197 protein-coding genes, 2 tRNA genes and 1 pseudogene (2 of these 200 running past the window's edge) are annotated in these 230,686 nt (G+C 50.9%); 116 read left to right on the top strand and 84 right to left on the bottom strand.

What is annotated here, in order from left to right; genetic code table 11:
- The 5 genes from IE117_RS13080 to IE117_RS13060 all read left to right on the top strand — a co-directional run.
- Positions 1-75, top strand: partial view of a M28 family metallopeptidase gene (locus IE117_RS13080; protein WP_189564888.1) — the end only. It extends 1,584 nt beyond the left edge of the window; only the last 75 of its 1,659 coding nucleotides appear in the window; the start codon falls outside the window, past its left edge; its stop codon occupies positions 73-75.
- A 107-nt stretch (positions 76-182) separates the two neighbouring features.
- Positions 183-1,253, top strand: a complete 1,071-nt coding sequence (locus tag IE117_RS13075) for a hypothetical protein (RefSeq protein WP_189564887.1) — start codon at positions 183-185, stop codon at positions 1,251-1,253.
- Between the two features lie 61 nt (positions 1,254-1,314).
- Complete coding sequence (locus IE117_RS13070) at positions 1,315-1,680, top strand: hypothetical protein (RefSeq protein WP_189564886.1); 366 nt, start codon at positions 1,315-1,317, stop codon at positions 1,678-1,680.
- Between the two features lie 271 nt (positions 1,681-1,951).
- Positions 1,952-2,245: a hypothetical protein gene (locus tag IE117_RS13065; protein WP_189564885.1), complete on the top strand. Its 294-nt coding sequence runs from the start codon at positions 1,952-1,954 to the stop codon at positions 2,243-2,245.
- Between the two features lie 289 nt (positions 2,246-2,534).
- A complete protein-coding gene (locus IE117_RS13060) occupies positions 2,535-3,479 on the top strand; it encodes a DUF808 domain-containing protein (protein WP_189564884.1) in 945 nt (314 codons plus the stop codon).
- Between the two features lie 60 nt (positions 3,480-3,539).
- On the opposite strand, the gene IE117_RS13055 is transcribed toward IE117_RS13060, so the two are convergent.
- Positions 3,540-4,586, bottom strand: coding sequence for a ferredoxin--NADP reductase (locus IE117_RS13055; protein WP_189564883.1), 1,047 nt, complete (start codon positions 4,584-4,586; stop codon positions 3,540-3,542).
- A 102-nt stretch (positions 4,587-4,688) separates the two neighbouring features.
- Between IE117_RS13055 and IE117_RS13050 the strand changes: the two genes are divergently transcribed.
- The 5 genes from IE117_RS13050 to IE117_RS13030 all read left to right on the top strand — a co-directional run bounded on the left by IE117_RS13050 (position 4,689) and on the right by IE117_RS13030 (position 12,562).
- Positions 4,689-5,309, top strand: coding sequence for an RNA polymerase sigma-70 factor (locus IE117_RS13050; protein WP_189564882.1), 621 nt, complete (start codon positions 4,689-4,691; stop codon positions 5,307-5,309).
- 100 nt (positions 5,310-5,409) lie between these two features.
- Positions 5,410-6,426, top strand: coding sequence for a FecR family protein (locus tag IE117_RS13045; protein WP_189564881.1), 1,017 nt, complete (start codon positions 5,410-5,412; stop codon positions 6,424-6,426).
- A gap of 242 nt (positions 6,427-6,668) precedes the next feature.
- Positions 6,669-10,016 carry a TonB-dependent receptor gene (locus tag IE117_RS13040; RefSeq protein WP_189564880.1) on the top strand — a complete coding sequence of 1,116 codons (3,348 nt, stop codon included), beginning with the start codon at positions 6,669-6,671 and terminating at the stop codon, positions 10,014-10,016.
- A 32-nt stretch (positions 10,017-10,048) separates the two neighbouring features.
- Positions 10,049-11,572 (top strand): RagB/SusD family nutrient uptake outer membrane protein, encoded by a 1,524-nt coding sequence (locus IE117_RS13035; protein ID WP_189564879.1) that lies wholly within the window; start codon positions 10,049-10,051, stop codon positions 11,570-11,572.
- A gap of 36 nt (positions 11,573-11,608) precedes the next feature.
- Positions 11,609-12,562, top strand: coding sequence for a sugar phosphate isomerase/epimerase family protein (locus IE117_RS13030; protein ID WP_189564878.1), 954 nt, complete (start codon positions 11,609-11,611; stop codon positions 12,560-12,562).
- A 43-nt stretch (positions 12,563-12,605) separates the two neighbouring features.
- On the opposite strand, the gene IE117_RS13025 is transcribed toward IE117_RS13030, so the two are convergent.
- On the bottom strand, positions 12,606-14,255 hold the full coding sequence (locus IE117_RS13025; RefSeq protein ID WP_189564877.1) for a glucoamylase family protein: 1,650 nt from the start codon (positions 14,253-14,255) through the stop codon (positions 12,606-12,608).
- Positions 14,256-14,349: 94 nt separating this feature from the next.
- On the opposite strand from IE117_RS13025, the gene IE117_RS13020 reads away from it, so the two are divergent.
- The 8 genes from IE117_RS13020 to IE117_RS12985 all read left to right on the top strand — a co-directional run bounded on the left by IE117_RS13020 (position 14,350) and on the right by IE117_RS12985 (position 18,895).
- On the top strand, positions 14,350-14,724 hold the full coding sequence (locus tag IE117_RS13020) for a Crp/Fnr family transcriptional regulator (protein WP_189564876.1): 375 nt from the start codon (positions 14,350-14,352) through the stop codon (positions 14,722-14,724).
- 436 nt (positions 14,725-15,160) lie between these two features.
- On the top strand, positions 15,161-16,174 hold the full coding sequence (locus IE117_RS13015; RefSeq protein ID WP_189564875.1) for a hypothetical protein: 1,014 nt from the start codon (positions 15,161-15,163) through the stop codon (positions 16,172-16,174).
- A gap of 23 nt (positions 16,175-16,197) precedes the next feature.
- On the top strand, positions 16,198-16,854 hold the full coding sequence (locus tag IE117_RS13010; RefSeq protein ID WP_189564874.1) for a hypothetical protein: 657 nt from the start codon (positions 16,198-16,200) through the stop codon (positions 16,852-16,854).
- On the top strand, positions 16,851-17,666 hold the full coding sequence (locus IE117_RS13005) for a hypothetical protein (protein ID WP_189564872.1): 816 nt from the start codon (positions 16,851-16,853) through the stop codon (positions 17,664-17,666). The genes IE117_RS13010 and IE117_RS13005 overlap by 4 nt, the downstream gene beginning before the upstream one ends.
- A gap of 98 nt (positions 17,667-17,764) precedes the next feature.
- Complete coding sequence (locus tag IE117_RS13000; protein ID WP_189564871.1) at positions 17,765-18,091, top strand: hypothetical protein; 327 nt, start codon at positions 17,765-17,767, stop codon at positions 18,089-18,091.
- On the top strand, positions 18,058-18,294 hold the full coding sequence (locus IE117_RS12995; protein WP_189564870.1) for a hypothetical protein: 237 nt from the start codon (positions 18,058-18,060) through the stop codon (positions 18,292-18,294). The genes IE117_RS13000 and IE117_RS12995 overlap by 34 nt, the downstream gene beginning before the upstream one ends.
- 3 nt (positions 18,295-18,297) lie before the next feature.
- Entirely contained in the window at positions 18,298-18,702 is a 405-nt protein-coding gene (locus tag IE117_RS12990; RefSeq protein WP_189564869.1) for a glycoside hydrolase family 20 protein, read from the top strand.
- Between the two features lie 25 nt (positions 18,703-18,727).
- A complete protein-coding gene (locus IE117_RS12985; protein ID WP_189564868.1) occupies positions 18,728-18,895 on the top strand; it encodes a hypothetical protein in 168 nt (55 codons plus the stop codon).
- A gap of 17 nt (positions 18,896-18,912) precedes the next feature.
- On the opposite strand, the gene IE117_RS12980 is transcribed toward IE117_RS12985, so the two are convergent.
- The 3 genes from IE117_RS12980 to IE117_RS12970 all read right to left on the bottom strand — a co-directional run bounded on the left by IE117_RS12980 (position 18,913) and on the right by IE117_RS12970 (position 21,630).
- Positions 18,913-19,569, bottom strand: coding sequence for a DUF433 domain-containing protein (locus IE117_RS12980; RefSeq protein ID WP_189564867.1), 657 nt, complete (start codon positions 19,567-19,569; stop codon positions 18,913-18,915).
- 132 nt (positions 19,570-19,701) lie between these two features.
- Positions 19,702-21,276: a helicase HerA-like domain-containing protein gene (locus tag IE117_RS12975; RefSeq protein ID WP_229580830.1), complete on the bottom strand. Its 1,575-nt coding sequence runs from the start codon at positions 21,274-21,276 to the stop codon at positions 19,702-19,704.
- 90 nt (positions 21,277-21,366) lie between these two features.
- Positions 21,367-21,630 carry a hypothetical protein gene (locus IE117_RS12970; protein ID WP_189564866.1) on the bottom strand — a complete coding sequence of 88 codons (264 nt, stop codon included), beginning with the start codon at positions 21,628-21,630 and terminating at the stop codon, positions 21,367-21,369.
- Positions 21,631-21,841: 211 nt separating this feature from the next.
- On the opposite strand from IE117_RS12970, the gene IE117_RS12965 reads away from it, so the two are divergent.
- A complete protein-coding gene (locus tag IE117_RS12965; protein WP_189564865.1) occupies positions 21,842-23,434 on the top strand; it encodes an arylsulfatase in 1,593 nt (530 codons plus the stop codon).
- A 79-nt stretch (positions 23,435-23,513) separates the two neighbouring features.
- On the opposite strand, the gene IE117_RS12960 is transcribed toward IE117_RS12965, so the two are convergent.
- The 5 genes from IE117_RS12960 to IE117_RS12940 form a co-directional block, all read right to left on the bottom strand.
- Positions 23,514-24,320, bottom strand: a complete 807-nt coding sequence (locus IE117_RS12960; protein ID WP_189564863.1) for a YoaK family protein — start codon at positions 24,318-24,320, stop codon at positions 23,514-23,516.
- Positions 24,321-24,323: 3 nt separating this feature from the next.
- Positions 24,324-24,812 (bottom strand): hypothetical protein, encoded by a 489-nt coding sequence (locus IE117_RS12955; protein ID WP_189564862.1) that lies wholly within the window; start codon positions 24,810-24,812, stop codon positions 24,324-24,326.
- Positions 24,805-25,293, bottom strand: a complete 489-nt coding sequence (locus tag IE117_RS12950) for a putative universal stress family protein (protein ID WP_189564860.1) — start codon at positions 25,291-25,293, stop codon at positions 24,805-24,807. The genes IE117_RS12955 and IE117_RS12950 overlap by 8 nt, the downstream gene beginning before the upstream one ends.
- Positions 25,294-25,441: 148 nt before the next feature.
- On the bottom strand, positions 25,442-26,806 hold the full coding sequence (locus IE117_RS12945; protein WP_189564858.1) for a sensor histidine kinase: 1,365 nt from the start codon (positions 26,804-26,806) through the stop codon (positions 25,442-25,444).
- Between the two features lie 3 nt (positions 26,807-26,809).
- Complete coding sequence (locus IE117_RS12940; protein ID WP_189564856.1) at positions 26,810-27,562, bottom strand: response regulator transcription factor; 753 nt, start codon at positions 27,560-27,562, stop codon at positions 26,810-26,812.
- A gap of 130 nt (positions 27,563-27,692) precedes the next feature.
- On the opposite strand from IE117_RS12940, the gene IE117_RS12935 reads away from it, so the two are divergent.
- From IE117_RS12935 to IE117_RS12890, 10 genes are all read left to right on the top strand, one after another.
- Entirely contained in the window at positions 27,693-28,202 is a 510-nt protein-coding gene (locus tag IE117_RS12935; protein ID WP_189564854.1) for a GNAT family N-acetyltransferase, read from the top strand.
- A 53-nt stretch (positions 28,203-28,255) separates the two neighbouring features.
- Positions 28,256-29,095 carry an MBL fold metallo-hydrolase gene (locus tag IE117_RS12930; RefSeq protein WP_189564852.1) on the top strand — a complete coding sequence of 280 codons (840 nt, stop codon included), beginning with the start codon at positions 28,256-28,258 and terminating at the stop codon, positions 29,093-29,095.
- Positions 29,096-29,228: 133 nt separating this feature from the next.
- Positions 29,229-30,926 (top strand): AMP-binding protein, encoded by a 1,698-nt coding sequence (locus IE117_RS12925; RefSeq protein WP_189564850.1) that lies wholly within the window; start codon positions 29,229-29,231, stop codon positions 30,924-30,926.
- Between the two features lie 111 nt (positions 30,927-31,037).
- Positions 31,038-31,766 carry an alpha/beta fold hydrolase gene (locus IE117_RS12920; protein ID WP_229580828.1) on the top strand — a complete coding sequence of 243 codons (729 nt, stop codon included), beginning with the start codon at positions 31,038-31,040 and terminating at the stop codon, positions 31,764-31,766.
- 74 nt (positions 31,767-31,840) lie between these two features.
- Positions 31,841-33,040, top strand: a complete 1,200-nt coding sequence (locus tag IE117_RS12915) for an alpha/beta hydrolase family protein (RefSeq protein ID WP_189564846.1) — start codon at positions 31,841-31,843, stop codon at positions 33,038-33,040.
- A gap of 129 nt (positions 33,041-33,169) precedes the next feature.
- Entirely contained in the window at positions 33,170-34,123 is a 954-nt protein-coding gene (locus IE117_RS12910; protein ID WP_189564844.1) for a mechanosensitive ion channel family protein, read from the top strand.
- Between the two features lie 138 nt (positions 34,124-34,261).
- A complete protein-coding gene (gene cysM / locus IE117_RS12905; RefSeq protein WP_189564842.1) occupies positions 34,262-35,134 on the top strand; it encodes a cysteine synthase CysM in 873 nt (290 codons plus the stop codon).
- Between the two features lie 76 nt (positions 35,135-35,210).
- The gene (zwf, locus tag IE117_RS12900; protein WP_189564840.1) at positions 35,211-36,719 is read left to right on the top strand and encodes a glucose-6-phosphate dehydrogenase; all 1,509 of its coding nucleotides are present in this window, start codon (positions 35,211-35,213) and stop codon (positions 36,717-36,719) included.
- A 29-nt stretch (positions 36,720-36,748) separates the two neighbouring features.
- Positions 36,749-37,198, top strand: a complete 450-nt coding sequence (locus IE117_RS12895) for a DUF4440 domain-containing protein (protein WP_189564838.1) — start codon at positions 36,749-36,751, stop codon at positions 37,196-37,198.
- A gap of 138 nt (positions 37,199-37,336) precedes the next feature.
- Positions 37,337-39,190, top strand: a complete 1,854-nt coding sequence (locus IE117_RS12890; RefSeq protein WP_189564837.1) for a M61 family metallopeptidase — start codon at positions 37,337-37,339, stop codon at positions 39,188-39,190.
- A gap of 64 nt (positions 39,191-39,254) precedes the next feature.
- On the opposite strand, the gene IE117_RS12885 is transcribed toward IE117_RS12890, so the two are convergent.
- Positions 39,255-41,714, bottom strand: coding sequence for an alpha/beta hydrolase-fold protein (locus IE117_RS12885; RefSeq protein WP_189564835.1), 2,460 nt, complete (start codon positions 41,712-41,714; stop codon positions 39,255-39,257).
- A 177-nt stretch (positions 41,715-41,891) separates the two neighbouring features.
- Positions 41,892-43,166 (bottom strand): acetyl-CoA hydrolase/transferase family protein, encoded by a 1,275-nt coding sequence (locus IE117_RS12880; protein ID WP_189564833.1) that lies wholly within the window; start codon positions 43,164-43,166, stop codon positions 41,892-41,894.
- A gap of 151 nt (positions 43,167-43,317) precedes the next feature.
- On the opposite strand from IE117_RS12880, the gene IE117_RS12875 reads away from it, so the two are divergent.
- Complete coding sequence (locus IE117_RS12875) at positions 43,318-44,655, top strand: BNR repeat-containing protein (protein ID WP_189564831.1); 1,338 nt, start codon at positions 43,318-43,320, stop codon at positions 44,653-44,655.
- 8 nt (positions 44,656-44,663) lie between these two features.
- Here the strand turns inward: IE117_RS12875 and IE117_RS12870 are convergent, their stop codons facing one another.
- Both IE117_RS12870 and IE117_RS12865 read right to left on the bottom strand, forming a co-directional pair.
- Positions 44,664-45,095: an EamA family transporter gene (locus IE117_RS12870; RefSeq protein WP_189564829.1), complete on the bottom strand. Its 432-nt coding sequence runs from the start codon at positions 45,093-45,095 to the stop codon at positions 44,664-44,666.
- Positions 45,096-45,236: 141 nt separating this feature from the next.
- Complete coding sequence (locus tag IE117_RS12865) at positions 45,237-46,316, bottom strand: hypothetical protein (protein WP_189564828.1); 1,080 nt, start codon at positions 46,314-46,316, stop codon at positions 45,237-45,239.
- A gap of 181 nt (positions 46,317-46,497) precedes the next feature.
- On the opposite strand from IE117_RS12865, the gene IE117_RS12860 reads away from it, so the two are divergent.
- Positions 46,498-47,082, top strand: a complete 585-nt coding sequence (locus IE117_RS12860; RefSeq protein WP_189564826.1) for a hypothetical protein — start codon at positions 46,498-46,500, stop codon at positions 47,080-47,082.
- A 21-nt stretch (positions 47,083-47,103) separates the two neighbouring features.
- Positions 47,104-47,619, top strand: coding sequence for a PRC-barrel domain-containing protein (locus IE117_RS12855; protein ID WP_189564824.1), 516 nt, complete (start codon positions 47,104-47,106; stop codon positions 47,617-47,619).
- Positions 47,620-47,735: 116 nt separating this feature from the next.
- Here the strand turns inward: IE117_RS12855 and IE117_RS12850 are convergent, their stop codons facing one another.
- Positions 47,736-49,685: a c-type cytochrome gene (locus tag IE117_RS12850; protein ID WP_189564822.1), complete on the bottom strand. Its 1,950-nt coding sequence runs from the start codon at positions 49,683-49,685 to the stop codon at positions 47,736-47,738.
- Positions 49,686-49,777: 92 nt separating this feature from the next.
- Positions 49,778-51,637, bottom strand: a complete 1,860-nt coding sequence (locus tag IE117_RS12845) for a 3-keto-alpha-glucoside-1,2-lyase-like domain-containing protein (RefSeq protein ID WP_229580826.1) — start codon at positions 51,635-51,637, stop codon at positions 49,778-49,780.
- A 145-nt stretch (positions 51,638-51,782) separates the two neighbouring features.
- Here IE117_RS12845 and IE117_RS12840 point away from each other — a divergent pair, with 145 nt between their 5' ends.
- From IE117_RS12840 to IE117_RS12830, 3 genes are all read left to right on the top strand, one after another.
- A complete protein-coding gene (locus tag IE117_RS12840; RefSeq protein WP_189564820.1) occupies positions 51,783-52,541 on the top strand; it encodes a 3-keto-disaccharide hydrolase in 759 nt (252 codons plus the stop codon).
- Between the two features lie 241 nt (positions 52,542-52,782).
- A complete protein-coding gene (locus IE117_RS12835) occupies positions 52,783-53,385 on the top strand; it encodes a hypothetical protein (protein WP_189564819.1) in 603 nt (200 codons plus the stop codon).
- Positions 53,386-53,505: 120 nt separating this feature from the next.
- The gene (locus IE117_RS12830; RefSeq protein ID WP_189564817.1) at positions 53,506-54,753 is read left to right on the top strand and encodes an MFS transporter; all 1,248 of its coding nucleotides are present in this window, start codon (positions 53,506-53,508) and stop codon (positions 54,751-54,753) included.
- 43 nt (positions 54,754-54,796) lie between these two features.
- On the opposite strand, the gene IE117_RS12825 is transcribed toward IE117_RS12830, so the two are convergent.
- Positions 54,797-55,519 (bottom strand): alpha/beta hydrolase, encoded by a 723-nt coding sequence (locus IE117_RS12825; protein ID WP_229580824.1) that lies wholly within the window; start codon positions 55,517-55,519, stop codon positions 54,797-54,799.
- Positions 55,520-55,750: 231 nt separating this feature from the next.
- Between IE117_RS12825 and IE117_RS12820 the strand changes: the two genes are divergently transcribed.
- Positions 55,751-57,457 carry an amino acid permease gene (locus IE117_RS12820; protein WP_189564815.1) on the top strand — a complete coding sequence of 569 codons (1,707 nt, stop codon included), beginning with the start codon at positions 55,751-55,753 and terminating at the stop codon, positions 57,455-57,457.
- A 63-nt stretch (positions 57,458-57,520) separates the two neighbouring features.
- Here the strand turns inward: IE117_RS12820 and IE117_RS12815 are convergent, their stop codons facing one another.
- The 4 genes from IE117_RS12815 to IE117_RS12800 all read right to left on the bottom strand — a co-directional run bounded on the left by IE117_RS12815 (position 57,521) and on the right by IE117_RS12800 (position 61,366).
- Complete coding sequence (locus tag IE117_RS12815; protein WP_189564814.1) at positions 57,521-57,964, bottom strand: hypothetical protein; 444 nt, start codon at positions 57,962-57,964, stop codon at positions 57,521-57,523.
- A 13-nt stretch (positions 57,965-57,977) separates the two neighbouring features.
- Positions 57,978-58,421, bottom strand: a complete 444-nt coding sequence (locus IE117_RS12810; RefSeq protein WP_189564812.1) for a hypothetical protein — start codon at positions 58,419-58,421, stop codon at positions 57,978-57,980.
- A gap of 120 nt (positions 58,422-58,541) precedes the next feature.
- Positions 58,542-59,876, bottom strand: a complete 1,335-nt coding sequence (locus tag IE117_RS12805) for a sensor histidine kinase (RefSeq protein WP_189564811.1) — start codon at positions 59,874-59,876, stop codon at positions 58,542-58,544.
- A gap of 143 nt (positions 59,877-60,019) precedes the next feature.
- A complete protein-coding gene (locus tag IE117_RS12800) occupies positions 60,020-61,366 on the bottom strand; it encodes a sigma-54-dependent transcriptional regulator (protein ID WP_189564809.1) in 1,347 nt (448 codons plus the stop codon).
- 449 nt (positions 61,367-61,815) lie between these two features.
- Between IE117_RS12800 and IE117_RS12795 the strand changes: the two genes are divergently transcribed.
- Complete coding sequence (locus tag IE117_RS12795; protein ID WP_189565369.1) at positions 61,816-63,063, top strand: efflux RND transporter periplasmic adaptor subunit; 1,248 nt, start codon at positions 61,816-61,818, stop codon at positions 63,061-63,063.
- Positions 63,064-63,181: 118 nt separating this feature from the next.
- Here the strand turns inward: IE117_RS12795 and IE117_RS12790 are convergent, their stop codons facing one another.
- Positions 63,182-63,541: a four helix bundle protein gene (locus tag IE117_RS12790; protein WP_189564808.1), complete on the bottom strand. Its 360-nt coding sequence runs from the start codon at positions 63,539-63,541 to the stop codon at positions 63,182-63,184.
- 124 nt (positions 63,542-63,665) lie between these two features.
- On the opposite strand from IE117_RS12790, the gene IE117_RS12785 reads away from it, so the two are divergent.
- The 7 genes and pseudogenes from IE117_RS12785 to IE117_RS12760 all read left to right on the top strand — a co-directional run bounded on the left by IE117_RS12785 (position 63,666) and on the right by IE117_RS12760 (position 72,066).
- Positions 63,666-64,343 (top strand): ABC transporter ATP-binding protein, encoded by a 678-nt coding sequence (locus tag IE117_RS12785; RefSeq protein ID WP_189564807.1) that lies wholly within the window; start codon positions 63,666-63,668, stop codon positions 64,341-64,343.
- Between the two features lie 273 nt (positions 64,344-64,616).
- A pseudogene (locus tag IE117_RS26560) lies at positions 64,617-64,851 on the top strand (hypothetical protein); the annotation flags it as partial.
- Between the two features lie 116 nt (positions 64,852-64,967).
- On the top strand, positions 64,968-66,182 hold the full coding sequence (mraY, locus tag IE117_RS12780) for a phospho-N-acetylmuramoyl-pentapeptide-transferase (protein WP_189564805.1): 1,215 nt from the start codon (positions 64,968-64,970) through the stop codon (positions 66,180-66,182).
- Between the two features lie 148 nt (positions 66,183-66,330).
- Complete coding sequence (gene egtB, locus IE117_RS12775; protein WP_189564803.1) at positions 66,331-67,530, top strand: ergothioneine biosynthesis protein EgtB; 1,200 nt, start codon at positions 66,331-66,333, stop codon at positions 67,528-67,530.
- Positions 67,531-67,631: 101 nt separating this feature from the next.
- Positions 67,632-68,603 (top strand): L-histidine N(alpha)-methyltransferase, encoded by a 972-nt coding sequence (egtD, locus tag IE117_RS12770; protein ID WP_189564801.1) that lies wholly within the window; start codon positions 67,632-67,634, stop codon positions 68,601-68,603.
- Between the two features lie 51 nt (positions 68,604-68,654).
- Positions 68,655-71,402: a PQQ-dependent sugar dehydrogenase gene (locus IE117_RS12765; protein WP_229580822.1), complete on the top strand. Its 2,748-nt coding sequence runs from the start codon at positions 68,655-68,657 to the stop codon at positions 71,400-71,402.
- Between the two features lie 40 nt (positions 71,403-71,442).
- Positions 71,443-72,066 carry a hypothetical protein gene (locus tag IE117_RS12760; RefSeq protein WP_189564798.1) on the top strand — a complete coding sequence of 208 codons (624 nt, stop codon included), beginning with the start codon at positions 71,443-71,445 and terminating at the stop codon, positions 72,064-72,066.
- A 220-nt stretch (positions 72,067-72,286) separates the two neighbouring features.
- On the opposite strand, the gene IE117_RS12755 is transcribed toward IE117_RS12760, so the two are convergent.
- A complete protein-coding gene (locus tag IE117_RS12755) occupies positions 72,287-73,192 on the bottom strand; it encodes a helix-turn-helix domain-containing protein (protein WP_229580820.1) in 906 nt (301 codons plus the stop codon).
- A gap of 23 nt (positions 73,193-73,215) precedes the next feature.
- The gene (locus IE117_RS12750; RefSeq protein WP_189564797.1) at positions 73,216-74,115 is read right to left on the bottom strand and encodes an NmrA family NAD(P)-binding protein; all 900 of its coding nucleotides are present in this window, start codon (positions 74,113-74,115) and stop codon (positions 73,216-73,218) included.
- 601 nt (positions 74,116-74,716) lie between these two features.
- Between IE117_RS12750 and IE117_RS12745 the strand changes: the two genes are divergently transcribed.
- From IE117_RS12745 to IE117_RS12720, 6 genes are all read left to right on the top strand, one after another.
- Positions 74,717-77,155, top strand: a complete 2,439-nt coding sequence (locus IE117_RS12745) for a multicopper oxidase domain-containing protein (RefSeq protein ID WP_189564796.1) — start codon at positions 74,717-74,719, stop codon at positions 77,153-77,155.
- A gap of 195 nt (positions 77,156-77,350) precedes the next feature.
- The gene (locus tag IE117_RS12740) at positions 77,351-78,355 is read left to right on the top strand and encodes a glycosyltransferase family 2 protein (protein ID WP_189564795.1); all 1,005 of its coding nucleotides are present in this window, start codon (positions 77,351-77,353) and stop codon (positions 78,353-78,355) included.
- Positions 78,352-79,470, top strand: coding sequence for a glycosyltransferase (locus IE117_RS12735; protein ID WP_189564793.1), 1,119 nt, complete (start codon positions 78,352-78,354; stop codon positions 79,468-79,470). Before IE117_RS12740 ends, IE117_RS12735 begins: the two co-directional genes overlap by 4 nt.
- 163 nt (positions 79,471-79,633) lie before the next feature.
- Complete coding sequence (locus tag IE117_RS12730; RefSeq protein WP_189564792.1) at positions 79,634-82,522, top strand: putative Ig domain-containing protein; 2,889 nt, start codon at positions 79,634-79,636, stop codon at positions 82,520-82,522.
- Positions 82,523-82,676: 154 nt separating this feature from the next.
- Complete coding sequence (locus tag IE117_RS12725) at positions 82,677-84,488, top strand: acyl-CoA dehydrogenase FadE (RefSeq protein ID WP_189564791.1); 1,812 nt, start codon at positions 82,677-82,679, stop codon at positions 84,486-84,488.
- Between the two features lie 205 nt (positions 84,489-84,693).
- A complete protein-coding gene (locus tag IE117_RS12720) occupies positions 84,694-85,716 on the top strand; it encodes a cobalamin-independent methionine synthase II family protein (RefSeq protein ID WP_189564790.1) in 1,023 nt (340 codons plus the stop codon).
- A gap of 20 nt (positions 85,717-85,736) precedes the next feature.
- Here IE117_RS12720 and IE117_RS12715 read toward each other — a convergent pair whose 3' ends face one another.
- The 3 genes from IE117_RS12715 to IE117_RS12705 form a co-directional block, all read right to left on the bottom strand.
- Positions 85,737-86,405 (bottom strand): DUF3431 domain-containing protein, encoded by a 669-nt coding sequence (locus IE117_RS12715; RefSeq protein WP_189564789.1) that lies wholly within the window; start codon positions 86,403-86,405, stop codon positions 85,737-85,739.
- Positions 86,406-86,408: 3 nt separating this feature from the next.
- Entirely contained in the window at positions 86,409-87,266 is an 858-nt protein-coding gene (locus tag IE117_RS12710) for a prephenate dehydrogenase (RefSeq protein WP_189564788.1), read from the bottom strand.
- 82 nt (positions 87,267-87,348) lie between these two features.
- Positions 87,349-88,530 (bottom strand): pyridoxal phosphate-dependent aminotransferase, encoded by a 1,182-nt coding sequence (locus IE117_RS12705; RefSeq protein ID WP_189564787.1) that lies wholly within the window; start codon positions 88,528-88,530, stop codon positions 87,349-87,351.
- 321 nt (positions 88,531-88,851) lie between these two features.
- Between IE117_RS12705 and IE117_RS12700 the strand changes: the two genes are divergently transcribed.
- From IE117_RS12700 to IE117_RS12680, 5 genes are all read left to right on the top strand, one after another.
- Positions 88,852-89,430 carry a DUF4136 domain-containing protein gene (locus IE117_RS12700; protein ID WP_189564785.1) on the top strand — a complete coding sequence of 193 codons (579 nt, stop codon included), beginning with the start codon at positions 88,852-88,854 and terminating at the stop codon, positions 89,428-89,430.
- A 178-nt stretch (positions 89,431-89,608) separates the two neighbouring features.
- On the top strand, positions 89,609-91,984 hold the full coding sequence (locus IE117_RS12695; protein WP_189564783.1) for an ABC transporter permease: 2,376 nt from the start codon (positions 89,609-89,611) through the stop codon (positions 91,982-91,984).
- Between the two features lie 24 nt (positions 91,985-92,008).
- On the top strand, positions 92,009-94,384 hold the full coding sequence (locus tag IE117_RS12690) for an ABC transporter permease (protein ID WP_189564781.1): 2,376 nt from the start codon (positions 92,009-92,011) through the stop codon (positions 94,382-94,384).
- Positions 94,385-94,456: 72 nt separating this feature from the next.
- Positions 94,457-96,184 carry a hypothetical protein gene (locus tag IE117_RS12685; protein WP_189564780.1) on the top strand — a complete coding sequence of 576 codons (1,728 nt, stop codon included), beginning with the start codon at positions 94,457-94,459 and terminating at the stop codon, positions 96,182-96,184.
- A 309-nt stretch (positions 96,185-96,493) separates the two neighbouring features.
- A complete protein-coding gene (locus IE117_RS12680) occupies positions 96,494-98,971 on the top strand; it encodes a DUF5916 domain-containing protein (protein ID WP_189564778.1) in 2,478 nt (825 codons plus the stop codon).
- Between the two features lie 275 nt (positions 98,972-99,246).
- On the opposite strand, the gene IE117_RS12675 is transcribed toward IE117_RS12680, so the two are convergent.
- The 4 genes from IE117_RS12675 to IE117_RS12660 form a co-directional block, all read right to left on the bottom strand.
- Positions 99,247-100,620: an NHL repeat-containing protein gene (locus IE117_RS12675; protein WP_189564777.1), complete on the bottom strand. Its 1,374-nt coding sequence runs from the start codon at positions 100,618-100,620 to the stop codon at positions 99,247-99,249.
- Positions 100,621-100,706: 86 nt separating this feature from the next.
- A complete protein-coding gene (locus IE117_RS12670) occupies positions 100,707-101,876 on the bottom strand; it encodes an acyltransferase family protein (protein WP_189564776.1) in 1,170 nt (389 codons plus the stop codon).
- Positions 101,839-103,245 carry a RagB/SusD family nutrient uptake outer membrane protein gene (locus IE117_RS12665; protein ID WP_189564775.1) on the bottom strand — a complete coding sequence of 469 codons (1,407 nt, stop codon included), beginning with the start codon at positions 103,243-103,245 and terminating at the stop codon, positions 101,839-101,841. Before IE117_RS12665 ends, IE117_RS12670 begins: the two co-directional genes overlap by 38 nt.
- 118 nt (positions 103,246-103,363) lie before the next feature.
- On the bottom strand, positions 103,364-106,627 hold the full coding sequence (locus tag IE117_RS12660) for a SusC/RagA family TonB-linked outer membrane protein (RefSeq protein ID WP_189564773.1): 3,264 nt from the start codon (positions 106,625-106,627) through the stop codon (positions 103,364-103,366).
- A gap of 339 nt (positions 106,628-106,966) precedes the next feature.
- On the opposite strand from IE117_RS12660, the gene IE117_RS12655 reads away from it, so the two are divergent.
- From IE117_RS12655 to IE117_RS12615, 9 genes are all read left to right on the top strand, one after another.
- Entirely contained in the window at positions 106,967-108,343 is a 1,377-nt protein-coding gene (locus tag IE117_RS12655; RefSeq protein ID WP_189564771.1) for a Na(+)-translocating NADH-quinone reductase subunit A, read from the top strand.
- Between the two features lie 130 nt (positions 108,344-108,473).
- Positions 108,474-109,631 carry an NADH:ubiquinone reductase (Na(+)-transporting) subunit B gene (locus IE117_RS12650; RefSeq protein ID WP_189564770.1) on the top strand — a complete coding sequence of 386 codons (1,158 nt, stop codon included), beginning with the start codon at positions 108,474-108,476 and terminating at the stop codon, positions 109,629-109,631.
- Positions 109,624-110,349, top strand: coding sequence for an NADH:ubiquinone reductase (Na(+)-transporting) subunit C (gene nqrC, locus IE117_RS12645; protein ID WP_189564768.1), 726 nt, complete (start codon positions 109,624-109,626; stop codon positions 110,347-110,349). The genes IE117_RS12650 and nqrC overlap by 8 nt, the downstream gene beginning before the upstream one ends.
- A 90-nt stretch (positions 110,350-110,439) precedes the next feature.
- Entirely contained in the window at positions 110,440-111,123 is a 684-nt protein-coding gene (locus tag IE117_RS12640; protein WP_189564767.1) for an NADH:ubiquinone reductase (Na(+)-transporting) subunit D, read from the top strand.
- Positions 111,124-111,314: 191 nt separating this feature from the next.
- Positions 111,315-111,929, top strand: a complete 615-nt coding sequence (gene nqrE / locus IE117_RS12635; protein WP_189564766.1) for an NADH:ubiquinone reductase (Na(+)-transporting) subunit E — start codon at positions 111,315-111,317, stop codon at positions 111,927-111,929.
- Between the two features lie 88 nt (positions 111,930-112,017).
- Entirely contained in the window at positions 112,018-113,322 is a 1,305-nt protein-coding gene (gene nqrF, locus IE117_RS12630) for an NADH:ubiquinone reductase (Na(+)-transporting) subunit F (RefSeq protein WP_189564765.1), read from the top strand.
- On the top strand, positions 113,319-114,314 hold the full coding sequence (locus tag IE117_RS12625; protein WP_189564764.1) for an FAD:protein FMN transferase: 996 nt from the start codon (positions 113,319-113,321) through the stop codon (positions 114,312-114,314). Before nqrF ends, IE117_RS12625 begins: the two co-directional genes overlap by 4 nt.
- Positions 114,315-114,437: 123 nt before the next feature.
- The gene (locus IE117_RS12620) at positions 114,438-114,794 is read left to right on the top strand and encodes a bleomycin resistance protein (protein ID WP_189564763.1); all 357 of its coding nucleotides are present in this window, start codon (positions 114,438-114,440) and stop codon (positions 114,792-114,794) included.
- A gap of 626 nt (positions 114,795-115,420) precedes the next feature.
- On the top strand, positions 115,421-115,984 hold the full coding sequence (locus tag IE117_RS12615; RefSeq protein ID WP_189564762.1) for an autotransporter outer membrane beta-barrel domain-containing protein: 564 nt from the start codon (positions 115,421-115,423) through the stop codon (positions 115,982-115,984).
- Positions 115,985-116,091: 107 nt separating this feature from the next.
- Here IE117_RS12615 and IE117_RS12610 read toward each other — a convergent pair whose 3' ends face one another.
- The 4 genes from IE117_RS12610 to rsmH form a co-directional block, all read right to left on the bottom strand.
- A complete protein-coding gene (locus IE117_RS12610; RefSeq protein ID WP_189564761.1) occupies positions 116,092-117,567 on the bottom strand; it encodes a UDP-N-acetylmuramoyl-L-alanyl-D-glutamate--2,6-diaminopimelate ligase in 1,476 nt (491 codons plus the stop codon).
- 118 nt (positions 117,568-117,685) lie between these two features.
- A complete protein-coding gene (locus IE117_RS12605) occupies positions 117,686-119,887 on the bottom strand; it encodes a PASTA domain-containing penicillin-binding protein (RefSeq protein WP_189564760.1) in 2,202 nt (733 codons plus the stop codon).
- A 65-nt stretch (positions 119,888-119,952) separates the two neighbouring features.
- The gene (locus tag IE117_RS12600) at positions 119,953-120,354 is read right to left on the bottom strand and encodes an FtsL-like putative cell division protein (protein WP_229580817.1); all 402 of its coding nucleotides are present in this window, start codon (positions 120,352-120,354) and stop codon (positions 119,953-119,955) included.
- Positions 120,355-120,418: 64 nt separating this feature from the next.
- Positions 120,419-121,357, bottom strand: coding sequence for a 16S rRNA (cytosine(1402)-N(4))-methyltransferase RsmH (gene rsmH / locus IE117_RS12595; RefSeq protein WP_229580815.1), 939 nt, complete (start codon positions 121,355-121,357; stop codon positions 120,419-120,421).
- A 141-nt stretch (positions 121,358-121,498) separates the two neighbouring features.
- On the opposite strand from rsmH, the gene IE117_RS12590 reads away from it, so the two are divergent.
- The 4 genes from IE117_RS12590 to recG all read left to right on the top strand — a co-directional run bounded on the left by IE117_RS12590 (position 121,499) and on the right by recG (position 128,477).
- Positions 121,499-122,752 (top strand): peroxiredoxin family protein, encoded by a 1,254-nt coding sequence (locus IE117_RS12590; protein ID WP_229580813.1) that lies wholly within the window; start codon positions 121,499-121,501, stop codon positions 122,750-122,752.
- Complete coding sequence (locus IE117_RS12585; RefSeq protein ID WP_189564758.1) at positions 122,749-123,987, top strand: MFS transporter; 1,239 nt, start codon at positions 122,749-122,751, stop codon at positions 123,985-123,987. The genes IE117_RS12590 and IE117_RS12585 overlap by 4 nt, the downstream gene beginning before the upstream one ends.
- Before the next feature lie 131 nt (positions 123,988-124,118).
- The gene (locus tag IE117_RS12580; RefSeq protein WP_189564757.1) at positions 124,119-126,323 is read left to right on the top strand and encodes a SulP family inorganic anion transporter; all 2,205 of its coding nucleotides are present in this window, start codon (positions 124,119-124,121) and stop codon (positions 126,321-126,323) included.
- 51 nt (positions 126,324-126,374) lie between these two features.
- Positions 126,375-128,477 (top strand): ATP-dependent DNA helicase RecG, encoded by a 2,103-nt coding sequence (gene recG / locus IE117_RS12575; protein WP_189564756.1) that lies wholly within the window; start codon positions 126,375-126,377, stop codon positions 128,475-128,477.
- A 114-nt stretch (positions 128,478-128,591) separates the two neighbouring features.
- Here recG and IE117_RS12570 read toward each other — a convergent pair whose 3' ends face one another.
- The 6 genes from IE117_RS12570 to IE117_RS12545 all read right to left on the bottom strand — a co-directional run bounded on the left by IE117_RS12570 (position 128,592) and on the right by IE117_RS12545 (position 133,713).
- Complete coding sequence (locus IE117_RS12570; protein WP_189564754.1) at positions 128,592-129,935, bottom strand: FGGY-family carbohydrate kinase; 1,344 nt, start codon at positions 129,933-129,935, stop codon at positions 128,592-128,594.
- A 134-nt stretch (positions 129,936-130,069) separates the two neighbouring features.
- Complete coding sequence (locus IE117_RS12565) at positions 130,070-130,774, bottom strand: GDSL-type esterase/lipase family protein (protein WP_189564753.1); 705 nt, start codon at positions 130,772-130,774, stop codon at positions 130,070-130,072.
- 71 nt (positions 130,775-130,845) lie between these two features.
- Entirely contained in the window at positions 130,846-131,802 is a 957-nt protein-coding gene (metF, locus tag IE117_RS12560; RefSeq protein ID WP_189564752.1) for a methylenetetrahydrofolate reductase [NAD(P)H], read from the bottom strand.
- Between the two features lie 231 nt (positions 131,803-132,033).
- Positions 132,034-132,600, bottom strand: coding sequence for a lipocalin family protein (locus tag IE117_RS12555; RefSeq protein WP_189564751.1), 567 nt, complete (start codon positions 132,598-132,600; stop codon positions 132,034-132,036).
- Positions 132,601-132,610: 10 nt separating this feature from the next.
- On the bottom strand, positions 132,611-132,886 hold the full coding sequence (locus tag IE117_RS12550) for a hypothetical protein (protein ID WP_189564750.1): 276 nt from the start codon (positions 132,884-132,886) through the stop codon (positions 132,611-132,613).
- A gap of 371 nt (positions 132,887-133,257) precedes the next feature.
- The gene (locus tag IE117_RS12545; RefSeq protein ID WP_229580810.1) at positions 133,258-133,713 is read right to left on the bottom strand and encodes a GNAT family N-acetyltransferase; all 456 of its coding nucleotides are present in this window, start codon (positions 133,711-133,713) and stop codon (positions 133,258-133,260) included.
- 179 nt (positions 133,714-133,892) lie between these two features.
- Here IE117_RS12545 and IE117_RS12540 point away from each other — a divergent pair, with 179 nt between their 5' ends.
- Positions 133,893-134,606: a YebC/PmpR family DNA-binding transcriptional regulator gene (locus IE117_RS12540; RefSeq protein ID WP_189564748.1), complete on the top strand. Its 714-nt coding sequence runs from the start codon at positions 133,893-133,895 to the stop codon at positions 134,604-134,606.
- A 33-nt stretch (positions 134,607-134,639) separates the two neighbouring features.
- On the opposite strand, the gene IE117_RS12535 is transcribed toward IE117_RS12540, so the two are convergent.
- The 3 genes from IE117_RS12535 to IE117_RS12525 all read right to left on the bottom strand — a co-directional run bounded on the left by IE117_RS12535 (position 134,640) and on the right by IE117_RS12525 (position 135,902).
- Complete coding sequence (locus IE117_RS12535) at positions 134,640-135,146, bottom strand: hypothetical protein (RefSeq protein WP_189564747.1); 507 nt, start codon at positions 135,144-135,146, stop codon at positions 134,640-134,642.
- A gap of 203 nt (positions 135,147-135,349) precedes the next feature.
- Positions 135,350-135,733 (bottom strand): hypothetical protein, encoded by a 384-nt coding sequence (locus IE117_RS12530; protein ID WP_189564746.1) that lies wholly within the window; start codon positions 135,731-135,733, stop codon positions 135,350-135,352.
- A 1-nt stretch (position 135,734) separates the two neighbouring features.
- Positions 135,735-135,902 (bottom strand): hypothetical protein, encoded by a 168-nt coding sequence (locus IE117_RS12525; RefSeq protein ID WP_189564745.1) that lies wholly within the window; start codon positions 135,900-135,902, stop codon positions 135,735-135,737.
- Positions 135,903-136,079: 177 nt separating this feature from the next.
- Between IE117_RS12525 and IE117_RS12520 the strand changes: the two genes are divergently transcribed.
- The 4 genes from IE117_RS12520 (at position 136,080) to IE117_RS12505 (ending at position 141,517) form a co-directional block, all read left to right on the top strand.
- On the top strand, positions 136,080-137,039 hold the full coding sequence (locus IE117_RS12520; RefSeq protein WP_189564744.1) for an SMP-30/gluconolactonase/LRE family protein: 960 nt from the start codon (positions 136,080-136,082) through the stop codon (positions 137,037-137,039).
- 173 nt (positions 137,040-137,212) lie between these two features.
- Entirely contained in the window at positions 137,213-139,150 is a 1,938-nt protein-coding gene (gene mrdA, locus IE117_RS12515; RefSeq protein WP_189564743.1) for a penicillin-binding protein 2, read from the top strand.
- A gap of 52 nt (positions 139,151-139,202) precedes the next feature.
- Complete coding sequence (gene rodA / locus IE117_RS12510) at positions 139,203-140,492, top strand: rod shape-determining protein RodA (protein ID WP_229580799.1); 1,290 nt, start codon at positions 139,203-139,205, stop codon at positions 140,490-140,492.
- 2 nt (positions 140,493-140,494) lie between these two features.
- Entirely contained in the window at positions 140,495-141,517 is a 1,023-nt protein-coding gene (locus IE117_RS12505; RefSeq protein ID WP_189564742.1) for a hypothetical protein, read from the top strand.
- Positions 141,518-141,611: 94 nt separating this feature from the next.
- On the opposite strand, the gene IE117_RS12500 is transcribed toward IE117_RS12505, so the two are convergent.
- From IE117_RS12500 to IE117_RS12465, 8 genes are all read right to left on the bottom strand, one after another.
- Positions 141,612-141,995: a DUF423 domain-containing protein gene (locus IE117_RS12500; RefSeq protein ID WP_189564741.1), complete on the bottom strand. Its 384-nt coding sequence runs from the start codon at positions 141,993-141,995 to the stop codon at positions 141,612-141,614.
- Between the two features lie 125 nt (positions 141,996-142,120).
- Entirely contained in the window at positions 142,121-143,017 is an 897-nt protein-coding gene (locus IE117_RS12495; RefSeq protein WP_189564740.1) for a sugar phosphate isomerase/epimerase family protein, read from the bottom strand.
- Between the two features lie 36 nt (positions 143,018-143,053).
- Positions 143,054-143,404, bottom strand: a complete 351-nt coding sequence (locus IE117_RS12490) for a hypothetical protein (protein WP_189564739.1) — start codon at positions 143,402-143,404, stop codon at positions 143,054-143,056.
- A gap of 10 nt (positions 143,405-143,414) precedes the next feature.
- The gene (locus tag IE117_RS12485) at positions 143,415-143,678 is read right to left on the bottom strand and encodes a hypothetical protein (RefSeq protein WP_189564738.1); all 264 of its coding nucleotides are present in this window, start codon (positions 143,676-143,678) and stop codon (positions 143,415-143,417) included.
- A 121-nt stretch (positions 143,679-143,799) separates the two neighbouring features.
- Positions 143,800-144,195 (bottom strand): hypothetical protein, encoded by a 396-nt coding sequence (locus IE117_RS12480; RefSeq protein WP_189564737.1) that lies wholly within the window; start codon positions 144,193-144,195, stop codon positions 143,800-143,802.
- A gap of 228 nt (positions 144,196-144,423) precedes the next feature.
- Positions 144,424-144,858 carry a hypothetical protein gene (locus tag IE117_RS12475; RefSeq protein WP_189564736.1) on the bottom strand — a complete coding sequence of 145 codons (435 nt, stop codon included), beginning with the start codon at positions 144,856-144,858 and terminating at the stop codon, positions 144,424-144,426.
- A 124-nt stretch (positions 144,859-144,982) separates the two neighbouring features.
- Positions 144,983-145,411, bottom strand: a complete 429-nt coding sequence (locus IE117_RS12470; protein ID WP_189564735.1) for a MaoC family dehydratase — start codon at positions 145,409-145,411, stop codon at positions 144,983-144,985.
- A gap of 13 nt (positions 145,412-145,424) precedes the next feature.
- A complete protein-coding gene (locus IE117_RS12465) occupies positions 145,425-146,876 on the bottom strand; it encodes a peptide MFS transporter (protein ID WP_189564734.1) in 1,452 nt (483 codons plus the stop codon).
- Positions 146,877-146,989: 113 nt separating this feature from the next.
- Between IE117_RS12465 and IE117_RS12460 the strand changes: the two genes are divergently transcribed.
- Together IE117_RS12460 and IE117_RS12455 are read left to right on the top strand one after the other, a co-directional pair.
- A complete protein-coding gene (locus IE117_RS12460) occupies positions 146,990-147,676 on the top strand; it encodes a peptidoglycan DD-metalloendopeptidase family protein (RefSeq protein ID WP_189564733.1) in 687 nt (228 codons plus the stop codon).
- Positions 147,677-147,811: 135 nt separating this feature from the next.
- Positions 147,812-149,059, top strand: a complete 1,248-nt coding sequence (locus IE117_RS12455; RefSeq protein WP_189564732.1) for a carboxypeptidase-like regulatory domain-containing protein — start codon at positions 147,812-147,814, stop codon at positions 149,057-149,059.
- A 108-nt stretch (positions 149,060-149,167) separates the two neighbouring features.
- On the opposite strand, the gene IE117_RS12450 is transcribed toward IE117_RS12455, so the two are convergent.
- Both IE117_RS12450 and IE117_RS12445 read right to left on the bottom strand, forming a co-directional pair.
- On the bottom strand, positions 149,168-149,851 hold the full coding sequence (locus IE117_RS12450; protein WP_189564731.1) for a response regulator transcription factor: 684 nt from the start codon (positions 149,849-149,851) through the stop codon (positions 149,168-149,170).
- Between the two features lie 82 nt (positions 149,852-149,933).
- Positions 149,934-151,787, bottom strand: coding sequence for a sensor histidine kinase (locus IE117_RS12445; RefSeq protein ID WP_189564730.1), 1,854 nt, complete (start codon positions 151,785-151,787; stop codon positions 149,934-149,936).
- 234 nt (positions 151,788-152,021) lie between these two features.
- On the opposite strand from IE117_RS12445, the gene IE117_RS12440 reads away from it, so the two are divergent.
- The 15 genes from IE117_RS12440 to IE117_RS12370 all read left to right on the top strand — a co-directional run bounded on the left by IE117_RS12440 (position 152,022) and on the right by IE117_RS12370 (position 168,881).
- The gene (locus IE117_RS12440) at positions 152,022-152,864 is read left to right on the top strand and encodes a T9SS type A sorting domain-containing protein (protein ID WP_189564729.1); all 843 of its coding nucleotides are present in this window, start codon (positions 152,022-152,024) and stop codon (positions 152,862-152,864) included.
- Between the two features lie 160 nt (positions 152,865-153,024).
- Positions 153,025-153,609 carry an adenylate kinase gene (locus tag IE117_RS12435; RefSeq protein WP_189564728.1) on the top strand — a complete coding sequence of 195 codons (585 nt, stop codon included), beginning with the start codon at positions 153,025-153,027 and terminating at the stop codon, positions 153,607-153,609.
- A 102-nt stretch (positions 153,610-153,711) separates the two neighbouring features.
- Positions 153,712-154,725 (top strand): GTPase ObgE, encoded by a 1,014-nt coding sequence (obgE, locus tag IE117_RS12430; protein WP_189564727.1) that lies wholly within the window; start codon positions 153,712-153,714, stop codon positions 154,723-154,725.
- An 80-nt stretch (positions 154,726-154,805) separates the two neighbouring features.
- Positions 154,806-157,970 carry a T9SS type A sorting domain-containing protein gene (locus IE117_RS12425; RefSeq protein WP_189564726.1) on the top strand — a complete coding sequence of 1,055 codons (3,165 nt, stop codon included), beginning with the start codon at positions 154,806-154,808 and terminating at the stop codon, positions 157,968-157,970.
- 140 nt (positions 157,971-158,110) lie between these two features.
- Entirely contained in the window at positions 158,111-160,213 is a 2,103-nt protein-coding gene (locus IE117_RS12420; RefSeq protein ID WP_189564725.1) for a T9SS type A sorting domain-containing protein, read from the top strand.
- A gap of 187 nt (positions 160,214-160,400) precedes the next feature.
- A complete protein-coding gene (locus tag IE117_RS12415; protein ID WP_189564724.1) occupies positions 160,401-160,775 on the top strand; it encodes an NADH-quinone oxidoreductase subunit A in 375 nt (124 codons plus the stop codon).
- Positions 160,776-160,877: 102 nt separating this feature from the next.
- The gene (locus IE117_RS12410; RefSeq protein WP_189564723.1) at positions 160,878-161,420 is read left to right on the top strand and encodes an NADH-quinone oxidoreductase subunit B; all 543 of its coding nucleotides are present in this window, start codon (positions 160,878-160,880) and stop codon (positions 161,418-161,420) included.
- A gap of 6 nt (positions 161,421-161,426) precedes the next feature.
- Positions 161,427-161,927 carry an NADH-quinone oxidoreductase subunit C gene (locus IE117_RS12405; protein ID WP_189564722.1) on the top strand — a complete coding sequence of 167 codons (501 nt, stop codon included), beginning with the start codon at positions 161,427-161,429 and terminating at the stop codon, positions 161,925-161,927.
- A gap of 85 nt (positions 161,928-162,012) precedes the next feature.
- The gene (gene nuoD / locus IE117_RS12400) at positions 162,013-163,245 is read left to right on the top strand and encodes an NADH dehydrogenase (quinone) subunit D (RefSeq protein WP_189564721.1); all 1,233 of its coding nucleotides are present in this window, start codon (positions 162,013-162,015) and stop codon (positions 163,243-163,245) included.
- A 70-nt stretch (positions 163,246-163,315) separates the two neighbouring features.
- Positions 163,316-163,813, top strand: a complete 498-nt coding sequence (nuoE, locus tag IE117_RS12395; protein ID WP_262893103.1) for an NADH-quinone oxidoreductase subunit NuoE — start codon at positions 163,316-163,318, stop codon at positions 163,811-163,813.
- 9 nt (positions 163,814-163,822) lie between these two features.
- A complete protein-coding gene (gene nuoF / locus IE117_RS12390; protein WP_189564720.1) occupies positions 163,823-165,163 on the top strand; it encodes an NADH-quinone oxidoreductase subunit NuoF in 1,341 nt (446 codons plus the stop codon).
- Between the two features lie 92 nt (positions 165,164-165,255).
- The gene (locus IE117_RS12385) at positions 165,256-166,374 is read left to right on the top strand and encodes an NADH-quinone oxidoreductase subunit G (protein WP_189564719.1); all 1,119 of its coding nucleotides are present in this window, start codon (positions 165,256-165,258) and stop codon (positions 166,372-166,374) included.
- Between the two features lie 106 nt (positions 166,375-166,480).
- Entirely contained in the window at positions 166,481-167,560 is a 1,080-nt protein-coding gene (gene nuoH, locus IE117_RS12380) for an NADH-quinone oxidoreductase subunit NuoH (protein ID WP_189564718.1), read from the top strand.
- Positions 167,561-167,677: 117 nt separating this feature from the next.
- Complete coding sequence (locus tag IE117_RS12375) at positions 167,678-168,271, top strand: NuoI/complex I 23 kDa subunit family protein (protein ID WP_189564717.1); 594 nt, start codon at positions 167,678-167,680, stop codon at positions 168,269-168,271.
- Between the two features lie 151 nt (positions 168,272-168,422).
- Positions 168,423-168,881 (top strand): NADH-quinone oxidoreductase subunit J family protein, encoded by a 459-nt coding sequence (locus tag IE117_RS12370; protein ID WP_189565362.1) that lies wholly within the window; start codon positions 168,423-168,425, stop codon positions 168,879-168,881.
- Positions 168,882-169,130: 249 nt separating this feature from the next.
- Here IE117_RS12370 and IE117_RS12365 read toward each other — a convergent pair whose 3' ends face one another.
- The 3 genes from IE117_RS12365 to IE117_RS12355 all read right to left on the bottom strand — a co-directional run bounded on the left by IE117_RS12365 (position 169,131) and on the right by IE117_RS12355 (position 172,373).
- Positions 169,131-170,447 carry a sulfatase family protein gene (locus IE117_RS12365; RefSeq protein ID WP_189564716.1) on the bottom strand — a complete coding sequence of 439 codons (1,317 nt, stop codon included), beginning with the start codon at positions 170,445-170,447 and terminating at the stop codon, positions 169,131-169,133.
- Positions 170,448-170,505: 58 nt separating this feature from the next.
- Positions 170,506-171,312, bottom strand: coding sequence for a cyclase family protein (locus IE117_RS12360; protein WP_189564715.1), 807 nt, complete (start codon positions 171,310-171,312; stop codon positions 170,506-170,508).
- Between the two features lie 305 nt (positions 171,313-171,617).
- Entirely contained in the window at positions 171,618-172,373 is a 756-nt protein-coding gene (locus IE117_RS12355) for an SDR family NAD(P)-dependent oxidoreductase (RefSeq protein ID WP_189564714.1), read from the bottom strand.
- A 484-nt stretch (positions 172,374-172,857) separates the two neighbouring features.
- On the opposite strand from IE117_RS12355, the gene IE117_RS12350 reads away from it, so the two are divergent.
- Positions 172,858-174,006, top strand: coding sequence for a sensor histidine kinase (locus tag IE117_RS12350; protein WP_189564713.1), 1,149 nt, complete (start codon positions 172,858-172,860; stop codon positions 174,004-174,006).
- 52 nt (positions 174,007-174,058) lie between these two features.
- Here IE117_RS12350 and IE117_RS12345 read toward each other — a convergent pair whose 3' ends face one another.
- The 7 genes from IE117_RS12345 to IE117_RS12315 form a co-directional block, all read right to left on the bottom strand.
- Entirely contained in the window at positions 174,059-175,225 is a 1,167-nt protein-coding gene (locus IE117_RS12345; protein WP_189564712.1) for an MFS transporter, read from the bottom strand.
- A gap of 180 nt (positions 175,226-175,405) precedes the next feature.
- On the bottom strand, positions 175,406-176,269 hold the full coding sequence (locus IE117_RS12340) for a GNAT family N-acetyltransferase (protein WP_189564711.1): 864 nt from the start codon (positions 176,267-176,269) through the stop codon (positions 175,406-175,408).
- Between the two features lie 186 nt (positions 176,270-176,455).
- Entirely contained in the window at positions 176,456-176,869 is a 414-nt protein-coding gene (locus IE117_RS12335; RefSeq protein WP_189564710.1) for a putative toxin-antitoxin system toxin component, PIN family, read from the bottom strand.
- Positions 176,850-177,074, bottom strand: a complete 225-nt coding sequence (locus IE117_RS12330; RefSeq protein WP_189564709.1) for a hypothetical protein — start codon at positions 177,072-177,074, stop codon at positions 176,850-176,852. Before IE117_RS12330 ends, IE117_RS12335 begins: the two co-directional genes overlap by 20 nt.
- A 163-nt stretch (positions 177,075-177,237) precedes the next feature.
- Entirely contained in the window at positions 177,238-178,032 is a 795-nt protein-coding gene (locus IE117_RS12325; RefSeq protein WP_189564708.1) for an SDR family NAD(P)-dependent oxidoreductase, read from the bottom strand.
- Positions 178,033-178,173: 141 nt separating this feature from the next.
- Positions 178,174-178,911, bottom strand: coding sequence for a 3-keto-disaccharide hydrolase (locus IE117_RS12320; RefSeq protein ID WP_189564707.1), 738 nt, complete (start codon positions 178,909-178,911; stop codon positions 178,174-178,176).
- 164 nt (positions 178,912-179,075) lie between these two features.
- Positions 179,076-179,852 carry a LuxR C-terminal-related transcriptional regulator gene (locus tag IE117_RS12315; RefSeq protein WP_229580794.1) on the bottom strand — a complete coding sequence of 259 codons (777 nt, stop codon included), beginning with the start codon at positions 179,850-179,852 and terminating at the stop codon, positions 179,076-179,078.
- Between the two features lie 84 nt (positions 179,853-179,936).
- Here IE117_RS12315 and IE117_RS12310 point away from each other — a divergent pair, with 84 nt between their 5' ends.
- Positions 179,937-182,276: a TonB-dependent receptor gene (locus tag IE117_RS12310; protein WP_189564706.1), complete on the top strand. Its 2,340-nt coding sequence runs from the start codon at positions 179,937-179,939 to the stop codon at positions 182,274-182,276.
- A gap of 24 nt (positions 182,277-182,300) precedes the next feature.
- Here IE117_RS12310 and IE117_RS12305 read toward each other — a convergent pair whose 3' ends face one another.
- From IE117_RS12305 to uvrB, 6 genes are all read right to left on the bottom strand, one after another.
- The gene (locus IE117_RS12305) at positions 182,301-182,699 is read right to left on the bottom strand and encodes a barstar family protein (protein ID WP_189564705.1); all 399 of its coding nucleotides are present in this window, start codon (positions 182,697-182,699) and stop codon (positions 182,301-182,303) included.
- Positions 182,700-183,138: 439 nt separating this feature from the next.
- Complete coding sequence (locus IE117_RS12300; RefSeq protein ID WP_229580792.1) at positions 183,139-183,390, bottom strand: HepT-like ribonuclease domain-containing protein; 252 nt, start codon at positions 183,388-183,390, stop codon at positions 183,139-183,141.
- Positions 183,391-183,412: 22 nt separating this feature from the next.
- A complete protein-coding gene (locus IE117_RS12295; protein WP_189564704.1) occupies positions 183,413-183,697 on the bottom strand; it encodes a nucleotidyltransferase family protein in 285 nt (94 codons plus the stop codon).
- A 130-nt stretch (positions 183,698-183,827) separates the two neighbouring features.
- A complete protein-coding gene (locus IE117_RS12290; RefSeq protein WP_189564703.1) occupies positions 183,828-184,436 on the bottom strand; it encodes a hypothetical protein in 609 nt (202 codons plus the stop codon).
- Positions 184,437-184,764: 328 nt separating this feature from the next.
- On the bottom strand, positions 184,765-185,325 hold the full coding sequence (locus tag IE117_RS12285) for a hypothetical protein (RefSeq protein WP_189564702.1): 561 nt from the start codon (positions 185,323-185,325) through the stop codon (positions 184,765-184,767).
- A gap of 222 nt (positions 185,326-185,547) precedes the next feature.
- A complete protein-coding gene (gene uvrB, locus IE117_RS12280) occupies positions 185,548-187,575 on the bottom strand; it encodes an excinuclease ABC subunit UvrB (protein ID WP_189564701.1) in 2,028 nt (675 codons plus the stop codon).
- Positions 187,576-187,690: 115 nt separating this feature from the next.
- Here uvrB and IE117_RS12275 point away from each other — a divergent pair, with 115 nt between their 5' ends.
- Genes IE117_RS12275 through IE117_RS12260 form a run of 4 tightly spaced genes read left to right on the top strand, consistent with a single transcriptional unit; the run spans position 187,691 to position 189,555 of the window.
- Positions 187,691-187,912: a hypothetical protein gene (locus tag IE117_RS12275; protein ID WP_189564700.1), complete on the top strand. Its 222-nt coding sequence runs from the start codon at positions 187,691-187,693 to the stop codon at positions 187,910-187,912.
- Entirely contained in the window at positions 187,902-188,240 is a 339-nt protein-coding gene (locus IE117_RS12270) for a type II toxin-antitoxin system RelE/ParE family toxin (protein WP_189564699.1), read from the top strand. Before IE117_RS12275 ends, IE117_RS12270 begins: the two co-directional genes overlap by 11 nt.
- A gap of 50 nt (positions 188,241-188,290) precedes the next feature.
- Positions 188,291-189,160: an alpha/beta hydrolase gene (locus IE117_RS12265; RefSeq protein ID WP_229580790.1), complete on the top strand. Its 870-nt coding sequence runs from the start codon at positions 188,291-188,293 to the stop codon at positions 189,158-189,160.
- Complete coding sequence (locus IE117_RS12260) at positions 189,157-189,555, top strand: gamma-glutamylcyclotransferase family protein (RefSeq protein ID WP_189564698.1); 399 nt, start codon at positions 189,157-189,159, stop codon at positions 189,553-189,555. The genes IE117_RS12265 and IE117_RS12260 overlap by 4 nt, the downstream gene beginning before the upstream one ends.
- Here the strand turns inward: IE117_RS12260 and IE117_RS12255 are convergent.
- From IE117_RS12255 to IE117_RS12230, 6 genes are all read right to left on the bottom strand, one after another.
- Positions 189,549-190,925, bottom strand: coding sequence for a hypothetical protein (locus IE117_RS12255; RefSeq protein ID WP_189564697.1), 1,377 nt, complete (start codon positions 190,923-190,925; stop codon positions 189,549-189,551). The genes IE117_RS12260 and IE117_RS12255 overlap by 7 nt on opposite strands.
- A gap of 42 nt (positions 190,926-190,967) precedes the next feature.
- Positions 190,968-192,293, bottom strand: a complete 1,326-nt coding sequence (locus tag IE117_RS12250) for a hypothetical protein (protein ID WP_229580788.1) — start codon at positions 192,291-192,293, stop codon at positions 190,968-190,970.
- A gap of 113 nt (positions 192,294-192,406) precedes the next feature.
- Positions 192,407-193,078 (bottom strand): hypothetical protein, encoded by a 672-nt coding sequence (locus IE117_RS12245; protein ID WP_189564696.1) that lies wholly within the window; start codon positions 193,076-193,078, stop codon positions 192,407-192,409.
- Between the two features lie 59 nt (positions 193,079-193,137).
- Positions 193,138-194,427 carry an adenylosuccinate synthase gene (locus IE117_RS12240; protein ID WP_189564695.1) on the bottom strand — a complete coding sequence of 430 codons (1,290 nt, stop codon included), beginning with the start codon at positions 194,425-194,427 and terminating at the stop codon, positions 193,138-193,140.
- Between the two features lie 160 nt (positions 194,428-194,587).
- Positions 194,588-195,094: a Fur family transcriptional regulator gene (locus IE117_RS12235; protein WP_189564694.1), complete on the bottom strand. Its 507-nt coding sequence runs from the start codon at positions 195,092-195,094 to the stop codon at positions 194,588-194,590.
- Between the two features lie 49 nt (positions 195,095-195,143).
- Positions 195,144-197,414 (bottom strand): RelA/SpoT family protein, encoded by a 2,271-nt coding sequence (locus IE117_RS12230; RefSeq protein WP_189564693.1) that lies wholly within the window; start codon positions 197,412-197,414, stop codon positions 195,144-195,146.
- A 268-nt stretch (positions 197,415-197,682) separates the two neighbouring features.
- Between IE117_RS12230 and IE117_RS12225 the strand changes: the two genes are divergently transcribed.
- The 3 genes from IE117_RS12225 (at position 197,683) to IE117_RS12215 (ending at position 202,846) form a co-directional block, all read left to right on the top strand.
- Positions 197,683-197,764 (top strand) — tRNA-Leu (locus tag IE117_RS12225).
- A 129-nt stretch (positions 197,765-197,893) separates the two neighbouring features.
- Positions 197,894-199,267 carry a trigger factor gene (tig, locus tag IE117_RS12220; protein ID WP_189564692.1) on the top strand — a complete coding sequence of 458 codons (1,374 nt, stop codon included), beginning with the start codon at positions 197,894-197,896 and terminating at the stop codon, positions 199,265-199,267.
- A gap of 336 nt (positions 199,268-199,603) precedes the next feature.
- Positions 199,604-202,846: a TonB-dependent receptor gene (locus IE117_RS12215; protein ID WP_229580786.1), complete on the top strand. Its 3,243-nt coding sequence runs from the start codon at positions 199,604-199,606 to the stop codon at positions 202,844-202,846.
- A gap of 99 nt (positions 202,847-202,945) precedes the next feature.
- On the opposite strand, the gene IE117_RS12210 is transcribed toward IE117_RS12215, so the two are convergent.
- Positions 202,946-203,872 (bottom strand): patatin-like phospholipase family protein, encoded by a 927-nt coding sequence (locus tag IE117_RS12210; RefSeq protein ID WP_189564691.1) that lies wholly within the window; start codon positions 203,870-203,872, stop codon positions 202,946-202,948.
- A 290-nt stretch (positions 203,873-204,162) separates the two neighbouring features.
- On the opposite strand from IE117_RS12210, the gene IE117_RS12205 reads away from it, so the two are divergent.
- The gene (locus IE117_RS12205) at positions 204,163-205,137 is read left to right on the top strand and encodes a polyprenyl synthetase family protein (protein WP_189564690.1); all 975 of its coding nucleotides are present in this window, start codon (positions 204,163-204,165) and stop codon (positions 205,135-205,137) included.
- 38 nt (positions 205,138-205,175) lie between these two features.
- Here IE117_RS12205 and IE117_RS12200 read toward each other — a convergent pair whose 3' ends face one another.
- Positions 205,176-207,392 (bottom strand): FG-GAP-like repeat-containing protein, encoded by a 2,217-nt coding sequence (locus tag IE117_RS12200; RefSeq protein ID WP_189564689.1) that lies wholly within the window; start codon positions 207,390-207,392, stop codon positions 205,176-205,178.
- A 142-nt stretch (positions 207,393-207,534) separates the two neighbouring features.
- Between IE117_RS12200 and IE117_RS12195 the strand changes: the two genes are divergently transcribed.
- The 9 genes from IE117_RS12195 (at position 207,535) to IE117_RS12155 (ending at position 216,777) form a co-directional block, all read left to right on the top strand.
- On the top strand, positions 207,535-208,839 hold the full coding sequence (locus tag IE117_RS12195; protein ID WP_189564688.1) for a UDP-N-acetylmuramoyl-tripeptide--D-alanyl-D-alanine ligase: 1,305 nt from the start codon (positions 207,535-207,537) through the stop codon (positions 208,837-208,839).
- Between the two features lie 84 nt (positions 208,840-208,923).
- Complete coding sequence (locus tag IE117_RS12190; RefSeq protein ID WP_189564687.1) at positions 208,924-209,901, top strand: glycosyltransferase family 2 protein; 978 nt, start codon at positions 208,924-208,926, stop codon at positions 209,899-209,901.
- A gap of 54 nt (positions 209,902-209,955) precedes the next feature.
- Positions 209,956-210,699, top strand: coding sequence for a DUF5672 family protein (locus tag IE117_RS12185; RefSeq protein ID WP_189564686.1), 744 nt, complete (start codon positions 209,956-209,958; stop codon positions 210,697-210,699).
- A 104-nt stretch (positions 210,700-210,803) separates the two neighbouring features.
- Positions 210,804-212,027, top strand: coding sequence for an OmpA family protein (locus tag IE117_RS12180; RefSeq protein ID WP_189564685.1), 1,224 nt, complete (start codon positions 210,804-210,806; stop codon positions 212,025-212,027).
- Between the two features lie 70 nt (positions 212,028-212,097).
- A complete protein-coding gene (locus tag IE117_RS12175; protein ID WP_189564684.1) occupies positions 212,098-213,471 on the top strand; it encodes a cystathionine beta-synthase in 1,374 nt (457 codons plus the stop codon).
- Positions 213,472-213,562: 91 nt separating this feature from the next.
- Positions 213,563-214,198: a 16S rRNA (guanine(527)-N(7))-methyltransferase RsmG gene (gene rsmG, locus IE117_RS12170; protein WP_229580783.1), complete on the top strand. Its 636-nt coding sequence runs from the start codon at positions 213,563-213,565 to the stop codon at positions 214,196-214,198.
- A 15-nt stretch (positions 214,199-214,213) separates the two neighbouring features.
- Positions 214,214-214,495 (top strand): hypothetical protein, encoded by a 282-nt coding sequence (locus tag IE117_RS12165; RefSeq protein ID WP_189564683.1) that lies wholly within the window; start codon positions 214,214-214,216, stop codon positions 214,493-214,495.
- 126 nt (positions 214,496-214,621) lie between these two features.
- Positions 214,622-214,695 (top strand) — tRNA-Asn (locus IE117_RS12160).
- 279 nt (positions 214,696-214,974) lie between these two features.
- The gene (locus IE117_RS12155) at positions 214,975-216,777 is read left to right on the top strand and encodes an acyl-CoA dehydrogenase (protein ID WP_189564682.1); all 1,803 of its coding nucleotides are present in this window, start codon (positions 214,975-214,977) and stop codon (positions 216,775-216,777) included.
- A 53-nt stretch (positions 216,778-216,830) separates the two neighbouring features.
- Here the strand turns inward: IE117_RS12155 and IE117_RS12150 are convergent, their stop codons facing one another.
- A complete protein-coding gene (locus tag IE117_RS12150; RefSeq protein WP_189564681.1) occupies positions 216,831-218,225 on the bottom strand; it encodes a TIGR00341 family protein in 1,395 nt (464 codons plus the stop codon).
- 102 nt (positions 218,226-218,327) lie between these two features.
- Here IE117_RS12150 and IE117_RS12145 point away from each other — a divergent pair, with 102 nt between their 5' ends.
- Positions 218,328-219,575 carry a cation:proton antiporter gene (locus tag IE117_RS12145; protein WP_189564680.1) on the top strand — a complete coding sequence of 416 codons (1,248 nt, stop codon included), beginning with the start codon at positions 218,328-218,330 and terminating at the stop codon, positions 219,573-219,575.
- A gap of 70 nt (positions 219,576-219,645) precedes the next feature.
- Here the strand turns inward: IE117_RS12145 and IE117_RS12140 are convergent, their stop codons facing one another.
- The gene (locus tag IE117_RS12140; protein WP_189564679.1) at positions 219,646-220,371 is read right to left on the bottom strand and encodes a hypothetical protein; all 726 of its coding nucleotides are present in this window, start codon (positions 220,369-220,371) and stop codon (positions 219,646-219,648) included.
- Between the two features lie 135 nt (positions 220,372-220,506).
- On the opposite strand from IE117_RS12140, the gene IE117_RS12135 reads away from it, so the two are divergent.
- The 5 genes from IE117_RS12135 to IE117_RS12115 all read left to right on the top strand — a co-directional run bounded on the left by IE117_RS12135 (position 220,507) and on the right by IE117_RS12115 (position 225,591).
- Entirely contained in the window at positions 220,507-221,631 is a 1,125-nt protein-coding gene (locus IE117_RS12135; protein ID WP_189564678.1) for a hypothetical protein, read from the top strand.
- A 102-nt stretch (positions 221,632-221,733) separates the two neighbouring features.
- Positions 221,734-222,546 carry a nucleoside triphosphate pyrophosphohydrolase gene (gene mazG, locus IE117_RS12130; RefSeq protein WP_262893102.1) on the top strand — a complete coding sequence of 271 codons (813 nt, stop codon included), beginning with the start codon at positions 221,734-221,736 and terminating at the stop codon, positions 222,544-222,546.
- On the top strand, positions 222,543-223,205 hold the full coding sequence (locus tag IE117_RS12125) for a thiamine diphosphokinase (protein WP_189564677.1): 663 nt from the start codon (positions 222,543-222,545) through the stop codon (positions 223,203-223,205). The genes mazG and IE117_RS12125 overlap by 4 nt, the downstream gene beginning before the upstream one ends.
- Positions 223,193-224,266, top strand: a complete 1,074-nt coding sequence (locus IE117_RS12120) for an acyltransferase family protein (protein WP_189564676.1) — start codon at positions 223,193-223,195, stop codon at positions 224,264-224,266. The genes IE117_RS12125 and IE117_RS12120 overlap by 13 nt, the downstream gene beginning before the upstream one ends.
- A 53-nt stretch (positions 224,267-224,319) precedes the next feature.
- Positions 224,320-225,591 carry an McrC family protein gene (locus IE117_RS12115; protein ID WP_189564675.1) on the top strand — a complete coding sequence of 424 codons (1,272 nt, stop codon included), beginning with the start codon at positions 224,320-224,322 and terminating at the stop codon, positions 225,589-225,591.
- A gap of 19 nt (positions 225,592-225,610) precedes the next feature.
- Here IE117_RS12115 and IE117_RS12110 read toward each other — a convergent pair whose 3' ends face one another.
- Positions 225,611-226,546: a class I SAM-dependent methyltransferase gene (locus IE117_RS12110; RefSeq protein ID WP_189564674.1), complete on the bottom strand. Its 936-nt coding sequence runs from the start codon at positions 226,544-226,546 to the stop codon at positions 225,611-225,613.
- A 163-nt stretch (positions 226,547-226,709) separates the two neighbouring features.
- Between IE117_RS12110 and IE117_RS12105 the strand changes: the two genes are divergently transcribed.
- A complete protein-coding gene (locus tag IE117_RS12105; RefSeq protein ID WP_189564673.1) occupies positions 226,710-227,474 on the top strand; it encodes a glycosyltransferase family 2 protein in 765 nt (254 codons plus the stop codon).
- Between the two features lie 115 nt (positions 227,475-227,589).
- On the opposite strand, the gene IE117_RS12100 is transcribed toward IE117_RS12105, so the two are convergent.
- The 3 genes in view from IE117_RS12100 to IE117_RS12090 are tightly spaced (at most 51 nt apart) and all read right to left on the bottom strand, a layout consistent with a single transcriptional unit that may run on beyond the window.
- On the bottom strand, positions 227,590-228,051 hold the full coding sequence (locus tag IE117_RS12100; RefSeq protein WP_229580781.1) for a hypothetical protein: 462 nt from the start codon (positions 228,049-228,051) through the stop codon (positions 227,590-227,592).
- The gene (locus IE117_RS12095) at positions 228,048-229,211 is read right to left on the bottom strand and encodes a 1-deoxy-D-xylulose-5-phosphate reductoisomerase (protein WP_189564672.1); all 1,164 of its coding nucleotides are present in this window, start codon (positions 229,209-229,211) and stop codon (positions 228,048-228,050) included. The genes IE117_RS12100 and IE117_RS12095 overlap by 4 nt, the downstream gene beginning before the upstream one ends.
- Positions 229,212-229,262: 51 nt before the next feature.
- Positions 229,263-230,686 carry the 3' portion of a GH3 auxin-responsive promoter family protein gene (locus tag IE117_RS12090; RefSeq protein WP_189564671.1) on the bottom strand. The gene runs 79 nt beyond the window's last position, so only the last 1,424 of its 1,503 coding nucleotides appear in the window; its start codon lies off the right edge, out of view — the gene reads right to left on this strand; its stop codon occupies positions 229,263-229,265.

Here is a 230,686-nt window from a genome sequence, read left to right as displayed (position 1 = left end):
CTGGCCTTTGAAGAAAAATGGCCGCAATGGAAAGAAGGGTCGGAGTTTAAGGCAATTCGGGAGGCGCGGGAGTAATAGTAGGCTTCGTATCAACAGTCTTCACAACCAAAAAGATCTGTTTGGGAATAGTTTATGGATTTAGGTAGAGCAACATCCGAAAACAAACAGTCGATTGAAATAGAATGAAGTTTATACCATACATATACGAGCCCGACAAAAGTATAGAAGTTTATAAAAAAACGGAAGTCTTTTTAACTCAAAATACCGAGGCTAAGTCCCGAATTGAAGAACTTGGTTGGATTTATCATACAGTTGGTATGATTGTTCCACAGAGTATGGAAAATATTTGGTCAGGTCATTCTTTTCCATACATAGTTTCTTGGGAAGAGTTGCAAGTTTCATTCACACAAGTTTGTTTCGGTTTATACAAACAAGCATTTGTTTCTTTGCGTAGTGCATTAGAATTAGGAATGTTGTCTGTCTATTTCAATATCAATGATGAAGGGCATAATGTAGTAAAAGATTGGCTTCAATCAAAAAATATCAAAGAAGCAAATACGCCAAGGGCAGAAACCATTTGGAAAGTTTTACTTTTAAATGAAAATATCCGTTTATTTAATGATAAAAATAATTTAAAGAAAACATTTGATACTCTTGGTTATCTACATAACTATGTTCACACAAAAGGGATGAAGCATTCAAACAGAATGGGGTTACTAAAAAACAACAGTCAGACATTTGAAAAAAAACTGTTAATAAAGTGGCTCAAATCTTATTCTGAAATAGTTTCGCTTGTAACTACTTTGCATCTTTTGAAGTACCCGATCTCAGTAATTCGTTTTGATTACAGAGCTAAGTTTGGAATTGACATTCCAAGTTTTGGTGGGTTAGAGGAGCACAACATTGACAAAATTGCAAAAATACTACCCGACAATTATTTGCAAGACATCGAAGAAATCGCGAAGAAAGACCAATTGACACGAGAAACTATTCAAGGAATTTCATCCTTACCTGATTTGACGGAAGAACAAGTTGATGAACAAATAATAAATTTAGATAAAATTTCAATTGAACATGGAGAAGGCTTTGTCCAATGGATAAAAAAACAAAAGCAATTTCTTGAATCAATGGGCCAAACAGAATTTGATGAAAGAACAAGGAATAGAGTGGAAAATTTAAGACAGTGGGCAACAGAAAATAATTTTATGGAATCAAAAGCCAAAAGATTAGGCTGGAACCTTAGTAAGCCTTAAAAGGAAAAAATATTAAGCGAGCAAATAGTAGCACAAAAGTCAATCAAAGTAGTAAAATCATATGGCGAAAACAGCGAAACTACTAGAAGACAGCTTACTTGTAATTTGGAATGACCGAAATGCGGACAATCGTTTGGAAGCTATGCAGAGAATTTATGCGCCGGACATTAACTTTTTTGAGAGTAATGCAGGAGAAGCGATTGTTGGACACCAAGCGATAAACGAACTCATATCAAAGTTGCAGGCTGAATGGCCCATCGAATTTCAGTTTGAATTGAACAAGCCATCGCAGATAAATCATACCACACAAATTGTTTCGTGGAATCTGGGACCAAAAGGGGCGACACCCATTGCGACAGGAATGGACGTTGCCATTACCGAAAATGACTTGATAAAATCGCTATATCTGTTTTTGGACACGAAATAAGCGACAGCGAAGCAATAGCAGTTTTTAACTACCCCATTGGTGTTATGCTCATGCAAGTATAGAGGACACTCGATTCTTCGAACTTGTCGAAAGAATGAAACGAATAAGGGTATTGATACAAACCCAAAATTTCTAACAATGTAAAAAGCACGCCATCCAAAGTACCATGAAAAATAAAAAAGTACGATATCTATTTGAAAAGCGCGCTAATCCTCTCCTTTTATATACGCGTTGGCTGCAAGGCTGCGGTGCGCTAATAAATTAAAACTGTATGTTACAAACATCCTCAGGCTCTTTAAAAAAGCGCACTAGCAAGATTATTTTAATCCTAACTATTGCGGCTGCTATGTTTTGGATTCTTGGCAAATCATTTGATGTTTATCGCTGGCCAATAGTTGGTGCTGTTTTTGAAATTTTGTGGTTGCCATCTCTGATTATATTGTTCATCTTGCCAATTGTTTCATTGGTGTATTGTTTTAAAGAAAAATTCAGCCTTAAATCATTGAACCTATATTCAATGATTATAGCAATAGCTGCATTATTGACAATAATATTCTATATGTAATCAATACTCCTTACTTCGGCGGAGTCCTCGCAGTTGTGCGTATATCTTCCGAAGGGAGACTGCGTACTGAAAATAACCGGCCGCTGGAAGGCCAGCCCCGCACCAGCCGGCCTTATCTAACGGCCAACGTGGTCAAAAGTTAAAGACCAAAGTCTCCTGCTGCTTCCACTTCGTTAATCCTACCCTAGCATTCTTCAATTCAAATAGTGGCGGAGTGAGGCCCTGGCACGGATATTTCGTAACAGGAGGCTGCACAAATTTCTTTCTACTTCAAAACTACCCCCTCTTAATGTCAACCGGACTTCTGGCCCTTTTAGATGATGTTGCAGCACTCGTAAAAGTCAGTGCAGCAAGCCTCGATGATGTTCCAACGCAAGTAGCCAGAACCACAGGTAAGGTTTCCGGCATTGTGATCGATGATGCGGCCGTTACGCCCAAGTACGTGGTAGGCCTCGATCCAAAGCGCGAGCTGTCGATCATTTACCAGATTGCCAAAAAGTCAGTCATCAATAAATTGATTTTTCTCGGGCCCGCAGCGTTGTTGCTCGGGTACTTTGCGCCGGCGGCCATCCCTTACGTACTCATGGTCGGCGGTGCCTATCTGTGCTTTGAGGGCTACGAGAAAGTCCATTCTATATTCAGTAAATCGGCCCACACGACGGACAGTCAGCCCATCGAGAAAATGGAGGTAATCACCCCGGAGGAACTGGAAAAAAAGCGGGTAGGCAGTGCTGTGAGAACCGATTTTATTCTTTCGGCCGAGATTATGGCCATTGCCTACGCCACGGTCGCCGAAAGTTCGTTGGTCAACCAAATCGTGGTGTTGTTCATAGTGGCCATATTTATCACTGTTGCGGTGTATGGCTTCGTGGCGCTGATCGTGAAGGCGGATGACATTGGTCTGCACATGGCTAAGGAGAGCGCCAACCCGACAATTCAGAAGGTTGGGCGTGGCATTGTGAAGTCAATGCCAAAGTTTTTGATCCTATTAGGTTACGTAGGTACAGCGGCTATGCTATGGGTCGGGACCGAAATCATTGCGCACGGAATACCCTTTTTGCATCACCAGTTAGAAGCATTGGATAGTGCCTTAGGTAGAGTACCCGCCGTGGCGTGGCTGGTAAAAGTGCTCATTTTGGCGCTGGGCGGAATACTGCTGGGAGCCGTAATAGCGCAAGTTGTAGCCTTGGGCCAAAAAATAGTCAAGCGCCCGACAGTGAAGGCGGGGCATTAAACCCTGTAAATTATTCCCCAGGAATAGAGCACAACAACCAGCCTCAAAACAGCCCACGGACTACACTACCTCCAAAACTACCCCTTCACTCTCCACATAACCCGTACACGTCAACACCCATCCCTGCGCCAGGTCGCGTTCGGTTAAGACGTCGTTGAGACTCATGCGCACTTCGCCCGTCCGGCAAATCGCTGCACAGGTACCGCAGCGTCCGCCTTTACAACTGTATGGGATGGGGATGCCGTTGTTCAGGGAAGCTTGCAGGATGCTGGTGTAAGCGGGTACTTCCAATTCACGTTCGTCGCCATGGAAGTTTAACCGAATGGTATGCGGCTCCGACTTCTTGGGCGGCTGAGGTACGGTGTCGATCACGAAATTTTCCTTCCGGATCTGTGCGGGCGCCATACCCATAAACAGCAACGTAATCTCAGCGATACGCATGAGTTCAAAGGGTCCGCAGAGAAAAAACCGCGCCCGCCCAGTGGGAAAGTGCAGCCGCTTTCTGACAATGTTTTCCAGTCGGTAGTTGTTGATGCGGCCGCGTCGTCCGGGCCAATCGTCGGTGGGTTGGCTGAGAATATGAATAATTTCCAGGCGCTCCGGATAGCGGGCTTGCCACTCTTCCAGTTGTTCATTGAAAATGATACTCCGCCCGCGGCGGCTGGCGTACAGCAGCGTGACCCGGCAGTCGGACTCGTGCGTCAGGGCGTATTTCATGATCGAAAACAGAGGCGTGATGCCGCTGCCCGCCGCGAGCAGAAAAATATCCCGGGGCTCACCGGCCGAATCGTCAAGCGTGAACCGCCCGGCGGGCGGCAAGGCATGGAGGAGTGTGCCGACCTGCACACGGTCGTGCCAGTAGCGCGACACCTCACCGTTGGCGACGCGCTTGATGGTAATCGCCGGAAGCGCGTCGATACCGGGGGCCGAACTCATGGAGTAAGAGCGGCGGACTTCGTGGTTTTCTATCTTCAGCAGGAAAGTAAGAAATTGGCCGGGCAGGTACTTCAAAGGGTCTCCATCAGTAGGTTCGAGTACGAAAGTACGGGTATCGTGTGTCTCGGAAATAATATTTTTGACGCGCAGGGGCAGCACATTTTCTTGCATAGGTACTATTATTAATGGGCAATTTCATAACTTTAACGAGCCGGTAACCATTCATCTGGCTGACGCCTGTCTGCAGGCCGTTGGGGTAAAAATAGGAATCACTTGCATGTTTTCAGGAGTATTGACGAAGAGGTGAACCAATCTTACAAAAAATATACCGATGACGAACTACTTGGCCTTATGCGTGAGCATGACGACGAAAAGGCTTTTGATGCATTGTACGGCCGTTACGTTCATGAACTGATCCGGACCGCGGTGCGAAAAACCGGGGACAGTGCCGCTGCGCAGGATCTTGTGCAGGAACTGTTTGTCACATTCTGGCTCAACCGTCAAAAGTGCGTAATTCGTAAAACCTTAGCGGCCTACCTCAACGGAATGCTCCGCAATCTGATCATCACCTACTACCACCGCGAGCAGTCGCGGCAACCCGCCGCGCTTGAACACGCCATTCAGCTTTCTGATAACAATACCCGCGAGCAAATCCAGTTCGATACGCTCAACGATTTGTACGAGCAATCGCTACAGAAACTTCCTGAAAAATGCCGGAAGGTTTTCGTTTTGAGCCGTAAGGGATACAGCCAGAAGGAAATTGCCCAATCGCTGACGATTTCTGAAAAAACCGTGGAAGCCCACATCGGAAAAGCACTCCGGGTTCTGCGGGTCGAGATGAAAGACTACATTGTTTTTGCACTAATAACCAGTACTTTACATTCTATCTTCTAATTTTTTTGTAAAAATTCCATTTCAGGGTAAGGGATTTTGCCGCCAATTATAGACAGTACTATATAGGTTGTACTTATTCGGGGGATTATTTAACAAAAGAATGAAGGGAAAATCTTTACCTGCCGATTTACTGAAAAGGTACCTTGCAGATACCTGCACCGAAGCGGAGCGGCGGAAGGTGGATGAATGGTACTTTCATCTCGACCGGGAGCAGGAAGCCGCCCCTCATTTCTTCAATGAGCAGGAGTTGTTGCAACGCATTCGGGCGGACATAGCCCACACGCTGCCGACGCCCGAGGAAGCCCCTGTTGTGCCATTGAAGAGGTGGTGGTATCTGGGCGGGATTGCGGCCAGCCTGCTGCTTTTGTTGGGTGTGGGATACCTGGCTTTTAACCGACAAGCCGCCGACCCCTACACCGCCTCCGTACCCGATACTGCGGACTGGACTGTGCATTCCAACAGCACCAAAAAGATCGAACGCTACAGCTTTCCGGACCAGAGCATTGTCTGGCTGCAGCCGGGAGCGCGGCTTTCTCATCCTGCTGCCTTTATGCAGTCCGATTTCCGGGAAGTGCGCTTCGCGGGAGAAGGCTTTTTCGAGGTAGTTCGCGATACCCTGCATCCCTTCATTATTTACAGCGGCACGCTCAAAACGCAGGTATTGGGCACGAGCTTCAATGTGAAGGCGTACGAAAATGATGCATCCTACCATGTATCAGTACTAACCGGCAGCGTAGCCGTAAGTACCCCGGCTTCTTCTTCCCGAAAGGAAGAGGTACTTGTACTGAAAACCAACGAACAGGCCACCTACCAGAATGCTACCAGAAGCCTGACGCTCGAGCCGATGGTGGCGAAAACGGAAAAGAAACTGCCCTGGCAACCCGCGTCACTGGTATTCAATGACACCCCCTTATCGGAGGCGGTGATCCAACTGCAAAGAGCGTTTCAGATCAAAATAGAGCTGACCAATCAGGCACTCAACACGTGTCGGCTCACGGTGGATTTCAACAAGCAGCGCCTTCCCGAAATTCTTGAAATGATCAACACTCTGCTGGGTAGTACGTATGAGTTGGAAGGCGATACGATCCGTATTTTCGGAGAGGGATGTTCCGACTGACACAAAACCAGGTTCAAGACCGGAGTTGATATGAATAAATAAAGAGAATGCCAGTGCAGAGACCATTGGCAAAAAAAATCGGAGATGCTACCAACATCCCCGATCCGAATGGCTAATTGTCGTTCCCCGGGTCAGTTCGCAGGCCAGCGCAGCCCGGAAAAACTATTTCTAACCCTTAACCAATTCATTCTAAAAGTATGAAGAAACATCTGTATTCCAAACGTGGAGTCTTATTCACAATCATGAGAATTACCTTTTGTCAGCTGTTGTGTATAAGTTTTATGTCGGCCATGGCGTACGCCCATACTGCGCCGGCCCAGGATCTCCTTGACCGGGGGGTCACCCTCAACCTGTCCAAAAGCACGCTGAAGGAGGCCCTCTCCCAGCTTGCGAACACCACGCAGGTCAAATTTGCGTATAGCCGGGATGTCATCCGGCTGTCTCAGCCGGTGGACGTCAGTGCGCGGAAAGAACCGCTGTCTTCGGTGCTTGACAAACTACTCACTCCCCTACACATAGAGTACCGGGTAGTAGATGACCAGATTCTTTTGTCAAAATCAAAAAGGCTGACCCTCAATACGCCCCGTCGCATGACTGTAACTTCCCTTTCGGAACGTGTGCAATCGCTGGAAGTTTCAGTCCGTGGAACCGTTACCGGTGCCGACAACAACGCCCCGCTGCCGGGTGTGAGCGTCGTAGTGAAGGGAACCGGCCAGGGTACTACCACCAATACCTCTGGAGAATTCAACCTGACCGCCCCCGGTCCGGGTTCGGTGCTGGTATTCAGCTTTGTGGGGTATTTGTCCCAGGAAGTTACGGTGGGCAACCGTCAAATCATCGACATCAGTCTGGAAGCGGATGTTAAAGCCCTGAGCGAAGTGGTCGTGGTGGGTTATGGCACCGTCAAGAAAAGCGATATTACGGGTTCCGTTTCTTCGGTAAGTGCGGAAGAAATGACAGCTTATCCGGCCATTGGCGCCGTCCAGGCTTTGCAGGGACGAGCTGCCGGGGTGCAGATTCAGGCCAACAACGGCGAACCCGGCGCTTCATTTAAAGTCAGGATTCGGGGAGGTACTTCCATTAACGCCAGCAGCGACCCCATCTACGTAGTGGATGGCTTTGTGGGCGGTGCCATTCCACCTCCCGAAGACATCGAGTCGCTGGAAGTACTTAAAGATGCTTCGGCAACGGCCATTTACGGATCGCGGGGAGCCAACGGGGTTATTATGATCACTACGAAGCGGGGAAAATCAGGCAAACCGCGGATCGAGCTTAATACATCCATTTCGAGCCAAAACGAAATCAATCGTCTGGATCTGCTGAATCCGACCCAATTTGTCGACTATATTAAGGAAGCACGGCCTACTTACGTGTCGCCGGGGGCCAGCACCGACTGGCAGGATCAGATTTTCAGAACGGGCGGAATTCAAAATCACCAGCTTTCTATTTCGGGGGGAAGCGAAGCCGTCAGCTATTACTTGTCGGGTGCGTTGTACGACCAAAAAGGCGTCATCCTGAATTCAGGCTTCAAGCGGTACTCCATTACCAGCAATGTGGAAGTAAAAGCCAACAGTAAGCTTAAAGTCGGACTTAACCTTTTTGCGCAGCGAAATTCCAAACAACAGGCCTATACCCAGGAAGGCTCCGGAGGTCTTACGCCGGGCGTAGTGGCTTCGGCCTTCAAGTTCGAACCAGACCAGGCGATTCGTGATCCTCAAACGGGGCGTTTCACGGTGTCGCGCGTCAACGACCCCACCGACAACCCCTACGCAGTAGCCACCCAATTGCAAAATGAGTCGGTAAACGACCGAATTCAGGCTAATCTTTTTGCGGAATATGACATCCTGAACAGTCTGAAATTCCGCACTACGCTGGGTGCAACGATCAACAGCGGAAGGTCGGGGTACTTTGCCCCAACTACCCTCAACGTGGGACGCACCGTAGGTGGAGAAGGATCGGTCAGCGGTTCCAAAAACACCCAGCTTCTCAATGAAAACTACCTGACGTATTCGAAGACTTTTGGTAGCATTCATGACTTGTCCGTGGTAGGAGGTTATTCCTACCAAAGTTCGTCGAGCGAGGGCTGGAGCGGAACCGGGCAATCGTTCATTACCGACGCCGTTTCCTATTGGAACCTGGATGGCTCTGCCGTGTGGAAAAGCCCAACTTCGGGCCTGACCGAGTCGGAAATTAAGTCGTTCTATTCCCGGGTGAACTACTCCCTGATGGACCGCTACCTGTTCACCGCCAGCATCCGTCGTGACGGATCATCCAATTTTAGCCGGAACAATAAGTACGCGACCTTTCCTTCGGGAGCGTTTGCCTGGAAAATGTCCAATGAACCGTTCATGCAGAACAGTGCCCTCATCAGCCAGTGGAAGTGGCGGGTCAGCTACGGTCTGACGGGCAACCAGGCCATTGCCCCCTACCAAACCCTGGCGCGGTTCTCCAACGTATTTTCTGTCATCGACGGCGTTCCGGTCAATGCCGTGCGGCCCACGACTGTGGCCAACGACGACCTGACCTGGGAAACTACCGCTCAGCTCGACCTGGGAGCAGACATCAGTCTCTTTAAAAACCGGATTAACCTCGTGCTGGATTACTACCGCATGGTTACCCGCGACCTGCTGTTTAGCGTTCAATTGCCCCAGTATTCCGGCTACGCCACGCAATTGCAGAATATTGGTTCGGTCGAGAATAAGGGTTTTGAATTTACCCTCAACTCCCGAAACCTGGTGGACGATTTGAAATGGAATACGGATGTCAACTTTTCCATGAACCGCAATAAAGTACTGTCGTTGCCCGGAGGAACCGACCTGCAATACAGCGCCTCCCCCGGCCACATGGTAGGACTGGGCAGTACCCACGTTCTGCGCGAGGGCTACCCGGTGGGTAGTTTCTTCGGCTGGACTTACGACGGCGTATATCAGCAAGGGGATAGTTTTCTGCCGGGCGGCGGCTTCGAGACCGCCGCAGGTGGCGAGAAGTACCGGGACATCAATGGTAAGGATGCCCAGGGCAACGTGACCGGCCAGCCCGACGGAAAGCTTGACAGCGACGATCGTTCGATCATTGGCAACCCCAATCCCAAGTTTATTTGGGGGCTCAACAACGAGTTCAACTACAAGGGTTTTGATCTGAACGTCTTTTTCCAGGGTTCGCAGGGCAACGACATTCTGAGTTATTCACTCATGGAGCTCAACCTGCTGTCGGGGATTAACAATGCTACTACGGTGGCTCTGGATCGCTGGACGCCCACCAACACCGATACCGACGTCCCCCGAGCTTTTGCCGGCCGCACCCGCCGGGTATCGACGCGCTGGATTTATGATGGTAGTTATATCCGTCTGAAAAATCTGGCATTGGGCTACAATTTCCCTGTTGCCGTGACCCGAAAGCTGGGAATGACCAAGCTTCGCTTATACGCCAGCGCCCAGAATATCCTGACCTTTACCAAATACGAAGGTTATGATCCCGAAGTTAACTATGCTTCCGAAGGTACCACTGCCAGCAACCGTAACCTGGGCCTTGACTATGGCAGCTATCCCAATGCCAAATCCTACACCGTGGGCTTGAATATTGGTTTTTAATCAAATTGATAAATAGAAAAAGAGCAAATACAATGAAAAAGTACCTTTCAAAATATTTTTTGGCCTCCATACTGGGGGTGCTATTGCTGAGTTGTACGGATTTGGAAGAGAAACCCGTCGGCATTCTGGCCCCGGAGTCTCTGTTTAAAACCCCGACAGATGTGCAGACGGCAATTTTCGGGGCCTATGGCTGGATTGCCTCCGAGCGGCTGTATGGCCGCCAATTCGTTACAGCCATCATGCTGCGCAGCGACATGGTCGATATCGGCGACCGGGGCACCCCTGCCGAACGGCAGCAGGTCAACGACTTCAACATGGACGACAACAATAACATGGTGAATGTATTCTGGCCCTACTGGTATCAGGTAATCAGCGCGGCCAATGCGGCTATTTCGGGGGCGGAGTCTCTGAAATTGGGCGAGAATGAAATCAATCCGCTGATTGCCGAAGCACGTTTTATCCGGGCTTTTGCCTACTACCATTTGGTGCAGGTATTTGGCGACGTTCCTTACATCGATCGCTTCATTACTGATCCCAGTTCGGTGAAGGAGATTTCCAAAACTCCGGCAGCTACTATTTACCAGAACATAATTGCTGATTTCCAGTTTGGCAAACAATGGCTCCCCGACAACCAGCCTAATAGTGTGCGAAGCCGGGCGACCAAAGGTACAGCGGCTTCCTACCTGGCTTCCGTCTACCTGACAATGGCCGATTACCAGAAAGCCTATACCGAAGCCAAGTTCGTGATCGATAATGAGGCAAAGTTTGGTTACGGCCTGGTGGCCGATTTCCAGGATTTATTCCGCGCTCCCGAACCCAACAATTTAAAGGAACATGTTTTCGCCATCGATTTCCTCGGTCAGCAAAATGGCGGCGGCGGGGCTAATGACGACATCATGCCTCCCATGACCGGCGTTCGGGGAGCCGATGCTCCGCGCAGCGGATGGAGTGTGGCGGTACCTTCCATGGCTGTATATAACACCTGGGATTCCCGCGACTACCGCAAACAGGTCAGTTTTACGGATTCAATTTTGATCGGAGGAGTGTTGAAGCCGTATACGGTGTTTGACAATACCAAGCGCCCGCATATCGCCAAATACGCCCGCTACGCCGGCAACTCCAATACGGAAGGTCGTTACTCTGACCACAACTATGCCGCCATGCGCTACGCCGAGGTACTTCTGATTGCGGCCGAGGCCTTGGCCGAAACCAGCGGAGGCCCCAACGCCGAAGCCATCGGTTATGTAAATCAGATCCGCGCCCGCGCCCGGAACCGCGCCGGAAAGCAGACCAACTTTCCTGCGGACGTAGCTACCGGACTAAGTAAGGATGCCTTTATCAACCTGGTACTGGAAGAGAGACGTCTTGAACTGGCATTTGAATACAAGCGCTGGTACGACATTAAGCGCCGCAAACTGGGGGAGCAGGTATTTAAGGGCCCTAATTCCCTGGAACCACACACCAATTTCGACCCAAATCGTGATTATCTTATGCCACTCCCTAGGATAGAACTACAAGTTAATCCTAACTTGGCGCCACAAAACCCCGGTTATTGATATTTAAAAAAATGGCAGCATTAAAAGCCTATTGATATGCAGAATCAGATCACAAGACGCAACTTCATTCAAAAGACAACCTTCGCCGCAGGAACGCTGCCTTTCCTGGCGGCCGGGTTGCCCGCTTTCAGCAGGAATACCGCTGACATGCCCGTTCCTAAAATCCACGTTTTCTCGAAGCACCTGCAATTTCTGGACTACGATAAAATGGCCGAAATGGCCGCCGAGATTGGTTTCGACGGCGTGGACCTGACCGTTCGCCCCGGTGGCCACGTGCTGCCCGAGCGGGTTGAGGAAGACCTGCCAAAGGCCATCGCCGCTCTCAAAAAGCACAAACTACCTCCGCAGCTTTTCTGCACCGCCGTGGAAGGCGTCGGCCCGCTCGACAAGAAGGTACTTGAAACCGCGGCCAAACACGGCTTGAAGTACTACCGCATGAACTGGTATGATTTCGATAAAGAGAAAACGATGCCCGAGTCGCTGGAAATGCACAGCAAACAGATGAAGGCGCTTGGCGATTTGAACAAAAAACTGGGCCTGATTGGCTGCTACCAGAATCACGCCGGGCTGCGGGTAGGCGCCTCGCCCTGGGAGATTTACCAGCTACTCGAAGACACCGATCCCGGCCACATGGGGGCACAGTACGACATTCGTCACGCTACCGTCGAAGGCGGGTTATCGTGGAAAAACAGCCTTCGTCTGTTGGAGCCCCGCATCAAAACCATTGTGTTTAAAGATTTCGCATGGGTTGAAAAGAATGGAAAATGGGAGGCCGGAAACACGCCCCTCGGTGAAGGAATGGTAGATTTCAAGTCGTACATTGGACTGTTAAAAAACTACCAGCTCAACGTTCCCATCTCGCTTCATTACGAATACCCGCTCGGTGGCGCAGAACACGGCGCAACTACCCTTAAAGTTGATCAAAAGGTAGTTTTCGACGCCATGCGCCGTGATTTGACTAGATTAAAAGAAATGTGGAAAGAAGCATAAGTAACTATAAATTACAAGATAAAATCTGTCTTGTAATTTATAGTTACTTAAACCCAAGTTCACGTAAACCACCCTGTACTTCCGGGGCACTCATCAGCAGGTCCCAAACCAACCCGCTCCGGTGATTTTCGATCATGATGATAATCGGCCCCTGATCGATGGCCAGGTAGGAGTTGGCAAACCACGGCTGATCCAGCGAAAAGGCGTCGTGGAAGCCGTATTCCCCCCATAGCTTGTCACCCAGCACGTAGTAAAAAAACTTCATGGCCCACATGGATTCTTCGGGCGTATAGGGCATCGACGACAGGGCAGCGGTGGGCGCGATCACGCCCCGGTCGTTGGTGGGTGAGCTGGCCGTATAGCCACCGGGTATATCGCTGGCGGTCAGTCCCCAGCAACGGTTGCTGTAGCCGTAGTATTTCTTCGGATTCTCCACACAGTAATTGTAATTGATGAGCGCATGGCTCCGGTTTTGGTTAAAATAATCCGCGTAGCCATCCTTCATTTTCCTGGGATCCAAGCCAAGAAACGAATAATGTGACAGGAAGAGCGGTCCACCCAGGTCGGGGCCAAGCGGCAGCGTGATGCCGTAAAACGGCTTGCCATTCCGGAAATTCCCGTTGCGCGTCCATCCCTGGTCGTACACCACTTTGGGAACTGCGTGCGTGGGCGATGCCGCCGCCAATACGTAAGTGATCAGGCTTTCATTCCAACCCGTAATGGGCTGGTTGATCGCCCAGCCCTGGTCGGGACTCCAATGCCAGTAAAGAACATTTTGCTGCCCCTGCCGGAACCAGTCCCATTCCACATCCTGCCAAAGCGCATTGATGTCGTTGCGCAGTGCCGTTTCGGCAGCGTCGGTACGGTTGAAGTACTGTCGCGCCACCAGCAAGCCCTGCATCAGAAAAGACGTTTCGACCAGATCAGCCCCATTGTCCTGGGCGCTGAACGGGACGGTCTCGCCCGTAGCACCGTTGAGCCAGTGCGGAAAGGCACCGTGGTAACGTTTGGCCTTGGTGGTCAGGAAAGAAACGATCTTCTGAGTCCGTTCCAGCCCCTGGTTTCGGCTGATAAAATTGCGGCTCACAGCCACCGGAATCGCCATGATGCCAAAGCCGCTGCCGCCTGTGGTCACCACGTCTCCGGAAGTATTACGCTCCCGTGCCAGGCCGCTTACCGGATGACCGAACTCCCAAAAATACGAGAAAGTTTTCCGCTGCACCAGCGTCAACAGCGAGTCGTCAGAAATGACGGGAAATTTATTGGTCGAGTCCAGGCCCGTTCGTAGTTCTACCGTGATCGGCACCTGAAAGTTGCCTCCAGCCTGTGATTTCAAGTCCGTTGAAAGCTGCAAGGTGTAGAATGTGAGGCCACTCAACGGCGACTCAGGCTGTAAAGTCAGCTCGCGATTTTCATTTTGATAGGTAACTTTATAAGGGACTTCACTACCAGCTGCGCTACGCCATTGCACTCCCGCCGGAACGGATGCGGGATCTACTTTGGCCGGGAAAGCCAGCGTGATAGTTGGACTTGCGCCTAAGTTGTTGTATTTAAATCCGTTGTTAACGCCGTTGACCTTTACGGAGTTTAGGCTAAATACGGCGGGTTTTTCGGGATTGGCATTTTCTTTCTTGCACCCTATCTGTGCAACTACTAGCGCAAAAAAACATACAACATTCAGGCATCTTTTCATATCAATAGTTTGTAGCAATATTTTATTGTAAATGTTCAATAAAAAAAACGTTACTTTCATAAACGAAGCGACATCCACCATTTATGTATTCCCCATGCAAGAACTCGTCCCCACCCTTCTGCACTATGGTTCACTGGAAAAGGCTTGCCAGCAAGCTATCGAAAAAGCCACCACTCCCTTCGAATACCCAACAGGCACCCATCTACTCGCTCCCGGCATGGTGCAGGAGCAAACCTACTTCATCGGCGAGGGTATTGCCATGAGCCACTATCTGACGAAAGGAAAACAGTTCGTCAACTGGTTTGCCGCCGCAGGTGACTTTGCCACCGCCGTAGAAAGCTTCCATTACCAGCGACCTTCCCGCGAATACCTGACGGCCTGCACACCGATAAAGGGTGTATTCATCAAAAGGGGTGATTACGACGATCTGCTCCAAAAGTATCGCTGGCGATCCTTGTCCGTAAGGTGACGCTGCATTACTTACTACACAGCCAACTCCGGCTGCATAACCTCACTATGCTCGATGCCTATGAGCGCTACTGTCTCTTTATGGAAGAACGCCCTGACCTGTTGCGGAATTTAACTGACAAACTCATTGCGGCCTACCTCCACATGGATCCAGCCACTTTATCAAAGACGCGAAAAAAATATCGGGATCAAGGCGGAAAGTAATCAGCTTATTTTTAGACTTTTAAGAAAAAAAGCATTTACACTTCTTGATCCAGGTTAAGTTTGCCTTTGATTTAGGCCAAGAAAGGTATCGGCACTGTTGACTTTTTTTGTCACCAGTACAACCTTTGTAAGCAACAAAGCCACGTAGTTCCCTCGGATTGGCCCCCATCAGGTTCTACGCGGCTTTGGAATGATTCAATCGTTTTTCTCGCAATCAAACCAAGCGCAAAAGTATGAAAAAGATTTTCATCAATTACCTCGCCGCAACCTTCGTGTTGCTCGCCGCTGTTTCCTGCGACCGTCAGTCGCAGGACTTGACTCCTAATTTAGGTCAGGATAACGTTTCCTCAGCCGAGGATTTTCTGCACTTCCGCACCGAAAGCGACTACGACTTCGCGCTGGTAAACCCCAAACTTGCCGTGAAGGCTCCCGCTGGTTTTGTTTCACTAGCTAGCGTCCGCGCTCAGTCCCCCAACGCCAAGACGGACGCCAACGACAAGAATGTGCCCGAAGAACTAACTCGGCTGCTGAACAAAGACGGCGTGATGCAAGTCGGCAACTGGATCATCAAGCTGAACTTCGAGGATAAGTTGGTGCGCGTTGTCGCCAACGATCAGAAGAAGAAGCTCTATACGAAGCTCATCAAGGAGCAGAAGGATAAGGACATTTACGTTTTCTCTTTTGAGGACGAGGTGTTTGCGCTGCTGAACGAGGGGATCACGGAGTCGCCTACGCTGACTATTAGACCAAATGGGAGGTTGAATTTCCTTTGTGGAGGCGGTTTACCCGAAGCGTTGGGTGACCAAATAGGGTATATTCCAAGTAAATGCACTGGCGACTGGGTAATCTTTGGAGAAGCTAATACTGCCATATATGATGTTGGCACGAATTATCAAAAGTATGGCATTCACTTCGTCCTTAAAGCTATTATAAAGGGGACTATTATAACGCACCCAGGTGGTGGATTCAGCAATTGTCTTAAAAGTAACACCTTCCAAGCTGAGATTTACTGGAGATCAAATTGCCAGAATTACGATGAAGGAACTTGGCCTGGTGATCCCAACGCGACTCAGCAGTTCGATCTTCAGTACACAGGTACCACCTGGATCTTTCCAAATTCTCAGATTTTTGGACAGAATTGGACTGTTTACTCACGATCTAGAGGATTGAAGTGTATAAAAACTAAAAACTTCTACTTCCCGTCCAGCCCACAATATTGGATTCCATTTGACGCAGGTCCATGCTAATACTCCGTCAACGTTTCTTTCTAATGCTTGCTGCATCCTTCCTTTCGGCCCAGGAAGGATGCAGCCAATTTATCGACTACGCAGGTTTTTCCGGCGGAGTTGGTTCTTGCATCAACACCCATGACGCCTCGCTGTTAAATCATTACAATCCCCGGCGCATTGGCCCCGAGCTGAATTTTTTTGTGGGTAGGCACCGCAAACGCCTGGGTTGGCAAGCTGGCGTCACCTACCGCGATGTCCGTCATTTCACTTTGGGGAAACTCTACGATCCTGCGAAACCGACCATAGACACCGTCCGGAAATACGATGACACGGGTTTCATCCTCCTGCCCCTTTACCTGACCTACCGCGTTGGCAATCCAAAATGGACGGCGGGGTTGCGGGCGGGGCTGTACGGCGGCTGGAAAATCCACGCTTATAGCGAACTAATTGCACCGTCGGGCGTGAAATACAACACTCCGGTCGATTGGACGCGCTTCCCGACGCCCGACACCTTCGGCGGACAGGGCGGGCTGGAACTCATGTACCGACTGAATCGCAAGGTTTCACTTTACACCGAGGCTCGGCTTATCATAGATGCCTCAGATCTAATTTTCCCCAATTACCATAATTACACCAACACTTACGCCGGTTATCGGGGACGAACGTTCACGGTCGGCCTTACCTATAATTTGTTATGAAAAACACTCATTTTCGTAAGGCGGGATGCCTGATTTTTCTTTTGATTGGCCTGTCAGTCAACGGGTTTGCGCAGCGAGGGAGTTGGACGGTCAAAACGGGGGCGTATTCGAGCCGGCAACGGCAGCAGAACATCCTCACCATTCCGGCGGTGTTGGACAGCACCGACGCACTCATCAAGGACAACTACGCGGGCGGCTACGGCAGAGCGACCCTCAACGTCATGGCTCTGTACGACTTGCTCCTCACTTCCCGCGTCGCCATGCAGGTGGGCGTCGGCTACCGCCAGAAGGGCTTCAAGTCGGAGGCAACCTACCTGCAAGACAAAGGCTACGCAGTACTCTTGCCACCCCGCACGGTGCAGGACAACCTTTTCCATTACGCTTCCTCTGAGTTGTCCTTCCAGTTCCGCACCGCCCCGCGTCGCACGGTGGGCTACTTCCGGCTCGGCCAAAGGTTGGATTATTTAATGGATTTCAAAAGCGCGTTTTGGGGCGACGATTACGGCTACTTCACTCAGTTTGACTATAACGTGTTCAGCAGCATTGGTGTCGAATATGCGCTAGGCAAAAAACTATTCCAAACAACTGCAGGCGAAGGAAGCAGTTCTTCCGTCTTTTCGCGCCCGACGGTATTGTTTATAGAGATAGAAGGGACGCCGCTCCTTTTCAATATTAGCAAAACGCGGTTTCCTACCATTCCCTTAGCTCAACTGGTCGACCAGCAAGGCAAACCTCTTCCCGTACCGATAATGCGTGTAGAGAAAATTGTTCGGAATACAGGTTTTGGCGTGGTGGTTGGATTGCGGTTTTAGTCAGGATAGATCAGCATTCTTGACTTTCATCGACCATTCTCCCTACCTTGGTACGCTCAAAGTGATTCAGCTACTCTCGTAGGTATCCCAATTTTTGTATGAAAAGAACTCTTTTTATAATCCTAGCCTTGGTTTTCCTCAGTTCCAATCTGTTTGCCCAACCCGCCTTTCCCGTCAAGGCTTTTAGCATCTTCGCCCCCACTTCGGCTAATTTGGACGCCTTCATCAGTTTTATTGAAAAAGAACTGGCCCCGAAGGGCATCAATACCCTGGTATTGCAGATCGACCATCATTATATGTACGAGTCTAGGCCCGAGTTGCGGTCGAGTCGCCTCATGGAAAGCCAGAATTGCGATCCAGCCCGCTATCGAAAACGGAAGTCAAAAAACTGGTGGCGGTTTGCCGAAAGCACGGCATCGAGCTGATTCCGCAGGTCAATCTGCTGGGACACCAAAGTGCCGACAGTCACGTAAAGACGCTGCTCGAGGTCTATCCCGAATTTGACGAAACTCCTCATGTGAAAATGCCGGAAAAATACGAATGGCCAAATGCGGACGGACTCTATTGCAAGAGCTACTGCCCCCTGCATCCCGATGTTCACAAGGTGGTGTTCGACATGGTCGATTAAATAGTGGAAGTTTTTGAAGCCAAATCTTTTCATGCCGGGATGGACGAGGTGTTTTACCTGGCCGATGATAAATGTCCCCGCTGTAAGGGCATGGATCCTGCCGTGATTTTTGCCGGGGAGGTAACCAAAATAAGCAATAATTTGGCGGAGAAAGGCGTCCGGTTGTGGATCTGGGGCGATCGGTTGCTTGATGGCAATACCTCCGGCATCGGTATGTGGGAGGCCAGCATGAACAACACCGCCCGCGCCATCGACATGATTCCCAAGTCGGTTGTCATTTTCGATTGGCACTACAAACTACCTCTACCGACGATGCACTATTTCGCCCAAAAAGGATTCGATGTGGTGGCTTGCCCGTGGAATCAGCCCGAGGTGGCCGAAAAGCAAGTGCAGATCATGCACGAATGAATCCCGGCAATACGTAACCCCGGAGATGAAACAGCATTACCTGGGCGTGATGCAAACCGTCTGGTCTTCGATAGACGATTTTTTGCCTGAATACCGAAGTGAGGCATGGAAAACCGCCGAAAAAAGCCAGGTCAGGAGCTTTCACGCGATGGTGAAGGCGATCGACACTATCGAAAAGCAGGACAAAAAATAAGGGGTGAGCCAACTTGCTTAGGCCACTTGCTTCTCGTGAAAAGCGATTGCATCCTCCACCTGCTTAGTCGAGAGCTTGAAGCGTTCGGCTAAGTCGGTAACGGTATTCCCTTGCAAGTACAAGTCGAAAACCGACCGCGAAAGTACCTCAGTATCACCCACCACGGGGCGGCCCGACTGGCGGTTTGGATCAATCTGAATAGCTGACTCACGGCCCTGCGGATAGAGTTTCGTGGCCAGTGAGTCGTCACCAAATTCAATACGTTTGCAGAAGGGTGCAACTACCTGCTGAATTGATAACTGAAGAGTCTGGTCAGCCTTGATGAGTTCACCGACTTCCGCGTGATAAAACACATTCTTGCCGTCGGTCAGGATACTGGCCGTGGCAAAGGGGTACTGCGTGTGCAGCATTCCGGCCAGGATTTCGCGGGCGCTGTTGATGCGCGACGGCCACACACCCTGCGAGCGCAGTTGGTAGAAAGTGTAAAACTCGATCAGCGTGTGAAAGTCGGCGGTCAGACTGACTTCTTCTTCCGGCTGCTCGTCAGCCAAAAGCCCCTTCTTGTACTCTTTCAGCCATTGTCTCACCTGTGTTTCAGGCAAATCCAGAATCGTAGCGATGTCCGCAACAGAGTAAGCGGTGTTTTTCCTTTTGGTGCTTTTGGTGACTTTCACGCGATTATTGTTTCTTGATAGTCAAAGGTAAGGATTACTCAAAAGCAATCCCGCAAAATTATGGCCCTGACGAAATCCAACCGATTTTGAACGCAGGTGGCTGGCCTTTCGGGAAGTTAGTGGCAATACTCGTCAGAATCCAAACAACCCGCCGCTTTTTTTCCGGGATCGTGTACTTACGCTCTTGCCAAACAGCATCCCAAACACTCCCCGGACCAACTCGCGTCCTACCTGCTTGGCCAGCGGTGACGACAGAGCTTCTTCAAACATTCCTTTCTCCTGTCTGGCATTCGCTCTGGGAGCGGCTTTGGCGGCCACTTTTTCGGCTTCGGCTTTCTCTTCGGTCCGAGCTGTTTCTTCCATCCGACGGGTCAGGATTTCGTAAGCACTCTCGGGATCAATAGGGTCCTTGTATTTGCTGTAAAGGTCGGACTTACGAACGTGGGTTTCATAATCCGCCGTAGTAAGCGGCCCCATCACCGACCGGGGTGGCACCAGGTGCGTGGCTGCCACTTCGGTGGGAATGCCCTTTTCATTTAGTACCGTAATGAGTGCCTGCCCGATACCAAGCGTGGTCAGGATTTCGTCTATTTGATAAAAATCAGAACGGGGGTAGGTCTTAACGGTTTGCTTCAGGCCTTCGGCATCCTTGGGCGTAAAGGCCCGAAGTACGTGTTGCACCCGGTTGCCGAGTTGGGAAAGTACGCTGTCGGGTATGTCCTGCGCCATTTGAGTGCAGAAAAAGATACCAACGCCTTTGGAACGAATGAGCCGGATGACTTTCTCGATTTGCTCCATGAATGCCTTGGGAGCGTCCTTAAAAAGCAGGTGCGCTTCATCCAGAAAGAAAACTAGTTTTGGTTTGTCTAGATCCCCCGCCTCGGGCAATGTGGCGTACAATTCGGCCAGCAGACTGAGCATGAAAGTCGAAAACAAGGCAGGCTTGTCCTGCACGTCAGAAACATTCAGCAAACTGATGACGCCCCGCCCGTCTTCTTTGGCAATCAGGTCGTCGATATCGAATGATTTTTCACCAAAAATACTCTCCACCCCCTGCTGCTCGAGAGCCACGATTTTGCGAAGAATCGTTCCGGCGGTAGAGGTAGTGATGCGCCCGTAGTCGGCCTTGATTTCAGCCGCACCTGCGCCTTCCGAGAGATAGGCAAGTACCTTTTTCAAATCATTCAAATCCACCATCGGCAGTTGCTTGTCGTCGGCGTATTTAAACAAAATGGAAAGTACCCCTTCCTGCGTGTCGTTCAGGTCGAGGATTTTAGAGAGAAGTGCCGGACCGAATTCCAGAATAGTCGCCCGCATCTGCGCCCCCAGCTTGCCGCTGAGCGAGTAAAGCTCGATGGGGAAAGATTTGGGCTCAAACGGGATGCCCAGTGCCGCAGCACGTTCTTCCAGCCGGGCGTTGGTAGTACCGGGTTGCGCCAGGCCGGAAAGGTCGCCCTTGATGTCGGACATGAACACCGGCACGCCCGCATCGGACAATTGCTCAGCAAGTACCTGAAGCGTCCGTGTTTTGCCAGAGCCCGTCGCACCGGCAATGAGGCCGTGGCGATTCATCATCCGCAGCGGGATGGCTACACGTGCATCAGTGACGATTTCTCCGTTCAGAATTCCTGACCCCAAATGAATGGAGGGCAAACTGGTGGAGTAGGATTTTTGCATAGCGGCGACGAAATCTTCTTTTTGCGACACGGGAAGGGCAAGTTTGGTGAGAATTTTCCCAAAAATAGAAAAATCGCCGTTAATCCGTTGCGGGTACCTGCGCGATGCATCGCATCCGCACTATCTGGGCCGACGGATGTCGTTCGTATCGCGCCGGGTAGAATCGGGGTACAGATTGCCCTGATTGGCGGGGTAGCCACCCGTCTCATCCTGGTTGCCCTCTCCTACGCCCATTGCGGCGCGGCTTTCATCGGCACCGGTTTTGGTAACGTCGTTCATTTCTGAATTTGGAGTCTTCTTTTGGTCGGCGGTAGAATCGCAGCCTGTAAAAATGGCGGCTTGCACGGAAAGCAGGGCAAGGCCAGCCCAATGTTTGATTTTCATGATCGTTGTGTTTAGCTTTTTGAAAAAAATAGTACCCTCTAAAATTGAATACCACGCCTTATCGGCCGGTCTTTTAATGGATTATGGGGAATCTGTTGCCTTCATTTTGTGGCAAATCTTCCGACTACGCCTTTTGCATACTCTTGCCAGCACACTGAATTCAGTAGAATCACCTTTTGCAGTGGCTTTCTAAAAAAACAATACCCCGTACATGAAAAAACAACTATTGATATTCGTGATGCTGCTGGGCGCTTCTTCGAGCGCCTTCGCCCAGAAACCCTCTGCGGCCCGCCGGGAGGCCGGACCGCCCAATATCGTTCTGATTATGGTAGACGACATGGGATACAGTGACATCGGTTGCTATGGCTCCGAGATAAGTACGCCCAACCTGGACAAGCTTGCCGCCGGTGGGGTAAAATTCACGCAGTTTTACAACGCCGCCCGCTGTTGCCCCAGTCGCGCGTCGCTACTCACGGGTGTTTATCCGCAGCAGGCGGGCATGGGCGGCATGGTCACCACGAAGCCCGACCATAGTGGCGAAACCCCCTACCAGGGTTGGCTGAGCCGCGAGACCGTCACAGTGGCCGAAGTACTGAAGTCGGCCGGCTACCGTACTTACATGTCGGGCAAGTGGCATGTGGGCGAGGAGCGTCCCGATTGGCCACTGCAACGGGGCTTCGACAAGTACTTTGGCCTCATCAGCGGAGCCAACAGCTATTACCGGCTGCTACCGGGCCGTCTGATTCTGGAAGACAATGAACCCTACGAGATTCCGGAAAATTTTTACATGACCGACGCCATATCCGATTATGCCGTGCGCTACATCGACGATGCTACCCGCCCAGACAGCAAAGACCCGTTTTTCATGTATGTGGCCTATACCGCCCCACACTGGCCCATCCATGCGCCCGACGAAGAAATCGCGAAGTACCGGGGCAAGTACCTGAAAGGTTGGGATCAACTACGGAAAGACCGCTACGCGCGGCAGCAGAAAATGGGGCTGCTGCCCAAAAGCGCATTACTTTCTGACCGCGACGACCGAATTCCGGCCTGGGAAGACGCGCCCAACAAAGACGACTGGGACCTGAAAATGGCGGCCTACGCGGGAATGATTACCCGACTGGATGCGGGTGTCGGTCGCATCGTGGAAAAGCTGAAAGCGACCGGACAACTGGACAACACGTTGATTATGTTCTTGTCAGACAACGGTGCTTGTGCCGAAGTGCTGACGGGCCGCGCCAAACGCGACCTCGAGGAAGAAGCTTACAAGCGTTCGCTCGTAACGCCGACGGGCCAGAAATGGTCGTACGACGCCTATGGCATGGAATGGGCCAACCTTGGCAATACGCCTTTCAGGCTTTACAAGCAGTACACCCACGAAGGCGGCATCTCCACGCCTCTGATCGTACATTATCCCAAGTTGGTCAAGAAAGGTTTTCAAACCGACCAGGTAGGGCACATCATGGACCTCATGCCCACCTGCCTGGAAGTGGCCGGAGTCCAGCATCCGGCTACCTTCGACGGGCGGAAAGTCAAGCCGGTAGAGGGCAAAAGCCTGGTACCTATTCTGAAAGACAAAACACGGCAGCCGCACGATTTTATTGCCTGGGAGCATTTTGGCTGTCGTGCGGTACGGCAGGGTGACTGGAAGCTGGTATCGTCAAAAATTGACGATCAATGGGAGCTGTACAACATTGCCAAAGACCGCTCTGAACTAAATGACCTGGCGGCAGCCATGCCCGGAAAAATGAAAGAGATGCTGAACTTGTACGAGGGCTGGGCCAAGAAGGTTGGTGCCAAGTAAAGTACCCTGAACAGTGCCTGGGCAAATGTGGGGTTACCACGCGATTCTGGAATTCGGCCTTTCAACTACCCAGGTACTTTCAGACCAACTCTCCAACGTCCCGTACTGCCAGCTCGTGCTCGGGTGAGGCCAGAGGCTGGGTAGTTTGTTTTAGGGGATTGCGATGGCGCCGGCCAAAAAGCCTCAAGAGCCGTAACTTTGAATAGTCATACAGAATAACGACCACTATCACCAGCGAGACAACATAATACACTTTGAATTCCAGCTGTTTGTAGAGCAGCCCGGCGACAACTCCTCCCGTCAGGTACGATACGGCAATGGCCACCAGAAGTTTGGCTTTTCCTACCAGCACGGCGTTGGTGCGGTATTGTCTCTGCGTGAACATTGAAAAGAGAATTCCCAGATCGGTGGTAAGGCCGGTAAGGTGCGTGGTCTTGACCGAAAAGTTGGAGATACTAGCGGTAAGTCCATTCTGCAGCCCCATAGCAAACAGCATAAACGCCACCAGAATTTCCGTTTCGGTAAGCGTGCCCTGGTACGAGTACTCACCGTATATCCCCACTGTAAGCAGGCAGGCTATTTCCAGCAGCAGAGGCAGCGCGTGCGCAACGTAGGCATTCCTGCGATTAAGGTTGATTATGATAAAATTGGAAATAAAACTGCCAATCAAAAAGAGCAGTATCCAACTCATCACTACTGCCACCTGGTACCACTCACCCTTGGAAATTTCTTCGGCCAGGATGGCGTAATGCCCCGTGACGTTAGAGGCGAAAGCAAAGAAGATGATCAACGTGACGACGTTGACCATTCCTGCAGAAAAAGCGGTGAGCACTCCCAACCGGATATTGTCTTTCAGACTTCGGCTGTTGCTGAATTTCCTAAGCATACATCATCTTATTTTTTTGAACGTAATTTTGGCGATTCCCCGCACTTCGATATCAGTATGGAAGTGAAGTACCATTTCACTTTCCGTAAGTTTAGCAATGGTATAGCTCTCTTCCAGCGCTTGATCGTACTGCATCATCAGTACATGCCCCCGGCCCTTGAGCGACCACCGTACCGCGTTTTTTATGGCAGACCCATCCGAAAGTCGCAACGTCCCGTCCGGCAGGAATTGCCATTTTTCGGCTTTGTGGATAATCAGCCCGCTGGCAATCCTCTGGCGCGCATCATCCTCGATTACCTGACCCGGCAGGGTCTGTCCATTCGAGTGGGCATTTACTTTTTCGTATTGCCAGTCTACCTCTTCCCACCTGCCCAGAATCAGACGGTCAGGGCTGGAAGCATTGGTCATAAGAACCAGGAACAGGCATAGGAATCCTGCCAGAAAGCCTCCATAGGCGAAGCCCGGATGAGTTTTTTTTCGGACTTTAAGCATGGGATATCTGTAAGAAGAGTTCAGCAACCCGGTCTTTTTCGGGCACATTCACATTTGAATCCCATGGAATACTCCTCTTCGGAAGTGCGCATTTCCTGAAATAGGGAAGCGGATCAAAACTGCGCGGATTTTTCAGCTTCATCGAATAGTTTTTAGGAATAAAAACCTCATCAACCTCATTGATTTCCAAAAAACTAGTGAACACACGCTGCCAAAACCCGCTGAATAGCTCAATCCGAAACGAGTTGACCTTGGAGGCATAGGTATTGAGCAGAATCTGGCACGCTTCCTGAAACCGTTCACTCTGAAATGAAGAGAGGTAATTTTCTTTTGAGAAAAAAAGCATCTCCGTTATCGAGTCGGGGGTACCTGCAAAATAGACGAGGACGACGTTGACCTTTTCGCTTTGAAGCTTGATCGCTTCCTTCAATGTGTTGAGAGACTCAATCGTAAAATCAGTCGGAATAAGAATCGTTTTCATAGGTTGCTTTATCAGTTTAAATTTCTTTATGACAAAGCTACCGCCGGTACATTAGAGCCGCCTAAGAGCAGAATTAGAATGTTCTAAGAGCCGTATTAGAATCCGCTAAGAGGAAGATTAGAAACAAATTAGAACAGTGAGAAACCGGCTAATTATTAATGGGAAGCCTTATCTCGACTGTCACGCCTTCGTTGAGTACCGAGGTCACCAGCAGTTCCCCACGGTGCATTTTGACCACGTTTCGGCTCAGGGGCAGGCCGATGCCATAGCCCTCGAAGGCGTTGGTATTACTCGCCCGGAAGTATGGATCGTAGATGTATTTGATTTCAGTATCCGGAATGCCAATCCCCCTGTCTTTCACCACGATAATAATCTGAGATACCGATGCCCCCAGTGACACCTGCACAATGTCGTCGTTTGAATACTTGCACGCGTTCATGATTACGTTGGAAAGCGCCAGGTGAAGCAATTGCTCGTTCCCCAGCATCTGAAGGTTTTCGGGATTCTCCGGTAACAGGCTGTAATCCAGGATAACTTTATTGCCAGGATAAATCTTATCGACCGTTCCCTTCACATCCCAGATCAGTTGATCGATCCTGACTTTGTCAAACTTTACCACCTTACCGTTGTAGCCAGTCTGAGCCAGAAAAAGCAACGCTTTCGTTTTTTTGCTCAACTTCTCGGCAGCATCCAGAATAACTACCATAGCCTCCCTGTATTCCTGGGCGGTGCGTGACTTCGATAGAATTACGTCAGCCTCACCGATAATGGATGTCAGAGGCGTATTGAGTTCGTGTGAAGCATTGCTGACAAAGTTTTTCTGGGATTCAAAGGCTGCTTCCAGACGGTCGAGCATGCCGTTAAATGTGTTGGATAGCGTACTCAGTTCGTCATCGTTGCGGGAGAGGGGCAATCTCATCTGCAGGTTTTCCGAACTGATATCCTCCATTTTGGTAGTGATATCCTGCAACGGTTGGATAAGTTTTTTGGAAAACCAGAACGAGATTATGATCACCAGCACTACCGCAAAAACCAGCAGTGAAACAAGGAGGTTGCGCAAGTAGGCGATATGATGGGTGTAGTAGTAGTTTTCCGCCGACACGATCACGATATAATCCGTGGCGCCGGCCGTGTACCGGATGCCGGAGTAAAAGATGTTTTGCTGCCTGAAAGAAGCCGCCTTTTGCTCCTTAATTTCAATAAGTGCACTGATTGGGATATTCAATCGGATTGCCTCAGCCTGTAGCGAATCCTCCGATGGCACCGGCAGAATATATATTTTTTCCTCGGGCAGGATTTCCAGATACTCTTGTTTCACCTCTTTGATGGCATTCAGATCCTGGCCATTTTCCAGCTGGATTTTTGCGGTCGTAACCGCCCTTATCTCTAGTCTTTTATAAAAATCTTCAAAGGAGTAGTTTGCCGAGGCATAGTAAATAAACCCACTATACAGAACCACGAATAGCAGAGAGATAATGCTGATCAGCAGAATGATTTTGGTCTTTATCTTCATGGATCACATCCCGTTTTCATGATTTTCCTTAAGTACGTATCCCATTCCTATCACCGTATGAATGAGCCGTGATGCCTTCGATTTTTCCAGTTTTTTGCGCAGGTAATTGACATAAACATCCACCACGTTGGTGTTCATGTCAAAGTTGACTCCCCACACTTCATCAAGAATTTCCACCCTCGACAATACCCGCCGGGGGTGGTTCATGAAAAAGTGCAGCAGACGGTACTCAGTCGAGGTCAGGGCAATTTCCTGTCCATCGCGGGCGACTTCTTTGGTGTAGTCGTTCAGGATCAAATCGCCGAACTGTAGATTCTTATCGTGTGGTTGTTCCGACTTTGCCGGGTCCTTCCGACGCAGCAACGCCCTGATGCGGGCCAGCAATTCGATGAACTTAAACGGCTTGGTCAGGTAATCGTCTGCTCCGGTATTGAGGCCCACCACAACATTTTCGGTACTGCCCAAGGCCGACAGCAGCAATATGGGTACTTCGCAGTCATGATTCCGGATCATTTTGCAAAGATCAAGCCCGCCGATGTTGGGCAACATGATATCCATAATGATCAGATTATACGATGCGGTAGTTGACATCTGGAAGCCGGTACTGCCGTCCATTGCCACACTTACCTCAAACCCTTCTTCGCTCAGGCCTTTGTTTATGAAAGAACAGACACGGTCGTCGTCTTCTATGAGCAGTATTTTCTTTTTATGATCTGCTTCTTTATGATGAAGGTCGTACGTATTTTTTTCCAGCATAATTTTGATATGGTTCTGTGTTGCGGTGTATGACAGATAACAGCCTGTACAAAAATACATTTGATTTTTTAAGCGGAGATCAGAGGCCTATCTGTGTTATTTATAATGTTAAACCAAATAATGCCAAAGAATGATTGAAACTCCACGCCTAAAGATATTACCCTGCGACGATACACTGTTTGACGCCATGAAAATGGGCGGGGGCGTACTCTCTCAGGCCATAGGGGCCAACGTACCAAAAAAGTGGTCGCAATACCGCGATACTTTTGCGCCGGCTTATCTGCGGTGGAAAGCCCACCCGCCGTTGCGCGATTGGTGGGTGCACCTGATCGTGTACAGGCCCGATAACATGCTGGTGGGCTCCTGCGGCTATAAAGGCGAACCTGATGCCGAAGGACGCGTAGAGATTGGCTACGAGATTCGGCCCGCTCATCAGAACATGGGTATTGCCACCGAGGCCGCGCAAGGATTGGTGACCCATGCTTTCAGCCACGCTGAAGTAAAAAAAGTCATCGCCCACACCATGCCTGATGAAAACTACTCGACCAGGCTTTTGCAGAAGATCGGCTTCGTCCGCGTGGGCGACTACAATGACCCCGACGATGGGCTGGTCTGGCGTTGGGAGTTAGATAAGTTGTGACCGGGCTGCCCACACGGTGATGAATTAATTTTTTCCACTCGTCATTCCTGACAATGATTCCTGCTTTCCAAAAAGACGACACCCTGCTGGCTGACATCCGCGCCACCTTCGGAGAGCAAAATGGCTTCCGGCTGTGGTGGCTGGGACAGAGTGGTTTTCTGCTTCAGTGGCGGGGCAGGCATTTGCTTTTCGACCCCTACCTCTCCGATTCGCTTACAAAGAAATACGCCGAGACGGATAGGCCGCACGTGCGCATGAGCGAACGGGCCATTGATCCGGGCAGGCTGGATTTTATCGACATTGTCACGAGCAGTCATAACCATACCGACCACCTTGACGGTGATACACTTGGCCCCATGCTAAGTACCAACCCCGGCATCAGGGTGGTGGTGCCCGAAGCCAATCGCACTTTCATTGCCGGGCGACTGGGCTGTGACGTAGATTTCCCTATCGGGATGAACGACACGTTCGTGAAAGACGTCGACGAGTTTCGCTTTTATGGCATTCCGGCGGCGCACAATGAAGTCGAACGCGATGACCTCGGGCAATGCAAGTTCATGGGCTACGTGGTAGAATTCGGCGGCTACCGAATCTATCACAGCGGCGATACGCTCTGGTTCAAGGGACTTGATGAACTACTAATGCCTTTTGCCGTCGATGTGGCTTTGCTCCCAATCAACGGCAATCGCCCCGAACGTCGTGTGGCGGGCAATCTCAGCGCGGAGGAAGCTGCCCAACTCGGCAAAGAAATCGGCGCGGGCTGCGTTATTCCCCATCACTTTCACCTTTTCGAGTTCAACACCGAGGAGCCCGAGCTATTTGAGAAGGAGGCACGCCGGTACGGCACACCATACCGAGTGCTGCGCATTGGGGAAAAGTATTCTTTTTCGTGAGCCGTGGAAAGACAATTATGTATATAAACCCGCCCTGAAACCGTTTTTCTGATAAGGAATGGTATTATCTGAATATTTATTTAAATTGAATGCCAAACCCACTCAATACAATCGTCAACAAATCAACGCCCTTATGCCCACGATAACCGAAGAAACATACCCCTGGCTGCACGCCTATCCCGAAGGTGTTCCTTACGAAATAAACCCGGACGCCTACCCTTCCCTGATCAAGCTGATGGAAGAGGGCTTCAAGAAATACGCCAAACAGCCCGCATTTTCGAACATGAGCAAGGAACTCACGTTTGGCGATGTCGATCGTCTGTCCCGTGAGTTTGCAGCCTATCTACAAAGCATCGGCCTGAAAAAGGGCGACCGGGTGGCTATCCAAATGCCCAACCTCCTGCAATATCCGGTGGCGATGTATGGCATCATCCGGGCCGGGATGGTAGTTGTAAACACGAACCCGCTTTACACGCCACGTGAGATGAAGCACCAGTTTACCGATTCCGGTGCAAAAGCCATTGTGATTTTGGCAAATTTTGCCTCCAATCTTGAAAAAATCATTGCTGAAACGGACATACAACATGTCATCGTTACGCAAATCGGCGACTTGCTGGGCTTTCCCAAAAAGTTGATTGTCAATATGGTGGTGAAGTACGTCAAGAAGATGGTGCCTTCGTACGAGCTGTCCGGGGCGGTAGACTTCAACAAAGCCCTGTCGACCGGGGCTTCGGCTGCTTATAAGGTGCCTGAGGTCAAGAATCAGGATCTGGCATTTATACAGTACACAGGTGGTACTACAGGCGTGTCCAAAGGTGCCATGCTCACTCACCGAAACCTAATCTCCAATGTAGAGGCCAATACGGAATGGCTCAAACCTTTACTGGGCGATTCGGCTAACCAAATCATCGTGGCAGCCCTACCCCTATATCATGTATATGCCCTGACTGTCAATGCCCTGACTGCTCTGAAAAGCGGTGCCATGAACCTGCTCATTACCAACCCGCGCGACATGAACTCCTTTATCGATGATTTGAAAAAATATCAGGTCACGATTTTCACAGGACTAAACACGCTTTACAACGGCTTGCTCAATCATTCCCGCTTCGGCGAAGTGGATTTCAGCAAATTGAGGGTCACTTCTGCCGGTGGCATGGCCTTGCAGAAGGTCGTGGCCGAACGCTGGCACAAGGAAACGGGCTGTCTGCCCGCCGAGGGCTACGGGCTGTCCGAAACCTCTCCCGTTCTGACCTCCAACCCCTTGGTAGGCGAAAATCGTATCGGCACTATCGGAATTCCCTGGCCCAGCACTCAGATCAGGATTATGAATGACAACGGCCAGTGGGCAGGCGACGATGAACCCGGCGAAATCTGTGCCCAGGGACCGCAGGTAATGCCAGGGTATTACAATCGTCCTGAGGAAACTGCGAAAGTCTTTTTTGAGGACGAAAGCGGACGATGGTTCAAGACGGGCGACATCGGTGTGCGCAGTGCCGACGGCTATTTCAAGATCGTGGATCGCAAAAAAGATATGATCCTGGTGTCCGGCTTTAACGTATATCCCAACGAAATAGAGGACGTGGTGGCGCAGTGCCCCGGCGTACTGGAAGTAGCGTGTGTGGGCGAACCCCACGAGCGTTCCGGCGAGTCTGTCAAGATTTATGTTGTTAAAAAAGACCCTGATCTGACCGAAGCTCAGGTACAAGCCTACTGCCGCGAAAACCTGACAGCTTACAAATGCCCCAGGCAAATAGAATTCCGCGATGAACTACCAAAAACCAATGTCGGTAAAATCCTGAGAAGGGCATTGCGGGAAGAAGCAAGCGCATGATCATGGGGTAGTGATCGGGATAAGGCTATGACTGCGTGAGTTTTCTCCTTCAACAGAAAGGGGCGGCTTATGGCTCCTGCCCTGTTATTCTCCACTATAGAACACAAATCCATGAAACGTAAAACCTTAGTTCTTCTTCACGGCCATGGCATGGACGAAGCGCTTTGGGACGAAGTCGTTCCACTGCTCGATGACGACTTTACAGTCGTGCGACCCAACGTATCATTATTGACCGGCTGCCACACGATGGAGGCCTACGCCGACGAGCTGCATCGGCTGCTCACTGCTTCGCAGATCGAAAAATTCACCCTCATCGGACATTCCATGGGTGGGTATATCAGCCTGGCCTTTGCCGAAAAGTACCCTGATATGCTGGAAGGCTTCGGGCTTTTCCATTCGTCGGCCCTGGCGGATGACGACGCCAAGCAACAGCAACGCAGCCAAATGGCCCAACTACTGCGCAGCGAGGGCGCCGACACCTTTATTCGGCGCACCGCTCCAAATCTGTTTGGTGAACGTTACAAGCAGGATCATCCCACCGAGGTTCAGAACTACCTGCAGCGCTACGGCAAATTACCTGCCGAGGCACTGGCCGTGGGAATGGAGGCCATGCGCGACCGTCCCGATCGCACTCACGTACTGGCTGCCCTGCCTTTTCCCATTGTTTTTATCGTTGGCATGGACGACCAGGTTGTTCCCTTCGAGAAAGTGATGGAACAGGCGAGGTTTCCCAAAAAGATATATCCTTTCGTGCTGGCCGATGCCGGACACCTGGGCATGATTGAAAGGCCGGAAGCCTCGGCACGAATTCTTCGCTGGTATGCCGGCCAGGAAGTCTGAACAGAGCCTGGCGCAACGAAAGCGCGGTTTGTTACGTTATCAATTTCGTACACGAACCACTACTTTCAATCCAAATGAAAAAACGTTTTGATTTGCTGCCGTTGCGCCAGGCGTGGGTTTTGCTGGCCTTTGGCTTTCTTTTTCTTTCATCCTGCGACCGTACCGACCCACCCGCCGAGCCGCAAAATCAGTATCTGGTCGGAAGCAGCGTCGGCACAGAACTTTCAAAAGATCAGATCGCCCAGCAACTGGCGGGATTCGGCCCCCTTATTTCCGGCATTCTGAAAAACGGTATCAAAGGCTACCGGATTACCTACAAAACTACAAACACCGACGGCCAGGAAATCACTGCATCCGGGGCTCTAATACTGCCCGTTACTGCCGATGCGGTACCGATGGTCAGCGTGCAGCATGGCACCATCACCAGCGACGACCAGGCCCCGTCCAACTTCAAAGACGGAGCGGACGCTTCGCTCAATTCCCTGTTCAGTTCGCTGGGTTATATTATTTCGGCTCCTGATTATATCGGCTATGGTGCTTCCAAAGATCTGCCTCACCCTTACGAACACCGCGCCAGCCTGGCATCGGCGTCACTGGACATGCTGCGGGCTTCCAAGGAGTTTTTGAAAGGTCAGAATGCGGTGAAATGGAATAACAAGCTTTACATCGCGGGCTATTCGGAGGGCGGCTTTGCCTCCATGTCATTACAGAAGGCGATTGAGGAAGAAGCTTCGTCCGAATTCGACCTGCGGGCGTCGAGCCTGGGAGCCGGTGCTTACGACAAAACGGCTTTTATGAAGTACCTGATCAATACCAAAACCCATGGCATTGCGGGCTACAACCGTTCTTATCTCTGGGTGACACTGACCTACGACCGTCTTTACGGTCTGAACCGTCCTAAGTCAGCCTACTTTAAGGAGCCATACGCGACCCAAATTGACAAAAGCGGCCTTGATGCCAACATCAACGTTTCTTTCAACACCATTTTTACCGATGCTTTCATCAAGGGTGTCAACGACGGCACCGATAAAGGTTTTCTCGACGCTGTGGCCAATAACAATGTGTACGACTGGAAACCCAAAACGCCCACTCAGCTTTATCATGGAGACGCGGACCAACTGGTCTTCTTTTTTAATTCCAAAAACGCCTTCGATGCCATGCGCAAGCGGGGCGCCACCAATGTGGATCTGATTGCCATACCTGGGGGCGACCACGGCTCTTCACTGCAAAGCTACCTCTTCGGAACGCTGTCCTTTTTCACCTCAACGCCTTAATCCGGAATTATTTGCTTATTTTTCACCCTATTTATTCTCCATTACGTGGGAATGAATAGGGTTTGAATTTTTATGTGATGAGTGACCGGATACTGACACATAGCCCACCAACAATCGGCGAATAACTAAATGCTTGGACTACTAATCGCGATACTGCTTCAGGCCAAACCCGGCATTGAACAGGGAGCTGAGAAGCTCAGCCGGGGGTTGCCTCGCGAGATACGACAGTTCTTGGATTTCGAGATATTGAAAATCCAGAGCTACAAAATAACCGTATTCGACGTACTCCTTATCGTCCTCCTTTTAACCGTAGCCCGGCTGCTGATATGGGGTATTTCCAATTTGTTGCGGCGTGGTTTCTTTCGTCGCAAGCAAGTGGATAAGGGACGGCAGGAAGCGGTGATCCAGCTCATCAAGTACTTCATCTACGTCATAGTCATCTACCTTTCCTTGGGAATCGCGGATGTATCCTTGACGCCACTTTTGGCAGGCTCGGCGGCACTTTTGGTGGGTATTGGCCTGGGCTTACAGCAGACGTTCAACGATCTGGTATCGGGCCTGATCCTGCTCTTCGAAGGAAGTATCAACATAGGAGACATTGTAGAGCTAGACAACGGCCTGGTCGGACGTGTAGCGGAGGTGGGCTTACGGACCTCGAAGGTCGAAACCCGCGACGCCATAGGCATCATCGTGCCGAACTCGAAGTTTATCAACAATAATATCATCAACTGGTCTCACAACCGCTCCCTCACGCGCTTCATCATTACGGTGGGTGTAGCTTACCGCAACGACCCCCGGCACGTGGAAGCCGTCCTGCTGGGTACCGTGAAGGAACATTCAGAAATAGCTAAAAATCCAGCCCCTTTGGTCCGAATCAACGACTTTGGCAATTCAGGCGTTATATATCAATTACTGTTCTGGACATACAGCGCGTGGCGCATCGAACAAATCAAGAGTGAGATTCGCTTTGTGATTTTCGAAAAGTTTCGCGAAGAAGGCATCGAAATTCCGTTCAATCAATACGACTTGAATCTAAAGCAGGGTTGGGATGGCTTTGCCGACAGGCTGAAAGGAAAAGAATAGTAAGAAGGGGAGAATGGCTTCCCTGAGAGAAAGCGAAAAGCAACATAGCCGGAACTGCATAATAGAGGGGTACATTAAGAGTCATGCTCCACAAATCAGCAATAAAAAAATCAACGCATCTATCAAATCCACAACGAAATGTCCTCCATCCTCGACCTCGTCGGTAATACGCCGCTCGTTGAACTCAAGCGCATCAATCCAAATCCCAATGTCACACTTTATGGTAAGCTGGAAGGAAACAACCCTGGCAGCAGTGTAAAGGACCGGGCTGCATTCAGCATGATCAAAGGGGCGCTGGACCGGGGAGAAATTAACAAGAACACGCGTCTGATCGAAGCCACAAGCGGCAACACCGGCATTGCACTGGCTATGATTGCCAGCATCTACGGCATCGACATTGAACTGGTGATGCCCGAGAACTCTACCCGCGAACGGATATTGACCATGGAAGCTTTTGGGGCCAAGGTAACCCTCACCGACGGGATCGAAAGTGCCCGCGACTACGCTGATGCCAAGTCGCTGGAGCCGGGCTATTTTATGCTCAATCAGTTTGCCAACCCCGACAACTGGAAGGCGCACTACCGCAGCACGGGCCCGGAAATCTGGAACGATACGCAGCAGCAGGTAACACACTTCGTGTCGTCGATGGGCACTACGGGCACCATTATGGGTACTTCGCGCTACCTTAAAGAGCAGAACCCCGACGTGCAGATTGTGGGCTGCCAGCCGACTGACGGCGCAAGCATTCCCGGCATCCGCAAGTGGCCGCAGGAGTACCTGCCCAAGATATTCGAACCCGGGCGTGTGGATCGTGTGATCGAAATTTCGGTGGAAAATGCTACTGCGATGACGCGCCGCCTGGCGCGGGAAGAAGGTGTATTTGCCGGAATGAGCAGTGGCGGAGCTGCCTGGGCCGCCGTGCAGTTGGCACAGGAGCTGGAATCAGGCACTATCGTGACGATCGTCTGCGACCGGGGCGACCGCTATCTGTCAAGTGATTTATTCGGTTGACAGCCGCTGAGTACACGGCGATTTTTAATTAAAAAAACAGCACTCGGAGTATCCACCCTGTATCTGAAAACTACTTATGTCGAAAAAAATAATTCCCAATCCCACCGTCTTTGTCATTTTTGGCGGCACGGGTGATCTCAATGCTCGCAAAATCACTCCGGCACTTTATAACCTGTACCTGGATGGCTGGCTACCGGATCAGTTTGCCGTGATCGGAACGGGGCGTACTGAGCTGACCGACGAGCAGTTCAGGGGCAACTTACTGGAAGGCGTGAATCGGTTTTCCCGGAAGGGAAAAGCAGATAAAAAAGTTTGGCAGGAGTTTGCGTCGCACATTTTTTATCAGGTTGCCAATGTGAAGGATGCCAAATCGTTCGACAAGTTTGCAGACCGGATCGCTAAACATAAGGAGGACTGGGAGCAGGAACCGTGTGTCGTCCACTACCTGGCGGTGTCGCCCGACTTTTTCCCGGTCATCGCCCAGAATATTGCCAAAAGTAAGCTCACGGACTTCCTGGCTACGACGCGCATCGTGGTCGAGAAGCCTTTCGGACGTGATCTGGATAGCGCGCGGGAGCTGAATGTCTTGCTACAATCCATTTTTGAAGAATCGCAAATCTACCGTATCGATCACTACCTCGGTAAGGAAACAGTCCAGAATATCCTGGCTTTCCGCTTTGCCAATGCCCTTTTTGAACCTACCTGGAACCGCAATTACATCGACAATGTCCAGATTTCGGTATCGGAGCAGCTGGGCATGGAAGGTCGGGGTAGTTACTATGACACTGCGGGCGCCCTGCGCGACATGGTGCAGAATCATCTCTTTCAGCTGCTATGTCTGGTAGCGATGGAGCCGCCCGTATCCTACGAAGCCGACGAGGTGCGCAACCGACGCGTGGACGTAGTGAACGCGCTGCGGAAAATAAGCCCCGAAGAAATAAGCGAGTATGCGGTGCGCGGACAATATGGCACAGGCTGGATTGAAGGCCAAAAAGTAGACAGCTATCGGCACGAAGAAGATGTACCGAAAGAATCGTCCCAAAACACTTACGCTGCTTTGAAGCTATTCGTAGACAACTGGCGTTGGAACGGTGTGCCCTTCTACCTGCGGACAGGCAAGCGAATGAGCGAAAAAAAGTCGGTAATCACCATTCAGTTTAAGCAAGTACCACACCAATCGTTTCCCGCCCAGGCAGCTGCCAACTGGCAACCCAACCGACTGATCATTGAGATACATCCCTGTGTCGGCATCCGTATCGAGTTTCAGGCCAAGCGGCCGGGGCCGGAAATGCTGCTTTCACCGGTTAACATGCATTTCAACTACGACGAATTCGACGAGGCCGATACTCCCGAAGCCTACGAAACCCTACTGCTCGATATCATGGAAGGGGACTCCACGCTCTTTATGCGGGCAGACCAGGTGGAGGCCGCCTGGCGGGCACTTATGCCCATCGTTGATGCCTGGGACAATACGCCGGCAGCCGGTTTTCCCAATTACGAGTCGGGTAGTTGGGGGCCAGCAGAAGCCGATGCACTCATCGCCAAAGATGGCCATAGCTGGGCGTCTGCGCCAATCAAAGGCTAATCCATTGCTCATCCACTGAACCCCATCCCATGAAAATTCTAATCCTCACTTGCCTCATCGCTGGCTTCTCGCTGCCAGATGCCATTGGACAGAGTTCCGGCAAAGGAACGAAGCAGGGCCAGGCCATCCATGAGCTGATAGACGATTACTCCCGGGCCAGAGAGAATCAGGACACTACCCTGCTGAGAAGCATTCTGAGCGCTGATGTGGACCAACTCGTTTCGACCGGTGAATGGCGGGAGGGCATCGAAGGCTCGATGGCAGGAATGGTTCGCAGCACCGGAAGCAATCCCGGCACGCGTACTCTTACCGTTGAGAAATTGCGCTTCATCGGGACAAAAAGTGCCATTGCCGACGCCCGTTACGTTATCCAGAATCCCGATGGTACCAGACGGGAAATGTGGAGCACCTTCGTGGTGGTGAATGCGAAGGGTGGGTGGAAGATTACGGCCATCCGAAACATGCTGCCCGCACGGTAAACGCCTGTGAATATCCATTCATAAATGGATTCTTTATCAACTACCAGAACCCAAACACAATACCTTTCTGTTTACTTTGCGTTTTTAGTTCCGATAGGAGAACTGAAACGCGTATCTAACCAACCCCATTTTTTAATAATGAAGAAAGCGCAGTATTTATTCCTGACACTGCTGGTAGCCAGCTTGACGGGATTTGCCCAAAAAGAATATAATTTCTCCGTTGACCTGACCAAACCCCTGGACGACAAACTGACCGTCGAACTGGAAACGCCATCGGTTCGGGGTAAGTCCATTCTTTATCATCTGCCCAAGATCGTACCGGGTACTTATTCGATAAACAACTACGGTTCTTATGCCACCAACTTCAAGGCTTTCGACAAGAAAGGACGGGAGTTGAAAGTGGAGAAGATCGACAAGAACAGCTGGAAAATTTCAAAGCCCAGGAAACTGTCCCGGCTTTCGTACCAGATCGACGACACCTGGGACACGCCCGAAATTGAGGAGGATGTTTTTGAACCCAGCGGTACCAACATTGATGAAGACAAGGTGTTTGTGCTGAATACCTTCGGTTTGTTCGGATATTTCCAGGGCATGGACCGGCTGCCCTACCGGGTGAACATCACCAAACCCGCTGGTTTTTATGGCTCCACCCCGCTGATCAACCAAAACAAAGGAGGAAATCAGGATTTGTTTGTTACGAAAGACTATCATGAGCTGGCAGACTCCCCCATGATGTACAACCGGCCCGACACCGTTTGGCTGAAAGTGGGGAATGCGGACATTCTGGTGTCGGTGTTTTCACCCAACGACAAGTTTGCTACCAAAGATCTGGCGGCGGATATCAAGCCCACGCTGGAGGCGCAAAAAGACTATATGGGCGGTACGCTGCCGATCGACAAGTATGCTTTCATCATTTACATGTCCGATGACAAAAACCTGACGCGATACGGAGCGCTGGAGCATTCGCAATCTTCCTTCTATTATCTACCCGAGACGTTTTCAGAAGCGCAGTTGTCCAAGTCCATCAAGGATATCGCCGCCCACGAATTTTTTCACATCCTGACCCCCCTGAACATTCACAGCGAAGAGATCGGCGACTTCGACTTCATCGATCCGAAAATGTCGAGGCACCTGTGGCTGTACGAAGGACTGACGGAATACGCCGCCCACCATGCACAGTTGCGGGCCGGTATCATTGACTTGACTACCTACCTGGACAGACAGGCCGACAAGGTGGAGAACTCCCGGACGCGCTACACCGACACACTTTCCTTCACGGCCATGTCGAGCGACGTGCTTGAGAAATATAAGGACGAGTATTCCAATGTGTATGAAAAGGGAGCATTGATCGGGTTAAGTCTGGATTTGAAACTCCGCCAGCTGTCCGGCGGCAAGTACGGCACCCAGGATTTGCTGCGCGACCTGGCCAAGACCTACGGCAAGGACAAGTCATTCAAAGACGAAGAATTGTTTGACAAAATTACCGAGCTGACATTTCCTGAAATGCGTGACTTTTTCCGTCGTTACGTGGAAGGCGGCGAACCGCTTCCGCTGAAAGAACTGTTCTCGGCCATCGGTATAGATTATGACCCAGAAGGCCAGAAAAAGGAAGTGGAGAAGGCTTTTGGTGTGAGCTTTGCCCTGGTGCCCGGCACCCGAAGCATCTTGATCTCCAGCACCGATCAGGCCACTGACCTCGGCCAGCGGCTGGGCGTTGAGCAAATGGACCAAATCGTGCTGCTTAACGATCAGCCTTTCGACGCAGATACCTATTCGACCGTGCTGCAGGACTACGACGAAAACTTCAAGCTTGGAGACGAGGTGTCTTTCACCGTAAAGCGCAAGATGCCGGACAACTCGATCAACGAGGTAAAACTCACCGCCGATTTACGGGAAGCCACGGTTACCTACCCCACCTTCATGCCTAAGGGCGCCCCTACTCCGCAGCAACTGCAGCTTCGGGAAAGCTGGATGGGACGCATGCCGCAGTAGTCATCCCACGGATGTAGTTTACAAAGTACCCTTAGTCTGCAAGCACAGACTAAGGGTACTTTTTTTATTCTGCCACTACCATGCCCGCCTTCTGCAATGACCAGTCATTGCCATAAAATCCGGCCATTTTCACTCCTGACACACCATCCCGCAGCATGTCGTTGGAAAATATCATGAAATCGGGAAAGCCGCTGCCGCCACTGAAATACTGGTTGGCATTGGAGGCACTCAAACCCTTGAGTCCCGTGCCGCTGACCACGGCTATTGACGCCGTCTCGCTATCCTGGCGTGGCCACATAAAATAAGCCGCCAGATCAGTGCCCGTAAAAGTGTTGTTCCCGGCGCTGATTCCACCATTGGTCACTTTGATTGGGCAGCCGGACAGCAGCTCCGGCCAAGCCGAGTTGGTATCGGCGTTTCCATACAGTACTACGCCTTGGTCAGGGTACTTTTTGGGATCAAAGTCAGTGTCTTTGATCAGGTCTATCGCACCATTGCCCCGGTAGTACCACGATTCCGCATCGAACTTTGCCTTATCTGCTGCCCAGGCGCTTTCCTGGGCACTGCCCTGCGTGCCATATACGAATACCATACGGTGATTGAATGGCTCCTTGAAAGTACCGGACCGATGGATGCCCTTTTCGCGGGCATTGGGAGCTGATGATATTTTCCATTGGTCACCTTTCTCTAAAAAGATCGTTTCGTTCTGACTCTTTACCGTGTAAGGGAGTGCGCTGAGGCTGTCCAGATCGATCTGTATTTCTGTCCCCGCTTCAAAGGCCTCCAGATCCAGCGACATCGCAGCGACGTTCTGCGTGGTGCCAGAAACCCGCTTTTTTTCCTTATCCAGGTCCAGCTGAATAGTACTGAATAGCAAAGGTTCCTGCTGCTGGTGGATGGTAGCCCATTTCATGCGGCCGGAAATACCAGGATTGCCGGTGGTGAAGTCCAAGTAGGCCACTGCCGTATCCCGGGCAAGGGTGTGCCAGCTAAAAAAATCAAAGATAGGGGGCCAATCCACACTGATGTCGCCGTACCAGTGGCTGCCGCCGGGATATTCGTAATAGCTAAAATCCGGGTGAAATGTGGCCAACAGGTTTTTCATCTGTCGGGCGTACTCTACAGACACCGTTCGGTCGGCATCGCCGTGGTTGATGTAAACACCCAATGCCTTGTAGTTTTTGGCCAGGGCCAGTACGTTGCTCGGGTTACTGGCCCGCAACAGCATGGCTTCCATTGGCGAGCCTGCGCTGTCCGGAATCATACCGTCATGGGAGCCGTAGGAAGACAAGGTCGGATACCCCGCGCAGGGCGCAATGGCAGCCCAGTTGCCGGGATAGGTTGCCCCCAGAAACCAGGTACCGTGGCCGCCCATCGAGTGCCCGGTCAGGTATATCTTTTCGGGATCGGGCGCAAATGTTTGTTTGGCAATTCCCAGCACTTCGAGCGCGTCCAGGCGGCCCCAGTCTTCCCAGTTGAACCCCCGGGGACGACGATTCGTCGGAGCCACCAGCACGCCCCAGTCTTTGGATTTGTAAGCCCGCGCCTGATTGATGGCAGGTACTTCGGCCCCGTGTACAGAAAAGAAAAGCGCTGGCGCGACGCCGGGCTTGGGGTCAAGCTGAGGAGCCACGGAATAGTACTGCACGCTGCCGTCCATCTCGCTGACGAAAGTGCGGCTGTAATGCTTGCCGGGGGCGATGGTTTCGAGTTCTACCGATTTCGTATCAATCGTCTTTCCGTTTTGGGCCAGTACCAGACTGACCGACTGCTTGCCAATCGTTCCGGCTTTGCTACCATCGATCAAAGCCCCGACCTTCCGCATGCCCAGCGCCGGAATTTCCGGTACTGAAACCGTCATTTTACGTCCAAGTACCTCAGAAGACAAGGTCAGGGCGGATAGCGGCTGGTTGGTGATGTTGGCAACGACTATCCCCACCCAGAGCGAATCATTTTTCAGTCCCGGCACCACATGTGGCATCGTCACATCGGCGGGGTTGAGATATACGTTTTTCGTGGGAAAATCCAGCTTGGCGACAATCCCGCCGTACCTTCCGAAGCGCCCTACGCGAACGTAAAACTCGTTTTTGCCCTTTTTCAGTTCTACAGGAATATCCATCCAGCCGTAACGGTAGATATCGCCGCCGTGGGGCGATCCGTTCACATAGACCATGTCGTTGCCCGTCACATTGAGCAAAGCCGTTTGCTTCTTTTTTGAATTGTAAGTGAAATAGAGGTAGCCATTGGCCAACTCACGGCTTCTGAAACGATGCAGGCTATCGGCCTTGATTGCTTCCCAGGTCACTTTTTCTCCCGAAAGGTTGGAGAGGATGTCATTCTGGCCGGGCGTTGCGAGGGTGCCGTTATTCAAATCGTACGCCAACAGGTCTTTGTAAATCGCCTCGCGCCCGTACTGGTGCAGGCCCCCGGCGGCTAATCCTTCGGAAAAGTAATGCGTATTTTGGGAGAGTGCGGCGGTGAAAGATGAAATAAAAAGTAGTAATCCGAGAGAAAGAAATTTCATAATAATCGGCAGACGTTTTTTTTTGACAGGGAATTCAGAAAGTGGTCTTTGACGAAATATAGGCCGAAAAAAGGGAAGCAGAAAATTGGACCTTTGATATTTTAAACAATTTCTGCCCCCGCTATTGGAGCTGATAGCAATAATCCTTTCTGATTTCTTGCTTGCTCTGGAATGCTCCTACGCCTTGAACCGCTCAAAAGCAGCGCGCTCCAGCGCTTCCTGGTGATCAGGATGCGCAATAGCGATGAGAGCCTGGGCGCTTTGCTTCAGCGTTTTCCCGTAAAGGTTGGCTACGCCGTACTCCGTCACGATGTAGTGAACATGGGCGCGGGTGGTGACTACCCCGGCACCCGGTTTCAAGAGGGGTACGATCTTGGATTCACCGCGCGAAGTCACTGAGGGCAACGCTATGATGGGTTTCCCTCCTTTCGATAAAGATGCCCCCCGCATGAAATCCATTTGTCCGCCTACCCCGGAATACAACCTTGTTCCGATCGAATCGGCACAGACTTGTCCTGTGAGGTCTATCTCGATCGCGCTATTGATGGCCGTCACTTTGGGATTGCTGCGGATTACGGCAGTATCGTTGGTATAAGAAGCTTCCAGCATTGAAAGCAAGGGATTGTCATGCATAAAATCGTAGAGCCGCTGACTACCTACCGCGAAGCTCGACACCAGTTTGCCGCGGTATTTTTTCTTTTCCACGCCCGTGATTACTCCTGATTCGACCAGTTCAATGATGCCGTCGGAGAACATTTCCGTATGCAGTCCCAGGTTCTTGTGGTTGTTGAGATAGCGCAAGGTGGCGTTCGGAATACCGCCGATGCCTACCTGCAATGTGGCCCCGTCCTCCACAAGCCCGGACACGTGACGGCCGATAGCCATCTCCGTTGCCGATGGCTCTGATGGCTCGTGGGTGTAAATGGGCGACTCGTGGTAGCAAAGGGTGGTGAAGCGGCTCACGTGTACCTGACCGTCGCCGTGGGTGCGTGGCATGTGGGGATTGACCAGGGCAATCACCTTGCGGGCGGTATCGACAGCAGCCCTAGCCACGTCCACCGATACGCCCAACGAGCAGAAGCCGTGTGCGTCTGGCGGCGAAACCTGCACAAGGGCCACATCAAGCGGCCAGATATTATTGCGGAACAACAGCGGCGCTTCGCTCAGAAAAATGGGCAGATAACTGGCCCGGCCCGATGCTACGGCCTCCCTCAGATTGGCCCCGATGAACAATGCGTTGGGATGGAAAGATTGTTCGTGACCGGGATCGACCAGGGGCATCGGGCCTTCGAGATGCAAATGGATGGTCTGAACGTTGCGCAACTCATTGGCGCGCTGCGCCAGTGCCTCAAGTAATAAAGTAGGCGTAGCGGCACCAGCGTGGATAAAAACGCGGTCGTTGCTGCGGATTAGCTTTACTGCCTCGGATGCTTCTACGTAAGGATATTTCATAGATAAAGTGAATTTGGATGCAAAATCGTTGCGCGAATTTCTTGCCTGCAAAACAGCGCAATTTCTATCCCAACCTTAATGAGCAAAATCATGTTTCGCAAAAATCATTTTCCAGGCAATTAGATAGGCTCGCCGTTCCTCTTCTTACGGAATGAAAAGAGCCTTTATTCTTCCGATACTACTCCTGTTTTTTGTCCGGTTTGGTTTTTGCCAAAAACGGCCCAATGCCGAAGGTTTTGAAATTATTCCGGTTGCCAAAGTATGGTCGGGCCACTCGGTAGGCTTCGATTTACTGACGACCGATAAGTTTCAGTACGTCGGCTATTACGACGAAGGACAAAATATGGTGATCGCCCAACGCCCGCTTGGCTCCAGACAATGGAAGAAAACCGTACTGCCCACCAAAGTCGGTTGGGATAGCCACAACTATATCGAGATGGCAGTAGACCGCGATGGGTACCTGCATGTGTCGGGAAACATGCACGCGGTGCCGCTGATTTACTTTCGCTCGGAGCAGCCTGAAAACATCGACCAATTTATAAAATTGCCAATGACAGGGAAACGCGAGGAGCGGGTAACCTACCCGATATTCCTCAAAAACAAGTCAGGCGACCTCTATTTTCAGTATCGCGATGGCGGAAGCGGAAACGGCACTACACTTTACAACCGGTACGACCCCGCCAGCAAGACCTGGCAGCCCCTGTTTGATACCCCCTTCTTTGACGGCGAAGAGGAAGCCAGTGCCTATATGAGCCTCCCCACTCTGGGGCCGGATGACTACTTCTACATCGTCTGGATGTGGCGTCAGACTCCCACTGCCAATACCTGTCACAATATCTCGCTTGTCCGTAGTCGCGATCTATTAAGCTGGGAAACCGTCCAGGGCCAACCCATCGAACTACCGATTCAATGGCGCAACAGGAGCCCGATCGTCGTCCCCATCGGCCCATGGAACGGCCTGACCAACATGGCCTATAATGTCGGTTGGGATCAGGATAAAAAACCCTGCATCGTTTATCACCAGTACGACCCGCAGGGCATAAGCCAGATTTTTGTGGCCCGCTGGGAGAAAGATGGTGAGCAGGCAGGCAACTGGCACACGCAGCAGATCAGCCACTGGCCTGATTTCACCTGGGCACTGGATGAGCGGGGTTCGATAAAAAAGTCAATTCATATTTCCAATGCAAAACCAACTGCCGATGGCCGGCTGGCAGTGAGTTACGACCATGAGAAATTTGGAAAAGGTACCTGGCTCCTTAACCACGAAACCTTGCAGACTGAAAAAGAAGTGAAGGAAGACACTCAACCAGTGGGAGCAAGATTACCGCAAATCGTTTTGAACAAAGACATGGAGGCCAGAACCAAGACGGACAACACCGGACAATACATAATGCGCTGGCAAACCCTTCCCGTCAATCAGGATCGTCCACGCCCCGACCCTGTTCCGGCCCCAACCGACCTGGTAATCTATGAGATCGAAAAAAAATAAAAAGTCCTCTACTCGGCCGAAGATTGTGAGAAGCTGATAAGGATCGCACCTCCGATCATCAGCACTATTCCCACCACGACCTGCCAGTTGAGTTTTTCTTTGAGAAAGAAAACAGCGAAACCCACGGCAAATACCAGTGATAGCCTTTCCAGCGAACTCACCAGCGAGGCGTCGCCCATTTTGAGTGCTTTGAAAGAGAGCAAGGATGAAAGCGTGGTGGCAATCCCTGCCCCAATCAGGAAAAACCAGGTGCGCTTATCAATGCTGATCAGGGCTGAACTCTGTTTCTGCCAAAACACGACCGACCAGGAAATCAACAATATAAGTACGGATTGCACGGCGAACGCCAGGGACGAATCCATATCTTTGATGCCCGCTTTAGAAAGTACCACGGCGGCACCGGCGGCCAATGCCGCCAACAGGGCAAAAACGATCCACATAAATTAATAGGTATGAAAATGGACAATGGTAGTTTCAATGTTCTTTGCAACCGAACATTCCTCACCGGAAAAAGTTTTGCCAGGCAGCCGAGAAGTGAAAGAAGCTGCAGCAATTGAAAATCGATATGCGAGAGGATAACCTTAATCTGCCGTCTCCTGCTGATAAGCCTTGATGCCCTTAATCCAATCTCTGAACCACCCCTCTCTGCGCTGCTTTGAGTCGTTAAGGTCTCTTTGAGTGCGTTCTATTTCTTCCCGCACCATCTTCCTGAAACGCTTGAACCTGCGCTCGTTGAACTTTCCGTCGAAACCAAAGAAATTTTCAAATAACCATTTGTTGGTGAATTTCAGGTAGCTGACTTCCTGCTGTATTTCATCAAGCTGTTTTTGCAGAATTCTGGTATATCGTTTGAGCATATCCTCAGCCAAGGTTTTCGCATCCATTTCTTCTTCCTCCAGCAGCTCGATCTGTAATTTCAACAAGGTCAGAAAATCGCTTTCTTCATAAACGCTGGTAATTTGCTGGATGAGTTCCGTTTTCCGGATCCTGGCGGCTTCGTCTGTCTCGCGGTCTGGATGGTACTTTTTCACCAGCCTCAAATAGATTGCCCGAGCGTCCTGTAACATTGCCCGTTGCTGTCTGCTCACTTTTTGCTTCGCAGCTGGATCAAAGTTTTTGAGATCTTCGGCGTCCTTCGCTTCCTGCTTCTCAGCCTGCTTTTTGCGTATTTCTTCGCCGTGTTCATTAAGAAAATTATCCACGCCGACATCCAGCATTTCCTGTACATCGATGTCGATGCCAAACTCATCGCGAAACCGTTGTGCTATTGGAGCAAGTACCTTCGCATCAGATTTTAAAGGCTCGCCCGCGTATTTTTCAAACAGCTCCCCAAGCTCCATATCGCCGAATCCGACGCGATCAAGTACCTCTGCCGCCTGTTCAGTCATGAATTCCTGAAAATATCCGCGCTCGTGTTTCCCGATACCAAACTCATCGGCTAGCTCGTCCAACCGAAACAACCTTTTCCGGATAAGGTGGTCGCGGTCGGTTAACAGTGGCCGTATCTGGCTTTGGATGCGCGGTATTGCCACGCGCAATCCCTCTTCCAAATTTCTCCGACTGGCCTGGATGTCTTCAATTCTTTCAAGAAGTTCTTCGTAGCGCTTCAATAGCCGCGACTTCGTACTGGTTCGTTTCTTAACGACTAAGTCTTTTTGCATCAGGGTGATCAGCCTCCTTGTAAGTTTTTGCAAAAATAGGATTATGACATCGCAAAACCTTCGTAGACAAACACAAGAGCGGAATAAGTGTTCAGCTATGACTTTTTGTCAAATCCTTTGGTACAGTTTTTTACCCCCTGTATATAACCAATTTAAATTTTTCGTATAACTAAATTCGATTATGGCTGAAATAAAAATAGAAAAGAAACCGCCCGTGTGGCCCTGGATACTTTTAGGACTTCTTTTATTGGGATTTCTCGTGTACTGGTTTGCGCTCCGGGATCAGGACACCGACGACAGAATGGGAATGGAAGAGGTGGAGAATACCGAAATGGTCACTACCAATGAAACCGGCCCAGTAGCGGAGTACATTGCGCTTCTGGATAACGATACCGAGCCGATGGGGCTAGATCATGAGTTCACCAACGAAGCTCTAATGAAGCTCACCGCTGCCGCACAGGCTGTTGCCGACCAGTCGGACTATGATATAACGGCCGATTTGGATCAGGTTAGAGAATACGCCAATAAGATAGAGGTCGATCCCTTTGAAACTACCCATGCCAATAGCATTCGCAAGGCATCTGAGATACTGGCCGGTTCGCTCCACAAAATGCAGGAGGCCAAATTTCCCCAGTTGGCTAACGAAGCCCAAAGTGTGGTAAGCGCTGCCGACAAGATCGATCCGGACGTTTTGACCCTCGATCAAAAGCCAGCCGTGAAGGGTTTTTTCAACGAAGCGGCGAGCCTATTGCGAAGAATGAATTGAAAAACTTAAAATCAGATTATTATGAGTGATAAAGAAAAGGATTTGCATTATCTGGACGACATGTCCGACTATAAGGTGGCTGATGGCTACACCGATCCGCGTGGATGGGAAGTAAAAGATACCGATGGACGCATTGTAGGCAAGGTGGATGGAATGCTCGCCAGCAAACGCGCTGAACGGGTAGTTTACATTGATGTTGAAGTGGATGAAAGCATTATTGAAAAAGGCCATGAAAAACTAGGCGACTCCGCCAGTGAGGGGGTGCACGAATTCATTAATGAAGATGGAGACACCCATCTGATCGTTCCGATCGGCATGGTGCAGCTTGACGATGAGAACAAAAGTGTGATGTCCAACCAGATTACCCACGACACTTTTGCCAAAGCCAGCAGGCGCGTGAAAGGTGCTGACTTCGACCGCAATTACGAAGTGGAGTTGTACCGTCTTTACGTCAATGACAACGACGAAGGACTGGCCGTGCCGCTGACCGACGACGATGATTTTTATGACCGCCAGGAGTTCATTTATTCCGCATAGGTGAGTTGGTTTGCGAAGCCAGTTATTTTGGGCTTTGTGATCACGCCGTTCTTATTGCAAAAGAGGGAAACCCGTTACGGGTTTCCCTCTTTTGCGTTGAAAGTACCTCTAAGTGACTACTTGTCCAGCGAATTAATCCAGGCCGCTATTTTTAGTGCCTCGTCCTTTGGCACTTGTGGCATTGCAGCCATTGGTGTGGTATAATCGGGCCAGTTTTCAGGCTTGGGATTATAGATCAGGTCTACGATCTTCTCGTTGGAATATTTCCGTTTGGCAACGTCCTGATAAGCCGGGCCAACTACCCGCTTGTCAGCAGCGTGGCAGGCCAGACAGGTGTTGCGCTGCAAAAGAGGCTTGATCTCTTCGTAAGTAGGTACCGATGCCACCGAAGCCGCAGCCCCAGGTTGATTCTTGCCATCAGGCGATACCAAGTCCATAGTCGACTTCATGTCGGCAGAGGCCTGCTTCTCGCCCGTGCGGGTACCTTTCAGTTCCGACACTTTCATTTTTTCGCCCTCCGGAATATTGTTCAGGGTATAGTAAGCCGACGGATGCACCAGTGAGTAATAGCTGTCGGCGGCACGGATACCGTTGAGATTCAGATGATGCACATAGTAACGACGCAATGGTCCGTCCGCCACAATACGGATGGTCTTGCCATCGTCCGAAACCTTCACGCCCTTGATCGCGACTTTCTCGGTGTTGGTAGGCGGGCTGCCATACACTGCATGGTACTTATAAATAAAGCTGCTGATTTCGTAAGAATTAAGATTCTCGGCCGATGCACGGTCCACAGGCATGGTGAAGTTTATTTCAAACCCATCGGGTTTGGCTTTAACCGAATACATCTCGAAGGGCATCTTGCCGTTCCAGACCAGCCGCTGCAAGCCCTGGTTGGCGTCACCCGCCGAACCCCAGCCCCGGTTGGTCTCACCCACGAACATGGAACCGTCCTTACCGTAGGTCATCCGCAATACACCAGACTGGAAATTGCTCCGAAAGTCGAAAGCCGCCCCCTGATACTCACCGTTCACTTTTTCCAGAAAGACCCGCATGATTTTGCTTTGTCCCTGGTCGCCTACGAAGAGTTGGCCGGCAAACGGCCCGAACTTACCATCGGTGTTATCCTTCACAATTTCCGAAGTAGAGATACCATGGATACCGTAAGGCAGCCACACAGCGGGTAGCTTTACCGATTCAGGAAACTTCTCCTTCAACATATAAAGGAACTTTGGGTCTTTTTCGTCGGCAATATTTTCGGGCTTGATGTAACGACCGTTTTTGTCCTTCACCTGGCGGTTGTCCATGAAGGAGAAAAACTGTTTTTCGGATAATTTAACCGGAGAATTGGGCATACCAGCCCATTTCAACCCGGCGGGATGGCCCATAAAATCACCTTTGTCCACTTTCCAGATTCCGCCCGATCCCATCCAGTCGCCCTGGTTATCGGTATAGAAAAGTTCGCCGTCGATCATACTGATACCAGCCGGGGAACGCACACCGGTGGCGTAAGGCTCGTACTTGCCGTCGGGCGTAATGCGGAAAATCCACCCCCGGCCCGGTACGCGGCTTTCGCCCCGCCACCATTCCTCGTTGCCAAAGGCCACATTCCCGCTCACGAAGAAGCTGCCGTCCGGCGCAATCTTAGGTCCGAATGAATACTCGTGATAGTGTCCCGACACGGGCCAGGAATAAACTGTCTCGTAAATCTCGGCTTTGCCATCTCCGTTTTTGTCGATCAGTTTGGTCAATTCACCACGCTGAGCGCAGTAAAGTGCCCCATCCTTCCAGGCCAAACCCAGAATTTCGTGCAGTCCCGAGGCAAACTTTCGGAAATACGGCTTGTTGCTCGTCGGATTGTCCATGATCAGCACATCACCCCGGCGGGTGGCCATCGCGATAGAGCCATTGGGCAAGGTCGTCAGCCCACCGACTTCCAGTATTAAGCCTTCGGGAATTGGCGGCGTAAGTATTTTGTAATAATCCTCTTCAGTAGGTGTTTCCTGGGCGAGTGCGAAGGTGCAGCTTACCAGGAATAATAGGGTGGTTTTTAAGAATTGTCGCATATGATAATTTGGAATGTCGGAATTAGTGAATATAGGAATATGGAATAGCTGGCGAAAGCAATATTCCCCATTCCAAATTCACTAATTCCAAATTAAAACAAGATGGAATATTTAAGCTCGCCTTTGTCCACCGGAATTACCAGCGATTGGCCGCTGCCCGATTTTTTAATTTCGGGCTGGGCGCTGTTATCGGCGAGTTGGATGTAGTAGCTTTTGTTATCTACGGCGTAAAGGTTATCCGAAACTTTTTCGATGGAATCACCTTCTGCCAGGCGGGCCATCAGGCCGCTAACGGGTTTTCCCAGTTTGATTTCCCGCTCGAATTTTCTGCCGTCGTCGACCACAGCGGTACGGTCAGAAACCGTGGTACCATAGGCTTCGTAGCGGAAAGTCGGCACGTCGTTAGCATCCAGTTCATAGCCTTTTTGCCGGTACTTGCTTTCTGTGGTGTCACTGGGCCAGTTTCCTGTGGTTTTGGCCAGCAGCGGCGCATCGCCCAGCAGAGTCACGCTGCCACGCGGGCGGGAGGAACCGTCGCCACGGTTGTTCCACATTGGTGTAGCGTCCAGGAAGTCACCGCGCCAAACCTGAAACAGAGCACCTTTATCCATATCGTAGGTGTAATGCATTCCCGACGGACTACCGACAGATACGGCATGGACGACCCGTTCCCTTTTGTTCGGCGCTGGGCGGATATCCATAAAACTGCGCAGCACAGTGTTGCTGTTTTCGGCATCTACCAGAATCGGATCGGGTGGGCTGCCACCCAAAGTGGAGCCGAGATTGTGATAGGCCACTTCGCGGAAGCCCGGCCCGGCTACCCAAAGCCCCAACACGGGTTGCAGCCAGCCGTCGCGCTTGTTGACGTAGAGTTCCATTTTGTGGTTACCTGCGCTGAGTTTTGTCGTAGCCGTACGGAATTCATTGGTGTTCTTCCAGGCGTCGCCCAGTACTTCCTTGCCGTCAATTTTGAGTTTACTGTTTCCCGAAGCCTGCAGCCGGAAGGTATAGTCACCGGCAGTGGGAGCATTGTAGGTACCCGTGTAGGTCAGTACATAGTTGTTCTTATTTTTCAAAACATCCCAGGTCAGGGCCTCGGCGTTGCCGGAGCCATCCACTTTCAGGGTGGAGGGGTCGAGATCCTGAGAGTAGTTGCCGTAATAAGTTTTGTACTGCAAATTTGAAAGCGTTCCCGGTTTTTTATCAAAGTTGCTGATCACGATATTCTTGATCGCCAGCGAACCGTGGTCGCCCTGGATACGGAGCGGGCCCATCGGTACGTCCTTACCCAAAGCGCCGCGCGTGGGGCCGCTCACTTCCACATTTTCGTGGATAGTCATCCCGTTCAGCTCTACTTTCAAGAACACGGCGTTTGTGATTTTCTTACCCGATTTGTCGAAACGCGGGGCCTGGTATGAGATGGAGATATGCTGCCAGAGGCCGGGGGCCTTCGACACATTGAGACGGGGCGAATACCCTTCGTAGCCTTTCTGTCCCTCAGGTTGGGCGTCATCCCAGCGGTGATAGATGCCACCATTATCGCTGTAATTCACCGATTTCTTGCCCCAGCTATCGAAAAGCTGGACTTCGTAGTTTCCCTGCAAATAGATGCCCGAATTGGAACCTTTGGCCATCATATAGTCCATCTCGATGTCCAGGTCGCCATGTTCGAACTTGGTGAGTAGTTCGTAATCGGGGCCGTAAGTACCCTGTTTGTGAATACAGGCCAAAACGCCTTTCCCCGGCGTGGTATTCAGCACATTGGGCTGTGTTATATCTACCGAAGCATTACCGACGATGCTCCAGTTGCCCGCCTTATTAGTAAAAGCGGAAAGATCGTTGAGAGGAATGGGTGTCTGGGCCAGTGCCGGTAGCCCGACCATAACCAGCAGACCAAGAGTCAGCCGTTTAAAATGAGTTGCTCTAAAAGTTATCATAAAAGGTTTACGCATAGGTTAATAAATTTTCAGACCCGAAAATTACGATTTATGGACGGGAAAATGACATTTTTGGCGGTTAGAATCACCATTTCAACCGCTTTTCTGCCCATATTATTGTTTTGAACGGGTGTTTCGCCCTTATTTATTAAAAAATTTTATGAAGAACGTATTCTTTTCCATTCTGGCCCTGGTGGCTGCTTTCCCGGCGCAGGCCCAGCTCCAACCCAAGAAGATGACTCCCGAATCCAGCGAGGTCTGGAGTCCGGAACCGCGCCTCGTTACGCCCGGAGCTGCGTCGGCGGCAGTGTCCGGATTTACTCCTCCGTCGGACGCCATCGTGCTGTTCGACGGCCGTAACCTCGATGAATGGGAGTCTGTCCAAGGTGGCGCGGCGGGCTGGAACGTAGCCGACAATGCCATTATCACTGCCCCCGGCAAAGGGGGAATCCAGACGAAGCGCGATTTTGGTGATTTTCAGCTACACATCGAATGGCGCTCGCCCGCCGAGGTAAAGGGCAATAGCCAGGGACGCGGCAACAGCGGAGTATTCATGCAGGGGCTGTACGAGTTGCAGGTACTTGACAGCTACAACAACCGTACTTACTCAAACGGCCAGGCGGGATCAATCTATAAGCAGACCATGCCCCTTGTGAACGCCGCCAAGAAGCCCGGCGAGTGGCAGACTTATGATGTAGCCTATACCGCTCCCCGCTTCAATAAGGACGGCATGATGCTGATTCCGCCCTACATCACAGTCTTTCACAATGGCGTCCTGATCCAGAATCACACGGCCATCCAGGGACATACCGACTACATTGGCCGCCCGACGGTGAAACCCCACGGACGCGGGCCGCTGATGCTACAGGATCACGGCAACACGACGGGCTTCCGAAACGTGTGGATTCGGGAGCTTTGATCAGGTAGTTGGCGGTCGGCTTTCGGCGCTTTTCAGTTTTTCGGGCGACTACTCCCATAACTGGACATAATGATACCATTCGCAACTGCGCACAGAACCATCAGGCGCATATCATGACGCTTTAAAGTACTTCGGCCACAGGCCGAAAGCCGAAAGCCGAAATATCATACAAATGAAGTATTGACTGCGAGTAGCTCAGACCGCACCTTTGCAGATGTTGATTCACCAAACATCTGCCCGCATGAAAAAGCTACTCGCAATTCTTGTCCTTGGTTTCGCTTCTGTTGCTCCCTCGCTTGCCCAAAGCGATAAAACAATCGTTTTTGCTGGTATGGACGCCCTGCGTGGGGTAGGCAAAACTACCTTGGATTTTGGCGCAGGTTTTAACGCCCGTGTTCATTATCCCGTTGCGCCAAACCTGGCACTGACAGCCAAATTTGGAACGGAACTTTATAAAATGTCGGGCTTCAGTTATGGCTTAAATTCTACTGGACTGGCCTACGGCTATAACCCTATTACAGGTTGGGGATTCAACAGGATAGAGCAGCGAGTGGGGATACGGTACTCCGAGACAAGGGGAGTCGTCTTACCGGTGATTGTTGGTGCACGCTATTACCTGCCCGCTGTGCTCAAAGGCTTGCACGCTGATTTGGGTCTGGGCCGAGACTTCGCTGTAACCAAAACAATCCGAGGTACTTTTCGTGTAGAACCAGGCTTTGGTTACACGCTCACTTTGGGCAACGGCCAGTTTATGGATTTTTCGGCAGTGTACGTATCGGGGCTGCAACCCGGAACCAATATTGCAGGCCTGAGCATCGCTTATGGCTTTCCGGTAAAATTTTGAGGAAGTACCTGATTATTGGTGAAAATTTTCGGAAAACTTCGGATCGCGGACTTTAACTTTGCAGGCTGAATACCAAAAGCCTTTTCACTGATTAACAAAGCGGCTCTCCCCGCTGACTCATTGATCCAGCCGCCTCCCAACGATCCCTACGCCGCCTTACGCTATCCGGAATTCCGGTTTTTTATTGCCAACAGTTTCCTGTTTACAGTGGGATTCCTTATGCAGGAAGTTATCGTGGGCTACGAACTCTACAAACTCACCCACGACCCGCTATCGCTGGGACTGATTGGGCTGGCCGAGGTAGTTCCGTTTGTGATGGTGTCGCTTTTCGGCGGTTATGTCGCCGACCGCTTCGACAAGCGTAATGTACTGCGCATTAGCCTGGGTGTCATTATCGTAGCTTCTATCATTCTGTACCTGATTTTTCAGCCCGGCTTTTTCGATCATTATACCTTACAGGGAAGGCTGGCGCTCATTTATTCGGTTTTCTTCCTGATTGGCGCGGCCAAGGGCTTTTACTCGCCGTCCTCCTCTTCGCTGAAACCTTTTCTGGTTCCTCGTGCCATCTATCACAATTCGTCCACATGGAGTAGTTCGTTCTGGCAGGCAGGTTCGGTAGCAGGTCCCGGTATTGCCGGATTCCTTTATGTGCTCATCGGCCTGACCAATACATTATTGGTCGTGATCGGCTGCTTTGTAGTATGTCTGTTTTTGATTTCAATGATCGACAAGAAGCCGGTTCCGGTGGCAACCAATCCCGGCACGATCTGGCAAAATCTGAAAGAGGGATTACGCTTCGTTTTCAAAACGCGCATCGTCCTTTACGCCATTTCGCTCGACTTATTCTCGGTACTTTTCGGCGGGGTCGTGGCCATTCTACCCGTATTTGCCGAAGACATTCTGCACGTTGGTCCGGAAGGGCTGGGCGTTCTGCGGGCAGCCCCGGCGGTGGGAGCTTTGCTCACCATGTTCTTTATGGCCTACTACCCGCCGACGCACACGGCTTGGCGCAACATGCTGATTTCCGTGGCGGGCTTCGGACTATTCACCATTATTTTCGCCCTCTCAGAGTCCTTTGTGATTTCCAGCCTGGCGCTGTTTATGACGGGTGCCTGCGACAGCGTGAGCGTCATCATCAGGCAGACCATCCTGCAAATTTACCCGCCCGACGAGATGCGGGGACGCGTGGCGGCAGTCAACGGGATTTTTGTGAGTTCATCCAATGAGTTGGGGGCCTTCGAGTCAGGCGTGGGGGCCAAGTTGCTGGGAACGGTACCTTCGGTGCTGATTGGTGGCGTGGTCACGATTGGGGTAGTTTCGTGGATTTACGTACGATCGCGGGATTTGTTCGGGGTACGGCTGAGTTAGTTAGCACGAAGTTGCATTGGTGCGTACGTAAGTCATACTTGCCTTATTCGATAAAAGCCAATACGTTTTCCAAGACCAGCGCTTGCTGTTCGTCGCGTGAAATAGTTGCCTTGCTGTCACCCAATTGAAAACCATAATACCCAAACTGCGAGTGGTTGGCTCCTTCAATCGTCACGTATTTTGTAGATGAAGGTAGTTTGGGTTTGTTACGGTTGACTTTTCCCAGATCGGCCACACCATCATTGGCACCCGAAATTTTCAGAATCGGAATTTTTGCCCCTGACAGATCGATGTCTCTGGGATGAGTCGTACCTAACAAGATTAGCTTGTCGATCACGCCCGGATTTTCGTACACAAACTGCGCTGCCATTTTCGCGCCCTGCGAGTGGCCCATCAATATGTACTGTTTGGTGGGATCGTCCAGAATATCCGTTTCCTTAATATCGTTGTACCCTCTCGTGGCAAGCCGAAAAGGCATTTTACAGATAAGTACCCGGCTGCCTTCCTCGGCGATTTTGCGACAAAGTGGCGCGTAAGCGTCCGGGTCTACCAGCGCACCGGGGAAGAAGATCACTATCTTGTCGTAGGGTTTGGTTGGAGCGAAGGCAATCGTCTCATCCATTTGATCTACGCTGATTTCTGCGTTACTCTCGAAAATCTCCTCATCAACTCCTTTTGCACTCATGGACAGGATCATCCATGCCATGAAGCTCAGTCCAGAAACGACCCAGACGGTTCGGAATATTTTCCGTTTTGAGTATTTCATACCAGTAAATTTCGGATTTATGTGAATTTGGCTTTTATCGTAGTCGCATGGTACAGAATAACAGTTGAGATATCAATCCCCCTTGTACCTGCGGCCGAATCCCGGGGTTGTACGGTTGGATTGAGCACTTACTCCCTGGCCACATATCATATGACGACATGACCAACCTGACGAATAATCGCTATTTTAGCCACTTATTTTGTAAATCCAACCTGCCTAACCTCTTTCTGCATGGCTCGAAATTCTTCCCTCTTTCGCAAGAAAACAGTTTCCCAAATCATGGGCGAAGCCCATAAAGCCGATATGGAATCGGGCGGCCTGGTCAAAACCCTCGGCGTCCGTGACCTGGTGTCGCTGGGAATCGCGGCCATCATTGGAGCCGGTATATTCAGTACCATCGGCCTGGCTAGCTTCAACGGTGGCCCGGCGGTATCATTATTATTCGTCTTCACGGCCATCGCCTGCATTTTTACCGCGCTTTCCTACGCACAGTTTGCCAGTACCGTACCCGTGTCGGGAAGTGCTTATACCTACGCCTATGTAGCGTTTGGCGAGTTGTTTGCCTGGATTATCGGCTGGGCGTTGATTCTGGAATACGCCGTTTCCAACATGGTCGTCGCCATTTCCTGGTCGCAGTACTTCGTGAGTATGCTGGAAGGATTCGGGATAAAGTTTCCGGCCTGGCTGTCCACCAATCCGATTACCGCCGCCGAGGCTTTCACCAAATTACAAACCGAGGGCATCGACTCACTTAATATTGCGGAGCAAAATGTAGCACTCGCTTACCAGAATGCCCCAATGATCGGTGATTGGCACATTATCTTCAACCTGCCCGCCGGGATTATCACGCTGCTGGTAACGGCTCTCGTCTATATCGGCATCAAGGAATCGCGCACGGCGAGTAACATCATGGTCGTGCTGAAAGTTGGGGTGGTACTTCTGGTCATTGGGGTAGGTGCATTTTATGTAAAGCCAGTCAACTGGACGCCCTTTGCTCCCAACGGCGTCAAAGGGGTACTTAGCGGCGTAGCGGCGGTTTTCTTCGCCTTTATCGGCTTCGACTCCATCTCGACCACCGCCGAAGAATGTAAAGATCCGCAGCGCGATATGCCCAAGGCGATGATTTATACATTGCTGATATGCACGGTACTTTACGTCCTTATTACGCTGGTACTTACGGGCATGGTCAACTACACCGAACTAAACGTGAACGACCCACTGGCGTTCGTCTTCCAACGCATCGATATGAATTTCATGGCGGGCGTTATTTCGGTGAGTTCAGTAATTGCCATCACGAGTGCACTGCTGGTGTACCAACTCGGCCAACCACGGATCTGGATGACAATGAGCCGCGACGGGCTGCTATGGAAGCGCTTTTCCAAAATTCATCCCAAGTATCACACGCCTTCCTTTGCCACAATCATCACGGGGCTGGTTGTAGGCATTCCGGCGCTATTTTTCGAGATGGATTTCTTCGTGGACCTTACCAGCGTAGGTACTTTCTTCGCCTTTATTCTCGTCTGCGGCGGAGTGCTATACCTCGATTATTCGGGCATTTCCGAGCAGTCCAAATTTCGGGTGCCTTACCTGAACGGGAAATATCTGGTAGGGCTGGGGTTGATCGTAGCCATAGTTTTACTTTTCATTTATGGTCAGGATGTACTCGGAGAGTGGCGAACGGCTTCGATTTCGTACATTTTTGAACACAAAATCCTGACCATTATCTTCTGGATTACCTGGATCGCCCTGTCGGTGATGAGCTACAAATACAATTTCTCAATCCTGCCCGTGATGGGTATCCTAACTAACCTGTACCTGATGACCGAACTAGGCTCGTCCAACTGGTTGATTTTTGTGATCTGGCTGGTCATCGGGCTGGTGATTTATTTTACCTACGGGTATAAGAAAAGCAAGCTGGCGCAAACCGAGGAAGTATAGTTCATGGGGAGGTTCTGAAAAAAGAAAGCCGCAGCGATGCGGCTTTCTTTTTGATTCACGAGCTTACGGATTCTGCTCCACATCAAGTTTGATGTTATAATCCTTTTTCTCCACTGGCTTAGTTGTGTTAGGATAAGGATTCACTTCGGTGAGGATCAGTCGGTACTTTGTGCCATCCAGGCTGATATTGGCCGTGTCGGCTTCCCGGAAGCCTCCTTTCGGATAAAGCGACATACAATCGCCCAGGCACATTTTTACGATTTGTGGTTCGTTAGTCGTCGTCACAGCGCGGGTTTGCAGCGTCACGATGGCCTCCCCCGCCCGGACGCACTGCACGTCTTCGGGACAACGGCTGTCCTCAATGTCAGCAAAAGTCAGGCTGCCGCCCGTGAGGTTGAGTACTTCCTGGTATTTCAGCGTCTTGTCGCTGAGTTTGGCTTCGATGGAGTCGGATTTGCAGGAGAAGAGCGCAAGGGCGGCTCCTAGTAAGATGGTGGCGTATTTCATGGCTAGTTTGAATTTATGGTAATGTTTGTATCATTAGTTTGACCTCATACTTCTCCTTCTGTTTAGCCGCTTCAGATGTAGCCGGGTACGGGTTGACTTCCAATACAGTCATAAGATATGTCGTACCATCCAGAACAACTGATCCGGTTTCTGGAGTTTTTGATCCATTATCCCTTAATTTAAGGCAATCACCTTGGCACAGTCGTAACTGCTTGCCAGGCAAATCACTTTTGGTTGAAGTAAATTTCAAATCTATTTGCACACTTCCTCCTGTGAAGCAGAAGACATTCGCAGGACATCTACTATCTTCTAATCCAATAAAAGTCATTGAATACTTTTCTATGGAGATGCTTTTCTGATACTTCACAGTATAATCGTCTGGTTCCGGCCCTATCTCATCGGATTTACAGGAGACTAGCATTCCGACAGTAATTAACAAGGAAGCGAGGTACTTCATAGCCTTTTACTTTTTTAAGGGTTTAAGAAAAGACCCGATGGGAAGCAAGATGGTTGGAACGCGAGCAAGAAAATTATTTTCAGAATATCTTTACACTATCTCGTCAGGTCTTAAGTTTCCTTATAAAACCAACGAAAAAACCGTTCCTGCGTTCACTTCGGAGTTGACAACCAGTTGGCCATTATGCTGTTGCAGGATTTGGCGAGACAGACTCAACCCTATGCCCGACCCCGTTTTTTTGGTCGTGTAGAAAGGAATAAAAATCTTTTCCAATGCCTCGGGTTCGATGCCGAAGCCGTTGTCGCGGACGTTGATCGTCACCTTTTGGTTATCGGTGGAATAGGCCTGAAGTTCGATGAGCGGGGCGGGTTGCTCGCGGAAGGCTTCGAGGGCGTTTTTGACAAGATTGATAAGTACTTGCTGCAATTGGTCGGCATCCGCCATTACGGTCAGTTGCTCGGGAAGTACTTCCATTTTGGAAAGTACCCCGGCGGCAGTAAGGTCGGCTTGGAGTAGTTGTAGTACATCTTGCAAGAGTTCTTTGACTGAGATCGTCCTCATGTTAGGCTTGGGCAAAGTCGTGAAATCTCGGTAGGCATTGACGAACTTCATCATGCCCTGGCTACGTTTTTCGAGCGTCTGGAGCGCTTCTTTCAAGTCGCCGACGGCTTCTTCGTTTTCTGAATTTTGTTCGATATCCTCGTTGACAATCAATCGCATCGTCCCGACCAGCGAGACAATGGGCGTCATGGAATTCATGATTTCATGGCGAAGTACCCGGGTAAGGTTTTGCCAGGCTTCTACCTCTTTTTGTTGTAGTTCGGTGCCGATGTTTTGTAAAGCTACGATGCGTACCCAGGTACCGCGCATCTGGATGGTAGTTCCCTGCACCGCCAATGGCTGATCCTGCGGCGAAATGTACAACTCGCGTACGCCCGTTTCCAGGTGCGACAGCATTTCAAAAAGGCGCGGGTGCGTTTCCTGCAAATCCGACATTTGCCGCAGTCGATATATATCCAACATTCGCAAAGAGGCATTATTCACCAGATTGACGCCACCAGCCGAGTCGAAAGTGATCAACCCTGTACCAATATGCTGCACAATAGCATTGAGGTACTGTAAGTTAGCCTCCTTCTCGGCTCGCGCTTGGCGGAAAGCCATAAGTACCTCGTTGAACTGCTGATTCAGCTCCTGGAAAGTATCTCCCATGACGTTATCGGCCCGGAACTTGATCGTAAAATCGGAGTACCGTACCGATTCCAGGAAGCGCACAAACTTGCGGTTAAACGAAGTGACGTAGGTATAAAGCCCGTTTCCCAAAAAGAAAACTACGACCAGCATCATCATCACCAGCATCCAGTTAGGCGGCGTCCGGGACACCAGATACCCCAACCCCAGCCCGGCCAGCACCAGCAACAGAACCCGCCAAAGAATACCTATGGAGAAATGTTTCAATTTATTGGTAACGTTTGGTTTTAGGCCAAACGGTTAAGGGTTAAAAGGTTAAAGGAAAGGAGTTTTGTATGCAAAGTCAGTAAGTTTGTATAGCCAGGAGCCGCGCAGGAACGCCGTTTGACCTTTTAACCGTTGGAGCCCGATTAAAGCCCATACTTCTCTAATCGCCTGTATAGGGCCGCCCGGCTCAGGCCCAGCTCGCGGGCGGTGTCGGTAATGTTGCCGTTGAAACGCTTGAGGGCTTTGAGAATCATGGTTTTCTCCATGTCTTCCAGGTCGTAGGCTGTGGCAGAAGCAGCATCCGGGCTGACGTTTTTCAGGAACATGTCGTCGGGTTGCAGAATTTTTTCCTGCGAGAGAATCACGGCCCGCTCGATGGCGTGTTGCAATTCACGGATGTTACCGGGCCAATCGTACAATTGCATTTTTTTAAGGAGCGGCGTACTGATCGACGTGACCGGGCGGTTGTATTTTTTCCTGAATTCTTTCAGGTAGTATTCCGCCAGTGGGGCGATGTCATCGGGGCGTTCGCGGAGGGGCGGCAGTTCAAGTTCGATGGTATTGATGCGGTAAAGTAAGTCCTGCCGGAATTCGTTTTGTGATACCATTTTGTCAATATCGCGGTTCGTCGCGCACAACAATCTGACATCCACGGTTACCGGGCGATTGGAACCCACGCGCGTTACCTGTCGCTCCTGAATCACCGTCAATAGTTTCGACTGCAATGCCAGCGGCAGGTTGCCGATTTCGTCCAGGAAAATGGTGCCGCCCTGTGCTTCTTCAAAGCGTCCGGGACGGTCGTCGCGGGCGTCGGTGAAGGCGCCCTTCACGTGGCCGAACAATTCGCTTTCAAAGAGATTTTCACTCAAAGCCCCCAAATCCACGCAGACAAAAGGCTTTTGGCTGCGTTGCGAGAGGTCGTGGATGTACTTGGCCAGTTGAGTTTTACCCGTACCGTTATCGCCCAAGATCAACACATTGGCATCGGTGGGTGCAACGCGCTCGGCGGTATCAAGTACGTATCGCATCGATTCACTCTGAGCGACCAGGTTGTTTTTGGACGCTTTAGCTGCCACTGTTTCCACCATTTCCCCGTCGGTACTTTTGCCGCTCAGGGCCTTTTTTAGCGTCGCGAGCAACTTGTCATTTTCCCAGGGCTTCAGCACGAAATCGGTGGCACCCGCCTTGATGGCCCGCACCGCCATTTCCACATCCCCGTAGGCCGTGACCATGATGACTGTCATTTTAGGCGAATGGTCCAGGATACGGTCGAGCCACTGAAAGCCTTCGCGTCCACTGCTGACGTCGCGCGTAAAATTCATGTCGAGCAGTATGCAATCATACTCGCCATTGTTAAGTAAAAATGGTATTTTTTCAGGATTCTTCTCAATATCGACTTGTTTGAGATGACGCTTTAACAGCAGTTTGGCGGCACTGAGCACATCTACGTCATCATCGACTATGAGCAATTTGGTTTCGGAGAGTTGCATTTGGATATTGGGTAGCTTGGGTGGTAAGGGTAGAAGCAGCAATGGCACAAAGTACCTTGATTTTTGGAGCCTGTTGTTATCTTCCAGGCTAGCATCTTACAACAAATATGCCGCTAAAAATGGCTCTCGTTAAGGTATTAACAAAGAAAGAGTTAGAAAAACGCGCTTTTGTGCCAACTGTCCGCTGCCGGACAAGGGTGTCCGATAATGAACAGTGAAGAAAGTGGCGAAAACATTGTATTGTCTGAATATCAATAAATTACCCCACTCCCATTCTTCTGGCATAAGGATTGAACATGTATTGGCAAGAGAGTCATCGGAATGACGATCACCATCAACTTTTAACAGCACGGGTTGCCCCGTCCCAAATTTCCACTAAATAAATGGCCACCGATTTAAAACCATCTCCCTTTGGCAAAATGCCCGATACTGCCCTAAGCCAGTCAGGCATGGATAAGGGGAAAAAGAAAAAATTCTGGAATTCAAAACGTATCGGCTACGTAGTGGCGGGCACTCTATTAGTGGCGTTCATCCTATACCAACTGATTTGGGCCGATAAGCGCTCCAAGTTCAACGCTGACAAGGACAAGGTAACCATTTCTACCGTCAGCCAGGGCGAATTTGACGAATTCATCGTGGTGACGGGCGTCGTGCAGCCGCTCAAAACAATCCAGCTTGATGCCATTGTGGGGGGCTACGTAACCCAGAAAATGGTAGAAGGTGGCAATATGGTGAAGGAAGGCGAGGTACTTTTGAGACTCGAAAATCAGAGTCTGAAGCTTAATTTCCTGCAATCGGAAACGGAGGCCAGCCGCCTGGTGAACGACCTGCAAAATACCCGGCAGCGGTTGCGGGTGGAACGGTTTAACCTGCAGAAGGCCCTGAGTGAACTCGATTTCCAGATTGCCCAGGCCAAAGACGCTCACCAGCGAAATGAGCAGCTTTACCGCGACAAGGTAATCCCCGAAGCCGACTACCTCAAAACCAAACGCGACTACGAACGCCTCGTGCAGCAGCGCGACATCGAAATAGAATCACAGAAGTACCAAGAAGAAAACGCCAAGATGCAGATTTCGCAATTGGAAGGTACTTTGGCCAATACCCAGAAAAACGTGGCGCTCTGGCGGCAGACGCTGGACAACCTGGTGGTGAAGGCTCCGGTACGGGGTTTGCTTTCTTCCATGAATGTGGAAGTCGGCTCCAACATCAATCAGGGACAAAACATAGGCCAGATCGACGACCTTGACGGTTTCAAGATGCGCGTGGATGTGGACGAGCACTACATTTCCCGGATTTTTGTAGGACTGGCGGGTAGTATGGACTTCGATGGACAGCCATATGGCCTGGAAATCGTGAAAATTTATCCTGAGGTCCGTAGCGGCCGGTTTGAAGTGGATATGCGTTTTACGAAAGGCGCGCCGGAGCGAATCAAGCGCGGACAGTCGGCCCCCATCCGCCTTCAGCTTGGCCAACCTTCGAAAGCGACGCTGCTTCCAGTCGGCGGCTTTTTCTCCGACACAGGCGGCAACTGGGTATATGTGGTAGAAAAAGAGGGCAACCGCGCCACCAAGCGAAACATCACCCTAGGCCGCAAGAATCCGGAGTTCTACGAAGTACTTGAAGGCCTGCAACCCGGTGAGAAAGTCATCACCAGTTCCTATGAAAACTTCGGGGATAACGAAGTGCTTGAGTTCTAGTTTTTGGGAGAAGAGGAGGAGGGAGAAAAGGAGGAAAGGGCACGGCCATCCTCGTGCGATTCTTTTCCAGAAAAGCCTATCCTATCATGCAACAATTTCTTTATTTTCTCCTTCAAAATTAAAACTTCTCCAACCTCACTTTTATCAAACTATGAATCATGGAAGAAACCAAGCGAGTCTTGTTAAGAAGTTCATCACCCAGTGTTGCATCGATCAATCCGATACCAACAGCGATATGTAGTTGGGTGCGGAGTTCTCCAGCCGAGCCTTTGGCAATTCTCAGAAAGCGTATAAATTCTTTATTTGAATACCGCTCAAATCCCTCAGCAATATTGGATGGAACGGATACGGAACAGCGTTGCATTTGGTCTCTTAACCCGAAATTCTTGCAATCCTCCAGCTCCTTGTATACGCGCATGGCTAGAGATAAACTCTCCTGCCAAACGACTAAGTCTTCAAACTTTTCAATTTTATTCATATAAATAACCGTCGGAGTAAGCGGCACAAAGTATAAAGGAATAAAAGTGGGCGGGCGCGTTCTACCTACTCTCGACAAATTCCTTTCCTCCCTTCATCCTCTTATCCGTTCTCCTTGAAAGATTATGCTTGATATTAAAAACCTTCAGAAAGTATTTTCAACCGAAGAAGTGGAAACAACCGCCCTCAACGGCATTGACCTGGAAATTAAGGATGGCGAGTTTGTTGCCATCATGGGGCCCTCGGGCTGCGGCAAATCCACCTTGCTGAATATCCTGGGTTTGCTCGATAACCCCAGCGAAGGCTCTTACCAATTTTATGAAACCGAAGTGGCGGATATGTCGGAGCGGCAGCGGGCGCAGATCCGTAAGGGTAACATCGGGTTCGTGTTTCAGAGCTTTAACCTGATCGACGAACTCACGGTGTATGAAAATGTGGAACTGCCGCTGCTCTACCTCAACACGCCCGCCGACGAGCGCAAGCAGCGCGTCGAGGCGGCCCTCGAACGCATGAGCATGATGCACCGCCGCAACCACTTCCCGCAACAGCTTTCGGGCGGACAACAGCAACGCACGGCTATCGCCCGCGCCGTGGTAGCCACCCCCAAGATCATCCTGGCGGATGAGCCGACGGGTAACCTCGACTCCAAGAACGGCGAGGAAGTAATGAACCTACTGAAGCAGCTCAATGAGGCCGGCACAACGATCATCATGGTGACCCACTCCCCCTACGACGCTGGATTTGCCCACCGGACGGTGAATCTGTTTGACGGAAAAGTAGTGACCGAGAAGGTGCACATCTAATAGCGATCCGAAATTGGTGGAGTGTGCGAGAGTTTTCACGGTGTAGTTTGAAAGTACCGGGCAAGTTCTGGTGTCCGTAAGCGAACGAACCGATAAGGGGCCGACTGTATGGCTGGGTACTTTCGGGCCTGGCGTAGGAAAAGCCGTGCACTTTGTGGCGTCGATAAGCGGTGCGATCAGCAGACAACAATACGGGAAGGGTGCCACGCCTGCTTCTCTGTTGGCCTTTTTATTGCCTGCCTCAGTCTGTTCGGACCAGCCATCTAGGGGTACCGCATTAAAGAAATCGACGTTCGCAAGGTACTTGATGCGAGCGTCGCCAGCATCGTTACGTTGCTTCCTAAGATTTCTTGAAACTGGTTTTGATTTTTATCGACTGACATTTCCTGAATGAGGAGTCTTCGCCCTTACGAGAGGGCTGGCCGTAGGCACTACGCTATTCCTGATAGCTTTTCAGAGCGTGAAAGCGGCACTGATGAATCCGGTCGAGAGCCTTGGGTCGGAGTAGTCATTGGTTCCTTCGTGTTCCGGTGCACCCAGGGAGATAATTTAGATTGAGCGAGCAGCCAAGTTTCGGGAATTTCCGCTACTTTTAGCCGACGTTCAACGATTCTTTCCCCTTTCATGCTTTACTATTTGTTCGAGTACCTCGACAAACAATTTAACTTTCCCGGTGCGGGCGTTTTCCAGTACCTTTCCTTTCGGGCCCTGAGCTGCACTATTTTATCGCTGATAATCGGGGCAGTTTACGGCAAAAAAATCATCAATTTCCTGCGCTACAAGCAAGTTGGCGAAAGCATCCGCGATCTGGGGTTGGAGGGACAAATGGAAAAAAAAGGGACACCAACGATGGGCGGCTTCATTATCCTGGCATCGCTGCTTATCCCGGTACTTCTCTTTGCCAATCTGACCAACGTTTACATTGTCCTGCTTATCATCACGGCTGTCTGGACGGGTCTGATCGGCTTTATCGACGACTACATTAAGAAATTCAGGAATAATAAAGAGGGCCTGGCGGGGCGTTTTAAAATCATCGGGCAAGTGGGCTTGGGTATCATCGTGGGCCTGACCCTTTCCTTCAATCAACACGTCAAGATCAGGATTTACGACCAGCCGTTGTTGAGCTCCACCCTGGGCGAGGTACAGCGCTACCGCGACATCGTCAATCCGATGATAACCAACGTGCCGTTCCTGAAAAACAATGAATTCGATTACAGCTCTCTACTGTTTGGCTGGTTGCCCGACGAATACACCTGGATCATCTATACGATTGTGGCCATTTTCATCATCACGGCCGTCTCCAATGGGGCCAACATTACCGACGGCATCGACGGTCTGGCCGCTGGCACCTCGGGGATTATCGTCCTCACGCTGGGGGTGCTGGCCTACCTGTCGGGTAACGTTAAATTCGCCCAGTATCTCAACATCATGTACATCCCCAACTCCGGTGAGTTGGTCATTTTTTGTGCTGCACTCATCGGGGCCTGCGTCGGATTCTTATGGTACAACACTTATCCGGCGCAGGTTTTCATGGGCGACACGGGTAGTTTGATGCTCGGCGGTGTCATCGCGGTCATCTCGCTGGCCATTCGCAAAGAACTACTGATTCCCATTCTGTGCGGAGTATTTCTGGCCGAGAGCTTATCGGTGATTCTTCAGGTGAGTTATTTCAAATACACCAAAAAGCGCTTTGGCGAAGGCCGGCGCATTTTTCTCATGTCGCCACTGCACCACCATTTCCAGAAAAAAGGCTATCACGAGTCAAAGATCGTGACCCGCTTTTGGATCGTGGGCATTATGCTTGCCATACTGGCTCTGGTGACGCTGAAACTGAGGTGATGCGATAAAACCAACCGGATGGCCGGGTTTTTCACCGACTGTATTCCGTGCGTTATCCTTCCTGAACATCTTCTTCTCATATGGTGTTTGCCTATGGCTGGCATGACTTTATTGTTCTGCCCCTTGAAAAAAACCTTTTCAAACCGCCATGCTCCCGGAAACCGAAACCCTCGAACACTCGTCCGACACCACCCAGCACCGCGACACTCCCGCCAGTTACGAAGTAGTGCGGCAGTACACCGAAGACCTCTGCGAGCCGCTTCAGCTGGAAGACTACATTCCCCAGCCCGTCGATTTTGTCAGCCCGCCGAAGTGGCATTTGGCGCACACCAGTTGGTTCTTCGAGGAGTTTATTTTGGTAAAATACCTTAAAAACTACCAGCGCTACCACTCTGATTTCAGCTACCTTTTCAATAGCTACTACAATCACATGGGCAGCCGTGTGATCCGTACTGACCGAGGCAATATCACCCGTCCGGGTGTGAAGGAAGTCTACAGATATCGCGCGCATGTCAATGAAGCCATGCGCCAGCTCATGGCTGAGAACCTTACTCCCGAATTGGAAGAACTCATCATTCTGGGGCTTAACCACGAGCAGCAGCATCAGGAACTGCTCATCACGGATCTTAAATATATTTTCGGCCACAATCCCATATTTCCGGTCTACAAAAAGGATTTTTCACTCACCGAGGTGAAGAATGAAGAATCAGGCTGGATCTCCGTACCGGAAGGGGTTTACGAAATAGGCTTTCAGGATGGAGATTTTCATTACGACAATGAACTGGGCCGTCATAAGGCATACTTGGAGGGATTTGAAATAAACAGGGCGCTTGTCACCAATGGCGAGTATCTGGAATTCATCCAGGATGGTGGCTACCAAAACTTCGACCTCTGGCTTGACGAAGGCTGGCAATGGGTCAATGCCGGGGCAGCACAAGCCCCGCTTTACTGGCACCAAATCGATGGCGTTTGGCATACTTACACGCTGGGCGGACTGCAGAAAGTCAACCCTGATTCGGTACTCTGTCACGTCAATTTCTTCGAAGCATCCGCCTTCGCGGCCTGGAAAGGAATGCGACTCCCAACAGAATTCGAGTGGGAAGCTGCCGCGCCACAATTGGCGTGGGGACAGCGCTGGGAGTGGACGCACAGCGCGTACCTCCCCTATCCTCGATTCAGCAAAGCGCCCGGTGCCATTGGAGAGTACAACGGAAAATTCATGATCAACCAGATGGTACTTCGCGGCGGCTCCACTGCCACCTCGCCCGGCCACAGCCGCATTACCTACCGTAATTTTTTTCACCCGCACCTGCAATGGCAGTGCATGGGGGTTAGGCTGGTACGCTGAGTTTTTTAGTGCAAAATGGCGAAGTCCAAAAGTGAAAGCTAAACACTTAACCAGTAGCAGTGGCCCCAATCAACTACCTAAACTCTAACCATACACTGACCTTGTCCACCACTTTCCCACCACCATCCATAAAAGAATCTCCGTTTGCCACAGATGTGCGCGAAGGCCTTTCGGCCGTCCCGAAAAGTTTGTCTTCCAAGTACTTTTACGATGATGCAGGTAGCCGGATATTTCAGCAAATCATGGAGCTGCCGGAATACTACCCAACCCGGGCCGAAATGGAGATCCTGACCCGACAGCCCGCCGATATAGCCGCCGCATTACCCTACCGCAAGCCGTTCAATATTATCGAACTCGGGGCCGGCGATGGTTTAAAAACGAAGGAATTGCTCAAGTACCTGGTCGGGCAGCAGGCTGATTTCACCTACATGCCCATCGATATTTCGGGCGAAGCCATGCAGCAATTGGAAGGCAAACTGGCGGAAACCCTGCCCGGCCTGAAAGTAAAGACGCTGGTGGGCGATTATTTTGAGGTACTTAACAACCTGGATTCAGACGGGCGACCAAATCTGTACTTGTTTCTGGGTGGAAATATCGGTAATTATGAAAAGGACGGGGCAATTAACCTGCTGCGCATGATTCGTAATGTTATGCAGGCGGATGGTCGCCTTTTGACAGGGTTCGATCTACGTAAAAATCCGAGGATAATCCAGGAAGCTTATGACGACGCCGCGGGTGTCACGCGGGCTTTCAACCTGAATCTGCTTACCCGCATGAATCGCGAGTTGGGGGCGGATTTCTTCTTGGACCAATTTGATTTTTATAGTTTCTACAATCCCCGCAACGGGGAGGTGCGAAGCATGTTGGTAAGTCTTTCGGAACAGGATGTCTATTTCAAATCCCTGAATCAATCAGTGCATTTTCAGAAAAACGAACTGATACATACCGAGCTTTCCAAAAAGTACACCCTGACGGAAATCGACGCGCTGGCGGCAGAAAGCGGCTTTGTCGTGGAGCGAAATTTCTTTGACAGCCAGCATTATTTTACCGACAGCTTGTGGCAGTGCGATTAAGTATGTGATTTGGGAATCCGTTTTTAGGGGAAAGTACGGCGCAAACAAGTCATGCAATTAGCCGTTTTACAAGAGATCGTAGTTTTGCTCGTTAAAATTATGGCTTTTGAAGTCGCTGTATATCCTGAATCTGATTCTCCCATGCCTTCTCTTTCTTTTTTCCGAATTCCAAAACTGTTTCTAACTACCTGCTGCCTGATGGTTTCCGGGCTTTCAGCACTCGCGCAATCACCCGCTGTACCTGAAGAAAACCGATTCACCAAAACCGTCCTCTCCAACGACCTGAACGAGCCGATGGAGCTGGCCGTGGCGCCCGATGGGCGGGTATTCTTCACTGAGCGGAAAGGTAATTTCTACGTGTATGACCCTGCGTCGCGGCAAACGAAGCTTATCCGCGAGTTTCCGGTATTCTGGGAAACCAAATACGGCAATGGACTGATCGGCCTGGCACTGGACCCTGATTTTGCCAAGAACCACTATATCTATTTTTATAATACCCCCATTTCCGACACACCCAAGCAACACGTGTCGCGCTTTATGCTGCGGGATGATAACACACTGGATGTAGCTTCGGAAAAAGTACTGCTTGAGATTCCGATCGACTATGAAATCAGCCGCCACACGGGTGGTTCGCTGGCTTTCGGGCCGGATGGCAACCTGTACATTTCGGTAGGCGACAACACGAGTCCATTCGCTTCCAAAGGCTTTACACCCATCGACGAACGACCCGGACGTGAGCAGTTCGATGACCAGCGGGCCGCTGGCAACGCCAACGATCTGCGCGGCGCGATTCTGCGCGTTCATCCGGAAGCTGATGGTACTATTTCGATTCCCGATGGGAATCTGTTTGCTAAAGGTACCGCCGGGACACGCCCGGAAATTTATGTCATGGGTTGCCGCAACCCTTACCGCATCACGGTGGACCCAAAGACGGGTATCCTGTATTGGGGTGAAATAGGTCCGGATAGCGGGAAGGAGGGTGAGGAAGGCCCGAAAGGCTACGACGAATTCAATCAGGCCAGGAAAGCGGGCAACTTTGGCTGGCCTTACTTCATCGGCGACAACAAGGCATATCATGATGTTGATTTTGCCACCGAGAAAGTGGGCCCAATCTTCGATCCCGCCCATCCGGTCAATGATTCGCCCAACAACACTGGAATAAAAAACCTGCCGCCCGCACAGAAGGCGCTGATCTGGTACCCTTACGACGAGTCGGCAGAGTTTCCCGAACTAGGAAAAGGTGGGCGCAGTGCGATCATCGGCCCTGTTTACAACTTTGATCCCAGCCTGAAATCGGAAACGAAATTTCCTCAATATTTTGACAAAAAGCTGTTTATCACCGAGTGGATGCGCAACTGGGTGTTTGCGGTGGACCTGGACGATAACCAGAACTACCGGGGCATGGCGCAGTTCATGCCCGCCACGGGTGACTTTCGGCGCCCCATCGACATGACGTTCGGTCCCGAAGGCTCACTCTACGCCCTTGAATACGGGTCGGTTTATGGCATCGACAATGCTGACGCCCGACTGGTGCGCATCGACTACAATGCCGGGAATCGTGCTCCGGTAGCGATTATTTCGGCCACAGACTCGCTCGGCACCGCTCCTATGAAAGTGACTTTCGGTACCAAAAAGAGCTATGACCTGGATAAAGATCCGGTGACATATCAGTGGAAATTTGGCAATAATACTGTGACTTCCAATGGAGGCACCGTCACATTTACTTTTGGTAAAAACGGCATTCATCCCGTCATCTTGAAAGCGACCGATCCGTCCGGAGCCAGCAGTTCCGACACGCTGCTGATTCGGGTGGGCAACACCCTGCCACAACTGGCTATCGAAACGCCGAATAATCGTTCATTCTATTTTGATAATGAACAGTTTGCGTATTCGGTAAAAGTAACCGATAAAGAAGATAAATCCATTGATCCGAAGCGCACCAATGTCAAATTCAAGTTCATTCCGCAACTCGCCAATCAGGCGGCACTGATCGGACACCAGGAAACGGCAGAGAATATGGATTTGGGCAAAGAGCTTTTGGAAAAAAGCGACTGCAAGGCTTGCCACCAGATCAATCAAAAGTCGGTCGGACCTGCGTTCACCGATGTTTCCAACAAGTACCGCACTGATCCGGGCGCATTGGCGCGCTTGGCCAATAAAGTCATCACGGGCGGTGGCGGTGTTTGGGGCGACATGGCCATGAACGCCCACCCACAGCTTTCCAAGGAGGAAGCCACCGAAATCGTGAAATACGTGCTGGCCATCGGCGAAGCACAAACTTCCTTGCCTCCCCAAGGCTCCAAGGTGTTGCAGGAACACACTCAGGAGAGCAAACCCGGCCTGTATCAGCTCACAGCTTCCTACACCGACGGCGGTGGCGGTGGCATCGATCCTTTGACTAATTATACATCGCTCTGGCTGCGTCCGGCGCAGGTGGAGGTTGAACAGCTGGACAGTTTGTATTTGTTGAAAAAAGAGCGGAGCGGATTGTCGAATCTAAAAAATGGCGCGGTCTTTGTGATGAAGGACATTGATCTGAAAAACATCAAGACTTTGACGTTCCGATATTCGGTACCAGACGATGGTTTGAAAGTAGAAGTTCGCAGCGGTTCCTCCACGGGTAAGGTACTGAGTGCTTTGAAGTTTTCTCCTGCCTCAGGTACCAATAAGTTCGCCGAGTCTACCGTTCCGGTAGAGACAACTACAATACGCCAGGACCTGTACTTTGTCTTTACCCGTAAGGAAGACAACGGCGATACGACCACCGGGACATTGGATTGGGTTAGATTCGGATTATAATTTTTATCTAATTTTTTACCGAAACGTTCCCTCACACATTATGCGTAAAATCTACTTCCCCTTGCTTATCCTATTGGGTATGAGTACCCATGCATTGGCTCAAGAATTCACCAGACCTTACCAGGACGAGCGCCTTGGCTACATGGAAATCGGGTTGGGCGTGGTGGCTTCGAAGGCAGGGGCCGCATACACCGTCAGTCCAGCCTTTTTAAAGGATACCCGGCTGGGATGGCAAGTGTTTTTTACCCCGCAGTTTATCGTATCTCCGCATATCAACGTAGGGCTGAAATTAGGCGGTGTCTTCCGGCCCAAATTCTTCGATGTGGAGTCCAACAGCCAGTTGCAGAGCAAGTTCACCCCTTTTGCGATGCCCATGGCCGACTTCTACTTCAGCGGCGGAGGCTCGGCCCGCTTCTTCATCGGCGTGGCTGCCGGAGCTACTTATATTGGCAAATTAGAGGCCCGCAATGCGTTGACAGACGACACCTACTACTTTCGTCGCCGCGACCGCGACATCTTCTTCACCGTTGCACCGCACTTTGGCGTTGTCTTTGGCGATCTGAAAATATCAGTCGAACACATGGTCACTATGCCTTTCAACCCCGACATCACCTCGCTCACCCTGAGCAATACCATTCCGATGGGCAAGCGGCGGTTCTTTTAATGGTATCGTAGTGATTGATGTATTGTCTGCTTTTTAGTAGTTGGAGCTAGCAGGAAATAGAGGTAGCGTTTTGGCGCTTGGCGAAGAAGTGGATTTTCATCACAAATATTGATGCGGAAAACGAATGTTTGTTCAAACAAAAATGTATCCGCGCCATAATGAACCGTCACTATTGCTAAACCCTTATAAGCGGTAGTGGTTTTTGTCTGCTCGTCATTTGTCAATTAAACGATTGCCTAAACTGCAATGGCGAAAGATTAGTTTTTGTCTTAAATAATTTGCTAAACGATTGTGAATGTTCAAAACCTAATTCGTAAGCAATTTCACTTACTGACAAATTGGTTACTGATAATTTTTCCTTTGCTTTCTCAATTAATTTTTCGTGTATATGTTGTTGGGTGCTTAGTCCTGTTAATACTTTTAGCAAACCACTCAAATAATTTGGCGATACATTTAATGATTGAGCAATATCGTGAACGGTTGGTAAACCCTTCTCTATTAAATTGGGATTATCGAAATGTTCTTTTAGTAACTTTTCCAAACGTGTTAATATTCTATGGTTAGTGATTTTTCTTGTAATGAATTGACGATGATAAAATCTATCAGCATAATTTAGTAGTAGCTCTAATTGAGCAATGATAACCGGTTGGCTAAATTTATCAATATTTGAATGATACTCTTGCTTGATATTTCTTAAAACTGACGTAATGATTATTTCCTCCTTTTCTGACAGATACAGGGCTTCATTTACTGAATAACTAAAATATTCGTATTGCTTTATTGTTTTTGTTAAGGAAGTATTCCAAAAAAAATCGGGGTGGATCAGTAGCAGCCACCCCGTATGTGTTAATTCTGAATTCGCTTGTATAGAAAATACCTGGCCTGGGGAAATAAAAAACATGGTTCCTTCATCAAAATCGTATTCCTGCTGTCCATAGTTCATTTTACAATTAATATGCTTCTTTAATGCAATAGCATAAAAATCCTGTATAATGCTTTCAGGTTCATCATCTCTGATTTGAGTAATGGATTCAAAATTTATAACGCTAACCAATGGGTGCTCAGGTTTAGGCAAACCCCTGAATTGATGGTATTCGCTAATTGTTTTGAATTTATAAGGTTTCATGTTTTCTATTTTTTTGAAAGGTATTATAACTTGTTATAAGCGGCCGCAAAATCATTGGCAAAGTCAGCTACCTTCACTTTGCCCATAACTGATGGCTTGTGTAAGTTGTAATCTTCATACAATAATCCACTATTTATTGAGGCGTACATTTCTGTTAAGCCCGCTGCGATTTCCCCTTTCATACCAGCTGAGATCAATCCGTCTTTCATTTGCTCATCAGTGATGGCTAACCATTTCAGCTCCGGGTTTCCACTTGCCTTACCTAAAACACTTACCAAGTCATTATACGTAATCTCCTCACTAGCTACATACCGTACTTTCCTCCCAACAAATGGCGATGCTATTTCTTCTGCAATAGCACTAGCAATGTCAATGGGTGACACCCAGGAATTCACCACTTCGCCGCCAATATTGGAAGCAATAAATCCATTATTTTTTGCAGAATCAACTTGTGGTAATAAATTATAATAAAACTCGGTTGGACGAATATGAGTGATGGAAATATCTTCGGGTAATTGGTTTAATAAATTCTCTACGTGATGAACACCAAGAAGAATTCCGTTCCCTTTATCCATATGACCGCCAATTGAGCTCAGATTGACGACTCTTTTTACTCCTGACTGTTTGATTGCTTGTACGTAGTTATTACCAAGTCTTTGATAGTAACCTAATAAATCAAGGCTATGGTCAAAGTAGTTGGCTGGTGGCACCATACAATATACCACGTCTGCATTTGCGAAAGATGAAGCAATAAAGTCAACATCTTCCAACGAACCTATTGCCGAAATAGCTCCAATTGCTTCAATAGTTTTCTGTTTTTCAGAATTACTGCTTATGACCGTAACTGAATAGCCTTCTTCTACTAACGCTAGCGTTAATGGTTTACCTATGTGTCCTAGAGAACCTGTAATTGTAATTTTCATTTTTCCTATCTTTTAATGTTGCGGGATTGCACTGCAAAAGTCCGCAAGAGTAGAAAAACGTTTGTAGTCAAATCTACTTTTGTTGTTGTCGAATGTAAGGTCGTGCTATTTTGGTCATTGTTTTGGGGTGTCGCTGTACCATTACCGCCAAATCTTGAATAGACGCAAGTTTTGTAGTACTTTTTATATATGTTTTAACTATTTAAATATTAGGCTGTATTATATATATAATTCTTAATCGCATAGTATATTCTGAAACACTACGATTTGCCCAATTTTTACCGCTTTTATGACAAACTAAAAAAATGGGTTATAAGCGTCGGGTAAGGCATGGCCCACCTCAAACTGACCTACAAAGCACCAAATAATAGGACTTAACCAGTAATGTGCTACTTTCTCAAAAGCTTGTGAAGTACTTGTAACAAAGCTACTGTTCTGCCTTTCTCAACCTACTTCTGTTGTCCTTAGCCCCTACTCCCACAAAATCTTGCAACGCGAGTCGGCAATTGTGTAAATTTTATTGATACGAGAGGTGGTACTTTTGAGATTAGCGCAATTTTAATCGCTAGTCGAATTTCAAAAGTCGGCTTACTGTATCCACATGAAACACCAATCTTCTTACTTTTTTATCCTGACTGCCTGGCTCGCGGGGACTTTCTTCTTACCCGCTTCCGCGCAAAATACCGACAACCTCCCCGTTCAAGAGTACAAGCTGAAGATCAGCAAAGAGACCGTAAATCACGCCGGAAAGAAAGTGACGGGAATGACCGTTAACGGTGGCATTCCGGGTCCGACGCTGCGCTTCACCGAAGGTGAGTACGCGGTGATTTATGTCACGAACACGATGGATGTCGAGACATCGATCCACTGGCACGGCATCCTGCTGCCCAATTTTCAGGACGGTGTCCCCTACCTCACCACGCCGCCCATCAAGCCGGGTACGACTTTGAAATACGAGTTTCCGCTCAAACAGTCAGGCACTTATTGGTACCATTCCCATACCATGTTACAGGAACAGAGCGGTGTTTATGGCTCCATCGTCATCGAGCCGAAGCAAAAGACGCTGGACTATGATAAGGATTTGGTCTTGGTACTATCGGACTGGACCAATCAGAAACCAAAAAACGTGCTGCGTAATCTCAAGCGCAAAAACGAGTGGTACAACATCAGGAAAAATACCGCCATGCCTCTTAACCGCGTGATCGCGCGCGGCGCGTTGGGTGCGCAATTCAAGTTTTGGAAACAGCGCATGGAGAGCGTGGACATCGCCGATGTGTACTACCCGGCCTTCCTGAGTAATGGTCAGTCCGTGCAGGACTACCCGGAATTCAACCCCGGCGACAAGGTGCGGGTCAGGATGATCAACGCGGCGGCATCCTCTCAGTTTTGGCTCACATTCGGCGGCGAAGACCCGTTGCTGGTGTCCGCCGACGGGCTTGATGTAGTTCCCGTCAGGCACAACAAAACGTTCATCGCCATTGCCGAAACCTACGACTTTATCGTGACTATCCCCACCAGCGGGAAGGTGGAAATCCGAGCGATGGCGCAGGATGGCTCCGGGCATTCTTCCACGTATCTGGGCCAGGGTGAGGTCATTTCCGCTCCGGTACTTCCCAGGCCCAACCAATATTCCATGATGAAGCAAATGGGTGCCATGAATATGCGCATGGGTGCTCCCGCCACGAAAATAAACCCCTCAACCGAAGAGCCGGAAAAATTAATGGCGAACTGGGGCATGAAGATGGATGGGGACATGAAAGGGATGAATCATGCGAGTATGGATCATTCCAAAATGAACCATAAAAAGCAGGAAGAGCCAGAAAAAAGTATGTCTGGCACGGATCATTCAAAAATGGATCACACCAAAATGAATCATATCCAGACAGAGAAAGACAGCACGATGATGGATCACTCAAACCATCAAACGACTGAAAAGATGGCTGGAATGGGTGATATGATGAATAAAGACAAGCCGCAAGACATGAATATGCCGGGCATGGACATGTTTGCCGAGTACAACTATGATTATCTGAAATCACCCGCGAAAACTACCATCCCGACTGGTCCCAACGGGGAGCGAACCGTTCGCCGCATTCTGTTGAATCTTACGGGTAACATGTGGCGGTACATCTGGAGCATGAATGGCGTGCCACTCTCCGAAGCCGACAAGATCAAAATCAAGAAAGGCGAAGTGGTGCGCATCACGCTCAACAACCTCACGATGATGCACCACCCGATGCACCTGCACGGTCATTTTTTCCGGGTATTGAACAAGAACGGTGAGTACTCGCCGCTGAAACACACCGTAAACGTGGCCCCGATGGAAAAGGTAACCATTGAGTTCGATGCCAAAGAGTACGGTGACTGGTTTTTTCATTGTCACGTGTTGTACCATATGATGAGCGGCATGGCCCGGGTGTACAGTTACGACACGCTCCGTGACCCGCGCATGGCAAACTACCCCCTCAAAAAACTGCTCAACGAGGGTAATCACTTTTACAGTTGGGGCACGGCGGACGTGGCTTCCCACATGACGCATCTCAATCTGGTTGCCTCCAATATCCGCAACCAGTTCAACCTCCGGGCTGAGTATGGCTGGAATAAACGGATGGAGGCCGAAGTATCCTACGAGCGTTACATCTACGACTATTTTCGCGTCTTCGGCGGCGTAAACGTGGAAAATGAGCGCGAAGATGATCCCGGCGAATTGACGACCACCGCCATTGCCGGCCTCCGTTTTCTGACGCCCTATCTTTTCAATCTTGATTTACGCATGGATAGCAAGCTGCGACCGCAGGTGAGCCTGAGTCGCGAAATCATGATTTTCCCACGTACCATGCTCCACGGCGCATATGAGTATCAGGCCGATTTTGGCTGGACCAAACGCCCGGACCGCGAGGGGGTACTTGACAACGGAGCTTACCGCCAGGAGGTCACCTGGTCGGTGGGGCTGGAATATTTCCTGTCGCGAAATATCTCGCTGATGGGTGGCTACGAGAACCGTTTCGGAGCGGGAGCGGGTCTTTCATTGCGTTTCTGAAAATCGAAGCACAGGAAGGGTGAAATGCCAAAATGAAAGACATAGTCGATCGTTTGGAGAAATAGCTGTTTCGACCAGTGCCTCGGGTAGTTTTTTTACTCGAAATCCACCGTTTGATAAGAACTCCGGGAAAGCCAGCGCGGCATCCCCGGAGTTTTTTTTACTTTTGCCGCTGCTATTGCCCTCCCACACTACATGGATGTTTCCGTTATTTTCGTCAATTACCGCACTCCGCATCTAATTCTGGATTGCTTAGCGACTATATATCAATACACTCGCCAGGCTACGTTTGAAATCATTGTCGTAGACAACGACCCCGAACGAGGCGGAAAAACGCAGGTGCTGGCTCAATATCCTGAGGTGAAGTGGATCGACCTGCCCTACAACGCCGGCTTTGGCCGCGCCAACAACGCGGGCATGAAAGCAGCGCAAGGAAGGTACTTTCTACTTCTCAATTCTGACACGCTTTTGACCGATGATGTCATTAGCCGGGGCATTCGACGCATGGACAATCGCCCTGATATTGCGGCTTCTGGTGCTTTGCAGCTTTACGCCGACGGCACTCCCATGCCTTTCTATAAAAGCTTCAACGAGTTCAGGAAAACCTTCTTTATCGTTCCGCCTTCGAGGTACCTGCAAAATGCGCTTGACAAGGCATTTCCCGAACCACAATATGAAGACCCAGATCAGTATGACTGGTTGGTAGGCGCCTACATTCTTGTGCGGCGGGAAGCGGTGGACCAGGCGGGAGGCTTCGATGAGGATTTCTTCATGTACGGCGAAGACGTGGAATGGTCCGGGCGTTTGGCGAAGGTCGGAAAGCTTTGTTATTTTAAAGACTGTGCTTTTATCCACCTCGAAAACAACAACCCCTTCCGGCGTACCCATATTTCCTGGATCAATCGGTTCAGTACGCAGATGCAGGTATCCAACCTGCTTTGGGTCAGGAAACAATACGGGGCGGGAGCGTACTTATTTTCGATCGCTTCCAACCTTTTGATGGTGCCAGTCATCCTCATCTGGAAGATGGCGGTCAATGTGCGCAAGCACGGTGACCCATTCGCCGAATTGCGCACCCAACGTATTTTCATTAAAAAGACCGGTGTGTTGTTGAATTATTTTTTCAGAACTCTATTCAACAAAAAACATCTTTACAAAATAAAGGAATCGGAAAACATAGATTTACAGATCATCCCTTGAACAAACGCACCAAAATTCTTTTTTTTACGCCTTACGCCTCGCGGACTGGCTCCGAAATGATGTTGCTGTATATGCTTCGTCACCTTGATCGTAATAAGTACGAGGCCGGATTGGTCAGCTTCGCCAACGGCGAACTCCTTAAAGAGGTACCTAGCGACATCCCGGTATTTATTGGGCCGGGCCAATATACCCTGGCCCAGAAGGTATCGTTTCACATGGGTTTTCATCCTATGGAGCGGTTTCTGGATAAATTATCACGCGAATTTAAAGCCGACATATGGTACGTCAACACGATTATGCTGGGAGAGGTGGTGCAGGCAGCTCACAAGATGTCGCTGCCCATTATCAGCCATATCCAAGAGCTTTCTCATATGTTCAGCTTTGTGGGTCGGCAGGATTATGGAAGTATTATCGAATATTCTCACCTGCTGATCGGCTGTTCCGAAGCTGTTTGCGACAGCCTGCGCGCTTCTGGAGGCTCTAAGGTAGAGAAAGTTTTTTCCTTTGTGGATTTGAACGCAATCGAGTCCTCGCCTAAGCGGGCAGAAGCGCTGCGTCACGAGTGGGGAGTAAAACCGGGGGACTTTGTCTGGATTATGTCCGGCACCACCTCTGAACGAAAAGGCTTTGATTTGCTCCCCGACCTGGCGGCAGCCATCGACGACCCGACTGTCCATTTGGTGTGGGTTGGGAAAATCTCGGACGACGGAATGGTTTATTTGACCGAAAAACGATGCGAGCAAAGCAAAGCCACCAGAATACACTTGCTAGGTGCCAAGAAGGAAGACTACTACGATCATATTGCAGCCGCTGACAGTTTTATGCTTACCTCTCGCCAGGAGCCACTGGGTATGGTAATGGCGGAGGCTGCCTGGCTTGGCAAACCCATTGTGGCCTTCGATTCGGGCGGCCCTTCTGAATTTATCATCCCAAACATTGGTTCCGTAGTTCCTAATCTCAACATAGAATTATTTGCTCGCACTATGCAGCACTGGCGGCAGCACATCACCGACTTCGATGCTCCTCTCGCCCGAGAACGTGCCATTCTTTTCGGTGCCGAATGCGGTATGGTTGAATGGGAGCGAATCATGGAAGACTTCTGCAAACATTTGTGAGCTCTAACAGTTTCACTTACCTTTAATCGGCCAATCTGAAAACCTGATTTCAATTTTTCACTGATTCTTTTCAGAAAGTAAGATTCGGTTCGTTGTAAAGGCACGAAGAACACCGTGCCTGGGTGAAACAGTGTGGAACAACTCTTCTTTTAAGATATCGGAAATGGTTTATCATAAGTTGATCAGAGGAAGCTTTCGGCTTTCTTTTTGGATGGGTGTTTGCCTGGCCGGGCTCCTACTCCCAAGCAACCTTTCGGCCCAAGCTCCGCTGGCTCCTGGCAACACCCAACGCTATTTTTCCCTGATGTTGCTGAACCTCTCGCAGGAAAAAGATTTCGAGCTGCCGGTCATTCAACAGGCGGCAGATGCCGGAGTAAATTCGCTGCTACTCACCATTCACTGGGATAAAGTGTATAAGGACTCTCCCACTGGACCGGGCGATTGGTCCCGGTACGACGACGAAGTGAAACTCGCGACGCAACTCGGTTTAAAAGTGGCATTTCGGATATTTGTAGGCCGTAATCGGAATCGAATAAATGGTTTCTGGACTGAGGCCGAAAGCATGAAGGACTATAAGCAATACCCGGTGCGGGAGGTATATGATGCTACCTCGTTCAGCTACCTGCATCAGCCTTCGGTTGACTTGGCCGCTGACTTCGTCCGGCAGGTCACAGAGCGTTACAAGTACCTGCAAAAAGACAATAACCTTATATTCATGTCGGTTGCTGCCACGCCTACCCAGGAGGCCGGTTACCACATGTACAGCATCCCTCCCAAAGGCGAGAACCCCGACGCCTATCTTACAATCTTCGACTATTCTGATCTCTATAAAAATGGATTTCGGACATGGTTGAAAGAGAAATACAGAAAAATCATTCGTCTCAACCTGCTATGGGGTGCTGAGTACAAATCCTTCGACGAAGTCGTGCCTCCCGTTACGCCTTGGGATCCTAATGAATCCTTTTTTGGTCGCCGGGGCAAAGATTGGTATATCTTTCGCCACCTGGCACTCAAACAATTCAACGACCGCATGGTCGAGACCGTTAAGGGAGTAGACAGATCGATTTCCTACATCACCGAGTTTGGAGCCGTGAGTGACCGGGTCAGCGGGGTACGAGGTACTCTGGCTTTCCCTGATCTGGGCGAAAAAACAGACGGGGTAAAAATTCACGATGATGCGCGCTATGATCACCGCTGGATGATGGACATTATACGAAGCAATTCACGGCCAGACCAGTGGGTGATGAATGAGGTTTTCTATGCCGATTATTTACCAAGTAGTGAGTTTTACGAGCAAATCGACGAATGTTTCGAGAGTGGGGCCAAAATGGTCGTTTTTGTTCTATCTACACCTGGACACGTGGCGGCAAACAGGGAGGTGATCCGAAATTCGGCGGCTAAGTGGATCCCCAGGCCTATGACACCCATCGTAACCGCCGATACCGTATCCTACCGCTTATCGCGGGCGATGGACAAAAACGTGGATGATCTGGCGTATGAAGCCTGGAAACAAAAAGCCAGAGGCGGAGGGCCGCCTCGTCCGGTCAGTGTAATCCTCATCGAAGATCTTTTGCAGCCTGAGTACTGGAAGGCCGCCGAAAATGCCGCACCCTACCTGCTGAACCCCGTGCCGATGCAGATCATTGCTGTATCACGCGACTTCACCTACAAACTTCCTTCGGATACTTTTGCCGATCGGGACGGAACGGTCGTCAGGATGGAGGTTTCGGGACTTCCAGCCTGGCTGCGCTACGAAAACGGGCAACTTGTCGGAAAGCCTTCTGCTTTGGGGGATACGAGGCTTTTGGTACGGGGCATCGACGATGAAGGAGGCGCCACCAACGCCTACTTTACCATCCGGGTGGATACGCGTGAGAATGCCAACAAACCCCCTACTGTCAAGAAAAGTCTGACGACCGTTACCGCTGCGGTCAACAAACCCTTTGATTTTACGCTGCCCAAAGATCTTTTTGCCGATGCCGATGGTACTGTGACCCTCGTCGAAGTGGGAACACTCCCAGCCTGGCTCACTTTTAAGGACGGACAGTTCAAAGGTTTGCCACCCAGGGCCGAAGAATACCGCATCGCCCTGAAAGCCTATGACGACCTGAATGCCTTCGTAGAAACCTTCTTTACCATCCAGGTAGTTGAGCCGCAGTTCCTGAACAATCCTCCCTACGTGCAGAAAACGTTGCCCGTAAAGTTCACAAAGGTCAATGAGCCATTCCGCTACACGCTGCCCGCCGATATTTTCGGTGATAGCGATGGGTATATTTCGCTTGTCACCGTGCAAACCCTACCCACCTGGCTCAATTTTTCGCTGAATGAGTTTTCGGGAACACCCACTGAACAGGGAGAATACCGAATTCTGGTGCGGGCTTATGACAACAACGGCGGCTTCGTGGAAACCCCGCTTTTGCTGCGGGTCGAGATACCCGAAATCACGTTCGACCTGATGCGCTCGGGTGGAATAATCGATCGGCAGCGGATCCTGACCATCAAGGAAGGCGATGAATTCAGATCGGGTTCTCTCCCGTCCATGCTGAACGTGTATGCCTACGGGAACTTTGAGTTCGACCGGCTTGATTTCAACCTGACCGGCCCCTACCGGTACAGCAGCCGGACTTTCCGCTTTCCCCACGCTCTCTTTGCAGAAGATGGTGGTTTCGTTCCCTACGTTGGTGCTTACACACTTACAGCCTCAGCCTACAGGAAAGACTCGCTAGTGCTTGTTGACAAGGTTCGCTTCAATATTGCCCCCGGCGATTCCAGCCAAACCAGTCGGTCTCTTGACGAATGGGCGGGGTACCCCAACCCGTTTGAAGACGTTTTCAATATTCAACTACCCGAAAATCAGCCTGCCTCCCCCTACTCGTTTTCCCTGATCAGTGCCAGTGGACAGCAGCAGCCCATACCGGCCAAATGGATCAGCCTGTACGGTACTATTGCCCAGATCGACCTTGGTAGTCTCACTATCTCGCCCGGTATCTACTTTGTTCGCGTAGAATCCGATGGAGCGGAACTGCGCCTTTTCAAGGTATTGAAGAAGTAGGCCCGATTTTTTACACTGAAAAGCTCAAAATTATTGATTCAGCGAAACAGTATGCTTGCATACTGTTTCGCTGAATGTTATATTTGCAATAGACAAAGTAGTATGCATGCATACTAATGGTTTGATTATTCAATAAACCCCAAAAACATAAATCATGGCAGTAGTTGAAGAGCAATCCTCCATCAAGGGAGGCGAATTTTTGATAAGGGAAACGGAGGCTTCGCAGATATTCATCCCCGAAGAATTCACGGAAGAACAGCAGATGATCGCTGAAACCTGCCGCGATTTTCTCCGCACCGAAGTGCATCCGAGACTTGACGAAATCGATGCCGCCAAGTCGCCCGAACTTATGGCGTCGCTCATGGATAAGGCTGGCGAACTTGGCCTGCTCGGAACCGCAGTGCCCGAAGAATTCGGCGGTTTCGGTATGAATTTCAATACCTCCATGCTGGTAGCCGAAAGCTTGGGAACGGGTCACTCGTTCTCGGTGGCACAGTCGGCGCACACAGGGATTGGCACGCTGCCCATCGTATACTATGGTGATGAAGAACAGAAGGCCAAATTCCTGCCTAAGCTTGCCACGGGCGAGTGGAAAGCGGCTTACTGCCTGACGGAACCTGACTCAGGCTCCGATGCCAACTCCGCCAAGACGAAAGCAATCTTAACCGAAGACGGCAAGCACTACGTTCTGAACGGCCAGAAAATGTGGATCACCAATGGCGGCTTTGCAGACTTGTTCATTGTTTTTGCCAAAATCGAGGAGAATGGCGAAACGGACAAAAATCTCTCGGCTTTCCTTGTGGAAAAAACGTTTGGAGGCATCACGATGAACGAGCCGGAAAAGAAACTGGGCATCAAGGGTTCCGATACCCGTCAGGTGTTTTTTAACGATTGCCAGGTACCGGTCGAAAATTTGCTTTCCAGCCGGGGTAATGGCTTCAAGATTGCTGTGAACATCCTGAACATCGGCCGCATAAAGCTCGGTGTGGCCGTGCTGGGTGGCGCAAAAGGATCGCTTGACCAGGCAGTGCAGTACGCCAATGAGCGTAAGCAATTCGGCATTTCGATTGGTCGCTTCGGGGCCATCAAACACAAGCTGGGCGAAATGGCGACCCGGATTTACGCTTCGGAAACGGCCTGTTACCGCGCTGGTCAGAATATCGATGACGCTATTGCCGATTTGCAGGCAGGCGGCATGAGCGAAGCCGATGCCAAGCTGAAAGGCGTGGAGCAATTTGCCATCGAGTGCGCCATCACCAAAGTCCATGGCTCGGAAGTACTGGACTATGTTGTGGATGAGGGTGTGCAGATTTACGGCGGTATGGGCTATTCCGCCGATGCTCCCATGGAACGTGCCTATCGCGATTCGCGTATCAACCGCATCTTTGAAGGTACCAATGAAATCAACCGTTTGCTGATCGTGGACATGCTCCTGAAACGGGCCATGAAGGGCCAGCTCGACCTGATGGGCCCCGCCCAGGCGGTAAGCAAGGAGATCATGTCTATTCCTGATTTTGGAGCAGACGAAAGTGAAGCGCTGTTTTCCAAGGAAAAGAAAGTACTGCAAAACCTGAAAAAAGCGGCCCTGATGATCGCCGGAGCTGCCGTGCAGAAATTCATGATGAAGCTTTCGCACGAGCAGGAAATTCTGATGGACGTGGCCGATATGATTATCGAAATTTACGTTGCCGAGTCGGCCCTGCTGCGGGTAGAAAAACTCATGGATACCAAAGGTGAGGATGCGGTCGCGCTACAAAGGGACATGGCGCTCGTGTATCTGCACGATGCAGTGGACAAAATCAACTCGGCGGGCCGTTCGGCCATTACTTCTTTTGCGGAAGGAGACGAACTGCGCGTAATGTTGATGGGTCTGAAGCGCTTCACTAAGATTGACCCAATCAACCTCAAAGACGCCCGCCGTCGCATCGCCGATGCCATGCTGGCTGAAAACAAGTATATTTTTTAAAGATTAAATACGACTACTAAGTAGGAAAGCCGCTTCTGTTTCGGAGGCGGCTTTTTTGTGTATCGTAACATTCAGGCGGTTCTAGTACTAGGGAATTCATATAGGGCATCTGATCCCAAAAACCACTATTTTGCGTATCCGAGGAAAAATCGTAGTTGAAACACTTCACTTTCAACTTTCCACTATCAACTTTCCACTAATTCAGATGCAGCCTGTCCCCATCAAAACCACCGTCGTCGGTTCCCTACCCTTCCCCGGCTGGCTCGAATTCGCCAGCATGAATCTCGACAAACTCGGCCCCGCCGACCTAAGCGAAATGATCGACGACGCCGTCATCGCTGCCATCTACGACCAGGTAACTGCCGGGCTCGATGTCATCACCGACGGTGAACAAACCCGCCTTGATTTCAATCTCTCTTTCTACGGATTTATCAAGGGCATCGAGAACGACGCTTCCGAAACCCGCAAGTACGGCCCGCCCGCCCACGACCAGCGGGGTAAAAACAGCATTGTTGCCCCACTGACAGCGCCCGAAGGTCTGGGGGTGGTGGAAGAGTATAAGCGTTTGAAGCGATTGGCTCCGATAGGGCAAGGTCTGAAAATGTCCATCCCCGGCCCATACACCCTGGCTGGGCGACTCAATCCGGGTAGTTTCTACAAAGATCGCTGGGAAATTACCGAGGCTATTCTGCCACTCGTCAAAAAGGAAATTGCCGACCTTGTCGCCTTGGGTTGTCCCGAAATTTGTGTAGATGAACCCTCGATGAGTTGCTACGCTTACCGCGAGGACACCAAACGCTTCGTTGACATTTTTAACCGCACCGTCGCGCCCGGCGTGGGCAAAACGCGCCTTTCGATGCACCTGTGCTTTGGCAATTATAAGGGTCGTTCAGTCGGTAAGAAGACCATCGCACCCATGCTGCCCGATTTCATGGACATGAACGTGGACGAACTACACTCCGAAATGACGATTCTGAACTTCGCCGAAGTGAATCTGCTGGAACGCTTCGCCGAAAAGTTCGACGTGGCCGTGGGTGTTATCGACGTGAAAAGCTACTACATCGAAACCGCCGAGGATGTCGCTGAGCGCATTCGTAAGATTTTACCCTACGTCCCAGCCGAAAAACTGGCCGTCGCTCCCGACTGCGGTTTAAGCCAAACCGCCCGCTGGGCTACGAAGCTCAAACTGAAAGCGATGTGTGATGGAGCGAAGCTGATGCGGGAGTAACGACGCGATTTCTTCTGTTTCTAAACAGTTTTTTTAATTTGCTTTAAGTACACCGTTTTTCGCCCCGCCAGCCAGTCGCGGTCTATTCCTTCCACGCCGAATATCCGATCCCACATCCGCTCGTAACAATGGGCAGCATTGGGGTAGTTTGCGGCTAGTTCAAGAGCGCGTTCATAGAAAGCAAGCGGCTGGCGTTGAACCAATTCGCGGGCAACTACGAACTGCGCTCCCAACACAAACGGAAAATCCTCCGGCCCGGAAGTACCGAACAAATTCTGATGAAAGCCCGCCAAATCCAACTCTTCGCCCGTGGCGTTCTTCGACCATTCCCGGAAAAGTTGCCCGTCTTGCGTGTCTGTGTCAATGATGTGGCCCAGCCATTGGAAAGGTACTTCGGGTAGTTTACCCGCCGCAAAGGCCCGCAGGCTGTGGTGAAAATCGAAGGCGTGGTCAAAAGGTTTTCCCTGACAGAAAACGGCAAAATCAGCCAGCGAGTCGTAGTGGGTAACGAGGTGATGCAGATAGGTATGCGCCTCGCGCCCTACATTGGGTAGCGCAGTACAAGGAGTGGAGTGTAAAGTACCGGCTTTGGAGTAAATTACCTTTCTAATGCCAGGCGGCACCTTCCGCAACCAGTTGAGATTTTCGTGGTAGTGTGCTACAACAAGTTCAAGCGAGTAATCCTGCATTTTCTACTTCTTCTCGATCCCCCCCAAAATTCGCCCGATGTCGTTGGCCTTGGCCATAAACTCGCGGCTTTGGGCCAAATCCTGCGTGTCGATGGCATCTTTAAAACGGTTCAGCAGGTCGATATAGTCGCCCAAAGCTTTGGAAACATTTTCTTTGTTTTGGTCAAAAATGGGCGCCCACATCGCGGGCGAGCTTTTGGCCAGCCTTACGGTGGATGAGAAACCCGTACTTGCCATGTCGAAAATCGCCTTTTCGTCTTTTTCCTTGACAAGTACCGTCAGTCCCAGCGCAAACGAGCTGATATGACTCAGGTGCGAGACATAAGCCAGATGGAGATCGTGTTCAGCGGGCGTCATGTAATGAATTTTCATGCCGACATCGCGCAGAAAGGCTTCAACCAAAGCCAGTGAATCAGGGTGGCTTTTCCGGCGATCGCAGATTATGACGTTTTTACCGGGTAGCAGTTCAAAAAAGGCCGCTCCGGGGCCGGAGTTCTCGGTACCAGCCATCGGGTGCACCGCCACAAATTGCCCGCGTTTGGGATGCGCATCGGCGGCCTGGCAGATCGTCTCCTTTGTTGAACCGAAATCCATCACCGTGCGTCCGGCAGGAATCTGGTCGAGAATTTGGGGCAAAAGGGTGCAAATACTATCCACCGGAGTAGCCAGCACATTGAGTTCGGCTCGCTGTAAAGCTTCCTCCAATGGCAGAATTTCGTCCACCAACCCTTTGGCCAGCGCAATTTTCTGGTTGACTACCGACTGGTCTACCCCTACCAGGTGCAGGTTTGGGTACTTTTCCCGCAAAGCCAGCGCAAACGATCCACCCAATAAGCCGACTCCTATAATGCTGATAACCATTGTTGATTTGTGTATTTGTTGAGGGGGTTACAGTTCAAATAGTTTGGGGGCATCGCCTTTGCTTGTCACCATCCATTTGACTTTATCGCTTTTCTCCATTTCCCCGTTGTCCCTTCACCCTCTCCACGGCTTCCCAAATTCGCTCTTTCGGTGTGCATAGCGAGAGACGAATGTAACGCTGCCCTTTGGGACCAAAGATGAAACCAGGGGCGATGAAAACGTGCTTTTCAGTGAGCAAGGTATTGATCAAATTTTCTGCCGAGCTGGTAGTTTCAGGTAGTTTGCCCCACAAAAACATCCCTTCCTGCGACTTGTCCCATGTACAGCCAAGGGTAGTCAGTAAAGCCTCGGCCGCTTCCAGACGGCCTTCGTACACAGCATTGCGCTGGCGATGCCATTCATCTGAATTTTGAAGGGCCACCGCCGCGGCTTCCTGTAATCCCTGAAACATCCCCGAATCCACGTTGCTTTTTATTTTCAAAATCGCGTCCACGTAAGGTTTCTCTGCCGCCAGCCAGCCCAGCCGCCAACCAGCCATGTTGTGCGACTTACTCATGGAATTCAGCTCAATCGCCACATCCCTGGCGCCCGGCACCGATAGAAGACTTACCGGCGGTTTCTTGTTCAGTACCAGACTGTAAGGGTTGTCGTGACAAAGCAGAACTTTATTGCTTTGGGCAAAAGCTACCGCCTGCTCGAACAGCTCGCGCGTGGCGGGAGCACCCGTAGGCATGTGTGGATAGTTGAGCCATACGATTTTGGTGCGGGGCGTTAGCAGCGCGGCCATGGCTTCCCAATCGGGTTGCCAACCGTAGTTTTCGCGCAGCGGATATTCTTTCACCACGGCGCCCACCATCTGGCTTACGGCGCGGTAGGCCGGATAGCCCAACTCAGGCACCAGCACTTCGTCGTCGGGGTCCAGAAAAGTGAGCGAAATGTGCGTGATACCTTCCTTGGAGCCAATCAACGGCAGGATTTCAGTAGTCGGGTTGAGCGTCACCCCATAGGTGCGGGCATAATGGTCTGCAATGGCTTCCCTGAACGATGGAATACCTACATAAGGCTGGTACCCATGGGCGTTGGGGCGATGAACCGCTTCATTCAGCGCGGCAAGCGTGTTTTCTGACGGCATCATATCCGGATTCCCGATGCCGAGATTTATTATGTCGTGGCCTTCGGCCATGAGTTTGCGCACTTCGGCAAGTTTTACCGAAAAATAGTATTCCGAGGTTTGCCGGGTGCGTTGCGCGGTCTCTATAATCAATGGACAAGTAGGTGCCGGATCGCCGGCGCGATTAACAGTTGGCACAGAGGCGCGCCCTGCGGCGGCCACCTGAGCGTTTAAAAATTTCCAGTGCTTTCTTTCGTTAAAAGTTCGCAAGTTAGTGTAAAAACCATTTTAGGGTTGAAAAGAGCTTTTCAATGAATCAATATCTGCCAAAATTTCAGTTTCTTTCCACACTAAGTGTCAGAAGTTCGCGTTTTTAACCTGTATTCATTCAATAGACAGGCAAAATTTTCATGGAACAGTTTTTTACCTATTATTAAGTACAATTTTCACCCTAACAACCAAAAAAGAAGAACCATGAAAAATATAATAAGAATCACTTTGCTGATGCTGCTCGGAGGCTGGTTTGTCGCCTGTTCGCCCGCATTTCAGGTCCAGAATGACTACGACCGCAGCGTTAATTTAAAGCAATTCAAGACTTTCCGGGTAGAAGCTGAGAAAAACATCACCGACGACCCACTGCTGGGTAGTGATCTGAATCGCCGCCGTATTACTGAGGCCGTGACACAAGCGATGGAAGCCAAGGGGTACCGCCTTGATGAGAGTAACCCCGAATTGGTGGTACGGTATCTGACCGACGTAAAGGATCGTCAGCAGGTGCGGTCCAACAACACGATGTCGCCCTACTGGTGGTGGTACGGTCCCCAGAATAACAACATTTCGACCTACAGCTACGAAGAGGGCCGCTTCATCGTGAATATTTACCAAAATCGGGCTAATAAAATGATATGGCAAGGTTGGGCTTCCGGTAAACTCAAAGCTCCCAACAAGCGCGAAGACCGCGCCACCATGATGCAGGGAATTATCGGAGATATTCTCCATACCTTCCCGCAGGCCACTTCCGACACTTATTCCACTGAGATAGGAACGCGGTAGTTCCGGATATATAATTCGTTGAAAACGTCCGATTTCGAAACGCAAGTGTTCGAAATCGGACGTTTTTTTATTCCATTTTGTATTTAATCTGCTTATTTTCAGTACTCTACTTTTAAGGTATGGTGTTTTTGGAAGAGATAGCGCATCCATATAGACTTGCTCCTATCCTACTTTCGCTATGCTGAAAAACTACCTGACAATTGCCGTCCGTAACCTCGTCAGGAACCGGACCTACTCATTTATCAATATAGCAGGCTTATCGGTGGGTCTGGCGACCTGTGTGGTCATCGCACTGTACGTGCTGGATGATCTTAGTTTCGATACCAATCAACCCAAAGCTGACCGCATCGGCCTGTTCCAGCAATTCCTGAACTCCTCGTCCAGCGGATCGTCGTTTAGCGATTTATTGAAAAAACAGACGGGCATCGAAGCCGTCACGCAGGTGTTGCCGCGCCGGGCGCTGGTGTCGCGCCACAACCTGGCCGCTTACGAAAGCCGCTTTTGCCTGGCCGACAGCAGCCTCACGAAAATTTTTGACTTTCCGATGGCCGAGGGCAGTTTGCAAGACGCGCTGGCCTTGCCCAGCCAAGTCGTCATTTCAGAGCGCATGGCGACCAAGTACTTCGCCAATACGCCACCCGTGGGGCAAACCATCGACGTGCAGTTGCAGGGAAAGGTCACATTTACCGTCGCTGGTGTGATGCGGGATACGCCCGAAAACACGCACCTGCCCATTGATTTTCTGGCTTCCAGCCTGAATGCCAAAACCTTACTCAATTCGGAAAATGACTCTTATTGGGATTTTGCCGGAATGACTTACTTCCTGCTGAGTCCGGGGGCGTCTTTTGATAAAATAAAAAGCCAGTTGCCTGCCGTTGCCAAGCAAACGAATGATCCCAACGCCGCCGCCTGGTCGCTGGACGTGATTCCGCTGCGCGACATTTACCTCCGCCACCGCATGGACGACCGCGTGCGGGCGACCAACGCCATCGAGTTCGTGCGCATTTTCGGAGCGGTCGCTTTGTGCATACTGCTGCTGGCTTGCTTCAACTACCTCAACCTCTCGTCGGCGCGATCCACGCTGCGGGCGCGGGAAGTGGGCGTGCGCAAGGCGATGGGCGCCAACCGTTCGCAGCTCATCAGGCAATTCATGGGCGAGTCGTTTTTATTCACGCTGATTGCCACGGGCTTCGCTTTGCTGCTGGCGCATCTGGCCTTGCCCTTTTTCAATGACTTCGCCGATAAAAACCTGACATTGGCCCCGCTGTTCACTTCTTCAAAACTGATTTTGCTACTCGGTTTCGTGGCGTTGACCAGTGTGCTGACGGGACTTTACCCCGCCTTCGTTCTCTCGAATTTCAACCCGATTAGGGTTTTGAAAAACTACCTGCTGCCCAACAGCGGCCGGGCTTACGTGCGGCGCGGCCTGGTGGTGGTGCAGTTTGTGATTTCGATTGTGATGCTGGTGGCCACCATCGTCGTCATGGATCAGCTTCGCTACATACAGCACAAGGATTTGGGCTACGAGCGCGAGCAGGTGCTTTCGCTCGACCCGCCTTCGCAGGCGTCCGAAAGCCAGCGTTCGGCGTTTCAAAACGAACTTCGACAGTTGGCCAGCGTGCAGGACATAACGCAGGTGTCGATGTTGCCCGGCACTGGGGTCAGCATCAACAAACTCTCGCCGCAGTCGGTCAGCGGCCCGCAGGACGACGTGGCGATCGGGCAGTTGTTCGTGGACAGCCAGTTTACGTTGGTTTTTGGGGTAAAGATGATCGAGGGACGGTTTTTCCAGAAAGACAACACCGCCGACCGCAGCAGCTACGTGGTCAACGAAACGGCCATGAAGAAGTACGGCTGGAAACTGGGGCAGACCATCGGCTACGTGACGTACCAGTACAACGCCGAAGGCGGCTATGCCGAAGTACCCGTCAACGGGCAGATCATTGGGGTCGTGGAAGATTTCAACCAGATGGATTTGAAAAGCGAAATCATGCCCATGATGCTCATCAACAACGCCTGGGGGCCGCTGGCCCTCAAACTGCAGGGTACCGACCTCGCCGCCACGGTGCCACTGTTGAAAACAGTCTGGAAAAAGCAATTCCCCAACTACCCTTTCGAGTATAGTTTTCTTGATGAGGCCTTCGACAAAACCTATCGGAAGGAAATCCAGACTTCAAGAGTATTCGGCCTATTTGCGGGGCTTTCCGTTTTCATTTCCTGCCTGGGGCTGCTGGGCCTGGTCGCTTTCACCGCCGAGCAGCGGACGAAGGAAATCGGCGTTCGCAAAGTACTGGGCGCATCGGTGGCCAGTATCGTTGCGCTGCTTTCCCGGGATTTCCTGAAACCAATTTTGATTGCTCTGATCGTAGCAGCACCCATCGCCTGGTACGGCATGGATACTTGGCTGCAGGATTTTGCGTACCGTATCGACGTGCCTATCTGGTCCTTCGTGTTGGCGGGTAGCCTGGCCGCGCTGGTCGCTTTCCTGACGATGAGCTATCAGGCCATCAGGGCAGCCAGGGTGAATCCGGTAAAAAGTTTACGCAGCGAGTAATACTTTAAACATCCGACTATTGTCATGTTCCACAACTACTTCAAAATCGCGTTACGAAATCTGGCCAGGAATAAAACCTATTCCCTTATTAATATTGGTGGTCTGGCTTTGGGGATAAGCGTATGTTTTTTTGCGTTGCTGTATGTTCATTTCGAGTTGAGTTACGACCGCTATCACCAAAAGGCAGACAACATCTACCGCCTGGTGACGGATGTCGAAACGGCCACGGGCGTCGATTACAAAAGTACGGTGGGCGCGATGGCTCCCGCACTTAGGGACGCTTTTCCCGAAGTACGGGGCGCAACCCGCGTTTTTCTCGATTATTTGATTTTTCAGAAAGACCGGGAGCAGGCGCAGGAAGAGAAAATCGCCTACACCGACTCTTCCCTGTTTTCGATTTTTACGCTCCCGCTGGTAAGAGGAAACCCGAAAAAAGTATTGAATGTACCCTACACGACGGTACTTTCGGAAAGCGCGGCCCGGCGGTACTTCGGCGACGAAGATCCGGTGGGTAAAACGCTACTGATCAATGGCAAAGAGCCTACTACCGTGACGGGAGTCATGCGGGATATGCCGCAGAATTCACATTTTAGGGTGGATATACTGATGTCGATGGCCACACTGGGAGAAAGCTGGCAGTCCAACTGGAAACGCTTTTTCTTTTATACCTATTTGCTATTGCCCGACAATACCGGCACTCGGTTGCTAAGCGCAAGGATGACCGATTTTGTCAGTCAGCACACGGATAAAACTCAGGGAAAGTGGACGCTTTCCCTCGAACCACTGACGGATGTGTATCTGCACGGGCGAGCGCGGGGCTCGCGTTCGGGGAGTTCGGCGCACGGTAGCATCGAGAATGTATACATTTTTGCCCTAATCGCTGTCTTTGTGTTGTTCGTTGCCAGCTTTAACTTTATCAATCTGACGACAGCCCTCGCGACTAAGCGGGCCAAAGAAGTAGGTGTCCGCAAAGTACTGGGGGCCGAACGACGGCAGCTGGTGGGTCAGTTCCTGATGGATGCAGGGCTGGTGACGCTAATCGCTTTTGGACTATCCGTGGTACTTTGCGCTTTGTTGTTGCCCGCTTTCAACGATTTATCCCAAAAAACGCTGTCGGAAAGCCTGTTCCAGTCGGGTACTTACATGGTCTGGCTATTAGGGATCGCCGTAATAACCGGTCTGGTGGCAGGTCTTTATCCTGCGCTTCATCTGTCCGGTTTCCGGCCCTTGATCGGACTACAAGGCGGTTTCACAACGGGTCGTAGTCTGCCGCTGCGCAAAGTACTGGTCGTTGTGCAGTTTTCGGTTTCCCTTGTCCTGGTCATCTCGACGCTGGTAGTTTATGCGCAGCTTGGCCACATGCGAAGTTATGATTTGGGCTTTCAGAAAGATCATAAACTAGTCGTCGATTTTCAGTTCGGGGGCCGCATCGCCGAGCGAAGTACCTTCATCAAACAACAGTTCGCCCGGGTACCGGGCGTGAACGGGGTTAGTTTGTCATCCAGTATTCCGGGCAAGGGCAATCACAACTACCCGACGCAAATCGAAAATAAGAACCGGGAAATGCAGACGCTCGATTCGGACAACTACTTCGTAGATCATGACTTCCTGAACCAATACCAAATACAGTTAGTGGCCGGGCGTTTTCTCTCGCCTCAACTGGCCTCAGACTCCACCCAAGCCATGCTCATAAATGAAGCGACCGCCAAAGCACTGGGCTACGCAAAACCGGAGGCGGCATTGGAAAAGCGCTACGAACAACTGAACAGCAGGGGGCTTATCGTGGGCGTCGTAAAAGATTTCCATTTCCAATCATTGCAGGAAACGGTGCAGCCGCTTACCCTGCGGATAGCCCCTGGTTTTTTCACCTTAATGACCTTCGATATTGCTTCAGCCAATGTCCAGAAAACGGTATCAGATCTCAAAACTGAATGGAACAAATTAGTACCTGAAGTACCATTCGTATCCTTCTTCGCCGATGCCGCTTACGACGAACAATACCAGGCGGAGGACCGCTTTGGGCGGCTGTTTCTTTGCCTGACTGCCATTGCCGTTCTCATTTCCTGCCTGGGATTATTCGGGCTGTCCATTTTCAGCGCCGAGAGCCGGACGAAGGAAATCGGCGTTCGCAAAGTACTGGGCGCGTCGGTGGCCAGTATCGTTGCGCTACTTTCCCGGGATTTTATTAAACTCGTGTTGATTGCCGTCCTCATTGCCAGTCCCATCGCCTGGTATGGCATGAATGCGTGGCTGGATAATTTCGCCTACAAAATAGAGATCAGTTGGTGGCTGTTCGGGCTGGCCAGCTCGCTGACCATTGGCATTGCGTTGCTAACGGTAAGTTTTCAGAGTGTAAAGGCGGCGTTTACCAACCCGGTGGAGTCGCTGCGAAGTGAGTAATCCTGCGGAGAAAGGTAAAAAGCGGGTACTTTGTCTTTGAGTATAATGCTTCCCACTTATCCTTCTGGAAATATGCACCGCCGAATCTTCCTCAAAACGACAGCGACTACTCTCTGCGTCGCGCCAGCGGTAAGCTCGCTGGCATTGGCTCGCCCCACTAATTTTGTTAATAAAGACAAACCCAACTGGTTGTTGACTCTCATTAAGGAAAACGACCAGCGTGTGGAACCGCTGCGAGCATTGCGGGTACTAGACACTGCTTTGCCTGCTTTCGGCGGACTTACGGACGGCTACGGCATTCCCAATGTTCACTCGGCCACGAGTTTTATCCGCACGGCGGTCTGTGCCCTGGTGAGTCCCGAAAGTAAGTACCACCGCTCGAAAAGTCTGGCGAAGGAAGTGGAGCTCGCGTTGCAATACATGCTGCGCATCCAGCACAAAGACGGCACGGTCGATCTGCTCTCGACCAACTTTCACTCTACACCCGACTTGGGTTTCATCGTCAAATGGCTGGTTCCTGAATACATCCTGATGCAGCGGGCCGACGCAGGATTTTTCAAAACCCAACTCGAATCGTTAAAAACTTTTCTGCAACGGGCCGGAGAAGCGCTGATCGTCGGCGGCATCCACACGCCCAACCACCGCTGGGTGGTGTCGGCCGCTCTCACCAAACTATATGAACTATTGCCCGATCCGCGTTACGCGGCTCGTGTGGAAGAATGGCTGGCCGAGCAGATTGACATGGACGAAGACGGCCAATACACCGAACGCAGTACTTATATCTATTCCCCGCTTACCAACCGCACGCTGATCACGATTGCCAGAGGGTTGAAAAAGCCTGAACTCTACGACTACGTACGCCGTAACCTGGATATGGCCCGTTACTATATGCACCCCAACGGCGAAGTAGTAACCGAGGCTTCGGGGCGACAGGACAAGGCCGCTATCGGGACGATGGAAGGGTACTATTATCCGTACCGCTACCTAGCCTTGCGAGATAAAAACGGAGATTTTGCGGCGATGTGCCGGATGATCGAGAAGACGGCCTTGCCGAAAGTCGTTTCGCAACTCAACTATTTTTTGGAAGATCCATCGCTGTGGGAGGAACTGCCCGCGGCGAAGCCGCTGCCCACCGAGTATGTGAAAGCATTTCCGTATTCAGGCTTAGTGCGTATCCGGCGCGGAAAATGGGATGCAACCCTAATTTCCAGCAACCCCGTCTGGCTTACTTTTCACAAAGGCAATGCCGTGTTGCAGGGAGTCCGGTTCGCGGCTTCTTTCTTCGGTAAAGGGCAGTTCGAGGGAGGGGAACTAACCCGGAATGGCGATGAATGGCAAATGGCCCGATCGCTGGAAGCACAATATTATCAGCCCTTCCCCAAAAATAATATTCCGAAGGGTAGCGGCGGCAATTGGCAAAAACTACCAAGGGACGATCGCGAGAAGAGCGAAATTCAGCAGCTCGTATCTAGCGTAAAGGTTCGGGAAACGGCCGAAGGAATAGAAGCCGACATTGAAATAACAGGCACCGATGGTGTTCCGGTTGCATTGGAACTGATTTTCCGGGAAGGCGGTAGTTTTGGTGGCGCGGAGTTGCTGACTGCCTCCGAAAAAGATGCTTACAAGCTGGAATCCGCCAAACAGGGAACATACACTTTTCAAGGCGATACGATCACATTCGGCCCGGGGCGGTTTGAGCACCGAAACCTGCACCTGCGCGGAGCATTGCCTCCCCTGGATGCACCGGCTGTCTATCTGACTGGCTTCACCCCTTTCCGGCATACCTTCCGCCTGTCTTGAGCCATGCCAATGTCGCTCACAGGCAAGAGTCTGTTTTTTCTGCAAAAACAGAAGGCTATTCCTGAACAACAATTACAACCTTACCTCAAAAGAGAGCCAGGACACCTGGCTTGACATCGGCCGCAATCGACATCGCCGATTGCGGCCGATCTATGCGATTAACCGTTGGATGGAGACGCAGTTGTAAGATTATGTATACAAAAAGCCAGTAATGGCACAATTTTAGTATCCTCATATTGAACACCTTGCGACTTTCCGGCTTTTTCCCACACCTTGCAGGAAATGCCGATTCAACACACTTAACCCAATATGCCCCGGAGATTTCCGCTCCCTTTCCTACTTTTAATCTTTGTCTTCCAATCTTCTTTCGGACAATTTACCCCTAAAATACTCGAAGCACAACGCACTGCCCAGACCGTTACCATTGACGGTACTTTGACCGATCCCGCCTGGCAAGACGCAGCTCGGGCCGATGAATTCGTCGAGTATCGTCCCACTATTGGCAAAAAAGAAGCCGATGAAAACCGCACTGAAACATTTTTGATTTACAGCGACGACGGAATTTACTTCGGCGGCACCTGTTATGAGCAAGGCCGCGATAGCATCGCCCGCGAGTTACGGGGCCGCGACGGCTTCGGCAACAATGACTTCATCGGAATTATTTTTGATACTTACCACGATGAGCTGAACGGCTTTGAGTACTTCCTGACGCCTCTCAACGAGCAGTGGGATGCCAAACTGACGCCGAATGACGAGGATTTTAGCTGGAATGCCGTGTGGCGCTCAGCCGTCGTGATTCACGATGAAGGCTGGTCGTTCGAGATGTTCATTCCTTATTCCGCCATCCGATTTGGGAAAGACCGAATACAGGATTGGGGTCTCAACATCACCCGCAAACGCACCAACACCGGACAGCGGTATACGTGGAGTCCCATCGACCCAAACGTCAATGGTTTCATGACGCAAGCCGGACTTTGGCGGGGCATCAGTAATATTAAGCCGCCACTGCGGCTGCAGCTGACGCCTTACTTCTCGGTCTACGGGAATCATTTTCCCGCCAGTGAACCCGGCCAGAAAGATCTGACGGGCCAGGTAGCGGGTGGCATGGACATGAAGCTGGGGCTAAGTCAGGCCTTCACGCTGGATGCCACGCTGATTCCCGATTTCGGGCAAGTGCAGAGCGACAATCAGGTATTGAACCTCTCCCCCTTCGAGGTGAAATTCAACGAAAATAGGGCCTTTTTTAACGAAGGCACTGAGCTTTTCGGCAAAGGCAACTTATTCTACTCCCGAAGGATTGGCGGCGCACCCCTGCGCCGTGGCAATGCGGCGGATGAGCTGGGTGAAAACGAACAGTTGAAGAAAAATCCTTCCGTCTCCAAGCTGGTCAACGCCACCAAAGTATCAGGCCGTACTCAGGGCGGGTTGGGAGTCGGGCTACTCAACGCTTTGACCAAAAAGCAGTTTGCCACCATCGAAAACACCGAAACGGGCGAAATCCGAAGGGTTGAAACTGATCCGATGACTAACTACAATATTGTGGTGCTGGACCAGACCCTGAAAAACAATTCGAGCGTCAGTTTCATCAATACCAGCGTCATCCGGGGAGGAAAGGACTACAATGCCAACGTGAGCGCAGCTTTGTTCAGCCTGTTCGACAGGAACAACACCTACAATACCTACGGCCAGTTCTCACTCAGCCACTTGAAATACAAAACGGGCAATGCTGATAACCTTAATGGCTATAGTCACGAAATCGGCTTTGGCAAGACGAGTGGAAACTTCACCTTTCGCATCGAACAGGAGCTTACCGATACCAAGTTTACCAGCAACGATCTGGGCTTTTTCACCAATAACAACTACATCGACTACGATCTGGATGTGGACTACCGCGTCACCGAACCGAAGGGCTGGTATAACCGCTTCCATTTCAGTCTTGATGGCGGGTACAGTTCGCTCTTTTCTCCCATTAGTGATATCAAAACCAAGTACCAGCGTTCCAGCATTGGTCTACGGGCCAACGTCCAGACCAAGAAACTGCAATGGATGGGAATCTTTGCGAATTACAGCCCCGGTCAAAACGATTTCTATGAGCCCCGGGTGGAGGGGCTGTACTTCCGGCGCGGCGGCTACGTATCGGGCGGCGGCTGGTTCGAGAGCAACGACGCCCGCCAGTATTCGGTAGAAGTGGAGCTGTACGGACGCGCCTACCAGAATTTCTACAACCTGTATAACTACGAAACCCGGCTCGAGCAGAACTTCCGCTTCAACAGCCGCTTCTCGGTTCGGCACAGTATCAATCTGGAAGTACGGCCCCGAAACCTGGGCTACATGGCCAGCGCCGACGACGGTTCTCCGGTATTCGCGCTGCGGCACATCAAAACCTTCAATAACGTTCTCAACCTGAAATACAGCTTCACCAACCGCATGGGGCTGACCTTCCGCGCCCGGCACTATTCCAGCGTGGTCGACGCGAGGGAATATTTCTCTGTGAATAAAAACGGCACCCTCTCGCTCCGAAAAAACTACCTCGAAAACCTGGACCGTAACGTCAATTTCTTCAACATCGACATGGTCTATACCTGGCAGTTCGCGCCGGGTAGTTTCCTGAATATAGTTTGGAAAAATGCGACCGTAAACACTTCGGATTTAGTGGGAACAGGGTACTTTGAGAATCTGCAGGACACGCTGCAATCGGATCAAAACAATAATATATCGCTCAAGATTATCTACTTTCTTGATTATCTGACGGTAAAGCGAATGCTGCGGAAGAGTAAGGAGAGTTGATATGGTAGGGACTTAAACCTACGGATGAGCGCATGACGGACAACGCTCGGGAAGTTGTCTGCTTAGAAGTTCTTGTAGGATTCAGATTGGGGAAAACAATGATTACATGATTGTATGGAAAACCCTTCATGTATTCTCACCTTCTCTGGACTAAGCTATGCAATCCGAAACCATTGTACTAATTGAGGGAGATTCCGACGATAAAGAAATTCATGTCGACAGAGAGTCGTAAACGATCTCAGCATGCTTTGATCAGAAAACAGAAACTGCTGTTTTCATTTGTTCAGTATTTTCATAATAAAAACGCTCCTTTCTCCTTGACTTCTTAAAAAAGTACCAGCCAACGTGACAGGACTATCAAAGGAGCCCAAAATGTACAATGAACCTTTTTTTGACAGGACCATCCCACCTACACTCTCCATGCCCGCTCCTCCTTCCTGTCTGACTTTCAACAATCTGCCATCGGAGGAAAACTTCGCGATTACAAAATCTGCCCCGCCACGCGAATCAAAAAACTGACTATTGTTTCTTCCAGACACTTTCAATTGCTCGGTATTGTCAAAACTGGTATGAGCATAGATATCTCCCTCCTGGTCAGCACACATATTATCTTGGTACGGTCCGGTGGCGATCGTACTCATCACCCACTGCACTACGCCCTCACTGCTTAGTTTTCCGATGATTGATCCAAAGATTTCATCTGAATGAATCAGGGTGTCGCCGAAAGAAGCATTAGTACCTTTCATATAGCCTGAACCCGATACGAATACATCTCCCCGGTAGTCCACGACAACGCTTGACAAACTATTTCTACGATTACCGCCCATCCGCTGTCCCCAAATAAAATCTCCCTCTGGCGAACACTTCAAAACAAAGCCATTGCTACTGTGTAAATCTTCACTTTCAGGGGCTGATAGTTCGACTTTTCCGAATCGGGCAAATTTGTGAAACTTGCCTAACATCAATGCATTGCCCTCATTATCTACTGCAATACTTTGTCCCCAATCATGGCCCACACCACCACCACTGCGTACCCATTTCAAACTACCCTCCGAATTGTATAAAGCGATAAAAGCATCTTCCGGACCGTCGGCTGCCAGAGTGCTGCCCCCGAAGGATACGGAAGCAGTAAAGGTCCCAGTCAAGTACACATCGCCGTCCTTATTGACCGCAACACCTGACCCGCCATCGGACCCTTGCCCACCTATGTGACGAATCCATCGCAGACTACCTTCTGTGTCATATTTAGCAAAAAATATGTCAGAAGTACCTTCTGATTGCAGCGCTTCATTTTCAAATTGAACTTTGCCGTGTAAGTATCCCGTCAAATAAATATTTCCACCCGCGTCGGTACATATATCTGTAGCAGAGTTAGACTCAGGTCCCTCGGCAGTTCTAACCCATTGCAATACGCCTTCCGGGCTGTATTTGGCGAGGAATAGATCAGATTTTCCTTTTGAGATAAAAGTGTTTTCAGAGAACAGAACAGTATCCCTGTAAGTACCCGCCACATAAACGTTTTCCCTTTCATCAATAGCAATTTTGGTGGCCTGGATTTGCCCCCTATCGCCTACCTTCCAAGCCAGACTGTCCGATGCGACAAAGATTTTAGAAAGGCGTGAATTTTTGGCAACCAGCTTACCGGGCATTGGAGAGGAAGTATTTGCGGCAAGAATTAGATGTGCGCAAAGCAGGAGTAGAATGAAAAGAGGTTTATCCATAATGCAAGACGTACCTAAACCTTCAAAAACCACTTGTTCCGGTACAGCACGTACATCAACGCCCACTGCACCATGATGTAGGCCAAAGTAGCCCCCACTGCTTTCGCGGGATCGGATAAATGCTCCAACAGTCCCCCGAAGAGCGCGTTGGCCGTGTATTCGAAATCGATGAATTCATGCGCCATGTAAATGACGATGGAATTCATACCGATGACGATAAAGAAGAAAGTCCAGCGGCGAATGTCCAGCACGTCGATGACCCAGTAAAAAAGCGACAGCAACAGAAAACTCAGCCCACCGACCAGCAGCACGAACGAACTGGTCCAGAGGTTTTTATTGATGGGAAAAACCATATTCCAGAGCAACGCCAGCACAATACATACTACACCGATACCCGCCAGGGTAAGTACCTTACGATTCTCCGACAGCTCGTTGGTTTTGATGCGCAGGACTTGTCCGGCCATAATACCCAGCAGCCCCGTGGCAATAGCCGGAATGGTGGACATCAGTCCTTCGGGATCGTGGATTTTCTTGTAAAGCCTCCCCGGCAGAAACTGCATATCAAAATAGCTCGCCGGATTGCATTCCATGGTGAACAGTCCCGCGCCGCAGCCCGGTACGGGATAAAACGCCATAAACAGCCAGTAACCGATCAGAATCACCGCCAGCCAGACATACAGCAACTTTTTGGGGCTGTACAGATAAATCAGTTGCGCAAACATGCCCGCCAGGCCGATACGTCCCAATACGCTGGCGAAGCGCGTCGTTTCGTAATCGGTACGGAAGAGGCCGTTGTTATAAATAACGCCCAGTGCCACCAGAATCAAACCACGCTGAATGGCTTTACGGGCCAGCCGCGAGCGCGAGAACCCTTTGGCCAATCGGCTATCAAACGAGAAAGGCGTGGAGACGCCCGCCATGAAAATAAAGAGCGGGAAAATAAGGTCGTAGGCGTGGAAGCCGTGCCAGGCCGGGTGCGTGAGTTGCTCCTCCATGCCGCGCAGCCAGCCCCAGCCTGTCGCCGCCGCCAGGGCGGCGACGAGTTCCTCGCCGCCCGTAATCCAGAACATATCAAATCCGCGCAGGGTATCGAGCGATTGTAGCCGCTGTGGTAGGCCTGCCGCGCCGGAAAGCGGCAGGTCGGCGTCAGTTTTGCTTGTAGGATGAGTTGATGTCGAGTTCACGTTGGGGAATGAGATAAAGAGGACGGACGTTGTTTTTACCCTGCGCTTTCAAAGCTTCCTGTGCCTTGCCGAAACGCAGCAGATCGGCCCAGCGATGGTTCTCAAAGGCCAGTTCCACGCGGCGCTCGTGTAGCAGTTTGTCGGCGAAAGTACCAGGCGTAGCGGCACTGATGGGCGCAAGTTTGGCGCGTGCCCGAACCTGATTGATATAGCCATAGGCCTCCGGCGACTCACCCAGGGCCTCGGCCAGCATCAGCAGCACGTCGGCGTAGCGCAACACTACAAAGTTGTAGGAGGCATCATTCTCATTGAAAGAATTCTCTCTGCCGTACTTGGTAATAAAACGCGTGTCGTTTTTAGAACTCGTGACCAGATTTCCCTGCGTCGTAACATAGCTGGTATCCATTGACTTCAGCAGGCGGTCGTCACCAGGCTCGTACGATTTAAGCATATCGAGCGTCGGACGGTTTTTGTACGCTCCCGTCGTTTGGCGCAGCAGCGGCGAGAAAGCGTTGGTAAAGGCATTGCCCGTTCCGGTGCCGCCCCCCTTGAACTGAATCTCAAAAATGGATTCCTGATTGTTCTTGTTGGCCAGCCCCCATAATCTGGCGTAGTCCGGCACCAGCGAATAGCCGTAGCTATCTACAATCTTTTTCAGCACCGGCACTGCCGCCGCCTTGTTGCCTGCCGTCAGGTACACCTTACCCAGTAACGCCGCCGCTGCGCCCTTAGTGGCACGCCCGAGGTCCGTTGCTGCCGCGTACTTTATGGGCAAAGCGGTTTCGGCTTTTTGCAAGTCCACAATCAACTGCTTGTAGATATCGGCAGCGGGTAGTTGGGGAAGTGCCCTTCCTTCGTCCACCGACTTGGTCTCTTTGAGTGGCATGGGGATGTTTCCAAACATCACGGCCAGGTTGTAGTACAGCAACGAGCGCACAAACAGGGCTTCGCCCTTGATACGTTCTTTCAAAGTGGCGTCCATCTCGATACCGTCGATGCGGCTCAGCACGATGTTGCAGCGGGCAATGCCCAGGTACGAATCGGTGTAAGCGGCGGTGACGATTTCGCTGGTGGCGATTTCGCTGAAATTATCGATCACCGTCAGCTCAGCCCCCAGGCCCGTGCCGTCGGGTCCCTGGTCGGTGTTGTCGGAGCGCATTTCTTGCATGATCCAGTAACTCTGGTTGTAAGTACCCGTGGCTTGCAATGACTTGTAGGCCGCATTGATGGCGGCCAACATGTCGTTGGTAGTTTGGTAGAAGCCGTTGACATTGCGCTGCGTCACGGGATTCAAATCCGTGAAATCCTGCCCGCACGAAAGCAGCAAGCCAGTCAGGAGGGTAAGTAAGTATATGGTTTTTTGTTTCATTTCCTTTTAGTTCTTAATTCTGAGTACTTCGTTCAAACTGGTTGTCGTCGTCGAGGCTCGTTTCAATTACTTTATATGAATGGATTGAGACTACGCATCCCGACGCAAACATTGTCCATTAAAAAGTAGCGCTTATCCCAAAGGTGAAATTCCGGCTCAGTGGATAGGCACCGTAGTCCTCGCCCTGCACGCCCGTCAGGCCGGCCTGGTTATTGACCTCGGGATTATAGCCAAGGTACTTGGTGCTGGTGAACAGGTTAGTACCCGAAACGTACGCCCGGAAGGACTGAAACTTTTCGCCCAGTATCGCTTTGGGAAAAGTATAACCTAAGGCCAGATTCCGTAGGCGGAAGTACGAGCCATCTTCTACCTGAAACGAGGAAGGCCGCGTATTGCCGCCGTGCAGGTCGGTAAGGCGGTCGGCGCGGGGAATGGTGCCGTTCCCGGGGTTCTCGGCCGAAACCCAGCGTTCGGTCCACAGAGCGTAAGAATTGGTGGCGGCTTCGCCGTTACCCAAATGCCGGCGGGTCAGGTTCAGGATTTCAGATCCTTGCACGCCTTGGAAAAATATCGCCAGGTCGAAGCCTTTGTAGGTAAACTTGTTGGTAATGCCATAGGTAAAATCGGGTAGGTAGTTTCCGGTAACGGTCCGGTCGTTGGCGTCGATCTTGCCATCGCCGTTGACGTCCTTGAAGCGGAAGTCGCCGGGCCGACGGGCCGGGGCCAGCGCATCCTTGGGGGCAGCGTCGATTTCGGTCTGAGTCTGGAAAATTCCTTCTACCACGTAGCCATAGTAGCTGCCGATGGGCGAGCCGATCTGGGTGATGTGCCGGATACCCGCCCCGCCCGAGCTAAGGATGGGGTCGCCCGTCGGGCCCAGTTTCAGAACTTCATTTTTATTGGATGAAAAATTCACGTCCGTCGTCCAGGTGAATGCACCCACCACGTTGCGGCTGCTGACGGTGAGCTCGATGCCCTTGTTTTCCACTTCGCCAATATTTTGCAATGCTGTGGAAAAGCCCACCGCCGCCGGTACCTGCACATTCAGGAGCAGATCGGAGGTTAGTTTGCGGTAAATATCCGCCGAGAGGTAAATCCGGTCGCGCAGCAATCCAACGTCCAGTCCGAAGTCGGTTTGGGTAGTTTTTTCCCAGGTCAGGTTGTCATTGCTGATCGTAGCGGGAGCAATGCCGTTAACCAATACATTGTTCAGCACGTAATTGTAAGGACTCAATAAGCCAATGGAAGCGTAGTTAGGAATCAGGAAGTTGCCCGTCTGTCCCCAACTACCCCGCAATTTCAGATCGCTCACAAACGTCTGGCTTTTCATGAACGATTCTTCCGACACCCGCCAGCCCGCCGAGAAAGACGGGAAAGTTCCGGTCTTGTTCCCGGCGCCGAAACGCGATGAGCGATCGGAACGCACGGTGGCCGTCAGTAGGTACTTGTCGCGGAAAGCGTAGTTGACCCGCGCCAGCGCCGATACCAGCGACCACTCCTGCCGATTGTCGCCGCCGCTCGTGACCTGACCGCCGCTGACGGAGGGTGCGAGGTCGTCGGGATGATTCTGGGCATAGACCTGATTGGCATCCAGGCGGTCTTTCTGAGCGCTGTAGCCCACTACCGCCGACACCCGGTGGTCAGTACCGAAAGTTTTGTCGTAGGAAAGCGTATTCTCGGTCAGCCAGTTGTAATTGAGCGAAGCATTGGATTGAGCGTACGGATCACCGACGGTAGAAGCCCGATTCAGGAATGCCCGCGCCATGTAGAACGAGCGGTTATAGGTATTCACATCGATACCCGTGTAAAGTTTGTATTTCAATCCTTCCAGTAGTTCGTATTCCAGGAAGATATTGCCAAACGTCCTGAATTGCTTCAAATCATCGGTAACGTACTTTATGATTGCCAGAGGATTGCTGGCCGCCGTCATGTTGGCCCCGCGACCATCTTCGGTAAAAAGATGCGATTGGTTGTCAGACTGATTGATGGTACCATCGGCCAGGTAGGGCTTGACGGTGGGCGAATGCGCCAACGCTGAATAGACGATGCCCGGTGGATCGGCAAAGTAGGGAGCTCCGGCTGGGGAGCGGTCGGTATTGGTAAAAGAAGGGCTCAGCCCGAATCCAATTTTCAATTTCTTGATGGGATTGGCTTCCAGGTTTACCCGGAAGCTAAACCGCTCGAAGCCGCTCCGATCAATAACGCCTTTCTGATTGTAGTAGCCACCCGAAAAATAGTAGCGCATCGTTTCCGTACCACCCGACACCGAGGCGTTGTAGCTCTGCACCGGGGCGGTATTAAAAATCAGGTCCTGCCAGTTCGTATCGGTACCATCAGGATTTACGAAATCGTCCGGGATGAAATAACTGGCGTTATTCGTCTTGGTGTACCGCACCGCGTTAGGGTCGCTGATGTTCGCTCCGGCGACGTCCTGTAAATAGGCGTTATTCTTAGCCTCAGTGGAGTAGGCGATATACTGCGCGGCATTCATCATGTCCACGCGCTTAGCTACATTCTGTACGCCAAAATACGCATCGAAGCCTATAACGGGTTTGGAATTCAACTTGCCCTTTTTTGTGGTAATGATAATAACCCCATTGGAGCCCCGCGAACCGTAGATTGCCGCCGCCGAGGCATCTTTAAGCACCTCAATGGACTCAATGTCGCTGGGATTAATGGTGCCCAGAGGGTTGGTGGCGGGCAGAGCGAAGGCCGTCGTGCGCCGCGTGATGTCGCCCTGAATGCCCGAATCGGTGTTCTTGGATACTGGAAAGCCGTCGATGACGTACAATGGCTCGTTTCCGGCGGAAACTGAACCCAGCCCCCGTACCCGGATGGTCGTGGCCGCGCCCGGCTCACCACTGGGTTCCTGTACCTGCACCCCGGCGATCTGGCCCTGAATGGCGTTCTCGAAGTTAGTGACCGGAATATCCTTGATGTTCTTGGCGGTAAGCGAACCGATGGAACCCGTAATATCGCCCTTACGCTGGGTGCCGTAGCCAACTACCAGTACTTCGCTCAGACTGCTGGCCGAGGGTTCAAGCTGCACGCTCAGCGTAGTCTGGTTGCCGACGGCAACCTCCTGCGTGCCGTAACCAATGAAGGAAAAAACCAGCGTGGCCGTACGGTCAGGAACGGTGATGGCGAAGTTGCCGCTACCATCTGTCACGACGCCCCGGTTGGTGCCTTTCAGCAGCACGTTTACGCCCGGCAGTCCGGCATTATTCTCATCAGTTACTTTGCCCCTGACTTCGGTCTCGACCGTCTTGCGTTGCGGTTTGCTCCAGTCGGGTACGTTCGGGTTTGCCACCGCAACGCTGCCAACTTGCAAAACAAGCAGCCAAGCACCTAGTAGCCAGGATCGTAGAGGTAAAAGATTCATAGTTTCGGAATTAAAATATCGTGTCGGATCGAATCAGAAATATTGAAGGTCCAACTTACATAAAAATCGGCCAGTTATACTCCTGGCCAAATAAAAAAAATAATATTCAGGGTTAGGCATCATTCCATTGGGGTATTATCCAAATAATTGCCGAATAACATTAAAATAACGCTGAGTCAGTAGTAACTCCTAAGGATCCGATAGTATATTAGAACATACCTGAAACCACTCCGCAAAGTCGGCTAAGTGGTTCGGTTTCTGAAAAATAAATCCTGATGAAGAGTAGGAAAAATCCTCAAAATCCTTTCATTTGTACTTTTTAGGGATTCAACAATGTATATGGCCAAACCACTTACACTGCACAAAGGCTACGACATCAAGCTCGTGGGCGAAGCCGAATACACCATCACCGACCTGCCCGTTTCGGAGGTTGTGGCCATCAAGCCACCCGATTTTCCAGGCTTGGTTCCCAGGATGATGGTGGAACCGGGCGACGAGATTCTGGCCGGACAGCCGTTGTTTTTCGACAAGAATGACGAGCGTATCAAGTTCTTCTCTTCGGTCAGTGGCGAAGTGGCGGAGATTGTCCGGGGCGCGAAACGCCGGATTATGGAGGTCAGGATTATCCCCGACCGCGAGGAGCGCAAATACGTGCAGCATGATCCCGTCGATCCGTCGAAACTTTCCCGCGAAGAAATCATTCAGAAGTTAATGGAAGGAGGCGGCTGGGATTTCATCCGGCAGCGACCTTTCTCGCTGATTGCCAAGCCCGAAGATACTCCCAAATCTATTTTTATCTCCTGTTTCGACACGTCACCACTAGCCCCTGATTTAGGATATATCGTAGATTTTGAGAAAGAAAACTTTGAAGCAGGGCTGACTGCGCTCAAACAATTGGCCAATGGAAACCTGAATCTAGGGGTTCAGGATCAATCCGGAAAACATGTTTCGGACAAAGCATTATCAGCCGATAAAATTACTTCGGTAGCCAACGAAAATATCCACCCCATCAAAGGCCCGCACCCGGCGGGCAACGTTGGCATCCAAATCCATCATCTCGACCCGATTAAGAAGGGCGAACTGGTTTGGTACATACATCCTCAGAATGTCCTCATCATTGGGCGACTTTTCCGCGAAGGCCGCTATCGTGCCGACCGCGTCGTGGCGCTTACGGGTAGCAGTGTCAAGTCTCCGCAATATTTCCGGGCGGTTACCGGGCAGACGATGGCATCCATTCTGGACGACAGAATCGAAGGTGACGCCGCCCGGGTCATTCAGGGCAATGTGCTCACCGGAATCAACTCTTCGTCCGAAGATTTCCTTTCGCATTACACCAACCAAATCACTGTAATTCCCGAAGGCGGCGAGCCGGAGTTTCTGGGTTGGCTGACGCCGGGCATCAAGAAGCTGAGCCTTTCCAAAACGTTTTTCTCCTGGCTGTTTCCGGACCGCAACTACGCCCTCGACACCAGCATGCGCGGCGAGGAGCGCGCCTTTGTGATGACCGGCCAGTACGATAAAGTACTGCCGATGAACATCATGCCCGTTGTATTACTGAAATCAATCCTGGCGCGAGACATCGAGCGCATGGAACAATTGGGCATTTACGAAGTATCGGAAGAAGACTTTGCGTTGTGCGAATTTGTTTGTACTTCCAAGATCGAAGTTCAGCGTATCATCGCGGAGGGACTGGAATATGTGCGGCTCGAAGGTTGATCTTTGGTCTACGCTCGGGGCGAAAAAGGTTTGAAGTTTGGCAGTCGGTGGGTGCGGACGCACTGCGGCTGGATAAAAGGATCACACGCCTCCATAAATAAATTAACGCATTAACAAATAAATCCTCACATTGAAGCCGATAAGAAACCTGGTCGAGTCCCTTGAACCACACTTCAAGGAAGGCGGCAAATACGAGAAATTCCATCCGGCGTTCGACGCTCTGTCGACATTCCTGTTCGTACCCGGCCACACCACCGAAAACGGCGTCCATATCCGGGATGCAATGGACCTGAAGCGCACCATGTTCACCGTGGTGATCGCCATGATTCCCACCCTGCTTTTTGGCATGTGGAACGTAGGCTACCAGCACTATCTGGCCTATGGCATGGACATGAGCCTGATGGAAAACTTCATGTTTGGCTTCTGGCGTGTAATGCCCATCGTGGTTGTTTCCTACGCGGTGGGGCTCGGGACCGAATTTGTCTTCGCCATATCGAAAAAACACGTCGTCAGCGAAGGGTACTTGGTTACGGGATTGCTTATCCCGCTCATTCTGCCAGTAACGATTCCGCTGTGGATGGTGGCTTTTGCCTCGATTTTCTGCGTGATCATCGGAAAGGAAATCTTTGGCGGTACGGGCATGAATTTCATGAATCCCGCTCTGCTGGCCCGCGCCTTCCTTTTCTTCGCCTTCCCCGCCTACATGACGGGCGACATCTGGACTGACCTGACGCCCGAGCCGGGCCACGCCCTGGTAGATGCCTACACCGGTGCCACCAACCTGGTGACATTTGACAACGATTTCACCCAACTCCCCTCCCCTTCCGATATGTTCTGGGGGTTTGAACAGGGGTCCATCGGTGAGACCAGTGTATTTGCCATCCTGATCGGCGTGTTTATCCTCATAGCTTCCGGAGTGGGTAGTTGGAAAATCATTCTATCCTGCGTGATCGGTACTCTGGCCATGGGCCTTTTCCTGAATTTGCTCGCGCCCGTCGATGTGCCTACCAGTTCCTTACACACCCCCGCCTACTATCATTTATTGATGGGTAGCTTCGCATTCGGTGCGGCCTATATGGCTACTGACCCCGTGAGTGCCGCCCATACGGAGGCGGGAAAATGGATATACGGTATACTGATCGGGGTATTTACCGTTATACTACGGGTATTCAACCCGGCTTATCCAGAGGGCGTCATGCTGGCTATCCTGCTGATGAACGTGTTTGCGCCTTTGATCGATCACCTTGTGGTGGAACGCCACATCCAAACCCGAATGAAACGTGCATAGCAACCAATACACCCTGATTTACGCCGCCGTACTTTCTGTTATCACGGCTATTGTCCTGGCCGTAGCGGCCGAGGGGCTCAAACCTTTGCAGGATGAGAATATCGCGCTCGACACGCGCTCGAACATTCTGAAAGCCGTACGGCTCGACTATACCGACCGCGATAAAATCAACGAAACGTACGACACGAAGATCCAGGAAATGGTCGTGAATGTGGCAGGCGAGGTGCAAGAAGAAAAGCCCGTTCAAATAGATCTGAAAAATCAAGTCAATATCGATCCCGCCGAGCGTAAACTACCTCTTTACATCTATACGGGAGAGGGCGACAAGAAGTATTACGTCATTCCTCTGCGTGGCACCGGGCTGTGGGGCCCGATTTGGGGCTATATCTCACTGGAAGAAGATTTCAATACGGTATATGGTGCCATATTCGACCATAAAAGCGAAACGCCCGGTCTGGGTGCCGAAATCGCCGAGTACCCGTTTCAGAAACAATTTCAGGGCAAGAAGATCATGGAGGGCGACAAATTCGTATCGGTCAATGTATGGAAAACTACCTATAAAAGTCCGCTCGGCCAGGAACACCGCGTAGATGGAATTTCGGGCGGTACCATTACCTCCAACGGCACCGATGATATGCTCGAAAATTGCATCGCACCCTATGTATCGTACTTTGATAAAATCAATACCAAAAACCAGAAGCAAGTCGCCGTGAAGTGAGGTAGAGTGCTTGAATAATCGAAAAAAACTCCGGTTATCCTCATCCGATGCTTCACTCATTCACTTATTCACTCATTCAAAATTGATTTCATGGCAGTACAAGAAACCCCCGCCGCACCTCCCGTAGTCAAACAAAAGAAGGACGGGCTTTTTTCGAAAAAAAATCTGCAAATCCTGCGTGATCCGCTGGACGACACCAACCCCGTCACCGTGCAGGTGCTGGGCATTTGTTCGGCATTGGCCGTGACGGTGCAGGTCAAGCCCGCGCTCATCATGTCGCTGGGCGTCATATTCGTGACTTCTTTTTCGAACCTCATCATCTCGTTGCTACGGAAGTCGATCCCGACCCGCATCAGAATTATAGTGCAGTTGATTGTTGTGGCGATGCTGGTGACGATCGTCGATCAGACATTGAAAGCCTTCCTGTTCGATGTCAGTAAGAAACTGGCGGTTTTTGTGGGGCTCATTATCACTAACTGCATCATCATGGGTCGGCTCGAAGCTTTCGCCCTGGGACAAAAACCCTGGCCATCTTTTCTGGATGGACTGGGCAATGGTCTCGGATATGGCCTGATACTCATTATGGTGGCCGTGTTCCGGGAGTTCTTTGGATCAGGCTCGCTTATGGGGTACCAGATCGTACCACAATGGGCGTATGACCACGGTTATGTCAATAATGGGCTGATGGTATTGCCACCCGCCGCCCTGTTTATCATTGGCTTGTACATCTGGTGGCAGCGCAGCCGGAACGAGAAGCTGGTCAATGTCTCTTAGAAAGAAGTCTCAGCGGGGTGCCCCGTGGAGCAAAGCAGCAAAGTTCCAAAGTGCTTTTGCTGCTGCACTGCTCTGATTTTTACCCCGTGTACGTGCACTGCTTCCTAACAAGAATCAGGATAGCGGTTTGCACGTCTCGCATATACCTCACTTTGGAACTCAGGAATTTTGTCACTTTGCCACTTTAAAAAATGGAATCCTTAGTCAACTTATTCGTCAGAGCTGTTTTCGTGGAGAACGTTGTGTTTGCGTACTTCCTCGGAATGTGTTCATTTTTGGCGGTTTCTAAAAAAATAAAAACAGCCTTTGGTCTGGGCCTTGCGGTGATTTTCGTCATGGTACTGACTACCCCGCTCAACTACCTTATTCTGAATTACATGTTGGAAGAAGGTGCGTTGTCCTGGATCAGCCCCTCCCTGGCCAGCGTGGACCTGACTTTCCTGGCGTTTATTCTGTTCATCTCGACCATTGCCGGAGCCGTGCAGTTGGTAGAAATGGTGATCGAGAAATTCCTTCCCGCACTTTATTCTTCGCTCGGCATTTTCCTGCCGCTGATTACTGTCAACTGCTCTATTCTGGGAACGTCCCTCTTCATGCAGGAGCGTGAATACGGACTTGCCGAAACTGCCGTTTTTTCCCTAGGTGCGGGCGTGGGATTTTTCCTGGCCATTGTACTGCTGGCAGGAATCCGGGAGCGACTCCGCTACTCCAATGTACCTGCCCCTCTTCAAGGATTGGGAATGGCGATGTTCATTACGGCCCTGATGGGTCTGGCATTTCTGAGCTTTTCAGGTATCAAGATCTGAGGCTTATTCACAATGATCTAATTTGTAGTACCCTGATTATGAATTGCAATTGAAAATAATTCATATCGCATAACCCACCACTCCAAACATGGTTCCCGTACTTGCTGCCAGCGTTGCCGTATTTATCCTGATTGTCCTCCTGCTGGCCTTTTTGATCCTGACCGCCAAAGAGCGGCTACTACCACAGGGCGACGTAAAAATCACGGTCAATGGTGAAGAAGACGAACCGCTGGTCGTGAAGCCCGGTGGTACTTTACTGTCCACTTTGGCTGACAACAAGCTGTTTCTGGCTTCGGCTTGCGGCGGTGGCGGTACCTGCGCGATGTGTACCTGCATGGTATACGAAGGCGGCGGCGAAGTGCTGCCTACCGAAACCAATCACCTCAATCGCCGTCAGGTGCGTGAAAACATGCGGCTGGCCTGTCAGGTAAAGGTGAAGGAGGATATGAAAATCCGTATTCCCGAGGAGGTTTTCGGCATCAAAAAACTGGAATGCACGGTAGTTTCAAACTACAACGTCGCCACATTCATTAAAGAATTTGAAGTAAAACTACCTGAGGGCGAATCGCTGGATTTTAAAGCCGGAGGTTATATCCAAATCGACATTCCAGAGACAATAGTCAAGTACGAGGATTTCGACATCACGGCTCACCCTGACCATCACGACCGCCCCGACAAGTTTCAGGAGGACTGGGATAAGTTCAACCTCTGGCCGCTCACAATGGTCAACGAAGAAGAGGTTTTTCGCGCCTATTCGATGGCCAATCACCCCGCCGAAGGCAACATCGTCAAACTGACCGTCCGCATTGCCACGCCGGCCTTCGACCGTGCCAAAAATGGCTGGGCCGATGTAAATCCCGGAATTGCGTCTTCGTATATTTTCAGCCTGAAACCAGGCGATAAAGTGACGATTTCCGGCCCTTACGGGGAATTTTTTATTAAAGACACCGAACGGGAAATGCTGTACATCGGTGGCGGTGCAGGCATGGCACCCATGCGTTCGCACCTGTTTCATCTTTTTTACACCGAAAAGACGAAACGAAAGGTCACGTTCTTTTACGGTGGCCGTACCAAGAAAGAGCTTTTTTACATTGATGAATTCAGGCAAATCGAGAAAGATTTCCCAAATTTCACCTTCGTCGTGGCGTTGGACAACCCACTCCCCGAAGACAACTGGACGTTGAAAAAAGATCTGGACGATCCCAACGGCGACGGTTTCAAGGGCTTTGTCCACAATGTGGTAATCGACGAATTCCTGAAAAAACATCCCAACCCTGAGGATCTGGAAGTTTATTTCTGCGGTCCACCGATGATGAACCAGTCGGTCATTAAGATGGCTGATGACTGGGGCATTCCGTCGGAGCAGGTGGCCTTTGACGATTTCGGGGGATGATGCGGCACTTGTCGTTCGTTGTTCTGGTACTTTTCCTGGCTAGCTGCCAGTCGCCACGCCCTTCCTATACACAACTGGAGGGCAACGCGCAGGGTACTACCTTTCGCATTGTTTATGCCGATTCCCTTTCCCGCGATTTCTCCGTTTCGGTGGATAGTATATTTCACGTCATAGACCGCTCCATGTCATTGTGGGACAGCACTTCCGTTATCTCGCTCATCAACGCCAACCGTTCCGGCATTCGTGCCGACACCCATTTCACTAACGTATTCCGAAGAGCTTGGGAAGTTTCCGGACAAACGGACGGAAACTTTGATTGCACTGTCGGGCCGCTCGTGAAGGCGTGGGGCTTCAGCTATAAGAAGAAAGGCCCGCCGCCAAACGATGCGCAGGTCGATAGCCTGCTTCGGTTGGCTGGCTACCGAAGAGTTAGTTTAGAAGGACGAGTGGTAAATAAGCCCCCCGAAACAGAAATCGACTTCAACGCCATCGCCCAGGGCTATACCGTGGACGTGTTGGCGGAGTTTTTACATTCAAAAAGTATACATAACTACCTGATAGAAGTGGGCGGCGAAGTCCGCACCATGGGCCGTAACGAACGCGGCAAAACCTGGCGTATCGGCATAGACAAGCCCATGGAAAACGTCGAAGCAGGGCGCCCGCTGCAAGCCGTAGTATCCCTGAAAAACAAATCACTCGCCACCTCGGGCAGCTACCGCAAGTTCGTGGAGCGCGGGGGCCAGCGCTTCAGCCACGCCATCGATCCACGCACAGGTTTTCCCATCACCCACAACCTTCTCAGTATTTCGGTAGTAGCCGACGACTGTATGACCGCCGATGCCTACGCCACGGCCTTCTTAGTGATGGGTTTGGAAAAAGCGATTCCGCTGGCAAAGGAAAAAGGATTGGAAATTTATGGAATATCAGCGGGAAAGGACAACACTTTCGAGGTGTACCAATCCGCGGGATTTGGGGCGGAGGCAGTGGAGTAGTTTACTGTTTCGAGTTATAGGTACCTGATACAGTAAGGCCCGATGCTTCATAAGGTGGTTTGTATAAAAGACCTGGGATTTCAAATGATTCATTCAGAAAAATAGCTCAAAAGCAAACAGGATATGCTGACTGACATTAACCCCAAACTACCCATGCGAGATAAAAGCGCTACCAGAGATTTTTACGTCAATACCTTAGGGTTTCAGGAGTTTGGTAGTGCGGGCTATGACGGATACCTCATGGTACAGAAAGACAGCGTCCAAATTCATTTTTTCGAGTTTAAAGAGCTTGACCCGAAGGAGAATTACGGACAAGTGTACATCCGCACGGACGCTATCGAAAAATTGTACCAATCGCTCCTGGATAAAAAAGCGGAAATACATCCGGCCGGTCATCTGAAAACCAAAGCCTGGGGTCAGAAAGAATTCTCGATGCTGGATCCGGACAACAATTTGCTGACTTTCGGCGAGAGTACTTAATAATTGGGATAGGAAACCAGCTGTGCCATCGTTAGCGAGGAGCTAGGTTTTACCTTCAATCAGGTGCTGTCCATTGCCAGTACCGGAGTTGGTTTCAAAGTGAGCCAGGTGGTAGACCGCACGTTGGGCGTCCACGCGATGATTCCGAAAGCGATTTTCACAAAAAAGAAATTTCCGTACTGAAGTTAAGTCAGGGTATAGTTGAAAAGGAATACCCTGTCAGTTTTTAGGCGCTTTTCACTCAACTCTCTTCTGGTTGAGTTTGTATTTATCTATGTTGGATTTCGGAACCACGAGGCTGAGAATCGACACAGGAAATTCTATCCAGGGCATCCTGAGTGCCACAACACACTGGTTTTAACACGGCCTTTTTCTGCTCGCCTTTGCTTAGGCAATGGGATATCTCGACGCCTTCTGTAGCAAAGACATTCCCGCCAACCTCACACAGGTGAAGCACGACTACTTCGTGACGCCAGCCTACGAAATCGTGGGCTAAGAGAGTACTGCTTTATTGGGGATTTTTGAATTAAAAAAAGAAAATATTGGGTATTTGTTACAACCATTAGGATGCTTGATGGCTCCATTATTATAAATCAATAGAGTTCATGATTAACCCAAATCTTAAAATGAAAAATTATTTGTTAGCAGTTACCCTTCTTCTCCCTCTGGGCGTTTTGGCCCAAACCTCCATTGAAACATCCAACCCTACCCAGGGGCGAATCCAGATTGGAATCGTTGAAAGCGTGGGATACAACAATAAATCGGGGGGCTTTATAAGAACAAATCCATATGCCCAATACTTTATCAAGGATAACTGGGCTATTCGGCTCGAAGGCAGACATGACTTCTATGGCCCTGTGGGGGTAGATGGGTATCTGGGAGCAGGACTAAGCACGCGCTTTAACTTTTTGCAAACTAATAGGTGGTTGCTGTACGGGCAGGCAGGTTATTTTTATGGACAATACCGCGGCTTCGATTACAAAAAGGTTGCGATAGCGGTAGGACCGATCATCGATGGATTGGAGCGGATTCCCACCTACTCCAACCAGGGAATGCTCAGTGTAGGCGTAGGGGCGCAGTACAAAATTGGTTCTCGCTGGTCAATCAATGCTCAGGTAGAGAAAAATTTCACCAAGCATAGAAGCAACGAATTCAACGCGACGCTGGGTGTCGGCTTTAAAATCAAATGATGTTCTGGGAAAGCAACCTAGGATTTTGGAGACGCTGGATTGGTAAAAAAACGCCCTTTTTGATTTAAAGGATCAACTCAAACAGCTTCTAAACTACCGATCTTCAGTTATTTCCCCGTCGCCAGGAATGCCTCTAGCAGTACTTTACGGTCGTCGAAATCGTGCTTGACGCCCTTGACTTCCTGGTAAGTTTCGTGGCCTTTGCCCGCGACTAGCACAATGTCGCCGGGTTGAGCCTCGGCGCAGGCACGGTAGATGGCCTCACGTCGCTCGGGGATTAAGGCTACTTTCTTGAAATGTAAAGGTGGCACGCCCGCGAGCATTTGATCCAGAATAGCCTGTGGCTCTTCATGGCGCGGATTGTCGGAGGTCAGGTACACGCGATCGCTCATTTTACTGGCAATGGCCGCCATTTTGGGTCGTTTCTCCGCGTCCCGGTTTCCGCCGCAGCCCACCACCGTAATGATTTGCTCTTCCCCATGGCGCAATTCGTTGATCGTCTCCAGCACATTCTGCAGCGCATCGGGCGTGTGGGCATAATCCACAATTCCCACCACTTTATTGGCCGAATGTACCTGCTCGAAACGGCCCGGCGGACTTTGTAATTCGGATAGCGCTGACAATACTTCTTCGGGAGCTTCGCCCAGAAGAATAGCCGCGCCGTACACCGCCAACAAATTATACGCATTGAAGCGACCAATGAGCCGGAACCAGACTTCGTGACCGTTCAAATCCATGTGCATCCCGAAAAGCGTTTCAGAAAGCAGCTTCCCTTTGAACGCAGCCATGGTTTGCAGCGAGTAAGTTTCCACTTTGGCCGCAGTGTTCTGTACCATCACGCTTCCCCGCCGGTCGTCGATATTGACAAGGGCAAAAGCCGTACGGGGTAGTTGGTCAAAAAATCCCTTTTTGGCTTTGATATAGTTATCGAAGGTCTTGTGAAAATCGAGGTGATCGTGGGTGATGTTGGTAAAAATTCCGCCGCTGAACGTTAATCCAGTGACCCGCTGCTGCGTGACGGCGTGAGAACTCACCTCCATGAATACATGGGTGCAGTTCTGCTGCCGCATCTGTGCCAGCAGGCCGTTGAGGGTCACGGCATCGGGCGTAGTGTGGGTGGAGGGTATGACCTCATCCTCGATTTGGTTCTGCACCGTCGAGATCAGTCCGCAACGGTAACCCAGGGTCCGAAACATTCTGAATAGAAGGGTAGCCACGGAGGTTTTACCGTTGGTTCCGGTGACGCCGATCAAATGAAAATCCTGCGAAGGATGTCCGTAAAAAGCCGACGCCAGGAATCCCATCGCCCGCGCCGAATCCAAAACCTGAACGTACGTCACGCCGGGACGTGTAACGGCGGGCAGCTCCTCGCACAAAATAGCACTTGCCCCCAGGTCGAGGGCTTTTTCGATAAAATCGTGACCGTCCGCCTGCGTCCCGCGCACCGCTACGAAAAGCGAATCCGGCCCGGCTTTACGCGAGTCCAGCACGATACCCTGTATCGACCGGTCAGTATCACCGACTACATTCGCTTCGGGAATCTCTTTCAGTAGGGTATATAAAGACTTAGAAATCTCTTCCATTTCAAAAAACTAAATAGGGTGGGTAATCTTTCACTCCGACATCCATGGGCAAGATTTCGCAGGTACTTGACTACCGCTTTAAAACAAAGCAGTTGGTAAAAAGACTTTCGACTCCAGATTATTCCAGACCCAGCATAATCCGCTTTGCGCCTGCGATGCTGGCACCAGGCGCCAACGACTGCGACACGACCTTGCCTGATCCTTTAAATCCTACGCGAAAACCTCTGTTTTCCATAATGAAAAGCGCATCACGCAACGACATTCCGCGCAAATCAGGCACCTGTGCCTTTTCGACCGAACGAGCCACCCACTTGGTTTTCCCTTCGGAGGCAGTGCTACCCTGCATCCAGCGGTTGCTGTCGGCTGGTGTTCCATCCGAATCAGATTCATCTTCGGGTGGAGTATTCAGGTTCAGTACTTTTGCCATCACTTCCACCTCGTCAGCCCGGCCTGCCCATTTTACCGGGGCAGGAACCCCCGCGGGAGCCAGTTGGGCGGGTTCATGCAGACTCAGGTCGTAGGCATAAATGCGGTCGGCCACCTGCTTGAACACGGGCGCAGCCACTTCTCCGGCGTAAAGGTCCGAACCGCCTGCGATGGAATTATCCACCATCACCAGACAGCTGTACTTGGGACGGTCGGCGGGAAAGTAGCCTACAAAAGATACGCGCAACCCCCTGCGGGCCATGTATTTGCCGTCAACAATTTTCTGAGCGGTTCCCGTCTTGCCCGCCACACGGTAGGGGCTGGCTTTAAGTTCGGGAGCTGTGCCGCGCTGCACTACGCCTTCCAGCATTCCCTGCACCAGCCTGATGGTACGTTCCGAGCAGATTGGTGACGGGGTGACGTATGGTTCGTAGGTGTTTACAATCTCGCTGGAACTGCGGATCTGCTCCACAATCATCGGGCGCACCCAGTAGCCCTGATTGGCTACGGCGTTGTAAAGGGCCAGGATCTGGATGGGTGCCATCCGCATATCATACCCATAGGACATCGGCGTGAGCGACGTTTTGCCCCAGAGCTTCGAGTCACGGTCGCGAAGGAACGGTGCGGCCTCGCCTTGCATGTGAACCCCTGTGCGGTTTTTGAGGCGAAATTTTTCGAGATAGGCCAAGTATTTATCAGGCTTGCTATAAAAGTACCTCTGCATCAGCAAATGCGTCCCGATGTTCGACGACTTCTCGAGTACCTGGCTGGCAGTCAGTTTGCCAAAACCGCCCCGGTGGGCGTCATTGATAGCCAGTCCGCGATAAACCAGCCGGCCTTTGCCCGTGTCCACCCATACCTTTTCCGGATCGATGCCTGTCTCTTCCAGCACGGCCATCATGGTAGCCAGCTTGAAAGTGGAGCCCGGATCGGCTCCCATCGCAAGCGCATAATTCTGATCGTCCACAAATTGCCCAGCTCCTTTGCGGGTAAGGTTGGAAAGCGCCTTGATTTTCCCCGTGGCTACTTCCATTACAATCACGCATCCGAAGTTAGCCTGGTACTTTTCCAATGCTTTCTTCAAGGATGACTCGGCCACATCCTGGAAGTTGATATCGAGTGTAGTATGGATGTCGTGGCCCGGTTCGGGATGTAGATTGAATTCGTCCGAGACGGGCAAACGCACCCCGCGGGGAAGTACCTGCACCCAACTGGCCCCGTTGGTGCCAGCCAGTTGCCGATCGAAACTGGCTTCCAGCCCCACCCGGCCCCGGCCGTTTTCGGAATTGACCGTACCAACGGTGCGGTCGGCCATAGGTGAAAAGGGCCGATAGCGGCGGTACTCGGTAGTAAACTTTCCGGCGATCGTTTTCCTGTAAAGAATCTTTCCGTTGGCCGCCTTCAGGGTGTCGTCCCCCCTTCGGAAAAATGGCCAGCGCTTGATTCGTTCCCTTGTCCGGTAGCTAATGGCCCTGGGATGCAGTCTTAAGGTGGATCTCCCTCCTTTGCGGGTTTTCTCAATCATCGACTTATACCCACTTTTGGTATGTCTCCCGAACGCACTTACAAGGCTGTCGGCCAGGGCATCGAGGTGATGGGCGAGAAACAAACTATCGGGATATTTGGCATCGAACACCACATAGTAATATGGAATAGAGGTCGCCAGCAGGCTACCGTCACTGGCATATATATTACCCCGCATAGCCTGCGTGGTGTCCATTCGCATGGTACTGGCTTCCGCGCGTTCTTTCCATGTCTTTCCCTTATAGACCGCAACACGCTGGATCCAGACCAGTCGCCCGACTACCACTACCGCCAGCAGTACCAGTATTGTAGCAACCACATAGGCCCGCTTCATCAGGGCCTCTTTCTCGCTAGTGTTTCCTTTCTTCATGGGTTAATCTTTTAGCTGGGGCAGCCTATCACAGCCTTCGCTTCCTCTTGCCAACTCTCCAGTACTCATTCTCTTTCCTCCGAAGTCGAAACGATCTTCTTGGGCGGAGTCAGGTTTTCCTCCAGACCCAATATTCTCACGCGCTCGACAATTTCGGATTGCTTGCCACTTTTCATGTACTCGGCCTTGGTGGCGGTGTACTCGGCGCGAAGGTCTTCCACCTCCGCTTTCAATTTCAGGCTTTTACGAACAAACTGTTCCGAGAGATAGCCCAGTCTTTCGTAAGCCACCAACAGAAATACAATCCACAGGAAATAATAGAAATAACGAACCGGTACCCGGTCCTGATGGCGTTCGTCTTTCTCTCCAAAAATTCTTTCCAGGGGCAAAAACCGATTCAACCAGTTGAAGAGCGAAAACTCTCGTTTTGGTTTGGGCGGCGGCGGGGGAGTACGGCGTTTGTTCATGGGTATTAATTTTGCATGATAGAATGAATGATAAAACAGGCTGACGCCAGCAATATTCTTTCATTCACTCATTCGAATTTAACTCCGCTATCCTTAGCTTGGCGCTCCTTGCGCGCGGGTTTCGTTCAATTTCTTCGGAGGAAGCTTCCAGCGGTTTGCGGGTAATGGCTCGGAGGGGCTTGATTTCGTTGCCGTAGAAGTCCTTTTCCACTTCACCTTCCAGTTTTCCTTTATTGATGAAATTTTTAACCGGGCGGTCTTCCAGCGAGTGGTAGGACATCACCACCAGTCGGCCGCCGGGGGCCAGGACCTCGGGTACCTGAATCAAAAACTCTTCCAGCACGGCCATCTCCTCGTTCACCTCGATGCGCAAAGCCTGGAAGATTTGGGCAAAGTACTTGTTTTCGCGATGGCGGGGCGCGTAGCGCTGGGCTACGGCTTTCAGATCATTGACTGTCTGAATCGGGGAATTATGGCGGACCGCGACGATGGCTTCGGCCACGGTGCGCGCGTTATGAACCTCACCATAGCGCCCCAGCACGGACTGCAACTCCGCCGCGCTGTACTCGTTCAGAATCTGCCGGGCATTGCGCTCTCCCTGCTGATTCATGCGCATATCGAGTTGGGCCTCGAAACGCGTGGAAAAACCGCGTTCGGCGGTGTCGAATTGATGCGACGACACTCCCAGATCAGCCAGAATACCATCCACCCGGCCGGCTTTGTACAATTTCAGATAACGCGTCAAATGCCGGAAGTTGGCGGCTATGAAGGTGAAACGCGTGTCGTTTTTCAGCTCCCGGGCATTGGCCGCCGCATCGGCGTCCTGGTCGAAGGCCAGCAGGCGCCCAGTCGTAAGCCTTTCCAGAATAGCCCGGGCGTGACCTCCACCGCCGAAAGTCACATCCACATAAGTCCCCTCAGGCCGGATGGCAAGGCCATCCAGACATTCGGTAAGCATCACAGGAGCGTGGTAAGCGGTGGGGATGGTAGTTTCAGATTTCATGAGTCAGGCACTGGTCAGACCCGGAACTTTATTTTGCAGCGAGTCCGTTACAAACTTAATAATTTTCCGGGGGAAGGCGGGCCCTTTTTCGCGGATTTAATTTTTCACACTATCCTCCTTCTTTTTATTAAAAAATTAATAATGAAGCAGCTATCCTACTGGATTTTAGGCATTCTAAGCCTTTTTATGGCCGCCTGCGATTCGTCCGGTTCGTCTTCCACGACTACCGTCAAGAACGGCACTTGGCGGGCCACCCTGATTCGCGACGGCCACACCCTGCCTTTCCTGCTCGACATCGAGGCGAATTCTGACGGGAAGACCTACTCCGCTTACGCCCTGAACGGCACCGAACGCTTCAAAATGGATACCGCTTACGTTGAAAATGATTCGCTGCACATTCCGATGGATTTGTACGACTCGGAGCTGATCGGCAAGATTGGCGAAGACCGGCTTACGGGTGTTTGGCGGGAGAGTCGGCCGGGAAGAGCGCCCGGAGAACTACCCTTTGAAGCTGTTTATGGTCAGGAGTACCGGTTTTTTGAACCAGGCATTAGTGAGAGTAGTGCTACCGTGGGCGGAAAGTGGGCAGTCACTTTCCGCAGCGAAGATCCCGAGGATTCGTACGAAGCCGTGGGCATTTTTGCCCAGGAAGGCGCAGAACTTACAGGTACTTTCCTTACGCCTACGGGGGATTACCGCTACCTGGCGGGCAATGTCAAAGGGGATAGCGTTTACCTTTCCTGCTTCGACGGCTCGCACGTATTCCTGTTCACCGCCGCACTGCAAGCCGACGGAAGTCTGAATGGCGAAGCGTTTTACGGCCTGACGGGCTATGAAACCTGGACCGCCCGCCCCGATGCCGATGCCAAACTACCTGACGCCAATACGCTGACCTACCTCAAGCCCGGCTACGACTCCTTCGATTTTGAATTTCCTAATGCCGATGGCAACATGGTTTCTTTGCAAGATCCTGTTTTTAAAGATAAGGTGGTGGTCGTGCAGATCATGGGTTCGTGGTGCCCCAATTGCATGGACGAAACGCGTTTCCTGGCGCCCTGGTACAAGAAAAACCGCGATCGGGGGGTCGAAATCGTCGGATTGGCTTTCGAGCGGTCAGACAAGCTGGAAGATTCCGCTCCCAAGCTGCGGAAGATGTCGCAACGCTACGATGTTTATTATCCGATCTTGCTCGCCGGACTCAGCGACAAGGACTCTGCCGCTACCTCGCTGCCAATGTTAAATCACATTATGTCGTTCCCAACGACCATTATTCTGGATAAAAAACACAACGTCCGCAACATTCATACTGGTTTTTCGGGTCCCGGTACGGGCAAGTACTATGATGAGTTCGTTGCCGATTTCAACCGCCTGGTGGATAAGTTGGTAGAGGAATGACCAAACAGGAAAAGCTCCTTCTTCTCGTTCTGGCGTGCATCAATTTCACGCACATTGTTGATTTCATGATCATGATGCCGCTGGGGCCGCAATTGATGCGGCACTTCGGCATTGGACCACAGGCGTTTGGGTTTATCGTGTCTTCGTATAGTTTGAGCGCGGGTATTTCCGGTTTTCTGGCGGCTTTCGTTGTGGATCGTTTCCCGCGTAATCAGGTAGTGCTGACAGCCTACGCTGGCTTCGTCGTCGGCACGCTGGCGTGTGGCCTCGCCCCCAACTACCAAATGCTGATTGCAGCCCGGGTACTGGCGGGAACATTCGGCGGAATTCTGGGAGCACAGGTGTTATCTATCGTAGGCGATGTGTTTGCCTACGAACGCCGGGCCCAGGCCATGTCCATCGTGATGACAGCCTTCTCGGCAGCATCCGTCGTGGGCGTGCCCCTAGGGCTGTATATCGCTACTGAATACAGCTGGCATGCGCCCTTTCTGGCGGTTGGTTTTCTGGGAATCGGGGTTTGGCTGCTCATTTGGCAATTTGTTCCCCGGCTGGATTCGCATCTTGTCAGCAAGGATCAGCGGCCCAATCCCATCGCCGTTCTGACAACGATCATCCGCAACCCGAATCAGTTGCGGGCTTTGTGGCTGACAACCACTATTATGCTGGGGCATTTCAGTATCATTCCCTATATCTCCCCTTATCTGGTATCCAATGTTGGGTACAGTGAGTCCGACATTTACCTGATTTATCTGGTCGGCGGAGCATTAACGATCTTCTCTGCGCCGCTGGTGGGTAAGCTTGCCGATCGCAAGGGAAAGTTTCCTGTCTTCGTCACCTTTGCGCTGCTGTCGCTCATCCCGATTTACCTGATTACGCACATGTCGCCGTCACCATTGGTGTACGTGCTGTTCGTGTCCGGGATGTTCTTTATCTTCTCCAATGGACGGCTCGTCCCGACCCAGGCCATGACAACTTCGGTGGTGCTGCCGCAAAACCGAGGCGGTTTCATGGCCATCAATTCTTCGGTTCAATTGCTTTCTCAGGCGTTGGCCACCTACGGCGCTGGTGTCATCATTGGCAAAACGGCTACCGGCCAACTCACCCATTATGGCACGGTGGGCTTTCTGGCCATGGCCGCTATTTTCGGCAGCATTTTTATCGCCCGTCTGGTGAAGCCGGTCGATGCAGCCCCAATGGCCAAACCAGAGACGGCACCTCCGGTTTTGGTGAAATGAAGCTTTCCCTTTGTAGCCTGACGTTTCACAGCCGCCTGTTATCGAGTTAAAAGGGGCTTTATCTTCCTTCTTCCACATGTAGAAGCGGCAAAACTACCCGAACTATTGTCCCTCTAAAACGTTGTGGGTAGATGATGCAAATTGTACCCAAGACCGGGCTGGCAGGTCTGAAAGAAAACTGGCAAAGCGATCTGCTGGCCGCTTTAAGTGTTTCACTCGTCGCTCTGCCGCTGGGTTTGGGTATTGCCATCGCCTCCGAAGCACCACCGATGGCAGGCCTTTTTGCCGCTATCATCGGTGGCGTCGTCACCACTTTTTTTCGCGGCAGTCACGTTGCCATCAATGGCCCTACGGCGGGTCTGATCGCTGTAATCCTGGGTTCGGCCATTTCGCTGAACGACGGTAGCGGGCAGACCCTGAACTATATTTTTGCGGCCGTCGTCGTTGCAGGCGGCATGCAGGTGCTGTTGGGATTGCTGAAGCTGGGTCGGCTGGCCGAGGTATTTCATTCCACCGTTATTCGCGGCATTCTGGCGGCAATCGGTGTGATCATCATTGCCAAACAAATCCACGTCGCGCTTGGAACCGAGACTTTTTCCACCAAGGTGTTTCAGATTTTTGGGGATGTCCTGGACCAATTTTCTGAAATCAACCCCTTCGTAGCGATCATCTCGGTCGTAGGGCTGACCATTCTGATCGTCCACGCCCGCACCAGCCAGGGATTTTTCAAACTCCTGCCCGCCCCCATGTGGGTACTTCTGGCGTCCATTCCCTTCGTGTACGCCTTCAATTTTTTTGATACCCACGTAGTGAGTTTTTTGGGTAAAGAGCATTATTTGGGGCCGCACCTGCTGGTATCTGTCCCTAACAACCCGCTCAATGCCATCGCATTCCCGAATTTTTCGCGTATTGGCGACTGGCCTTTCTGGACCTCGGTCATCTCTATCACCATGATCGCGAGCATCGAATCGCTGGCGGCCTGTAAGGCCATTGACAAGCTAGACCCGTACAAGCGTAAAACGGACTTGAATAAAGACCTCGTCGGCGTCGGACTAAGTACCATGCTCTCTGGGTTGATCGGCGGGCTGCCCATCATCACCGTCATTGTGCGCAGCACGGTCAACATTCAGAACCACGCCAAAACCAAATGGTCCAACTTCTACCATGGCTCGTTTCTACTGGTTTTTGTCTTTATTCTCTCGCCCGTCATCCAGAAAATACCGCTGGCGGCGCTGGCGGCGCTGCTGGTCTTCATTGGTTTCCGGCTGGCATCGCCCAAGGTGTTTCGTCTCGTGTATGAACAAGGATTCGAACAGCTTGTATTTTTTATAAGTACGCTGACAATCACGCTGCTCACCAACCTGCTCGTTGGGGTATTTGGTGGGTTAGTCGTGGTTTTGATCGCTCATATCTTCATTGCCAAGGTCAGTATCCCGCAGTTTTTCCGACTGATTTTTAAATCAAAATTCACTTTGGAAAAACAAGGTGATGGCTCCTGGGAACTGACGCTGGATGGGATCGCCAATTTCCTGACAACCATTCGACTAACTAATCTACTGGAAAAAATCCCCAACGGTGCCCAAGTAAACATCAATGCCGGGCGGGCGCGACTGATCGACCTTTCCATTATGGAACATCTGTATGATTTCCAGCGACTGCACCTGGGAACAGAAGGTAAAGTGACTTTCTCAGGTTTTGGCAATTATTTTTCCACTTCAAAAAACAAGCTGGCCCTGAAACTGCTTAAAGACCCCGAAAATGAGCTGACGCCCCGGCAATTGCGATTGAAAGCCATGGCCATCGAAAACAACTACGCATTTCAGCCCGAGCCCAAAGAGAACCTCGACTATCTGGAAACGTTTTATTTTTTCAGGAGCCGTCCCGTCGACGCCAAGTACAACCGCATCTCGGGGAAAACGCGGGATCTGGAATGGGAAATTTCCGATGTACAGTTCGAGGTGGGGGCCTTTGAGTCTTATCAGGAATTCACCACAACGATCGATCTCATCAAGTTTCCCGACGATATTCCGCGCTTTACCATCGAGCGCAAAGATTTGATGGACAAGTTGATCGATCCTTCGCTTCGCAAAGACATCGACTTCCTGCGCTACGAGAATTTCTCCAAAAAATTTGTGGTGAAGGTCGAGGATACGGACGCCATGGACAAATTCATGAATCCCGCTCTGGAACGCCTTATCGAGGCCAGCAGCATTCAGCACCTTGAAAGCAACGGCGAGTCGATCATCATTTTCAATGACGAACTTAAAAAGGCAAAGCGGCGTGAATTTGAGCAATTGATTGCTTTTTCTCAGAAACTGATGCAGTTGATCAAGTAGCAGGTTGGCACGTATTTCGTAAATTTGAAAAAACCGGAATAGCCGCCATTCATGACCGAACGCACCCATTTTTTCGATACCAAAATTGAATTCCTCAAAGGCGTGGGACCGCAGCGGGCCGCGCTGCTCAACAAGGAGCTGAACATCTTCACCTATGGTGACCTGCTGCAGCACTACCCCTTCCGACACGAGGATCGCTCTCAGTTTCATCACATCAATGAACTAAGTGAGCTGCTGCCCGGCGCGCAGATTAAGGGTCGGTTGAAGGATTGGCTGATTACGGGGGAAGGGCACAAAAAACGCCTCGTAGGTACTTTTACCGATGGTACCGGCATCCTCGAACTGGTGTGGTTTCATGGCATTTCGTGGTTTGAGAAAAGCTTGCGCAAAAATGCCGACTACATCGTATACGGTAAACCGGCCGAATTTGGCGGCCGCTATAGCATCACTCATCCTGACATCGAACTGCTCACGCCCGAGAACATCAACGGCGGTACCTGGCAGCCCATTTATCCACTGACAGACATGCTCCGCAAGCGACGGGTGGACAGCCGCACCATCAGCCGGATGATGAAATCGCTGCTGGAAATCGCTACGCCGCACATCCGCGAAACGCTGCCCGAAGCATTGATTACGCAGTACCGCCTGGCGTCGAAGGCCGAAGCGCTGTGGAGCATTCATTTGCCGCCTTCCCAGGCGCATCTGCATCAGGCCACGCGACGGTTGAAGTTCGAGGAGCTGTTTTACAATCAGTTGCGCCTAATTAAGAGTAAAATTCTGCAAAAAAACGAGTTTCCCGGCCAGGTGTTCGACAAGGTGGAACTGCTGAAAGAATTTTATGACAATCACCTGCCCTTTGAACTCACTAACGCTCAGGCGCGGGTACTTCGTGAGATTCATGACGACTTCAAAACGGGCCGCCAGATGAACCGCCTTTTGCAGGGTGACGTAGGCTCGGGCAAGACCATTGTAGCGTTCATTGCCATGCTCATGGCTCTCGACAACGGTGCGCAGGCCTGCCTGATGGCTCCAACCGAAATCCTGGCCGACCAACATTATCAGGGCCTGAAAGTGTACGCCGAGCGGCTGGGCATCAACATCGGCAAGCTCACAGGATCGACCAAGAAGAAAGACAGGCGTGTTCTGCACGAGGAATTACAGAGCGGCGCCATGCAAATCCTCGTGGGCACCCATGCTTTGATTGAGGACGCGGTACAATTCAAAAACCTGGGATTTTGCGTCATCGACGAGCAGCACCGCTTCGGCGTGGCCCAGCGTTCCAGGCTGTGGGCCAAGAATGAGGAAATTCACCCGCACATCATGGTCATGACCGCCACGCCCATTCCCCGTACGCTGGCAATGACGCTCTACGGCGACTTAGACATTTCTGTGATCGATGAACTACCCGCCGGACGTAAGCCTATCAAGACCGTCCACCGCTATGATGCGCACCGGGCCACGCTATTTGGTTTCCTGAAAGAGGAAATCGCTAAGGGACGCCAGATCTACATTGTCTATCCGCTGATCGAGGAATCTGAGAAAATGGACTTAAAGGACCTGACCGATGGCTACGAGAGCATTTCGCGTTCCTTCCCCGATGTACCTCTGAGCATTCTGCACGGGCGGATGAAGCCCCAAGACAAAGACTATGAGATGGCACGTTTTGTCAAGAACGAGACTAAAATCATGGTAGCTACGACGGTCATCGAGGTAGGCGTGAATGTACCTAACGCCTCAGTGATGGTAATCGAAAACGCCGAGCGATTCGGTCTGGCGCAATTGCACCAGTTGCGGGGCCGCGTGGGCCGGGGTGCCGAACAATCTTTCTGCGTTCTGATGACTGATTTCAAACTCAGCCAGGATACCCGAAAGCGGTTGGAAACGATGTGCCGCACCAACAACGGTTTCGAGATTTCGGAAGTGGATCTGGAGCTGCGCGGCCCCGGCGACCTGACGGGTACTCAGCAAAGCGGCATCATGGACCTGATTATCGCCGACCTGGCCAAAGACGGCGCCATCCTGAAAGAGGCCCGCAAGTCCGCTGAAGCTATCCTGGACGCCGACCCGGATTTGGTAACACCTCCTTACGCCGCCATTCGCGGACATTTGGACAGCCTCAGGGCGTCGGATACAAACTGGAGCAGAATTAGTTGAAAGGGGTTAAGGGATAAAAGATTAAACGATGTTTTTGGCAAATCCAGCAACGCTCTCCGCTCTCTTTACTACCCGCTTAACCCTTTAACCCTTCACCTAAAAGCGCAACGCTTCTCAAATCTCCACCTTCACGATTTCACCCGGAAACTCAAAAGTATTCGGGCGGGTAACGTGAAGAGCAGCACCGAGTGCGGCCGCATAGGGCAGCAGCGTTGTAAATACCTCTTTGTCGGAGAATGTTCGGGCGAGCAATTGCGTAAAAATCTCGTTTTTGGCGAATCCTCCATCAATAAACAGTGTAGGGATCGCGTCCACACCAATCAGTTTCAAAGACTCAGCAACAATATGAGTCAGGCCGATCAGAAGGTGATGGTAGGCGGCTTCGGGGGTAGCAAAGGCGCTAATTTGCCAGGGGCCTGGCTGTGGTTCGGGGAATGGTCCGTTTCCTTCCATGCAGGCCGGATAAAACGGCGGAGCATCTTGAGTCAGGTACTTTTCGTCAAAAGATATATTGCGGCAATATTCCGGATCAAGGTTAAAGTACTCATTGATCCGTGTTACCTGATAGTCGTGTTCCCGACCCATAAATACGCGTGAAGCCTTTACGCCGCTGCCTTCGGGAGTCATGAAGTGCAGGCAATCGCGTTCGAGTTGTTCCGAAGTAAGCGGATTGGTAGCGAAAGGGTTGAAATTAACGCACCAGGTTCCGGTAGAAAGCAGAATAAACGGCTTCTTGAAAGCCATGCGGTAAGGAATCAGCGCCGCTGAGCTGTCGTGAATACCGAAGCCTGACTGAATGACGCTTTTGTCGAAACGGTAGATAAAAGAAGATGCGGCCAACAGGTTGGCCATTTTCTTATCGATCTTTTCATTCTTCACCCATTCATGATAATCCATCATTTCCAGGCTCCACAACGCGGTATGGCAGCCGATTGACGTGAAATCACTCACCTTACGTCCCGTCAGCAGGAAAAGGATGTACTGCGGCAGGTGTAGTGAGGTTTTCACTTCGGCATACACCTCCGGGCGGTTGTGCTTGAGCCAGTACACCTGCAGACCTGAATTCAGTAAACCCATGGGCGGCGAACCCGTTTGCAGGGCAATCTTCATTGGGTCACCATATTCGCCGTAAAACTGTGCGGCCAAGTCATCGGGAAAAGGCTTCAGATAGGAATAAAGGGGGGCAACGGGCTTGTCCCAGGCATCCAGGTGCACGAAACTGGCACCGTAGCCCGAAACGTTTACCGCCTGAAGCTGAAATTCCTCTTCTTTTTTAAGTTCCTCCCAGTGCCCCTGCACCCACTTCGTCAGCAATTCCACATCATCGCAGGGGAAACCGTCTTCATCTACGGTTTCAGGCAGCACCTCTTTGATTTCGCGCACCACTTGATACGCTTCGTCAAACAAAATATATTTTTTATTAGTACGACCAATGTCGAATACAGCGGTAACTTTCATTCTTTGTTGTTGATTGGTTTAACGGCCGGCACAGGCCGACCCGCAGCAGTAGCGTTGTCGATTTGGTGAGTAAATGAATTGGTCGGGTAAGAAAAACAATATTTCCCAAATTCACACATCCTCAAATCAACAAATCAGCCTTTTTTACTCAAAACCGGCTTAATCACGTCCGTCCAACGACGATAACCTTCGGCATTCATGTGCAGACTGTCTTTAAGGAAAATACCGGGATCGGGACGGCCGTTTTTCAGCATGACCGGCCAGACGTCAATGTAGCCATGATTCTTGTCCTTTTTTACGAAGTTTTCAATCAACTGATTGGCTTTTATTACTTCGTCCCGCCGCGCCCAGCGCGAGGGGGATGGCTTGATGGATACGAAATACATCTGCACGCCGGGCAGTTGCTCACGCACCAGTCGCGTAAATTCCACGTACGAGTCACGGGTTTGCTCGGGAGTTTTGGTATTGTCCACAAACATATCATTCTCGCAGTAAGTGACTACTGTTTCAGGTTTGTATTTCAATACCGTTTCGTCGATATAGTGAATCATCTCGGGTATGGTGGAGCCACCAAAACCCCGGTTGACGATTGGCAATGGCGCCATATCTTCGCTGGCATTCTTCCACAGTCGAAAACTCGAACTACCCGTCAGGACGATGCCGCCCGGTGCAGGCATTTGGGCCGCGTCTAGCCTGGCAAAGCCTGCAATGTCATTTTTATTGTTTTCAACTGAATAGTTGGGCGTGTATGGTGCGCCAATCGGCTGATAAGAAGGTTGTTTATGACAAGCCAGTGCCAGCAGAGTCAGCAGCACGACGGCAATTTTTGTTTTTTGCATTGATTGTGATTCTAGTAGTACAAGCAAGAAAGAGAAAACCGGAAAGAATATAATGGTTTGCGGTCAGCACTCTAAAAAACGCCTCTTGCGATCTGCATCACGTTGTCCGACTTGCCCATGGTGTAAAAGTGCAACACCGGCACGCCAAACTCAATAAGCTCCTTACATTGCTTGATGCCCCACTCGATCCCGACCTGCCTGACCTGATCGTTGGTAGCACACTTTTCGGCTTCCTGCACCAGCTCTTGTGGCATGTCGAGGTGAAAAATGCGAGGAAGTACCGTAAGTTGGTTCCGGGTAGCGAGCGGTTTTAGGCCCGGGATAATCGGCACCGTGATCCCTGCCGCGCGGCAGCGCTCCACAAATTGAAAATACTTCTGGTTATCGAAAAACATTTGGGTCACGATGTACTCGGCCCCAGCCTCAACCTTTTTTTTGAGGTACGACAAATCCGTGTCGTAATTGGCAGCCTCAAAATGCTTCTCGGGGTAGCCCGCCACACCGATACAGAAATTAGTGGGTGTGGCCTCAGTCTCTTCGTGAAGCAGCACGCCCCGGTTCATGTCTCTCACCTGACTGATCAGCTCAGAGGCGTAAGCGTGGCCGCCGGTTTTAGCCCGAAATACCCCCGCCGACTTCTCGGGATCACCGCGCAGGATCAGCGCATTGTCAATCCCCAGATAATGCAGGTCGAAGAGCATATCCTCCGTTTCCTCTTTGGTGAAGCCACCGCAGATTACGTGTGGTACGGCATCCACCTTAAAGCGCTCCATCAGCCGGGCGCAAATTCCCACTGTACCGGGCCGCTTCCGTACCGGGATGCGCTGCACTAGCCCGTTGGGCTGCGGCTTGTCAATCACCTCTTCCCGGTGATAAGTCACGTCAACAAAAGGTGGTTTGAACTCCATCAATGGTTCGATGGAGTCAAGAAGTTGATTAATATTCTGCCCCTTCAGGGGCGGGATGATTTCAATGGAAAACAGCGTTTGGCCCTCGGACCGCTGAATGTGTTCGGTAACTTTGGTCATTTTATAAAAAAAAGAATAGCTCGACTTACCCCACAAAATAAGGGATAATTAAGCTATTCGGGGCAAAGATCCGGCATTTCATTTAGCTTTACTTTTCTTCATAAACTACCCTTTTTACATGAATTATCTATAAAATATACTTTTTGCAGATATAAAAACTACCAAAAGGCTAGTCTTTCAGATGAAAAATCAAAGCAAAATAAGATATTTTATCTTCGGCATTTGACGCCATCAGCTGGCGGGCTCGCAGTTGTGCTGTTTGGTTCGTTTCAGGCGTCCTACATCGAATCCCTTACTAATGGCGATTGCCGTCAACTTTTCAAAGGTACTTTGGGGCATTTCGCGCTTGCGGCTCAAGATCCAGAGATAGTCACGGGAGGGCGCACCGACCATGGCATATGAGTAGTCGTCAGCCAGGGCAATAATATAATAGTCACCCTTGAAAGGCCAGAAAAACTGCACGCCCAGTTCGGCGTTGGTGGCCTCATTGCGCACGAAGGCTTTGGCTGTGGCCTGCTGCCACTTCTGCTTTTTAACATTGTAGCAGCGGTTGTCGACGGCTACCGTGCCATCGTTATTAATGGTATACTCCGCCGTGGTGCAGGTGCAGTTTTTCTGAAAAGGTGCCGGAAAAGAGGCAATCTCGTACCATTTCCCCACGTATTTTTCCAAATCGACGTGTTGCACGGTTTCCAGCGGCTCATCGCCTTTGGATGAAGTAAGCATATAGGCTGCCACTCCCGCCAGGGAACCGGCAGCTATCGAAATCAAAAAATCCTTCTTTTCTTTATCTCTCATTGTCAATAACTTAATTCGTGGTATTCTCTTCTTCGTCCGCGATATCTTTATTTTCAATCGGGACATCGTTGGGCGTTTCGTTGTAGCCCTTGTTGTCATTCATGTTATGATCTTCGAATTCTTGCTTTGCCTCCTGATCCAGCCGCTCGGGAGCCTTTTGAGAGTCATCGTTGTGCTTCTTGTCATGTTTCACACCCGAAGCTACGGGGGTTCCTGCAGCTACGTGCTTTACTTTTTCGGGTTCTTCCTTTTCGTTGACAGTCTCTTTTTTAGGGTTCGTTTCCATGAGTTCTTCTGATTTTGTTAAGTCGGTACGGTCGTTTGCTCAAAACTACTAAATAATAAAAATAGCCTACCGTAAAACGATAGGCCATTCCGTGTAAACCCTCCTCTATCTGTGATATGACTAGTGTGCCTGTTGAAAGGCTGCACATTTACGCTATACACAGGTGTCAATAGCTTGACACGAATTTCTATTAAAAGCTTTATGCCAAAAAAAGACTAATTACATAAAATCGAGTTAATTAACTTATATTCAGAATATTATAATAAACTTGGAGGTAGTTTATCAAATATCGATTTCCATCCCAAACAAACGTATATTGGTAAAATTCTCCTCAAAAACCTCACTAATGCCCCAAACCTACCACAACATGGCTATACGTCACGGAGCATTAGTATGTGTTCGATACCGTCTTCCAGGTACATATCTCCCAATTGCCTGAATCCAAAGGACTCATAGAATTTCTGCAGGTAGCGTTGCGCCCCAATTTGTATGGGGACCGGGCCGTATAAATCCTCGACTGCCGTGATGCTGCGCCGCATCAGCTCACGTCCGACGCCATATCGCCGAACTGTCAGGGCAGTAGCTACTCGTCCGATGGAAGCAAAATCGTAGATGACACCCGGCGGCACCACACGGGTATAGGCGACCAAAGACGAAGAATCCTCAGATAAACCCAGCAAATGGTGGCAAAGCTGATCTTTACCGTCAAGATCGGGAAAGGGACAGTTCTGCTCCACAATAAAGACCTCGTTCCGTAGCCGCAGCAACGTGTAGAGCTCATCGAGGCTCAGTTCGGGAAAAGTCTTAAGCGTCCAGTTAATTTGCATAAACATTAAAAAGGGAAGGCAGATAATAGTTGCGGCGATAAAGCCAGGTTTTGTAATTTTGCAAAGCAGCAAGAAACTAGTTTGCAAGACAAGTTTTGAATGAGAAACCTGCGACGCCGATCTGAAAAACCGAGTCAAACATTCATTCATTCAAAATTCACTAATTCAATATTAAAAAAATGGGAAGAGCATTTGAATACCGGAAGGCCCGCATGTTTAAGCGGTGGGACCACATGGCCAAGACGTTTACACGCATTGGCAAGGACATTACACTGGCCGTAAAGGAGGGTACCGACGATCCGGCCACCAACGCCCGGCTCCGGGTACTTATCCAGAACGCCCGCGCCGCCAATATGCCCAAGGACACCGTAGATCGGGCCATCAAGCGGGCTTCGGAACGTGACCAGGCCGACTACAAAGAAATGGTGTACGAGGGCTACGGTCCGCACGGTATCGCTATTCTGGTCGAAAGTACCACCGACAACCCTACCCGCACGGTGGCCAACGTCCGCAGCTACTTCAACAAGCTCGGCGGCAGTCTGGGTACGATGGGAATGCTGGATTTTCTCTTCGACCGCAAGTGCATCTTCAAGATTGCCAACTCGGGGCAAGACGTGGAGGAGCTGGAATTGGAACTGATCGACTACGGCGCCGAAGAGGTGTTCCTGGACGAGGAGACCGATCAGATCAATGTGTACGGCGAGTTCACGTCCTTCGGTAGTTTGCAGAGCTACTTCGAGGAGAACAATATCGAGATCGCCGAGGCGGACTTCGAGCGTATTCCCAAGGATACCAAAAAATTAAGCGAGGAAGAAACCGCCGAGGTCGAAAAACTCATCGAGCGCATCGAGGAGGACGACGACGTGCAGCGGGTGTACCATACGATGGGGTAGTATTGGACGCTTGGAATGAACCTACTGGTAGTTCTAACGTACCATTCCAAAGGTCGGATTATTATCTGTAGCGACAATCTGCAATTCTACAGTGCGGCCCACTTCGTTGCGCTTAAGATGTCGGCGATTGTACTTGAGCGTGTTAAAGAGAGTAAAGGTTATCGCCGGGGTAGCAGCTATTGCTGGAACAAGGACCGTTCCGCCAGTAGCGACTCCTACTACGCCGATTCCTACTCCAAAAAGGGCCGCCATCGGTATAATTCGTTTGAGCGGAACCCGATCCACATTCAATATACGATCAATGCTTACTTCTGCACCGTTACTTAGAAGTACTTGATTATCATTAATTTGTCGAACCGAACCATAAATAAATATACTTTCACCGTCAGGGAGAGCGTAATAAAGTTGTACATTATCTCCTTTCTTGATCGTGGTGATTTTTGCAGTAGAAAGATGACTGACTTGCAGAACACTTTGTCCAAAGCTATTATGAATGCTTAGGAAAAGTACTATGGATAAAACTAAGGCACAGTTTTTCATATAGAAGATTATGTTGAGGGAGCAAGGCACTATCTATCAAATCGATATTCAACAAACGTCCTGTTTTAACTGTGTAGTATTTCTGTAAGAAATTTCATGTTACAAAGTTTCAACCTATAAAAAGAGATCGAATAACATTTGACCGCATTCCTGCGGCCACTGTACCGAAGAAGACTATGGAGATCTCTGACCACAGAGCACCATCAATTATACTCTCCATAACCATCTGTCTCGTAACTAAGCATTTCTATAGAAGAACTATCACAGCTCGCTTCAATCAAGTTTAAGTCGAAAAAAGCTATTTTCTTGATAGTATCTTTTTCGTTGAAGGGAGAGTATACTCGGATCAAGTTGTTGTAAACTTTTCCATTTACGATTCCAGACGAGAATGTAAGTTTCTGATTTTTCGGATTTATGACTGTAGATGCGTCTACGTCAACAATCCAGGCTTGTTTCCCGTTGAAGAGCCTACAATTATCCTTGCCAACTACTTTACCGGCAACACCCAGATCAGCAAGTGGCTTGCCACAACCACAAACCAGACAAAGTACAACAGCGTAAACAGTAAATTTTGGAAGATGGCTCATACTAAAAAATGGAAGTTGGAAAAGTCATATAAAGGAGTTGCAACCCCTTTCTTTCATAGTCAGTAACGCGTAGCCGCTCGCGTACGAACGATTCGGCGGCAGGGTCGAGTTGCTGATAGCTGGCAATTTCGGCAATGAAAGCGTCTTTGGGTGTGGTTATGTGGCTCATGGTGTGGGGATTGGTAATTGATTTCTAAAAATGGAAAAAAAAATACATAGGCCAGATCTTAGAGTAAAAAGAATAAATGAAGAAGCTTTCTTTATAGAAAGCTAAAACTCTATTTTTGAAAAACTTATGAGGCCAATCCTTTTGTTCGCTCTCCTACTTTGTACCACTTTCACTACCATGGCCCAAACCCTTTACCCTACCCTCGGCCAAATCCAGTACGACGACCCAAGCTTCGAAAAATTAATTCCGAAGGGCACCAAACTTGAAGTACTTGCGACAGGATTTGACTGGTCGGAAGGGCCGGTATGGATCAAAGATGGCGGCTATCTGATTTTTTCGGATGTACCGCAGAATACGATATTCAAGTGGAGTGAAAAGGAGGGAATTTCCGTTTTTCTCAAACCTTCGGGCTTTACCGGACGCGGTACCTATGGCGACGAACCCGGCAGCAACGGCCTGACGATCGATGATAAAGGTCGCCTGATTAGCTGTGAACACGGCGACCGCCGCGTATCGGCCATGCCGCTGACGGGCGGCGGCAAAATCACCCTTGCCGACCGCTACCAAGGCAAGCGTTTCAACAGCCCCAACGACGTGGTGCAGCACGCGGGCAATGGTAGTTTCTACTTCACCGACCCACCCTACGGCATGCCCAAAAAGGCGGACGACCCCACGCGCGAAATCGATGCCTTTGGCGTGTACCGGATCGCTCCTGACGGGGAGGTCACTAGGGTCATTGAAAACCTGACGCGGCCCAACGGGCTCGCCTTCTCGCCCGATGGAAAGACGCTTTACGTGGCGCAATCGGACCCGGAGCGGGCTGTGGTGATGAAGTATCCGGTCCAGAACGATGGTAGTTTGGGTAGTGGGAAACTTTTCTACGATGCTACGCCGTTGGTAAAGAAGGGATTGCAGGGACTTCCTGACGGCTTAAAGTTAGATCAGGCGGGCAATATCTGGACCACCGGGCCGGGCGGCATTTTAGTATTAAGCCCAGAAGGCAAGCTACTGGGCCGCATCGAAACCGGGCAGGCCACTGCCAATTGCGCCTGGGGTGATGACGGAAGTACTCTATATGTAACGGCCGACGGCTACCTCTGCCGAATTCGGACGAAAGCGAAAGGAGCAGGTTTTTAGTTGAAAGTTAAGGAGTTCTTGAGTCCGTGAATGCATGAGTTTGTCACACGAGTCTCCGGCGGCACGAGCTCATAAACTTTAAACTTATAGACTCGTAAACTCCCTTTGATTCTTAACATATTCTGGCGAACTTCGCGGGAAAATTTGTGGGGCAGGAATATTTTTAGGACTAAATGCTTGATAATCGACGTTTTGTAATCATTACCTTTTTTGGGCTGATAGGCACCGCCTATCTTCTTCGTCTCTTCCATTTGCAAGTCCTGGACGACAGTTACTCGATCGAGTCGTCAGCCAACTCCATCAAGCGAATCACCGAAGTACCCTTTCGGGGGCAGATTTATGACCGCAACGGCAAGCTGATGGTCTATAATACGCCCGTCTACGACTTACTGGTAACACCTTATAAGGCCAAGGTGCAGGACACGCTGCAATTCTGCCGCCTTCTCAATATCGAGCGCCATACTTTCGACAGCCTCATGACGGCCGCAGCCAGTTATTCGCGCGCCAAGCCTTCGATGTTTATTCGGCAACTATCCCGGGAGGATTTTGCCCGCATCCAGGATATCATGGTGGATTACCCCGGTTTCGAGTTTGCCAAAAGTTCCATGCGTACATACACGGCCCCGACGATGGCCAATTCGCTCGGCTACGTCAGCGAGATCACCGGAGGACAACTGAAAAAACAGGAAGGCTTTTATTATCAGCAGGGCGATTACTACGGACAGAGCGGACTGGAAAGTTTTTACGAAAAAGAACTCCGGGGCCGTCGGGGCGTCAAGTTCGTAATGCAGAATGTAAATGGCGTAGTCAAGGGCTCCTGGAAGGACGGCGAACTTGATACCATGGCCGTGGCCGGGAAAAACCTCTACACGGGCATCGACTTCGACTTACAACAATACGCCGACAGCCTGATGGTCAATAAAGTAGGCAGTGTAGTGGCTATAGAACCCAGCACCGGACAAATTCTGGCCATCGTTTCCGCCCCCAACTACGACCCTAATAAACTAGCTACGCGTCACTTCTCCGAAAATTATCGGGAGCTAGCCGAGAACCCGTACAAGCCGCTGTTCAACCGTCCGGTCATGGCCAGTTACCGCCCGGGTTCCACTTTTAAGGTGATCCAGGCTTTGGCGGCCTTGCAGCAGGGCGCGATTTCATCCAACACAGCCTTTTCGCACGCCGGTGTACCCATGAAATGCCACGGCGGCGGTCACGGCAATAGCGTTCCTCAGGCCGTTCAGCACTCCTGCAACCCCTACTTTTACCGGGTTTTTCAAAGTATGCTTTACAATAACGACCTCAGCAATACCTATGAGGCATCCAGGACGGGGCTGGCCAAGTGGCACGATCAGGTCGCCAAATTCGGTATTGGGGAACGGCTCGGTGTGGACCTGCCCAGCGAGTACAAAGGCAGCCTCCCCGACGTGGAATACTACGACAAAGTGTATGGCGTGAAGCGCTGGAAGTTCTCGAATGTGTATTCGCTCAGCATCGGTGAGGGCGAGCTTTTGATTACTCCTCTGAAAATGGCCAACGTGGCAGCCATCATCGCCAACCGGGGATACTACTACACCCCCCATATCGTCAGTGGCATAGGCAAGAAAGACAATCCGCTGCCTGAGTACAAAATACGGCACGAAACGGGCATCGACAGAAAGCACTTCGAGACCGTCATCCCTGGCATGGTCGGGGCGGTAGAAGCAGGCACCGTGATGCGTCTGGCCCGAATTGCAGATGTGCAGATTGCGGGAAAAACGGGTACTTCCCAAAATAAAAAAGGAGCGGCCCACGCCATCTTTATCGGCTTTGCGCCCGCCGACAACCCCAAGATCGCCATTGCGGCCTTCGTCGAAAACGGTGTTTGGGGAGGGGTATCGGCAGCTCCGGTCGCTAACCTGGTCATTGAACGGTACTTGAAAGGCAAAACGGAAAACAAGGCTATCGAGAACTACATTCTCCACAAAAACTACATGCCCCACATAGCCGCTCCCGCTCCGAAAAAGCCCGAGATAAAAGATTCGACTAAGAAGAAAGAACTCGACACCCCGCTGGCCGAAAAGAAAGCTAAGCCTGTCTCCAAGACGAAGGAGACCACTTCACCAGGAGAGTAAGCGAGTGAAAAATATTCACTCATTCTCTAATTCACTCATTCAAAATCAGCAGGTGGCTCCTCGGAAAAATAAAACCTTAACGCAAAATCTCGATTGGATCGCAGTACTGATCTACATTCTCTGCGTGCTGATCGGGTGGTTCAACATCTATGCCGCTGTGTATAGCCCCGAAGTACCGACAGATATCTTTGATCTTTCGCACCGGGCTGGCGTACAGATGATGTGGATCGGCACGACGGTGCTGCTGATCATCTGCATTTTGGTTGTTGATTATAAGTTTTATGACACTTTTGCCTACGTAATCTACGGACTTTTCGTACTGCTGCTCATTGCGGTACTTTTTGCGGGTAGCGAAATCAACGGCTCGCGTTCCTGGATCAAGGTTGGCGCTTTTTCCATTCAACCCGCCGAATTTGCCAAGCTGGCCACCAGCCTGGCGCTGGCCAAGTACCTGAGCGACCCAGCGGTGAGCCTCACCCGCTCCTGGAAAGACTACGTTCCCATCGCAGGGATCATCTGCCTTCCGGCGCTGCTCATTCTTTTGTCCAACGAAACGGGCTCTATGCTGGTTTTTGCCTCTTTCGCCGTAATGCTGTACCGCGAAGGGATGCCGGGTATCATTCCCGCCGTCGGTATGGTGATGGCGATACTGATCGTGCTCACGCTGCTGGTTTTGAAGTGGTTTATCGCACTCGGTATTCTCGTAGTGGCTGGGCTGGTAATCTGGCTGATGCCCAAGGGTACCCGCAAAAACGGCGGCACCACGGCTACCGTAGTAGTGGCCGGGCTGATGATCGCGGTGGTATTTGGGATGGACTTTTTTATCAACAACGTCCTGCAAAAGCACCAGCGCAGCCGTATCATGGTCCTGGTAGACCCCTATTCCGATCCGCGCGGCGCGGGCTGGAATGTCATTCAGTCCAAGATCGCCATTGGGTCGGGGCGACTGGCCGGCAAGGGATTCCTGGAAGGTACTCAGACTAAATTCGATTTCGTTCCCGAGCAAAGTACCGATTTCATTTTCTGCACTGTGGGGGAAGAACATGGCTTCATCGGCAGCGCGGTAGTCGTTTGTTTGTTTGTAGGGCTTATAATGCGGCTGGTAGTGCTGGCCGAACGACAACGAACCCGCTTCGCGCGGGTGTACGGCTATTGTGTGGCGGGAATCATCTTTTTCCACTTCATGATTAACATCGGCATGACCATCGGTCTGATGCCCGTTATCGGGATTCCGCTGCCCTTTTTCAGTTACGGAGGCTCGTCGCTATGGTCGTTCTCCATCCTGCTTTTCATCTTCCTGAAAATGGATTCCCAGCGTCCCTACACTTTGTCCCGTACATAGTTATGGCGCTCATCAGCAAGAAAAAAATCCCCTATCGTATCAATACCGACCTGCGGGAGTACCTCGTCAAGTACCAGCGGGAAGTACCTTTGCAAATTCACTACACCGACCTGCTGCGGTTTTCCAACGCCATTTCGCTCTACGACAATAAGGGCAACGATACGCTCTGGATTTCGGTTTTCTACGATCCCGGCGACACAGCGGATATTTTTCAGGCGCTTAAAACCATTTATGCGCATCTGAAAGTCGATGGCGACCTCTCGATCCTGAAGCACCTCATGGTAGACCGGGTGGACCTCTGCACCTACGGTAATACGCGGCCCTTCCGTATCAGGATCGTGAATCAGATCAACGACAACTTCGATTATTTTTACATCAAGAATGCCGACGCTTCACGCGTGTATGGCCTGGAACTGGAAGATATTTTCTCGCCCAACCAGGTGAGCTACATGACCAGCGGGCAGTCGCTGGTAGAAGAGCATATCGCCGGGATTCCGGGCGATGTGTTTCTGAAGACCCAGATCGCCGACCTGAACCTGAATCCGATCCGGCTCTGCAAAGAGTTTGTAAAGTTCAACGAGCGTTGCTTCGTGCGGCTACTGGGCGATATGCATTCCAGTAATTTCGTGGTAGATATCACGCCCGACTTTGAGGAAATCTACTACCGCTTCCGCGCCATCGACTTCGACCAGCAGTCGTACGAAGGCAAAAAGACGGTGTATATGCCGCAGTATTTCAAGCAGAATAACACGATTATCGAATTAGGCATGAAGTACATGACCTCCGAAAGCGTACGGCAGTACCAAATGGAGGAACGCTCCCAGATCGCCACCCGGATGCGCATCGAGAAATCACGGGCCGATGACATCATGGACGTCATGGCCGACGACGTCATTTCTTCCTCTGAGTACGTCGCCCTGCTCCGCCGCGACCTCGCCCGCCACTACCGGCACCAGGCTTTTATGGATTGCCAAACCATGGGGCAAATCGTACGGACGAGTTTGATGCTGCTTTCGGCGCACTAGCTTTCTTGAGGCACAGAGGGGCAAAGCCAAAAAGGTACAGAGTTGACTTGCCCCGGCATACTTTGCGCCTTTGGAACTCTGGAACTTTGCCACTTCAAAAATCCATCTTCCCCGCCGCTAAGAACAGCAATATCCAGCCCGCAATCATGAGCAGGCCTCCGATGGGTGCCACCGCGCCAAACTTGGTGATGCCCGTAAAGCAAATCGCGTAGAGCGAGCCGGAGAAGATCAGCACTCCGCCCGCGAAGGCATAACCGGCCCAATTGAGCCATTTGATAGCGCCTATGTCAGCCCTCGTCAGCAAGACCCCGATCAGCACAATGGCCAGAGCGTGGTAGAACTGGTACTTGACCGCCGTTTCAAAAGTGTCGGCGCGGCCTGAGGCTTCGAGTGAGGCTTTCAGGGCATGGGCACCGAAAGCACCTATTCCGACAGCGAGGGCACCAATGATGGAGCCGAGTTGGAGCATAATTTTCATTTACTTTTAAGAAATTGTTTGATTGGGGCTTAAATGTAAGCAGAGGATCGGTATCACTGGCTATCCTGTCTTCTAGTTCAAAATCCTTTGTCGCTTTGCGTGATGAGAACTTTACTGCTCAAAATTCAACCCTGCAAAGCGGTGCGTATTTCTTCCAGAAACAATGGAAGTTGAATCCTTGGATCGCTCTTCAGGGTTTCAACGGGAATATAGCCACGATAGTCGGCATCCCTCAGGATTTTTACAATCTTTTTAGCGTCGGTTTTTTCTTCGACACCCTGGCGGTAGACACTTGCCTTAATCTGCCAGGTATAAGCGTAAGGGGCCAATTTGGCAATTTCTTCGTAGGGATCACCCGCCCGCAGGCTACCGATATCGAGATTGATACCCAACCATTCGGAAGGGATTTTCTCGCGGATGTAAAGTACCTGCTCCACGGTTTTGAGGAGTTCGTTGTGATTTTGCACGACAATCATCACGCCCGCCTTCTCGCCGAATCCGACGCATTTTCTCAAGCTTTCCACCGCCCGGTCAAGTGCAGGCTGGGTTTGTTCGGCCGGGACAGTTTTACCCGCAAAAACCCGGAGAACAGGAGCGTCCATCTTGGCGGCAACTTCCACCCATTTTCGTACCAGTTCAACGTCGGCGGCACGTCGGGTCGGGTCAGCATTGGCGAGGTCTGTCCGGATGCCCGTGCCACTGATATCCAGACCGAGGCGAAAGGCTTTCTTCTTAATTTCAAAAATATAGTTGTCCGATGGTACTTCGGGGTAGTTGGGAAAGTAGTAGCCCGTCGGATCCACGGCCGCGAAGCCCAGGTCGGAGCAGAAAGCGAATACCTCTTCCAGCGTCATTTCACCTTTGGTGAGCTGATCGTTGAAGGAGTAGAGATTGCAGCTTAGTTTGATGGGTACTTTATGAACTGCGGGATTTCCTGGCAGGATTGGCTTCCCGATTCTGGTACTCGAAGTAAGTATACCCAAGGGGGCAGCTTTCAGGAAACTTCGTCGGTCGAAATACATAACTTACTAAATATGAGTGAATTTCCTGCACTTCCATCAAAACTTCACGTAAAGCCCCAGCCCAGCCGGACTGGTAGAAGGAAGGCCAAGATTCAGGCTTACCGCAGGTACTTTGCCCGCGTACTGGTGATTGTACAGGTTAACAGCTTTTCGCAAGCTACGAAAACCAACGATTCGCGCCACCTGTCCGCCAATAATACCCGCTACCCCCATCAGGAGAAGCGCCCCCGCCCCGCCGCCAGCACTGGAATCGAACACGGAATTGACCGTTTGCACTGCCCCTACCAACCACATAGCCAGCCCCGCAGAGGTAGCTATGTACCAAGTTTTTCTGTTTTCCAGAAATTTACGATGGCTTCCCAGTATTTCTGGATTAGCACTCGCCAAAATATAAGGTTTAATAAAATTGGGAGAGTGTCGGCTCTCTTCCCCAACCTGATAAGAATGCATATCCAGATATAACAATCCACCAGGGAGTATAAGCGCCAGATAAGATAAACTGTCCATCTACCTCCATTGCAATTGTCGGCAATGTGTCGCCCGCCAAGGGCAGCACAAAAGGCGTGTCAGCTGGAACGGTGGGTGAGGACTGTCCATGCGAATTGGACATGGCAAAAAAAAGGCCGATGCCTAGCATAAACATGAGCAGTTTTTTTTTCATGGCCGCTCTTTTGAGAATTCGTAGATGCGCTACCAAAGATAAGAGAACTGAAATAAAAAAGGAGTTCGACGCGTGTCAAACTCCTTTTTTTCTTTACGGGTTTTCGTCCGGAAGCTGGCAATTATTTACTAACTCCACCTATTTGAATTACCTTTTCGGTCAAGGATGACTTAGGGGACAGTTCCAAAGGCTCCCAGATGATTATTTCATCGTCACAAACCCGCCGCGGGGCAGCACTTGTTTCCAGTCTTGTCTCCTCCATATCGCAGGAGCCGCAGCGGGCACCAATACGAAGGTAACGCTTGGCGATTTTTTCCGACACCATCATCGTGACACCATAATAGCAGATTGTGACCAAATGTGCAGCTGGTGCGGCTTCAACAGCCATGGGGGTATTCCCGAGGGCAATCCAGACTACATTGGTCTTCGGTGCGGTGTCTGCCGGACCGGTGGCAGCAAGTGAGAGAGCGGGAGCGGCCAGGAAAGCCAGCAAAACGAGGGTACTTAGCTTGCGCATAGAATTAATTGTGTTTAGGGGTGAAAGAATATTTACAAGATCCAATTTAAACTAAAAAAAGCTCAAATCAATATAATTATTCAATTTAATATTGATTAAATCTGGTAGTTGAGATTGCCCCCTTATATGAAGAAAGGCATCCGGTTTGGCCGGATGCCTTTCTTCATGGTTTTGAATTACAGGACAACCTTCATTCCGTTGAAATTCGTACCAAAAACCAGAAAACTTTTATTTCCCGATCTGGATAACCTTCTCCGTGCTGGCGGGAGCTTCAATCGGAATCAGGCGAGTATCGTCGCAAGGATCCACATCGGATGTAAGCAAGTTTCCCCCACACGGTTCTTTACACACACTTCCTTCCACGAGATAGCCGCCACTAGGCAATAAGGTTCTCGTATAATCTTCCATGTCACAGGAGCCGCAGCGGGCACCAATACGAAGGTAACGCTTGGCGATTTTTTCCGACACCATCATCGTGACGCCGTAATAGCAGATTGTGACCAAATGTGCAGCTGGTGCGGCTTCAACAGCCATGGGGGTATTCCCGAGGGCAATCCAGACGACATTGGTCTTTGGTGCGGTGTCTGCCGGGCCGGTGGCAGCAAGTGAGAGAGCGGGAGCGGCCAGAAAAGCCAGCAAAACGAGGGTACTTAGCTTGCGCATAGTATTAGTTGTGTTTGGGGTGAGAAAGATATGAAAAATTATAATACTCGCTCAATATAATACAAAAAGCAAAACCCACCCCCTTCAGTACTCTATGACTTAGTAAACGGTAAACGGCACAGAGTCAGAACTTCTCCTTGTTGATCATCGTCGCTGCCCCGCGTGTGGTGACTTTGCGCGTCTGGGCGTCCATGATTTCGGTACTGATTTCAGCCGTGTGCTTGTCAGGATTGATACTCGTGATAGTAAAAACTGCTTCATAGTCCGTATCGACAAACATAGGCCGCAAAAAGCTCAGCATTTGGCTCACGTAGATAGAACCATAGCCCGGATACTCCGTGCCCAGTACTTTGGTAAAGACGCTTGCCCCCAGCATCCCATGAATAATGGGCCGCTTAAACGCCGTCGTTGCCGCGTAATCGGCGTCCAGATGCAGCGGGTTCGTATCCCCCGTCACCCGCGCAAAGGCCTCCACATCTTCCTGACTAAACTTAAATTTGTGCGTAAAGCTGCTTCCTGCTTTCGCCTCAACCTTCAATTGTTCGTTCTCCATTATCAATCGTTCATTATTCTATGCCTCCCATCCAGTTCTTCAAAGGTTTGTAAAACAGGATCATCAAGATCCCAAAGCCCACGCCGAACAGGCAAACCTGTAAAAATAGTGCGGGCATCTCGGCGACATTGTCCTCAGAGAAGTTCCCCGAGAATAGCCCCGCGATCAGATTGCCCAGCGATGCCGCCACAAACCACAGCCCCATCATCTGGCTGTAATACTTTTTGGGAGCCAGCTTGGTGTAGGTACTAAGCCCCACCGGACTCAGGAACAACTCACCCAGGGTATGGAAAAGGTAAGTAAAAACCAGCCAGCCCAGACCCACCTGAATACCCTCCACAGCGTACTGCGCAGCCCAATACATGATGAAAAATCCGAAGCCCATCTGAATCAGGCCGAGGCCGAACTTGACGGGAACGTAAGGGTTGATTTTCTTTCGGTTCAGGTAAATCCACAAAGCCCCGATAGGCGCCGAAAAAACGAGGATAAAGAAGGCGTTGGCGGTCTGAAACCAGGAGGCAGGCATTTCCCAGCCGCCAATGATCCGGTCGGTGTGGCGATCGGCGAAGATCGTCAGCGAAGAACCCGCCTGTTCGAATCCCGACCAAAACAGCGCGGCCCCGATAAAGAAAATGAACAATACGCCCACGCGCTTTTTCTCGACCACGCTCAGCGATTTATCCAGCAGCCCGATGTAGGCAAAGTACAGGATGGTGATGCCGACGATGACATAGCCCATTACGTTGGCCAATTCGACCGCGTCCAGAAAGCCTGTCAATACCAAGGTAGCCATGAGAACCAATGCTCCGGCCACCACATAGAGGAAAGTTGGGCTACCTTTCACTTCCGGCGGCTCTCCGAGTCCGGCCAAATGCTTGCTGTTGAGCCTGAAGGCCACCACGCCCAGGAACATGGCGATAGCGGCGGCTCCGAAGCCATAGTGCCAACCGACCTTCTCGCCCAGGTAACCAACTACGGTCATGCCCAAAAATGAACCAAGGTTGATGCCGATGTAAAATATTGAAAAACCGGCGTCGCGCCGTGCGCCGCCCTCAGGGTAAAGATTCCCGACGATGGAGCTAATGTTAGGCTTAAGAAGTCCGGTACCGATGGCGACCGTGCAAAGTCCGGCAAAGAATATGGCATTGTTGCCCGGTACTGCCAGCAAAATATGGCCGATCATGATCACTATGCCGCCCCACAGGATGGCCTTTTTCTGACCGAGCATATTGTCAGCGATCCAGCCGCCCGGCAGCGTAAGCAGATAAACCGATGAAGTATAAAGTCCGTAGATGGCTCCACCCGTATCTTCCGGTAGTCCCAGAGCGCCGTCCGCTGCCGACTTAATAAGGTACAACAGCAGGATGGCGCGCATTCCGTAGTAGCTGAATCGCTCCCACATCTCGGTAAAAAACAGAACGTAAAGACCGCGCGGGTGTTTCTGATTGGTAACGGTTGATTCCATGTAGTAGATCCGGTAGTATACGGTGAAGGCTCGCAAGATAGTAATTCTGGTAAAACTTCCAGCTAACCGCACTTTTGCCTTATTTTGTCTTTCTCATTTTTGATAAAAAGCCCATGTCGCTGATCACGACTTTACAATCTTATTCGTCATTTAGCCCGGTCATTTCCGCCGACAGGCCTTTTCGTAAGCTTGACTTTACGGCTGGCAATACCGACCTGCCCGCATTGGACCTTACCGACACGACGGCATTTTCAGACTATGTTTTTGGTAAAATGCTGGACAATGGCCGATACGTGGGCGTTGGGGGCTACAACGAACACCGTGTGATCTACCGCCGCTCGGCGCACTTCGGCGACTATGCGGCGGAAGGGCGCTGTATTCACCTGGGGGTAGATATTTGGGCTGAGGCCCACACGCCCGTTTGCAATCCTTTGCCGGGCGTAGTACAGAGCATCGCCTTCAACGACAACTTCGGCGACTACGGGCCGACAATAATTCTGCGGCATGAACTGGATGAGTTCGTCTTTCACACTTTGTATGGCCACCTTACGCTGGCTTCGCTAGAACATATTTTTGTAGGCCAGGAAATTGGGGCGGGCGAGCCTTTCACCGCCATCGGCGACTACCCGGAAAACGGAAACTGGCCCCCACACCTCCATTTCCAGCTGATTACCGAATTAAGCGGCTATCACGGAGACTACCCCGGTGTGGCTTCCCTTACCGATCGGCAGACTTATCTGGAAAACTGCCCTGATCCTAATCTCATTCTCCGGATCGGAGCACTGGATTTTGGGAGTTGACGAATGATAAGCATATGATTTCGAAGTAGTTGAAAACTCGCATACTCCCGAATTTTTAACTCCGTCAAACATGGCACAAATATTGAATTCATCAGCGTTCGCTGTTCCTTTGCAAACAAATTCACCTACCCCCGAATGCTAAATTCTTTCCGGCCGATTGCCCTTCTGGTTTTGTCAATAGTATGTCATGCGGGTACTTTTGCTCAGGGATATATCACGATAAGCGGCAAGATTATTGACAAAACTACCCGGCAGCCCATTCCTTACGCGCACATCGGCGTCATGTCCAAGGGTTTGGGCACCATCGCCAACGAGCAGGGTGAGTTTTATTATCGCTTCCCTAAAATTACCGCAGGCGAGGACGTGACCGTGGCACACCTGGGCTATAAAAATCTGGCGCGGAAGGGGACCGAATTCGCAGCGGGCGATAAGGACGTGCTGCTGGAAATGGAAACGGCCCAGCCTGTGATCGTGGATAGTGCCTATGTAAAAAGCTTCGACGCGCGAGGATGGGTGATGGCGGCACTGGGCAAAGTAGGCAAAAACTACACCGACACCCCCATTATGATGACGGGCTTCTACCAGGAAACCCTGCAACAGAACGATGCTTATGTGGACATACGGGAAGCCGTATTGAAAGTAGAGAAAGATCCGCGCCCCAAGACCGAATTCCCCGAAAAGTACCGGATGCTGCGGGGCCGCCGCTTCGAAAGTACCTCCCGTGACAAGGCGCTTGACGACTATGAGTTTCCCAGCGGCCCGGCGATCGTCACACGAAGCCTGGACACGGGTCTGCCCGAATACCTGCTGGGCAGCAACCTCGCCGACTACCGCTTCCAACTGGACGACAGCATCGCATTTTACAATAATAAAGATGTCTATCAAATCCACTTCCGGCCCGTCGGCCCGCAGGTAAAGGGCGCGCGCAACGGTATTATCTGCATCAATAAAGCCGATTCCGCCATCGTGCGCATCGCCTATGACTTTACCCCTGAGGGCATGGATGAAGTTTTTAAAGGTTCGATGAAAAGCGCGATGGGAAAGATGCTTGGCAAAAAGCGGCGCGAAGCAAAGCGAGTAAGCAGCTTCACCAACTACCTCCCCTACGACGGCAAGTGGTACCTACAGGATTCGCAACTCCTCATCCAGACCGATTTCATAGACAAGAGCGATACCCTTACCGGAACCATTAAGCTTCATTTTGTGGCCAACGATATCCTGAAAAGCAACGGCAAGGCCGTGCCGCCTTCGGAAGTACCTCTCGACACTGCCTTATTCCCCTCCCAAAAAATCCCGAAGTACGACGAAGTCTACTGGTCCAATTTCAACCACATTATCCCTTCGGCGGGGATGAGGGGAATATTGGGGAGTTTGGTGAAATGAGTGGCAAAGTACCAGAGTGGCTTTCGCTATATTGCCAACTGATATACCTCTCCTTTATGCGCAATAGATACTTTGTCACTTTGCCACTCTGGTACTTTGCCACTCGAATCAAGCCATCAACTTAAACCCTTCCCCGTGTAGATTCATGATCTGAATCCCGGGATCGTCGCGCAGGTGTTTGCGGAGTTTGGTGACGTACACATCCATACTGCGAGCATTGAAGTAAGTGTCGTCGCCCCAAATCATTTTCAGGGCGTAGCTGCGGCTGACGGGCTGATTGAGATTTCGGCAAAAAAGTTTCAGCAGCTCTGACTCCTTACTGGTCAGCCGGGAGGTGGTACCGTTCCGACTGAGTTGCTGGTGTTCGTAGTCGAAGGAATAACTACCCACCTGAAACACGCTTTGCTCGGCCTCCTGCATCGTCTGCCGCTGATAGCGGCGCAGGATCGCCTCGATGCGCAGCAGCAGTTCATCCCGGTCAAAAGGCTTGGTAATGTAGTCGTCGGCTCCCAGGCGAAAGCCCTGAATGGTATCTTCTTTCATGGATTTGGCGGTCAGGAACACAATGGGAACATCACGGCCACTCATGCGTACTTCCTTGGCCAGCGAAAACCCATCCTTGCGCGGCATCATTACATCAAAAATGCAAAGATCATGCGATCCCTCCACAAACATCTGCCAGCCTATTTGCCCGTCGGTTGCCAGGTCGGTCGGATACCCCTTGTCGGTCAGGTATTCCTGTAACAATTCTCCCAGGTTCGGGTCATCTTCTACAAGTAATAGGTTGGGCATAGGTAGCGTTGGGTTATTTAAATTTGAACGAGTGAATTAGGAGTGTGGAATATTCTGAAAAACTCGCGAAAGCAATACTCACTCATTCACTAATTCCGACATTGATAATTGGCAGCCACACACTGAACACACTTCCCTGCCCGGCCTGGCTGGTGACATCAACCGTCCCACCATGCGCGGCGATCATCTTTTTTACATAACTCAAACCCAAACCAAAACCTTTGACATTGTGCAGGTTGCCCGTAGGTACGCGGTAAAACTTGTCAAAAATTCGCTGGATTTGCTCGCGGGACAGGCCCAGACCGTGATCGGCTACGGCGATGCGGATGCCGTTGGCTTCGTTGGAGGTACGCACGGTAAGGTGGAGTTCGTCGGGGGAATATTTGATGGCATTGTCCACCAGGTTGTAAAGTACGTTGGAAAGGTGCAGTTCGTCGCCTTTCACCAATTCTTCGGTAGCCTCAAAATCCAGCTCCACCTCGCCATTTCTCTGTTCAATCTGGACGCTCAGGCTATTCAGTACTTTGGCGATAACATCGTGCATGTTGACTTCCGCCTGTTTGATTTTCACCTCGCCCTTATCGAGCAAAGCCATTTGCAAAACCTTCTCCACGTGAGTTCCCAGCCGCTTGTTCTCTTCACGGATGATACCCAAGTAGCGGTCGATGCGGGCGGGTAGTTTGGCGGCAGAGCCACTAGCCGTCGGCCCGGTGTGGACGTTCTCTAGGGCCATGTCTGTGGCCAGGGCGATGGTCGAGATGGGCGTTTTGAACTCGTGGGTCATATTATTGATAAAGTCATTCTTGATATCGGAGAGCTTTTTCTGTTTCAGAATCGTGCTGACAGCCACATAAAAACAAGCCAAAATCACCAGCAGAAGTACCCCCGAACTGGCAAACATCGCGCTCATCTTTCGCAGGATGTATTGTTGCTGATCGGGAAAAATCACGTAAAGCAAGTTATTCCCACTGAGCATCTCGCTGGGAAATAGCGATGCCTTGTATGCACTTTGCTCCCAGGTACCCGAGTTGAGTTCAGCCGTCGAGAATAAAAGATTTCGTCCCGCCTGCGCCCGCACCGCAAACTCGTAGGGTAGCGTAATGCCGTTCTGCACCAGTTCTTTCTTCAACAAAGAATCAAGCAAGAAACGATTGACGCGCTCTTCGATGGGTCGCTGGGTATAGACCAGATCCTGCATGACTTCGCGAAGAAGCTGAGTGCGGTCCGACGGCCGGCGGTCCGAGGTTTGGCTGCTTCGTTTTTTTTCGGGAAGTGCATCGTACGGTTTCCGGGACTTTTCGGGTACCGCCGACTTATTCTCTTTGGCCAAAACGGCCTGTCCCCGCTCACCCTGCACGGATTGCAGGGCATTGCCCAGGTTTTGCTCTTCAACCAGGCGGCGGCGAATGAATTCGTCAAGACCGGCCGCGCCCAGGCGCTGCGCCTGGAAAAATTCCTCGATAATCTGCTGCTGCCGCTCGGCCATGATCCGGAAATTGGGGCTCAGCGCATCCGAAGGGGCAACCTCCATGAAGTACTGATAGCTGACTTCCCCCGAAGGTCCAATCGAAACCTCCATACCGGCAGGGCTGCCCACTGGCGCTCTGGATGGCGCCTGCCGCGCTGGCGGCCGGGCGGCGGCTACGCGCTCAGCTTGTTTTTCAGCGGGCTTGGGCCGCGATGCCTCGCTCACGCGGGTCATCTCTTCCAGTTTAGCCTTTTGCTGCTCATTATCGATACGCTGTTGCAGCAGGTACAACATTTCCTGCTTTTCCAGCCGGTGCACAACTTGCTGCACCGATTCGGCTACTTTATGGTTAAACTGCTCATTGCGTACTGCTATAGCCTCACTGATAAAGTACCACTGAAAGCCGATCAACCCGATCAGTGCCAGGCACATCAGCCCCATGATACCTTGTATTTTTCTTTTGGTCATTTATTTTTTCCAGAATGGGGTGCAACGTTTTCCTACCCGCTGCGACTTTATTGGTAACGATGCTGCCACCAGCATGCGTTTGGTTCATTACCGCCTGGTTTGCTTTGAAGGGCAAGCAAACAGGAAAGCTATACGAGATCACAAATAACAAATTTACGCAGCGACAAGCCACCAATTCAATCGTTTAACATCTTTTAACAACCTATTTCAATAAAAAGCAAACCGAAGAAAGCTATGAAAAAGACACTTGTGCGAACCGCGCTATTTTCCCTGACCCTGGCATACGCCCTCGGCACAGCGGCCACAGCCCAGTCGAAAAGCAACGAAAATGATAACAAAAAAACGAACATCAGGATAGAAGTCATCGGTAAGGCCGACGGCAAAACGCAGGTCGTGGAGCGCAGCTATCGGGTTGACGCCATGACGGAAAACGAGCAGAAAGAGTTTATCGATAAAGCGTTGGACTCACTCGCGGTAGATGGCATGAGTCAGAAGCGCATCAGCATCACGGTTGATGACAATGAGAACCGTATGCGCCGTCGGGACGGCGACCTGAGAATAAGAGGCTGGGGCAACAACTCCGACGAACCCATGATCCTGAGCTGGCGCGATAACAACGGGAATCGCCGCCCGAGTGAGTTTCATTTCGATACCCGCGAACTGGAAGGCAGTGTACGCCGGATGCAGAAAGATTTGGAGCCAAAGCTCAGGGAATTGCGGGCCAACGTGGAACCGAATATACGAATCATGGAAAGGAAAATGGAAGGCATGAGCGACCGCTTCGGTGATGTCTGGGGCAATTCCTTCAGTAACAGCAGTACCGTTCGTAGCCTGAACGCCTATGCCAACAACCCCGATAACGGAATGCTGAACCTGCGATTCAGTGTTCCCGATCAGGGCGATGTCCGCATCACCGTCACTGACACTGACGGCAAGGAGGTAGGAAGGAAGACCATCAAGGATTTCAGCGGCGAGTTTGTGGGACAAATTGAGTTAAAGAAAAACACCAAGGGAACGCTCTTCGTAACGGTCGTGCAGAATGAAGACGGCACTGTGCGCAAAGTGGTGATCAAGTGAGGCAGACGAATTGATTTTCCCCCGAAGCCCGTCCCTATTTTATCAGGGGACGGGCTTTTTTAGGTAAAAAAAACAAAAAAATAGCCTGAGCTAAGGCAGGAATTGTAAATTTGCCAGGTAGAACCCCTTTACTGACTGAAACGCTACCAACCGTGCGACTATGCTGAATATTGTACTTTTTGGCCCCCCGGGTGCGGGCAAAGGCACCCAAAGTGAAAAAATCATTGAAAAATATCACCTGATACACCTCTCCACGGGCGACTTGCTGAGGTCGCAGATTGCAGCAGGTACCGAGCTGGGGCTGAAAGCCAAGACACTCATGGATCAGGGGATTCTGGTGCCCGACGAGGTAGTGATAGGAATGATCGATGCCAAACTGCAGGAGCACGACGACGTTCCCGGATTTATTTTCGACGGCTTCCCGCGCACCGTCAAGCAGGCGGAGGCATTGGACGAGCTTCTCGAGTCGCACGGTGAGCAGATTTCGGTAATGGTGGCCCTGATGGTTCCTGATGAAGAGTTGAAAAAGCGCCTTCTGATTCGCGGTCAGACCTCAGGCCGCCCCGACGACCAGAACGAGGAAAAGATAAAAACCCGGATCTTCGAGTACAACAGCAAGACTACCCCCGTGTCGGACTACTACCGTCAGCAAGACAAATTCGTGAGCATCGGCGGGGTTGGCGAAATCGAAGAAATTTTTGATGCGATTTGTGAAGCGGTGGAGAAGGCTCAGGAGAGGATATAGAGTAAACAAGGAATACCAGAATTATTTGCTACCGTTCCAACTATTTGCCCGAATCGTGGGTCTCGCATTTTTTACAGGAAACACAAAGAGTAAAATTGAGGAATGGCTTCATCTAATTTTATAGATTACGTAAAGATAAACGCGCGTTCCGGCGACGGAGGAGCGGGTTCGCTGCACTTTCGCCGAGAGAAACACGTGAGCAAAGGCGGCCCTGACGGCGGCAACGGCGGACGGGGCGGACATGTGATCCTGCGCGGCAACGCTCAGCTGTGGACACTGCTGCACCTGCGCTATACCAAGCATATCAAGGCTGAGCCCGGTGGCAAGGGCGACGGAGGCCGGCGAAGCGGGGCTGAGGGCGAGGACAAAATCCTGGAAGTACCATTAGGCACCGTGGCCCGCAACGCCGAAACAGGAGAAGAGCTGGGCGAAATCACCGACGATGGGCAGGAGGTTATTCTGCTTCCCGGCGGGCGCGGTGGCTTGGGCAACGACCATTTCAAATCAGCCACTAACAGAACTCCCGACTACGCCCAGCCGGGCGGAGAAGGGCTGGAAGCCTGGATTATCCTGGAATTGAAAGTACTGGCAGATGTAGGGCTGGTGGGTTTCCCCAATGCCGGAAAGTCAACGCTGCTATCAGTGGTTTCGGCAGCACGGCCAGAGATAGCCAATTACCCCTTCACAACGCTAGTGCCCAATCTGGGTGTGGTGGCTTATCGTGACGATCTTTCATTCGTCATGGCCGACATTCCGGGAATTATTGAAGGCGCTTCCCAGGGCAGAGGCCTGGGATTGCGCTTTTTAAGGCATATTGAGCGAAACTCCCTTCTTTTATTCTTAATTCCCGCCGACAGTGAAGACCCTGCGGCTGAATACGAAACCCTTCTAAACGAATTAAGAGAATACAATCCGTCCCTTCTCGATAAGCAACGGCTTATCGCTATTTCAAAAATCGACTTGGTGGAAAATGAGGCAAGCGAAAGAGAAAAATTGAGGAGTGGATTACCGGACGACGTCCCCAATCTGTTTATTTCTGCAATAACGCAAGAAGGAATTGAACGTTTGAAAGACCTGATATGGACTACGCTCAACGAGCCGTTGTCCGTTAGCTAAATTTAGGTTCGGAAAGTTGTTTCCCGGTAGTTCTACGCTGATATTGGAAGCGTCTTTTTTATGGTGAAGGATTGAATGACATGAACTTTACGGTTAAGCTTACATTGGTTACATTAGTAACTATCCTGGGGTTTGTTCGGGCCGATGCTTACGCACAACTCAGTATTTCTTACCCGGCCAATCGAACGGTCCTCCAGCGGGATAAGAATAATTCGGCTACGGTATATATCCGCGGGAACTACTCCACACCCATCGATCGGGTGGAAGTGCAGCTGCGTGCCATCAACGGCGGCAGTACTTCCGGCTGGATGAATATTCAGAACAACCCGCAGGGAGGCAGCTATGCCGGCCAGGTAAACTGGAGCGGGGGCTGGTACGAACTGGAAGTGCGGGGGTGGCGTGGGGACCAAATCGCGGGCACCGCGACGGTGTCGCGCTTCGGCATCGGTGAAGTATTCTTGATCGCCGGACAGTCCAATTCCCAGGGTTATCAAAACTACGGAGGACCGGGAGCCAACGATGATAGGGTGAACACTGTGAACTACAACAATGTAAACTCTGCGAATGATCTGCCGCAACCATCCTTCGACCATCTCAACGCCGATTCCTACATTTCCCCCAGGGGCAATTCTGCCTGGGCATATGGTAAGTTGGGCGATCGTCTTGCCGAACGGTTAGGCGTACCGATCCTTTTTTATAATGCGGGCTGGTATGGCTCAGCAATCAAAAACTGGCGGGAGAGTATCAATGGCCAGACTTATTCTATATACAACGGCGAACCTTTCACGCCCTCGGGGATGCCCTACAACAACTTTCGGCTGGCCCTTCAGTACTACATTTCTGTGACGGGCATCCGGGCTATATTATGGCACCAGGGAGAAGCAGATAATTTTGCCAATACCGCCGGGACCGCTTATCGTAATGACCTTCGGGCCATCATAGACCAGTCCAGGAACGAAAGCGGACGAAACCTGTCCTGGGTCATAGCTCGGGTTACCTATGACAACCAACGGGGGAGCGACTTCGAGATCATCAAGGCGCAAAACGATGTTATTGCTTCCACCCCCAATACCTTCTACGGCCCGGAAACGGACAAAATACAGGCACCCCGGCCCGATGGGGCGCATTTTCAGGATATCGGACTCCACCAACTTGGTGATGCCTGGAGCAACGCTCTGAACGACGACTTTTTCTCCCGTTCGGAACCGCATAAGGCTGTTCCGCTACCCAGCGTGCGGGTAAGCTGCGGTGTCGGAAATTCGCTGTCGCTGACCGTCGAAGGCGGTAATTACACAACAGTCAACTGGAGCAATGGCCAAACCTCTGCCAACATCAACGTAGGTGGTGGCCGCTATGTAGCCAGAGTGCGCGATCAGGCGGGAAACATCATGTTCAGTCCTGCCGTGGAAGTACCGGGTCAAATACGCCCTTCCGTGCCAGTCATCCAGGTGGAGGGTGGCAGGAACAACATCTGTCAGGGAAGCTCATTGGCCCTCACTGCCGCGACCGACGGATTTGTCCGGTGGAATACGGGGCAAACTGATCGGCGGATCAGCGTCAATACACCCAATACTTACACGGTTACCGCTACCAACGCCTATGGTTGTGAAACTACCTCCGCGTCCGTTACGATAGGCGTGTTTTCTACCCCGCCACCGCCCAAGCCGAGCATCAATGTGTTGGGTACTACGGTTTTCTGTGCGGGAGGTGTTGTAAAGCTGGAATCTACGTCCGCTGTGCAGAGTTCATGGTCTAACGGACAGAACGGTTCCACTATTTCAGTAAATGACAGCGGTGATTTCCGCGTTCGGGCCGTGGACGATAATGGATGTCAGTCGCCGGAGTCCGATCCCGTGACAGTGAGAGTCAATCCTTTGCCCTCGCGTCCTTCGGTAGCGGCTAGTGGCAACACTACGTTTTGCGAAGGAGGCAGTGTGTCCCTTACCTCCAGTTACGAAAACGGCAACCGCTGGAACATTAACAGCACAGACCGTTCCGTGGTTATCAGTCAGTCGGGTGAATTCACCGTATCGGTAACGGATGACAACGGCTGCGTTTCCACCTCCTCGCCAGTGCGGGTGCAGGTAAACCCACTTCCGGCTGCACCAACCATTACGCCGTTGCGGCCGACTACTTTTTGCGACCGTGATTACACGGTACTTCAGTCCAGCGCATCCAACTCCTACCAATGGAGCGACGGGAGCGGACAGCGCGAGATAGAAGTCAGGAAATCGGGCGAGTACTCACTCACGGCTATTGACGGTAACGGTTGCCGTTCACCGCTGTCCCCAGTGGTACGAGTGACAGCCAACCCGCTGCCCCCTACTCCCACGATCACGGCATCGGGGCCCCTTACCTTTTGCGCCAGCGAAAAAATCACGCTTAAAGCCACTGATGCCACTGGTTACGTCTGGAACAGCGGCTCCACGAACCAGGAAGTCACCACTAACCTGACCGGTATCTACCAGGTAAGAACAAAGAATGAGTTTGGTTGCCTTTCTGATGCATCCAACACCTTATCAGTGAACGCGCTGCCGCTTCCCCAGGCACCCACCGTAACCGCTCTGGGCCGTACAACGTTTTGCCAGGGTGAGCAGGTACAGCTCACTACCAATGCGGATGGTACTTTTTCCTGGAACACAGGAGCGACTGGCCGTACCATAACGGCCACCGAGTCGGGCAATTATTCTGCTCAGGTACAAGGTCCCAATGGTTGTTTTTCACCTTTTTCCCAAGCTGTCAGGTTAGAAGCCAAGGCCAAACCGCCCCTGCCCGTTATCGAACAGGTGGGTACCTATACGTTGCAAGCGGGCATCAGCGTCGCGAATGAAAACTTCCTATGGCAAAAAGACGGTACGCCTCTGGCTGACTCCACAAGTCTTATCAAAGCAACCAGACCAGGAGCCTTCGCCGTAAAGGCTGCCATCACCTATAGCCCTACACTGGTATGTTATTCCGATGAATCGGCTATTTTTAACTTTATCCCCGAAGCTGACGGCAACGGTATCAGCATTTATCCAAACCCCAGTGAAAATGGCATGGTCATTGCGGAGACTCGAGAGGACCTGGAAAGCGCGACGATTCGGGTATTCGATTTAAAGGGGACGCCAGTGCGGACTATCATGGTGGATTCGTTTAGCCAGCGCCAACTGCTGGACCTTTCCAGCCTTCCGGGCGGCATGTACATTATGAAGATCAGCTCCGGTGTTTTTCATGCCACTCAGAAGCTGCTGATCAGCCGATAAAAGCGCGCAATCCCGGGTAGAGTTGCCTTTGCCAACAAATAATCCGCTACTTTTGCGGGCATTTTCTGGCGAACACTTTACAGATTTTTTTTGAAATCCGAGGACTAAAAGTTTTCGATTTCCCAATAAATATTAAGCGGATGCGTACTATTTCTACTATTTGTATTTTCCTGATCACCTGCCTGTTAAGCAATTTCCTGGCCTTGGGGGCGGAAGCACAGATCAAAATCACTTCGCCATCGGATCGCGCGGTGTATCAACGTGATATCACAGGGCAAACCACCATCTCTATTTCCGGCACTTACTCTTTGCCCGTCGACAAGTTTGAGGTGCGGGCAGTTGCCGTCATCCCGGGTCAGGGGCAGAACACGGAGTGGAGTACTTTGCAGGATCGGGTTTCGGGTGGGGTATTTCAGGGAACAGTTCGCCTGCAGGGCGGCTGGTATACGCTGGAAGTCCGGGGTTTGCTGAATGGCTCCGTCGTGGGCCGCGATGTCGTCTCCCGCATGGGTGTTGGTGAGGTTTTCTTAATCTCCGGGCAGTCCAACGCGCAGGGCCTGTTCGAGTCGCCCGGCCCGGCGGCCAGTGACGACCGCGTCAACTACATTGCCTACGACAATACGGTCAACTCGTTGTTCGATCCGCCTGCACCCACTTTTGCGCACCTCGAATCCAACGTAACCATCGGCCCTCGCGGCAAAACTGCCTGGTGCTGGGGAATACTCGGCGACCTGCTGGTACGCAAGCTCAATGTCCCCGTGCTGTTCATCAACACAGCCTGGGAAGGCACTACCATCAAAAACTGGTCAGAAAGTGCAGCCGGAAGAATTACCCAGAACGCTTACGGTGGGTTTAACTACCCTGCCCAAATGCCCTATGGCAACCTGCTTATTTCCACGCAGCACTATGTCCACCAACTGGGTGTTCGGGCCATTCTCTGGATGCAGGGAGAAACCGACAACATCCCTTCCAACACCAGTGCGCAGGATTACCGCGACCGTATGCAGTTCCTGATCAACAAACTTAACAGTGATACCGACAAACGGATCAACTGGGTCATCTCCCGGACCTCCCGGGCAGTCAACGGAGCAGGCCAATCCGTAACGAATCAAAACGTCATCAATGGCCAGAACGCCGTTCTGAATACAACCTTCAACAGCACCTTTCCTGGGCCTGAAACCGATAATGCCTATGTACCGCGTCCCGACGGGCTTCACTTTACTGGTCAGAATGGGCAGCGTATTCTGGCAAACCTCTGGAACGACGCTCTCAACACAACCTTTTTCTCAACGATTACACCCGTCACTCCCACCCCAACGCCTTCGCTTTCCACCTCTTGCGGCACTAACAATGCTACCGTTAGCCTGACGCTCCCTGCCGGGTATTCGTCCTACGAGTGGTCCACCGGACAATCCGGCCGGACCATCGCCATCAACTCGCCGGGTACGTATCGGGCCGTTCTTAAAGATGCCAGGGGGAATGCCATTACCAGCCCGAGTGTCACGATTAATACCACGGTAAGGCCGCTCAAACCGACGGTCATCCCTGGCGGCCAGCAACAGGCTTGCGCCGATACGGGCTTCGTTTTTGCCGCCTCGGGCGGCACCGATTATTTCCTGTGGAGCGACGGCAGCACCAGCAAGTCTTTTCGGGCTACACAGACAGGGAACTATACCGTCAAGGCACAAAATGTCTTTGGTTGTGAGTCAGAAATCTCGGCTCCGGTCTCGCTGACGGTACGTCCCAAGCTTAGCATACCATTAATTGAGCAGTCGGGGCCTTACAGCCTGACAGCCTCGATTACCGAACCGAACCTCAACGAAAAATACGAGTGGAAGGTGGGAAGCAGCTTTCTGAAACCCGAGACCTCTACCATTAAGGTGACGGAATCGGGCGAGTACACGGCAAGGGCCAAGGCCGTCTTTACGATGGGCAGCAACAATTCCCTCACCTGCTATTCCGCCTACGCTCCCCCCGTCCCTTTTTCCCTGTCGGAAAACGACGGTGTGGTCATTTTCCCTAACCCCAGCCGGGAAGGAATCGTTTACGTCGAAACCCTTGAAAATCTGGCCAATGCTGAGGTGGCTTTTTACAATATCAATGGCTCGATCATTCGCACCCAGCGTTTTTCGCTCCTGAACGAACGGCAGCGCATTGACGCCAGCACGCTGCCGCCCGGCCTGTACCTGGTGCGGGTGCGCGCCCCCGGCCTCGACGTAACCAAGCGTATTGTCATTGACTGATAAAATAGGACTTCATTAAGGCCCCTGTTCCGCAGGGGCTTTTTGCGTTTCAGGTATGGACGAAATCCCCCTTCATCGCATTTGGTTGGTAAGTTTGTGCCTAGTAATTTTGAACCACAAAAATTGTCGGAATACTCCGCCGGATCGTTGAACAATTCTTCGGTTCGGACCGTTGAGAATAAGTACTATGAACACGAATTATCTGCCATCCGGCTTCCTGCCCATTGTTGTCCAGTTTGTGCTGGCACTGGGTTTCATCGTCGTGACGATGATCGTCACCCACAATATCGGACCCAGCCGCAAGGGTAAAGTGAAAGATGACCCGTTCGAATGCGGCATCGAAGTAGTCGGCGACGCCCGTACTCCTATTTCGGTGAAGTACTTCCTGGTCGCGATCCTTTTCGTACTTTTTGACGTCGAGGTTATTTTCATGTACCCCTGGGCGGTCAATTTCAAGAAGTTGGGCATGTTTGGCTTCGTGGAGATGGTTCTGTTCATGTCCCTCCTGCTGGCAGGCTTCTATTACATTATCCGTAAGGGAGTCTTGAAGTGGGAAGAGTGATTAATTAATTGACAATCGATAATGAGTGCCGGATAATTTTCATTGGTCGCTGACAGCGAAAATGAATCATCCGCTATCCGTTTTCAACCATCCATTGAACAAATGAAATCAGTAGATATAGTTGAAGCCCCTCCGGGACACACTGGTTCCGGGTTCTTCGCCACCTCATTTGACGAAGTAATAGGCATTGCCCGCAGCAATTCGCTCTGGCCTCTGCCGTTTGCCACTTCCTGTTGCGGTATTGAGTTTATGGCCACGATGGGTTCACATTATGATATTGCCCGATTCGGCTCCGAGCGGCCCAGCTTTTCGCCCCGTCAGGCCGACCTTTTGATGGTAATGGGTACCATTGCCAAGAAGATGGCTCCCATTCTGAAACAGGTTTACATCCAGATGGCCGAACCCCGCTGGGTCTTGGCTATGGGTGCCTGCGCTTCCAGCGGCGGCATCTTCGATTCGTATCCCGTGCTGCAGGGCATCGACCGAATCATTCCGGTGGATGTGTACGTTCCAGGATGTCCGCCCCGCCCCGAGCAGGTGCTGGAAGGATTGATGCAGGTACAGGAACTGGCCCGTAACGAGTCGCTCCGTCGTCGCAATTCTGAGCAATATCAGGAATTGATGTCTTCATACAACATTCAGTAACTCCTTATGCTTACTAACCAGGAAGTAGCCGAAGAACTGCTCCGCGAATTCGGAGAAGATGTCTATGGTTTCGAGGAACCCTACGAGATGCTGACGCTCACTACGACCCGCGATCAGATTATTCCGATGCTCGAGTTTCTTTTCAACCACCAGAAATTCCAGGCCAATTTCCTTACCGATCTTACCGGCGTGCACTATCCCGACACACCGGGTCTGGAATACGCTGTGGTATATCACCTGCATAGTCTGGTTCATAATTTCCGATTGCGCATCAAGGTGTTTCTGGCCGAAGGCGACGAACGCATCCCTACTGCCACCAAGGTGTACGAATCAGCCAACTGGATGGAGCGTGAGACCTACGATTTTTTCGGTATTCAGTTCGAGGGGCACCCGAATCTAATCCGAATTTTGAACATTGAAGAGATGGACTACTTCCCGATGCGTCGACAATATCCATTGGAAGACACCACCCGTGAAGACAAGACGGATGCTTTGTTTGGAAGGTAAAGTCAATCAGTACTAAGTGAATGAGTGACTGGCGGAATAAAGCAATTGTTTAAAGTTCCGATAGTCAAACGTTCCAAATCGAATTATGGCAGAGAATCAGCTTCTAGTACCTAACGTCAATCCCCTTGCCCGCGCTGACCAGCCCGAGTTGGTAGGTGAGTTGACGACGCTCAACCTCGGACCGACGCACCCGGCAACCCACGGTATTTTCCAGAATATTCTGCAAATGGATGGCGAGAAGATCGTTTCCACTGAGCAGACAGTCGGCTATATCCACCGGGCTTTCGAAAAAATCGCGGAGCGCCGGCCTTACTACCAGATCACAACGCTTACCGACCGGATGAACTACTGTTCGTCGCCAATCAACAATCTGGGTTGGCACATGACGATGGAGAAGTTCCTGCAGGTGGAAGTACCCAAGCGGGCGCAGTACATCCGGGTGATTATGATGGAGCTTGCCCGCATTTCGGACCACCTGATCTGTAACGGTATTCTGGGTGTGGACACGGGTGCATTCACGGGATTCCTCTACCTTTTTGAAAAAAGAGAGGAAATTTACGAGATATACGAGGAAGTCTGCGGGGCACGGCTTACGACCAACATGGGTCGCCTTGGCGGCATGGAGCGGGACCTCTCTCCGGTGGCCATCCAGAAACTGCGTGAATTCATCAAATCGTTTCCACCGGTCATGCGGGAGTTCGAACGGATGTTCAACCGCAACCGCATTTTCATGGATCGTGTGATTGATGTCGGCGGCATTTCTGCAGAACGCGCTCTGAACTACGGTTTTACCGGCCCCAACCTGCGGGCTGCGGGCGTAGACTACGATGTGCGGGTGATGAATCCGTACTCCTCCTACGAAGATTTCGATTTCATTATTCCCATAGGTCAAAGTGGCGACACCTATGATCGCTTCATGGTTCGCAATGCCGAAATTTGGGAGAGTCTTAAAATTATCGAGCAAGCCCTCGAAAATCTGCCCATCGGCCCGTACTATGCCGATGCGCCAGAATACTACCTTCCTCCGAAGGATGACGTTTACACCAGTATGGAGGCGTTGATCTACCATTTCAAGATCGTGATGGGGGAAATCGATGCACCCATTGGTGAGATTTACAATGCCGTGGAGGGTGGCAACGGTGAACTGGGTTTTTACATGATCAGTGATGGAGGACGTTCACCCTATCGTTTGCATTTCCGCCGCCCCTGTTTCATTTACTACCAGGCTTTTCCCGAAATGGTAAAAGGTGCCACGCTTTCCGATGCCATCGTAATCATGAGTAGCCTCAACGTCATCGCGGGAGAATTAGACAGTTAATTTAATGATGAGTGATGAATCATTGTAATCCGCTATTCATCACTCACCACCCATAATTCATCATTTAGTTGTGAACCAAGTAGCCGAACCCATTGCATTTACGCCCGAGCGGCAGAAGCGCGTGGACCAAATGATCGCTAACTACCCCGAAGGACGACAGAAGTCGGCCCTGCTTCCCGTGCTACACGTGGCGCAGGAGCAGTGGGGCTGGCTGAGTAGCGAGGTGATGGATCATGTCGCCAAACTACTCGACATTCAGCCTATCGAAGTGTACGAAGTAGCGACTTTCTATACCATGTTCCACCTCGATCCGGTGGGCAAAAATGTAATCGAATACTGCCGGACAGGTCCCTGCTGCCTGATGGGAGCCGAAGACGTATATTCGCATTTGAAACAAAAACTGGGTATTCAGGCCGGCGAAACTACCCCCGACGGGCTTTTTTCTTTGAAAGAAGTGGAGTGCCTGGCCGCCTGCGGCTGGGGTCCGGTGTTTCAGATTCGTGAGAAGTACTATATGAATCTGACCAATGAGAAGGTAGATTCGATTATCGAAGAACTGAGTCAATAGCTTTTAGCGATGTCAAAGAAAATATTACTGGAACACGCGCACATCGAAGGTATCGAAACCTTCGACACTTACCGAAAGAACGGCGGCTACGAGGCGCTGGAAAAGGCTATAAAAACCATGTCCCCCGAGGCAGTGGTGGAAGAAGCCAAGAAATCGGGCGTACGGGGTCGTGGTGGTGCGGGCTTTCCAATGGGCATGAAGTGGGGTTTCCTCGCTAAGCCCGAAGGCGTGCCTCGCTACCTGGTTTGCAATGCCGACGAGTCGGAGCCGGGTACTTTTAAAGATCACTATTTGATGAAAACCATCCCTCACCTTTTGATTGAGGGAATGATTATATCAAGCTTTGCGCTGGGTGCCAACAAGTCGTTCATCTACGTGCGCGGTGAGCTGATGTACGTCATCAACATTTTGCAGCAAGCCATTGCCGAAGCCAAAGCCAATGGGTTTTTAGGCAAAAATATCCTCGGCTCGGGCTACGACCTTGAACTGGTCGTGCATCCCGGCGGTGGTGCCTACATCTGTGGTGAGGAGACTGCCCTGCTGGAATCGCTGGAAGGAAAGCGTGGGAATCCACGCAACAAGCCTCCTTTTCCGGCGGTAAAGGGTCTGTACCAGTGCCCTACCGTGGTTAATAACGTGGAGTCCATCGCCAACATGGTATGGATAATCAACAACGGTGGCGACGCCTACGCCGCCGTTGGGGTGGGCCGCAGTACGGGAACCAAACTTATTTCGGCATCGGGCCACATCAAAAATCCCGGTGTTTACGAGATCGAACTAGGCCTTTCAGTGGAGGAATTCATGAACTCCGACGAGTACTGCGGGGGCATTCGCGACGGACATCACCTGAAAGCCCTGGTAGCGGGTGGATCTTCTGTCCCGATAATTCCGGCCAATCTGGTGTATAAAACGGCCAACGGCGAAGATCGCCTGATGAGTTATGAGTCGCTGTCTGACGGTGGTTTCGCAACGGGTACCATGCTGGGCTCGGGCGGCTTTATTGTCTTCGACGAAACGGCTTGCATTGTGCGCAATACCTGGAATTTCTCGCGTTTTTACCACCACGAGTCCTGCGGGCAGTGCAGCCCATGCCGGGAAGGAACGGGCTGGATGGAAAAAGTACTGCACCGAATCGAACACGGTCACGGCAATATGCGCGACATCGACCTGCTGGTAGACGTCGCCAAGAAAATCGAAGGAAACACCATTTGCCCGCTCGGCGATGCTGCTGCCTGGCCTGTCGCCAGTGCTATCCGCCATTTCCGCGACGAATTCGAGTGGCATGTGAAGTACCCCAAAGAAGCCACAAGGCCGGGAGCAGTGTACATGGGCGAAGCGGAGCTAGTATAATTTGGAATTAGAGAATGTCTGAATTAGTGAATAAAAGATTAATGGCGAAAGCAATATTCACTAATTCAGACATTCCGACATTCACTAATTGATTGATGGAAACAAAACCAGACTTACTGAAAATAACCTTCGATGGCATTGAGGTCGAGGTAGAGGCAGGCACGACAATTATGCAGGCAGCCCGGCGCATCGCTGAGGCCGATGCCAGTCAGGGCCATTTGGTGCCGCCTGCCATGTGCTACTACAAACCGCTGGAAGGTAGCGGCGGCAAGTGCCGCGCCTGTCTGGTAAAGGTGGCACAAGGTTCGGCGAAGGATACACGGCCCATGCCCAAGCTTGTGCCATCGTGCATAACAATGGTGCAGGATGGCATGGTGGTCGAGAACGTGACGAACCCCGCCGTCTTGGAAGAGCGGAAGGCCATCGTAGAATTCCTGCTGCTGAATCATCCGCTCGACTGCCCTATCTGTGATCAGGCGGGTGAGTGCCATTTGCAGGATTTTGCCTACGAGCACGGATCCTCCAACCAGCGTTACGAGGAAGAACGCCGGACTTTTGAGAAACACGATATCGGCCCCTATATTCAGCTTCACATGACGCGCTGCATCTTGTGCTACCGCTGCGTTTATACCGCTGATCAGATTACCGAGAAACGCGTGCATGGCGTATTGGGCCGGGGCGATGCCGCCGAGATCAGCACGTATATCGAAAAATCAATCGACAATGACTTTTCCGGCAACGTCATTGACGTCTGCCCGGTAGGTGCCTTGACCGACAAAACCTATCGTTTCAAAAACCGCGTGTGGTTTAGTAAGCCCGTGGATGCCCACCGCGACTGTGATAAATGCAGCAGTCATGTTACGCTTTGGTACCGGGGCGAAGAAGTGATCCGCGTTACGGCCCGCAAAAACGAGTGGGGTGAGGTAGAAGAATGGATTTGCAATACCTGCCGCTTTGAGAAGAAAAAAACCAGCGACTGGATCATTGAAGGACCGACCAAAGTACTCCGGAGTTCGGTAGTTTCGGCCAACAAATACCGCGCCGACACCGTTAAAAAACCTGATTTTGCTCTTCGGCTGGCCAATTCGCAATACAAGCCCATCGACGATTCCCGTCCGTTCATCACCGACGAGGAAACAGTACGACAGCTGAGCATTGAAAACAACAGGAAAGCCAACGAGCGGTCGGCGTTTGAGAACACAGAAAACTAGGCTAAAAATTGAAGGTCAACGGGTAAAGATAGTTTCGAACCAACTCTTGACCGCGTTGCAGCCCTTGACCTTTCAACCATAGGACAACGTCACTACAAACACAAAAATGGAATTAGTACCATTCATTATAAAGTCCATCATCATTCTGGTCATTTTTGGCCTGACGTTGCTGATTGCCATGTATTCGACCTACGGCGAGCGCAAGGTGGCAGGATTTATTCAGGACCGCCTTGGTCCTGACCGGGCCGGGCCCTGGGGTCTATTGCAGCCGCTGGCCGACGCCGGAAAAATGTTCTTCAAAGAAGACTTTATTCCTGCTCAAGCCAATAAGTGGCTGTTCATCGCCGGGCCCTGTGTGGCTATGCTCACAGCGCTGATGGCTAGTGCCGTCATCCCATTTGGCGACACGATCATTTACGACGGCGTAGAAGTAGCCGTGCAGGCTGTAGAAGCCAACGTCGGAATTCTATACATCTTTGGCATCGTATCGTTGGGCGTGTATGGACTGATGATTGGTGGCTGGGCCTCCAACAACAAGTTTTCGCTGTTGGGTGCGATTCGGGCCGCTTCTCAGAACATCAGCTACGAGGTGGCGATGGGGATGTCGATCGTGGCGATTATCATGATCAGCGAATCGCTTTCGATTGGCGACATCGTGGCGCAGCAACATGGCGGTAACTGGAACATCTGGTATCAGCCGCTGGGCTTTATTATTTTCCTTACCTGCGCCTTTGCCGAATGCAACCGTACGCCATTTGATCTGCCTGAGTGCGAAACCGAGCTTGTGGGCGGCTACCATACCGAATACAGCAGCATGAAACTGGGCTTTTATCTTTTCGCTGAGTACATTAATATGTTCGTATCGTCGGCGGTAATATCGGCCCTGTACTTTGGCGGCTATAATTATCCCGGTATGGACTGGGTGGCTGGCGCGCTGACGGATGCCTTCGGTACCGTCGCTGGTCACAACGTCGCCACACTTATCGGCACGGCAGTATTTTTTGGAAAGTCCCTGTTCGGCGTGTTTTTCTACATGTGGGTACGCTGGACGCTTCCCCGTTTCCGTTATGATCAACTCATGAACCTGGGCTGGAAAGCCCTTATTCCGCTGGCGATGTTTAACATCGTCGTCACGGGTCTGGCCGTTATCTTTATCGAACCCGCGCTGACGGCCATGCTGAAATAAAAAGGTAAAGGTTTAATTGTTTAGGCACTGGTCTTTTAGCTGGGTAAATTGTTTTTATTAACACTTCTGAACGAATGGCCGTATCAACATTTAAACAAAATTTTTGCCCCTTAAAAAATGCAATTAACCAACCGATCCAAGCAAGTAAGTAATAAGGAAATGACGCTGGCGGAGAAGATTTATCTTCCGGCCATTGCAACGGGCATGGCGATTACGATCAAGCACTTTTTCCAGAAGAAAGTCACGATCCGCTACCCCGAAGTGAAGCGTTATTTGGGTCCCGTATTCCGGGGACGGCACGTGCTGAAGCGCGATGAGCAAGGACGCGAACGCTGCACGGCTTGCGGGCTGTGCGCCGTGGCCTGTCCGGCCGAGGCCATCCAAATTGTAGCTGAAGAGCGCAAGAAAGGGGAGGAACACCTGTACCGTGAAGAAAAGTACGCTGCTATTTATGAGGTAAATATGCTGCGCTGCATCTTCTGCGGCCTGTGCGAAGAGGCCTGTCCCAAGCAAGCCGTGTACCTGCGCCACGACGAGTTCGTTCCGGTCTTCACCGAGCGTGACCAAGTGATTTGGGGTAAGGATTTACTGACCGAAAACATGAACAATCGCTATCTTCGTAAAGCCTGGACTAAGGAAGAAGCCCGGGAACAGAATCTGATCGAAGCAAAAGGCGAAGCCGCCGAGTTCGTTCCGAGAGCAATTCCTTAATGGCTTTTAGCAGTCGGCTTTCGGCAGCCTGGTCGTTCATCATTCATTATTCATCACCGCGGGGGCGGACCCCTCATCATTACTAAAAGTGATCCCAGCTACCCTCTCCATATTTTACTTTTTGTCGTTCCTCACCATCCTGAGTGCGCTGATGGTGGTTTTTTCGCGCAGCCCTATTCATAGTGTACTGTACGCGATCATGACTTTTTTCTGCCTGTCGGGGCATTATTTCCTTCTCAATGCGCAGTTTCTCGCGGTGGTAAATATCATCGTGTATGCCGGGGCAATTATGGTACTTTTTCTGTTCGTCATCATGTTTCTGAATATGAAAGAAGACCAGAAAGATCTCATGCCCAACCTGACCAAGATTGCCGCCGCCATTGTAGCGGGTACGCTTTTCGTTATTTTGTTCGGAGCTTATCGTAAATCGCAGGTGGGGATGTATGATCCCCGAAGCTACAACTCACAAACAGGTATGGTCGAGAGCCTGGGACAAATTCTGTTCCGCGATTATCTCCTACCCTTCGAACTGGCTTCAATTCTATTCCTGATCGCGATGGTCGGGGCAGTGATGCTGGGCAAACGGGAGTTGGGCGAGCGGCATTTTTAGAAGAACCTATTTCTGGCGATTCATTACGCGCTACGAAAAACGCTGTCAGGGCCAAAACTCTGACAGCGTTTTTTTGTGCCATTTAAACGAAACCAATCGGTTTATTTACACGGTACACTTCTTGAAGTTTCATCTTCGGGTAATCTTGATCATGGGTCCTTGAAAAATCAACTCTCTTTACATTTTCAATACGGTGGCGTAGCCAATTAGGACGACCAGTGCTAAATACAATACCAAACAAAAGCACAACTACTCCCAGGCCGGATGCCGGTCCATTTCCTTTTGAAGCCCCATTAGAATTTTCTTTTCCTTCGAAGACAAAGCGTTTCTATCCAGCGGTACCTTTTCCAGGATATCAGTTTTAAGGTTGTAAAATTTTCCATCCTGGTAGAGTTTGTAATCGAGGTCTCTCACAAACTGATTTCGGTACCGATCTACGTTGGCAGACCAACGCGGATCGTAGTGGACAAAAGCGGTGGCTCTGGGGCGGTACTTTTCACCCGTCAGCAGCGGATAAAAACTCTTTCCATCGGTATCGGCCGGGCGACCGACAAGTTCGGCCAGGGTTGGAAAAAAATCACTAAACTCGATCAGTCCTTCGAAAGTACTTCCCTGCTTTATCTCCTCAGGCCAATAAGCGATCAGCGGCACGTGGGTGCCGGCGTCTATGGTGTTCCCCTTGGCGCCCACAACTTTTCTACCCGGCAGTGCGGAGACGATCGATGGATGCGTGCCATTGTCACCTACGAAGATGACAATCGTGTTTTTATCAAGTCCGAGCGCTTTGAGCTTACCGGCAATCTTGCCGACAACTTTGTCCGCATATCCCACCATGTCCTTAAAGTAAGCCGTATCCTTTTTATATCGCCTGGAGCCATCGCTCCAGTCCTTCGAGTCGGGCGTAGGGACGAAGGGGTCGTGCACAAGCACCATGGGATAGTACACGAAGAATTTTTCATCTTTCTGTCTCTCAATAAAATCGACTACGAAATCAGAGAAAACATCCGGGCCGTATTCGTCGCTGCCCCCTTGGATTACCTTGCCGTTTTTCTCGTACAGCGGCTCGGCATACCGCTCTCCTTCTTTTCCTTCCCGGGTCAATTGCCACAGGCAATACTCCCCAAAACCGAAGCGATGGGGCTGCGTGGCATCGTTCCAAGTGGGAATCTTGTCCTTGTAAGCTAATCCATTCAGTTGCCATTTGCCGGCAATGCAGGTTTTATAGCCAGCGTCCTGCATCAGGTTCCCAAAAGTGTACTGGTTGGGATTGAGGTAACCGAAATATTCGTAGTTGCGGTAGTTGTACTTTCCGGTCATGAGTTTCAGGCGCGACGGAGTGCATAGCGGTTGGGATACGCAGTTGTCGAACCGCATGCCAGAAGCCGCCAGAGAATCCAGAACAGGGGTTTTGTACACAGTGCTTCCGTAGGCACCAAGGCATTCGTAGCCCATATCATCGGCCATGATCAGGACCACATTGGGTTGTTTCGGGGATTCTTTGGGAAGAAAACCAAATGTGGCAACAATGATCAGTGTTGCTCCCAGCAGGATGATGTTTCTTTTCATAAATGTTTCAACTGATTGGCTACCGTCAGGGTACCACGAACCGGGTTTACGAGCATCGTTAGTCATTCAACCAAGCCACAATTCTCAGCGGCGCACCGCTGCCTCCTTTTATTTTCATAGGCAGGGCTACGATATAGGCCCCTCGAAGTTTGTCCAGGTTAGCTACGTTCTCAAAGCCGGGTATATTGGCGCCGTAAAAAATCTGGTGCGTTTTAAAATCTTTGGATTGTCCATAATCGATACTCGCGACGTCGATCCCGACCGCCTTTATTTTTCGACTACTGGTCAGCCATTCAGCGGCGGCTGGATCAATGCCCGGAAAATGCAGCCCGGCTACCGCGTCTGCGCCTCGTTCCTCAGTACCCAGGTACTTTTTTGCATCAGGATAAAGGGCCCCGTAACCCGTCCTAAACAACACGATTGTACTTTCAGCAATGGGTCCGTTGCTCTCCTCCCAGGCTTCAATAGCAGCGACTGTTATCTGGTAGTCCGGGTTGGCCGACGCCTTGTCCGATACATCGATCACAACGGCTTCGCCCGTCAGGTTTTCCAGGGGTATCTGGTCGGTGCTCCATTTTCCCTCCGCAAAATGGACCGGCGCATCAAGGTGGGTACCGCCATGTTCGGCAGAGCAAAAACTATAGGCCGAATAATAATAACCACCGGGAGTAACGCCCTCAAAATCCGTATTGAGCCGAAAAGGCTCGGAGGTAGGCCAGTAAAGGGTTTCTTCCGAAAAGTCGTAACTCAGGTCAATCCACTTGCCACCGGAAAAGGAGACCGTTGCCTGCTCATTGGCTTGCGGTTGACAGGCTACCATGAGCAGGAATAAGGCGCAGATAATTTTTACCATAAGATTTCTCATAAGATGCTATTGGGGATCAGCAAAACCAAACCGTGTCATAGAGCTATGGCAAATAGACCGGAGCAAAAATTCCAGCAAACTAAAAGACACCGTTTGTCACTATAAAACACCAAGATAGCAAGTACCTGCTTAAACCAGAAACATTGCGAAAGATCGTCGCTTCGTCCCGGGCAGATGTCGATGTATCGCTTCGGGCCTAAAAACAAAGTACCGCTCTAAGTCCTGTGAAAACGCAGGATTTAGAGCGGTACTTTCCTGACTAGAATTTTTACGCAGGTTCAGAAATCTGTGTACGGTACTGGCGGTTATTGCGCGAGATAGCCGCCGTCAACGGGGTAGTAGGCACCGGTCACGAAGGAGGCTTTATCCGATGAAAGCCAGACCACCAATTCGGCCACTTCCTCCGAACGCCCCAAGCGTCCGATAGGGTGCAGGCCAACCAGCGCTTCTTTGGTTTCAGCCGGCAGAGCACCCAGCAGCGGTGTGTCGATGTAGGCGGGCCCCACGGCATTGATCCGAATGCCCCGCGCGGCGTTTTCGATAGCGGCAGCCTTGGTGAGGCCAATCACGCCGTGTTTGGCGGCTACGTAACCCGGCGATCCTGCCGTGCCAACCTGCCCGAGAATTGAAGCCATATTGATAATGGCACCGCCCGCCTTCTGCTTTTGCATGGCTTCCAATTCATATTTCAAGCAGTAAAATACACTGTTGAGGTTGACATTGATGATGTGCTGCCATCCCTCCACGGAATAGTCGGCGGTTTGATTCAACTCACCGCCAATACCCGCATTGTTGAAGGCAATATCCAATTGGCCAAAGGCCGCCACGGTCGCTTCAACGAGCTGCTTGCATTGGTTAGAGTCACCCACGTCCGCCTTGAAAAAACGGGCATTGCCCCCGGCTGCGGTCAGTTCGTCGACCACCTGCCGGCCCAGGGTTTCGTCTATATCCGAAACCATCACATTGGCCCCTAGCTGGCCGTATAAAAGCGCGGTAGCTTTGCCAATTCCCGAGGCGGCTCCCGTTACCAAAGCGGTTTTGTCTGAAAGGTACTTGTCCATACTTATATCTGAGTTTTCAAAGTTTTGAAATGGCCCGCAACCAGATTATTCCCGCTGAGAAATGGGGAATGCTTAGAGCAGGCTTACATTGGTAAATCTACCGGTAACCGGGCGGCCTTCCTATGATGAATGCTGCCATATAAACTGATCATAGTCAGGAACTATGTGCAGGACGCTTCATCCCAAGATCCATAATCATATGATGATGCGCCTAGCTGTCACCGGGTGAAGCTTCGCCTGACTTTAACAGAGCAATTACTGGGTGGACTCGGGCAAAATGGGTAAAGTCGTGAAGGCCGCACCTTTGGCTCAGAGGACTTTTGAAAGCGGGCGGGACTTAGGGCAAATGGCCTAACTTTGCCGGCAAGAGCCTGCGCCGCTGTCTCCACAGCCAAAAGTTCTTTTTGGGGATAGGTTTTTCTGCAAAATGATGACTTCCCCGTACCGTATTTCTACCTCTATTCTCCCCTCTTTTCTTACACACATGAATGAAGTAATCGATTTTTTTTCCCGGTTAAGTGACTCTTCCGATTTTCCTCCCCGGTGGCTGTGCGGTACCTGGTCCGATTTCCACGGCTGGCTCTACATCGTCTCCGATCTGATGATCTGGATGGCCTACATGTGCATTCCGCTTATCTTGTTAAGGTTCATTTTCGTAAAAAAGGGAGTACCCCTGCAAAGCGTATTTTGGCTTTTCGGAGCATTCATCATGCTGTGCGGCCTCACCCACCTGATCGACGCCATGCTTTTTTGGATACCGGTCTACCGCATCAGTGCGCTGGTCCGCTTCGTGACAGGAATCGTATCGGTGGCTACGGTCATCGCCCTTGTCAAGTACTTTGACGATGCCGTGGGACTACGTACCTCCAGAGAGTATGAACAAGAGCTAAGGTACCGTCAAAAAGCCCTGGAAACCCTGGAACTGACCAATCAGGAACTCAAGCAGTTTGCTTATGTGGCCTCACACGATTTGCAGTCACCCCTCAAGACTATTGAGGGCTACCTGGGCCTTTTGGAAAGCCGCTACTCCGAAAACCTCGACGAGAGGGGTCAGAAAATAGTACGCACCGCCGCCAGCTCGGCCAACCGTATGCGCACTCTGATCAATGACCTGCTGGATTTCTCCCAATCGGGACTTAATCAAAAGTTTTCGGAAACCGATATGAATGAAGTGATGCAGGAATCGCTTGAAGAACTGCAAAATGAGATTGACGCTAGCAACGCCGAAATAATCAGCAAACCGCTACCAGTCATATTGGCCTCACGAACCGAAATAAAGCGGGTGATGCAAAACATCATCGGAAACTCGATCAAGTACCGCACGGAGGGCAAAACTCCCGTTATTGAGGTGTTGGCAAGAGAAAGGCCGGATGAATGGCTGTTCAGTATAAGTGATAACGGTATCGGGATAGAAGGCGAATACTTTGAAAAAATATTCCTGGTATTTCAGCGATTGCACGGGCGCGACAAGTACCCCGGCACGGGCATAGGGCTGGCGGCCTGCCGGAAGATCGTTGAGATGCACGGAGGAAAAATCTGGCTGGAGAGTGTTCCGGGGAAAGGGAGTGTTTTTTACTTCACGATTCCCAAAAACCCAATCACACTCCACGATTTCAGGCAAATAGACAACTAGTTGCTCCCCCCACCAATCATCCATTTTGAAGCTAGGGGCCAGTGGACCAGAGTCAGGATACTGGCTGTGGTTGGTCAGACGCCTGCGCCTTCTGGTGCAGGAAGAATAGTCGGGAAACCGGAATAAACAACAGCCCTGAAACCGCAAAAGCCACGAAGGCCATCCGCAGGCCAAACGCGTGCGACAAGTACCCGATAAGCGGCGGCCCCACCAACATACCGACCGTAGCGTAGGTAGCGACGATCGAGATGGCCAGGCCGGGCGAGTACTTCTTCGATGCGCCCGCCAGCGCGTAGGTCATGGGTACTACAGAGGCCGTCCCGAAACCCGTGAGGGAAAAACCGATCAGCACGGTCCAGACGGCAGGGAAAATCACGGACAAGCCAATACCCGCCACGATCATCAGGGAACTCAGGACATAAGTGGTAGGAATGCCGATTTTCTCAATAATACGGTCAGATAGAAAGCGGGAGAGTGCCATGAATACCATAAAGATCAGGTATCCATAGGTAAAGATCTCGACGTGAAGTACTTCCCGGAAGAAAATGCCGCTCCAGTCAAACATGCCGCCTTCGCACACCGCCGCAAAGAATACCAGTACTCCCAAGTACAGAATGTAAGGGTCTGGTTTCCCCAGAATCAGTTTGTTGCCCTGAGAAGTACGGTCGTTTTTCAGTAGATAGGGAAACGAGAACAGCGTCACGGCCAGACAAAGCGCAGCCACGATGGCCAGATGGGCCTCAATGGAAACAGCGTAGGCGACCATAAGCGTACTGAACCCCACGCCCGCAATACCACCCGAACTCCACAAACCGTGGAAAGAGCCGATGATTTTCTTTTGGTGGTACTTCTGTAACGTGATGGTTTGGGTATTGACCGCAATGCTGAAAATCCGCATGGTGAACGCGAATACAGAAATGGTAATGATCAGCAGCAGGGGCGTACTCGCCAGACCAATGCAGGCCAAAGCAACGGAGTTGATCCCGAAAGCGACCGCCAGCGGAATGCGGCTGTCGAATCGGCTGATCAGCCAACCCGAAATGGGAAGGCCGATCAGCGAACTCACCGGCATCGCCAGCAGTACGGAGCCCATTTGGACGTCATTAAAGCCGTAAAAGGTTTTGATGGTGGGGATTCGGGAGGCCCAGGTGGAAAAGGCAAATCCCGAAATAAAAAAGAATACACTGAGGAAAATACGCTGCTTATTTCTTAACTCCATGGCTCGCTACCCATCCGATTTGGTCGCAAATATCCGCAGTTGCCGGGAATAATTTTCCGTTCGCGGTACTTTATATACCGACTTTCGCCTTGAAAATACCAGTCTGATGTAACGCTCTTTTTTTATAGCAAAAAGTTCTCGAATAGTTCACATTACCGATCTACCCTCTCTAGCCCAGCTCTAGCCCAGCTCCGGGCCAGCGATTAGGAATTGTTTCTGCGGGGATGCCGGGAAGCCGCTATCCTTCAAGTACATTCTGGTAAATGACCTTTGTACCGAGAATTCAAGCGATAGCAGGAGTTCTTTCCAGTCTTTTTTCTCCTGTAAAACGTCAAGTACCACAGGCTTGCCGACGTAGTTTTTCAATGCTCCCAGAATCAGCGCCTTGGCATCTTCCATACCTTCCGCCGATAAGGGGCCTAATTGTGTGTAGTTACTACCCGTTCGCCCCAACACGTAACCGGACACTCTGACTTCTCTCTCAATATACCAGGCTTTGTCTGGGTGGAGTTTCAAAAATTCAGCGAAGAGCCGCAACCGATCCCCCCCAAAAGCCTCGCGGTCCAACACCGCTGATTCCGGGAGGTTTTCTTGCGTCAGTGGCTTTATCAAAGGGTCGCCGGCGATTCGCAAAGCCGAAGCCAGTCCTGGCGTCACCATCCGGTCGATAAACTGCTCTTCTCTGAATCCTAGCTTTTGGTATAATGGCAATCCCTTGTCCGTAGCATCCAGTTTTATCGACCGGCAATCCGATAATTTTTCGATAACGGTAGTTAGCAAGCGCCTGCCCAAACCCAATCCACGAAAGTCCTGATCGACCAACATCATTCCTATCCACGCGATCTCGTTGTTGTAATTAGTTGCCGTAACCGTACCTACTACTCTGTCGCCGGTAAAGGCCCCGAGACACAGAGTCGGATCGAGTGATAGCAACATCCTCCAATCATCCGTGGTCTGATTCCAGTTTTCAGCACTTTTCAACCGCATGGCGCCCGGAATATCAGCCTCTTGAAGTTCTCTTACGACGATGTTCTGTGCGTGCATTTTACTTGGTGGTGGCCGGATTTTTGCCTTGTCAAAAGGCAAGCAAAAAGGAACTTAGGAATGTGAGTGGCGCTTTCTGAATGCTAGCTAGTGAGGGCAAAACTGGGCTTCTGACTAATACTCTTACATAAGCGGTCTTCCGTCGCAAGCCACATAACAAAGCGTTCGACGAATAACCGAAACGAACTAATAATTGTCCAGATAATCTGCGACAGTTAATATCTTGGCTGTACCGAGGTGTTCCAAAACCAGAAGGTCTTTGTCTCCAGTAATGAGGTGAGTTGCTTCTCCGTCTTTTGCCAATGAAAGGAGAAAGTTATCTTTGGGATCTCGGCAGACGTTGACCGAAGATGTGACTACAATAAATTCTGCTTTGATTCTGATTTTTATCAATAGCTCTTGCAGGTCGGCGTCCGAGAAGTACTTTCTGAATTTAGGACGCTGAGCGACTTCGACAAATTCATCGAGCAACTCTTGACTGAACAGTAAAATCAGCCTGTCGTCGACAAATAGCGGATCCATCTTAGACAAGGTCTTCGATAGCAAGAAACTTATCCAAAGATTCGTATCGATAACTACTCTATGCCTTACTTGTGGCATACCGCTGGGATCTGACGGTTTCTACTTCTTCTGTAATTTCTTCGAGAGTAGGCGGCGTTTCACCAGCATTATCCCTCAATCGGTTGACAATAGCCAAAAATGGATCAGAGGAAGTTTCCAAGAGAGAAATCAGATCAAGATCCGCCAAGTCTTTTAGCAACTTATCGGCCTTAGGATTCAGTACGTTTACTTGGTAGGTTGTCATAATTTAAAGATACTTCTTTTCCTTCAAAACTGCACATTGGCGGGAAAGCACATACAGTTAACGTTCGATTGGTTTTCATAGCGTTCAATAGAGCCAACTGTCGGCGTCCTTTCATTTTTTGTCTTGGGTCTTTCTTTCGAAGAACTTAGTACAATGCGTAATTTCATAAAATGGACCTGACCAAACCTCCCTCTACCCGGATGGAAGCGCCGTTGGTGGCCGACGCCAACGGACTGGAAAAGTACACGGTGGTATCGGCGATTTCCTGCACGCTCGCAAAACGCTGCAGAAGCGAGGTGGGACGCATGTTTTCGAAAAATTCCTCCTCTACTGTCTCGATCGACTTGTCGCCTGCCCTGGATAGATCTTCCAGGAAAGTACCCACGCCTTTGGATTTGGTCGGGCCGGGCAAAATAGCGTTGACCGTTACGTTGGTACCTTTTGTCAACTCGGCCAGACCACGGCTGACCGCAATCTGCGCCGTCTTGGTCATGCCGTAGTGGATCATCTCATCAGGAATGAATACGGCGGATTCGCTGGAAATGAAGATAATCCGTCCCCAGTTTTTCGCTAACATTTTGGGAAAATAGTGCCTGGCCAGGCGAATGCCACTCATGACATTGACTTCAAAAAACCGGAACCAGTCTTCATCGGGTATATCGGCAAAGGGTTTCGGCTCAAAAATGCCCGCATTATTGACTAAAATATCGACTTCCGGCAATTGCTCTATCAACTGATTGACTTCCTCAACTTTTGAGAAATCGGCGGCAATGCCCGATATATTTGCGCCTTCCACCAGCGACTGTAATTCATTTACCGCTTTGTCAACCCCATCTTTCGTTCTTCCGTTGATAACCACCCGGGCACCTTCCTGCAAAAACCGCTGGGCAATCGCAAACCCAATTCCGGCAGTCGAACCGCTTACAAATACTGTTTTTCCGTCAAGTTTTAAATCCATTTTCTAAGCTCTTTTTAAAGGTATTGATGTTTTCAAAGGTACTTTACTTCACCCAACTAAATGCGTTGCAATGCCCGGAGGACTGTTGGATGATCGTCACTACTAGGAGGGACTGCTGCATGTTCAACTACCTCGGTTAGCTTACAGCGTTTTGATTTTCAGGTTCCGGAACGATATCCCTTTGGACCAATCCTGTAACGCAATGTGTCCCTCAATGTGCTTGCCAAACTCAGGAAACGTTTTGAACCCACTGCTAGCTACCGACTCTTTCCAATGGTCGGAATTGAAATCTTCCTGCGCCGTCAATACGCCATTCAGATAAAATTCAACTTTCCCGTCAACCTGTTTGATGCGGGACTGATTCCATTCACCGGCGGGCTTGGGTTCGACCGGATTCAAGGGAGGATAAAAGTTGAACAAAGTACCCGGTCTTTTGGCGGGGCTCATCTCGTAGTCCGGGTGGGCTTTATCCAGCAATTGGTACTCAGGGCCGGAAGACCAGGTCGTGGGAATGTCTTCCCGCTCCAGCACATTGATGAAAACTCCGCTGTTGCCTCCCTCGGATATTTTCCATTCGAAGGCAAGTTCGTAATTCTTAAACGCCTGATCCGATACCAAATCGCCATGCGCGGTCGTGTCAAAAATAGGTTGGCAATACAGTTCGCCATTTTGCACAGTCCAGGCGGAAGGTACCTCTCCCCGATTATACAAATGCCAGCCTTCCAGCGAGGTACCATCAAAAAGCAACTGCCAGCCGTCTTCCTTTTCCTGGGACGTCAACTGATTGGGTACGTCCTCTTGGGTGCTAGTATTACACGAGGTCAACAGATACGTTGTTATTCCCAAAAGGGTGAAAAGGTACTTCAACCGGTTCTTCATACTATGTGCGGGATGGTAAGGTGAGTAAATACCTTTAAGGTGTTATTCCTGAAATACTACCCGTTAAGTCGGGCAGGGTTACGCCCGATTTGCAATGGGAAGGATACGCACAGATAGACCTCTCTCGCGGAAGACTACGATGGGGGCAATGGCCCCTTTGTCCGCTAATTCATCAGTCCCAGCCGGGAAGCATACGAAATAGCCTCGAGGGAATTATTCGCCCCGAGCTTTTCCATGATGCGCTGGCGGTGGGTATTGACCGTGTGGACGCTTATGGAAAGCTTTTCGGAAATTTCCTTGCTCAGCAAGCCGTCCCTTACCAGTTGAAGTACTTCTTTTTCCCGTTTTGAGAGGCTTACGTGATCCTCATCGCCGGGCGTAACGGGTAGGGGTACTACCCGGCCGGTCTTGTAGTTGTAAATCTGGCTTTTGATACCTTGAATGTCCGTTTGGTCCGGTGAAATATCAATCACGCCCAGAGCCAGCCACACGTTCCCCAGGCTATCCAGTTCCAGGGCCTGGTGCTGTTCAATAACCCGAATGTACTTCCTCTCGCTGCCCATAATCCGGTATTCATTGACCAGCTTATAACAGGAGCGCTCCTCCTTTGGGAGCTGAAGGAAAAATTTCATAATCAGGATGCCGTTTCTCAACAGGCCCACAAAGTCGTTTGGGTGTATCCTGGCGTTGAAGTAGTCATTGCCCCGCTCCTGAATGGAGTCCAGGTCGTAGCCAAATATCTCCGAGAAATTGTAGGAGGTATAGCTATGCTCTTTCTTGAAAAGGTCAAAAATGGTAATGCCGCTGTTGTTGACCTGCGCCAGCGCCTCCAGTACCGACCGGTGCCGGTCCAGTATGCTGTAGTCCATGTGTTCCTCCACGAACTGCTGTTGCCCCAGCAGTTCGTAGTACTCTTTTCCAAGGGATTCCAGTTCGGTCATAGATTAAGATTACTGATTTTTCAGTATGGCGGGGTTAGGGTATTGCCGATAGCTTTGCGACTTCCTACCAGTTATCATTTACTCATGAGAAAAATACTGACAATCAATTTTTTACTCGCTTATTGTGTCCTGGCAATGGCGCAGCAGCCTTCTCAAACCATCCGGGGGAAGGTAGTCGACGAAGCCTCCGGCGCCCCCATTCCCTATGCCATGGTGGTGTTGCTGAATACCGACCCGCTGATGGGCACAACTACCGATCCAGCGGGGTACTTTACCCTGGACAAAGTACCCGTCGGCCGCTACGACCTCCGGGTATCGTACCTGGGTTATGAACCCGCACTGATCCGAGAATTAGTTGTTTCTTCTTCCAAAGAAGCCTTTGTAAATGTAAGTATAAGGGAAAGTATAACCAAACTGGCCGACGTGGTCATAAAACCAAAAGTCAACAAAGAGGAACCCCGAAACAGCATGGCTACGGTCAGCGCCCGTATGCTGAGCGTGGAAGAAGCCAAACGGTACGCCGGGGGCTTCGACGACCCCGCCCGCCTGGCTTCGGCCTTTGCCGGAGTCGCCAGCAACGTGGCCAGCAATGGCATTGTAGTCCGGGGAAATGCCCCGAAGTTTCTGCAGTGGAAGCTGGAAGGCGTAGAAATTCCCAATCCAAACCACTTTGCCGATTTGTCGGCTTTTGGCGGCGGAGGACTCACGGCCCTCAGTAGTCAGATGCTGGCTAATTCTGATTTTTTTACCGGAGCCTTTCCCGCCGAATACAGCAATGCTCTGTCGGGGGTGTTTGATATTTTTATGCGAAATGGCAACAGCCGGAAGCGCGAGCATACGTTTCAGCTGGGCGCTATCGGGATTGACGGATCGTCGGAGGGGCCGTTCCGGAAGGGAGGCCGGTCGTCGTACCTGTTCAACTACCGCTACTCCACGCTGGCGCTGATGAAGTCCCTTTTGCCCGAAGAAGCTCAAGGTACCTCCTACCAGGACCTTTCGTTTAAACTCTATTTTCCCACCAAAAAAGCCGGTATCTTTTCCGTGTGGGGCCTTGGACTCAAAGACCGCTCGGGACAAGCGGCCCAACCCGATAGTGCCCAATGGCGCTACGCACAAAACCGGGAGGAAGCCGATGCGAAGCAGTATATGGGAGCAGGCGGTATCAGCCATGACTATTTTTTCAGTGCCCGTGCTCACCTGAAAACAACCCTGGCGGCTACGGTCAGCGGCCTGGACTGGCGCATAAAACGCCTGGACAACCAGCTGGCGCTGCTGCCTCAAAGCCAGAACAATACCTCCACCTGGAATATGGTACTTTCCTCCTCCCTAACTACCAAATTCAGCCCAAAGCATACCAATAAAACGGGTATCGTACTTACCGGACTACGGTACAACATGCTTTTGAAAGACGCCCGCCCTGCCGGGCAGGTACCGCTTACGGTAGTGGATGAAGCCGGATTCAGTACTCTGCTGACGGCCTATTCCAGTTCGGCCTTCCGCTTCACTGACCGCTTCACCCTGAACCTGGGGATAAATGCACAGCTGTTTACGCTAAATAACCGCCATACGCTCGAACCCCGGGTGGGGCTGAAATGGCAGCGGACGGAGAAGCAGTATTGGGGCCTGGCCTACGGCCGGCACAGCCGGCTGGAGCGGCTGAACTACTACTTCGCCCGGACGTCCCACACCGACAATCAGCTGGTGAACCGGGATATGGATTTTACCAAGGCCCACCACCTGGTCCTGAGTTACGGGCTTAACCTTACGGAGAACATGCTGCTGAAAATTGAGCCGTACTACCAGTACCTGTATAGCGTACCGGTCATAGCAGGAAGTCCGTTTTCCTTCATCAACCTTACCAACCAGTGGTACCTCAACGACAGGCTGGTCAACACGGGCAAAGGAAAGAATCATGGGATCGATATAACCCTGGAAAGGTACCTGGCCCGGGGGTATTACTTCCTTTTTACTACGTCTCTGTTTCGGTCGGAGTACCTGGGTGGAGACGGGGTGTGGCGCAGTACCTTGTTCAACCGCAGGTACCTCTCTAATCTGCTGTTGGGAAAGGAATGGCAGACCGGTAAAAATCAACAAAATGTGGTGGGTCTGAATACGCGCTTTACTTTGCAGGGCGGTGAGCCCTATACGCCGGTCAACCGGGCTGCTTCGCTGGCTACGAAAGAAATCGTCACTGACGAAGAGCAGCTGTACTCGCGGCAGCTACCGCCCGCTTTTCTGGTTCATTTTACAGCCAGCTATAAACTAAACCGGCAGAAGGTGGCCCACGAGTTTGCCCTGAAGGTACTTAATGCCACCCAGTACGGTGACTTCTACGGCTTCCGGTATAACTTTCAGGACCACACCATCGACGAGTACCGCGAAGCCATCATGATTCCCAACATCAGCTATAAAATTGAGTTCTGAGAAAAGTACTAAATCATCATTTTCCTAATCTCCTGTTTGTAAAGTGATATTGGGGTGTTCAGCAAAAATTTCCAAAATCGTTTCAAACAGAGTTTCGCCTTTTCCTTCCTCTAAATCCGTTGCCTTTTTCAGAAAGTGTAACGATCTGCTTCCAGTTAAGCCGGAAGATCTCAATTTGTAATAGTCGATACTGTGCTGGAGGCCGAGATCATGGCAGCTCTTGGAAGAATTTATCCATTTTATCGTGACCAACTCGTTGGATTCGAAGACGCCAAAACCGCCAAAAAGGATATCGTGAAATGCGTCAAAATTATGGGCGACGTCCCAGTCCAATCCAGAAGTCAGAATAGTGTACGCTTCTTTATAGAACTCGTCAATAGTTGAAAATTTATTTCCGTCTAATATCAGTACTTTATCTTTCACACGATTTAATAATTAGTATCATTACCCTTTTGGAAAATTGTGAATTTTTAAGCTGGCTGATTAGCACAAGTTTATAAATCAGAAGTTCGATCGGACGGCGCTCCGATACATTCATGTAAGCCCGGTAAAGGCAGGGCTATTCGATAAGGCTTGGGAGTACAGTTACCCCTCGGCGCGCGATTATATGAATTATCAGGAAGGCTTATGTGAGGTGGGGTTGCTTTGAAAGCCTGGTTAGCTGGCTTTCCCTTTTATCGACGTTAGCCGTTCGACGGGGCCGGCCGTCGCGGGTCCGGCCTTCCGGCGGCCTTTCATTTGAAGTACGTAGTCTCCCTTCGGAAGACTACGACGAACTAGAGACTGGCATTTTTTATATCTTCGACAATCAAAGTTATTTTCTCTTTGAATTCCGGTATTTCGACAGTTGCCGTTTGCCAAACTACATCCATGGAGACTCCGAAGTACTGATAAGAATAAGAATGTCGCGCATTCCCGCCAGACCCCGCCAAGATACTTCGGGGTATTTTTGCCGTGTTTCGATGGAAATATTTTTTACTGCCTCGCCCATAATCTCTATTCGGCGAATGACAGAGTCTTGCTTCTCGAAATTATTTTCGAACTCTTGCTCGGTGACGCCTTCCAAATAGTCCTCAATTCTGGCAATGCAGTCCAGTATATCTTGTAAGAACACTAGTTCATCGCGATTACTCCTATTACCCATACATCCTTACTTCTTCGGATAAAATACGGTTTCTCAAGGCTGGTTTTATAGACCTGTATTCCACCAGATCGACTTTTTTAAGTAAAGCATCTTCCAACTCGTGCTTGATACTCACAAATTCCAGTAGTCCCATTTTGCTGCCTAACTGAACGAGAATGTCAACATCACTCTGTTCGTCGGCGTGCCCCGTGACTAAAGAACCAAACAAACCTGCTCTTTCAATACGATGGCGGCGCAGAATAGGAACTACTTGGGTTTTGATTTGCTCTATTTCCATTTTTGTAAGGGATGTCTTATCAAAAGGTGATATTGTGCTTCGGGCCGTTAAAAACGGCTTTTTATATTTAATACGCAGTCTTGCAGACTCCGCACAACACGCCGCGCGGAACAGTACGACGAACTAGGGGTCAATTTTCTGAGTAATACCTTTCTATCCGTTCACCATTTTTAGAATCGCCAGTTTGTAATTTATACAATGTGATTTTTGTGTCTAAGTTTATGTACTCATCAGTAGTACCAACACCATAAATATTTTTTTCAGACCACTTATTTACTAAAACAAATCCATTTTCCCTAACATCCTTTTCATATTTGTCAATACTGTAATTTGAAGATAATGCTATAAATTTTGATGTTTTATTTACCACCAAGTGATTTCCATCATTGTCTTCAAAAACTTGTATATAATCTAAATTATTTGACATTTCAAATCCTAGTTTGCTAACTCTCGAAACTAAGCTATTTGTTCGAATAGCAAGATAAATATCAAGCAACTGGTCAAATGATGGCAAGCTTTTTGTTTGCGGAAGTGTTCTTGTTGGAGGTAGTGAGACTCTATTTTCAGAATTATCTCTTTTTATACTATTTTTACTAGCGGATAACACCTCTTCTGCTTCACTTACCTTAGAATCCAATTCACTATTTTTCGATTCTTCCGAGTTGTTGTCATAGCTTTGGTCGCAGCTCATTGCAAAAATGAAAAGAATAGCTACCACAAAGAAGATGTGTAATTTCATGATATTCTGAGAAATAATTTGGGACTACGAAAAAGTTTTGACAAAAGAAACCTTAAATGAAGTTGGCCGTCACAGACGGCCTTTTATTTAAAGTGCGGGGTCTCCCTTCGGAAGACCCCGCACAACCTTGCGACGCGGAACACTACGACGAACTAGTGAAGTTGAAACATCGCCGGGATAGGCTTCTTCGATGCATATGTCCGTTAGTGCCTTGCCCTTTTCAGCGCACTTGGCCTCAAATGGTTTCAGCATCGCTCTCAGTTCTATTCTGTCCATGTCAATATATCTGCTAACTTCCAATAGCCACGAGCCAATTAAAAAGTGTTCATTAGTCAATAGCAAAACAAGAAACTACAACTCTCTTCTCATCTTTGCTATTCGGGTTCGAGACAATTATTCCGTATTCTCCGGTTGCTAAGCCTTTTAGAGTTATGAGGTAGGAAGAGGTTCCATATTTTTTGCCGCCATTGAATAGAACTATGTCTTTGGAACTCGTACGACTCTTCATGAGTGTACCTGAATTATCCTTACTGATTAAGACAGACCTTGTACTCTTTTTCGCCTTGAATTTATAAATAGTAATGATACTTAAAGGATCAGAATCATTATCTACGGCACGTACTATCAACTGCAAAGGTTCACCAGACGAAAATCTAGCCTGAGCCTTTCCTCCATCGATTTCAAGTGAAAGGGCATTGAAGGAATTCGATGAAAAAGACAAACCAGAAGTAAAATTCCCAATTGCTTTATCAAGTTGCGAAAAGGATCCGTCGGTTTTTAATAGATATGACTCACCTACGAAGTCAGGCTCGTTGATCTGAGCTTTTAATGGCAAATTAACAACCAGAAAAATATTCAAAATCAAAAATGATAGATTGTATTTTTTCATTTATTTAAAAGATTTGTGTTTCGATTTTACTTTAATACCGATGGTATTAGTCGCTAACTTTGATTCACAATTGTAGGAGAACCTCTTCGCGTTTGCAACACGATCCGCTTCGCAGGGGCGAAGCAGTAAAGTCTCGATCGCAAATCGAGATCAGCCTTCAGAAACGAAAAATAAGCAAAATTCCCCAGTCCCACTACATTACCCCACTTTGTGCCTCAACAACTACTTCGCCGCCTTCTCCCCCTTCAACCGCTCCTTCAACTGCACCAACTCATCGCGGTACCGGGCTGCTTCCAGAAAGTCCAGATCCTTAGCAGCGGCTTCCATTTTGCGCTGGGTTTCGGCGATTAGTTTTTGAAGGTCGCCCTTGCCCATGTATTGTACGACGGGGTCGGCGGCGATGCGGACTTCGTCGGGCTCGACGTACATCTTTTTCACCTTGGAGTCGGCGACTGCGGTTTGCTCCATGATCGCCTCTTTCGATTTTAGGATGGTCTTCGGCGTGATGCCGTGCTCTTCGTTGTAAGCCATCTGGATGGCGCGGCGGCGGTTGGTTTCGTCGATGGCATTGCGCATGGAGCCCGTAATGCGGTCGGCGTACATCAGTACTTTGCCCCTTTCATTCCGGGCGGCGCGACCGATCGTTTGAATCAGCGAGCGGATATCGCGCAGGAAACCTTCCTTGTCGGCGTCCATAATCGCCACGAGCGATACCTCAGGCAGGTCAAGTCCTTCGCGCAGCAGGTTGACACCCACCAGCACATCAAACACGCCCAACCGCAGTTCGCGCAGGATTTCGACCCGATCCAGCGTCTTGACCTCCGAGTGAATGTACCTACCCTTCACGCCGACACGGTCGAGGTACTTGCTCATTTCCTCGGCCATGCGCTTGGTGAGCGTCGTGACCAGTACCCGCTCACCGCGCTTGACGCGGATATCGATTTCGGAGAGCAGGTCGTCGATCTGGTTCAGGCTGGGCCGCACATCGATTTCGGGGTCCAAAAGTCCGGTGGGACGGATGATCTGCTCCACCACTACCCCGTCGGTCTGGCGGAGTTCGTAGTCGGCGGGCGTCGCGCTCACGAAAAGGGTTTGGGGCGTGAGGTCTTCAAATTCCTGGAAAGTCAACGGGCGGTTGTCCATCGCCGAGGGTAGGCGAAAACCGTATTCGACCAGCGATTCTTTGCGGGAGCGGTCGCCGCCCCACATCGCCCTGATCTGCGGCATGGTCACGTGGCTTTCGTCCACCACCATCAGAAAATCCTCGGGGAAATAATCCAGCAAGCAGAAGGGCCGCTGACCCGGCAGGCGGCGGTCGAAGTACCGCGAGTAGTTCTCGATGCCTGAGCAGTATCCCAGTTCGCGCATCATTTCCATGTCGAATTCGGTGCGTTCCTTGATACGCTCGGCTTCCAGCAGGCGGCCTTCCCCGGCAAAGTACCGGATTTGCGCCGTAAGATCATCCTGAATTTGCTTGATGGAATCCATCAGTACATCGCGACCCGTAACAAAGAGGTTGGCCGGGAAAATAGCGATCTTCTTTTCGCTGGAAATTTTCTTGCCTGAATTGGGCTCAATGCGCTGGATTTCTTCGATTTCATCGCCAAAGAAAATAATGCGGTAGGCAAAATCCGCGTAGCCGGGATAAATATCCACCGTATCGCCCTTGACCCGGAAAGTACCCCGCGAAAACTCCACTTCCGTCCGACTGTACAGAATCTCCACCAACCTGAAAAGAAACTGATTGCGGCTCGTGATTTGCCCTACGCCCACGCGCAGAATACTCTTCTTGTACTCGTTGGGATTGCCCGCGCCGTAGATGCACGACACCGACGCAATAACGACGATATCACGCCGCCCGCTCATCAATGACGAAACCGTCGCCAACCGCAGCTTATCGATTTCCTGATTGATCATCAGGTCTTTCTCGATATAAGTACCCGTAGTCGCGATGAACGCCTCGGGCTGGTAGTAGTCGTAGTAGCTGATGAAGTACTCGACGGCATTGTTGGGAAAAAACTGCTTGAACTCACCGTACAGCTGGGCGGCCAGGGTTTTGTTATGGCTCAGGACCAGCGTCGGCCGGTTGACCTGCTGGATCACATTGGCGACGGTGAAGGTTTTGCCGGAGCCCGTCACGCCGAGCAGCGTTTGGGCGCGTTCGCCGTCGCGCAGGCCTTGTACCAGTTGTTCAATCGCCTGGGGCTGGTCGCCGGTGGGAACGTATTCGGAAGTCAGTTCAAAGGACATGTTTTTGGGTGGGTTTGGGAAAAAGCGTACCGGACGTAACAAAGGTTTTGGGCCGAATGGTTCGGGGGGAGAGGAATGATTTTTATTATCTTTGACCGTACGAAAAAGTTTGACTATGAATACGGCAAGAATACTTTATGAGCAGTATAAGGTGCTGCCAAAAAAGGTACGTAAGGAGCTCAAAGCTTTGATAATAAGTGAGGATGAGCCAGAAGCGTCCAATTCTCTAATGGCGGAAATTGAGCATGGTTTAGAGGAAGTAAAAGCCATGAAGGAAGGGAAGATTCCAGTTCGGACCTTTGAGGACATCAAAAGAGACTTGCGAAATGGCGAATGAAGTCAGAGCAATTCCTTTATTTGAAAGCAAGTACAAACGATTTTTAAAAAAGTTTTCGTCGCTTGAACAGGAAATTGGCGATTTGATTGAAGAGTTGAAAGAGAATCCCAAGTTAGGTGTTTCTCTGGGCGCGGGGCTTTACAAAATAAGACTAGCGAGTCGCAGCAAAGGTGGCGGCAAAAGTAGCGGTTTTAGAGTCGTGACCTACCTGGTAGATGAAAGAGAAGATGGGACAGATGTTTATCTCGTTACCATATTCGATAAGTCTGAAGAGAGCAGTATCGATAAAAAAGTTTTAGTCAAAATCGTCAAACGATTATTTGGATGATGTAGTTATTAGTCGCGGATTAATCCACTACACTACAAATCCACCAACCTTTGATCAACAAACTAACTACCCTCCTCTTTCGCTTCGCGGCCCTGACTTGCTGGGCTTTCTCGATCACAAGCTGCGCCGTCAGGAAAACCGCTGACCTCACCTATCAAAGCGCCACTAAAAACTTGCCCGAACAGCAACTCGACGTATACGCGCCCCGCAAGGTCAAATCGCCGCGTCCCGTGCTGGTTTTTATCCACGGTGGCAACTGGAATTCGGGTAAAAAATCCCAGTACTGGCCGATGGGACGCAATTTTGCCCGGAAAGGCATCGTCACGGTCATCATCGACTATCCGCTAAGTCCGGCGGCGAACTACGACGATATGGCCAAAGCTTCGGCCAAAGCGGTGCAGTGGACGGTGGAGAACATCGGAAAGTACGGTGGTGATACAAGCCGATTGTATTTGTCGGGTCACTCGGCGGGCGGGCATCTGGCCGCACTCATTGGGCTGGATGATGGGTACTTCAAGGCGCTTTCCATGAAAAATCCGGCAGCAGGACTGGTACTTATCGACGCCGCCGGGCTGGATATGTACAACTACCTATTGGAGAAGAAGTACGACACCGACAATACCTATATCAAGACGTTCACCAACGACCCCAAGGTTTGGAAAAAGGCATCGCCGAGGTACTTTCTACGGGAAAATATGCCGCCGATGCTGATCTACCGGGGTGGTGAAACCTACGAGTCCATCGAGAAAAGTACCGAGGCTTTCATGGCCGATTACCGGAAATTCGTTCCCAATCCACGCTATAAGGTACTCGAAGGCAAGAAGCACGTGCCGATGATCGTGCAGTTTTTCTTTCCCTGGAACAGGCATTTTCCGGAGATTGTGAAATTTGTTGAGCGAGGAGAAAAGGAGCAGGAATGAATGACGATGGAAACCGATATTTGTTCGTGTATGGTACCCTGATGAGGGGCCACGAAAATCCCTTCTCCCAAACATTACGGGCCGGAAGTGAATTTGTAGGGAAAGGACACTTCACCGGGAAGCTCTACCGGGTGGATTGGTACCCCGGTGCTTTGTACTTGCCGGACGAGCAATCGCTCGTTTGGGGAGAAGTGTACCGGCTTTTCGATTTTGAAAAACTCATTCCTGAACTGGATGAATACGAAGACGTGCTGGTCGACGAAGCGGCCAGCCTATACCTCCGGCGGGAAGTACCCGTAAACTTAACTGACGGCCAGCAATTGGTCTGTTGGACGTACTTGTACAATCAGCCGATCGGGCATTTGCCCGTCATCGAAGGCGGGAAGTTTCACTGATTTTCTTCGTCGAACCGATCCGTGATTGCCTTACGGATGGCCTGGTGAGGACGCATACCGGCGCTACGGGTGCGGGGCACGGCACGGTCGGAGGTGGTAGATTTGGCTCGCAACGCGAGATTTGAAGCAGTGAGATGCCGGGTCCGCCATTGCTCGTATTCTTCTTCACTCATAATGTGGCGGGCTACCTCGCCGCGGGCGTGACCATCGTTGTAGGCTTGGGTACGGCTGTCGATCAGGGCCAATTTGCGTTCTTCTTCCAGGTCTTCTATTTCCTTGCGCAATTTCTTTTCCTGTTGTTGCAAATCATCCGCAACGGGCAATACCGCCAGGTCATTTTCCATGATATTCTTCTGAACGATCTGCTGGGAAAGTACCTTTTCCAAAGTAGTGAGTTCCTTTACCAGCTTCTTGCGGCGGCGACGCAACCGCCATAGGCGCGGGTCGATCTGCAGCCAGCGGTACCAGAAACTCTGCAAAACCGGAATCGCCATGCCTAACGACACCGCCCCGGCGATCGCGAACAACACGCCACTCAGTACGAAGGACAGCAACGCCCAGGGGCTGTTGACTAGCGTCAGGCTCAGATTGTCGGAGTCGCGCAGGGCGGCTTCAATCTTATTGGTCAATTCGGGGCTATTGATCGGAGCGCCCGTCAGTGGGTCCACGGCATTGAGCTGAATATTCTTGATCGACTTGTTGATCGCCTCTTTCAGTTTGTCGGTGCGGTAGGCCTCGTAGCGGAACCAGCCCAGCACCAGCAAAGTACCTACGGCAAAGATGGACAATGCTACCTTGAAACGCCCGTAACGCTTTTGAATACGGGGCGAGTCATCGGTTTGATAAGGGCCTTCGATCAGACGATCGTAAGCGGGTTTCAGCAGAATGGAAACCATCGCCAGGCCCACGGCAAATGCCCAGGCTTCGTTGGAGTTGCGGATGTTGAGCGCGTAGGCTACAATTTCGTGGGAGATGATGAGATCGCCGAAGAGAAACGACAGACCCGCAGCGAGAAAAATAAAGCCGGCCAACAGCGAGTAATGCGTGGCCGCATTGGTGCGCTTCTCTTTCAGTTCTGCCGTTTCCTGTTCGGTCTCGTTCACCCGATCCTGTACTTCCTTCGCGCGCTTGGAAGCATCGTTCAGGCCCAGCAGATGCGTTTGCAGACGGTCGAAGGCTTCTTTTTGTTTAGTCCGCGTCACCTGGCTGGTCACTTCCAGCATACCCAACTCTTTTTTCTTCTCGTCCAGCCGCTCCACTACCCACTCGTGGCTCACCTGGCTTGACAGGTACCCTTCGTACGCTTCGCGACCCAAGTTTTCGATGCCGCTGGTATATCCGTGCTGGTAGTCTGGATTCTGCTCTTCCATTTTATAAATTGAAAGTGGATAGTTGAAAGTGAAGATTATAGGCTAACTGCCCCGAATTTCCCGCAGCTGCCGCTCCGAGAGTTGTCCTTTCATTTTCCGGGCCAGGTAGAATTCACTTTCGAAAAGTTTGATAAGCATGTCACGGCGGGCAGAAAGCCGGTCGCGCTCGCTCTCTGAATTACTTTGCTCACGAAGAACCTGCCATTTTTTTACCCGCAATTCATCAATTTCGTGATTGAGTTGCGTGATTTCGGCTTGCCAATCGTGGTTGTGCGCGATGGCTTCGCGACGCCCCCGTACCGTTGTTAGCCACAGGCGAAGGTCATTGCGCAGGACGGTAATGTTGCTGAGGAATAATTTTCCGGCGAACAGAAAGAGAAAAAATACGAAAACGAACAAAGCCGCAGCCTGCCACCAGCTTTGGGTCTGCCAGGCCTGCGCAAAGACGAACAAGGCCGCCGCCAGCGGCATACCTACTTCTTCCAGCAAACGCCGCCACGAAACGCTGCTCTCGGTGTCATGGAAAAGGGAAATGCGTCCAAACAGGTTGAACATTCCGGCCAGGAAAATACCCAGAGCCACAAACGAACTGCTGGCGAAAGCAGGGCGCAGCGTTTCTTCAATTAAATAATAATTGCCCACGCACATGGCGATGGAAAGTACCAACCCTACCAAAGTGCGTGGCAGCTGATGCTCGCCTTCCGGCTGCGCTTGGTCGAGGCCCCGCAGCTTTGCCTGCAGCTCCTGAATGCGATTCTCTTTCTGGCCAATGAAAAGGTTCAACTCCTGCACACGCTCGTTTTGCTGCTCCACATTGCGCACATGGTCAGCAGCCAGATGCTGGAAGTAGTTGTAGATGATATCCGTCTTCTCGGTGGGATCAGATTGAGACAAGCCGAAAAGTACGCCTTCGTCGCGGAGCGTGTCTTCGTCTTCCAGCCAATAAGGAATACTCAGTTCCGAACTTGCCGGGGAATCTCTGGAAAAAGTATCAACTGCGGGCAATTGCATCCGGTATACTCCGGTGTTGTTCGCTTCGGCGGCCGTCGTACCTTCCGACTCTGGTGACGAAGTGAATTCATCTTTATTTTGCTCGTTCACAAAGGAGGGTACTTTTTCATCACGACTGCGCGCCACAGGCTGACTTTCGGAAAGGAGGTTGCGGTACTGCGAAGCTTCCACCTCGGCGGGAATCCGATAAGCGGGTGAAGAGTCGGGGCGGGTGGGGTCATTCATAACTGGTCGGGAATCAGAGCGAAACGACGGCCCGGTATCGTTGTCCGGCAATGGACTATCTTTATAATAATCCAGGTCATCGCCCTTGGGGCGTTTTACATAATCCGAAAAACGCTCCCACACACTGGCCATGATTCAATGGAATGATTGTCAAAAATTAATTTCCCGCAAGTATTTACCAAAACAGCCGGATAATCGACAATATTGTGATGGTCGGTGAAATTTTAGAGCGCAGGAAAGTGGTTTTAAGCCACGGCAAACATCTGTTTCAGCGCCAGCCACAGTCGCTTTTTCCGGGCTTTGTCCGGCTCTATGACCGATAGCGGCTCGGCCAGCAGGAACCAGATTCCCTCAATTTTTTTGGGCATGTAGGGCGGCAGGAGCAAGTCGAGTTTTAGTTTGATTAAGGGTACCCCGAAACTGATAAAGTAATTGGTACTTTTCTGCGCCAGCACCGTACGGGCGTCGGCCTGGGCAATGGTACTGAAATTCAGAATGTCTGTTTCGCCGATATCGTGCCCGGTGGCTTTCAGGATATTTTCCAGAAGGAGGGCGTCGGCAGGCAGCAATTCTTCCTGGCTTTTTTCATCCACCAAAACCAAAATTCGATGCTGCAAAGCAGGAAAAGTAGGCGCAGCTGCTGGCTTGGGCGGTTCGGGGGCAGCAGGTACTTCTGGCAACGAGGGAGCCGCCGGGCGGGCAATCGCGGTGCTGACTGCCTCGGCCATTGGTTTCACTGCTTTGACCTCACCATGCTTTTCCGTTGCTGGAATCGCGGTTTCTTGCTCCTGAGTAGCAGACTCATCCGCTAATCCCGCCTTTTTTTCTTCCGCTTTTCCTACCAAAACGGGCTCGTCTACCCGAAACAGGGTTTCATGCTGAAAAAAGGTTTGGTAAAAAGCAGCCGAATTCTCCATTGATCAAAAACAATTAACATTCGCGTCCCAAATCAACGAATCTCACCAGTAACTACCCATTAATTCAATACCGCTTCCCGGTGAATCAGCGCTTCGCGGTCCGGTCCGGTGGAAACGAAAGTGATGGGTAGTTTCAGTTCTTTTTCCAGAAAATTCACATAGGCTGTCAGCGCGGGGGGCATATCTTCAAAGACGGCAATGCCATCCAGTGATTGCTCCCAACCTTTGAAATCCTGATATACGGGTTGCACGTCCTCGGTGCAGAGGTCGTAGGGCAGGTGATCGGTCGTGGTCCCATCGGCCAGGCGGTAGTGCGTGCAGATGCGGATCGTGTCAAAAACATTGAGGACATCCACCTTCATCATCACGAGCTGAGTCACTCCGTTGAGCATGATGGCGTATTTCAGGGCGGGCAGGTCCAGCCAGCCGCAGCGGCGCGGACGGCCCGTGGTGGAGCCAAACTCATTGCCTTCTTTCCGCATTTTTTCGCCCGTTTCTTCCAGTAGTTCGGTTGGGAACGGGCCGCTGCCGACGCGGGTGCAATAGGCTTTGAAAATACCGTACACCTCGCCAATGGCGTGGGGCGACACGCCCAGTCCCGTGCAGGCCCCGGCGGTCATGGTACTTGAACTCGTCACGAAAGGATAAGAGCCGAAATCAATATCAAGCAGAGAGCCCTGAGCGCCTTCGGCAAGTACGGATTTTTCGCTGGACAGGGAATCGTTGATAAAGTACTCGCTGTCCACAAGCTGGAATTGCTGCATGAAATCAACGGCGGCAAAAAACTTTTCCTCGGCGGCACTTAGCGTCTCTTGGTAATCGAAATGATAGAAATCGAGAATGGTCTTGTGGGCATCCACCAGCTTTTGGTACTTAGCCTTGAATTGTCCACCGACGATGTCCCCCACCCGCAGACCGAGGCGAGCGATCTTGTCCTGATAGGTCGGGCCGATACCGCGGAGAGTGGAGCCGATCTTGTCGTCGCCCTTTGATTTTTCGTAGGCGGCGTCGAGCAGGCTGTGCGTGGGAAGGATGAGGGAAGCTTTTTTAGAGATGAAAAGATTCCCTTTCAAGTCGAGATTGAACTTCTGCAACCCCTCGATTTCACGACGGAAAACGATGGGATCGAGCACCACGCCGTTGCCGATCACATTTTGAATGTCAGCACGGAATATGCCGGACGGAATCTGGTGCAGCACGTGTTTGATGCCATCGAATTCGAGGGTATGGCCGGCATTTGGGCCACCCTGAAAACGGGCCACCACCTGATACTGCGGCGCCAGCACGTCCACAATTTTTCCTTTTCCTTCGTCGCCCCATTGGAGGCCTAGTAGTACGTCAACTTTCATTTGTCAAATAGATGTTGGACCGGTCCGCCGGTGCGGTTGGACTTTGGACCTTGGATTTTGGACTTCGGCACGCCTGGTGCCCCACATCCAATCTCCATTAAAATAAAAAAAGCCCGCTCCGACCGGAACTCACGGGTCAAAGCGGGCAGACAAAGTTAATTCAATTATTGGTACCCGGCCCAAAGATTTCTTCTTTGGAAAGGTTGCTTCTGTTTTCGCAGTTCGAGCGAGTGCAGCCGCCGTAAAAAATCAGCGAGTGGTGGTCCACTTTGAAGTGCAGCATCTCCCCCACCATATTCTGGATAGACTGGATTCGGGGATCACAAAATTCCATCACCTTATGGCAATCGGTACAGATCAGGTGGTCGTGTTGCTTGAAACCGTAGGATTTTTCATACTGCGCCAGGTTCTTGCCAAACTGGTGTTTGGTAACCAGATCACAGTCCACCAGCACGTCCAGGGTATTATAGACCGTGGCGCGGCTTACCCGGTACTTCTTGTTTTTCATGCTGATGTACAGCTCGTCGACATCGAAGTGATCACTGCGGGTGTAGATTTCTTCCAGTATCGCAAAACGCTCAGGCGTTTTGCGCAGACCCTTGTTTTCAAGGTAAGCCGTCAGGATTTTTCGTGCGGCCTCCAAATTGTCCTTGGCGTTGTTTGACATAATAAGGTGCAAATATCGTTTTTTTTGGGCGCAAATCACAGCGGCCGCTTTACGAAACTGTATTCAGGTTGGTATCAAAACGCAGGACTTTGAAAACTCCGTCCACGCGCTCCAGTTTATTAATAAGCATGTCGAGATGGCTCGTGTCGTGGACATACAGCTTGATGTCGCCCTCGAAAACGCCGTCCTCGGTATCTATGGTCAGCCCACGCATATTGATATGCAAGTCACTGGAAATGATTCGCGTCACGTCGTTGATAAGCCCCACACGATCGGTACCCGTGATTCGCAACCCGGCCAGAAACGCCTCTTCCTTTTGCGACTTCCACTTGGCTTTCAATATCCGGTTGCCGTGTTTGGACATCAGCTCGGCGGCGTTGGGGCAGGTAGTACGGTGGATTTTGATACCCTCGTTGATAGTCACGAAACCAAAAACATCGTCGCCCGATATGGGGTTGCAGCAGGGCGAGAGCTTGTAATCGATCTTGTCCATGTCTTCCCCGATGAGCAGCGTATCGTTGTCGGTGCGCTCGCCGTGGATGCTTTTCAGCACCTTTACCACTGCTTTGCCGTCGGGGGTTTCCTCGCCGTTGACCTTCTCTTTCCGCTCTTTATTCTCTTTGCTCTCCTTGTATTTTCTAAACTTTTTGAGCTCATCCACCTGAATGTACCCCTTGCCGATGCGGTAAAAGAAATCAGTCGGCGTTTTGCATTCGAAGAAAGCGCGCAGCTGGTTGAAGGTTTCGGGCGAAACTTCCAGCCCCAGCGTTTTGAGCTTTTTCTCAACCATTTTCTTGCCGTCGGTTTCGTAGCGGCGGCTTTCTTCTTTCAGAAAGTCTTTGATCCGCGCCCGTGCTTTGGACGTAACCACGATGCGCAGCCAATCTTCGTTCGGCTTCTGTTTGTTCGAGGTTATGATCTCGACCTGATCGCCGTTTTTCAGCACATAGCTGATCGGCGCCAATGTCCCGCCCACCTTTGCGGCCATGCAGTGCGCCCCTACCTCGGAGTGGATATCGAAGGCAAAATCCAGGGCCGTAGCTCCTTGCTGCAGCACTTTGAGTTCTCCTTTCGGCGTAAAGGCAAATACCTCTTCCGTGAAAAGATTGCTGCGAAACTCGTCCAGAAACTCAATGGCAGCGGTGCGGTCGCCCGTGCCGTCTTCCAGGGTTTCGCGCACGCGGTTGATCCAGTCCTCGATATTGCCGCGCACTTTGGTATCGTTGCCTTTATACTTCCAGTGCGCCGCGTAGCCTTTTTCGGCGATTTCGTCCATGCGCTTGGTGCGGATCTGCACTTCCACCCACTGCCCGGTTTTGCTCATGACGGTCGAGTGCAGCGACTGGTACCCGTTGGCGCGGGGCGTGCTGAGGAAATCTTTCAGGCGGTCGGGATTAGGCTTGTAGTGGTCCGTGACAATGGAGTACGCCTGCCAGCAAAGTGCTTTTTCCCGGTCGAATTCTGGCGGAGCATCCAAAAGGATGCGGATAGCAAACAGGTCGTAAATCTCCTCAAAAGGCTTGTTCTGCTTGCGCATTTTGTTCCAAATCGAATAGATCGATTTGGGACGCCCCTTGATAATGTACTTTAAGCCTGCCGCCTGCAGGTCGTCCTCGATAGGATCAGTGAAGCGGGCGATAAAGCGGTCACGGGCCGTTTTGGTTTCGCGGAGCTTGCGCGAAACGGCACGGTAGGCTTCCGGTTCGGCATATTTCAGGTACAGGTCCTCCAATTCCGACTTGATAGCGTACAGCCCGAGGCGGTGCGCCAGCGGCGCGTAGATAAAAATCGTTTCGGAAGCGATTTTCAACTGCTTGTCGCGCGGCATACTATCCAGCGTCCGCATGTTGTGCAGGCGGTCGGTAAGCTTGACCAGGATCACGCGCACGTCGTCGGAAAGGGTGAGCAGCATTTTCCGGAAGTTTTCGGCCTGCTGCGAACTCCCGTACTCAAACTTGCCCGAAATCTTGGTTAACCCATCGATAATCTTGGCTACTTTTATACCAAAGAGTCGGCTAATATCATCGATGGTCATCTCGGTATCCTCTACCACGTCATGCAGCAAAGCCGCTACAATGGCCGTAGTGCCCAGCCCGATTTCCTCCACGACGATCTGCGCCACGGCCAGCGGGTGGTAGATGTACGGCTCGCCCGATCGCCGCCGCATGTCCTTGTGGGCCTCCATTGAAGTGTTGAACGCCTTTTTAATCAATTTGGCGTCGTTGTCTTTAAGAAAAGGCTTGGCGGTTTTGAGCAGCTTGCGGTATTTTTTCAGGATGTCCTTGCGCTCCTGCTCTAAGTCGATGGCAATGGTTTCCACGGTGTCGGATTAATTTTCGGTAAGGCTACACCAAATTAGGCGATAAAGTGTATAATTTCAACTTCGCAGAAATCATTATGTTGTGGGGGGATGGGGCCACAAAACTACCAACTACCTATTCCTTAGCACATTAAGTTCGGCATGCTACCATTTATTCAAAAAAATCACTTAAAATCTTTTTATAAATAAATAAAAATTCGGCATACCTTATTACCTTTGCACTCCCAAAATCAGTAGTCTTGCATAAGAAAAGGCATTTGGCAAATACGCGGGCGTGGCGAAATTGGTAGACGTGCTAGACTTAGGATCTAGTGCCGCAAGGCGTGGGGGTTCGAGTCCCTCCGCCCGTACGATCGAAAAAAGCCCCGGAAAAGGGGCTTTTTTCAATTTTGAATTAGTGAATCGTGAATGAGTGAATAAATACTCTTCAACCTGATTTTATTCACTCATTCACCACTCACCTAATCACTCATTAAGCAATGGATGTTCAATTAGAAAAGAGTTCCCCTACCCTGGCTTCACTGACGGTAAAGCTTACGAAGGAAGATTACCAGGCAAAAGTTGATAAGTCAATTAAGGATTATGCCAAAAAGGCCAGCCTGAAAGGTTTCCGGCCCGGCAAAGTACCCCCGCACGTCATTACGCGGATGTACGGCAAGAGCATCAAAGTGGACGAAATCAACCACATGCTCAGCCATGCTGTGACGGACTATATCCGTGACAATAAGATTCAGATCGTTGGAGACCCGCTGCCCAACCGCGAGCAGGCCGAGGCCATCGACTGGGACACGCAGACCGATTTTGAATTTGTATACGATCTGGGTGTAGCGACTGACTTCGAAGTAGACCTGTCGGAGATTGCCGCTGTGCCTCACTACACCATCACGGCCGACGAAAAGGAGGTGCAAGAGTCCATCGACAAGCTTCGCGACCGCTTTTCCGACCCGATCAATCCTGAAACCTCCGAATTGGGAGACACGCTTTTCGGCGAGTTGAAGCAGGAGTCATCGGAGTTCACGACCAATACTGCCATCCCGACCAAGCGTGTTAAGGAAGATCAGCAAGCCAAGTTCCTGGGTGCCAAGAAAGACGACACCATCGTGTTTGATATTCAGGGTACTTTCGAGGACGAGGCGGCGATTGCGCACGTAACGGGTAAAAAGAAAGAGAACGTGGGCGAACTCGCGGGCGAATTCACCTTTGTGGTGAACGACATCACCCGCACGGCCCCCGCTGAGCTGAATCAGGAATTTTTCGATAAAGTACTGGGACCAGGAAAGGTGGAAAACGAAGAAGATTTTCGCGCCGAGGTAGCCAAGATCATCGAGGAGAACTACGCCCGGGAAACCGAAACGCTGTTGCGTCGCGATCTTGAAAAAGCGCTGCTGGACGAAATCAAAATCGATCTGCCTGCCGATTTTCTGAAAGATTGGCTCGAGCGCACTAACGAAGGTAAGTTCACCCGTCAGCAAATCGAGGAGCAATTCGAGGATTTCGAGAAATCGATGAAGCTGAGCCTGATCAAAAACCGTATTGCCGAGCAGACCGACATCAAAGTCGAGTACCCCGAAATCATGGAATACACCAAAAACATGATGCGCGGGCAGTTTGGCATGTATGGCAATGACGACAGCATGGACGAGGTGATCGAGCGCGTGGCTTCCGGGTACCTGGCCGATCGGGAAAAGGATAACTACTCCACCATTTTCAACCAGGTATTTGACCTGAAAGTACTGGACGCCATCCGTAACGAGGTCGCTACCGAAGAGCGTACGATCGATGTGGAGGAGTTTGAGAAAATTGTAAAAGCCAATGGTGGCGTGCTGGAAGAACAGGTTGAGGAAGAAGCCTGATAGTTGACGATTTTTGTTTGAAGCCCTCCCTGCCAATGTGCCGGGAGGGCTTTTTTTTATGTGCCGCCAAACAAAGCAACCTCTATAAAGTTCATCTGAAAGAACTTAGAAACTCCTTAGAAGTCTTAACAATTTCTTAACATGCAAAATATTGTAGTATTAAGACCCATTTCTGCATTATTCCCATAAATCAAGGTGTTACGAAAATCAGTATAGTATTTTAGTAGGATAAGGGTCGTTGTTTGGCAAGAAAATTTAGGTTTATTTTGCGGCCGAATTCATCTACCTCATTTACAAGTGAAGCAACAAACATCTCTAACCAAATCCCAATTCCCAATGAACAGGAAAGGTTTACTTTTCAAATCGGTCGGTCTGACGTTTCTGGCGCTGGTGCTGACTTTTCTGAGTGCCCAGGCTCAGGTAACGTCCTCGGCGATCACAGGCCGGGTGGCTGATGATAAAAACGAAGGACTGCCCGGTGCTACGGTGGTAGCCACCCACCTGCCTTCAGGTTCGCAATACGGAACAGTGACCAACGAATCAGGACGCTATACCATTCCGTCGGTACGCGTTGGTGGTCCCTACAAAGTAACGGTAAGCTATGTTGGCTATTCTGAGCAAGTACAGAATGATATTTTTGCCAACCTCGGTACAGCGGCAAACGTCAACTTCAATATGCTTGACGAAGGCACGCAATTGCGGGAAGTGCAGGTACTTTCCAACCGCAGCGATGTATTCAGCTCGGAGCGCACGGGTGCCGCCACGACGGTCACATCGGAGCAGCTTAAAGCCCTTCCAACAATTAGCCGGAGCCTTAATGACTTTACCCGCCTTACTCCCCAGTCTAACGGCAACAGTTTCGGTGGCCGTGACGGACGCTATAACAACATCACGATCGACGGTGCTAACTTCAACAACAACTTCGGTTTGAGTTCGAGCAACCTGCCCGGTGGCAGCGCCCAGCCTCTTTCGCTTGATGCCATTGAGGAAGTACAGGTGAACATTGCCCCATACGACGTACGCCAGGCCAACTTTACGGGTGCGGGTATCAACGTAGTGACCAAGAGTGGTACCAACGAGGTAAAAGGAACCGCTTACACGTATTTCCGCAACGAAAAATACAATGGTACCAAGGTTGGCGATGTGGAACTGCCCGAAGCCCAGAAGACCAATAACCGCATCATTGGCGGAAGCATCGGCGCTCCCCTGATCAAGAACAAGCTTTTCATATTCGTCAACGGCGAGTACGAAAAAAATGTGCGTCCCGGTTTCAACTGGGTGGCATCGCGTCCCGGCGTAACGGGCCCCAACGTTTCGCGCACTACCGCCGCTGATCTGGAAGCTGTTTCCAACTTCGCCCGCTCGCAATATGGCTACGAAACAGGACCATATGAGAACTACGCCAATGAGTTTACGCAGCAGAACTTTAAGATTCTGGGCCGCATCGACTGGAACATCAATAACAACCACAAGTTCAACATCCGGTACTCGGACGTGAAAAACACGGACGATAACATTATAAACGGTACTTCAGCTCCCAACCCCCGAGCTTCTTCCAACCGTATAAGCCAGAATTCTCTCGCTTATGAAAATGCTAACTATGGTTTCCAGAACAGCGTTCGTTCGGTTGCAGCGGAATTGAACTCTACCTTCCGCGGCCGATTCTCGAACCAGTTCCTGGCTACTTACACGTTTATCGAAGATACCCGTACCTCCAAAAGCTCTGATTTTCCATTTATCGATATCTGGAAAGACGGAGACAGCTATATCAGCCTGGGCTACGAATTGTTCAGCTACAACAACAATGTGAAGAATACGGTCTTCAACATCATCGACAACTTCACGTACTACGCGGGCAAGCACACCATCCTGGGTGGCGCTTCCTATGAGCAAATGTACTTTGCCAACAGCTTCCTGCGCTACGGCACCAGCTACTACCGCTTCAAATCGGTTGACGATTTCCTGACCAGCAAACTACCAACGGCTTACGCTTATACTTATAGCCTACAGCCGGGCGTGTCTGCGCCTGCCTCGGACCTAACCTTTGGTCAGGCCTCAGCCTATATCCAGGACGAATACAGCGTCAGCCCAAAATTGAAGTTGACTGCCGGTCTGCGCGTCGATATGCCCGTCTACCCGATCGACCCTATCGAGAACCCTGCCGTTACGGCGCTTACGTTCAAGAATGGCGAGAAAATCACGACGGGCCAGTGGCCCACTTCGAAGCCTGCTTTCTCTCCCCGCGTCGGCATGAACTACTCAGATACGGACATGGGAATACAGGTGCGTGGCGGAACCGGCATATTCAACGGACGCATTCCTTTCGTGTGGTTTACCAACCAGCCTACCAACAGCGGCGTGATTCAGAATACTTTCGAGGAAACCCGGGCGGCAGAATTGGTTAAGTACCCCTTCAATCCCGATCCTACGGCTCACCTGGATAAGCTTCCTCAGAATGCGGGCCAGTCGGCTCCAAGCAGCCTGGCCTCAGTTGACCCCGGATTCAGAATGCCGCAGATTTGGCGCACTAACCTTGCTATTGATAAAAAGTTGCCCGGTAATGCTTCTTTGACTCTCGAAGCCATCTATTCCAAGGATCTGGTGACGGTTTATCAGCGGAACATCAACTACAACGATCCCGTCAGTACGCTGAAAGGAGCCGATAACCGGCCATTGTGGACCAGCGCTACGCGCCGGGTAATCCCAACCGTATCGGAAGCGATGGTACTTGACAACACTTCCGGCGGAGGTGGTCTTTCGTTGACAGCAGAAGCCAAGAAACGTTTCAGCAAGGGCCTCTTCGCGAGCCTGGCCTACACTTTCAATAACGTGAAAGACCTGACGGGCAACCCCGGTTCGCAGGCTGCCTCGGCCTGGTCGGGTAATGTAGCAGCAGGTAGTTTGAACGACCTTCCCCTGGCCTATTCAAACTTCGGTGTACCTCACCGCGTGGTGGGTGCCATTTCTTACAAGGTTGATTACCTCAACCACGCAGCTACGACATTTTCGCTGTTCTTCGAGGGACAGAACCAGGGTCGCTTCTCTTACATAAACAATGGTGACCTGAACGGCGACGGAATCAACTCCGACCTGCTGTATATTCCAAATGGCCCAAGCGAGATTCTGTTCGAAGACGTCCTGAATGCTGACAGAACGGTAAAGTACACCGCACAGCAGCAGTCTGATGCATTCTTCAAGTACATCGATCAAGATCCTTACCTGAGCAAGAACAAAGGCAAATACGCCGAGCGAAATGGTGCATTGCTACCATGGTACAACCGCATCGACTTCCGGGTTCTGCAGGATTTTTATCTCAATGTGGGCGGAAAGCGCAATACGCTGCAATTCGGTCTGGATATTCTTAACGTACCCAACCTGTTGAAGTCAAGCTGGGGTGTCCTGCAGCGCACGACTGTCAACAACGCGGCTATTTTGCAATATCGTTCACTCAAAGATGGCCAGCCAGTCTTCCGCCTGGCTGAAACAAGTGGCGCACTGCCCACTACAACCTTCCAGGATATTCCATCGGCTGCCACAACCTGGGGAGCTCAGGCCAGCATCCGCTACATCTTCAACTAGAAGTAGCCAGCTAGTCCATTCATTAAAAATCCCGCACCGTATGGTGCGGGATTTTTTGTTATGGTAAGCCCAAAAAATGAAGTGAGCAATGGTCTCAGACTATCGGGTGTTTCGTTTAGCTCCCCCCTTTGCCCTTTTCAGGGAATCCAGCCCAATTTTATAGCCTTCCAGAATGAGCCGGGTAATATCCTCCGAGGAAAAGCCCTGCAAATCCAGCAGGAGTGGTTCTTCGGGCCGGATGATGGTCAATTTGATAGGGTCACCGCGCAATACGGAGCGCTCGGCGTAGCCTTCGGCCCATTCGATGTCATTATTCACGATCTGATTTACCGTTACGTCCTTAACCCGCTCAATGAGACTGATGAGGTTACGAGAACTGAAATTTTCCCGGGAATACAACTGCTTGGCATGACAGGCAATCAGGACTATTTCCCTGGCTCCGTCGCGAATGGCCTCATGGATGGGTGCTACCACACGCAGGCCACCGTCCAGGTATTGTTCGGTTTTGCTGCCGATCGGCACGGCGGGCATCAGCATGGGCAGTGACGAGCTGGCGCGCACGTAATCCATAAAAAATTCGTCGTCAGGCGAGGCGTACACGATATCACCGTGGGTAATATTGACAGCGCCTACCTTGATTCGAACCGGGCTGTTGCGTAGCACGAAAGCATCCGTATGATGGCGGATAAGGTTGTGCAACGGCGCGGGATCGAGCAGGCCGTTGAAACGGCTCATTAAAGTGTTAAAACCCAGCGACATTCTGGATCGCAAAATAGCTACGTCCTGGGGTTGGGTGATATGCTTTATCCAGAAAGCCATAAGGTTTCGTCCCACAACGGGCCAGTCGATGCAGCCATTTTCAAGATCCTGCTTCCCTGCTTCATTGACCAGGTAGGTGGCATTAAGCGCTCCCACTGACACGCCGTATATCATGTCCGGCGCGAAACCGTCTTCCAATACCGCCTTTGCGGCCCCTACCTGAAATGCTCCCTTCATGGAGCCCCCTCCTAATATCAATGCTTTCATAAATTGGCTCGGTTCGTCGTTGCGATCGGCTTGTGGCAGCCGGCTGTCGACTTATTGAAAAAGTGTGAAACGGTCGGACAGCCATTGGGGCTTTTTGATTATCAGGTGACAGAAAGCAGACAGGCATTCGCCATAAATTACTGTCAATTGCCCCTCCTTACTTATTCATTTAAGAAACAAATCAGGCGCAAAATAGGTATAAACAGAAGATTTTGTGGCAATTTTGTGCTTTAAAACTACCTTCCAACCTCACGATTCCCCTCCGACGGCTATTGTTCAATGGCTTTTCCATGACCCGCTCAATTCAAGATATACAGGCTCCCATCAGAGAAGAAATGAAGGCTTTTGAGCCTAAGTTCCGGGCATCCATGAAAAGCAACGTTCGGCTGCTTGATCAGATCATGAACTACATCATCCGGCGGAAAGGGAAGCAGTTGCGGCCCATGTTCGTGTTCCTGTCGGCGGGTGTGTGCGGTACCATTTCGGAGGCCACCCACCGGGGCGGCGCGCTCATCGAACTTCTGCACACGGCCACCCTCGTGCATGACGACATCGTGGACGACTCCAACTACCGGCGGGGATTCTTTTCGGTGAATGCACTGTGGAAGAACAAGATTGCGGTGCTGGTGGGCGACTACCTGCTCTCCCGCGGCCTGCTGCTGTCCGTAGAAAACCAGGATTTCGATTTGTTAAAAATCGTTTCTACCGCCGTGCGCGAACTGAGCGAGGGCGAACTACTCCAAATCGAGAAGGCACGTCGGCTGGATGTGGATGAGGCCGTTTACTACGAGATCATCCGCCAGAAAACGGCATCCCTCATCGCCTCCTGCTGCGCCGTGGGGGCCAGTTCGGTGGGGGCCGCACCAGAAGTTGTGGCCCGAATGCACAGCTTCGGCGAAAAGGTAGGTATGGCCTTTCAAATCAAAGACGACCTGTTTGACTACGGTGATGCGGAAGTAGGCAAGCCGTTGGGCATCGACATTAAGGAGAAGAAAATGACGCTCCCCCTGATCTATGCCCTCAACCAGTCATCGTGGCTGGAAAAGCGGCGGATCATCAATATCGTCCGGAATGAAAGCCATAAGCCGCGCAAAGTTTCGGAAGTGATTGCTTACGTAAAGGAGTCGGGCGGCATCGCTTACGCCCAGGCTGCTATGCAGCGCTACGTAGAAGACGCCCGGCAGCTTTTAACGGCTTTTCCGCAATCGGCCTACCGCGACTCACTTGAAGACCTCGTGCAGTTTACCATCGAGCGTACCAAGTAGTCACTCGACCGCATCGACGACCCTCAGGTATACAAATACTACTTCACTAATACTTTTCTGACTTCCTGCCGCTCCCCGTACCTTGCCCGGAATAAATACAGCCCCGGCGCCCATCGCGACGTGTTCAGGGTAGTTTCACTTTCTTGGCCAAGCTGGATATTTTCCTGCAAAACCCGGCCGCCGGACGAAATGACATCCAGCACGCCGGGCGCGCTGCTGCGTATCTGCACATAATCCTCTGCCGGATTGGGGTAGACCACGAATGAATTGAACGAGACGGGCTCAACCGCCGTCACCACAACGGGCAAGACATTAGTAAGCAGCCGGACACCCCCACCATGGGTACCAACGGCCACGTCAGGCTTACCGTCGCCATTGTAGTCGGCAACGGTGGCCTGTGGATAAGCACCCAGATTGGGGGCATAAGTACTGGTGCCATTCTGTACTAATAAACTATCGCGTCGGTTCCATTGCCCCCAGGCACCACCATGCGAGACGCGAACCATACCCGTTTGGTCGGCGGTGAGCAGGTCAGGCTGGCCGTCGAGGTCGAAGTCTGCCACGGCAACGCTGACGAAACGGCCCGCGAAATTGGCATTGATTCCTGCCAGGGTTTCGGTTTTAAGTTCATAGACAGGCTTCTGGGCATTTCCGGTATTCTGAAAGTACCTTACGTTTCCCTGCGTGGTACCTACGATCAGATCCAGGTCGCCGTCCTGATCGACATCGTAAAAATACGGGTGATCGCCACTCTGCACGTTGGCCGGAAGCGTAACGACAGCCGCCTCTTTCATATCCAGCCTTACGGCCTGCCCCCGTGCGGCCCGGTTCGGAACATAACGGTACTCGATTCCTTTGAATGACACCCCCGAAAAGCCAAGATCGGCTACCCCATCGCCGTTGAAATCGGCCCACTGCGGTTTGACATGCGTGAGTTGCAGCGAGGATGAGAAATTCAGGTATTCAGCCGCAGTCCAGTCATAGCGGGGCGTTTTGGCATCGCCAACATTCCTGAATAATTGCAAACTACCCCGAAAGCCGGTTTCACCTCTCGTGCCACCCGTACCCACCACCATATCAAGATCACCATCACCATCCACATCGAAAAAAGCAGGAGCGGCGTCTTCGCCAACGTCGATCATCTGGTCTTGCAGAAAATTTTTCTGTTTCAATTCATAAACCGGATTTGTGGTCGTTCCGGCATTGTGATAGTACCAGGTGGAAGATTGAAAATCCATCAGATTGCCCTCATTGGCGTACACATTGGGCGCAGCCAGCAGGTCTTTCACGCCGTCGAAGTCCACGTCTTCGCTATACACCGCCGGAAAGATGGTGAACTCGATGGGATCTTTGGCCGGGTAGTTTACGTCGAAGCGCGTAAAATTTCCTACGCGGTTGGTACCTGTATTGACCAGCCGGGCCACGTTGTCGCAGGTGACGTGGCCCATCAACAGGTCTTTTTTTCCATCGCCGTTCAAGTCCTGCAACAGCACGGCGTTGCCCGCGTGCATCAGGCGCCCGCCCGGATTTTTCTTTTCCAGATTTTCAACCGAACCGCAGTCCACCCCCAAACTGAAATCGTTGCAGTGCTCCTTGACAAAATTTCCCCAGCAAATACCGTTTCGCACAAATTCCAGGCTGTCCGGAACGCCATAGCGTTCCATGCTCATGTTTTGGTGCATTTCCAGAAAGTTGCCCAACAGTTCGAAGGTGACGATATCCAGGTCGCCATCGTCGTCTACATCAGTGAGCGCCGGAATATCGGTAGCCACTACCAGGAGATTTATTTTTCCGGAAAAGCCCACTGAGTTGAGCAGCGGCTTGAAAAGCTTCCAGGCCCAGCTACCTCCCACCGGCACTTGTTTAAACACCTGCACACCTTGCGATGTATGCGTGAAAAGATCTTTTCGCCCATCTTTGTCGTAGTCGGCCAGCAACATCCAGTCACTCATGGGCGGGAAGCGAGCTTCATAAATTGGGGCATGGCGGTAGGTCTTGGCGGTAGCATCACCGAGAAAAGTCGTCACGCGGTTGGAGGTCCGGTCGAAAGCCACGAGATCGTTGATGCCGTCGCCATTCAGGTCCATAGTCGAGAACTGCCCGGCGTTCAGTCCACCCGCCCAGGGGTTTTGCAGCGTTTGGCCGTTGCGGGTGACGGTAGTCGTGGTGTCCAGTCTAAACCAGGGTTGCTGGGCAGATACCTGGCTGAACGTGACTATCGAAAAGAGCAGAAATAGGTAGTGTTGAAATTTCATTGTGTAATTTTGGCCTCGCAATATGGGCCTCCGGCCCGTCTTTTGTAGGTACTTTGCTATCTGATAGAGTATCCTTTGCCATTGCCGGGCGAACCCCGCGTATCACATACTAACGCCAATATTACCCAAGTTGTCTAAAACTATGCTGGAAATCACGCTCGAAGAGCTTTACACTATTTATTCAAAAAATCCGCTGGTCTGCACCGATACGAGAAAAATTCTGCCCGGCTGCTTGTTTTTTGCCTTGAAGGGCGACAACTTCGACGGGAATACTTTTGCCGAAAAAGCCCTGGAAAGTGGAGCTGCGTACGCGGTAGTGGATGATTTTTCGGTTGTTAAAGATTCACGTTTCCTTCTGGTGGAGAATGTACTGACAACTTTGCAGGAGCTGGCTAAGCACCATCGCAGTACGTGGGATATTCCGGTGGTCGCGCTTACGGGTTCCAACGGTAAAACCACTACCAAGGAACTCATTGCGGCGGTTCTTGCCAAAAAATACCGCATCAATGCCACCGTGGGAAACCTCAACAATCATATTGGCGTTCCGCTCACGCTGCTGTCCATTCAGCCTGACGACAACACCATCGCCGTGATTGAAATGGGGGCCAATCACCAGCAGGAGATCGCTTTCCTGTGCGGTATTGCCCAGCCAACACACGGTCTCATTACCAACATCGGCAAAGCGCACCTGGAAGGATTTGGCGGGATAGCGGGCGTCAAGAAAGGCAAAGGAGAACTTTACACCTATCTTTCCAAGAAAAAGCGGGTTTTGTTCGTGAATGCGCAGGACGATACGCTCATGGAAATGGCGAGCAAGAAACATGCTTTCGGCGAAATCATCTTCTACCGCTCCGCCAGCTCGGAAGTGAACCCGACGCTGATTGAAGAAACACCCTTTGTCATTTACGAAAATCAGGAAAAACAAGCCATCGTCACGCACCTGCCGGGTAGGCATAATTTCGACAATATTTGTGCAGCCCTGGCCATCGGTCATTATTTTGAAGTACCCGGTGAGGATGCGCACCGCGCCATTTCGGACTACCGGCCCGATAACAATCGCTCGCAGGTAATCGAGAAAGGCAGCAATACCATTACGCTCGACGCATATAACGCCAATCCCAGTTCCATGCGGGCCGCCATCGACCATTTCACCCGCAGCGAGGCTCCCCGTAAAATGGTCATCCTGGGTGACATGCTGGAACTGGGCGATGAAGCCGCCGCCGAACATTTGGCCATCGGCCAGCTGGTCGCCGAAGGAAAATTTGACGTCGTGATCCTGACTGGGCCGCTCATGCAACATGCTTTACCCGCCTTGCCGAAGGCCTACTACATTCCTGACAAGTTTTCGCTCCACAACTGGATCATGGATCATCCGCAGGAAAATACCCACATCCTCATTAAAGGCTCGCGTGGCATGGGATTAGAGAGCACTTTACAATTTTTATAAATATCCAGAATACAGGATTCTCTCAGGCTCTCACCAGGCAACCAGATTTGCGAAACACAGTAGGGTAAAAATAAAGTTAAATTGATGATTTCAGTAGCGCTCTGTACGTACAACGGAGAAAAGTACTTATCTGAGCAATTGGATAGCATTGCAAACCAGACGGTTTCTGTGGACGAACTTGTGGTGTGTGACGATGGCTCTCAGGATGGCACCTTCGATATCCTGGAAAAATTTGCCGGAGAAGTAACTTTTTCCATACGTATACACAGGAACGAAACCAATCTGGGTTCAACCCGGAATTTTGAAAAGTGCCTGTCACTTTGCCGGGGCGACATTATTTTCTGCTGTGACCAGGACGACGCCTGGCGAAAAGACAGGGTGGAAAAGCAAGCGAACTACCTGCGCGAACACCCCGCTATCGATGCGGTGTTTTCCAATGCCCTGGTTATGGACGACAACTCCCTGCCCACGGGATCCACCATTTGGCAGGAAGTGCAGTTCACCCCCGGACAGCAGCGACGCTGGCAGGCAGGCTATGCGCACGAAATTCTGTTTGGCGGCTTTGTAGTGACGGGCGCAACGCTGGCCTTGCGGCGCTCCTGCCTCGACCGGCTCATGCCTTTCCCGACGCATATCCCCCGACTCATTCACGATGCCTGGATCGCCCTGGCTCTTAGTCTGGAATCTAAGATCGATTTCATCGCCGAGCCGCTGGTATCCTACCGCATGCACGCCAGCCAGCAGGTCGGGTTCGGAGGAAAAGCGGACCCGGTGCGCATGAAGGACCGCATGCTCAGGGATCGGAACGAAAAATTGGCCCCGATTCAAGACAAAGCGGACAACGCTTACGAGATTTATCTGCATTTGCGTGAATTGCCCTTCGTTCCCCGCGAGAAACTCATCAAGCTCTTTTTGCGCCACAAGCATTTTAAGCGTCGGGCGACGCTTCCCCAAAATCGTTTTCTGCGTATTGTTCCGGTGGTCAAAGAGGCACTGACGGGCCGCTACAAGTTCAGCAGCAAAGACTGGTGGCTGCCCGCACTGGGTGATGTGTTGGAATAAAAAGGCGCGATTCGCTTACCTTCGTGCCTTGTATCAAAAGTACCTTGCCTGTCGATGAATTTATTTCCGGAACCTTCGGTAGCGGTATTAATTCCGATTTATCAAACTACCTTGAGCGAAACTGAACTGGCTTCGCTTACGCAGGGTATTTCAGTACTAGGGCGATATCCTGTTCTATTGGTTAAGCCGGAAGGGCTGGACGTGAGCGCTATTTTACAAAAATTCCCTTCTCTTGGCACTGAGTCGTTCGCTGACCACTATTTCACCGGTACCGATAGCTACAACCAACTACTGATTTCGCTGGATTTTTACCGTCGTTTTGCGAAGTATCAGCATATTCTTATTTACCAGCTGGACGCCTGGGTATTTCGGGACGAACTACCCTACTGGTGCGCCCAGAAATACGACTATCTCGGCGCGCCCGGCCTGCATCAACCTGAATTCGACAGCCTGCCCGCCGAAGCCGCCTCGCAATTTGCCGAAGTACTGACCAACCATCGCCTCGTGTTTAACGGTGGCCTGTCTCTGCGGCGCGTGAAGGCAATGATTCGGTACCTGAAAATCTACCAGACTTTTTATCCGGCCTGGAAAGGAAACGAAGATATGCTCTTTTCCCTGGAAGCTACCCGGTTACTACCCATGAAACCGTTTATCAAACTACCTTCCTGGCAGGAAGCATTGCGCTTTTCTTTTGAGAAAAGCCCGGCGGCCAGCTACGAACTCACCGGACATCAACTACCCTTCGGCTGCCATGCCGGAGAGCGTTACGCGCCGGAATTTTGGCGGAATTTTTATTAATAATAAATTCTGACTACCAGTACTTTAACAAAAATTAACACACTATCCGGCACACAGAGGCGTTTTTGCGTTGTTATAGCCACGTAATCAATTCCCCTTTTGCCATGCGAAAACTATCTTCCCTGCTTTTATTACTGGCTCTGGGTTTGCGCTTTCAGACAACCTTTGGTCAGATCACCAATAGCCCTTACGTCGAGGAGCGCTATACGCGTTCAATCCGAATTTTGCGAGTCGAGCTTACCGACCGCTACACGATTATCGATATGCAGTATGGAGATCCTGCCTTATATCAAAAGTTCAGGATGCCCGAGCTACTGGGCTCAGGCGATTTGATTAGCTTCGACCCTAAAAGCCGGCTATATAAGCCTGGTAACACAAGCAAACGTTTTATGTTTGTCAAAGTGGAAGGTATTCCTGAATCGCCAGGTAGTATGCGAGTCAGGTCCGATGAATTAATTGACTTTCGGGTTTATTTCGAGCGACTTGACCCTGGCATCGAAGTATTCGATTTGTTCGAGGGGCCGAACCCCGATGAAACACAATACTGGAATTTCTATGGAATTCACATCAAAAACCCACCAATCAAAAAGCCCGAACCACGCCCTGCGACACCCAAGCCTGCGGAAAAGCCAAAGCCAGAAGTAAAGCCCAAAGTACAGGAACCTGTCATTACGGAAGCTCCGGTCCAGAAGAAGCAACCTGATAAAAGTACCACTCCTGCTTTGGTGGGTCTGAGCGGCACTATCTATGACGCCAAAACGCGGGAGCCCATTCCGGCCAGCTTAACTTACCTGGACGGGGACGATTCGGTGCGTATGAATCTTTCGTCGGGCGAGTATCGTCTGGGATTGAATAGCAAGCAAAACTACTCGATTGTGGCGGGCGCGAAAGGGTACCTTAGTACCAGCCTGGACGTCAGCCCGGCGGATTCAAGCGGGGCCACTACACTTGAACACGATTTCTACCTACAGCCGCTGGCCAAAGGGGCAAGTGTGACGCTGGACAAAATCTACTTTGCCACCTCTAAATTCGAACTACTACCCGAATCATTTGGCGAACTGGACGAACTGGTAACGATGCTGCGTGAAAATCCTTCGCTGAAAATTCGCGTCGAAGGCCATACCGATAATCTGGGTGATTTTGATAAGAACGTAGAACTTTCGCGCCAACGGGCTGAGGCGGTCCGCGATTATCTGACAAAAAAAGGTATCGTGTCTGACCGCATCGAAACCCAGGGCTATGGCCCGACGCGCCCCGTCGGCAAGGGAAATTCCGAATCCGAACGACGTAAAAACCGCCGCGTGGAATTTGTCATCACGGAAATATAGTCCCCCTCCGCGCCATTTCCGGCGCGGATTTTTTAATTTTACCAAAAACCAACTTCATCGACTGACCGCCATGCACTATTACGAATCCATCATCGACACCATCGGCAACACGCCGCTGGTCAAGCTTCACCGCGTCAACAAAGGCATCAAAGGTACGATCCTGGTGAAGGTGGAATACTTCAATCCCGGTAACTCGGTAAAAGACCGCATGGCGATTCGGATGGTAGAGGAAGCCGAGAAAAACGGCACCCTGAAACCAGGTGGCACCATCATCGAAGGGACCAGCGGTAACACGGGTATGGGTCTGGCACTGGCGGGCATCGCCCGGGGCTATAAGTGCGTCTTCACGATGGCCGACAAACAGTCGCAGGAGAAAATCGACATCCTGCGGGCCGTGGGGGCCGAGGTGGTGGTCTGCCCTACCAATGTCGCACCCGAAGATCCCCGTAGCTATTACTCAGTGGCCCGCCGCCTGAACCAGGAAATCCCCAACTCGTTCTACGCCAACCAGTACGACAATCCCGCCAACGCCATGGCGCATTACGAAACTACCGGACCGGAAATCTGGCAGCAAACCGAAGGAAAGATCACGCATTTTGGCGCGGGTGTCGGTACGGGCGGCACGGCCAGTGGCACGAGTAAGTATCTGAAAGAGCAGAAAGCCGGCATCGTAACCGTGGGGATCGATACTTACGGCTCAGTTTTCAAGAAATACAAAGAAACGGGTGAGTTCGACGAAAAGGAGGTTTTCCCTTACCTGACCGAAGGGATCGGTGAGGACATCCTACCTGAGAACGTGGACTTCTCGATGATCGATCATTTTGTAAAGGTCACGGACAAAGACGCCGCCTTAATGACCCGCCGCCTGGCGCGGGAAGAAGGACTTTTCGTAGGGTGGAGCTGCGGCTCGGCGGTGCACGGTGCGCTGGAATATGCTCGCCAACACCTCACCGATGACGACGTAATGGTCATCATTCTTCCCGATCATGGTACACGCTATCTGGGCAAAATCTACAACGATACCTGGATGAAGGACCATGGCTTCCTGGAAAGAACCTTCGCCACCGCCCGCGACATCGTGCATCGCCGTAACGGACAGGCACACCTGACGACGGTCGCTTCGGAAACCCCGGTTTCGGAAGCTATCAGGATTTTGAACAAAGAAGGCATTTCGCAGCTTCCCGTCGTGAATGCCGAGGGCGAAGTCGTCGGAAGTTTGACAGACTCCGTGATTCTGCACAGGCTGATCGAGGAGCCTGAAGTACGGAAGCTGAACGTAGCGGAAGTAATGGATAAACCCTTCAAATTTGTGGCTCTGAACAGTACGGTAGACACGCTATCATCCTTAATCGACCGCGAAAACAAAGCACTGCTTGTAAGGGACGAAACCAATGCCATTCATATCATCACCCAGGCCGATTTGCTGGCGGCGATGACGGTGTAAAGTACCTAAGTCTGGCTGGACTTTCACAAGCAAAGTTCTCTTATCTACACCCTAAACAACTAAACACCCTCCCTCAACCGCTGCAATACACATGGAAATAATCTTAAAGTACTTCCCCGACCTGACCGAGCGGCAACGAGAACAATTTGCGCAGTTGGAAGAGCTTTATAGAGTCTGGAACGCGCAGATCAATGTCATCTCTCGTAAAGATATCGATGCGCTCTATGAACGGCACGTGTTGCATTCGCTGGGGATTGCCAAAGTCATTCAATTTCGGCCCGGTACCACGATTCTGGATGTCGGGACGGGCGGTGGTTTTCCCGGTATTCCGCTGGCGATTCTGTTTCCACAGGCACACTTTCACCTGATCGATAGCATCGGCAAGAAAATCAAAGTGGTTCAGGAGGTGACTGACGCGCTGAAACTACCCAACGTAGTAGCCGAAAAAGCGCGCGCCGAGTACGTCGAACGCGCCAACTACGAGTTCGTGCTCAGCCGCGCCGTCACACGATTGGCACCTTTCGTGGATTGGGTCCGGCACGGTATTAGTCCCAATTCTTTCCATGAACTGAAAAACGGCGTTCTCTGCCTGAAAGGTGGTGACCTGGCCGATGAAATCAGCGAATACAAAGGACGCGTAAAGATTTTCGATCTTAACGACGATTTTGAGGAAGAATTTTTTGAAACCAAGAAAGTCGTTTATGTACCTTTGTCCACCAAAAACTAGCACTACCCCAACCCCATGAACGAAAAATTCCGAGCCAGCGGCCTGATGAACCCCATGTTTCCCGATGAAATCACCTTCGGCGAAAAGGGCGTGACCTTCAAAGTACGCAAGGCCCTCAACAGCACCGATAATTTTGTTTTTTATAATGACATTTCCGGCGTGGAAATCGACTCCGGTGTCTTTTTTTCCACGATTCGGGTGATTCCCCGGATGCGGGCCGAGATCATTATGAAAAATTTTACGAAGGGCGACGCGCGGAAAGTCAAGGAGTTATTACTTGAAAAAGTGCAGGGCTAAAAAAAACTCTTCACAACGCTTGCGTGGTTTTGGGTAACGACTTACATTTGCACCCACAATTCAGGAAAAAGGCCAACTACTTAGTTCTGAATTTTCTCGCACCCACCAAAGTGCGTTGCTATATACTCCCGAATAGCTCAGTTGGTTAGAGCATCTGACTGTTAATCAGAGGGTCGCTGGTTCGAGCCCAGCTTCGGGAGCCTGAAAGCCTCAAATCGAAAGATTTGGGGCTTTTTTCGTTTGGACGCTATTGAGTTTTGGGGAGCATTGCATTTTGAACAGGTGATGGAAAACGAGTAAAAAATATCTGAGATCGAATTATTAGAGTTACCGATCTCATCGCATTTATTAGCTCTTCTAAAATTGCTGGGGTACTTCCTCATGAAAATATGTGGAAGTGTGTGAAACAACGCCAGTCACTGAAAGCGTTAGAATAGCACTCGCCTGTTTTCAATTACACTACCTATTCCCGAACCGCTATGCCCCAATACTTCGACCGCCGCAACCTTGACTTTTTGCTCTACGAAGTTCACGATGCCCCTGAGCTGACAAAGTACCTTTACTTCGAAGCCCACGACCGGGAGACCTTCGATCTGGTGCTGGACTCGGTGACGCAAATCGCCGACACCCTTATGCATCCGCACTACCGCGACGTGGATCGCAATCCGCCCGAGTTGAAAGATGGCAAGGTGACGGTGCATCCGCAAATCAAGCCTTTTCTGAAAGCCGTGGGCGAAGGCGGGCTGATTGGGGCGGGTTTTCCGTTTGGTAAAGGCGGACAGCAACTCCCTGAAATGGTGGGTGCCTGTGTGGATTTTATTCAAATGGCGGCCAACAACGGAATGATGTACACCGGCCTGACTTCCGGTGCGGCCAATCTGATCGCCACCTTCGGATCGCCGGCCCTGGTGGATGCATATGTCGCCAAAATGTTGGGCGGGCAATGGCAAGGTACCATGGCCCTGACCGAACCGCAGGCGGGTAGTTCGCTGTCGGACATTACGACCACCGCCGAGCCGCAGCCCGACGGCAGCTACCGCATCACGGGCCAGAAGGTTTTCATCTCGGCGGGCGACCTCGATGCGGTGGATAATGTGGTGCACTTGATGCTGGTCCGAATCAAGGGCGCGCCGAAGGGTACGAAGGGCATTTCATTGTTTGTGGTTCCGAAATTCAGATTAGAGGAAGATGGTAGTTTCGTGGACAATGACGTGACTTCCACGGGAATCTACCACAAACTCGGACAGCGTGGTACTCCGGCCATGCACCTCACGATGGGGGACCGGGGCGACTGCCACGGCTGGTTATTGGGCGAGGCGAACCGGGGACTGAGCTACATGTTTCAGATGATGAATGAAGCGCGCATTGCGGTGGGGATCACGGGCGCGGCCATCGCGTCGGCAGCCTACTGCGCCTCGCTGGAATACGCCAGAGAACGTCCGCAGAGTCGCCGCCTCAACGAGAAAAACCAACTCGACTCGCCGCAGACGATGATCATCAACCACCCGGATGTGAAGCGGATGCTACTATTTCAAAAGGCCATCGTAGAAGGCTCGCTATCGCTGTTGCTGGAAAGTGCCCGCCTATCGGACCTGGCCCACGTGAGCAAAGGCGAAGAAAAAGAAAACTACACTTTGCTGCTGGAATTGCTCACGCCCGTGGCCAAGACATTCCCGACCGAAATGGGCGTCCGCTCGGTGAACGAAGGTCTGCAGGTACTGGGTGGCTACGGATTCACGGAAGATTTCCCGTTGGAACAAATGTACCGCGACATCCGCATCACCACCATTTACGAGGGTACCACGGGTATTCAGTCGCAGGACTTGCTGGGTCGCAAAATGACGATTCAGGGCGGAAAGGCCCCACGACTGCTCTTTGCTGAAATAGACAAAACCATCACAGAAGCAAATACCCACGAGACATTACAACCTTACGCTAAGATGCTGGGCGAGGAAATCCAGCGCTTGCAGAAAGTCACCAGTACCCTCTTGCCCTTTGCCCAGCAAGGCGACTATGAGCGTTTTCTGATGGATGCCACGCTCTACATGGAGTTGTTCGGCCTGGTGACGGTGGCGTGGCAATGGCTAAAACAAGGAATCGTGGCCCAAAATGCTCTATCAGATAACAGCCCTGGCGAAAGCAACACGGATTTTTACGAAGGCAAAATCCAGACGATGAAGTACTATTTTCACTACGAAGTACCCAAAACGCTCGGCTTAGCAAAACGGTTGCAGGATCCGGAAGTGCTGACGATTGTGAAAGAGCGAGAAGTTAAAATGTAATGCATCTCAAACTATTTTACTTTCCTCCACCCTCCTTCTCTCCCTTCCTCCTTTTACTGAACTACCAACCGCAAATCCTTTGATTTCACCCGTACTTTTAGCCAATCCTCCATGCGCTTGGTTTCGCGCGAACTGGGGCGTTTGGCAAATTTGGCATAGGCCAGGTACGCGGTATCGGCCTTGGCAGTTTTTAAGTTGAAGATGGGAGACATGGTGAGCGAGAACTCATTGATGTTGGGGTATTGCACTTTGATTTCCTGACCAATATCACCCGATTGGGTATTGATGGTACGGTAGCGAGCGATTTCTTTTTCGAGCATGTCGATGCGGGCGTCCTTATTCTGCACCAGTTCCTCGTTCTTTTTGTACAGATCCTCCAAAATTCCCGTGCGCAGATTGGTATTGAATTCATCGAGCATATGCGCGTTGACCTCGTTGTAGTTCTGTCGCACGATTAATTCGGTCTTATCCAGACCATATTTGGGAAGCTGTTTGCTTATTTGCCTGATTTGGCTGCTATCCAGCGTTTGGCCGATACAGGTAATGACAATTCTAGAAGTATCGGGCCGGTAAAGGAGTTGCTGATTGATGATTTGGGTAGTTGGCGTATTGATTTCCGCCTCCACAAAATCGCGGGCCTTGCGCTCGAAAAAACTCTTCCGCACGACATTGGCCGCCAGGAAGACGCTGGGAATGGCCGTAGCCAATACAAAGAACCCGACCCAGATTTGTACCCGGCGGTCGGTGGCATCATCCACGTAATGGCGACGCCGAAAGCGCAGGTACTTGACGATCAGTACCGTGGAGAGTGTGATAAATACGCAGTTGATCGCAAACAGATAAAATGCACCAATAAAAAAAGCCCACTGCCCGGTGGCGATACCGTAGCCTGCCGTGCACAGCGGCGGCATCAGGGCCGTGGCGATAGCCACACCCGGAATGGCGTTGCTCTTATCCTGCCGGGTGCTGGCGATAATTCCTGCAAAGCCGCCAAAAAGGGCGATCAGCACATCCCAGAGCGTGGGCGTAGTCCGGGCCAAAATCTCCGTCTGCGCGTCGTCGAGAGGGGTAATCAGGAAATAAACCGTGGAGGAAAGTACACTGATTCCGGCGGCGATGCCCAGGTTTTTCAAGGCCCGGCGGATCAGGTCCAGGTCCAGAATCCCCACGCCCAGCCCCACGCCGATGATTGGCCCCATAAGCGGCGAAATCAACATGGCCCCGATGACCACGGCAGTCGAGTTCACATTGAGGCCAATGGAGCAGATAAAAATGGCACAAATCAGAATCCAAAGGTTGGTACCCCGGAAGGTCACCCCCCGCTTGATGTCTTCGATGACTTCCTCTTCGTCAGCTTTACCCTCTTCCAGGTTGAACAAATGATACACAAACCCTCGCACATAGCGTAGAAAAACCGAGGTGCGGAAGGGTGACTTAGGCTCATTCATAGTGGCGAAAACAGAAAAAATATACTGAGGCCAAAGATAATTAGATATATATTTGAATACCTAGAAAGCAAGCCAACCCCTACAATCTAACTCTGTTTGTTAATGGATCTGTTTACTGTCATTGCCCTACTCACCACTATTTGCGCCCTTTTTGCCTACGTTAATTTCCGCTATCTCAGGCTTCCCACCACCATAGGCCTCATGCTCATTGCCCTGCTGAGTTCGATCGCCATCCTGATCGTCGGGCAATTCAGCCCGGTAGTGCTGGCCGGCGTCAAAGGTCTGGTAAGCGAAATAGATTTCCCGCAAGTCCTGCTGGAAGTGATGCTTAGTTTTCTGCTGTTTGCCGGAGCATTACACACTGATATGGCGCTCATGCGTGAGCAAAAATGGAGCATCCTGAGCTTTGCCACGCTGGGTGTACTGATGTCCACTTTCCTGATCGGGGCGCTTTTTTACTATGTGTTGCCCTTCGTGGGTTTTGCCATTCCGTTCATCAATTGCCTGTTGCTCGGCGCCTTGATTTCGCCCACCGATCCTATCGCGGTGTTGGGTATCTTGAAAGAAGCCAAAATTCCTAAAAACCTGGAAATCGTCATCACGGGCGAATCATTGTTCAACGATGGCGTGGGCGTGGTGATTTTTCTTACCATTCTGGAAGTAGCCACGATGGGGGTCGGAGAGGTTACCCCGGGCGAAGTAGCACTACTCTTCGGAGAGGAAGTCGGCGGTGGCCTGATTCTGGGTGCCGTGCTGGGTTATGTGACCTACAAAATGATGAAGTCCATCGACCATTATCAAACCGAAGTGCTGCTGTCGCTGGCATTGGTCATGGGCGGCTACGCGCTGGCATCGAGTCTGCATTTCTCGGGTCCGCTGGCCGTAGTTGTGGCTGGGCTGTTCATCGGCAACAAAGGCCGCTCCGAGGCTATGTCGAGCGAGACGGTAGAGTACCTGGACAAGTTCTGGGAATTGGTGGATGAATCGCTGAACGCACTGCTATTCGTGCTCATTGGTTTGGAAATCGTAATCATCCCCTACCTTGACAACTACTGGATAGCCGGCGTCTTAGGCATCATTATCGCCTTGTTTGCGCGCTTCGTCTCGGTCTACATTCCCATTCTGGCCCTGCGCCGGTCGGTCAACTTCATGCCCCGCACCCCACTCATCATGACCTGGGGCGGCCTGCGGGGCGGCATTTCCATCGCCCTGGCCCTATCCCTTCCGGCGGCCATGGACAAAGACATCATTCTGTCGATTACCTACTGCATCGTCATCTTCGCCATTCTGGTTCAGGGCATTACCCTGGGACCGATTGTGAAACGGGTGAAGACTAAGTACGGGTTGTAATTTTCAACTGAAACAAAAGCTGTACAGACCGGAAGTTGCTTGCTTTGCCATTCTGGTACTTTCCGGCTTTCTAAAAAATGAAGCTAATCCCTCCCCCCCAATTCATCATTCCCAGCGGCTGGCTGGCGTTGATGGTTTCGACGGAGCGTTGGCTGCCGAGGCGGATTTCCTGCTGGAGATCGCTGTACTTCAAATTAGCGGCAATGTATTGCAGGGAGGAATGAATACCCAGCCAGCGGTTTAGCTTGAAACGGGCTGTGGCCCCGGCTCCGGCCGCAAAAGCATGGGTACTTTGGGATGGAGTTTTATAGGAGACGGGTTCGTCCCGCCCCCGGGAATTCAGTTCGATGTGAGAACTGGTGGATTGGGCCAGGCCCGCGGTGAGTTGGAAGTCGAACTGAAAGCGCCCAGCGGGTACCATTAGCAATGGTCCGGCCATCACGCTTTGCAAAGTACAGTTAGTAGCATGGCTGTCCCAGTCGGCGGGATCGACGTTATTGCCGATTGAGTTCAGCAGCGCATCCTTCAGAATGGTGTTGGTGCCGTACGAATAACTGACAACCCCACCCAGGCGGCGGCCGAAACGATACCCTACTGAGGTCTGCGCAAACTGGCCGCTTCCCATGATATGTTCCGTATTTTTGCCGAAAGGCGTGTTGCAGCCCGGCAGGCTATAACCCGCCGAGAGGCTGACGAAACCGCGGTGGTCGATGTTGGATAGAATGAAGGTGCGCAGTTGGGCCATGGCCCCGCCCGAAATCAGGCATAGCAATACGATAGGTAGTAGACGTTTCATTGCAGTAGTGATTTTTAAAGTTATATCGAATGGGTAATAAAGTGGGTATCAAGTATTATGCCAATTTTGCACCCGCTAGGTTACTAAGTTCGACACAACTTTGTAACTGGTTTTATTTCAGATATTTATAAAAATATGAATAAGGAAATTGATTCAACAGTGCCTTATTTCCTGAAAAAAATCACCTCGTTGCAGTCGCCGGATACAAAGTACTTCCCAGCGGGACTATTCCCGGCTTACCGCCGTAATGCCTCCATCGGTTACGCGCGTCCCGACACCACAATTTTTTTCTCGGCTATCATTGGCTTCACCCTGAAGTCGCTCCGCGACAAGCTTTTACCTGAAGAACAAAAGCAAGTGGATCTGATTTTGTCCAAAATCAAAAAAAACTACCCCGACTTCCAGAACAAGGACGGCCTGAAGACCTATAATTTCTGGAAGACAAAGCCCTCCCGCCACTTTCCGAATGGATACCTCTTCCGCCATTTCGAACATTTTCGCATTCCCGACGACGTGGACGACACGGCGTTTGTCTACCTGACCACCGATCCCGGACCGGAAGATTTGCGTTGGCTCAAAGACAAACTCGCCCAACACGCCAACGGTAGCAAGCAGTGGATCAAAAACACCTACCCCCAGTACCTTAGACTAAAGGCGTACTCGACATGGTTCGGAAAAAATATGTACGTAGAATTCGACGCCTGTGTGCTGAGCAATATTCTGTACTGCCTGTTTTACTACAAATTGCCCCTCAACCAACACGACGCCCACAGCCTGCTTTATATTCGCTCGGTTGTTGAAACCGACCGTTACCGCGTCGAACCATTTCGCTGTGCCCATCAATACCCGAGCACTACCCTTATCATATATCACATAGCACGACTGATATCGGCTTTTGATCCAGCCGCATTATGGCCTGTCAAAGCGAAACTCGTCAGGGATGCAGAGGAATCGCTACGCACCGAAATCCACCCCATGAACCGGCTATTGCTGGCAACTTCGCTGCTGCGACTGGGACAAGCGCCGCCCCGGATTGCGGTGGAGAAGTTCACCGAAAAAGATTTCGACGGCTTCCGTTTCTTCATTGCCGGATTACTGACGGCTTACGAATCTCCGGAGTTGTACAAAATGGCATCTCACAAGATTTTCCATATGAACTGGACTTGCGAGGCACATTGCTGGACGCTACTTTTGGAGTACGAGGTACTTTGGCGAGAAAAGGGCGATCAGCAATCGCCAGCCGGCAATCGGCTTGTTTGATTACGTTGTATTGATTACAGGGCGGTCCGTCCGGTGCGCCGCAGTTTCACTAAGTTTGCACAGAGTTTCACAAAGTACCTTCACCGAAAAATCAACTTTCCATTGAACAACCGCCAAACCCAACTTGCCGCCTTCGATCGCCTCCTTACCATTATGGATGATCTGCGGGAAAAGTGCCCGTGGGATCGCAAGCAGACGCTGGAGAGCCTGCGCCACCTGACCATCGAGGAAACATACGAGCTGTCGGACGCGATCCTGGAAAACGATCTGCCCGAAATCAAAAAAGAACTCGGTGATTTGATGCTGCACATGGTTTTTTATGCCAAGATCGGTTCAGAAACCGGAGCCTTTGATGTTGCCGATGTGCTGAACGGGATTTGTGAGAAACTGATTTCACGCCATCCGCACATTTACGGCGACGCCGAAGGCAACACCGTTGTGGCCGACACCGAAGAGAAAGTGAAGCAGAACTGGGAACAACTCAAACTCAAAGAGGGTAACCGCTCGGTGCTGTCGGGGGTGCCGCAATCACTTCCCGCGCTGGTGAAAGCCATGCGGATTCAGGAAAAAGCGCGGGGAGCCGGCTTCGACTGGGACGAGAAAAGTCAGGTTTGGGAAAAAGTGCAGGAAGAGATGCAGGAATTCAAGGCGCATTTCAACGCCGATACCGATGCCGTGCTGGATACGAAGGAGGCCGAGGCCGAATTCGGCGATCTGTTGTTCTCACTCGTCAACTACGCCCGCTTTGTGGACCTTAATCCCGAAACTGCCCTGGAACGCACGAATAAGAAGTTCATCAAACGCTTCCAGTTCATGGAAGAGCACGCCAAGGCCGATGGCAAGTCGCTGGCCGAAATGTCGCTGCCCGAAATGGACGAGTACTGGAACCGCGCCAAAACCGAATTGCAGCCGTGAGTTCGCACCACATCGTCCGTGAGAAACAGGAACCCGCCCTCATCATTGCCAACGGCGAGGCGTGCAGCGACGAAATGCTGGGCCAACTGCTGGAATGGAGTCCGTTTGTGGTGGTACTTGACCACGCTATTTACCGGGTACTTGACCGCGAAATTAAAGTAGATGCCTGGCTCGGTGACTTCGACCAGGAGCACAACTTCGACGCAATCCGCGCGCGGCAGCATCCACTGGAAATCGTCCCCACGCCCGACCAGAACAAAACCGACCTCGAAAAAGCCATCGACTTTCTGATCAAACGCGGCTTTCCGGCGGCCAATATTGTGTGGGCCACGGGCCGCCGCGCCGACCACGCCATCACCAACATCACCAACCTGGTTCGCTATAAATCCGCCATCCAACTGGTGATGTACGACGACCACTCCAAGATTTTCCCGCTCGTGGGTACTTTTGAGAAGTGGTACACCGCCGGCACTCCCCTTTCGCTTATCCCTGTCGGCGAGGTGAGCGGGATCGTTACGAGTGGTTTGAAGTACAACCTGAACGACGAGGTACTTTCGCTGGGCTACCGCTCGGGCAACAGCAATGAAGCCGATGTCGATGGTTTTGTGCGCATCATGGCAAAGAACGGGGATTTACTGATTATGGAGTGCTGGGACTGAGAGAATACATCCCCGCTCTGACCGGACTTCGCGCTGTGGCGGCCTGGCTTGTGTTTATTCATCATTTCAATCCTTTTTTAAAGGGCAGTTTTCTTTTCGGGCTGGCTCAGCAAGGCTACACGGGGGTTTCGTTGTTTTTTGTGTTGAGCGGTTTTTTGTTGAGTTACCGCTACTACGATACCCGACTCTCGTCTTGGCAAGGACTTTCTGACTATTTCAGGCGAAGGATCGTCCGTATATTTCCTCTCCTGTTTTTAGTAGTGACAGGTACTTTTCTGGCTTTATACTTTTTGGGACGCCTAGAATACGAACAGCCCTTCAAAGAGTATATACTCAATATTACTCTTCTCAAAGGTTTCTCCGATCAGCACAAATTTTCGGGTGTAGCGCAAACCTGGTCGCTTACGGTGGAAGAGATCTTTTATCTCTTACTACCCGCCATCCTGCTTCTTCACCGCCGTTTCCATTGGTTTTTTATCACCCTTTGCCTCATCGCTGCTATGGGGTACTTTTTGTATTTATGGGGCGCAGATACGGGACGCTTTTTAGAAAACATTCCCTTTTTGGTTCACTACACTTTCTGGGGACATTGCTGGGATTTCTTCTCGGGCTTTGGATTGTTCCTTTGCTTCAGGAAAGAACGAGTTCCAACTTTTACATTCCCCGCGCTGACTTACACCGGATTGATTTTATACGGAACAGTACTATTCATGATGACTTCAGCGTACCTGGCCGACCGTGATTCCTGGAATAATTCCTTGTTCTGGAGTCACTTCGTGATGCCTATTTCTTTTGCCACACTTATGACCGGGTTGATCATCGAAGATTCGCCGCTGAAGAAATTGCTAGCCTCCACCGTCATGCAGGAGCTGGGGAAATCATCGTATGCCTTTTACCTGTTGCATCTCGGGCTTTTCAGTTTTTTGTATAAGTGGCTAGGGTGGACAGGCTATTTCTTATTTATTGCGTTGGTTTCCTGGCTCGTGTACAAGTACCTGGAAAATCCAGTCGCTGCGTTTTTTAAAGGTAAGCTTACCCGGTATCAGCCTCGCTCGTCTTAATTGACTACGGGCAAATTCTCATATAGCCTTTCCTATAAATAATTTTTCTGCCATTGCTCCACCTCGCCACCGAAAACTCGACCCTCACCTACGGGCCAAGTGCCAGCCCGGCGGACCTGGTACTGCCCGAAGCCGTATTTCTGGCTTTGAAAGCCTTTGCCCTGCGCGACGACGCCGAACCCGTGTTGCGCTATTCCGTACAACGAGGTCGTGCAAGTTTACGGATGGGGCCGTATGTCGGTCTGCTGCAAGCTGCCGGCTCGGTGGGTATCGAAGTTTTACCCAAAATTGCTTCCGATTTTTCGCCGGAGTCAATTGCCGCGGCCCGGCTTGCCCTGCTGCGAATGCTGCTGAGCGTGCCCGAATTGAAACTACTACCCATGCCCGAAGCCCGGCTTGGTCAACTGGCCCGCTTCCCGCTGCCCGATGCTTTGGCGGCACTTTTTCTGCAACGAGCCGCCAAAGTACTGCACCGCGGACTTCAGACTGACTACCAGAACCTGGAAACAGAGCAGCCCTTCGTGAGAGGGAAATTAAGGCTTCAAGACAACCCTTTGGCCCTGGCGACGCATCCCGAGCGGCTTCCCGTCACCTTCGCCGAGAGAACCCGCGACCACGCACCCAATCGGGTACTGAAATCTTGTTTACAAACCCTCCGCTTCGGAAGTCACGCTCGTTTGGTACGGCAGTATTTGTTTTTTTTGGAAGAAGTTCCGACTTCTTTCGATTGGCAGCAAGACCTACGGCTGGCCCGACACCAAAACCGGACTTTCCGCGACTACGCCTGGCTTTGGCCCTGGGCCGAATGGCTGCTCGGCGGGCGGGCCCCGGCAGTCGGGGGAGGCCACAACATACTGCCGGGACTGCTCTTCCCGACTCAGTTTTTGTTTGAAAACTACATCGCCCGAAGTTTGAGAAAGTACCTTCCCGCTGAATATGAAGTGAGTATCCAGGAATCACCACATTATCTGCTGTATAATGCCCGGGGCGAGCCTGCACATCGACTCCGCCCCGATGTGGTGGTGCGCCGGGGCAACGATATATGGATACTGGATACGAAATGGAAATTGGTACAAGAAAACGGCTCTAAAATTGCCAGTCTTGCCCAAAGTGATCTCTATCAACTTTATGCCTACGGTCAGCGGTATGCTGCGGGTTCGGGCAGAGTCAGTCTGGCTTTGGTTTATCCAAAAACTAACGATTTTGCCGCCGTCCCCGCCCCACTTTCCTACGAGCCCCATCTGCCGCTACATCTGCTTCCCGCTGATTTGTCGGTAAGTGCAGCAACGATGGTCGATCAACTATGGAAGAGCTGGATGATTTGATTGCTTGCCCTATCATTCATTAGCCATCGGTTTTCGTTCCCGACACTACGTACATCATCGCCCCGCCCGCCGAATGGTACTTGTTGGCGTCGATATAACGTTCGGTGCGCTCGCCCAGGTGAGCGTACCTGCGAACGTAATTCTCGTAAAATTCCAGTGACTCCGGCCCCAGGGCTTTGAAATAATCATAATCGGTGTACTCGACGGATGTCCAGCGGTCACCGTGCCGCCACTGCCGCATAGTGGCGCGTTGCTCCGGGGTGTCGTAGGGTGGGTACATGGCTATGGCCTTATCGGAAAGGCGCACATCGATATTCTCGAAACCTGCCTGGGCCAACATCCCTGGCACCAGGTCGCCCAGGGAGTTGTCGCCCTGGCCAAGTTTTTTCTTACCCCGCTCAAAAAGTAGCGCGTACTTGACATGATCCAGCACCTGATCGATGGGATCGTTGCTGGAAATAGAACTACGGGTAAGGCTCTGTACCAGATTGTTGGGCTCCACACAGAGGATAATCCCACCGGGACGCAGCACACGCTGCATTTCGGCAATTACCGCTACCGGATCGGGGACATGGATCAGCAGTGTCTGGCAGGTCACGAGGTCGAAGGTAGCATCATCGTAGGGAAGCTCGTCTGCCTCGGCTTTTTTCAATTCAAATTTTACCCCCTTTTCCGTGAAGTAGTGGCGTAATTGCGGGCTGCCCTTTGCCCACTTGCGGTCATTGTCTACGCCAGCGACCCGCCTAGGTTCGTGCTCCGTCGTGCCAAGGTACTCTACCAGCAATTTACTCCAGTGGCATTGTCCGCATCCCACGTCCAGCATGCTATGGAGTTGATCCAGTTGGAGTCTTTTAGCCAGTAATTTCAAAAAACTCTCGTTCCACCAGAAATCGCGGTAATCGCCAAAAAAGTCTTCGGAGTGGCCTTTCTTGCCTGAGGAAGGTGATCTTTTCATTACTCTGGATAAAGTGTCAGGGAATTTATTTTGTCAACAAGGGCGTGCTACGGTCTGCTCCGGCCAAAGGTAGCGGTAAAGTAGTCAACCGGAAAAATGATCCATCTAGGAAATTCCCGCTGGAATGCCCAAATTTGCCGATTCAAATCCAGTTATTTACTGCATGAAATTAAGCGTCGTCATTCCGGCCTATAACGAAGAGGAATCTATCACGCACACCTTACGGGCGTTGCACGCCACTCTGAAAAAGTACCACGTGCCACACGAAATCTGCGTAACCAATGACAATTCCAAAGACGGAACACTGCGGGTACTTGACGAGCTCTCGGAAGAAATTCCTGAACTGGTTTACTTTACCAATCTGGGTCCCAATGGCTTTGGCTACGCGGTACGGTATGGCCTGGATCGCTTTACGGGCGACTGCGTGGCGATATTTATGGCCGACATGTCGGACGACCCGGAAGACCTGATAAAGTACTATTTCAAAATGCTGGAAGGTAACTACGACTGCGTGTTCGGCTCACGGTGGTCCAAAGGCGGTAAGGTAGTGGATTACCCGAAGGTCAAGAAATTCATCAACCGCATTGCCAACTTCATCGTGCGCGTAGTGATGGGCATCAGCTATAACGACACGACGAATGCCTTCAAACTATATCGCCGCGAGACCATCGAGGGCATCCGGCCTTTTCTTTCACCCCACTTTAACCTCACCATTGAGTTACCTTTGAAAGCCATTGTGCGGGGGTATAGCTACGCCATCGTACCCAATAGCTGGACGAATCGAAAGTATGGCGTATCGAAGCTGAAAATCAAGGAAATGGGGAGTCGCTATTTTTTTATATTAATGTATTGCCTGATCGAAAAATACTTTTCGCAAGGTGATTTTATGAAAAAATCCAAACGATCTGAAAAGCCCGTCAGCCGATAAATCTGGTTAAGGGTTAAATGAGGGCAAAATCGATACTTTTCCGACTTTACTTGTTCAGACAAACCAACTTTGTCGCCTGGTCGTTTTATGCGCCACGGAGCGTCCCGGTTTAATCTCAAAAGAAACCAGCCAGCCAGTCTTTCAGGAAATAAAGCTTGTATATCGCAAAGCTCAACGCAGATCCCACCGACAGGCCGCTGATCAGCATCCACAGAAAAATTTCCCGCCTTGGAACACGAAAAGCTACCGCGATAATTGTCCCGCCGATGGGCGTGAAAAGCAGAGGGGTAAGAATGGCGATGCCGATGATTCCAAATCGCTTCCAAATGCGAACGGCCAGGCGGCTGGACTTGCTGAAACGTTTTGCTGGTGTTTTTCGCCAGCGCTTTATGAGCACTTGTACTCCCTTACCAACGTAAGTAAATGTTAACACGCTGACCATCATACCTGCTGCCGAACACAAGGCTGCTTCATACCAGGTTAGTCCCAGCGCAAGGGCGGTGAGTGGTCCGGCAACAAATTTTAGCGCCGACGAGATAATGACTGACAGATACTTAAGCAATAGTATCTGGCTCATACGCTCGCGTGGACTAGCTCTGCCGCCACTCGGCGGGCTTCGGTATCGCTCGCCACGTAGTCCTGATAATCCGGTTTTTTTACGAAAGCAACTTTCATCGCGCAGCCTTCGATAACATCCGATATTTCCAGAAACCCGATTTCGTCGTTCAGGAAAGCGGCTACCGCCACTTCGTTTGCGGCATTGATAACACACGGCAGGTTGCCCCCTTTCGTCAACGCCTCGAAAGCAAGTGATAAATTACGGAAGGTACCGGTATCGGGTTTCTCGAAAGTCAGCGATGGGTACTGCGTAAAATCAAAGCGCGGAAAATCGGCCCGCAAGCGGTGCGGATAACCCAAGGCGTACTGAATCGGCAGTCGCATATCGGGCAACCCCATTTGAGCTTTGATGCTGCCATCCTCAAACTGCACCATGGAGTGGATGATGCTTTGCGGATGAACTACCACATCAATCTGCCCGGGCGTAAGATCAAAAAGCCATTTGGCCTCGATTACCTCCAGCCCTTTGTTCATCAGGGTGGCGGAGTCGATTGTAATCTTGGCCCCCATTGTCCAGTTGGGGTGTTTCAGGGCCTGCGCCTTTGTGACATTGGCTAAAAAGGTGCGGTCTTTGCCCCGGAACGGACCACCCGAAGCGGTCAGAATGATTTTCTCGATCGGGTTTTGCTCTTCTCCCACCAGACATTGGAAGATAGCCGAATGTTCCGAGTCCACGGGCAGGATTGCCACCTTATTTTCCCTGGCAAGATCGGCGATCAATTCGCCTGCTACGACGAGCGTTTCTTTGTTGGCCAAAGCAATGTCTTTTCCTGCCTTTATAGCCCGCATGGTGGGTAACAGACCAGAATAACCAACCAGTGCGGTCAATACTATATCGACATGGTCCGACTCCGCAACCGACGCCAGCGCTTCTTTCCCTGCGTATACCTCGATACCCAGGGGCGCGAGAGCCGAAGCTACCTTCGGGCGCAGAGTCTCATTCCCGATCACCACAACCTGCGGGCGAAACTGCGCAGCCTGCTCAATCAAAAGATCGGCGTTGTTTTGCGCTGTGAGTACCGTCACAGAAAAAACGTCGGAATGCGCGGCAATCACGTCCAACGTCTGGGTGCCGATGGAACCCGTAGAGCCCAGTAAGGCAATTTGTTTTTTACTCATTCATTTTGATTTTGAAAGAGTGATTGAAAGGATACCATCTGTACCCACCGTTCACTCATTCGAAGCTGACATAAGCCCTTCCGCAACCTTGCGATCATTCGAGAGCCTGGGTACTTTGTTTTGTCCACCCAGCTTCCCTTGCGAACGCATGTAATTAATGAAAGCGTTTTTCGGCAGGGGGGTAATTACCAAAGGTTTCAATATAGAACCTGAAATCAGGTCGTCGTAGTACACATTCAGCTCTGTCAGGCGTTTGTCCAGATCTCTGGCAAAGCCAGCCATGTTGTTGGGCGGCATCCCGAATTCGATAAGCCACTCGTGGTAGGGCAGCCCGCCCTCAGGGGGCGCGACCATCGGGGCTACGGTACATTCGGTCACCTCTACCTCGGGGTGTCGCTGCATGGCGTATTGCAGCGCTTTTTCTATTTCCTCGCCGATGACGTGCTCACCAAAAGCCGAAATGAAATGCTTGATGCGTCCCGTGACCAGAATCCGGTAAGGATTGGTAGACACGAACTTCACCGTATCTCCTAAGGAATACCCCCATAGTCCGGCATTACTGTTGATGATGACCGCGTAGTTTTTACCTACCTCCACCTCGGCGATAGAAAGCCGCTTGGGTTTTTCATCAAAAAAATTTTCGACGGGAATGAACTCAAAGAAAATGCCCGAGTCAAGCAGGAGCAGCAAACCTTCCTCTGTTTGAGTGTCCTGATAGGCGATAAAGCCTTCGGACGCCGGATAGGTCTCGACCGAATCGATGCGCTTGCCGATGGATTCGTATAGTTTGGCCCGGTAGGGTTCAAAGTTCACACCGCCGTAAACGAACAGCGAAAAATCAGGAAATACATCCTTGATTTCTTTGCCCGTGCGGGCGCGGATGCGATCAAAGTACATCTGAACCCAAGGCGGAATACCCGAAATGAGCGACATGCGCTGATCGATGGTTTCGTCGATGATTCGCTCCAGCTTCGTCTCCCAATCTTCAATACAGTTGGTTTCATAACTCGGAAGCTGGTTGGTACGCAGGTAGCCTGGAACGTGGTGATTCGCGATACCCGACAGCCGTCCTATGTTGATACCCGCTTTCTTTTCCAGCTCGGGACTTCCGGAAAGAAAAATTAGTTTCTTGTCCAGAAACTCCGCTCTACCCGTCTCGTGGACGTAGTTGAGCAGTGCGTCACGGGCAGAATTGATGTGGTTGGGCAGCGAATCGGAGGTAATGGGAATGTACTTGACCCCCGAAGTAGTACCGGAGGTTTTGGCAAAGTACGCGGGTTGGCCTGGCCAAAGTACGTTTTGTTCGCCATGCAGGATATGCTCCACGTAAGGCTTTAAATCTTCATAGTCCCGAATGGGAACGGCGTCTTTGAACTCATCGTACGTTTTTACTTTCTGAAAGGCATGGTCCTTGCCGAAGCGCGTACCGGTGGCCTTTGTTACCAACTTTTCCCGCCAAGCGGCCTGTACGGCCG

The sequence above is a fragment of the Persicitalea jodogahamensis genome (assembly GCF_014651615.1).
In the GTDB taxonomy this organism is placed as follows: domain Bacteria; phylum Bacteroidota; class Bacteroidia; order Cytophagales; family Spirosomataceae; genus Persicitalea; species Persicitalea jodogahamensis.
The sequence above is the reverse complement of the archived record's forward strand: the minus strand, read 5'-3'. Positions and strand labels throughout refer to the sequence as shown.

What these genes read in the sequence shown, in the direction of transcription:
- IE117_RS13010 (WP_189564874.1), top strand. Translation starts at nt 16,198, where the DNA reads ATGCTTGCTGCATCCTTCCTTTCGGCCCAGGAAGGATGCAGCCAATTT.
- IE117_RS12800 (WP_189564809.1), bottom strand. Translation starts at nt 61,366, where the DNA reads ATGCAACTCTCCGAAACCAAATTGCTCATAGTCGATGATGACGTAGAT.
- IE117_RS12665 (WP_189564775.1), bottom strand. Translation starts at nt 103,245, where the DNA reads ATGAAACAAAAAACCATATACTTACTTACCCTCCTGACTGGCTTGCTG.
- IE117_RS12925 (WP_189564850.1), top strand. Translation starts at nt 29,229, where the DNA reads ATGCCCACGATAACCGAAGAAACATACCCCTGGCTGCACGCCTATCCC.
- IE117_RS12640 (WP_189564767.1), top strand. Translation starts at nt 110,440, where the DNA reads ATGGCAGTACAAGAAACCCCCGCCGCACCTCCCGTAGTCAAACAAAAG.
- IE117_RS12365 (WP_189564716.1), bottom strand. Translation starts at nt 170,447, where the DNA reads ATGAAAAGAAACATCATCCTGCTGGGAGCAACACTGATCATTGTTGCC.
- IE117_RS12570 (WP_189564754.1), bottom strand. Translation starts at nt 129,935, where the DNA reads ATGAAAGTTACCGCTGTATTCGACATTGGTCGTACTAATAAAAAATAT.
- IE117_RS12625 (WP_189564764.1), top strand. Translation starts at nt 113,319, where the DNA reads ATGATGCGGCACTTGTCGTTCGTTGTTCTGGTACTTTTCCTGGCTAGC.
- IE117_RS13040 (WP_189564880.1), top strand. Translation starts at nt 6,669, where the DNA reads ATGAGAATTACCTTTTGTCAGCTGTTGTGTATAAGTTTTATGTCGGCC.
- IE117_RS12810 (WP_189564812.1), bottom strand. Translation starts at nt 58,421, where the DNA reads ATGAAGTACCTCGCTTCCTTGTTAATTACTGTCGGAATGCTAGTCTCC.
- IE117_RS12260 (WP_189564698.1), top strand. Translation starts at nt 189,157, where the DNA reads ATGAATGACGATGGAAACCGATATTTGTTCGTGTATGGTACCCTGATG.
- IE117_RS13005 (WP_189564872.1), top strand. Translation starts at nt 16,851, where the DNA reads ATGAAAAACACTCATTTTCGTAAGGCGGGATGCCTGATTTTTCTTTTG.
- cysM (WP_189564842.1), top strand. Translation starts at nt 34,262, where the DNA reads ATGTCCTCCATCCTCGACCTCGTCGGTAATACGCCGCTCGTTGAACTC.
- IE117_RS12940 (WP_189564856.1), bottom strand. Translation starts at nt 27,562, where the DNA reads ATGCTGGAAAAAAATACGTACGACCTTCATCATAAAGAAGCAGATCAT.
- IE117_RS12180 (WP_189564685.1), top strand. Translation starts at nt 210,804, where the DNA reads ATGCGAAAACTATCTTCCCTGCTTTTATTACTGGCTCTGGGTTTGCGC.
- IE117_RS12850 (WP_189564822.1), bottom strand. Translation starts at nt 49,685, where the DNA reads ATGCGACAATTCTTAAAAACCACCCTATTATTCCTGGTAAGCTGCACC.
- IE117_RS12835 (WP_189564819.1), top strand. Translation starts at nt 52,783, where the DNA reads ATGAAAAAGCTACTCGCAATTCTTGTCCTTGGTTTCGCTTCTGTTGCT.
- IE117_RS12550 (WP_189564750.1), bottom strand. Translation starts at nt 132,886, where the DNA reads ATGGAAACGAACCCTAAAAAAGAGACTGTCAACGAAAAGGAAGAACCC.
- IE117_RS12255 (WP_189564697.1), bottom strand. Translation starts at nt 190,925, where the DNA reads ATGGAAGAGCAGAATCCAGACTACCAGCACGGATATACCAGCGGCATC.
- IE117_RS12290 (WP_189564703.1), bottom strand. Translation starts at nt 184,436, where the DNA reads ATGAAATTACACATCTTCTTTGTGGTAGCTATTCTTTTCATTTTTGCA.
- IE117_RS12350 (WP_189564713.1), top strand. Translation starts at nt 172,858, where the DNA reads ATGAATGAAGTAATCGATTTTTTTTCCCGGTTAAGTGACTCTTCCGAT.
- mraY (WP_189564805.1), top strand. Translation starts at nt 64,968, where the DNA reads ATGCTTTACTATTTGTTCGAGTACCTCGACAAACAATTTAACTTTCCC.
- IE117_RS12985 (WP_189564868.1), top strand. Translation starts at nt 18,728, where the DNA reads ATGAAACAGCATTACCTGGGCGTGATGCAAACCGTCTGGTCTTCGATA.
- IE117_RS12270 (WP_189564699.1), top strand. Translation starts at nt 187,902, where the DNA reads ATGGCGAATGAAGTCAGAGCAATTCCTTTATTTGAAAGCAAGTACAAA.
- IE117_RS12915 (WP_189564846.1), top strand. Translation starts at nt 31,841, where the DNA reads ATGAAAAAACGTTTTGATTTGCTGCCGTTGCGCCAGGCGTGGGTTTTG.
- IE117_RS13025 (WP_189564877.1), bottom strand. Translation starts at nt 14,255, where the DNA reads ATGAAAAGATGCCTGAATGTTGTATGTTTTTTTGCGCTAGTAGTTGCA.
- IE117_RS12605 (WP_189564760.1), bottom strand. Translation starts at nt 119,887, where the DNA reads ATGAAGAAAGGAAACACTAGCGAGAAAGAGGCCCTGATGAAGCGGGCC.
- IE117_RS12520 (WP_189564744.1), top strand. Translation starts at nt 136,080, where the DNA reads ATGGCCCAAACCCTTTACCCTACCCTCGGCCAAATCCAGTACGACGAC.
- IE117_RS12425 (WP_189564726.1), top strand. Translation starts at nt 154,806, where the DNA reads ATGAACTTTACGGTTAAGCTTACATTGGTTACATTAGTAACTATCCTG.
- uvrB (WP_189564701.1), bottom strand. Translation starts at nt 187,575, where the DNA reads ATGTCCTTTGAACTGACTTCCGAATACGTTCCCACCGGCGACCAGCCC.
- IE117_RS12555 (WP_189564751.1), bottom strand. Translation starts at nt 132,600, where the DNA reads ATGAGAGATAAAGAAAAGAAGGATTTTTTGATTTCGATAGCTGCCGGT.
- IE117_RS12140 (WP_189564679.1), bottom strand. Translation starts at nt 220,371, where the DNA reads ATGAAACGTCTACTACCTATCGTATTGCTATGCCTGATTTCGGGCGGG.
- IE117_RS12250 (WP_229580788.1), bottom strand. Translation starts at nt 192,293, where the DNA reads ATGGCCAGTGTGTGGGAGCGTTTTTCGGATTATGTAAAACGCCCCAAG.
- IE117_RS12110 (WP_189564674.1), bottom strand. Translation starts at nt 226,546, where the DNA reads ATGAAAAGATCACCTTCCTCAGGCAAGAAAGGCCACTCCGAAGACTTT.
- IE117_RS12615 (WP_189564762.1), top strand. Translation starts at nt 115,421, where the DNA reads ATGAAAAATTATTTGTTAGCAGTTACCCTTCTTCTCCCTCTGGGCGTT.
- IE117_RS12680 (WP_189564778.1), top strand. Translation starts at nt 96,494, where the DNA reads ATGCCCCGGAGATTTCCGCTCCCTTTCCTACTTTTAATCTTTGTCTTC.
- IE117_RS12855 (WP_189564824.1), top strand. Translation starts at nt 47,104, where the DNA reads ATGAGTGATAAAGAAAAGGATTTGCATTATCTGGACGACATGTCCGAC.
- IE117_RS12590 (WP_229580813.1), top strand. Translation starts at nt 121,499, where the DNA reads ATGAAGCAGCTATCCTACTGGATTTTAGGCATTCTAAGCCTTTTTATG.
- IE117_RS12295 (WP_189564704.1), bottom strand. Translation starts at nt 183,697, where the DNA reads ATGGAAATAGAGCAAATCAAAACCCAAGTAGTTCCTATTCTGCGCCGC.
- IE117_RS12100 (WP_229580781.1), bottom strand. Translation starts at nt 228,051, where the DNA reads ATGAGCCAGATACTATTGCTTAAGTATCTGTCAGTCATTATCTCGTCG.
- IE117_RS12470 (WP_189564735.1), bottom strand. Translation starts at nt 145,411, where the DNA reads ATGGAGAACGAACAATTGAAGGTTGAGGCGAAAGCAGGAAGCAGCTTT.
- IE117_RS13035 (WP_189564879.1), top strand. Translation starts at nt 10,049, where the DNA reads ATGAAAAAGTACCTTTCAAAATATTTTTTGGCCTCCATACTGGGGGTG.
- IE117_RS12825 (WP_229580824.1), bottom strand. Translation starts at nt 55,519, where the DNA reads ATGAAATACTCAAAACGGAAAATATTCCGAACCGTCTGGGTCGTTTCT.
- IE117_RS12585 (WP_189564758.1), top strand. Translation starts at nt 122,749, where the DNA reads ATGACCAAACAGGAAAAGCTCCTTCTTCTCGTTCTGGCGTGCATCAAT.
- IE117_RS12685 (WP_189564780.1), top strand. Translation starts at nt 94,457, where the DNA reads ATGCACCGCCGAATCTTCCTCAAAACGACAGCGACTACTCTCTGCGTC.
- IE117_RS12505 (WP_189564742.1), top strand. Translation starts at nt 140,495, where the DNA reads ATGGCGCTCATCAGCAAGAAAAAAATCCCCTATCGTATCAATACCGAC.
- IE117_RS12795 (WP_189565369.1), top strand. Translation starts at nt 61,816, where the DNA reads ATGGATAAGGGGAAAAAGAAAAAATTCTGGAATTCAAAACGTATCGGC.
- IE117_RS12955 (WP_189564862.1), bottom strand. Translation starts at nt 24,812, where the DNA reads ATGCTTAAAGTCCGAAAAAAAACTCATCCGGGCTTCGCCTATGGAGGC.
- IE117_RS13030 (WP_189564878.1), top strand. Translation starts at nt 11,609, where the DNA reads ATGCAGAATCAGATCACAAGACGCAACTTCATTCAAAAGACAACCTTC.
- IE117_RS12175 (WP_189564684.1), top strand. Translation starts at nt 212,098, where the DNA reads ATGCACTATTACGAATCCATCATCGACACCATCGGCAACACGCCGCTG.
- IE117_RS12415 (WP_189564724.1), top strand. Translation starts at nt 160,401, where the DNA reads ATGAACACGAATTATCTGCCATCCGGCTTCCTGCCCATTGTTGTCCAG.
- IE117_RS12785 (WP_189564807.1), top strand. Translation starts at nt 63,666, where the DNA reads ATGCTTGATATTAAAAACCTTCAGAAAGTATTTTCAACCGAAGAAGTG.
- IE117_RS12435 (WP_189564728.1), top strand. Translation starts at nt 153,025, where the DNA reads ATGCTGAATATTGTACTTTTTGGCCCCCCGGGTGCGGGCAAAGGCACC.
- IE117_RS12285 (WP_189564702.1), bottom strand. Translation starts at nt 185,325, where the DNA reads ATGAAAAAATACAATCTATCATTTTTGATTTTGAATATTTTTCTGGTT.
- IE117_RS12755 (WP_229580820.1), bottom strand. Translation starts at nt 73,192, where the DNA reads ATGAAACCTTATAAATTCAAAACAATTAGCGAATACCATCAATTCAGG.
- zwf (WP_189564840.1), top strand. Translation starts at nt 35,211, where the DNA reads ATGTCGAAAAAAATAATTCCCAATCCCACCGTCTTTGTCATTTTTGGC.
- rsmH (WP_229580815.1), bottom strand. Translation starts at nt 121,357, where the DNA reads ATGAAATCTGAAACTACCATCCCCACCGCTTACCACGCTCCTGTGATG.
- IE117_RS12535 (WP_189564747.1), bottom strand. Translation starts at nt 135,146, where the DNA reads ATGAAAAACTGTGCCTTAGTTTTATCCATAGTACTTTTCCTAAGCATT.
- IE117_RS12410 (WP_189564723.1), top strand. Translation starts at nt 160,878, where the DNA reads ATGAAATCAGTAGATATAGTTGAAGCCCCTCCGGGACACACTGGTTCC.
- IE117_RS12200 (WP_189564689.1), bottom strand. Translation starts at nt 207,392, where the DNA reads ATGAAATTTCAACACTACCTATTTCTGCTCTTTTCGATAGTCACGTTC.
- IE117_RS12945 (WP_189564858.1), bottom strand. Translation starts at nt 26,806, where the DNA reads ATGAAGATAAAGACCAAAATCATTCTGCTGATCAGCATTATCTCTCTG.
- IE117_RS12205 (WP_189564690.1), top strand. Translation starts at nt 204,163, where the DNA reads ATGACCCGCTCAATTCAAGATATACAGGCTCCCATCAGAGAAGAAATG.
- IE117_RS12495 (WP_189564740.1), bottom strand. Translation starts at nt 143,017, where the DNA reads ATGTATTTCGACCGACGAAGTTTCCTGAAAGCTGCCCCCTTGGGTATA.
- IE117_RS12695 (WP_189564783.1), top strand. Translation starts at nt 89,609, where the DNA reads ATGCTGAAAAACTACCTGACAATTGCCGTCCGTAACCTCGTCAGGAAC.
- IE117_RS12725 (WP_189564791.1), top strand. Translation starts at nt 82,677, where the DNA reads ATGGCAGTAGTTGAAGAGCAATCCTCCATCAAGGGAGGCGAATTTTTG.
- IE117_RS12865 (WP_189564828.1), bottom strand. Translation starts at nt 46,316, where the DNA reads ATGCAAAAAGACTTAGTCGTTAAGAAACGAACCAGTACGAAGTCGCGG.
- rsmG (WP_229580783.1), top strand. Translation starts at nt 213,563, where the DNA reads ATGGAAATAATCTTAAAGTACTTCCCCGACCTGACCGAGCGGCAACGA.
- IE117_RS12345 (WP_189564712.1), bottom strand. Translation starts at nt 175,225, where the DNA reads ATGGAGTTAAGAAATAAGCAGCGTATTTTCCTCAGTGTATTCTTTTTT.
- IE117_RS12815 (WP_189564814.1), bottom strand. Translation starts at nt 57,964, where the DNA reads ATGAAATACGCCACCATCTTACTAGGAGCCGCCCTTGCGCTCTTCTCC.
- IE117_RS12715 (WP_189564789.1), bottom strand. Translation starts at nt 86,405, where the DNA reads ATGCAGGATTACTCGCTTGAACTTGTTGTAGCACACTACCACGAAAAT.
- IE117_RS12765 (WP_229580822.1), top strand. Translation starts at nt 68,655, where the DNA reads ATGCAATTAGCCGTTTTACAAGAGATCGTAGTTTTGCTCGTTAAAATT.
- IE117_RS13055 (WP_189564883.1), bottom strand. Translation starts at nt 4,586, where the DNA reads ATGCAAGAAAATGTGCTGCCCCTGCGCGTCAAAAATATTATTTCCGAG.
- IE117_RS12340 (WP_189564711.1), bottom strand. Translation starts at nt 176,269, where the DNA reads ATGCACGCACAGAACATCGTCGTAAGAGAACTTCAAGAGGCTGATATT.
- IE117_RS12710 (WP_189564788.1), bottom strand. Translation starts at nt 87,266, where the DNA reads ATGGTTATCAGCATTATAGGAGTCGGCTTATTGGGTGGATCGTTTGCG.
- IE117_RS12720 (WP_189564790.1), top strand. Translation starts at nt 84,694, where the DNA reads ATGCAGCCTGTCCCCATCAAAACCACCGTCGTCGGTTCCCTACCCTTC.
- IE117_RS12895 (WP_189564838.1), top strand. Translation starts at nt 36,749, where the DNA reads ATGAAAATTCTAATCCTCACTTGCCTCATCGCTGGCTTCTCGCTGCCA.
- IE117_RS12145 (WP_189564680.1), top strand. Translation starts at nt 218,328, where the DNA reads ATGGATCTGTTTACTGTCATTGCCCTACTCACCACTATTTGCGCCCTT.
- IE117_RS12465 (WP_189564734.1), bottom strand. Translation starts at nt 146,876, where the DNA reads ATGGAATCAACCGTTACCAATCAGAAACACCCGCGCGGTCTTTACGTT.
- IE117_RS12330 (WP_189564709.1), bottom strand. Translation starts at nt 177,074, where the DNA reads ATGACAACCTACCAAGTAAACGTACTGAATCCTAAGGCCGATAAGTTG.
- IE117_RS12690 (WP_189564781.1), top strand. Translation starts at nt 92,009, where the DNA reads ATGTTCCACAACTACTTCAAAATCGCGTTACGAAATCTGGCCAGGAAT.
- IE117_RS12935 (WP_189564854.1), top strand. Translation starts at nt 27,693, where the DNA reads ATGATTGAAACTCCACGCCTAAAGATATTACCCTGCGACGATACACTG.
- IE117_RS12155 (WP_189564682.1), top strand. Translation starts at nt 214,975, where the DNA reads ATGCCCCAATACTTCGACCGCCGCAACCTTGACTTTTTGCTCTACGAA.
- IE117_RS12530 (WP_189564746.1), bottom strand. Translation starts at nt 135,733, where the DNA reads ATGAGCCATCTTCCAAAATTTACTGTTTACGCTGTTGTACTTTGTCTG.
- IE117_RS13075 (WP_189564887.1), top strand. Translation starts at nt 183, where the DNA reads ATGAAGTTTATACCATACATATACGAGCCCGACAAAAGTATAGAAGTT.
- IE117_RS13070 (WP_189564886.1), top strand. Translation starts at nt 1,315, where the DNA reads ATGGCGAAAACAGCGAAACTACTAGAAGACAGCTTACTTGTAATTTGG.
- nuoH (WP_189564718.1), top strand. Translation starts at nt 166,481, where the DNA reads ATGGAATTAGTACCATTCATTATAAAGTCCATCATCATTCTGGTCATT.
- IE117_RS12790 (WP_189564808.1), bottom strand. Translation starts at nt 63,541, where the DNA reads ATGAATAAAATTGAAAAGTTTGAAGACTTAGTCGTTTGGCAGGAGAGT.
- IE117_RS12875 (WP_189564831.1), top strand. Translation starts at nt 43,318, where the DNA reads ATGAAAAGAGCCTTTATTCTTCCGATACTACTCCTGTTTTTTGTCCGG.
- nqrE (WP_189564766.1), top strand. Translation starts at nt 111,315, where the DNA reads ATGGAATCCTTAGTCAACTTATTCGTCAGAGCTGTTTTCGTGGAGAAC.
- IE117_RS12195 (WP_189564688.1), top strand. Translation starts at nt 207,535, where the DNA reads ATGCTGGAAATCACGCTCGAAGAGCTTTACACTATTTATTCAAAAAAT.
- IE117_RS12185 (WP_189564686.1), top strand. Translation starts at nt 209,956, where the DNA reads ATGAATTTATTTCCGGAACCTTCGGTAGCGGTATTAATTCCGATTTAT.
- IE117_RS12740 (WP_189564795.1), top strand. Translation starts at nt 77,351, where the DNA reads ATGGATGTTTCCGTTATTTTCGTCAATTACCGCACTCCGCATCTAATT.
- IE117_RS13045 (WP_189564881.1), top strand. Translation starts at nt 5,410, where the DNA reads ATGAAGGGAAAATCTTTACCTGCCGATTTACTGAAAAGGTACCTTGCA.
- IE117_RS12450 (WP_189564731.1), bottom strand. Translation starts at nt 149,851, where the DNA reads ATGCCCAACCTATTACTTGTAGAAGATGACCCGAACCTGGGAGAATTG.
- IE117_RS12545 (WP_229580810.1), bottom strand. Translation starts at nt 133,713, where the DNA reads ATGCAAATTAACTGGACGCTTAAGACTTTTCCCGAACTGAGCCTCGAT.
- IE117_RS12760 (WP_189564798.1), top strand. Translation starts at nt 71,443, where the DNA reads ATGCGTAAAATCTACTTCCCCTTGCTTATCCTATTGGGTATGAGTACC.
- IE117_RS12950 (WP_189564860.1), bottom strand. Translation starts at nt 25,293, where the DNA reads ATGAAAACGATTCTTATTCCGACTGATTTTACGATTGAGTCTCTCAAC.
- recG (WP_189564756.1), top strand. Translation starts at nt 126,375, where the DNA reads ATGACCGAACGCACCCATTTTTTCGATACCAAAATTGAATTCCTCAAA.
- IE117_RS12105 (WP_189564673.1), top strand. Translation starts at nt 226,710, where the DNA reads ATGAAATTAAGCGTCGTCATTCCGGCCTATAACGAAGAGGAATCTATC.
- IE117_RS12870 (WP_189564829.1), bottom strand. Translation starts at nt 45,095, where the DNA reads ATGTGGATCGTTTTTGCCCTGTTGGCGGCATTGGCCGCCGGTGCCGCC.
- IE117_RS13000 (WP_189564871.1), top strand. Translation starts at nt 17,765, where the DNA reads ATGAAAAGAACTCTTTTTATAATCCTAGCCTTGGTTTTCCTCAGTTCC.
- egtB (WP_189564803.1), top strand. Translation starts at nt 66,331, where the DNA reads ATGCTCCCGGAAACCGAAACCCTCGAACACTCGTCCGACACCACCCAG.
- IE117_RS12745 (WP_189564796.1), top strand. Translation starts at nt 74,717, where the DNA reads ATGAAACACCAATCTTCTTACTTTTTTATCCTGACTGCCTGGCTCGCG.
- IE117_RS12890 (WP_189564837.1), top strand. Translation starts at nt 37,337, where the DNA reads ATGAAGAAAGCGCAGTATTTATTCCTGACACTGCTGGTAGCCAGCTTG.
- IE117_RS12315 (WP_229580794.1), bottom strand. Translation starts at nt 179,852, where the DNA reads ATGACCGAACTGGAATCCCTTGGAAAAGAGTACTACGAACTGCTGGGG.
- IE117_RS13020 (WP_189564876.1), top strand. Translation starts at nt 14,350, where the DNA reads ATGCAAGAACTCGTCCCCACCCTTCTGCACTATGGTTCACTGGAAAAG.
- IE117_RS12245 (WP_189564696.1), bottom strand. Translation starts at nt 193,078, where the DNA reads ATGGAGAATTCGGCTGCTTTTTACCAAACCTTTTTTCAGCATGAAACC.
- IE117_RS12500 (WP_189564741.1), bottom strand. Translation starts at nt 141,995, where the DNA reads ATGAAAATTATGCTCCAACTCGGCTCCATCATTGGTGCCCTCGCTGTC.
- IE117_RS12210 (WP_189564691.1), bottom strand. Translation starts at nt 203,872, where the DNA reads ATGAAAGCATTGATATTAGGAGGGGGCTCCATGAAGGGAGCATTTCAG.
- IE117_RS12655 (WP_189564771.1), top strand. Translation starts at nt 106,967, where the DNA reads ATGGCCAAACCACTTACACTGCACAAAGGCTACGACATCAAGCTCGTG.
- IE117_RS12840 (WP_189564820.1), top strand. Translation starts at nt 51,783, where the DNA reads ATGAAGAACGTATTCTTTTCCATTCTGGCCCTGGTGGCTGCTTTCCCG.
- IE117_RS12970 (WP_189564866.1), bottom strand. Translation starts at nt 21,630, where the DNA reads ATGAAAATCAAACATTGGGCTGGCCTTGCCCTGCTTTCCGTGCAAGCC.
- metF (WP_189564752.1), bottom strand. Translation starts at nt 131,802, where the DNA reads ATGACCAAAGTTACCGAACACATTCAGCGGTCCGAGGGCCAAACGCTG.
- IE117_RS12370 (WP_189565362.1), top strand. Translation starts at nt 168,423, where the DNA reads ATGGTGGTTTTTTCGCGCAGCCCTATTCATAGTGTACTGTACGCGATC.
- IE117_RS13065 (WP_189564885.1), top strand. Translation starts at nt 1,952, where the DNA reads ATGTTACAAACATCCTCAGGCTCTTTAAAAAAGCGCACTAGCAAGATT.
- IE117_RS12620 (WP_189564763.1), top strand. Translation starts at nt 114,438, where the DNA reads ATGCTGACTGACATTAACCCCAAACTACCCATGCGAGATAAAAGCGCT.
- IE117_RS12190 (WP_189564687.1), top strand. Translation starts at nt 208,924, where the DNA reads ATGATTTCAGTAGCGCTCTGTACGTACAACGGAGAAAAGTACTTATCT.
- IE117_RS12525 (WP_189564745.1), bottom strand. Translation starts at nt 135,902, where the DNA reads ATGAGCCACATAACCACACCCAAAGACGCTTTCATTGCCGAAATTGCC.
- IE117_RS12965 (WP_189564865.1), top strand. Translation starts at nt 21,842, where the DNA reads ATGAAAAAACAACTATTGATATTCGTGATGCTGCTGGGCGCTTCTTCG.
- IE117_RS12165 (WP_189564683.1), top strand. Translation starts at nt 214,214, where the DNA reads ATGAACGAAAAATTCCGAGCCAGCGGCCTGATGAACCCCATGTTTCCC.
- IE117_RS12440 (WP_189564729.1), top strand. Translation starts at nt 152,022, where the DNA reads ATGAAAAAGACACTTGTGCGAACCGCGCTATTTTCCCTGACCCTGGCA.
- IE117_RS12885 (WP_189564835.1), bottom strand. Translation starts at nt 41,714, where the DNA reads ATGAAATTTCTTTCTCTCGGATTACTACTTTTTATTTCATCTTTCACC.
- IE117_RS12235 (WP_189564694.1), bottom strand. Translation starts at nt 195,094, where the DNA reads ATGTCAAACAACGCCAAGGACAATTTGGAGGCCGCACGAAAAATCCTG.
- IE117_RS12660 (WP_189564773.1), bottom strand. Translation starts at nt 106,627, where the DNA reads ATGAATCTTTTACCTCTACGATCCTGGCTACTAGGTGCTTGGCTGCTT.
- IE117_RS12320 (WP_189564707.1), bottom strand. Translation starts at nt 178,911, where the DNA reads ATGAAGAACCGGTTGAAGTACCTTTTCACCCTTTTGGGAATAACAACG.
- obgE (WP_189564727.1), top strand. Translation starts at nt 153,712, where the DNA reads ATGGCTTCATCTAATTTTATAGATTACGTAAAGATAAACGCGCGTTCC.
- IE117_RS12485 (WP_189564738.1), bottom strand. Translation starts at nt 143,678, where the DNA reads ATGAAAAAAAAACTGCTCATGTTTATGCTAGGCATCGGCCTTTTTTTT.
- IE117_RS12700 (WP_189564785.1), top strand. Translation starts at nt 88,852, where the DNA reads ATGAAAAATATAATAAGAATCACTTTGCTGATGCTGCTCGGAGGCTGG.
- IE117_RS12565 (WP_189564753.1), bottom strand. Translation starts at nt 130,774, where the DNA reads ATGCAAAAAACAAAAATTGCCGTCGTGCTGCTGACTCTGCTGGCACTG.
- IE117_RS12675 (WP_189564777.1), bottom strand. Translation starts at nt 100,620, where the DNA reads ATGCCCGGTAAGCTGGTTGCCAAAAATTCACGCCTTTCTAAAATCTTT.
- IE117_RS12150 (WP_189564681.1), bottom strand. Translation starts at nt 218,225, where the DNA reads ATGAATGAGCCTAAGTCACCCTTCCGCACCTCGGTTTTTCTACGCTAT.
- IE117_RS13060 (WP_189564884.1), top strand. Translation starts at nt 2,535, where the DNA reads ATGTCAACCGGACTTCTGGCCCTTTTAGATGATGTTGCAGCACTCGTA.
- IE117_RS12135 (WP_189564678.1), top strand. Translation starts at nt 220,507, where the DNA reads ATGAATAAGGAAATTGATTCAACAGTGCCTTATTTCCTGAAAAAAATC.
- nqrF (WP_189564765.1), top strand. Translation starts at nt 112,018, where the DNA reads ATGGTTCCCGTACTTGCTGCCAGCGTTGCCGTATTTATCCTGATTGTC.
- tig (WP_189564692.1), top strand. Translation starts at nt 197,894, where the DNA reads ATGGATGTTCAATTAGAAAAGAGTTCCCCTACCCTGGCTTCACTGACG.
- IE117_RS12325 (WP_189564708.1), bottom strand. Translation starts at nt 178,032, where the DNA reads ATGGATTTAAAACTTGACGGAAAAACAGTATTTGTAAGCGGTTCGACT.
- IE117_RS12405 (WP_189564722.1), top strand. Translation starts at nt 161,427, where the DNA reads ATGCTTACTAACCAGGAAGTAGCCGAAGAACTGCTCCGCGAATTCGGA.
- IE117_RS12880 (WP_189564833.1), bottom strand. Translation starts at nt 43,166, where the DNA reads ATGAAATATCCTTACGTAGAAGCATCCGAGGCAGTAAAGCTAATCCGC.
- IE117_RS12580 (WP_189564757.1), top strand. Translation starts at nt 124,119, where the DNA reads ATGATGCAAATTGTACCCAAGACCGGGCTGGCAGGTCTGAAAGAAAAC.
- IE117_RS12420 (WP_189564725.1), top strand. Translation starts at nt 158,111, where the DNA reads ATGCGTACTATTTCTACTATTTGTATTTTCCTGATCACCTGCCTGTTA.
- IE117_RS13015 (WP_189564875.1), top strand. Translation starts at nt 15,161, where the DNA reads ATGAAAAAGATTTTCATCAATTACCTCGCCGCAACCTTCGTGTTGCTC.
- IE117_RS12275 (WP_189564700.1), top strand. Translation starts at nt 187,691, where the DNA reads ATGAATACGGCAAGAATACTTTATGAGCAGTATAAGGTGCTGCCAAAA.
- IE117_RS12360 (WP_189564715.1), bottom strand. Translation starts at nt 171,312, where the DNA reads ATGAGAAATCTTATGGTAAAAATTATCTGCGCCTTATTCCTGCTCATG.
- IE117_RS12480 (WP_189564737.1), bottom strand. Translation starts at nt 144,195, where the DNA reads ATGCGCAAGCTAAGTACCCTCGTTTTGCTGGCTTTCCTGGCCGCTCCC.
- IE117_RS12910 (WP_189564844.1), top strand. Translation starts at nt 33,170, where the DNA reads ATGCTTGGACTACTAATCGCGATACTGCTTCAGGCCAAACCCGGCATT.
- IE117_RS12310 (WP_189564706.1), top strand. Translation starts at nt 179,937, where the DNA reads ATGAGAAAAATACTGACAATCAATTTTTTACTCGCTTATTGTGTCCTG.
- IE117_RS12960 (WP_189564863.1), bottom strand. Translation starts at nt 24,320, where the DNA reads ATGCTTAGGAAATTCAGCAACAGCCGAAGTCTGAAAGACAATATCCGG.
- IE117_RS12335 (WP_189564710.1), bottom strand. Translation starts at nt 176,869, where the DNA reads ATGCCACAAGTAAGGCATAGAGTAGTTATCGATACGAATCTTTGGATA.
- IE117_RS12845 (WP_229580826.1), bottom strand. Translation starts at nt 51,637, where the DNA reads ATGCGTAAACCTTTTATGATAACTTTTAGAGCAACTCATTTTAAACGG.
- IE117_RS12375 (WP_189564717.1), top strand. Translation starts at nt 167,678, where the DNA reads ATGCAATTAACCAACCGATCCAAGCAAGTAAGTAATAAGGAAATGACG.
- IE117_RS12750 (WP_189564797.1), bottom strand. Translation starts at nt 74,115, where the DNA reads ATGAAAATTACAATTACAGGTTCTCTAGGACACATAGGTAAACCATTA.
- IE117_RS12445 (WP_189564730.1), bottom strand. Translation starts at nt 151,787, where the DNA reads ATGACCAAAAGAAAAATACAAGGTATCATGGGGCTGATGTGCCTGGCA.
- IE117_RS12215 (WP_229580786.1), top strand. Translation starts at nt 199,604, where the DNA reads ATGAACAGGAAAGGTTTACTTTTCAAATCGGTCGGTCTGACGTTTCTG.
- IE117_RS12930 (WP_189564852.1), top strand. Translation starts at nt 28,256, where the DNA reads ATGATTCCTGCTTTCCAAAAAGACGACACCCTGCTGGCTGACATCCGC.
- IE117_RS12730 (WP_189564792.1), top strand. Translation starts at nt 79,634, where the DNA reads ATGGTTTATCATAAGTTGATCAGAGGAAGCTTTCGGCTTTCTTTTTGG.
- IE117_RS12920 (WP_229580828.1), top strand. Translation starts at nt 31,038, where the DNA reads ATGAAACGTAAAACCTTAGTTCTTCTTCACGGCCATGGCATGGACGAA.
- nuoD (WP_189564721.1), top strand. Translation starts at nt 162,013, where the DNA reads ATGGCAGAGAATCAGCTTCTAGTACCTAACGTCAATCCCCTTGCCCGC.
- IE117_RS12240 (WP_189564695.1), bottom strand. Translation starts at nt 194,427, where the DNA reads ATGAAAGTTGACGTACTACTAGGCCTCCAATGGGGCGACGAAGGAAAA.
- IE117_RS12475 (WP_189564736.1), bottom strand. Translation starts at nt 144,858, where the DNA reads ATGCGCAAGCTAAGTACCCTCGTTTTGCTGGCTTTTCTGGCCGCTCCC.
- IE117_RS12860 (WP_189564826.1), top strand. Translation starts at nt 46,498, where the DNA reads ATGGCTGAAATAAAAATAGAAAAGAAACCGCCCGTGTGGCCCTGGATA.
- IE117_RS12600 (WP_229580817.1), bottom strand. Translation starts at nt 120,354, where the DNA reads ATGAACAAACGCCGTACTCCCCCGCCGCCGCCCAAACCAAAACGAGAG.
- IE117_RS12460 (WP_189564733.1), top strand. Translation starts at nt 146,990, where the DNA reads ATGTCGCTGATCACGACTTTACAATCTTATTCGTCATTTAGCCCGGTC.
- IE117_RS12610 (WP_189564761.1), bottom strand. Translation starts at nt 117,567, where the DNA reads ATGGAAGAGATTTCTAAGTCTTTATATACCCTACTGAAAGAGATTCCC.
- mrdA (WP_189564743.1), top strand. Translation starts at nt 137,213, where the DNA reads ATGCTTGATAATCGACGTTTTGTAATCATTACCTTTTTTGGGCTGATA.
- IE117_RS12355 (WP_189564714.1), bottom strand. Translation starts at nt 172,373, where the DNA reads ATGGACAAGTACCTTTCAGACAAAACCGCTTTGGTAACGGGAGCCGCC.
- IE117_RS12455 (WP_189564732.1), top strand. Translation starts at nt 147,812, where the DNA reads ATGCTAAATTCTTTCCGGCCGATTGCCCTTCTGGTTTTGTCAATAGTA.
- IE117_RS12820 (WP_189564815.1), top strand. Translation starts at nt 55,751, where the DNA reads ATGGCTCGAAATTCTTCCCTCTTTCGCAAGAAAACAGTTTCCCAAATC.
- nuoF (WP_189564720.1), top strand. Translation starts at nt 163,823, where the DNA reads ATGTCAAAGAAAATATTACTGGAACACGCGCACATCGAAGGTATCGAA.
- IE117_RS12095 (WP_189564672.1), bottom strand. Translation starts at nt 229,211, where the DNA reads ATGAGTAAAAAACAAATTGCCTTACTGGGCTCTACGGGTTCCATCGGC.
- IE117_RS12540 (WP_189564748.1), top strand. Translation starts at nt 133,893, where the DNA reads ATGGGAAGAGCATTTGAATACCGGAAGGCCCGCATGTTTAAGCGGTGG.